The organism is Sulfitobacter aestuariivivens, from assembly GCF_014763045.1.
GTDB classification, from domain to species: domain Bacteria; phylum Pseudomonadota; class Alphaproteobacteria; order Rhodobacterales; family Rhodobacteraceae; genus Sulfitobacter; species Sulfitobacter aestuariivivens.
In genome coordinates, this window is the sequence record NZ_JACTAG010000001.1 from 1690715 (window position 1) to 1917643 (window position 226929).

A 226929-nucleotide genomic window follows, 5' to 3' on the forward strand; every position below is an offset into this window, starting at 1 on the left:
CATGGCGGCGGCCGACATCATCTGCGCGCGCGCCTCCAGATCGGTGCCATCGGCATAGGCGCGCGGCAGATACTCTTTAACCAGCCGCATCCCCTCGAGCGCCATGCCCTGAGACATCGGATGATAATGCGGCGACGAATAGGCCTCGACGCAATGGGCAAAGGCATCCAGGCCCGTGCCCGCCGTGATGAATTTCGGCATGCCAACGGTCAGCTCCGGGTCGCAGATCACCACGCTGGGCAGGAACTTGGGGTGAAAGATGATCTTTTTCTCTGCTGTCTCGGAATTGGTGATGACGCTCGCACGTCCAACTTCCGAACCGGTGCCAGCGGTCGTCGGCACGGCCACAATCGGCGCGATGGCATCGGCATCGGCGCGGGTCCACCAATCTCCGATGTCTTCGAAATCCCAAAGCGGTCGCGTCTGGCCCGCCAGAAAGGCCACCAGCTTGCCCAGATCAAGGCCAGATCCGCCGCCAAAGGCCACGACCCCATCATGTCCGCCGTCCTTAAAGGCGCGCACGCCTGCTGCGGCGTTTTTTTCGTTGGGGTTGGGATCGACATCTGAAAAGATCGCGCGCCCCAGACCGGCGGCCTCCAGCAGATCAAGCGTTCTTGTCGTAATCTGCATGTCGGCGAGCCCCCGATCAGTGATCAGCAGCGGCCTGGACATGCCTGCCGCGGCACAGGCGGATGCAATTTCATCAATGCGACCTGCGCCAAAACGGATGGCCGTCGGATAGGACCAATTTGCGGTTAGCGACATAGGCGTCAGACCTTCTTTCAGAGGTGGATATCAAATGCGGGCGACCCGGCCGGATCAATGCAATGGCCCGCGCGGCACTGGCAACAAACGGTCATTCCTCAGGCCCTCTCAAAGCCACGGGCAATTTCCCAGTCGGTCACCACCCGGTCAAATTCTTCCTGCTCCCACTCCGCGGCGCGAACGTAATGATCAACCACCCGGTCCCCAAAGGCAGCGCGCAGAAACTCCGAGGTGCGCAGGGTTTCGGTCGCCGCGCGCAAGGTCTGTGGAATGTCAGCAGCGCTGCCATCGTCATAGACATCCCCCGAGGTCGGCGGCGCAAGCGTCATCTTGTCCTCGATCCCTTTGATCCCGGCCGCAAGCATGGCCGCCTGCGCCAGATAGGGGTTCAGATCAGACCCCCCTATGCGGCATTCAACCCGGATGCCCTTGGTCCCATCGCCACACAACCGGAAGCCTGCGGTGCGGTTGTCCACGGACCAGACCGTCTTGGTCGGCGCGAAAGTGCCCTTGGCAAACCGTTTGTAGCTGTTCACGTAGGGCGCCAGAAAGAACGTGTAATCAGGGGCATAGGTAATCAGCCCGGCCATGTACTGCGCCATCACCTCAGACATACCCAACTCTGCATCGGCGTCGTAGAAGACTGGCGTACCATCGCGCCACAAGGACTGGTGCACGTGGCTGGAACTGCCGATCTTGTCGCGATGCCATTTGGGCAGAAAGCTTGCCGCATGGCCCTGCTGCCATGCGATTTCCTTGACCGCGTTCTTGGCAATGGTGTGATGATCCGCGCAGTCAAGGGCGGCGGCGTACCTGATATTCAGCTCTTCCTGACCGGTCTCGGCCTCTCCCTTGGTGTTCTCTACCGGGATCCCAGCGTCGAACAGATGATTGCGGATCGGCCGCATCACGCTTTCTTCTTTGGTGGTCTGCAGGATGTGATAATCCTCGTTGTATCCGCTGATCGGCGCGAGATCGCGAAACCCCTCCTTGCGGATTTCGTCAAAGCTTTTCTCGAACAGAAAGAACTCAAGCTCAGTCGCCATCATGGCGTCAAAACCGAGGTCCTGCAGCCGCGCGATCTGCTGCTTGAGCATGGCGCGGGGCGAATGCGGCACCGGATCATGGCTGTGATGATCCAGCACGTCGCACAACACCATCGCAGTGCCCTCCAACCACGGCACGCGCCGCAGCGTGGTCAGATCAGGCGCCATGATATAGTCGCCATACCCCCCCTGCCAGCTTGAGGACGCGTAGCCCGGTGGCGTGGCCATCTCGAGGTCGGTGGCCAGCAGATAATTGCAACAATGGGTTTCCTCAAACGAGGTTTCAACAAAGTTCACCGCGTGAAACCGCTTGCCCATCAACCGGCCCTGCATGTCCACAAGGCAGGCCAGCACGGTGTCGATCTCACCCGCTTTCACGGCGTCTTTCAATGCGTCAAAAGTCAATTGTGCGGCCACGCGTTCGGTCCTTTTTGTCAAATCGGCGCCCCCGGGTGCGGGGGCGCCTGCGGTTGCTTGCTCAGCTTACTCGAAGTTGTAGGGCGCGCCGGCCTGGTTGATGACGCTGTTGTACTCCTTGAAGATGTTCACGATCTTCTGATGCACTTCACCTTCCTGCGCCACTTCTTCCCAGAACGCCTTGGCCGCGTTCTCGACCTCGGCCCATTCAGAAGCCGGAACAGAGCGCAGCTGCAGTTTGTCGCCATTCGCGCGCAACGCCGCTTCGCCGCCCCAGTACCACTGATTGCGATAGGTGTGACCAGCCTCTGTCGCGGCCATGACCACAGACTTGAGGTGATCAGGCAAGTCGGCCCAGCGCTCTTCGTTAACAAACCACGACCCGATCCAGGCACCTGAGATGTTGTTTGTCAGGAAGTAGTCGGTCACGTCCGCCCAGCCCACGGTGTAATCCTCGGTAATGCCCGACCATGCCATACCGTCAAGCTCGCCAGTCTGCACCGCAACTTCAGCGTCTTCATATGGAATGTTCACCGGCACCACGCCGAACTGGGCCAGGAAACGCCCTGCTGTCGGGAAGGTGTATAGCTTCAGACCATCCAGATCAGCGACGCTTGTGATCTCTTTCTTGGTGTTAAAGTTACACGGGTCCTGCCCGGCCGCCGACAGCCACTTGACCCCGACCTTGGCGTATTCCTCTTCCCAGATTTCCTTGAGACCATATTGGTTGAACAGCACCGGCACGTCGAGGATGTGCTTGGTCGCAAAGGGAAAGTACCCGCCAAACTGACGCAAAGGTGTAGGCGACGCCATTGAATCGTCGTCCGAATGCACGCCGTCAATAGTGCCGCGCTGCAGAGCCTGGAACAATTCGCCCGTTGGCACGATCTGGTCGGCATAGAACAGCTCGACCTGCAGTTCCCCGTTTGCATTGGCGTTGATATAGTCGATCACCGGCTTGGTCACATGCTCGCCCAACGCGCTGCCCGCGTAGGTCTGAAAGCGCCAAGTGATCGCCGACTGCGCCTTGACGATCGCGGGGGAGGCCAGCGTGGCCGCCGCGCCGATACCGGCAGTGGATAGAAACTTACGTCTTGTCGTCATTGGTTCGTCCTCTCTGTTGACGCTCTTTCTCAATGTGTCCCGAAGTTAGGGATCTTTTATTGTTAATTTCCATAGACATACCCCGGCAGCCACAAGGCAATTTCGGGGAAGGTCATGATCGTGGCCAGCGCCACCACCATCACCAGTACGAATGGCAGGATCGACGTATAGATGTCGCGCAACGTGATCTCGGGCGGGGCCATCGCGCGCATCAAAAACAGATTATACCCGAACGGCGGGGTCATATAGGCGATCTGCGTCGTGATCGTGTATAGCACACCGTACCAGATCAGATCGAAACCCAGCGCGCCCACCAGCGGCACGTAAAGCGGTGCGACGATCACCAGCATGGCCGTGTCATCCAGAAACGTGCCCATGAGGATAAAGCTGAGCTGCATCAGAATCAGGATCATCCACGGGCTGAGGCCCAGCTTTTCAGTGAACAGGCTCTCAATCGCCTTGACCGCGCCCAACCCGTCGAACACCGCACCAAACGCCAGTGCCGCAAGGATGATCCACATGAACATGCACGAAATGCCCAACGTCTTGACCACCGATGTCTCAAAGACCTCGCGGGTCATCCGCCCCTTGAGAACCGCCGCCATAAACGCGGCAATGGCGCCGATGGCCGAACTCTCCACCAGCGATGTCCAGCCGTTCACGAAAGGCACCATCATCGCAAAGAAGATAAAGAGCGGCAGCAGCCCCGCGCCCAGCAGACGGATTTTCTCAGGCAGGGGTATGTCGCGTTCTTCGGCCGGCAACACCGGGCCTAATGCCGGATTGATGCGGCAGCGGATCACGATATAGATCATAAACATCGCCGCCATCATCAACCCTGGCAACACCCCGGCCAGCCAAAGCTGCCCCACCGGCTGACGCGCAATCATCGCGTAAAGCACCAGCACAACAGAGGGCGGCACCAGAATGCCCAACGACGATCCCGCCTGGATCACCCCCGTCACCATCCGCTTGTCATAACCGCGTTTCAAAAGCTCCGGCAGCGCAATGGTCGCACCAATCGCCATGCCGGCCACCGACAGCCCGTTCATGGCCGAGATCAGAACCATCAACGCAATCGTACCCACGGCAAGACCACCCGAAAGCCCCCCCATCCAGACGTGAAACATCCTGTATAGATCGTCTGCAATCTTGGATTCCGACAACACGTAACCCATGAAAATGAACATTGGCAGCGTCAGCAACGGATACCATTTCATCAGCTTGATCGCGGCGGAAAACCCAAGGTCAAATCCCCCCCGATCCCCCCACAGGAAAAACGCGGCGATCACGGCCACGAAACCGATGGCGCCAAAGACGCGCTGCCCGGTCAGAAGCATCAGCATCATCGACGAAAACATCAAAATGGCGATGACCTCGTGCGACATCAGATCTTCTTGCCCATGTCATGACCCCGGATGCGCAAAATGTCCTTGAAAAACTCCGATATCGCCTGCAGCAACATCAGAAAGATGCCAATCAGCATGATCGCCTTGATCGGCCAGAGATAGGGCCGCCACACCGACGAACTGCGCTCTCCTCCGTAGCTGATAGAGTACTGGAAACTCTCCCATCCGCCCCATAGCAGAAAGATCAGATAGACGATCAGAAACATCACCGTCATCGCATCGACCTGCGCCTTGCGGCGGTCATCCCATTCGCCATAAAGCAGATCCATGCGCACATTCGATCCCATCTGGATCGAATAGGGGCCGCCCAGCATGTAATAGGCCACCATCGCGAACTGGGCGACTTCAAGCGTCCACAGCGACGGCACAAAGAAGGTCTTGCTGACTGACGACCACAGTAAAATCGCCATCATGACAAAGATGCCATACATCACGATGCGCCCAATCCGGTAGTTCATCGCATCGACAAAGCGGATGTATTTCAAAACAGCGCTCAGCATACGGTGACCTTGAGGTCCGCCAGCGCCGCTTCGATCCAGCCCGCCAGCATATCGGCCATGGCCGCCTGCGCTTCCGCATCCGCTATCAGGTCATTGCGCACTTCGATCATCACATTGAGAAACCCGCCGGGCAAGGCATGTACCTTCAACGTATGGGTCACCCCGTCTGCGGGGCCATAGGGCGCATTGCGGCGCACAACATAGGGCGGGTCGCGGCGGGCCAAAAGCGCGTCTGCCAACCGCGCGTCACTGTCATGCAAGATCCCGATCTCGACCTCGCGGCGCGTGCCATAAAAGACCGGCGTAAAACTGTGAACCGTCACAAGCACAGGGTCTTCGATGCCTGCAAGTATGCCTGCAACTGCGGCGCGAAACGGTTCATAATAGGTCCTGATACGGTCCGACTTTTGCGCATCGGTCAAATGCGCGTTTCCGGGGACCTCACCAACTTCCGTGCGCGCTGGCATCGCGTCCGCCGCATCGGGCGGGCGGTTGCAGTCATAGACCAGCCGCGATGTCTTTGCCGCAACCAGTGTGGCCTGCAGCCGTGCTGCCAACTGCTCTGCCAGGCCCATGGCACCGGGGTCCCAGACCACATGGCTCAAAAGCGCGTCATCGGCCAATCCAAGGTCGCCCAGCGCCAGCGGAATGTGCGCGCTTGCATGCTCGCAAACGATGACCATCCGCGACCCGCCCCGGACGGCGCGCAGATCGACGATGGTCTCATCCAAAGGGCCGTCGAGGTGATTCATTGCAGCTCCCACCTTGGAAAAGTCTTGCCACAGGCGGGTTCTGTCAACACAATTGTGAAAATAATATCACAGACGACACCGCTCTGTTAAATTTCAGCGCAAAAGCGAGGCATCCCTGATGACCGATGCAAAGCAGACAATCTCGGACCGCATCCAGGAACAGATGGACGCCCTGACCCGCGCTGAGCGTCAACTGGCCCTGTCGATCCTCGAAAACTACCCGGCCTCTGGCCTTGGTCCGCTTGCCGCGCTGGCAAAGGGCGCGCATGTCTCGGTTCCAACCGTCGCGCGCATGGTCCAGAAACTGGGCTACAAGGGCTACTCTGATTTCCAGGCCGATCTACGCGAAGAGCTGGGCGCCATCGCAAAGGGCCCGATCGCAAAGCACGAAACCTGGGCTGGCGCCGCCCCGTCAGAGCATATTCTCAACCGCTTTACCGACGCAGTCATCGACAATATCCGCAACACGCTGGCCCACATTGATCCCGCAGAATTCGACGCCGCCAGTGCCCTTGTCGCCGACCCGTCCCGCCATCTCTATATCGTCGGGGGCCGCATCACCCATACGCTTGCCGAATATCTGTTCCTGCATCTGCAGGTCATCCGCCCCCATGTGACCCACGTCCAATCCACATCCAATACCTGGCCACATTACCTGGTGAACGCGAAACCCGGCGATGTCTTCGTGATTTTCGACGTCCGCCGCTACGAGAACAACACGCTCAAACTTGCCGAACTGGCAAATGCCCGTGGCGCAAAGATCGTTCTGTTCACCGACCAATGGCGATCACCGGTCCACCGGATGGCCGATATCAGCCTGACCAGCCAGATCATCGTGCCCTCAGCCTGGGATTCCGCGACCACAACGATGCTGCTTGTGGAAAGCATGATTTCAGCCGTCCAGACTCTGGACTGGGAAAAGACGAAGGATCGCATGGAAGAGCTGGAAGATATCTTTGACCAGACCCGGCTTTTTCGCAAGTTCACGTAAGCCGTCGGCGGTCATCAAGCCTTAACTGTCAATGTGGATCACCACCCGGTCATGACATGCGGCACCGTAATGTGGAACGCTCTTGCCGAAATTGCATGCGTTCCGCCCAGCGGATCACCATTGCGACGCACCCTAATCCGGTCCGTCAGCCAAATTACTCTTGGATGGCCACCGACGACCGCCTGAGACCCAACAAACCTTACACCGACACTTCGGACAGCAAATCTTCGCGGCGGATGCCACTCTTGGGAGCATTTCTAATGACCTTCCCGCGCTGCAACACAATGATTTGATCAGCCAGCGAAAAGGCAAATTCAAAGTATTGTTCGACCAATACAATCGCCATATCTCCCCGGTCGCGCAGCAGTTTGATGACATGTCCGATGTGCTGGATGATGTTGGGTTGAATGCCCTCCGTCGGCTCGTCAAGAAGAAGCAGCTTGGGTTTTGTAATCAACGCTCTGGCGATGGCCAGTTGCTGTTGTTGGCCGCCTGAGAGATCACCACCGCGCCGCGCCTCCATTTCTTTGAGAACCGGAAAAAGCTCGAAAATGTCCGGGGGAATGTGATGGTCGGACTTGGGCAGGCAGGAAAATCCGGTTTGCAGATTCTCGCGGACGGTAAGCAGCGGAAAGATATCTCGCCCTTGCGGCACATAGCCCACGCCCATCCGCGCCAGGCGGTCAGCGCTCGCGCGGCCAATGTCGTTGCCGTCAAAGGCCATGCTGCCTCCCGTGCGCGGGTGCGTTCCGGAGATCGCTCTGAGCAAGCTGGTTTTGCCAACTCCATTCGTGCCCATCACGCAGGTCACCTCACCCAATTGGGCGCGCAGGCTGATGTCATAAAGGATTTGCGATTTGCCGTAATGAAGGTTCAGGTTTTTGATGTCCAACATGTCTTAGCGCCCCAGATAGACATCAATGACATCTTGGTTCTTGGTCACGTGATCCAGCGATCCTTCTGCCAGAACCGCGCCTTCGTGCAGTACGGTGACCTTGCAGTTCAGCCGGCGCACAAATTCCATGTCATGCTCTACCACGACCACCGCACGGGTCTTGGCAGCCTCCACAAGGATCGCCGTTGTCTTTTCCCGCTCTGCCGGGGTCATCCCGGCGGCAGGTTCATCCACCAGCAACAGCTGGGGTTCCTGCGCCAGTAACATGCCAATCTCCAGCCATTGCTTCTGACCGTGGCTCAACTCACCGGAAACCCGTGGCAAAGTGTCTGTCAGACCGATCTGGGCGGCCAATTCAGCAATCCGATCGAGGTCCGCCCTTGATGGTCGGAAAAACAGCACGGCCAAGGGTCCGCGATCCTTACGCAGGGCCATCAGCAGGTTTTCCTGCACGGTCTGCTCTTCAAACACGGTTGGTTTTTGAAATTTCCGCCCGATCCCAGCCTGGGCAATCCGGGCCTCTGACATGCCGATCAGCGAGACGCTCTTGTCGCCCCACAGGATCTGTCCGGTGTCAGGCCGCGTCTTGCCGGTCACAATGTCCATGAAGGTCGTCTTGCCCGCACCATTAGGGCCAATCACCGCCCGCAGTTCTGCTTTGGCGATCTGGAACGAAAGGTTGTTGATCGCCCGAAAACCATCAAAGCTGACGGTGACACCGGAGACTTCAAGCAGTGTGCTCACCTGTCTGCCTCCATGGTTTTGCCCGCCAGCTTGTCGACAAAACTGCTAATGCCACCCGGTGCATAAAGTGTGACCAGAACAAAGCTGAGCCCCAGAAGAACCAGCCACCAGTCCACCCATTTGATTGCATAAAAGCCGAGGTCGATATCAGGTGCCTGACCGCCTGTGAACCAGCTGGACACAAGGCTGACAAAGGCCGTGCCGATCACCGCGCCATACAAGCGTCCGCGCCCGCCAATTGCCACCCAAACGGCAAGGTAGATCGAAGCAATCGGTGCAACCTCGGCCGGATTAATGATGCCTGCCTGTGGATAGTAAAGCGCCCCTGCGATACCCGAGATGCACGCGGTCAGGGTAAAGACCGCAAGCTTGTAGGTCTCAACCGAATAGCCCAGAAACCGCACCCGCGCTTCGTTGTCGCGAATGCCGCGAATGACAGAGCCGAACTTGCCTGACACCACCCAGGCGACCAGCAGGTACCCCAGCCCGAGCGCCAGTGCTGATGCCCAAAAAAACCACAACGAGACCACCGATTGCGGGGCGGTAACGCCCGGAAGGTTCTGCAGCCCGGACAACCCGTTATTGCCGCGCAGACCGCTCGCGTTCTGGAACAGATACAGCGACAGGCCCAATGTCATGGCTTGGGTCAGGATCGACAGATAAACGCCCGTCACGCGGCTGCGAAAGGCCAGCCACCCAAACACCAGCGCGAGAAGCCCCGGAACCAGCACCACGAACGCCAGTTGCAGCACCAAGCTGTCCGCGAAGGCCCAGATCAGCGGGAAGTCACTGCTGCCCACAACGCCAAAGATCTGATTTCCGATACCTGTGGATATCTCTTCTGGGGTTGGCGGCAGCACACCCTCAGAAAGGGCATTCTCAACAATTTGGCGCGTACGCTCGTACATCAGCCACATGCCGATCATGTATCCGCCCAGCCCGAAGAACGCGAAATGGCCAAGCGACAGAATGCCGGCATAGCCCCAGATCAAATCCATCGCGATGGCGATCAGGCACAGGCACAGGGTCTTTCCCAGAACCTTCACAAAACTGGTTGAGAGGAGGCCGACACCAAAGCCCTCAGACAGGATTGTCACGACAAGCGTGAAGAGGCTCAGCAAGACAAGGAAGATAAGCACTGATGGATTGCGGACGACAAAGGACCTGTTCATTTTCTCAATCCCCCGCAGCACGGCCTTTGAGGGCAATGATGCCCCTGGGCCGGAATTGAATGAAGATGATGATAAAGATGATCATGTAAGTCTGCGCGGCCAGCGTGTTGGAGGGGTTCAGCCATTCGACCCCTTTTTGAAAACCGCCGATCATCGCGGCGCCCGCCAGCGTTCCCCAAATGTTGCCAACACCGCCCACAACCACGGTCATGAAGCTTTGCACGATGTAGTCACTGCCCATTTCAGAGGTCACTTTGGCAAACAGTCCTATCGCCACGCCCGCAATCCCCGCGATGCCCGATCCAAGCCCAAAGGTCAGCATGTTCACCCGGTCCGGGTTGATCCCCATGCTGGCCGCCATGCGTGGGTTTTGCGTCACCGCGCGGGTTTCCAGCCCCAGCCGGGTGCGTTTCATGATGAACAGGAAAAGTGCAAGAAACAGCAAAGCCAAAATGAAGATCGCAATGCGGATATAGCTGATGGCGACCACGTCGTTGATGACCCAAGCCCCGTCCAACCATGAGGGCGAGGTCAGCGGACGTGCCTGGGTGCCGAAAATGTTCTTCGCCAGCTGTTGCAGGGCAATCGAGACACCAAAGGTCGCCAACAGGGTCTCCAGCGGGCGGTGGTAGAGCCTGCGCACAACAAGGCGTTCCAGTGTGACGCCCGCACCGAAGGTCACCGCAAAGGCCAATGGGACGGCCAGCAAGATCGAGGCCGTATGATTGGGCACGTACTGCTGTACAACAAACCCAGTATAGGCGCCCATCATGATAAACTCGCCATGCGCCATGTTGATCACGCCCATCACGCCAAAGGTGATGGCAAGGCCAATGGCCGCCAGAAAATAGATCGAGGCAAGCGACAGCGCATCCAGACCCAGATCAGCCGCCTGGCCGAAAGCAACACGGGTCTCAGACGCGGCAAGGGCAGCCTCGGCCGCGCTTGTGACCGCTGGTGAGGGGTCGTCGTAGACATCAAAGAAGCGATAGCTGGCAAGGCTGGCGTCAATGTCGGTCTGCGTGACCCGGGGCGGGGCCAAACCGCGCGTTACCAGAGCGTCGTACGCCTGATCGCGCACCGCCTCACTGGACAGTTGCGCCACAGGAAAACCTGCGATGCGGCCCCCGTCGATATGTGCCTCAAGCGTTGTATCGCGCGCGTCCGCAGTGATCTCAACCGGTGCACCCCCCGCTGCAACCAAAAGCGCATAGGCCGCGCTGTGCGTCAGCGCATCGCTGCCGACGATGACCTCGCGCGCGATGTTTCCGTCCGGCGCGGTCGGCGAGACAACCCTTGAAGTGCTGAGAATCGGATTGAGGGTTGCGCGAAAATCAACGCCCAGATCACCCGACATATCGTTGATTGCGGCCACGCGTGATGGCACGTCGGTGTCGTAGGCCATCGTCATCAGCCGTTCCAGCCGGACCTTACGTGCCAGAATGTCCGGGTCTGTTTCCCCCTCGATTGATGCGCGCAGCGGTGCCAGCAAAGCCGCCTCGGGATCGCGCGATATGGAATCCAGCGCATCTGCACGTTTCGTGATATCCGTATCGGTCAGTTGAAACCGCACCAGCGCGGTTGCGATCATCGCCCGCACCCCGCTGTTGGGTTTAAGCTGTTTGATCTCGGCACTGCTGACGGTCGCTACATCAGCGCCATCCTCAAAATCCTGCAGTATAAATGTTCCGTCGTCGTTCTTGCGTGCCGCAAAGAAAAACCCATCCCCCTTGCGCTGCCACATTCCCTTGGCTTGCCAGGCCTCCAGCACATTCTGCATCTGTGGCAATCCACTGGCCACCAGCGCGTCAATCGCCGGGCCGATAGTACGTCGCGAGCTTTTCTCGATCAGCGCACGCTGACTTTGCAGTAGGTCCTGGACAGTTGGGGACTGCGCCAATGCCCCATTGGGCAAGGACAGGACAAGGCACATTGCGAGCAGCAAGCTCTTCATTTCATTCTTCCGGGAAATCAGAGGTAGAGGGCGCGTCGCAACGCGCCCTCGCTGATAGATCAGTAGTTGGACAACGTCTGTACGCAGGACTTCGTCTCGGTGTTGTACATACCGCAACCCAAGTCTTTCCAATCCGACATCAGCTTGGAAGATTCGGGCAGGAAATCGGTCCATGCGTCGCCGGGCACTTCACTGGTCTGGCTGATGATATCGAACTGGCCGTCTGCCGTGATCTCGCCAATCAGAACGGGCTTCGCGAGGTGGTGGTTAGGCAGCATGACAGCCGTGCCGCCGGTCAGGTTCGGAAATTCCTGCCCGTACATCGCGGTGCGGACCGCATCGACATCCGCACTTTCTGCTGCGGTAACCGCATTTACCCACATGTTAAAGCCGATGTAATGCGCCTCCATCGGGTCGTTGGTCACACGCTCGTCGCCCATGCGCTCTTTCCATGCCGCGATCCATTCCGCGTTTGCGGGTGTTTCAGCGGACTGGAAATAGTTCCACGCCGCAAGGTGACCAACCAGATTACTTGTATCCAGACCCGACAGCTCTTCTTCACCCACCGAGAAAGCCACAACCGGAATGTCATCCGCCGAAATGCCCGCAGCCGCGAGTTCCTTGTAGAACCCGATGTTTGCGTCCCCGTTGATGGTCGAGATCACACCGACCTTCTTGCCATCCGCGCCAAGGGCCACGACATCGGCAACGATCTTGGACCAGTCGGAATGGCCGAAGGGCGTGTAGTTCACAAAGATGTCGCTGTCCGCGATACCCTTGGACTGCAGATAAGCTTCAAGAATGTTGTTGGTGGTGCGGGGATAGACATAGTCGGTGCCCAGCAGGGCAAACTTTTCAATGCCAAGTTCATCAAGGAAATAGTCCGTCGCGGGAATGGCCTGCTGGTTCGGAGCAGCCCCTGTGTAAAACACGTTTCTCGAGCTTTCCTCACCCTCATATTGGACCGGATAGAACAACAGCCCATTCAGTTCTTCGATGACGGGCAGCACGGATTTGCGGCTGACACTCGTCCAGTTGCCAAAGATCACATCGACTTCCTGAACCGTCAGTAACTCTCGCGCTTTCTCGGCGAACAATGGCCAGTCAGAGGCCGGATCAACAACAACCGCCTCTAGTTGACAGCCTAAAACGCCACCCTTGGCGTTTTGCTGGTCGATCAGGGTCAGCATCGTATCTTTCAGCGTGGTTTCCGAAATCGCCATGGTGCCCGACAGGGAATGCAGCACCCCCACTTTGATTGGGCAATCGGCGGCCATGGCAGGCAGGGCCAGGCCAAATGTAACGGCGGTGGCAAGAGCAGTGGTCGTTTTCATCTGATATCTCCATGCAGAGACAGCCACCGCATCTTGCTCTTGCAAGACATGGGCATTAGCTAATCCCTGCAACTTAAGTGTTGCAAACCGTGTGGCGGCTGGTCTGAGATCCAATTCATCCGGTCGTCACACACCCCATTTCCCGCATTTCACTGCAGTGATCGAGGATGAAGTGACGTTGCTGCATCGCAGCGACGAGGGCAATTCTGACCCACAAAAAATCCTTGAATACCACGGCGCTGTTCAAATTTTAGGCAATGACGCTTTTGACTGCCAAATAATTGGTCGCTGCGCCATGCCCCGGCATTCTTGGCCCGCAAAACCTGCCAACTCTGCATAGTTTGTGATCGAAAGGATGAATAAGCCATCACCTTCGGAGCCGCGCCATCAATCAGTCTGCCGTCATTGAGTTGCGCGACAAAACCGCGCCGCAACCCCGGGCAATCGGTGCGGCAAATCTGTCGGTTTTTGGCGACGACATGGGCCGGACACGCCTGCGAACCCTGCGCCAATCGGGATCGCTGAAGCTTGTTTTCCCAAAGCGGCACACGCAAGACGTTGAGGCTGTTTTGGTCAACACAGCAGGTGGCATAACCGGAGGCGACCGTTTTTCCCTAGATGTAGATATCCGCACCGGCGCTGCCTTGACGATCACCACGCAAGCTGCCGAGCGTGTCTACCGCGCGCAACCCGGCGAGGTTGGCCACGTGACAACTAGAGTGTCGGTGGCAGATGGTGCCAGTCTGAACTGGTTGCCACAGGAACTGATCCTGTTTGATCGCTGCGCACTGCGCCGTCGGCTGGAAATTGAGCTTGCCGCAACCGCACGCCTGCTGATGGTCGAACCCGTCGTCTTTGGCCGCGCCACAATGCCGGAAATACTGCGCGACGTGATGTTTCAAGACCGTATCAGGATAACGCGTGGCGGCCGCCCGCTCTACATCGATGGTATGGACCTGCAGGGCGATGCGGCGACTCATTTGGCCCGCCCTGCAATCGCAGACGGTGCTGGGGCCATGGCAAGCATTGTAGTGGTCAGACCGGACGCTGAGCGGCAGTTGAAACCTGTGCGCGCTATGTTGCCACAAACCGCCGGGGCCACCACATTGGCCGACGATATCCTGGTGATCCGCCAGCTTGCCCCTGACAGTTTCGCGCTACGCCGCAACATGATCCCCATTCTCGAGCTTCTTTCTAACGGCACCTTGCCCACATCATGGAGGTTATAGACCATGCAATTGACACCCCGTGAAAAGGACAAACTCCTGATTTCAATGGCCGCCGAGGTGGCGCGCAAGCGTCTGGCAAGGGGGGTCAAGCTGAACCACCCTGAGGCCATCGCATTGATCACCGATACGGTTGTTGAAGGGGCACGCGATGGTCGCTCTGTCGCAGATATGATGGAGGCCGGAGGCCATGTCATCACCCGCGACCAGTGCATGGAGGGCATCGCCGAAATGATCCACGAGGTTCAGGTCGAGGCGACTTTTCCAGACGGCACCAAACTTGTCACCGTCCACAATCCCATCAGATAGGAGCACACAATGATTCCCGGAGAGATTTTCCCTGCTGATGGAACGCTCACGCTGAATGCAGACGCAACGCCGATCACTCTGATCGTGTCCAATACAGGCGACCGCCCCGTTCAGGTCGGCAGCCATTACCATTTCGCGGAGACCAACCCCGCGCTCGAATTTGACCGCACAGCATCGCATGGATGTCGTCTTGATATCGCCTCTGGCACGGCAGTGCGTTTTGAACCCGGGCAGCGCCGCGAGGTTCAGCTGATCCCAATTGGCGGCAAGGGTCGCATCTTTGGCTTCAATGGCCTCGTAATGGGAGACCTCTAGTATGCCTCACGAAATCCCCCGCCCCCAATATGCAGCCATGTATGGCCCCACCACAGGGGACAGGCTGCGGCTTGCCGATACCGACCTGATCATAGAGGTGGAGCGCGATCTCACAACGTATGGCGAAGAGGTCAAATTTGGCGGCGGCAAAACCATCCGCGACGGCATGGGGCAAAGCCAGGTCACCCGTGCAGACGGTGCAGTTGATACCGTGATCACCAACGCGCTGATCGTGGATCACTCCGGCATCTACAAAGCTGATGTGGCACTGAAAGACGGGCTGATCCAGGCAATTGGGAAAGCAGGCAATCCCGATACGCAGTCCGGCGTTAACATCATCATCGGCCCGGGCACCGAAGTGATCGCGGGCGAAGGGCGCATCCTGACTGCAGGAGGAATGGACAGCCACATCCACTTCATATGCCCACAGCAGATGGAGGATTCCCTGCATTCGGGTATCACCACCTGTTTTGGGGGCGGTACCGGGCCCGCCCATGGCACGCTTGCCACCACCTGCACGCCGGGGCCCTGGCATATCGGGCGGATGTTGCAATCCTTTGATGGCATCCCGATGAACATTGGTCTTTCAGGCAAAGGCAACGCCAGCCAACCCGAAGCCTTGGTCGAAATGGTCAATGGTGGGGCCTGTGCGCTTAAACTGCATGAGGACTGGGGCACAACACCCGCCGCCATTGATTGTTGTCTCTCCGTGGCTGACGACATGGATGTGCAGGTGATGATTCACACCGACACGTTGAATGAATCCGGCTTTGTCGAACACACCGTTGCTGCCATGAAAGGCCGGACAATCCATGCCTTCCATACCGAAGGCGCAGGTGGCGGCCATGCCCCCGACATCATCAAGATCTGCGGGGATGCCAACGTGCTGCCCTCCTCGACCAACCCGACGCGGCCCTTTACGGTCAACACGCTCGAAGAGCATCTGGATATGCTCATGGTCTGCCATCACCTGGACAAATCCATTCCTGAAGACATCGCCTTTGCCGAAAGCCGGATCCGGCGCGAAACCATTGCCGCCGAGGACATCCTCCATGACATGGGCGCTTTTTCGATCATTGCGTCTGACAGTCAGGCCATGGGGCGTGTGGGCGAGGTGCTGATCCGCACATGGCAAACGGCAGACAAGATGAAAAAGCAGCGCGGTGCGTTGGCCGAGGAAACCGGCGACAACGACAATATGCGCGTGCGGCGGTATATCGCGAAATACACCATCAATCCGGCAATCGCGCAGGGGGTCAGCCATGTGCTTGGCGACATCTCTGTCGGGAAACGTGCTGATTTGGTGCTGTGGAGCCCCGCGTTCTTCGGCGTAAAACCCGAAATGGTCTTAATGGCGGGCAGCATTGTTGTTGCGCAAATGGGCGATCCAAATGCCTCGATCCCGACGCCGCAGCCGGTTTATACGCGCCCGATGTTCGGCGCATTCGGCAGTGCGCTGCGCCACGGCTCGGTCAGCTTTGTGTCCCAAGCCGCGCAAGACGCGGGCATTGCTGAAACGCTGGGGTTGTCCAAGCAAACGGTTGCCGTCCGAAAGACCCGAAACATCGGCAAACAGGACATGATCCTGAATGACGCATTGCCGCAGATCGACGTAGATCCCGAAACCTACGAAGTGCGCGCAGATGGCACCCTGCTGACCTGCCAGCCCGCCGAAGTGCTGCCCATGGCCCAACGCTATTTCATGTTCTGAGAGGATCCTATGACCACCCTTCCCATCGCGCAAACTCTGCACCGCAAGGGGCATTGGAACGGCACTGCCGAACTTTGTGAACTTGACTATGCTGAACGGTTTCTGCGTCGCAAAAGACTGATCACGACCTCCGGTTCGTCTTTCATCGTCGATCTTGCCCAGACAACCTCACTGGATGAGGGCGATGCGCTGGAATGCGACAACGGGGATCTGGTCAAGATCGCCGCACGCGTTGAGGCACTGTGCAAAGTGAGCGGACCGGACCTCGCGCGCCTTGCCTGGCATGTCGGCAACCGTCACACGCCTTGCCAGATCAACGCGGATCATCTGCTCATTCAGGCCGATCCTGTCATCACCCATATGCTTGAACATCTGGGGGCCATGGTCGAACCCGTCACCGCCCCGTTCACCCCCGAGGGCGGCGCCTATGGCCATGGTCGGACGCATTCGCACGCGCATGTGGCGACGGCACATGAACACTGAGCAAGATATTCTTACGATGGCGCAATGGTTTTCGCCCTCCTTCCCAGTTGGGGCCTTTGCCTATTCGCACGGGTTGGAGACTGCCATTCAGTCCGGGGCCATCGTCACCGCGTCGGACTTGCAATGTTGGCTTTCGGATGTCTTGATCCACGGCAGTGGGCGCAACGATTGCATCCTGCTGCGTGCGGCTTATGCCAGCACATCCGATACCGAACGAGCGCTGATCCATGAAACCGCCCTTGCAGTCGCCGCTTCGGCGGAACGGCTGCTTGAAACTCAGCTGCAGGGCGCCGCATTCTGCGACACGACTGCCAAGGTATGGGACATGGACGGACAGCACCTGTGTTACCCTGTCGCGGTCGGTGCGGCTGCGGCCCAAATGCAATTCGACGTCGATCTTGTGGCCATGCTGTACCTGCACAGTTTTGCGGGCAATCTTGTTTCTGCCGCCGTCCGGGCCGTGCCGCTGGGCCAGACCGACGGTCAGTCCGTGCTCGCCGCCCTCACTCCGCTTTGTGATCAGATCGCAGGTGCTTCGCGCTTAGCATCCCTGGACGATCTGAACAGCACAGCCTTCCTCTCTGACATTGCCGCGATGAAACATGAAACGCTTCAGCCAAGGATATTCCGGTCATGACCAATCTCAACGGCCCCTTGCGGGTTGGTATCGGTGGCCCCGTCGGGGCAGGCAAAACCACATTAACTGCCTGCTTGGCCCGCGCCTTGCACCCGAAGGTATCGATCGGCGTGATCACCAACGACATTTATACTCAGGAAGACGCCGAAGCGTTGATGCGGATGCAAATTTTGCCCAAGGACCGGATCATCGGCGTTGAAACCGGAGGGTGCCCGCATACCGCCATCCGCGAAGACGCGTCCATCAATCTGGCAGCAGTGGCTGAGATGCGCGCCCGTCACGCAGATCTCAACATCGTCCTGATCGAGAGTGGCGGCGACAATCTGTCAGCAACCTTCAGCCCGGAACTCGCTGATCTGACGATCTATGTCATCGACGTTGCCGCAGGCGAGGATATTCCCAGGAAAGGCGGTCCGGCCCTGACCAAGTCTGACGTATTGGTGGTCAACAAATCCGACCTGGCCCCGCATGTCGGTGCATCACTGGAGGTGATGAGGCAAGATTGTGAAAAGATGCGCGCCGGGCGGCCATTTGTCTTCTGCACGCTGCGTCAGGACGAAGGGTCGGAAGAGGTTCTTGACCACATCCTTGAATTGGGTGGCCTGAGTGCGCGGTAGAGTGCCATCCGATAAGGCGCACTTGAAACGTAAGAGCCCACCTTAACGTGATATTCTTTTCTAGATGGCCTGTCCGCCAGTCACAGCTCGAAATCTGTCGACAAGGAAATCCTCAAGGGCACGGAATTTGGGGGCCAGATGACACCGTACGGCAAACACTACGACAATGCCTGAACTTGGCGGGGCATATGAATATAAGCCTTCCGGCCAAGGCCATAAGTTCCTAACCAAAGCGGAAAATCAGCGGCTTGTGGCGGAGACGAAGGGATTCGAACCCTCGAGACGATTCCTCGCCTACTCCCTTAGCAGGGGAGCGCCTTCGACCACTCGGCCACGTCTCCGCTGACCGCTATACAGGGGGGGTTTGGCGACAAACAAGAGCAAAACCGCGCCAGGGGTGAAAAAACAATGTGCCCACAACGCGGCACCCCGGCGTCCATAATACCCGGGGGTTTATTTCAACCAACGCACGCGCGGTCCCGTTTACGCACGCAGGGGTGAACAGACTTGCTTTGTAAGTGTGCGGGCGATCACCCAGATTGAGGTGAGTAACAACAGCGCCTCCCCCAGGCCCAGAAAGGAACCGACATGAAACTGACCCTCTCCACCGCACTTGCGCTTGTGGTCGCAACCGCGGCATCGGCAGGAAACTCAGACCGCTACAATGATCTGCGCTTTGATACGGCGATCGGCCACATTGGCGTGACCGGATTTGCCACAGACTTTGCCGCCGACACCGCTGCGGCCCCTGCGCCGATTTCATCCGTGCGCTTTTCCAGCCAGAGCCGCAAATCAAACTCCTCGGGCAAGGGCTATGCCTACGACAGCCCCTATGGCGTTGGCCCCAACAACGACAGCCGCTGAAACGGCACCGTCCCCTCCCGCGAAACGGACCTGATCCCACAGGGGTCGGGCCCTTGCTGCGCGGCCTGTATCGGTTTCCCTGACCTCACGAAAACCCCACGATTTCGTGACCATCATTTCAGCAACCTTTCGGCGCCTGCCGCAGTTGTCCCGTCATACAACGAGCGACGCACTGTTGCTCTGGTAAACCAAAGACCGAAAGGACGACCAAATGAAACTCGTACTCACATCCGCCGCCGCCGCCCTGATCAGCACCGCAGCTGTGGCTGACGAATCCGACCGCTACAATGACCTGCGCCTCGACACATCCACCAGCGCTGCTGTGGAAGACGTGCGCAGCACCGATCTGGACGATGCCCAGCGCGGCCGCGAAGGCCAGTTCAGCACAGCTGACAATGCCACAACCCCAGACGTAACCCTGTCCACCCGCTCAGAAACGCGCACGAATGGCGAAGGGTACATCTATGGTGGCTTTGGTCCCGGCAACGACAGCCGCTAAATCCACACGGATTTAATCAGAAAGGCCCGGCAGCAATGCCGGGCCTTTTTCCGTACTCCCCGCAGCACCGCTCAAGGGGGGCAGCATCAGGCGGGAAAGACCGGGTATTCCTCTATAACAAAGACCGACACATCAAGTTCGGCCATCTGCACCCCATCAAGGAGCACTGTGTTCGAGATGCCATAGCTCAGCACCGCACCGGCACTGGTCTGGCTAAGCAGGTCCGCCACATCCGGGGCAGCGTCACCCTGCTGATAGAACAGGGTGACTGTGTCCGCGCTGTCGTCAAAGTCAGTAATCGTATCCTGTCCTTCATCCGCAAAACTCAGGAAGATAAAGCGGTCCGCCCCGGGACCACCGGTGATCAGATCGTTCCCGGCACCTCCCACTATGATGTCGTCCCCTTCCCCACCGTCGACGGTGTCGTGCCCGACGGCATCAGGGGCGTTAAGCTGGCTGGGCGCAAAGAGAATGTCGTTGCCTGGCCCGCCCATCAGAACCGCAGACGACAGCCCGCTGTCCAGCGAGTCATTCCCCGCGCCTCCCTCCAACGTGACCGTCTCGCCCGCACCTTGCACCCATAGCCGATCATCGTAATCGGTGCCGATCATATGTTCGATGGAGATAGGCTCAGCCGACGCATATTCTTCGAGCATTCCATTGCCGACAAAGAAAGCAAAACCGTCGTCCTCTGAGGGGTGAAAGCCATCTGGCACCTCGCTCAGGAACACAAGGCCTACCAGTCCTGTGGGTCCGGCTTCGGTGGTCAGCCCGCTGAAGTCTACCAGATCGACACCCAAACCGCCGTCGTAAATATCGAGGCCTGTGCTGGCGATGATCGTGTCGTCGCCGCCACCCGCATAGATGCGGTCCAGTTGCGGCGTCGTCAGAAAAAGTTCATCCGCCTCGGTGCCGAAAACCTCGGGTTGCCACCACTAAAGTTGCAAGGACTCCAGTGTGTAGCTGAAGCCATCGATCTGGAAATTTTCTACATTGGTAAAGACATACTCTTCGCCGTTCGCGTGCGTAAAGCTGACCGTGTTTTCCGCGATGGTCGTCATCGCGTATGCGCCGCGCAGGCCATCGACAATGGCGGTATCCTCTCCTGCGCCGCCATCGATGTGACCCCCGTCCTTGCCGGGCATCAGCACGTCATCTCCGGCGCCGCCCAACAGGGTATCGACGCCCGCACCGCCTTCCAGCAGGTCGTTGCCCTCGCCCCCCTCCAGCAGGTCGTTGCCTGCCCCACCGATCAGCGTGTCGTCGCCCAGTCCGCCGAAAAAGGTATCGTCGCGCCCGCGCCCCTGCAGCAGGTTGTCGTGCTTGTTGCCTTTCTTGGTGAAACCCGCCGGGGGGCCGGTAAATTCTCTGCCCATCCCACGCATGACCTGAACTCCAATAAACTAACTAATAATCTATTAAGTATCGGCGGTGCCGTTGACAGGTGTCAACAACCGCAACCGCCGGGCGCACGGAGACCTGTAGGTTAGGATTTCGCAAACGCCGCACCCGCCGCGTTACCGTGGCCTCACACCGCCCTTCCACCGACGCGATACCGACGGAGCACCGACACGATACCGACGTTGGAAAATGGCGCGGATCGCCCATTAACCTGTTGAAACCACGCAATTCGATGCGGATAGGGCCATCCCCACCGTCCGCAGGGGTCAGACCCCGTTAACTCAGGTATTGAAGAGAAAGTGCAGCACATCGCCGTCCTTGACGACGTACCCCTTGCCTTCCGCGCGCATCTTGCCCGCTTCTTTGGCCGGGCCTTCGCCCCCCAGCGTGACGAAATCATCAAACGCAATCGTCTCCGCCCGGATGAACCCCTTTTCGAAATCACCATGAATGACGCCCGCCGCCTTGGGCGCCGTTGTGCCAGAAGCGATGGTCCAGGCCCGTGCCTCTTTGGGGCCGACGGTAAAGTATGTCTCCAGGTGCAGCAGCTCATAGCCCGCCCGGATCAGCCGATCCAGACCCGCCTCCGACAGACCCATTTCCTCAAGAAACATCTGTGCTTCCTCAGGCTCAAGCTGGCTGATTTCCTCTTCGATCTGAGCCGAGATGATCACATGCGCATTGCCCTGAGCCGCTGCCATCTGGGCAACTTTCGCTGACAAATCATTGCCTTCCGCCGCGTCGCCTTCGCCCACGTTGCAGACGTAGAGGACCGGCTTGGTGGTCAGCAATTGCAGCATCCGCCAGGCCTTGAGGTCTTCGGCATCCACGTCAACGACGCGCGCGGGTCTGCCGTCTTCCAGCACCGCCAATGCCATCCTCATCAGGCGTTCCTGCTGCACGGCCTCTTTGTCGCCGCCGCGCACCTTGCGCACGATATTCTGCAAACGTTTCTCGATGCTTTCGATGTCCGCCAGCATCAGTTCCGTCTCGATGGTTTCCGCATCGGCCACCGGATCCACGCGCCCCTCCACATGGGTCACATCCCCATCTTCAAAACAGCGCAGCACGTGGGCGATGGCGTCGACTTCACGGATGTTGGCAAGAAACTGGTTGCCCAGCCCTTCGCCCTTGCTGGCCCCCTTCACGAGCCCGGCAATGTCCACAAAGGTCATGCGCGTGGGGATGATCTGTTTGGATTGCGCGATGGCGGCCAACTGGTCCAGTCGCGCGTCCGGCACAGCGACCTCGCCCACGTTGGGTTCAATCGTACAAAATGGAAAGTTCGCGGCCTGCGCCGCGGCGGTGCGCGTCAACGCATTGAAAAGCGTGGATTTTCCGACATTCGGCAATCCAACGATACCCATCTTGAAACCCATGACCGGCCCTTTCCCAAGAAAACTTGGGTCGTCCTAGGGCGTCACCGGTCCAAGCGCAAGGGTCGCTTAGGATGCGCGACGTTCGCGCCGATCCTCACGGGCCTGAAAGATCAGGATCCAGGCCAGGATGATGAACATCGGATGGGTCAATCCCCCCGAGAACACCAGCGCCGGGATCCAGATCAGAAAGGTCAGGATCGCAACAATCGGACGTCCCGTCAGCAGGATCGACAGGGGCGGAAGCAGTATAGCAAGCAAATAGTTCATAGGCTTCAGATAGGCCTCGCCAAAGAAAAATAAAGGGCTGATCCCGCAGGCACACGCATCCTGCATTGCCTTTCCCGCCCGTTTTCGGCATTCCGGCGCAGACCACGCTGGAAAGGCCCGCCATGACCCGCATCGACGCCAAATTCGCCGACCTCAAAGCCCGGGGGCAGAAAGCCTTTGTGGCCTATGTGATGGCGGGCGATCCCGACTATGACACCTCGCTTGAAATCGTGCGTGGCTTGCCCGGTGCAGGCGTTGACGTGATCGAACTTGGCCTGCCCTTCACAGATCCCATGGCAGATGGCCCGACGATCCAGCTGGCCGGTCAACGCGCACTGGAAGGTGGCATGACGCTCGCCAGAACATTGCAACTGGCCGCGGCATTCCGCGAGGGTGATGACACGACGCCAATCGTGTTGATGGGGTACTACAACCCGATCTACTCCATGGGGGTTGACGCCTTTCTTGCCGCCGCCAAAGATGCCGGGATCGACGGGCTGATCATCGTCGATCTGCCCCCCGAGGAAGACAGCGAACTCTGCTTGCCGGCCAATGCAGCAGGCCTCAATTTCATCCGACTTGCCACGCCCACCACCGATGATGCCCGCTTGCCACGCGTGGTCGAAAACACGTCCGGCTTTGTCTATTATGTCTCGATCACCGGCATCACCGGCGCGGCAGAGGCTGACGCAGGTGATGTCGCCCCCGAAGTGGCGCGCATCCAAAAGGCCAGCGGCTTGCCCGTGATCGTCGGTTTCGGCATCAACACACCCGAGAAAAGCCGCGCAATCGCCGAGGTCGCAGATGGCGTTGTGGTGGGCTCAGCCATTGTCAGCAAAATCGGCAATTGTGACAGCCCGGGCGATGTGCTGGCCTTTGTGAAAACCCTGGCGAACGGTGCCCATACCACCGACTAGGCACACCCCATTGCTTCATCTTTCCAGTTAAACTCAGTCCCGACCGGCCCCCCTGTCCCGCCGCCGACCGGGCACCGCTACTTGGGATCCCGCGCGGCATCCAGAAAGATGCGCAGTTCTGTCAGCACGGGCTTGATATCCATCAGCTTTTCGCTCTCGAATTCCCGCGTCAGCCTGCTGAGTTCGGGTGCCAGCGCCGCGATGGTACTGTCACGCAGCATCCGCCCCTTGTCTGTCAGCCAGACCTGCTTTGACCGCCCGTCCTCGGGATTGGGCTTCAGCACCACATAGCCGCCCTTTTCCAACCCCTTCAGCGTATGCGTCATCGATGTCTTCGGCACCTGGAACGCCCGCGCCATATTGATGGGCAGGGCCCCGTCACCACGGCGGATCAAATGGTTGAGCACGCTGAAATGCGGCGCGATCAACCCCTCGGGCAGCTGCGCCTCAAGCAAGTCGCGGCTGAGTTGTTCGATGATCCCGATCTCGTTGAAGACCTCGAAAAGCAGCATGGGATCGCTGTCATGCGTCAATCAGTTTCGCCTCCAACGGCCAGCGCGGGGTGCGCGGAATGCGCGGACCATAGCCGACCCGCCCCAGCATTTGAACCGTGTGGCCCTCACGCGCAAGCAACGTATGCGCCGCCGCGTAATGCGGTGCCATTTCGGGGTATTCCTGAAGCACCTGACTGACCGGATGCAGGCTTAGCCCCATGGCCGTGGTCTTGAGGTTCAGCCGCAACCAGCGCCGCCCCGCCTCGATCTGGTCCGCCCGCGTGTTGCCCGCAGAAGTCAACGCCGCATAGCCCGGCGTCGCATGCAGCATCTCGTGATAGATATCGATGCCCTGCTGATAGCTGATGCTGTCGGGGTCAGACAGATCCTCGCGGTTCATCATCCCCGCCAACATCAGACCTTCCAGAAATGCGCCGCCCAGATCGATACCGTCCGGGCTGGCGTTGATTTCCGCCTTGCCCATGCGCATCAGGTCCACGCTTTCTTTCAGCGTGCGCGGGGTTTCATATTCGACCATCCAGGCTTCCCAGGTCAGCGCCTTGAGCGCCTCGACCATGGCCTTGTCCGTGTAGATGTCGGCGAACATCTCTAGCTCATTGGCCTGCGCCCCCGTGACCTCCTGCGCGGTAAAGGGCTCTTTGCACGACCGGCGCTCCATCATATGCGCGGCCAGCGGGTCCGGCATCCCACCTTCGGCAAAAGTGGCGCGCGCAACTGCGGGTGCATCTTCACCATCGGGGAATAATGTAAGATCAACCGCATAGCCCGCCGCCCCTGCCGCCAGCACCATCTGTTCCACAAAACAGCCAAAGCCGATCATGATCTGGCGGTCAAACGGGTCGGTTTCAGGCAGGCGTTTGGTCTTGTCGTGATAAATCGTCAGCGCATCATCGCCGTCCAGCCCGACCTGCCAGGGCTGCAGATTATGCGGATTGGGTGCCAGCAAGCCGTAGCTCAGCGCATTCTTGCGCGGATCGCCGTAGGTGCCCGCAAGCGCCCAGGGCTGTTGCGCAACACCCGGCGTGCGCGTCCCGACAAAAGCGGCCCCGGCACCGCTGGCCGCAAGAATCGTACCGCCGCCAATCAGGGCAAGGGTTTTTCGTCTGGAAAGGGTCATGTCTCACTCCTATTGTTCGATATCGCACTATATATGGTGCGATATCGCACTAGTCAAGCCCTTCCCCGCGTTGATTTCGGATGGCCGGATTGATAGGCAGCATAAACAGTTGCCAGCCAAAGGATTTATCATGCCCGTCATCACCAATATTGACGACCTCAAGCAGATATACCGCCGCCGCGTGCCGCGCATGTTCTATGACTATTGCGAATCCGGCAGCTGGACCGAACAGACGTTCCGCGAAAACTCATCCGACTTTGACAAGATCAGGCTGCGCCAGCGCGTCGCTGTCGACATGACGGGTCGCAGCACCGCGACACAAATGATCGGCCAGGACGTGGCCATGCCTGTGGCGCTGGCCCCTGTGGGCCTGACGGGCATGCAGCACGCCGATGGCGAAATCAAAGCGGCCACAGCGGCGCGCGACTTTGGCGTGCCCTTCACCCTGTCCACGATGTCCATCAATTCTATCGAGGACGTCGCCGAGGCCACCCAGGCCCCTTTCTGGTTTCAGCTCTATACCATGCGCGACGAAGACTACGTACACCGCCTGATCCAGCGGGCCAAGGACGCCAAATGTTCCGCGCTGGTGATCACGCTGGACCTGCAAATCATCGGCCAGCGCCACAAGGACCTCAAGAACGGCCTTTCCGCGCCGCCCAAGCTCACGCTCAGCACCATGGCGAACCTGGCGACAAAATGGGGATGGGGACTGGAAATGCTGCGCGCGAAACGGCGCGAATTCGGCAATATCGTCGGCCACGTCGAGGGCGTATCCGATGCTGCCGATCTGGGTGCCTGGACGGCAGAACAATTCGATCCCTCGCTCGATTGGGCCAAGGTTGCCAAGCTCAAGGAACTCTGGGGCGGCAAGGTGATCCTCAAGGGCATTCTGGATGCAGAGGACGCGCGCATGGCGCTGAAGGTCGGCGCGGATGCAATCGTGGTGTCCAATCATGGCGGCCGCCAGCTGGATGGCGCGCTCAGTTCCATTGCCGCACTGCCGTCGATCCTTGATGCCGTCGGCGCGGATATCGAGGTACACATCGACAGCGGGATCCGGTCCGGCCAGGACGTGCTTAAGGCGATGGCGCTGGGGGCCAAGGGCACCTACATCGGGCGCGCCTTTATCTATGGTCTGGGTGCCATGGGACAGGCCGGTGTCACCAAGGCGCTGGAGGTGATCCACAAAGAGCTCGACGTGTCGATGGCGCTGTGCGGTGAGACATCCGTCAAGGACCTGAGTAAAGATAACCTGCTGATTCCGAAAGACTTTGGCGGTGTCTGGCAAGATTAACCGGGATCGGAATTTTTCAAAAATTCCGGCCCGATTTCTTTCGAAGAAATCGCTCCCGCCTGCCGCGCCATGGCCGGAACAAGGGCCAGCGCGACAAGCGCCAGCAGCACCGCCACCGCGACAAATGCCGCGCGCAAACCGAACCCTTCGGCGACCAGCCCCATCAGCGGCGGTCCGAAAAAGAACGCGCCGTAGCCCAGCACCGAGGCGCGGCTGATCGCGGCCAGTCGCGCCTGTGGTGGCACGATGCGGCCGACCAGCGACAGCGCAAGCGGTGCCACGACGGAAATGCCCAGGCCCCCCAGCGAAAACCCAAGCAGGGCCATCGGAATGCTCGTGGCCACCCCCGCCAGCGCAATGCCCGCCGCCGACACCAGCGTGGCCAGCAATATCAGCGTGGTATCGCGCATCCATCCCACCAGCACATGCCCAAACAGCCGCCCGAACCCCATCGTCAGCCCCAAAAGCGCAGGCCCCAGCGCCCCTTCGCCCGCACTGCCCCCCAGCGTGCGTTCCAGATGCAGCGCGGACCACCCCTCAGAGGCAGATTCAGCCAGGAAACCGGCCATCACCACCAGACCACACAGGATCACGAAGAGATGCGGCATCTGGCCTTTGGCCAGCGTAACGCCCGACTCTTCCAGCGTAGGCGCGCGGTCGCGCGAAAGCCACGCCAACAGACATATCAAGACAAGAAGCAGCCCAAAAATCAGCACCGTCGGCATCTGGGCCTCGCGCAGAACCCCCGTCGCCAGCGCCGCCCCCGCATAGGCAAAGCTGTAAAGCGCGTGATTGATGTTCATCAGGCTCTGACCGGTCTCGGCCTCGATCTCGCTGACGCGCGCGTTGATCAACACGTCCACAATGCCCGACCCCATCGCCGCCAGCGACATGCCCAGCACCATCACCGCAATGCTTCCGGCCAGTCCGGCCCAGAACATGCCAAACCCCACCATCAGAATGCCAAGCCCAACGGCGCGCCCGCCCAGCACCCGTCGGCAAAACGGCGCCAGCCACATAGCCGCAATCGACGCCAGCGACGCCACGAACATCACCAGACCATAGACACCATCCGACGCGCCCACATTTGCCTTGATATCCGGCATCTGCGCAAAATAGGTGGCCCAGGCCACGCCAATGGCCACAAAGCCCATCAACGGTCTGCGCGACAGGATGATGTCGTGTTTCCAGCTCATCCCGCAGCCGTCGCACGGGCCCACCGGTTTGCCAAGTGCTGTGTTTGGCATAGGGTGATCTGCAAGTCCGGGGACACAAATTTGCAACCCCGCATTGGACCATTCGGAACGGCCGCCATAGACTACCCAAAGCCGCACGCACCCATTTGCAAAAGGAACATCACACCATGGATCTTGGCGCATTTTCCGTCAGCCTCGCTGTCAAAGACCTGACCGCGTCCGTCGCGTTTTACGAAAAGCTGGGGTTTGAACCCTTCGGCGGCAATCCAGAGGACAACTGGATCATCCTCAAGAACGGGGATCATATCATCGGGCTCTTTCAGGGCATGTTTGACGGCAACATCCTGACCTTCAACCCCGGGTGGGACCAAAACGCCCAGCCCACAGAGCACTTTAGTGATGTCCGCGAGATACAGCACACCCTGAACGAACGCGGCATCACGCCGGATTCCGAAGCCGACACGACCACAACTGGCCCCGAAAGCATTATGCTGACCGACCCCGACGGAAATCAGATCCTCATTGACCAGCACCGATAGGGTATTGTCCCTGCCCCGTCGGCTCTTTGACTGTGCAGATTGACCCTTTTCTTATGACCCAATCGCGTCTATAGGCAGCGCTTCACGCGGGGATACAGCCTTGGAGGATTCCCGCCCTAACCAATTGGAGACTAAAATGGCCGGAGAGATTCCAGATCTTGAAGCCCAGGTACGGACGGGGACAGGCAAGGGCGCCGCTCGTCAGGCACGCCGTGATGGCATGGTACCGGGGATTGTTTTCGGGGGCGACACAGACCCGCTGCCGATCAACATCCCGTTCAACAAACTGCTAACCATGCTGCGCAAGGGCCGGTTCAAATCGACGCTCTTCAACATGAAGGTTGATGGTCACGACGACGTCCGCGTCATCTGCCGGGACGTTCAGCGCCACGTGGTCAAGGACTTGCCGACGCATGTCGACTTCATGCGCCTCAAGCGCACCACAAAGGTGAACCTCTACATCGGTGTCGAAGTGGCAGGCGAAGAGGATTGCCCGGGCCTGCGTGCCGGTGGTGTTCTGACCCTGGTCCGTCCCGAGGTCGAATTGATGGTGACCGCCGCTGATATCCCCGAAAGCATCACCGTGGATATCTCCGGTCTTGAGATCGGCGACAGTGCAACCATTGCAAACGTCAATCTGCCCGCCGGTTCCAAACCGACCATCGACCGCGATTTTGTCATCGCCCAGATCGCCGCACCTTCGGGTCTGGCGTCGCAGGATGACGACGAAGACGAAGATGTCGCAGCAGACGAAGTGCCGACCACCGAAATGGGCCCGCCCGACGGTGAAGAAGCCGGCGACGACACATAAACACAGGCTGCACAGCCTTACCGGAACGGGGTCGCCTTGGCGGCCCCGTTTCTTATTTGAAGGATCCCAAGCGCCCAAACGTCACAGTTCGCGTTAGGCGGGCGTGGCAGCGGCACATGCAGCCCTGTGACCCGCACCTTGTAATTCTATCCACAACGCGCTATAACCTCCTTTGTTGAAAGAATAAAAAACGATCTATTGAGTGGTTTCGTAATGAAGAACACGTTAAATGCAGTCTGGGAGTCCTTCCTGGGCCCGATGATGCAACGCCCCAAAAGGTTGCAGATGGCAGCGCTTTGCCATCGTGGCGAAGGCGCGGACAGAGAATTTCTGCTTGTCACCAGCCGCGACACAGCGCGCTGGATCATTCCCAAGGGCTGGCCGATCCGGGGGTTGAACTCGCGGGAAACCGCCTTGCGCGAAGCCTGGGAAGAAGCGGGCGTGAAAAGCCGCAAGATCACGGATCGTCCGGTTGGCAGCTATACCTACCAAAAGCGGCAAACGGGCGGCATGGAAGTCCCGGTGGAAACACAGGTCTACTCGGTCGCCGTGGACGAGGTCCTCGCAGAATTTCCCGAGGCCCATGAACGCAAGCGCAAGTGGGTTGATGCCGAAACGGCAGCGGAGCTTGTGAACGAGACCGAACTGAAGGCAATTTTCCGCAATCAGTGACAATCTTTGCGCCATCACTATTCAACATTTGATTTCCGGTTCGATTGAGCGGTATGCGTCCCCACCAAACGGGGGGACGAACTATGGCCGACCAACAGGGCGATCTGCGCCATCTTGAAACGCTGGACCGGGATCTTGCGCGCTATTCGACGCTTGAGATGGCGACGGCCTATGTGTCGCGACCCATGGTGGGGATCGGCATTTCGCTTGTATTTGTCCTGCTTGCAGGTGCTGCCGCGCTGCTGTTCTTCGGCCAGGACAATAACTCTGCCATTGTGATCATCGCCGCCTGTCTGGGGGCCTACATGGCGCTGAACATCGGTGCCAACGATGTGGCCAACAATATGGGGCCGGCGGTGGGGGCGAATGCGCTGTCGATGGGCGGTGCGATTGCAATCGCGGTCGTCTTTGAAAGTGCCGGTGCGCTGATCGCGGGCGGGGACGTGGTCAAGACGGTGGCCAAGGGTATCATCGCCCCGCAAAGCATGGGCACGCCAGAGATTTTTGTCTGGGCCATGATGGCGGCGCTGATGTCGGCAGCCCTTTGGGTCAACCTTGCCACATGGATCGGCGCGCCGGTCTCTACCACCCATTCTGTTGTTGGTGGCGTCATGGGCGCGGGCATCGCGGCCGCAGGCTTTGGCGCGGTCAACTGGGCCACCATGAGTGGTATTGCCGCAAGCTGGGTCATCTCACCCGTGCTCGGCGGGGCCATTGCGGCCCTGTTCCTGTGGCTGATCAAATCGCGCATCATCTATCGCGAGGACAAGATCGCGGCGGCCCGCAGATGGGTGCCCGTGCTGGTGGGCATCATGGCGGGCGTCTTTTCCGCCTATCTTGCGCTGAAGGGTCTCAAGAAGATCATCAAGATCGACATGCCCACGGCCCTGATGATCGGTGCCGCCATCGGGATTCTGGTTTGGATCACGATGATGCCCATCATCAAGAAACAATCCGAAGGCCTTGAGAACCGTAACAAGTCTCTCAAGATCCTCTTTGGGGTGCCGCTTGTGGTCTCTGCCGCGCTACTCAGCTTTGCGCATGGGGCCAACGATGTGGCGAACGCGGTCGGGCCGCTGGCCGCAATCGTGCAGGCCTCGCAATCGGGCAGCTTCACCGAAGCCATCAGCATCCCCTTTTGGGTGATGGTGATCGGGGCCTTCGGCATTTCCTTTGGCCTGTTCCTTTTCGGGCCCAAGCTGATCCGTATGGTCGGCGGCCAGATTACCAAACTCAACCCCATGCGCGCCTACTGCGTGGCATTGTCGGCGGCCATCACCGTGATCGTTGCAAGCTGGCTTGGCCTGCCCGTCAGTTCCACCCATATCGCTGTTGGTGCGGTTTTCGGTGTCGGTTTTTTCCGCGAGTGGGACGCCGAGCGGCGGATCAAGAAAGCCCGCCTGGCCATGCCGGACCGCACCAATTTTGCCCCCGAGGAACGCCGCCGCCGCAAACTCGTGCGCCGCTCGCATTTCATGACAATCATCGCAGCCTGGATCATCACCGTGCCCGCCGCGGCAATCCTGTCGGGCGTCATCTTTTTCCTGCTCAACGCGGTGGCAGGCTGAAACACCCAGCGGAGGCCATTCCCCTTGGTCTGATCTGCCGCTATCATGCCGCAACGCAGCAGGAGCCGCCCCATGATCCTCATCGCTGGCCTTGGCAACCCGGGCGCGAAATACGCGCGCAACCGCCATAACATCGGCTTCATGGCCGTTGACCGGATCGCCGAAGACCATGACTTCGCGCCCTGGCGCGGCAAGCATCAGGGCTCTGTCAGCGAAGGGCGGTTCGGATCCACCCGCGCCGTGCTGCTCAAGCCCGAAACCTTCATGAACAAATCCGGTCAGTCTGTGCAGGCCGCTATGCGGTTCTACAAGCTTGAGCCCGACGACGTGATCGTGATCCATGATGAGATTGACCTCGCCCCCGGCAAGATGAAATTCAAACAAGGCGGTGGGCACGCGGGCCACAATGGGTTGCGGTCAATCCACGCCCATATCGGTCCAGACTATGGGCGTGTGCGGCTTGGCGTGGGCCACCCTGGCCACAAAGACGCGGTGCCGGGCTATGTTCTGCGCGACTTCCCAAAAGCGGATGACGATTGGCTTGACGATCTGCTGCGCGGCATCAGCGATGGCGCGCCCTATCTGGCGGATGGGGATGCGGCGAAGTTCTCAAATGCCGTTGCGCTGCGGGTGAACCCGCCGCGCGCCAGCACCGGAACACGCGCACCAGCTGCTGCCAAACCGGAACCGCCTGCGCCGGAACCTGACACCAGATCGCCCCTGCAAAAACTGATGGAGAGATTTCGGTGACCCTGGCACAGGCCTTTGCCGATCAGGCGGAAAGCTGCAGCCAAATGGGGTCCCCTTTCATGGGTCGGCTGTTGCGTATTCTGGCCTCCCAATGGCCCCAGAGCAGTGCACTTGGACAAAAGTTCGCAGGCTTTGAGGGCGATATCGGCCCGGCGGGCCATTCCCTCCCCCTGCGCATCGCGGGCGGTCTGCATGCTCTTGTTCTCAATGGCACCGCACCGGAACTGGCCGCTGTCTATCCGCCAAACAACGCCAGTACAGCCGATCTTGAGACCAACGTTCTGCACGCGTTGCACACCCACGAAAAGTTCTTGCTGGATTGGACCGACAGTGCCCCCCAAACCAACGAAGTCCGCCGCTCTGCTGCCCTGATCGCCGGTGCGCGGGTCGCAGCACAGCACTTTGATCTGCCCCTCACCTTGTCCGAGCTGGGCGCCAGCGGCGGGCTGAACCTGATGTGGGATCACTATGCGCTCGACATCCACGGCCACAGGTTTGGCCCGACGGTTCCGGCGCTGATCCTGACACCGGAATGGAAAGGTGCCCTGCCCCCGGACATCGGCCCCGTGATCGCACAGCGCGCAGGTGTCGATCTCAACCCCCTCGACCCGCAGGCCGGTGCGGATCTCTTGCGTCTCACCGCCTATCTCTGGCCGGACCAGCCGGACCGGCTGCGCATGACCCGCGCCGCAGCCTCGGTGATGACCGCACCCCTTGCGCAAGGCGATGCGATTGACTGGCTGGCAACGCGACTGGCAGAGGCACCAAGGGGGCATCTGCACCTCATCCAGCATACCGTAGCCTGGCAATACTTCCCGGCAGCCGCGCAAGCCCGGGGGCGCGCACTGATTGAGGCTACTGGGGCCAAAGCCACAGCGGACCGCCCCCTTGGCTGGCTGTCGATGGAAAGCGATGGTGACACCACGGGCAAGGTGGGTGCCGCGCTGACGCTGCGGCTTTGGCCGGGGGACATCACGCTTGATCTTGGCCGCGCCGACTTTCACGGTCGCTGGATCAACTGGACTGCGACACCCTGAAGTCAGGTAGCACTGGCGCGCCGCAAGGCCATATGATTGGATGCACCCGAACAAGGGAGCACGCATGCGCACATTTCTAAGATGGCTGGGCCGGGGCCTGCTGGTTTCGGTGATCATCCTGGTCGCACTGGGCCTGTGGAAACGCGAAGAACTTTCGCGGGTCTGGGCCGTTATCACGCTCTTTGACGAGGAAAAGATCGTCAGCAATTTCAGCAACATGGATGCCGCCTTTCTGACCACGCCCGTGCCGCGTGGCAACGGCCCCACGGCCGAGCTGAGCTATGGCGCGGAAACCGAATTGCCGCCGGCGGTTGACGACTGGATAACTGAGCGTGATGTGACGGCACTGGTGGTGCTCAAGGACGGGGCGATCGTCTATGAGAACTACTTCAAAGGCACCTCTGCCGATGACCTGCGTATCAGCTGGTCGATGGCCAAAAGTTATCTTTCGGCGTTGGTGGGCATCCTGCTGGACGAAGGCCAGATCGACAGCATCGACGATCCGGTCACGAAATACGCGCCTGAACTGGCAGGTGGCGCGTATGACGGAAGCACCCTGCGGGACGTTCTGCAGATGTCCAGCGGCGTTGTCTTTAACGAGGATTATCTCGATTTCTTTTCCGATATCCAGCGTATGGGTCGGGTGCTGGCTTTTGGGCGGGAAATGGATGATTTCGCGGCCGCTCTGACGGAAACCTACATTGCCCCCGGCACCGAATGGAAATACGTGTCGATCGACACCCATGTCGTTGGCATGGTGGTGCGCGGCGCCACCGGTCGCTCCGTCACCGATCTGCTGAGCGAGCGGATCATCATACCCTTGGGGGTAGAGTATGCGCCCTACTATGTCACTGACGGTGTCGGTACCGCCTTTGTCCTTGGCGGGCTGAATTTTACCACGCGCGACTATGCACGCTTTGGTCAAATGTATCTGCAACAAGGGCAATGGCAGGGCCAGCAGATCGTGCCCGCTGACTGGGTCGATGCCTCAACCGCGCCAAGTGCGCCAACAGCGCCGGGCAAGATCGGCTATGGCTACCAATGGTGGATCCCGCAAGGCGCTGATCCCGGCACCTACATGGCGCGCGGCATCTACGGGCAGTATATTTACGTCGACACGGGCCGCGGTGTCGTGATCGCCACCAATGGCGCTGACCGGAAATTCCGCGAGGACGGCGTCTCACAACAGAACGTCGATATCTTCCGCACCATCGCAGAAAGTCTTTGACCCATGGAACCCGAGGACAGCATCAACGTTCTGGACACGTCCCTGGTGCTTTGCGGCACCGACCCGGTGACCGGGTTCTTCCGCGATGGCCACTGCAACACCTGCGCGGCGGATCAGGGCAGTCATACGGTCTGTGCTGTCATGACGGCAGAGTTTCTGGCCTTCTCGAAATACGTCGGCAATGACCTCAGCACCCCGCGCCCGGAATTCGGTTTTGACGGTCTCGACCCCGGCGATGCATGGTGTCTGTGTGCCAGCCGCTTTCTGCAAGCCGCCGACGAAGGCTGCGCACCGCAGGTACATCTGGAGGCCACCCATAAGCGCGCGCTGGACATCGTCCCGCTTGAGGTGCTCAAGGCCCATGCGCTGCACGATGGCTCTGAGGAATGAAGAGCGGGTGGGCCATTTTCCTGTTGCTAGCGCTGAGCCTGCCATCAATCGGTTCCGCCCAAACTACCCTGCGCCCGGACGATGCCGCGCGTCTTGACGGTTTCACGACATCCGCGGGAAATGCGCTGTTACAAGCACTCTCTGGCGGCGACAGCCAGGATATCGCGGCCCTGACCAAAGCCCTCTCTGGGGCACCACAGATAGCCTTTGATGAAACCCTTTCCGGCGACTGGCGCTGCCGGACAATGAAACTGGGTGGCATTTCCCCGCTGGTGGTCTACACGCCCTTTGGCTGCCGTATCACGGCAACGGATACCGGATTTGGTTTCGAAAAACTGACCGGCTCGCAGCGCACCAAAGGCACTATCTTTTTGCGCAATGGCCGCGCCATCTACGCCGGGGTCGGCTATGTGGCGGGCGAAACAGTCCCGGATTACGCCGATCTGCCTGCCGATTTTACATCCGATGGCCGGATACAATCCGACGTCGCCGTGTTTGAGCGTATCAGCCCCACCCGCGCGCGCCTGATGTTCCCGTCCCCCGCCGTCGAAAGCGACTTCGACATTCTGGAACTGACACGCTAGCTTTCTCTCTTCTGGCTGAAAATATCCCGGAGGTTTGGAGGCAAACCCTCCAAATGCGCCGTCAGGCGAATTCGCCCATTTCGAACCCAAGGGCACGGGCCACGGTAAAGATATCCTTGTCGCCACGCCCGCACATGTTCATGCAGATGATATGATCGGCAGGCAACTCCGGCGCGATCTTCATCACATGGGCCAGCGCGTGACTTGGCTCGAGCGCTGGGATGATACCTTCCTGAAGGCAACACAACTGGAACGCCTCAAGCGCCTCCACGTCGGTGATCGAGACGTATTTGGCGCGCCCGATCTCGTGCAGCCAGGCATGCTCCGGCCCGATCCCCGGATAGTCCAACCCCGCCGAGATCGAAAACCCTTCCAGAATTTGCCCGTCATCATCCTGCAGCAGATAGGTTCGGTTGCCATGCAAAACTCCGGGACGTCCGCCGGTCAGTGACGCGCAATGCTCCATCTTCTGATTGACGCCTTTCCCCCCGGCTTCCACGCCGATGATCCCGACCTCCTTGTCGTCAAGGAATGGATAGAACAGCCCCATGGCATTTGACCCGCCTCCGATGGCCGCAATCACCGTGTCGGGCAAGCGCCCTTCGGCTGCGGTCATCTGTTCGCGCACTTCCTTGCCGATGATGGCCTGGAAGTCGCGCACCATGGCCGGATAGGGGTGCGGGCCTGCGACCGTTCCAATGCAGTAAAAGGTATCGCGCACATTGGTCACCCAATCGCGCAGCGCATCGTTCATGGCGTCCTTAAGCGTGCCGCGCCCGGATGTGACGGGCACCACCTCTGCGCCCAACAGGCGCATCCGGAACACATTGGGCGCCTGCCGCTCCACGTCATGTGCACCCATATAGACCACGCATTTCAGACCAAACTTGGCACATACGGTGGCCGTCGCGACCCCATGCTGACCTGCGCCTGTTTCGGCAATGATACGTTTCTTGCCCATGCGGCGTGCCAGGATAATCTGCCCCAGCACGTTGTTGATCTTGTGCGCGCCGGTGTGGTTCAGCTCGTCGCGTTTCATGTAAACCTTGGCGCCGCCCAGATGTTCGGTCAGCCGTTCGGCGAAATAAAGCGGGCTGGGGCGGCCCACGTAGTGGGTCCACAGATCGTGCATCTCGGCCCAGAAACTGTCGTCTGTCTTGGCCTTTTCATATTGCGCTTCCAGCTCAAGGATCAGCGGCATCAGCGTTTCGGAGACAAAGCGCCCCCCAAAGTCGCCAAAGCGGCCCTGCTCATCCGGCCCGGTCATGAAGCTGTTGAAAAGATCGTTTGCCATGCTGGTCTCCCCCGTCGCGGTCAGATCCGTCTAACGCAAGGCGTAGAGGGGGAAAAGAGCGATGTGGTCGCAGGCGACAGTATCCATTCCTTGGAAGGAATGGACTGAGACCTTTCCAAAGGTCTCAGCCAAATCCTTGCAAGGATTTGGCCTCACTCGATCAGCCGAAGCCTCTCCGCATTGCAAAATACAACGTAGTGCTGCCCGTTCTGGACCGCGCGATAGCCACGTCTGCGCACTTCTGCCTCGAAAGCGCCACTGCCGATGATCCGCTCCACGTCCCTGACCTTGCGGCGCACCACGCCGCCATCGCGCGCGGATTTGGAAGAAAAAATGTGCCGAATCCAATGTTCAGCATTCATATGGCGGGGCATATTGTCCATGATGTCAGCCTGTCGCGTTGTGGTAAACATTCCTTTAACGCGGCTGCTGCTTGCCCTATAGCCTGCGGCATGAGCACAAATCCCCCAGACCTGCGCCCCGATATCGCGCCCACCGCGCACCTCAGCGAAACCCGTCGTGACGGTCAGCCAATGATCGGCATGGTATCGCTGGGCTGCCCCAAGGCACTGGTGGACAGCGAACGCATCCTCACGCGTCTGCGCGCCGAGGGCTACGGTGTTTCGCCCGATTACAGTGGCGCAGACGCGGTGATCGTGAACACCTGCGGGTTTCTCGATTCAGCCAAGGCGGAATCCCTGGATGCGATCGGCGAGGCGCTTTCCGAGAATGGCCGTGTGATCGTGACAGGCTGTCTGGGGGCAGAGCCGGAATACATCACCGGTGTCCACCCGCGCGTTATGGCGGTCACCGGTCCACATCAGTACGAACAGGTGCTCGACGCGGTCCACGCCGCCGTGCCGCCTGCACCCGATCCCTTTATCGATCTTTTGCCCGCACAGGCGGTCAGCCTGACCCCCCGCCACTACAGCTACCTGAAGATCTCGGAGGGATGTAACCACAAATGCAAGTTCTGCATCATCCCCGACATGCGCGGACGCCTCGCGTCGCGCCCTGCGCACGCCGTGATGCGCGAGGCTGAGCGGCTGGTCGACAGTGGCGTCAAGGAACTGCTGGTCATCAGTCAGGACACCTCGGCTTACGGTGTGGACATCAAACATACCGAGGCCGACGGACACCGCGCCCATATCACCGATCTGGCCCGCGATCTGGGCAGCCTGGGCGCATGGGTCCGCCTGCACTACGTCTACCCCTACCCGCATGTCCGCCAGTTGATCCCGTTGATGGCCGACGGGTTGGTGCTGCCCTATCTGGACATCCCGTTTCAGCACGCGCACCCGGATACGCTCAAACGTATGGCGCGGCCTGCCGCTGCGTCCAAAACTCTCGATGAAATCACCGCATGGCGTGCGGTTTGCCCGGATATCACCCTGCGCTCGACTTTCATCGTTGGATACCCCGGTGAAACAGAAGCCGAATTTGAAACCTTGCTCGATTGGCTGGATGAGGCGCAGTTGGACCGGGTCGGCTGCTTTCAGTACGAGAATGTTGCCGGCGCGCGGTCCAACGCCCTGCCCGACCACGTACCCGAAGAGATCAAACAAGACCGCTGGGATCGGTTCATGGCACGTGCGCAGGCGATATCAGAAGCAAAGCTGGCCGCAAAGGTAGGCCGACGGATGGAGGTCATCGTGGACGAGGTAGACGCCGAAGCGGCCACCTGCCGCACAAAGGCCGACGCGCCGGAAATCGATGGCAATCTTTTCGTGGATGAGGGTTTTGAGGGGCTGTCGGTCGGGGACATCGTGACGGTCGAAGTGGAGGAAGCCGGGGAATATGACCTGTGGGGGCGGGTTGTATAGGCTTTGACCACCAAAAACTATTGATCCAACGTTCTTCGTCGACGATCACTTCGCGAAACCAAGAGTAACTGTTTGACAATCATCGCATTTTTCCCTCAGAGCGAAGAAGAGGCAAGTGAGGAGCAAATTGCCCCTACAGGGCAATCGCCAAGGAACACTAGGTTGATTTTCTGATTACGATCTCGACCCTATTTGCGACCCCGCCAGATGAGCATCCCCTCGAGACGGTTTCCAAAAGCCGGTCAAAACCTCGCAGAGTGGAGAAAGCCGGCACCGCGGATTTCTAAGATGTCTGAGGCCGTCGCGGAGATTGATCTTGACGGTATTGCCGAGGATATCTCAAATCCAGAATGATCGCTGCGATGTAGTTTTCAAAGCAACACCCCAGCTGGCTGGCCCGCAGGCAGAACGGGCCAGCCTTTGGGCGCGTCAGATCAGCACTTGCCGAACGACTGTTTCACAACGGTGGCGCCTGCGATTTTCACCGTCACTTCGATGCCTGTGGGAAAGCCCAACGTGGTGCAAATATGCAGGCAGGCCTCAGCTGCGGTGCCATTAGGCAGCCCCCCCGGGATCGGCAGGCAGACCTTGCCAAACCCCAACGGCAGGCTGAGACAAACTTTGCCGTTCTCCACCGTCACCTTGATACAGCCCCCGGCCAGCAGCATGTGAGTGTTCGAACTGATGTCTGCGGCCGCGTCCATTTTCGTGGCGCTCTGATCTGAAAAATGATCACGCGCGGCATCCAGCGCTGCGTTGATCTGTTTTTGGTCAAATTCGTGATACGTAGCCATGTCAAAATTCCTTTCGATGCAATTGTTCAGGTTGGTGTGCACGAAATATGTGCGGGCAAAATGTACCACGAAAACGCTCTGCGCCCAACGATTCTTTCTACCTGAGATAGAATACTTCCCGTCAAGATAGAATATTTGAATTATGTAGTAGATCCGATGTGGGGCACATCTTGCGTCAGAACGCCCGGAACCTACATCATGTGGGACAGCTGTAAGTGCCTATTGTTTTTGTTCCTGTTTTGTTCCATATTGACGGAAACCTTCTTGAGAGAACCACGGTCATGACGTATCAGCCCGCCTTCCCCGGCCTCTTTACCCCCGCTCAGGGGGCCACACCTGTGCAGCCGGACCTGCCCCTTTCCCATCCTGCGACCGAAAAGCAGATCAGCTTTGCCCGCATCCTTGCAGCACGGACGAAGACCCCTTTGCCAAAGGGGATTGAGGCGGACCGCACCGCCCTGTCGCAGTGGATTGATCAGCACAACACATCCGCGCCGCAGTCCCGGTTCAGCAATTATCCTTCGTCGAAACAGGTGGCCTTTGCCGAACGCATTGCCCGCTTGAAGCGCCGCGAAGTGCCGCAGGAGTGTTTTCGGGATCGCCGCCTCATGTCGCGCTGGATCGACAGCAACAAGCCGCGCTAAGGCTTGTTATTCTGCCGCGCGCCCTAGGTACAGGGCATGGCTGATACAGAAGTTCTTTATAATGACAGCTGCCCCGTCTGCCGGCGCGAGGTGCACCACTATGCCCGGCTGAGCACCGCCGCTGGCCTGCCCATCGCCTACGATGATCTGGGCAATCCGGACCGGTTGCAGCAATGGGGGCTGACACCGGATGAGGCCGCGCGACGTCTGCATGTGCGCAAAGACGCAAAGACCTACGCAGGCATTCCGGCCTTTATCGTGCTGTGGCGCGAAATACCTCGGTATCGCTGGCTTGCGCGCCTCGTGAACACGCCAGGCATCCGGCAGCTTGCCATCTTGACCTATGATCATGTACTGGCCCCGTTGCTGTTTCACTGGCACAAACGGCGGCAGGCCCGGCAAAAATCCGGCAGAGAATGACCTGCGGTTAACCACACTTTCTTCATATTACTCTGCTAAATACCGCTTATGGCCTATCCGACCTCCAGACCTGAGACCCTTGCAGATGGCGTTGTTCATCTGACCGGGCTTTTGGTGTTGGGGCCTGCGTCGATCTATCTGTTGATGGTTGCACCGGTGGACACAAGCGTCTGGTCTGCGACGGCACTTTATGTAGCAACCCTGATCTTCGCTCTCGCGGCCTCGGCGCTCTATCACATGCTGCCTTTTGACGGCACGCGCGCCACACTCGGCCGGATCGATCACGCCTCAATCTATTTCAAGATCGCGGGCACCTATACGCCCCTTGTGGTGTTGATCGGGAGCGGATTTGCCTATGGCGTTCTGGGTCTGGTTTGGGCGTTGGCCTTTATCGGCGCTTTTGCAAAGCTGTGGTTCTGGCGCACGGACAGTAAAGGATCGCTGGCGCTCTATTTGGGAATGGGGTGGTTGGCGCTCCTGCTGATTTGGCCGATGTGGAAACACCTGCCGGGCGCGACGCTGGGGCTGGTTGCTCTGGGCGGGGTGATCTATTCACTCGGAACGATCTTTTACGCCCATCCAGGCATGCGGTATCAAAATGCTGTCTGGCATGTCTTTGTCCTGATCGCCTCTGCCTGTCTGCTGGGGGCGATCGCCATCGGGGTTCAGGCACCCGGCATCTGATCAAGATACTGCCGAACGCAAGCCTGAACATGGCGAAACCGGTCTCCGCCAAGGTGCTTGCCACCATACCAGCGTGTCACCACGATCAGATGGTCGCGCACCACGTCCCGTTCCAGCATCCGCAGAATGACCATCCCCGCGCCCTTTTCCCCGTCGTCAGCCTTGACCGCCCCCTCAGATGACAGCACCGCCGCCCATGTATTGTGGGTAGCCTTTGCATAGGCCTTATCTTGTTTGAGGACCGCAAGCGCTGTGTCGATCTCGACACGACTGGTGACGCGGCAGCCTGACACGGCATACCGCGATCCACGATCGGTCAGCACTCGGCCCAGGATGATCCATTGCGTCACACCGCTACTGCCGGATCAGCCGCTCCAGCGCGGTGCCATCGTTCCATGTGCCATGCAGGTCGCCTGATGGCATCACGACATAGACCACCGGCAGCGGCTGGCCCCAGTTCACGACCAGAACCCTTCCATCCAGAATGCCGCTGCCCACATAGGTCTCGTTACTGATGGTCCAATTGATCTGCACCGCATTGCCTTGTTGTCCGATCACGACCGTGCCGGAATACGCGGACCCATTTGGGTTGCGCCCCTCGGCCCGGTAGCTGCCGGTCAGGTTCGGGGTCTGCGCGGCGACCGGTTGCGCCAGTGCCACCGTCAGCAGGCCAATCAGCGTGCCGCGGCGCGTGATGTGAGAGACAGAAATCATAAGCAAATCCCATTATCGGAACCAAAATGTACAGCCTGCGCAAAAGCCGCAAATTCAACGCAGGGTAAGGAATACCTCAATTGGCCGCTCAACGCCAAGACGCTAGCGTCGGGGTATTGAACGCACCAAATATTTTTCAAAACCGGAATTCATCCATGACCTTCATTTCTGTGCCACCACTCATATTCGAAATCATAGGCGTCGCCGGGTTTGCGATCTACGTGATCAGCTATTCACTGCTGACGCTGCGGGTCCTGCCCGGCCCATGTCTGGCGTATTTTCTGCTTAACCTGCTGGCATCCACCTGTGTCCTGATCGGCCTGTCAGCCAGCTTCAATCTGGCCTCGGCGCTGATCCAGCTGTTCTGGGTTGCGATGTCACTTGTCGGAATCACGATGCAGGTGATCCGCCCACGTCGCCTGACATAGCCGTCCGGCGGGGTCCGACGTCAAAGACCCGCCATGGTCTCGCGCACAATGTCGATCCGCGCGGCATTGGGTGGATGAGTGCCAAGGAACTTGTCGCCGGGATCTGGAATGCGGGTGAAAAACTCTGCACCGCGCACGGGATCATAGCCGGCGCGGTGTGTGATGATGGTGCCCAGCGCGTCGGCTTCCAGCTCGAACTCTTTTGAGTAGGTGCGCGCGCCAACCTCCGCGCCCAGCCGCTCGGCTGAGCGTATCGCCTCCGCATCGCCGCCCCTGAGTGTGGCAAGGCCCGCGAAGATTACCGCGCCAGCCACGGCATTTTGCTGCTGACGCCCGATATGCCCTGCAATGTGGTGCGCAGCCTCGTGGCCCATGACAAAGGCCAACTCATCAAGATTGCGCACATCCTCGATCAGCGCGAGGGTGAAGAAAATCACCGGCCGGTTCTGGCGATCGACAGTCTGGAAGGCATTTGCGGGCTGGCCCGGTCGATCATCGACCGCGATATTGAAGTCGCAGCTGATGCCCGTGGTGCGCGCCCTGCATTCACGCTCCGCAACAGGTTCCACGGTGCGGACGACATCAACAAAGTTTCGCGCGGCCTGAGTTCTGCTGAATGCCTCCACCTCGGGGCGCATCTCAACAGGTGGTGTGGCGTCCGGCGGCGCTGGCAGCACGGTGCAGCCAGCCAAAGCGCCCAGCACTGTCAGCAGTGCAAGCCCGTATCTGATCATCTGTTGCGTCCTCATGGTGTCCGCCATGATGTGGCTTCTACCATGCAGATTTCCAGTGGCCACCCCGATCACAGGCAATTGACGCCGCGGTGCAGCCCGCTTGCAATGATCCGCCGAATTTCACAAGGTCGCCCCATGTTTACCATCGAGCACGAATTTGACGCCACTGTGATCACGCTTGTCGACGAAGGCGATGCGCCCCTGCGCGAGGATGTAACCGTGTCTGCCTTTGCAGCCGAGATCACATTCGAGCAATGGGACCCCCGCACGGACCGCGTCAGCAAGATCACCCTGTCCCCTGAACAGCTGCGCGACCTGACCGCGGCGTTGAACCTGCCCGAAGGCATTTATCGCAGCGCACCCTGACCAAAAGGAACCGTCATGGCCACCGGAACCAACATCCGCACCTATTTCGAAGGCACCTGGCACGAGGGGGATGCCAAGATCATGAACGCCGCCGACCACGGATCCTGGCTGGGAACGACCGTTTTTGATGGTGCGCGCTATTTCGAAGGTCTCGCCCCGGATCTTGAGGCGCATTGTGCGCGCGTCAACCGATCTGCCGCAGCACTGATGATCACCCCGACCATCAGCACGCAGGACATGGTCGCCATCGCGCGCGAGGGTCTGGCACACTACAGCGCCGATGCGGCAGTCTATGTTCGGCCCATGTACTGGGCGCTGAACGGCGGGCATCTGGGTGTTATTCCCGAACCGGACGCCACTGGCTTCGCGCTGTGCCTCGAAGAAATCCCCATGGCACCACCAGAGACCGCCAGCACGCTGACGCGCACCCGGTTTCGCCGACCCGTGCTGGAAGATGCCGTGGTCAACGCGAAGGCGGGCTGCCTGTATCCCAACAACGCGCGGATGCTCGCCGAAGCGCGGCAGAAAGGCTTTGGCAACGCACTGGTGGCCGATGCCACCGGAAACGTCGCGGAAACCGCCACCGCAAACATCTTCATGGTCAAGGATGGCGAAGTCTTTACCCCCATCCCCAACGGTACGTTTCTTGCAGGCATCACGCGTGCGCGGCACATCAAGCATATGCATCAGGACGGCATGAAAGTGCACGAGGCCGTTTTGACATTTGAAGATTTCCATGCAGCAGATGAGGTATTCATGTCCGGCAACATGATGAAGGTCACCCCTATCTCAGGCTTTGACGAGACACGTTATGGTGTCGGTCCCAATGAAAACCCCGTCACGCGACGCGTGCGCGAGATGTATTGGGACTGGGCCCATTCCGAAAACTGATGCGCACAACGCCAGCCCTGCGCACCTGGCAGCGCTGGATTTGAGTTTAGGGGAAAGATGAAGCAGGAGACCTTTCTTCATCTTTCCACCTAAACTCATAGCCGACCACGGCTCCGGGCAAGGCGGTTTGGTTTGTAGGACCCGCCCGATAGTATATGCATATAGCGATTGCTCTGCCGCGCCTTGCGCGCCATGATGACCGCCCAAGGGAGACCAAGATGCGCAAGTTCCTCGTGGTGCTGGACGACAGCCAAGAATGCCTTAATGCCATGCGGTTTGCAGCGCTGCGTGCCGCCCATACCGGTGGCGGCGTTGCGGTGCTATCCGTGATCCCGCCGGATGAGTTCAATCACTGGATCGGCGTCGGCGACATCATGCGCGAAGAAGCCCGCGAACGCATCGAGGTGCATTTCGAGGTCTTTGCCAAATGGATGCGCGACAAACAGGGCGTCGAGCCCGAATTGGTCATTCGCGAAGGTGTTGCCGTTGATGAGATCATCCAGCAGATCGCCGAGGATGAAGAGATCGGTGTGCTGGTGCTGGGCGCAAGTTCTGACAAGAAACAGGGCCCAGGCCCGCTGGTCACAGCCATGTCACGCAGTGCGGGCACCCTGCCTGTGCCGATCACCATTGTGCCGGGTGATCTAAGCAAGGAACGGCTTGAGGCGATCACCTGAGGGGACCGCCAGCAATTTAGAATCGTTCCAAACCTTGACTTGGGCAGCACCGCTCCGCATATCGGGGGGGCGCCATCCGAGGAAAGCCAATGTTCATCCAGACAGAATCCACGCCGAACCCCGCCACCCTGAAGTTCCTGCCCGGGCAGTCCGTGCTTGAGATGGGTACGGCGGATTTTCCTACATCTGACAGCGCTGGTGGCTCACCGCTGGCCACGCGGCTCTTTGCGGTTGACGGCGTGTCCGGCGTTTTCTTTGGCACCGATTTCGTCACCGTTACCAAATCCGACGACGTGGCGTGGGATCACATCAAGCCGTCTCTGCTGGGCGCCATCATGGAGCACTACCAGTCCGGTGAATCGGTCATGGCATCGGATCATGCGCCAACCTCTGGTCATGCGGACCATGACGGTGAGGATGGCGAGGTCGTCGGCCAGATCAAGGAATTGCTCGACAGCCGCGTGCGTCCGGCAGTGGCTCAGGACGGGGGCGATATCACCTTTCACGGGTTTGATCGCGGCGTCGTCTATTTGCACATGCAGGGCGCCTGCGCGGGTTGCCCGTCGTCCACACTCACGCTGAAGATGGGCATCGAAAACCTGCTGCGCCACTATATCCCCGAAGTCACCGAAGTCCGTCCGGTCGCCTGACCGTCATGCCGGTCACGGGGCAGTGCTATTGTGGGGCCGTGCGCTTTGCGACGGCGGAAGACCCGCAAACGGTGGCCTATTGCCATTGCGCCGACTGCCGCCGCTGGACAGGTGCGCCGATGCCCGCCTTTGCAGCCTTTGCTATTGAAGATCTGAGGCTCAACGCAGATGTGACCGAAATCACGCACGCGTCCGGCGTTGCGCGTCGCAACTGTCCGGCGTGCGGTTCTCCACTGACGGCGCGGTTTCCCTATCTGCCAGACCAGATCTACGTGCCGGTCGGCCTGCTTGACGATGCGAAAGACCACCCGCCAGTGGTCCATTGTCATGTCGACGCCGCCTTGCCATGGGTGCACACAGACGATGATCTGCTGAATGAAAATGGTAGTGCGCGCGATACGCTAGGCCTCAGCCGCAAATGAAGAACCTGCCGTCATGATCCTCGGTTTCAGTACATCGGGCCCCTATTGCGGGGCAGCGCTATACGCAGATGGCGATGTGATTGCCGGCCTGCACGAAGAACTGGCCAAAGGGCAGGCAGAACGCCTGATGCCTATGATTGAAGAGGTCCTGGCCGATGCCGGTGCCTCTTACGCGGACCTCGATGCGATCGGCGTCGGTGCAGGTCCGGGCAATTTCACTGGCATCCGCATCGCGGTCTCGGCGGCGCGCGGATTGGCGCTGGGGCTTGGTATCCCGGCGGTGGGCGTTTCCATGCTGGAAGCGCTGGCTTTGGGTCATTCCGGCCCTGCCCTGACCAGCATCGCGGCAGGCCGCGACCAGCTTTACCTCCAGCGATTTGCACCCGGTGCGGCGCGCGGACCGGAACTGGTGCCCTTCGATGCCATTGAGGGATGGCACCTGCCCGACCTGACGTGCATCGGCAACCGGGCGGCAGATATTGCGGCCCGTCTTGAGGTGGCGGATGGCCCCGCGCCGTTCTATCCAGCCTCCGCCGTGGCGCGCATTGCCGCGTCCCGCTGGCAGGACGATCCGCCCCGACCTGCACCAATCTACCTGCGCCCTGCAGATGCAGCACCGCCCCGCGATGCACCACCCAAGATCCTGCCGTGACACCACGGGCGCTTGCCAGTCTCCACCGTGCGGCGTTTACCGTCGATCGGGCCTGGTCCGAGCGCGAGTTTGCAGAGCTTTTGGACGCCCCGCACGTCGCACTGCACCCGCATTCCCACGGATTTGCCCTGTCGCGCACCGTTGCGGGCGAAAGCGAGCTTTTGACCCTCGCCGTCGATCCGGCCTGCCAGCGGCAGGGAATCGCGTGGGAGCTGCTAAAAGACTGGTTGGCCAGTGCCACGCCGCATGCCGACACGGCTTTCCTTGAAGTCGCGGCAGATAACGGCCCGGCGATTGCACTCTACCTGCAGGCAGGCTTTGCCGAGATCGCCAGACGCCCGTCGTATTACCACCGTCAAATGGGCGAAAAGGTGGATGCGTTGATCTTTCAACGGGCGCTGACCCGTGGTCACAGCCCTGAAACCGTGTTCTGAGACCATAAAAGCGGTTGACCCTCCCCCCCGGCTACGCCCTAAATTGGGGCAGATCATTTGATCCTGGGCAAAAGGCCGCTGCTGGCCCTGCCCCAACATGAAAACCTGGGAGTTACCTATGACCCTTATGACCAAATTTTTGGGCGCTGTTGCTGGCGTTGCGCTCAGCGCAGGTGCTGCACTGGCCGAACCCGCGCTGATCTTCGACCTTGGCGGCAAGTTTGACAAATCCTTCAACGAGGCGGCCTTTAACGGCGCCCAGCGTTGGGCCGAGGAAACCGGCGGCACCTTCCGCGAGATTGAGCTTCAGTCCGAAGCCCAACGCGAGCAGGCGCTCCGCCGCTTTGCCGAAGCGGGCGCCAACCCCGTGATCACCACGGGCTTTGCCTTTGCCGATCCGGTGAACGCGGTTGCGGGTGACTATCCCGACACCAAGTTCGTCAACATTGACGGCTGGATGCCCGAAGTGCCTGCAAACGTGCAGTTGATCGGCTTTCAGGAACACCAGGGCTCGTACCTTGTTGGCATGATGGCCGCGATGGCCTCCAAGTCCGGCAAGGTCGGCTTTATCGGTGGCATGGACATTCCGCTGATCCGTCACTTTGGCTGCGGCTATGCCCAAGGTGCCAAGGCTGTGAACCCTGATATCGAAGTCATTGCGAACATGACCGGCACAACACCATCGGCATGGAATGACCCGGTGAAAGGGTCCGAGCTGACCAAGGCGCAGATCAGCCAAGGCGCTGACGTGATCTATGCCGCCGCGGGTGGTACAGGCGTGGGCGTGCTGCAGACAGCCGCTGACGAAAACATCCTGTCCATCGGTGTCGACAGCAACCAGAACCACCTGCACCCGGGCAAGGTCCTGACCTCCATGCTCAAGCGTGTCGACGTAGCGGTGTACGATTCCATGAAAGCGGGCGTTGACATGGAAACCGGTGGTTTCACTACGCTGGGTCTGGCCGAAGACGGTGTTGGCGTGGCGATGGATGAAAACAACGCAGAGCTTGTCAGCGCCGACATGAAGGCTGCTGTGGAAGAAGCGCGTCAGAAAATCATCGACGGCGAGCTTGAGGTCGTAGCCTACTACGCAAACGACAGCTGCCCGGCGCTGGACTTCTAAGGCCGAATTGCACAAGGTGAACCTAGGGCCGCGCTGAGAAATCGGCGCGGCCCTTTGCCAACGGGGGACACGACATGGCTGGCAGCATCGAAAACTTCTTTTTTGCCTGGGGCGCGCCGGATGACCGGCGCGACGCGATCATCAAAGAGGCCGTTGCCGACGATGTCGCCTACGAAGATCCACGCGGCGCGGTCGCTGGCGTACAGGCGCTTTGCGACTATGTGGCCCAGTTTTCGGCAAACGCCCCCGGTGCGGCGGCCGAAGTCGCTGACACAAACGAAACAGATGGAATACACGCGGTGCGCGTCCGGTTCTTCGGCGAAGGTTGGGAACAGTTCGGTCAGTACAACGTGCATCTGAACGACGAGGGACGGATGTCGAAAATCACCGGCGTGGCGGAAAAGAACGCATGACCAGCACCGCCCCCGCCATTGAACTCAAAGGGATTTCCAAAGCCTTCGGCCCGGTTCAGGCCAACAAGGATATCTCCATCCGCGTGATGCCCGGCACGATCCACGGGATCATTGGTGAAAACGGCGCGGGAAAGTCCACGCTGATGTCGATCCTATATGGCTTCTACAAGGCCGACGCGGGCGAAATTTTCATCGGCGGGCAAAAAACCGAAATTCCGGACAGTCAGGCCGCGATTGCCGCAGGCATCGGCATGGTGTTCCAGCACTTCAAGCTGGTTGAGAATTTCACGGTTCTGGAAAACATCATTCTGGGGGCTGAAGACGGCCGGATGCTGCGCCCGTCGCTGGCCAAGGCCCGTGCGAGCCTGCTGGAATTGGCCGAAGACTATGGGCTGCACGTCGAACCTGATGCGCTGATCGAAGACATCGGCGTGGGCATGCAGCAGCGGGTGGAAATCCTCAAGGCGCTCTACCGTCAGGCCGATATCCTGATCCTTGATGAACCAACAGGTGTCCTGACCCCGGCAGAAGCCGATCAGCTTTTCCGCATTCTGGGCCGCCTGCGGTCCGAGGGTAAGACCATCATCCTGATCACCCACAAACTGCGCGAGATCATGGATATCACCGATACCGTATCGGTCATGCGGCGCGGTGAGATGACGGCAACCGTCAAGACCTCTGAAACCTCGCCGCAAGAGCTGGCAGAGCTGATGGTGGGCCGCAAGGTTCTGTTGCGGGTCGACAAGACCCCAGCCAAACCCGGCGAAGTCGTCTTGGACATCAAGGGCCTGAAAGTCGTTGACGATCAGGGCGTTGAGCGATTGCGCGGCATTGATCTGCAGGTCCGTGCCGGCGAAGTTGTGGGCATTGCAGGGGTCGCTGGCAACGGACAGTCAGAGCTGCTGGAAGTGTTGGGCGGCTACGAACAGGGCACAGGAAGTATCACCCTGAACGGTCACTCGCTTGATCTGACCGGCAAGGAATCCGATGGCCGTTCGCGCCGCCGCCGGGGCATCGCCCATGTGCCCGAAGATCGCCAGCGCGAAGGCCTGATCATGGATTTTCAGGCTTGGGAAAATACCGCCTTTGGCTATCACCACGATGACGCCTACCGCGCCGGGATTTTGATGAACAACGCCGCCGTGCGCGCGGATACCGCCACCAAGATGGAGCGGTTTGACGTTCGCCCCCCAATCCCATCTTTGGCGGCCAAGAATTTTTCGGGCGGCAACCAACAGAAAATCGTGTTGGCGCGCGAGATTGAGCGGAACCCCGATCTGCTGCTGGTGGGTCAACCCACACGCGGCGTGGACATCGGCGCGATTGAATTCATTCACCAGCAAATCGTCGCGTTGCGCGATCAGGGCAAGGCGATCCTGCTGGTCTCGGTCGAGCTTGAGGAAATCCTGGCACTCAGCGACCGCATCGCCGTGATGTTCGATGGCCGGGTCATGGGCGAACGCCTACCCGCCGAGACTGATGAGAAAGAACTTGGCCTGCTGATGGCCGGGATCACCGACACCGATCACCCACATTCGGTAGAAGAGATCGAAGCGAATCTCGCCCACGCGGGCGGCGACGCGCACAAGGAGGTCTAAGATGGACGTCATGCCCAAGTGGGCCGAAGTTGTTCTGGTTCCGCTGATTTCGCTGCTACTGGCGGCTGTCATCTCTGCCCTCGTGATCCTTGCCATTGGCGAAGATCCGATTGCCGCGGCGTCGCTGATGGTTGAAGGGGCCGTCGGCTCTGTGCGCGGCTGGGGCTATACGCTCTATTACGCGACCAACTTCATCTTTACCGGTCTGGCCGTTGCTGTGGCCTTTCATGCCCGGCTCTTCAACATCGGTGGCGAAGGTCAGGCGATGTTGGGCGGTCTGGGTGTAGCGCTTGCGTTGCTTTATGTGCCTTGGCCACACTGGACCATCGGCCTGATCGCCGCGACCGGCATGGCGGCGGCCTTTGGCGCGCTGTGGGCGCTGATCCCGGCCTATCTGCAAGCCAAGCGCGGCAGCCATATCGTGATCACGACCATCATGTTCAACTTCATCGCCTCGGCCCTGCTGATCTGGATGTTGAACGAATTCCTGAAACCCGTCGGCTCGCAAGATCCCGCTTCTGCACGGTTCGCCACGCATCTCGACCTGCCCACGCTCAATGGTTGGCTGGCCTCCATGGGCATCAAGGCATCAAAGGACGATAGCGTGAATGTGACGTTCCTGGTGGCGCTGGCCTGCGCTGTGGGGGTCTGGGTGCTGATGTGGAAAACGCGCCTGGGCTATGAAATCCGGGCCTTCGGGCACTCGGAATCGGCGGCCAAATACGCCGGCATCAACCCGGTAAAGATCACCGTTGTGGCGATGCTGATTTCCGGCGGGCTTGCCGGGCTCATGGGCATCAACACCGTCATGGGAGAGGCAGAGCGGCTGGTCCTGAATTCGACCGAAGGGGCAGGTTTCATCGGCATTGCCGTGGCCCTGATGGGGCGCTCGCACCCCCTTGGCGTGGTGATCGCAGCCATATTGTTCGGTTTTCTCTATCAAGGTGGTGCCGAACTCGCGCTTTGGACATCGATCCCACGCGAACTGATCGTGGTCATTCAGGCCCTCGTGATCCTGTTCACTGGCGCGCTGGACAACATGGTGCGCATGCCGCTTGAGCGGATGTTCCTTGCCTCCAAACGTCGCCGGGAAGCAGCTAAGCCGGAACGCAAGCCAGTGGAGCCCGCGGAATGATGGAATACCTCCCAAACCTGCTGCTGGCCTGGGGCCTGATGAGCATGGGTTTCATCAGCCCGGGGCCAAACATCATGGCTGTCATCGGCACGTCGATGGCAAAGGGCCGCCGCGAGGGGCTGGCACTGGCCACCGGCATTGGGTGCGGCACGGGTCTATGGGCCGTACTGACCGTGCTCGGCTTCTCTTCGCTGATCTCACAGTATGCCTACGCCGTTCTGGCGTTGAAAGTGCTGGGCTGCGCCTATCTGCTCTACCTCGCGTGGGGCGCATTCAGTTCGGCCATGCGCCGCTATGAGCCTGAGCCAAACGCGATCGAGCTTGCCTCGACAGGGCTCTACCTGCGCCGCGGGCTGACGGTGCAGATGACCAACCCAAAGGCCGCGTTTTACTGGATCGCTATCGCAGCGGTCGGTGTGCCGCAGGGCGCGCCGCTGTGGGTGCCCCTGCTTCTGATCGGCGTGGCGGCGGCGCTTTCCATTACGGTACACTGGCTTTACGCGCTGGCGTTCTCCACCAATCGGGCGGTCCGCCTCTACACGGCGAGCCGACGTCCGGTTCAGGCAGGCATCGGCGCGTTCTTCGTCTTTGCCAGCTACAAACTTGCCACGTCAAAGGTCTAAGCCATGGATTATCTGACGCTTATTCAATTGCTCGACAGCACGGTGCGCCTTGCCACCCCGCTGCTGTTGGCCTGCCTTGCAGGGCTCTTTAGCGAACGCGCGGGCATCTTCGATATCGGTCTTGAAGGCAAGATGCTGGCAGCGGCCTTTTTCTCTGCCGCTGTTGCGGCACTCTCGGGCAATGTCTGGGTCGGGCTGCTGGCGGGCATCGGGGCCTCCATGGTGCTGAGCGCCGTGCACGGGCTGGCTTCGATCACGTTCCGGGGCAATCAGCTGATCTCGGGTGTGGCAATCAACTTTCTGGCTGCTGGGATGACCGTCCTCATAGCGCAGGACTGGTTCCGCCAGGGTGGGCGCACGCCGTCTCTTTCCGGTGGTGCGCGCTTTGATTCCATTACCCTGCCGGGGGCAGATGCGATTGCGGACACACCGTTCATCGGCCCGCTTTATGCTGAACTGATCTCGGGTCATTCCATTCTGGTCTATATGGCACTGGCAGCGGTACCGCTGACCTGGTGGCTGCTGTTTCGGACCCGCTTTGGGCTGCGTCTGCGCGCGGTTGGCGAAAATCCGGCTGCGGTTGATACGGCTGGCGTCTCTGTGGTCGCACTGCGCTATGCGGCCGTCGCGATCTGCGGCCTTTTGTGCGGTATCGCCGGGGCCTATCTGTCAACAGCGCTACAGGCCGGTTTCGTCAAGGATATGTCTGCAGGACGCGGATTTATCGCACTGGCGGCGTTGATCTTTTCCAAGTGGAGACCCTGGCACGCGCTTTACGCCTGTCTGCTGTTTGGCCTGTTCGGTGCGCTGGAAACCCGCCCTGATGTGATCGAGGCGGTGACGACGCTCAAGGTCAACAGCGCGCTACTGGGGGCACTGCCCTATGTGATGACCGTGATCATCCTTGCGGGGTTCATCGGCAAGGCGATCCCGCCGCGCGCAGGCGGAGAGCCCTACGTCAAGGAACGTTGACCGGTGCCGCGCAACGACATGCCCTGATGGCAATAAGGCCAGATCAGGGGGCACTATCGGTCCTCTTTGCTGCGCAGCAGCACCGATGGTTGATTTCATCTGAGCCTTTGGGATAAGGGGGCACATGCAAATCTATCTGCCCATTGCCGAAGTATCGGTGAACGCCTTCCTGCTCCTCGGCTTGGGCGGTCTTGTGGGCGTTTTGTCGGGCATGTTCGGCGTGGGGGGCGGCTTTCTGATGACGCCGCTCTTGTTCTTTATCGGCATCCCGCCTGCCGTGGCCGTGGCGACCGAAGCGAACCAGATCGTGGCGTCCTCCTTTTCCGGGGTTTTGGCACATTTCAAGAGAAAGACGGTGGATCTCAGGATGGGCACCGTCCTGCTGATCGGGGGCCTGATCGGGGCCGGGCTTGGCGTTTATGTCTTCAATATTCTGAAGGCGATGGGACAAGTCGATCTGCTGGTCAAACTGTGTTACGTGCTGTTTCTGGGCATCATCGGCGGGTTGATGTTCTTTGAATCCCTCAACGCCATTCGCAACACCAAGAAGGGCAAACCGCCCCCGCGCAAAAAGCACAACTGGATCCACGGCCTGCCCTTCAAGATGCGGTTCCGGACCTCAGGGCTTTATATCTCGGTCATCCCACCGGTGCTGGTGGGTATCAGCGTGGGCGTGCTGGCCGCCATCATGGGCGTCGGCGGCGGGTTCATCATGGTTCCCGCGATGATTTATCTGCTGGGCATGCCGACCAAAGTCGTGGTGGGCACCTCGCTTTTTCAGATCATCTTTGTCACGGCCTTCACGACCATGCTGCACGCCACCACCAACTATACGGTTGATGTGATGCTGGCTGTTCTGCTGCTGGTCGGAGGCGTCATCGGCGCGCAGGTTGGCACGCGCATCGGCGTCAAGATGAAAGCCGAACAACTGCGCATCCTTCTGGCGATCATGGTGCTGGCGGTCTGCGGCAAGCTGGCGCTGGATCTGCTTTTGCAACCGGCAGAGCTTTATTCGCTGGGCGCGGCGGGCCACTGATGCGGTTCCTTGCCCTCATAGCCTTCTGGATCTTCACCGCAACGGCCCTTCTTGCCGAAGACGTGGTGCTGGGCATGAGCAGCGATCAGGTATCAATTAACACCAATTTCGATGGCTCCGAAATTCTCATCTTTGGCGCGATCAAGCGCGAGGAACCCATTCCCAGCGGCAAACCGATTGAGGTCATCGTCACTGTTTCCGGCCCATCCGAACCCGTAACGGTGCGGCGCAAGGAAAAGAAGCTCGGAATCTGGGTGAATACGGATGCCGTCGAGGTGGACGAAGCGCCATCGTTTTACGCGATTGCGACCAGCACGTTGCTGGGCCTTTCGCTGCGCGACACCGAAGACCTGCGGCACCGGATCTCTATTCCGCGCGCGATCCGGTCGGTTGGCGCACCGATGAACATCGAAAACGCCGCCGCCTTTACCGAAGCCCTGATCCGGATAAAAAAGGCCACCGACCAATATCAATTGGTCGAAGGGGCTGTGAAAGTGGACGAACAAACGCTGTTTCGGACAGCCGTTCAATTGCCCGCCGCGCTAACCGAAGGCAACTACAAAACCCGCATTTTCCTGACCCGCGACGGCGAGGTGATCTCAAATCACGAGACCAGCATCTATGTACGCAAGGTGGGTTTGGAGCGCTGGCTTTATCGGCTGAGCCGCGACAACGCGCTGCTCTACGGACTTATGTCGCTGGCGATTGCCATTGCAGCAGGCTGGGGGGCCTCGGCGGTCTTTTCGATCTTCCGGCGCTAGCGCGACCCAAAAACGGCGCGCGTGGCGCGGACCACGCGCATCAGGTATTTGCAAAAGGGTGAATGGCAGGAAGGTGTCAGATTTCGTCTGGTGCGTCCAGTGTGAGCGGGGCTGCGGGGGTTGCCTTGAGATCATCAATCATCAATGGCCCTGTGGGCTTGGACAGGCGATTGCGTACCACCCAGATCAAACGCTCCTGCGCGCGGGTGATGGCAACGTAAGCCAGACGCTTCCACAGGGGCTGTCCGGCCTCCAGACGGCCCATGCGGGCGGCAGCATATAGATCGGGGGCAAAGACCTGTACCGTTTCCCACTGCGATCCCTGCGCCTTGTGGATGGTCACCGCTGCCCCATGCAGGAACGTGGCCCCCATACGCGCGGCAAACGGGATAAAGGGCTCTTCTTCGTCCGGTTTCTCGATCTTCACAATAGAGGCGGCGCTGACCTGCGGATCTTCGGCACCGATCACATGAAGGCGTGAAAAGCCCGGCTTGCGCCCTTCGCCAAGGTAGATGACCTGCGCGCCCTTGATCAGCCCGCGCGCCTCAAGGTCCAGCCGCTTCTTGCGGTGCTTGAGCGGCAGCTCGATCCCGTCGCAAATCAGGGGCTCCCCCGCCAGCAGGGCATCGTCCGGCGCGCCATGGACCGAGCGGAAGGCGTTGATCAAGCGGATGCGCGTGGCGTTGCGCCAGACCAGTACCGGGCTGCGCGCCATGAGATCGACTTCGACCCGGCTTCCCCAGACAACACGGTCGTCTTTGCGGGCAAAATCTTCGATCATCCGCTCGAAATCTTCAAAGCCAAGGTCGGGATCACCCAGCGCATGGGCCAGATCGAGAATAGGATTGTCCGCATCCTGCCGGTGCACCCGGCTTAAATCCAGCACGCGCTGTTCTGGCAATTTTTCAAAGACCATCGTGCCCGATTGGTTGACCGGGGCCAACTGTGCGGGATCACCGAACAACAGCAGCGTTGGAAAGATTTCCCGCAAATCTTCGTATTGCTTGTCATCCAGCATCGAGGATTCATCGACAAATCCGATATCCAGGGGCTCTTCCCGACGTTTCCAGCCGGTGATGAAATCAGACCCCCGCAGGCCGGCGGCGGCCAGTGCGCCAGGAATGGATTTGTTGCCCGCATAAAAGGCCGCGGCACGGTCCAGCGCCAATTCTGTCAACCCCTCGATCTCTGGCCGTTCACCGGCACCTGCCAGCCACTCGGCGATACGCTCGTATTCCGGGTCATAGACGGGCGTATAAAGGATGCGATGGATGGTCGTTGCGGGCACACCGCGCAGGCGCAAGACAGATGCCGCCTTGTTGGTGGGTGCCAGGATCGCCAGCGTGCGCTTTTCGCGGCGCTTGCGGGACTCGTAATCGCCCGAAACGACATCGACCCCGGCCCCTTCCAGCGCCTTGTAAAGCTCGGCCAGCAGCAGCGTCTTGCCCGATCCGGCCTTGCCGGTCACCGCCATCACCTGGTCCGCGCCTCCGGGGGAGGGCATCAACAGGCTGTCCTCGAGATCAATGCCAGCGCTCCGCAGCATTTCCGTGACGCTGTCAAAGGCAGCGGCCTGATCATCAGAGTAGGTAACGGCGGGAAGAGTCATGGCGCGACACTACGTGAGCGCCGCGCCGGGGACCAGCGGGGTTCACCCCGTTTGAGCCCATTCACCCTGCCCTTTTGCGCCGAATGCATGATTGAACCACTGGCGAGACTGATCCGGGCTGATCCCTGCCTTTTCGGCCACACGCGTCTGCACGTCGTCGCCAAAGCTCCACAGGCCGACGGCTATCGCATCGCGCCCTTGACCCTGGCTGCCCAGGACCTCAGGTGAGGCCCCGATCATGCGGTAGATCCGCACCATTCGCGCATCAAATACGCCGACGAAATGGCGGACGCCAAAACCCCTCATGATTTCGCCGCCCCCCAGCATAAGCGCCGCGGCCACATGTGACCCTGCAGATCTGCTCAGGCAGAATCGGGTGCATTCCCAAATGTGCGGGCTTTTGATCGGCCCGCTGATCAGGTCGCCAAAATGATCGTTCACCATCACGCTGCCGGTGGTCGGCAAAAACCGCATCGATCCACCGTGACTGCCGTCCGGCTGTTCCCAGATCACATAAAGCGGGTTCAGCGCGTCATACCTGTCACGCTCCGCGCCGTTCTCATCCACCAACACGTCCCATCCCAGTCGCGTCTGAAACTGGTCCGCACGATCGCGGAACATGGTTTTTGCAAGCCTGGAATGGTTGTGGAGTTCTGATCCGTAGACATATCGCAGCATTCAAAGCCCTCTCGACCGTTAACAAGAGGGACGCTATGCGGATGGGTTTAAGGTGCATCTGACCGACCGCGCGCTGGGGCCGGGATGCGCGCAACAGGCACAACGCGCCCGTCAGACCACGATCAATCCGCGGGTCAATGCACGCGCGACGGCATGAGTGGTGTTGAGCGCGCCGAGTTTGAAACGCGCGCTTTCGATGTAAACCCTAAGCGTATGTTCGGAAATCGACAGCGTGTCCGCCACCTGCGCGCGGTTGTATCCGATCGCAAGCAACGTCATGGCATCCACCTCGCGCGGGCTGAGCGCCTGCGCGATATCCGGTGTGCGGCTGGGTTCGAATTCCAACGCCTTTTCATTCAGATAATGGGCAATCAGGATCAGCTCGCGCCGGTGGGTTTCCGTAAAGGTTTCCCACATCGCATCGTCGCAAGAGTGATTGACCGTAAACAAGGCGAACTGGCCATTAGGGCCACGCACCGGAACCGAAAAGCCCTGATTGCCGATTCCGTATTCGATGGATTCAGTCTGAAACGCGCGCGTTGCCTTCGATGACCAGTCAAGCTGCTTCCAGTCTACGGGGTGAAACCGCTGGTAACATCCGCTGACCACCGGATCGATGCGCACATAGTTCTGATCTATGTAGCGTTCCTGCCAGGCGATCGAATAGGTACCACATCCATATTGGTCCCCCGCTGAATCGACCCAGTGATACGCAACATGGGCGATTGCCAGATGGTCGCGCAACGCAACCGAAATGTCCTGCATGGCTTCAAGCGTGTTCGCTTGCGCCAATCTCTCCAATATCGCGTCGAGCTGCGATGATGTCCCCCTGAGCCTGGCCAGCTTTCTTCTCCTCCGACGCGGCGATCTCGGCCAGAGCAACAAGGGCGGTATCATCCAAATGCTCCGCAAGGGCGGGCAAATCGCGTGACAACGCAAATGTTTTCAGATCGGCCAGAACGTCCAGTATCCAGTCACTTTGCATCATCAGACTCTCTCTTAAATAGTTAATTATTGGTTAACTCAACCTTAGCATGTGCCAAGGCATTCATAAAATTCGCGGATTTCAACTCCCCCAAAATAGTGAGGGCACCAAAACCAAGTCATTGAATTCAAACAGGCGGGACATGGGCCCATGACAAAGCCCGCGAACCGTCTGGCGATTCGCGGGCGATTGTTCTCGTTCTGGAAACAATAAGGCTTAGGACCGTGCAGCCAGCGCGTCTTCCAAGGTGCGCAACCCGGTTGTTGGGGCCTGCACCAAAACGGACATATTGCCCGGCTTGTGCTCATTGCGCGCCATCTTCATGTGCGCGTCCGGCAGCTCTGCCCAGGGAAACACTTCGGACATGCATGGATCCAGCCGCCGCTCAAGCATCAGCTGGTTGGCCGCTGCGGCCTGCTTGAGGTGCGCAAAATGCGACCCCTGCAGGCGCTTCTGGTGCATCCACATGTAGCGGACATCAAACGTCAGATTGTAGCCGGTGGTACCGGCGCAAATCACTACCATACCGCCCTTCTTGACCACGAAGGTCGACACCGGGAAGGTAGCCTCGCCGGGGTGTTCAAACACCATGTCCACGTTCACGCCCTTGCCGGTGATGTCCCAGATCGCCTTGCCGAACTTGCGCGCTTCCTTGAACCAGGTGCCATATTCCGGCGTGTTCACGGTTGGCAATTGACCCCAGCAATCAAAGTCCTTGCGGTTGATGACGCCCTTGGCCCCCAGATCCATCACGAACTGGCGCTTGCTTTCATCAGAAATCACGCCGATCGCATTGGCACCCGCGGTGTTGATCAACTGGATCGCGTAGGACCCCAGACCACCGGAGGCCCCCCACACCAGCACGTTCTGACCGGGCTTGAGGTCATGCGGCTCGTGACCAAAAAGCATCCGGTAAGCCGTGGCGAGCGTCAGCGTATAACACGCCGCCTCTTCCCACGTCAGGTGCTTGGGCCGCGGCATCAACTGCTGGGCCTGCACATTGGTGAACTGCGCGAAAGAGCCATCCGGTGTCTCATAGCCCCAGATCCGCTGGCTGGGCGAATACATCGGGTCGCCGCCGTTGCAGAACTCATCATCGCCGTCGTCCTGATTGCAGTGGATGACCACCTCGTCGCCCACCTTCCAGCGCTTGACCTTGTCACCTACCGCCCAAACGATGCCCGACGCATCGGACCCGGCAATGTGGAATTCAGCGCCATGCCCGTCAAAGGGGCTGATCGGAATGCCGCGCGACGCCCAGACGCCGTTGTAGTTGACCCCAGCCGCCATCACCAGAACCAGCACTTCGTTGCTGTCCAGCGTCGGCACATCAACCACTTCCTGAACCATCGCCGTATCGGGATCACCATGGCGCTCGCGCCGGATCGTCCAAGCGTACATCTGCTTTGGAACATGGCCCATCGGGGGCATTTCGCCCATCTCATAAAGATCTTTCTGGGGCGCATCGTATTGTGCGATTGTGGTGTCGAGTGCCATGCCGGCCTCCCTTGCTGTCCTCAAATTGCCGCAACGCAGAATCGCGGGTGCTGGGCACTGGAATATGAATGGTTGCGCAATAATGCAACCCACAACGCAGCGTTTTTGTAATTTTATGACTTCGCAGTTGCAGAAAGTACCTTTGCGACCGCAGCATTTTCAGGCAAAAGGTGCGCCACCGATCTGGCATAGAACGCCAGAACGTCTTCGCCACCGGCTTTGATCTGCCAATAGCCATGATCCAACTCGATGATATCACGCCGTTTCAGGCCAATCAGGCCGCGCTGAACCTCTGCACCAAGATCCTCATTTTCTGAGGTCCTGTTCTGTGGGGGGGCCTGCTCCATAAGTGCACGCGCGTTTTCAACCATTTCGCTTACCTCCACGCGCTGGTCGCGCAACAGCACCGTTGCGATCAGAGGAACGGCAAGTATCGGCATGACGTCTGATATGCGGTCGATCAGGGCGGTGGACAGCGCGTCCACATCCGTCATCTGCGCGTCTGCCAACGACAACGGTGTGCCAAAGGCCACGGCCGCAGATCCGAACCGCGTATCCTTGCCCCGCACCCGCTGCCAGAACTTCTTGAAAAACGCAAAGACGACGACGCTGATCCGCGCCCCGAACCGCCTGTCCCCACGCTTGCCCGCAGCGATCAACACCCGGTCTTCCAGCACCCGGTCATAGTTGATGGCAACCGGCACAAAAACCAGATCACGGCTAGAGTCGGCCTCATAGGCCTCAACCACATAGGCCAGCAACCCCATCTTAGGCGGCTGCAGCGCGCCCGTTACACTCAACCCTCCTTCGGGAAAGATCGCCTGTGTCACGCCAGCATGGGTGGCCATATGCACATACCGCGCCAGCACCTTGCGATACAGCGCCCCGCGCGATTTGCGCCGAATGAAATACGCCCCCCACAACTTGATCATCATCGACAGGGGCCAAACCCGCGCCCATTCTCCGACCGCATAAGACATCGTGGTCGCGCGCGAGGCCAGATAGGTCACCAGCACATAGTCCATGTTGGACCGGTGGTTCATGATGAAAACGACGGTACTTTCCTGGGGGATGCCCGCAAGGATGTCGTCATTTTTGTCCGACGTCTTGATCCGGTAGACCGCGTTGGCCAGAAGCCGCGCAATACGCATCGCAAAGCTGAAATAGGCAAAGGCCGAAAACCCCGGCACGATCTCGCGGGCATATTCCTGCGCCTTCTGGAACGCGACGTTTTCTGGCACGCCATTTTCCTGCGCGTAGTTCACGATCTCGCGGGTCACCTCGGGATCGTAAATCAGCCGCTGAATCATGTCGTGTCGCTGGGCCAGCTTAAATGGCTCAATGGGGCGCGTCAGCCGGGTATTGAGCCGCGCAACCGCCCGTTCAAACCGGCGTCTGAAAAACCAGCGCACCGACGGGATCAGAAAATGGCTCAGCGCGGTCACAGCCGCAAAAAGCACGATCAGAATGAATAGCCAAAGCGGCAGCTGCACGATTTGCGTCATGCCGCCCACCCTTGCAGCAGGGTGGCGCAAGAACAATATCAATCTTGGACCCGCCCGCGACCCAGCCCGCCGGGCGCACTTGTATTCAAGCGAAATTGCCGCAACGCAGCGAATTGACACTTGGCTAAAGTTTCCCGTATCAACGCCGCAACGCAATATTATTTCTCAAGCAACGACACGAGGCCCCCATGTCGACAACGCAGAAAGACCGCCCCTGGCTGATCCGCACCTATGCGGGCCATTCCACCGCCGCTGCCTCTAACGCTCTTTACAGGTCGAATCTGGCAAAGGGTCAAACCGGTCTTTCCGTGGCTTTCGACCTGCCGACCCAGACAGGCTATGACAGCGACCACATTCTTGCGCGGGGAGAAGTCGGCAAGGTCGGTGTGCCGGTCAGCCATCTGGGCGACATGCGCACGCTTTTTGCCGATATTCCGCTTGATCAGATGAACACATCAATGACCATCAACGCGACCGCGCCGTGGCTGCTGGCGTTGTATATCGCCGTAGCCGAAGAACAGGGTGCCGACATCACAGCACTTCAAGGCACCGTACAAAACGATCTGATCAAGGAATACCTCAGCCGAGGCACCTATATCTGCCCCCCCGCCCCTTCCATGAAGATGATCGCGGACGTGGCCGAATATTGCTATTCGAACGTGCCGAAATGGAACCCGATGAACGTCTGTTCCTATCACTTGCAAGAGGCCGGTGCCACGCCCGAGCAAGAGCTGGCCTTTGCCCTGGCCACGGCCACCGCCGTTCTGGATGCCCTGAAACCGCGTGTCCCGGCAGAAGATTTCCCGGCGCTCGCGGGCCGCATATCCTTTTTCGTCAACGCAGGTATCCGGTTCGTGACCGAAATGTGCAAAATGAGGGCATTCGTCGATTTGTGGGATGAAATTCTGGAAACGCGCTATGGCGTCGAAAATCCCAAGTACCGCCGTTTCCGGTATGGCGTGCAGGTCAATTCGCTGGGCCTCACCGAACAACAGCCCGAAAACAACGTCTACCGCATTCTGATCGAAATGCTGGCTGTGACGCTTTCCAAAAAAGCCCGCGCCCGCGCCGTTCAATTGCCCGCCTGGAACGAAGCCCTTGGCCTGCCCCGCCCCTGGGATCAGCAATGGTCCATGCGGATGCAGCAGATCATGGCCTATGAAACGGACCTACTGGAATTCGACGATCTATTTGACGGCAATCCGGCGGTGGACGCCAAAGTTGAAATGCTCAAGCAGGGCGCGCGCGCCGAATTGGGCAATATCGATGATATGGGCGGGGCCATTTCTGCCATTGATTACATGAAGGGCCGTCTGGTCGACTCCAACGCCGAACGCCTTGGCCGGATCGAGGCGGGCGAAACTGTCGTTGTCGGGGTGAACAAATGGCAGCAGGGCGAACCTTCGCCGCTGTTGACCGGCGATGGCGGCATTATGGTCGTTGATCCCGCCGTAGAAGCCGAGCAGGTGAAAAAACTGAATGAATGGCGCGCCGACCGCGACGAAGGCATGGTAAACGCTGCCCTGACCGATCTGCGCAAGGCAGCCGCTGACGGGACAAACATCATGCCCGCCTCTATCGCGGCGGCGAAGGCGGGGGTGACCACCGGCGAATGGGCCGCGCAAATGCGCAGCGTACACGGCGAATACCGCGGACCAACCGGCGTGGCTGCCGGACAATCAAACAAGACCGAAGGGTTGGATGATTTGCGCGATGCTGTCGATATGGTCAGCGACAAATTGGGCCGCCGTCTGAAATTTCTTATTGGCAAACCGGGGCTGGACGGCCATTCAAACGGTGCGGAACAGATTGCCGTGCGTGCACGCGACTGCGGAATGGATATCGCCTACGAGGGCATTCGGCTGACCCCGTCCGAAATTGTCGAAGCCGCAAGAAAAGACGATGCACATGTTGTCGGGCTTTCCATTCTGTCGGGCTCACACATTCCACTGGTTGAGGAATTGATGACCCAAATGCAAGAGGCAGGCCTCAGCCACGTGCCTGTCATAGTGGGCGGTATTATTCCCGATGACGACGCCGCACGCCTCACAGCCATGGGTGTCGCGCGGGTATATACCCCGAAAGATTTCGAGCTGAATACGATTATGAAAGACATTGTAACGCTTGCCGATCCGGCGGCTGTTGCAGCAGAATAACGCCTGACACAAATTCAACGTTGTGAATTATTCCTCTTTTTTGATATTGAAAAAAACATCAGGGAGAAGAAAAGGAATACTCAATGACGAATGAGCTCAAGACAATGAGCCGAAAAGAGCTGGAAAAGCTCTTGAACGACGTGAAAAAGGCATTGCAGAATGCCCAGGCCCGCGACCGCAGAGATGCCCGCAAGGCCGCTGAAAAGGCCGCTGCCGAATTCGGGTTTTCGCTGGGGGATCTCGCGGAAGATGCCAAACCAGCCCGCAAGACGCGGAAAACAAAAGCGAAAAAGACCGGGCCCAAATCCGCGCCAAAATACGCCAACCCCGCCGACGCGTCCCAAACATGGACAGGCAAGGGTCGCCAGCCAAATTGGTTTCGCCAAGCGGTTGAAAAGGGCAAGGATCCTGAAAAAATGCGGATCTAATTCGCTTTCCCGATTTACGAGAAATGGGCCGCAGATTTTGCGGCCCTTTTTGATTCTCATTCGTGATTGCACAAAAGGGTATTTGAACACGCTATAATTGTGCTGGCAGTTCTATTTCAAATTTTCGCAGGTATCCGGCCTCTGATTTCTGAAGATCAAAAGTACGCCCCCGCAGAACTCATAGTGACCTGACATCCCCAGTATGACTTGCCCCTTGTCCCCGCTTCCCCACGCAGGCAGGTTGGACAGACGCTATTGAAAGGAATTGTCTATGACCGTTCACATTGGTGCCAAAGACGGCGACATCGCCGAAACTGTTCTGATGCCCGGCGACCCCTATCGCGCACGCTGGGCCGCTGAGACGTTTCTGGACGACGCGCAGCTCGTAAACGAGGTGCGCGGCATGCTGGGCTTTACCGGCACCTGGAAAGGCAACCGCGTCACCATTCAGGGCTCCGGAATGGGCATGCCGTCCCTGTCGATCTACGCCAATGAACTGATCTCGACCTATGGCGCGCAAACGCTCATCCGCATCGGATCCTGCGGCGGGATGCAGCCTCATGTTGGCATCCGTGACGTGATCATTGCCATGACGGCAAGCACGATCACATCGCCCTCTTCCGGCATTTTCAAGGAATTCAATTTCGCCCCCAGCGCCGATTACGCCCTGCTTGAAGCGGCTGTGAAAGCAGCAAAAGGCAAAGGCAGCACCACCCATGTAGGCGGCATCTATTCGTCAGATGTGTTTTATGCCGAACGCCCCGATCTGGACGAACAAATGGTCCGTCACGGCATTCTTGGCGTCGAGATGGAAGCGGCTGAGCTGTATACTCTTGCGGCACGGCACAACCGGCGCGCGCTGGCAGTTCTCACTGTATCGGACCATCTGCAAACCGGTGAGGCGCTCCCGTCAGAGGATCGCGAACGCAGCTTTGGCGATATGGTGGAGATCGCGCTGGAAGCGGCCTTTGCCAGCCCTTGAGGGCGCGGCAACAGCCGGAGGGTCACGGGGATTGTCACGCCCCGTGGCTACGGTCGTATCCGTTAGCTGGGGGCGGCACCCAGCCGTCCAGCGCGCCGTCAGCGGGGGCAAACGTCTCAACCAAAAGCGGATAGCACGCAGCGCTGTCTGACGAATGCTCTGCTGAGCAATCTCCACCCGGACAAGCGCTGAGCGCACCCAAAAGATCAATCTCGGCGAAAAATTCAAGGTAATCACCGGGCCTCACCGGGCTGGCTTTCATGAAGTATTGGCCGGTATCGCGCGTGAACCCGGTGCACATAAAGACGTTCAGCACATCGTGCACGTGCGTCTCGGCGTCTTGCGGGGGCATTTCCATGTAGTCGCCCACAGCACGGGACAAATTGGAATGGCAGCAATGATGATACTGCCCGCCTTTCAATAGGTTATGCGTGTAGGGATCACAACGCGTCCCGATCACATCATGCACGGAACCGCCAAATTCATCGATCCCGTACCAGCCCAAGGTGTCATGGGTCAGCGTCGCCATGGCGCGCAAGGTGGGAAAGGACGACCACATCCGCTCTCCGGTGGTGATATGCGTGCCATGCAGCGCCCGGGTCTTGCCGGAATAGAACCGTTCGCTGAGATCGTTCCTATTCCACAGGTTCAAATCCCCCACCTGCGGCCCGTCTACGGATGTAATCCGAAAGAAATGGCCAGCCGGAACCTCGAAAGTCGCGGCCTCGCGCGGGGGCACCAGCACTTCGCCCGTCTTGCGCAAATCCGCGCGCGCGGCCGTATAAAGCGCCATGTCCGGTTGCGGCAGGGTTTCCACAGGATAGCAGATCACCGGCGGCACCGCCCGGCGCGCCTGCGCATCAGAAGGGTCTCGCGTCATTGGCTTCTCCGGCTTTGAAACTATGTTAAGCGTGGTACATGCAATCGGATGTGTAAAGAGAGGTCACAGCGACAGAATGCTCAGGCAGGTGATCCGCGCAGGCACGCTTTGCCTTTTGGCCGTGATGGCAATGGCGCTGGTGCGCAACCCGCAACACCCCCTGATCGAGAGGGCGCTGACCTACGGCGTGCTGCCCGCCTTCCTGATGAAGCTCAACGACGAACAAGCCCGCCTTGCCGAGCTTCGCATCGTGTCGACCTCGCCTCTGATTGTCATAAAGGTGTCAAAGGATCCGACACAGCCCGCCCGGACAGTCCCGCCGAACCGGACCAACGTCGCTGGCGGCGAAATGGATCGATAGCGCGACAGACCCCGCGAGCAGGTTCAGGCGTTCTGCCCTGCCATCCGCCCCGAAAAGATACAACCGCCCAGAAAGGTGCCTTCCAGCGCGTTGTATCCGTGATATCCGCCTCCGCCAAAGCCACAGACCTCGCCCGCTGCATATAGCCCCTCCAGAACGCCACCATCCGGGGTCAGCACCCTGCCCTGAATGTCGGTGTGCACCCCGCCCAGTGACTTGCGCGTCAGGATATTGAGCCGCACAGCTATCAATGGCCCGTTCATCTTGTTGAGGATCGCATGCGGCTTTGCTGTTCGGATCAACCGATCCCCCCGGTAGGCCCGCGCACCCCGGATCGCCGTCACCTGCGCGTCCTTGGAAAACGGATTGGTCAGTTGCATATCGCGTGCCCTGATCTGCGCGCGCAGGTGATCGGCAGATAGCGGCGCATCCGGTGTGATCTTGTTCATGCCCTCAACAAGCGAGTCAAAATCCCGGGCAACCACGAAATCAGCCCCCTCGCGCTTGAATGCTTCAACCGCCGGGGTCGCGCCCTTGCCCAAACGCGCCTGCAGGACATCGCGCCACCCCCCGTCGGTCAGGTCCGGGTTCTGCTCTGATCCCGACAGGGCAAATTCCTTTTCAATGATCTTTTGCGTCAGAATGAACCACGAATGCTGTCCGGCCTGCAGGATACGCTTGAGTGTGGCCAGCGTATCAAAGCCCGGCAAACAGGGGGCCTCCATCCGGTCGCCCTTGGCATCAAACCACATCGACGACGGTCCGGGCAGAATGCGAATGCCGTGATTGGGCCAGATCGGGTTCCAGTTTTCAACCCCCTCGCAATAGTGCCACATCCGGTCTTCGTTGATCAGCCCGGCCCCTGCGGCGGCGGCAATAGCGTGCATCTTGCCATCCACATAATCCGGCACCCCAGCCACCATCTTGTCTGGCGCGACCCCAAGACGATCCTCTGGCCAGTGTTTGCGCACCAGGTCATGGTTGCCACCAATGCCCCCCGTGGTCAGCACCACCGCCTCAGCACTGTATTCGAAGTCGCCCTTGACTGCCCGTGACGTGCTTTGCCCCCGCAGCGCGCTGGTGTCTTCCAGAACATCCCCGCGCACGCCTGTGACGCGCCCGTCTTGGGTGATCAGCTCCGTCACCCGGTGGCGAAATGCAAGCCTCAGCTGCCCCGCCGCTGCGTACTGCGTCATAAGCTTGACGAAGGGTTTGACCACACCGGTGCCGGTGCCCCAGGTGATGTGAAACCGGGGGACTGAATTGCCGTGCCCTGAACCACTCGCGCCGCCCCGTTCGGCCCAGCCCACCACAGGAAACCAGCGCATCCCGATATCGTGCAGCCAACTGCGCATGCCGCCAGCAGACCACTCGACGAATTTCTCGGCATAGGCACGCGGGTTTGCATCTTCCGCGCGATCAAACTGGGCCGAGCCCAGCCAGTCGTTCATCGCAAGCTCAGCGGAATCCGTGATCCCCATCCGACGCTGCTCGGGCGTGTTCACCATGAAGAGCCCGCCCAGCGACCAGAACGCCTGCCCGCCCAGTGACTGCTGCCCTTCCTGATCCAGCATCAGCACGCGACGCCCCCGCAAGATCGCCTCATGCGCGGCTACCATCCCGGCCAGCCCCGCGCCTACGATGATCACATCTGCCTTGTCGTTTCCGGTATCCATGCGCGTGTCCCCATTTCCTGCAAATCTACGCCCTGCTTAGTCAACATGTCGAGCAGAACGCGCCGTTAGCTTCCATCCGTCCGTTCATGGCGCCGCCGCCATTGGCGAGCATAGACAGATTCCTCGCCATGCTTTCGACCGTGCGCCGCGACGCGCGCATCAACTTCTGCGGGGCTTTCTGCGCGCACTTCGAACCTGCGGATCTGCGACGCGCGCTCGAAAGGGATGATCTGGATCATCGGGGTCCCCGCCGGGAGGCGCAGCGCCGGGCGCGTGCTGGTCCACAGGAAAGGTACATTCACCGGCACATCCAGCGCATCGCAATCCACAGTGCCATTGAAGGCACTGAAGGGCAGTTCGAAATGGTTGACCGGGTGCACAAAGCTCGCCGACCAGCCCACGGGCAGTGCGACCCGCCAGGGGTTCATGAACTTCAGTGGAATACGCCCCTCGAACGGCGGATGGCGCGCGCCGATCTGGTCGGGATGATGCATCTCAATGGGCCGCAGCGGTGCGTCGGGCGGCCAGTGAAAGCGTATCTCGCCCGTGTCCTTGTCGGTCGTCGTCCAGATATCCACCGGCGTGGGGATGATCCAGCCCTGTGCCATCGCGTCCGCCACTGGCAGGCAGGCGCGCACCGTCAGCCCGGGCAGGCCATGGGCATCGGGGATGCCCATTTCGCGGTCGAGATCTCGAAACCATTCCGGAAGAAAGCGCGCCGCCGGGGCGGGCTCTGGAATGCGCCCTTCAAGCTCGGGCGGGCAGAGAAACTGGATCACGTGTCATCCTTGTCCGGATACATCAGCGCGTGCAGCCCTGCCGCAAGCTCCTCGCGGCCCAGCTTCCCTGGGGTGTAGCCATCGCCGTAAAGCGCCTGCACCGTCGGGTCGTCACGCTGCTCTTCGAAGGTCGCGCCCAACCTTTCCAGCGTCTCGGCAACCTGCCAGGTAAAGCCACATTCCCCCATCGCTACGCGGTTCAGATAATGCAGGCGCATGGCCAGCTGGTGGCAGGTCAACCTGAATTCTTCGGGTGATTTGAAATCAAGACGGGCCTGCGGTTCATCCTCGCTCATGGCAGCACTCCTGTGGGTCAAAGTCCGGGTTTGTTCAATCGTGACAGACACGTGTCCGGTTTGCCAGTGCTGCGAAAGGCCTCTGCCCCGCAGGTCACGCAGTTGTACTTGATCAGCGCACCTTTCGACCCGGCGCGATCCTCGCGCCAGCGGCAGTTGCGGGTCATGCCATGCCGCCTGTTCCACACCAACACGGCGCCAAACACGACCAGCGCGATCAACAGGTAAAGCACCGCGTCGGATCCGTCAGACAGTACGTTCGACCATCAGTTTCTTGATCTTGGCAATCGCCGCGGCCGGGTTCAGACCCTTGGGGCAGGTCTTGGCGCAGTTCATGATCGTGTGGCAGCGATACAGTTTGAAGGGGTCTTCCAGTTCATCCAATCGCTCGCCTGTTGCCTCATCGCGTGAATCGATGATCCAGCGATAGGCATGCAGCAATGCTGCCGGGCCCAGGTACCTGTCTCCGTTCCACCAGTAGGATGGGCACGAGGTCGAACAGCAGGCGCACATGATGCACTCATACAGCCCATCAAGTTTTTCGCGATCCTCTACCGATTGCTTCCATTCTTTCTTGGGTGCAGGTGTCTCGGTTTCCAGCCACGGCTGGATCGACGCATGCTGGGCATAGAAATGCGTCAGATCAGGGATCAGATCCTTGACCACCGGCATATGCGGCAGCGGATAGATTTTCACCACGCCCTTGACTTCGTCCACACCGTACGTGCAGGCCAGCGTGTTGATGCCATCAATGTTCATGGCACAGGATCCGCAAATCCCTTCGCGGCACGAGCGCCGGAAGGTCAGCGTCGGATCGATCTCGTTCTTGATCTTGATCAGCGCGTCCAGAATCATCGGGCCGCAGGATTCCATATCGACGAAATAGGTATCCAGGCTGGGGTTTTTGCCGTCATCCGGGCTCCAGCGATAGATCTGGAACTCCTTGATATCGCTGGCGCCTTCCGGCTTGGGCCATGTCTTGCCCGTGGTGATCCGGGAATTCTTGGGGAGCGTCAGTTGTACCATGCGGTCTGTCCTCGTCTCATCTGCGGCCCTGACGGGCAAAAAGCGTGTTTCCGTCCGCTTCAAAAGCGGTCTCAAATCCAAGCGCGGTGATCTCTCCGATCAGATCTCTGTTCCAGTCGGCAGCGTGACGTGTCTCCATCAGGATGACATCCGGCAGCCAGCCGCCGCCCTGCACCATCGGAGACAGCGCCAGTTCTTCCGCGCCTTCAACGTCGATCTTCAGCACGCAAATCTCATAGGTGTCGGCATCTTGCACAAAGTCGGTGATCACGCGCACCGGCACCAGTGTGCCCCCCGTGCGCTGCCGGGGTCGGATCGGCATCAGCGACGCCTGACCATAGTTGCCCCGTTTGAAATTCAGCATCGCCTCACAAGCGGCCTGTCCCAGCGCACAGCCTTCGATCCGCACCACATCGCCCAAACCATTCAGCGCCACGTTATGGCCAAGGCGTCCGATCATCACCGGGTTCGGCTCGAACGCAATGACGCGACTGCCGTCGCCAGCGGCCAGCGCAAGCGGCACGGTGAAGGCACCACAATTGGCCCCCACATCAAGAACCAGCGCGCGGCGGCCCTCAATCCGTTCCACCAGCGCCATCAGGCTGTCCATCTCGGGCGGTTGACCGTCCAGCCAAATGCGCCGTTCGGTATAATTATCCCGCGGATCGACAAACATCCGCACCCCGGCAAAAGCGATTTCAGCGGGTGGCAGCAACGGCACCAGCTTGCGCCGCGTCGGCTTGTCTGCCGTCCGAAACGCAGCACGCAGCGCATCAACGCTTGGGTCGGACATGACCGGGCTATGAGGCGATTGCGCGTTCATGATCAGAGCACCACCTGCACCGTCCCACCAACGCAAGAGACCGTTTCAGGACGCGACAACGCAGAGCGCACCGCCGCCACTGTCCCATCGTCAACACCGCGCACGGCGGCCTTGACGTATTCCTGCACTTCGTCAGCGGTGGAGTTATCGATGATGCAATCGGTAAAGGGCGTGATCAGCTCTTTGGGCACCTGCGGAAACCGCGTGGCCAGCACCTCGGTCACCACACCCTTGGCGCCTTTGCGCGCAGTCTGGTCAACCGCCTGCTCCACTTCGGTACAGGCGACCAGGAACAGGCCACAAAGGACAAGCGCCAGAAACCGCATCAATAAACCCGCGCCTTCGGGGCGATCTTTTTGAGGTCGATACCGCCGTCATTGTGGCTGGTCAGCGGGTTCAGATGAACGCCGCGATAGCCCAGCGACGCCTCGTTGCCCTTGAACCAGACAAGGCTGTGTTTGCGCCAGTTCTCATCGTCGCGATCTGGATAATCCTCGTGCGCATGCGCGCCCCGGCTTTCCTTGCGCGCCGCTGCGGCCGTGATGGTGGCCACAGCATTGGGCATCAGGTTGGTCAGCTCAAGCGTCTCCATCAGGTCAGAATTCCATACAAGGCTCTTGTCGGTGACATGCAGGTCCTCCAGCTTGCCGGCGACGTCCTTCATCTTTTCCTCGCCCTCGGCCAGCGTCTTTTCAGTGCGGAAAACGGCAGCATCGGCCTGCATCGTCTTTTGCATCTCAAGCCGCAGATCGGCGGTGGGCACATGACCCTTGGCATAGCGCAAGCCGTCAAACCGGCTGAACGCGGCCTCGACCGACCGTTTGCTCGGCGTCGGCACAGCACTTTCAGGGTCGACTACATCCTTGGCCCGGATCGCCGCCGCGCGGCCAAAGACCACAAGGTCAATCAGCGAATTGGATCCCAGTCGGTTGGCGCCATGCACCGATGCACATCCCGCCTCGCCCACGGCCATCAGACCGGGGCTGATGTTGTCAGGATTATCCTTGGTTGGGGCCAGCACCTCGCCCCAGTAATTGGTCGGTATGCCGCCCATGTTGTAATGCACAGTGGGTGAAACCGGGATCGGCTCTTTCGTCAGATCCACACCCGCAAAGATGCGCGCGCTTTCCGTAATCCCCGGCAGGCGCAGATCCAGCGTTTCAGGCGGCAGGTGGTTGAGATTGAGATGGATGTGATCCTTTTCATCCCCCACACCGCGGCCTTCGCGAATCTCCATTGTCATGCATCGGCTGACCACATCGCGGCTGGCCAGATCCTTGTAGGTCGGCGCATACCGCTCCATGAACCGCTCGCCTTCGGAATTGGTCAGGTAACCGCCCTCACCGCGCGCGCCTTCCGTGATCAGACAGCCCGCGCCGTAAATGCCGGTCGGGTGGAACTGCACAAACTCCATGTCCTGCAGCGGCAAACCGGCGCGCGCGGTCATGCCGCCGCCGTCGCCTGTGCAGGTATGGGCCGATGTCGCGGTGAAATAGGCCCGGCCATATCCGCCTGTGGCCAGAACGGTCATCTTGGCGGCGAAAAGATGCATGGTGCCGTCATCCAGCTTCCAGCACAGCACGCCCTGACATTCGCCATCTTCGGACATGATCAGGTCGATCGCGAAATACTCGATAAAGAACTCCGCGTTTTGCTTCAGCGATTGCCCATAAAGCGTGTGCAAAATGGCATGCCCTGTCCGGTCCGCGGCCGCACAGGTGCGCTGCACGGGCGGGCCTTCACCGAACTCGGTCGTGTGGCCCCCAAAGGGTCGCTGGTAAATCTTACCCTCTTCGGTGCGCGAAAACGGCACGCCATAATGTTCAAGCTCGTAGACCGCCTTGGGCGCTTCACGTGCGAGGTATTCCATGGCATCCGTGTCGCCCAGCCAATCCGACCCCTTGACCGTGTCATACATGTGCCACTGCCAGTTGTCGGGGCCCATGTTGCTCAAGCTCGCGGCGATCCCGCCCTGTGCAGCCACTGTGTGCGACCGCGTCGGGAACACTTTGGAAATACAGGCCGTACGCAGCCCCTGCTCTGCCATCCCCAGCGTGGCGCGCAATCCGGCACCGCCTGCGCCGACAACCACGACGTCGTATTCGTGGGTTTCATAATCATATGCAGCCATGTTGTGGCCTCCCGTTCAGGCGAATATTGGTCAAAATGCAAGCTTGGCGATGGCAAAGATGCCCACCGCCGCCGCACCATAGCTGAGGCAGGTCATCAGGATGATCGTGATCTTTTGCGCGATTCCATGCACATAGTCCTCGATTAATACCTGCACCCCGTCATTGAAGTGCTTGAACCCCACTGCCAGCGTCAGCGCCGCGATGATCGCGGGGAAGGGCCGGCTGTAGTAGGCAAGAATGTCTTCGTAGGTACCGCCCAGCGCGGCCCCGAAGGTAAAGACGAACAGCGGGATCAGGATCAGCAGCGCGACTGAACTTACCTTCATGGCCCAAAAATGGGCGGTCCCGGTCTTGGCCGAACCCAGGCCCATCGCACGCTTACGGTCTGTCAGAAATGCCATATCGTGCCTCCTTATACGATCAAAACGGTGAGGATGGTCAGGACAACCGCGCCGCCGATACAGGCCCAGCCCAGCTTTTCGGCTGTGGGAATGTCCAGCGCATACCCATTGTCCCAGATCAGGTGCCGGACACCGGCCAGCGTGTGATACCACAGGCCCAGCACGCTGAAGAACAGGATCAGATCACCGAACCAGCTGGTCACAAACCCGTTTACCGTATCGAAATATGCCTGCGAGGTCGCAGCAGCCAGAAACCACCACACGATCAGCAAGGCCGCGATCAACATCGCGTTGCCTGTGATCCGCGTCAGAATCGAGGTCATAGAGGTCAACTGCGGGCGGTAGATCGACAGATGGGGTGACAACGGGCGATTGCCCCGGTTCACGTCAGCCATGTTAGGTCCCTTCTTAAGTGCTTGGACCATTGATAGCGCTTTTTGCCGGAGTGTCACGTCGCCAAACCGGGAATCCCTGCGGTTTGTTGGCACATCGCCGCTGAATCTTCAGCGAAAATCCCCCCGGTTCGCAAATGTGATCACACTTTTGAAAACTGTGATCACGTCTGCCTCATTCCGTGCCCAGCATACTCAGCTGTTTTGTTGTCTCGCGCTGCAATTTTCGCCTGATTTGCGCGGGATAATCCTCGAATCCATTCGCGGTGATCACAAAAGCGCCCTCTCCGAAAATCAGGTTCTCGAAAAAGTAGGCCGTAAGGTCAGTGCTGTCTGTTTCAATTGCCAACGCATTGACGACGACCTGTTTTTCCGCCAGTGCCGGGCGCATGGATACAGGCGGATCCCCTTCGTTGGACACGCCATCACCTGATACATCGATCACCCGGCGCGCACACGAAGGCACAGCATCAAAAACATCAATAGACAGCGCCACCGCCTCTCCGATAGCGGTCGAGAAATTGCGCCAGCGGCGCAGATCGTTCTCAATCTCATCGGCCATGTTCAGCACATCCGCCAATGACGTCATTGCCCGCCAGGGGATCGTCTGACGTTGGCGCGACGACCCGGTCCACTGGATCAACGTGACCTGCGCCTGCTGGCTGACGAGCGCATCGGCAACCACCCCATCCCGCAGCGCGGCGGCAAGGCCGTCCATCTGGATCCGGTATTCCCGCGTGTCGACAGAACCAGATACATCCACCGCCAGCACCAACGCCAGCCCACAGGCAGAAACCGGGCCAGATAGCAAAGGGGTCAACAGCCCGGCGAAAAATCCAAAGGCGCGCATAGCTGCACCCTAGCGCGGCCACCAGGCGGGTGCATTACACTTTCTGTCCATCCTCAAATGCGCGCACCACCGCGCGCCGCGCCCTCAAAGCAGATCGAAGGGCGAATTGCAGTACCTGCGACCACCCGAATAGGGCTGGAACGTCTTGGTTGACCTGCTGTAGCTGCGATATTTCTGATCGCACCAGGCATCATGCGCCCGCAAATTGGCCGCAGGGATGTGCCGCCAACCGCCATAGGCCCGCTGGACCGGCGCGTGTTGGCGAGGTTGGTTCAGCAACGCCGATCCAAGCCCAAGTACGATCAGCGGGATCACCCAATCGTCACTATGGCGCCGATATCTGCGCGGGTGATAATGGCGCGGACCGTGTCGCGGACGCACGCCTTCAGACCGCACAGGCCCTCGGTACGGATAGCCACGCGGATAATGGCGCGGCCGCACTGGACGGGGGTAATAATACCCCGGTGCGTATCCGTTCAGCCGATGGTCGACAGGCACCACATCCGGTGTCGCGGACTTGATGATCTCACCCACCGACAGGGTTGGCATGGCAACCCGCGCGCCCATGAGGCCAGCCGCCCCGACGGGCGGTGCCATCAAAGACAGTACAAGCAAAAACGTGCCGGCGCGGTTCAGAAATGTTTTGTATTTCGGCATTGAAGGACTCCTCATAATCAAAAAGTCTCTGCCCCTCGCTACACCACCAATCACACGCCAAAAGCGCAAAGGGCGGCACAGCCCAGCGCGGCAACCGATTTCTGATAGGTCACGACCGGTCTGCCGTCTGCCCTTTCAGTGTGACCCATCAGGGTCGACTATGGCAATATCAGACCCTTGTTATCCGATAACAACGCCGCCAGCGCCGCACCACCGGAGGCATAGACACAAAAAAACGCGCCCTAAGGCGCGTTTTCACTTCCCGGAAGAATGCGGCGTTACTTCAGCGAATCGTCAATGCCCTTGCAGGCCTGTACCAGCCCTTTGACCGCCTCGACCGAACTGTCGAACATCGACTGTTCATCCTTGTTCATCGAAATCTCGACAACGCGCTCAACGCCGCCTGCCCCGATTACTGTGGGCACACCGACGTAAAACCCATCAAGACCATAGGCCCCATCGACGTAAGCTGCGCAGGGCAGGACACGCTTTTGATCCTTGAGATAGCTTTCAGCCATCTCAATCGCAGAGGTCGCCGGTGCATAAAACGCAGAGCCTGTCTTGAGCAGGCCCACGATTTCGGCCCCGCCATCGCGGGTGCGCTGCACAATCGCGTCCAGCTTTTCCTGCGTGGTCCAGCCCATCTTGACCAGATCCGGCAGCGGGATACCTGCCACAGTGGAATAGCGCACAAGTGGCACCATCGTATCGCCATGCCCGCCCAGAACAAATGCTGTGACATCTTTCATCGAGACGTCAAATTCAGAGGCCAGGAAGTGGCGGAAGCGCGCGCTGTCCAGCACACCCGCCATGCCGCAGACTTTCTCATGCGGCAGGCCCGAAAATTCGCGCAAGGCCCAGACCATCGCGTCCAGCGGGTTGGTGATGCAGATCACGAAGGCATCCGGCGCGTGCTGGGCGATGCCCTCGCCCACTGATTTCATGACCTTCAGGTTGATGCCCAGCAGATCATCGCGCGACATGCCGGGCTTGCGGGCCACACCTGCGGTCACGATGCAGACGTCAGCCCCTGCAATATCAGCATAATCCTGGGTGCCGGACATGGCCGCGTCGAATTTGGCCGACGGGCCCGATTCTGCGATGTCCAGTGCTTTGCCTTCCGGAATGCCCTCAGCAATGTCGAACAGGACGACGTCGCCCAGTTCCTTCAAAGCTGCAAGATGTGCGAGCGTCCCGCCGATTTGCCCAGCGCCGATAAGTGCGATTTTGGGTCTGGCCATGGTGATATCTCCGACATGGGTTGCGTTGCAGGCGGCATAGCGAAATGCGTAGGTGCCCGCAAGTTGTGTCCGGTCAAGACCCGCAGTTGGCCTGAACCTATGCGGCCACGCGCATCAAAAAAGCCGCCCGGTGACCGGGCGGCTTTCTCGGGGTCATGCCGTCGCTGGCTTAACCGTTGTGCTCGGGCAGCTGCTCAAGCTTTTCTTCTGTGCTGTCGATGTAGATGCGGAAATCATCGCCTTCGACGTTCTTGAGGATCTGCAGCTCTTCAAAGGTAACGGCCACTGGCTTTTCGCCGAGCCCCAGGAAACCACCGACATTGATCACCACTTCGCTGACCTGGCCGTTTTCGCCCATGATCAGGCTGTCGACTTCGCCGACGGTCTCATCGTTGGCGCCATAAACATACGAGCCGGTCAGATCATCCGCCGTCATCGCCTGCACGGCTTCCATTTCGGCTTCCTGATAGCCCTCACGCTCAACGGCGGGTCGTGTCAGCGGCATGCGCTCTTCAGTTGCCGTCTCGGCATTTTCGGCCATCTGCTCGGTCTCGGCTTCGGCTTCCTGCAATTCGGCGTTCACCTCTTCGCTCATGTCGCGCTCAAAAGCTGGTGCTTTCTCAAGCATCTCCTTGGAGGTGTTCACCACCAGGAAGCGATCGTCGCTGTCGCCTTCTTCACGCAGTACCTTGATGCTGTCCATGGACACGCTCACGTCACGCTCGCCCATGCCCAGAAAGCCACCAACGCCCAAGATAACGGCGCGTACGTCGCCGTTCTGGCTCAGAATGATATCGTTGATCTCACCAATATCGTCCCACTCCTGCTCGGCACCATCCGCAACACGGGCGTCCGCGTCGAACTCGGTTTCGGAGTTATAGATCCGCATGCCGATCAGATCGGATGCAAAAAAGTCGGACTGTTCAACTTTGATGTCGCCAAAGCCCTTGTTGTCCATTTCGGCGTAAGCTGCACCAGACATGGCCAGCACGACAGCGGTTGTACTTAGGAAGCGTTTCATTTTAACTTTCTCCTCTAGGGTTGTTTATCATCTTGACGTGATACCAACTCTGGGCGGTGCTCCTGGTTCCGCGAAAATCGGAAAAAGGAGCACCGCAGTTAATCTATGACGTACCTCGCCTGGGACCCTGTTTTTTATGCCGTTGCAATACCGGCTGTCATCTTCGCCGGGGTGTCGAAAGCGGGGTTCGGATCAGGGGCCGCTTTCGCCTCTGCGACTGCGCTGGCACTAGTGGTGGATCCCGGTCTGGCACTGGGGATCATGCTGCCGCTTCTGATGCTGATCGACGTGGCCTCGCTCAAACCTTACTGGCGTAAATGGAGCGGTCGGGACGTCAGACTTCTGATCTATGGCGGCCTGCCCGGCATCGCGGTCGGGGCCGCGCTCTACAGCGTGGCATCTGCCGACCTCATCCGCCTGCTGATCGGCGGTGTCTCTGTGGGATTTGTTCTGTGGCAGGTGTCCCTTGCGCGCGGTTGGATCAGGATCGCACAACAGCGGCTGCCAGATTGGGCGGGTGTCGTCTTTGGTACGGTTGGCGGCTTTACGACCTTTGTGAGCCACGCGGGCGGACCACCGGTGGCGATGTTCCTGCTCACGCGGGGGCTGACCAAAACGCAATATCAAGCCAGCACCGTCCTGCTCTTCTGGGTGCTCAACATCGTGAAATTTGTCCCCTACGCCTACCTTGGCATGTTCACCGCCCAGACATTCATGGCCAACCTCGTCCTCGCGCCCTTCGCGCTCATCGGCACATGGCTTGGCGTGCGCGCCCACCAGATCGTGCCCGAGCGCCTGTTCTTTGCAATCACTTATATTCTGTTGCTGATTACGGGTGGAAAGCTGATCTGGGACGGGCTGACATAAAGCTTTCCCCACCCTGTCGCCCTTCCCTGGCCCGCCCTTGAAAACACGCGCCAGACTTCATCTTTCCATTTAAACTCAAACCCAGCATTCAAATTCCACGATCCCACTCGCGCTGGTGTGCACACGTCGACCCAACGCCATCGTATAAATGCAAAAAGAGCGCGCCCAAAGGCACGCCCTTTCCGGCTCGAAACATTTGTCTGTTCAGGCGTCATCGCCCTGGGGCGGCAGCGCCTCGGCCAATTGCTCATACCCCTGCCCCGAGGCAACAAGACAGGTCACCCCATTGGGCTGCGTGACGGTGATTGACCAGCTGCCGGTCTCGTCAGAGGCGAAAACCTCTATCACCGCATTGTTCGAACCCAGCCCAATGGACTGGCGCGTCTCGCCGTATCCTTCGGCCAGTCGGGTCACGACGGCCTCGCGCGGGGCGCAATTGCGCGCGCCTTCCGCTGCCACATCCGTGACGGCAAACAGGTAGAGGGCTGCAGCAGTGGTTAGTGCTGCAAGGTGAAAAATCTTGACGGTACGGTTCATGTCGATCTGCCTTTGTCTCCAAAAGGCTGCGCCCGCGATCATCTGGCCAACCGCTGTTGCGGTGACGACCGGGCGGCCCGGTTCCCAAAACGTCTGCCATTCCACGCACCGTTAGGTCTCAGCGGCCCTGCCGAAACGGCCCTCCCGGTAAAATGCGACGACGTGAAGATGACGCATCAGCCCTGAAATATTGGTTAACGCTGCGTACGCGACCTGGCGGCGTTGATTTTTGCTGCGCTGCGGCACGATTGCGCTTGAAGTTTTCTGGCAAAAATGCAGGTCTGACGCGCAACAATCTTTCGCGCCCGAAAGGACGATCATGGCCAAACTCACCCGCCCCCTGCGCTCTGTGCTCTACATCCCCGGCTCCAAGGACCGCGCGCTCGACAAGGCGCGCAGCCTGCCGTGCGACGCGATCATCTTTGATCTCGAAGACGCGGTCAGCCCCGATGAAAAACGCACTGCCCGCGACACCCTTTCCGCTGCCCTGACGCAGGGGGGCTATGGCGCGCGTATGAAAGTGATCCGCATTAACGGCCTTGACACAGAATGGGGGGCCGATGATGCCCGCGCCGCCGCCGACATGCGACCCGACGCCATTCTGCTGCCCAAGGTGAACAGCCCTGCCGACCTTCAGGCGCTGGCCGATATCGTCGGCGACATACCTCTTTGGGCCATGATGGAAACCCCGTCAGGCATGATCAACGCGCCCGCCATCGCCGCACATGCCAGCCTTCAGGCGATGGTCATGGGCACCAATGATCTGGCCAAGGACCTCTCAACGCGCTTTCGCCCCGACCGCCTGCCAATGATGACCGCGCTTGGCCTCTGCCTGTTGGCCGCCAAGGCATATGGGGTGGCCATCGTCGATGGTGTCTATAACGCCTTCAAGGATGAAACAGGCCTGCAAACCGAATGCACCCAAGGCCGTGACATGGGGTTTGATGGAAAAACCCTGATCCACCCGGCCCAATTGGACATCGCAAATGCCGCATTCTCGCCGTCCCAGGACGAAGCCGACCTCGCCCGCCGCCAGATCGACGCTTTCGAGGCCGCCAAGGCCGCAGGCCAAGGCGTGGCCGTGGTCGACGGCAAGATCGTCGAGAACCTGCATGTTGCCACGGCCCATGAAACTCTGGCAAAGCTGGAAGCAATAGAACGCTTGGCATCGGAGTAGCCCCATGTTCCTGATAATCCTTGGCCTGATCCTCTGGGCAGGTGCCCATTTCTTCAAACGGGCGATGCCCGAACAACGCGCCCGCATGGGTGAGGCCGGCAAGGGGCTTGTAACCGTCCTGTTGGTGGCGGCCATCATTCTGATGGTGCTCGGGTACCGCGGTACCGGTTTCATCCACGTCTGGTCTCCGCCCGCCTTCATGGTCCACATCAACAATGCGCTGATGGTCTTTGCTTTCTGGACGTTTGGATCTTCCGCAGGCTCGGCCGACAAGGTTTGGCCCGCTAACAAGATCCGCCACCCCCAGCTGACCGCCTTCAAAACCTGGGCCATCGCGCATCTGCTGGTGAACGGCGATCTGGCGTCGATCCTTCTCTTTGGCGGGCTGCTGGCCTGGGCGGTCGCCAGCGTGATCGTGATCAACAAGGCCCAGCCTGACTGGACACCCCCTGCGACCGCCGGTCGGGCCAAGAAGATACGCCTTTTTGTGATCACCGTGGTGCTTTTCGTGGTCGTTGCGCTGATCCACCTTTGGCTGGGTGTGTCGCCCTTCCCCTCCTGAGGATACCATAATGAAACTCTACCGCTTCCTCTCAGAAGAGGACACATCTGCCTTTTGCCACAAAGTCACCGAGGCCCTGAACAAGGGCTGGGCGCTCTACGGCTCTCCGACGCAGACCTGGGATCACAAGGCAGGCGTCATGCGCTGTGGGCAATCCGTGGTGAAGGACGTCGAAGGCACCTACACCCCCGACACAAAGCTGAGCGCACACTGATGGCAAAAACAAATCCCGGCCGCTTCTTTGAGGACTACACGCTGGGCGAGGTGATCCATCACGCCGTTCCGCGTACCGTGAAGATGGGCGAACGCGCCCTCTATCACATGCTCTATCCTGCGCGCCACGCGCTCTATTCTTCGGATCAGTTCGCGCAAACCTGCGGCCTGCCCTTCAGCCCGCTCGATGACATGATCGCCTTCCACGTGATCTTTGGCAAAACCGTGCCGGATGTGTCGCTGAACGCGGTGGCAAATCTCGGCTATGCCCAGGGCCGCTGGATCACCCCGGTCTGGCCTGGCGACACCCTGCGCAGCCAGTCCAAGGTCATCGGCCTCAAGCAGAACTCCAACGGCAAGACTGGCGTTGTCTGGGTCCGCACAACCGGCCTCAATCAGCACGACGAGACGGTCATGGAATACGTCCGCTGGGTCATGGTGCGCAAAAACAACCTCGACGCCCCGGCCCCGGAAACCGTTGTCCCGGACCTGCCCAAGGCCGTCGATGCGACCCAACTCAGCATCCCCAAGGGTCTCGATTTCACAAACTACGATTTCGCCCTCGCCGGAGAGCCCCACCGCTGGGCCGACTACGATATCGGCGAACAGATCGACCACGTGGACGGCGTGACCATCGAAGAAGCCGAACACATGATGGCCACCCGCCTGTGGCAGAACACGGCCAAGGTGCATTTCGACACCTCCGCCCGCCCCGACGGGTCGCGCCTGATCTACGGCGGCCACGTGATCTCCATGGCGCGCGCGCTGTCGTTCAACGGGCTGGCCAATGCGCAGATGGTGGTGGGCCTGAACGGCGGGGCCCATGCCAACCCCTGCCTTGCGGGCGACACGGTCCGCGCTTGGTCGGAAGTGCTGGACAAGGCCGAAACGGACGCTCCCGGCGTGGGCGCCATCCGGCTGCGGCTGGTCGCAACCAAGGGCGGAGCGCCCTTCGCCTTGCGCGGCGAAGACGGCAAATACCTGCCCGAGGTGCTGCTGGATCTGGATTACTGGGCCCTGATGCCGACCTGAGGCGCCAGGTCACCCGTAATTCTTGAGCCCGCGCCAAACCCTGCCCCTAATCCGTCGGAATATTTGATCGGCATCGGCCGAACTGACAATCAATTGTCGCGCAACCATCAAAGAAAGGCCCGCCTAAAGCGGGCCTTGCTGGTCATCAATCAAGCTGGATTTCCCCTCTGGAAAGTCAGAGGAACTCACCGGATGCCTGGGATTGAATTTCTACTCTTTCGGAGCAGCCGCAGGACCGGACGAAACCTGCCCGCCTGTCGCGCCTGCATTGCCGCCCCAGCCACCCTTCAAGCCGGCAGCAACCGATGCATCGCCTCTGTCGGCACCGCCGCCATTTGAAACGTCAGTTGCCATATCTCTGCCTTTGCCTCCGCCTTGGCCATTATTCGCCGCCGAATGACCCTCTGCAAAAGCCGATGTTGCCAAAGCCAGCGAAGCCACGGTCGATGCTACTAAGATCTTCATGTTTTAGTTCTCCCTTGTTTAAGTAAGCCTAGTACGGGCGGGGCCGGGCTTTGGATCACAACCAGACGAACTTTCATGTGATGCTAAATGACAAAGCATCGCTTCCTCCACAAATCCGGCATCCAGAAAAATCTGGGAGCAAGATTTTGTTAGATTGGAATTCCGCACAGCGCTTGCACCCGTAGCGCTGCTACAGCGCAACGACGGCACTCTGCCGCAGCCTGCAAACTGACGTACCCAAGGCAAATCAAATCAAGAAAACGCACACGCCCACTGCAATCTCCCCGGCAAACCCGCTCAAATCCCACAACAGCTAATTTTTGTGATCACAGCTTTTTCGCGTGTGATCACAAATGTCGCTTTCCGCTGGAAATGAATCCGATTGTGCGAAAGTGTCGCAGGTAAGCAAAGACTCACCCGCTCCCTACCTTGCGGGCGTCGCCAACAACAGCGGGACCGAACTGTCATGAACATTCACGAATACCAGGCCAAAGCCCTTTTGCGCAGCTTCGGGGCGCCTGTCTCTGACGGACGTGTCGTGCTCAAGGCCGAAGATGCCAAATCCGCGGCGGGCGAAATGGACGGGCCTCTCTGGGTCGTCAAGGCGCAGATCCACGCAGGCGGTCGCGGCAAGGGCAAGTTTAAAGAAGCAGACGCCGGTGACGCAGGCGGCGTGCGCCTTGCCAAATCGGTCGAGGAAGCAGCAACAGAGGCCAAGCGCATGCTGGGCCGCACGTTGGTCACCCACCAGACCGGGCCCGTGGGCAAGCAGGTCAACCGCATCTACATCGAAGACGGTTCGGGCATCGAAACGGAAATGTACCTCGCCCTGCTGGTCGACCGCCAGACCTCGCGCGTGGGCTTTGTCTGCTCGACCGAGGGCGGCATGGACATCGAAGAGGTCGCGGCCAAGACGCCCGAAAAGATCCTGAACTTCGCCGTCGACCCCGCCACCGGCTACCAACCATTCCATGGCCGCCGCATCGCCTTTTCGCTGGGGCTGCAGGGCAAGGCGGTCAAGCAGTGCGTGGCGCTAATGGGCACGCTTTACAAAGCCTTCGTCGAAAAAGACATGGAGATGCTCGAAATCAATCCGCTGATTGTCACCGACAGCGGCGACCTCAAGGTGCTCGACGCCAAGATTAGCTTTGATGGCAATGCGGTCTACCGCCACGCCGATATCGCAGAATTGCGCGATACCACCGAAGAGGATTCCAAGGAACTGGAGGCGTCCAAATACGACCTGAACTATATCGCTCTGGACGGCGAAATCGGCTGCATGGTCAACGGCGCGGGCCTCGCGATGGCCACAATGGACATCATCAAACTTTACGGCGCCGAACCTGCCAACTTCCTGGATGTGGGCGGCGGTGCGACCAAGGAGAAGGTGACCGAAGCCTTCAAGATCATCACCTCTGATCCCAACGTCAAAGGCATCCTTGTCAACATCTTTGGCGGCATCATGCGCTGCGACGTTATCGCCGAAGGTGTGGTTGCTGCGGTCAAAGAGGTGGGCCTCAAGGTGCCGCTGGTGGTCCGTCTTGAGGGCACCAAGGTGCAGGAAGGCAAGGACATCATCAACAATTCCGACGTGGACGTGATCGCGGCGGATGACCTCAAGGACGGCGCGCAAAAGATCGTGAAGGCTGTTAAGGGGTGAGGATGCGCGCCCTCCGAACCTTGCTGACCGTCGCCTTTACCGTGATGGCGACCGGCGCTCTGGCGGCGAATCTGACTTCTGGAGTTCAGGACGCCACGCAGTTCTGCCTTGGCTATCTGCAGACAGGGCAGGCGTCAGACGCGTTGCTCCGCAAGGGGTTCACGCAAAAGCGGAAGGGTTTCGAAAAATCCTTTGGCCGCGACCTGCTTCTGGGCCGCAAGAACAACGTTCATGTCAGCCTGCGCAACGGGGGTGGTATGTTGGAATGTCACGTGAAAGTCGGCAGTGGCGGCGTCAAGGCTTTGAACGGCTTTCTGCGCACCGCGCAGGAAACCGTTCTGGCGCAGGGGTTTCGTCGAGCGCAAATGACCGACAGCCGTGGCCGACAGGTCGATGTGCTGCAGAAGTCCGGCGTTGCGGTGACGGTTTCGGCCAAAAGTACAAGCGCAACCGGCAGCATCAGTTCGCTGCTGGTCTTCAAGCGGGCAGGTTAGCGTGCCAGCCGGGTGCGCATCAGATGTCGTCCCAAGGGCCAAGGGAGATCCGCATGGTGCGTCCTGAAGTGCTTTTCCTGCTTGCCGCAAGCACGGCTATGGCCGATCCGCAGCCGGCCATCGCCAGCTTCAACCAATGGTGCTTCAAGGCAGGCCAAACGGCCGCTCAGATCGAAAGCAACATCCAATCTGCTCTCACCGAACCTGCGACATTCACCCTGACCTTCTGGGACGACAGCCTTGAGCCGCGCCCTATAGATGCGCCCAAGGGTGTAGAGCGCCGCTGCAGTATCGAGTTTGACGGCGATCACACAACGCTGGCCATAGACGCGCTGCGACAGCAGATGGCGACCCCTCCGACATTCGGCACACCGATCCCTCTGCCAGACACGCACCATGTCGGGGACGCGACGGCCCTCATCGAAGGCCGGGAGTTGCTGCGCGGTCGCGTGGCCGTTGTTGAAGTCGGCACCCGTGCAAACGGCACGCGCACTTTCATGAGCGTAGACCGCCTTTATGACGGACTTGGGCTGCCAGAGAAGGGATGAAGGACATGACCGCATATCGCGCCTGTCCGAATTGCGACGGCACAACGGCCCGCCCGCTGCCCGACTATTCGCCTGATGGCTGGGCACTGGGTCAGTGCGACACCTGCGATCTGGTCTATCTGCGCAATCCCCCCGCCTATGAGGCGCTGAAAGAGGATTTCGCTTGGGAAAAAACCTACGAGGCCAAGAAAGCCAGGACCAAAGGCTCGACCCCCCTCTCCCCCTATGTCCGCAAGGTGCGCGTGGCGCTGGGCATGTCCCGCGACAAGACCCAAAGCTTTCGAAAATGGTTCAGGGATGGCCACGTTCTGGATATCGGGTGCGGCCATGGCGACAGGATCACCCCGCCCATGACCCCCTACGGGATCGAGCTTTCGACCGAACTGCACAGAATTGCCGACAAACGCATGCGCGCAGCGGGTGGGTTTTGCCTGCATGGCGCCGGTGCCGAAGCAATTTGGGACTTTGAAGCTGGCATGTTCGACGGGATCGTCATGAACTCTTATCTTGAGCACGAAGTGGACGCGATGGGCGTTCTGAAAGGCGCACATCGGGCGCTCAAGCCCCACGGCGGCGTGTTCATCCGCGTACCGAATTACGGCTCTCTCAATCGCCGCGTCATCGGGCCGACATGGTGCGGCTTTCGCTACCCCGATCACGTCAATTACTTCACGCTCGACACGCTGACGAACCTCGCAATGCGCGCCGGTTTCACCACCCAACTGATCAATCGGATCACCCGTCCGGTCGACGATAATATCTCGGTCCTGCTGCGCAAGGCGGCACCGTAATGCGACATAAGGAAAGGCAGATGCCCCCACTCTCCTCCAGAAACCGCGTCACCGCCCTGTTGTGCGGCGCTCTGCTGATGTCCGCCTGCGCCTCTGACAGCACAAAATACGAGGTGCGCAAAGGCCCCCAGGCCATCCACCCCGCCACCCTTGCACCGGGCTATAGCCCCTGTGGCACGCCGGGCCAGGCGGCCTGCATCCCCTCACAACCGGGCGACGGCTCGGTACCGATCATCGATTAACGGGCACAGACTACAGCGCCCCCTCTCAAACGCACGTCAAAGGAAACCACATGGCCGTACTCGTAGATGAAAACACCCGCGTGATCTGTCAGGGCCTCACCGGCTCTCAGGGCACCTTCCACACCGAACAGGCCATCGCCTATGGCACCAAGATGGTCGGCGGCGTCACACCGGGCAAAGGCGGCCAGACCCACCTCGACCTGCCGATCTACAACTCCGTGCATGAGGCGATGCACCAGACGCAAGCCAATGCCTCTGTCATTTACGTGCCGCCCCCGTTTGCAGCTGATTCCATTCTCGAGGCGATCGACGCCGAAATGCCCCTCATCGTCTGCATCACCGAAGGCATTCCGGTGCTCGACATGATGCGCGTAAAACGCGCGCTCGAAGGGTCAAAATCGCGCCTCGTCGGCCCGAACTGCCCCGGCGTGATCACGCCTGACGCCTGCAAGATGGGCATCATGCCCGGCTCGATCCATAAACGCGGCAGCTGCGGTGTGGTCTCCCGCTCCGGCACACTGACCTATGAGGCGGTCAAACAGACCTCCGACATGGGCTACGGCCAGTCTTCGGCCATCGGCATCGGTGGCGATCCGATCAAAGGCACCGAACACATCGATGTGCTTGAGATGTTTCTTGCCGATGATGAAACAGAAAGCATCATCATGATCGGCGAAATCGGCGGCTCAGCGGAAGAGGACGCCGCACAGTTCCTCGCGGACGAACGCAAGGCAGGCCGCTGGAAGCCCACCGCAGGCTTTATCGCAGGCCGCACCGCCCCTCCGGGCCGCCGCATGGGCCACGCAGGCGCCATTGTCGCGGGCGGCAAGGGCGGCGCCGAGGACAAAATCGATGCCATGCGCGAAGCGGGCATCGTGGTGGCGGATAGCCCGGCGACGCTGGGCGAGGCGGTCAAAGAAGCGATCGAAAAAGGCTGAGAGCACACAGGCACCGCGACCACATCAGTCCGCAGCACCAAGAGAGTATCCCCCTATGACCATGGATTTCACTACCGCCGTCAGAACATGCCTCACGCAAAAATACGCGACCTTTCAGGGGCGCGCCTCGCGTCCCGAATACTGGTGGTTCATTCTGGCGGTCGTGATCGGCTCCTTTGTGGCGCTGCTTCTTGGTCCCCTCTCGATCCTCTTCACACTGGCCGTGCTCTGCCCGGCTCTCGCCGTGGGATTCCGCCGTCTGCAGGATACCGGCAGACCCGGCTGGTGGATTGTGTTCCCCGCAGGGCTTGGCCTGATCAATTCACTGATCGCGCCCGACATGCCCGACGACGCTGCCATTGCCGCCGGGCAATTCCCCAGCACCGGGTCGGTCCTTTTGTCCGGATTGATCGGCATTGTCGGCCTTGTCGTCTCGCTCGTCTTCCTGTGGTGGCTCACGCGCCCCTCTGATCCTGAAACCAACCAGTACGGGCCGCCCCCGGCGTCCGTTTCTGACTAATCGTCCCGCCCTCGTTGAAAGGTGCTGTCATGACCAAACAAGAAGCCAACGACCAATTCCACGCCTCCTCGTTTATGGAAGGTGAGAACGCCGACTACCTAGAACAGATGTATGCCCGGTACGCCAACGACCCCAGTGCGGTGGACGAAGCCTGGCGCGCGTTCTTCAAGGGCATGGGCGACGAAGGCGACACCGCTAAGGCCGAGGCCGAGGGCCCAAGCTGGGCGCGCCGTGACTGGCCGCCAACCCCCGACAGCGAGGTCATGGGCGCGCTGACCGGTATCTGGCCCGCACCCGAGGAAGAAAAAGCCGCAGGCGACAAGATCAAGGCTAAGGCCGCTGAAAAGGGCGTGGACGTCTCGGACGAACAGGTCCGCCAGGCCGTGCTCGACAGTATCCGCGCGCTGATGCTGATCCGCGCCTACCGCATCCGGGGCCATCTGGTGGCCGATCTGGACCCACTGGGCATGCGCCAGATGACGCCACATCCGGAACTTGACCCCAAATCCTATGGCTTCACCGACAAGGACATGGACCGCCCGATCTTCATCGACAACGTGCTGGGGCTTGAGGTCGCGACGCTCAACGAAATTCTCGCCATCGTGAAACGCACCTACTGCGGCACCTTCGCGCTGCAGTACATGCACATCTCCAATCCCAACGAAGCGGGCTGGCTGAAGGAACGCATCGAAGGGATCGGCAAAGAGATCGAGTTCACCAAGAACGGGCGCAAAGCGATCCTGGGTGCCCTGATCGAGGCCGAGGGGTTCGAAAAATTCCTGCACGTCAAATATATGGGCACCAAACGCTTTGGCCTTGATGGCGGCGAAAGCCTTGTTCCCGCCATGGAGCAGATCATCAAGCGCGGCGGCCAGCTGGGCGTCAAGGACATCGTGATCGGCATGCCGCATCGGGGCCGTCTGTCGGTTCTCGCCAACGTCATGCAAAAACCCTACAAGGCGATCTTCAACGAATTCCAGGGCGGCAGCTTCAAGCCCGAAGACGTGGACGGCTCTGGCGATGTGAAATACCACCTTGGCGCCTCCTCGGACCGCGAATTTGATGGCAATACCGTGCATCTTTCGCTCACCGCGAACCCCTCGCACCTTGAGGCGGTGAACCCCGTGGTTCTAGGCAAGGCGCGCGCCAAGCAAGATCAGGTCTACGACGAAGATCGCTCCGCCGTGGTCCCCATCCTGCTGCACGGCGACGCCGCCTTTGCCGGACAGGGCGTGGTGGCGGAATGCTTTGCGCTCTCGGGCCTGCGCGGTCACAAGACCGGCGGCACAATGCATATCGTGGTCAACAACCAGATCGGGTTTACCACAGCACCGCATTTCTCCCGCTCGTCCCCCTACCCCACCGACAACGCTCTGGTGGTCGAGGCACCCATCTTCCACGTCAATGGCGACGACCCCGAAGCGGTGGTACACGCCGCGCGCGTGGCCACTGAATTCCGCCAGAAATTCCACAAGGACGTTGTCATCGACATCTTCTGCTATCGCCGTTTCGGCCATAACGAAGGCGATGAGCCGATGTTCACGAACCCTCTGATGTACAAGAAGATCAAGGGCCACAAGACCACCCTCAGCCTCTACGCCGACCGCCTTGTCAAAGACGGCCTGGTCCCCGAGGGCGAGATTGAGGACATGAAGGCTGATTTCCAAAAGCGCATGAATGACGAATTCGAGGCCGGCAAGGATTACCGCCCGAACAAGGCCGACTGGCTGGACGGCAAATGGTCTCACCTAGACAAGCAGAAAGAGAAATACCAGCGCGGCAAGACCGCCATCAAGAAAGAAACCTTCAACGATGTAGGCAAGGCGCTGACCACCGCACCGGATGACTTTCCGCTGCACAAAACCGTGGGTCGCCTGCTCGAAACCAAAGCAAAGATGTTCGACAGCGGCGAAAGCTTTGACTGGGCCACTGCTGAGGCACTGGCGTTCGGCTCCCTGCTGACCGAAGGCTACAAGGTGCGTCTTGCCGGACAGGACAGCACACGCGGCACCTTCAGCCAGCGTCACTCGGGACTGATCAATCAGGAAACCGAAGAACGGTACTACCCGCTGAACCACATTCGCGAAGGACAGGCACAATACGAGGTCATCGACTCGATGCTCTCGGAATACGCGGTTCTGGGTTTCGAATACGGCTATTCGCTGGCCGAACCCAACGCGCTGGTCATGTGGGAAGCACAGTTTGGCGATTTCGCCAATGGCGCGCAGATCATGTTCGACCAGTTCATCAGCTCGGGCGAAAGCAAATGGCTGCGCATGTCAGGCCTCGTCTGTCTGCTGCCCCACGGCTACGAAGGGCAAGGTCCCGAACACTCCTCCGCCCGGCTGGAACGCTTCCTGACCATGTGCGGCGGCGACAACTGGATCGTGGCAAACTGCACCACGCCCGCCAACTACTTCCACATCCTGCGCCGCCAGATGCACCGGACGTACCGGAAACCGCTGATGCTGATGACGCCCAAATCGCTCCTGCGCCACAAGATGGCGGTCAGCACGGCCAAGGAATTCACCACCGGCAGCAGCTTCCACCGCGTGCTCTGGGACGATGCCCAGCAGGGCAACTCTGACACCGAACTGGTGGCCGACAACAAGATCAAGCGCGTGGTGATGTGTTCGGGCAAGGTCTATTATGACCTGCTGGAAGAACGCGACGCACGCGGGATCGACGACATCTATCTGATGCGGTTCGAACAGTTCTACCCCTTCCCCGCCCAATCGGCGGTCAAGGAACTTGAGCGGTTCAAGAACGCCGACATGGTCTGGTGTCAGGAAGAACCCAAAAACCAGGGTGCGTGGTCCTTCATTGAACCGAACCTCGAATGGGTCCTGACCCGGATCAAGGCAAAACACTCCAGACCCACCTACGCAGGCCGGGCCGCCGCGGCCTCGCCCGCCACAGGTCTGGCCTCCGCCCACAAGCAACAACAAGCAGCCCTCGTCGACGACGCGCTGACACTCAAAGGAAAGTAACCCATGACCGAAGTACGCGTGCCCACACTGGGCGAATCCGTGACCGAAGCCACTGTTGCCACCTGGTTCAAGAAACCCGGCGACATCGTCGCGGTCGATGAAATGCTCTGCGAACTGGAAACCGACAAGGTCACCGTCGAAGTGCCCTCGCCCGTTGCAGGCACCCTGTCGGACATTGTCGCCGCCGAAGGGGATACCGTCGGTGTCGATGCGCTGCTCGCCAATATCTCCGAAGGGGACGCAGGTAATGCCGACGCCCCCAAAGGCAAGGAAGCCGCCGAAGACCCCGATGCCGCCAGTGGGGCCGCGCGCAATGCAGCGGATGGCGACGTGACCACCGAAAAGGAAGGCGACGACAAGAGCGAAGGCGCAACCATCGTCGACGTCATGGTGCCCACACTGGGCGAAAGCGTGACAGAGGCCACCGTCAGCACCTGGTTCAAAAAGGTCGGCGACAGCGTGGCGCAGGACGAAATGCTCTGCGAACTGGAAACCGACAAGGTCAGCGTCGAGGTCCCCGCACCCGCCGCCGGTAAGCTCACCAAGATCCTCGCCGAAGAAGGCAGCACAGTCGAGGCCGGCGGCAAGCTGGCCGAGCTTGCCAGCGGCGACGGCGCCGCCGCCGCAGCCACCGCGCAGGAAGCGGCACCTGCCCCCGCCGCTGCACCATCGGGCAGTGGCAAGGACGTCGAAGACGCCCCCTCCGCCAAGAAGGCCATGGCCGAGGCAGGCATCAAAAGCGGCGATGTCGAAGGGTCAGGCCGTGATGGCCGCGTAATGAAGGAAGACGTCGCCAAAGCGGTGGCGGCCGCGTCTTCTAAGGCACCAGAAGCCAGCGCCGCCCCGCGCGCGCCCTCGGCACCCGATGACGAAAGCCGCGAAGAACGGGTGCGCATGACCCGGCTCAAGCAAACCATGGCCCGCCGCCTTAAGGAAGCGCAGAACACCGCCGCGATCCTGACCACCTTCAACGAGGTCGACATGACCGAGGTCATGGAAATCCGGAACACCTACAAGGCAGACTTTGAGAAAAAGCACGGCGTGCGCATGGGCTTCATGTCCTTCTTCACCAAGGCGTGCTGCCATGCCCTGAAGGAAATCCCAGAGGTCAACGCAGAGATCGACGGCACTGATGTGATCTACAAAAACTACGTGCACATGGGGGTTGCCGCTGGCACACCCACGGGCCTTGTGGTGCCGGTGATCCGCGATGTGGACACGATGTCATTCGCAGGCATCGAAAAAGCGATCGGAGAGATGGGCCGCAAGGCACGTGACGGCAAACTGACCATGGCCGACATGACGGGCGGCACCTTCACGATCTCAAACGGGGGGGTCTACGGCTCGCTGATGACCGCGCCGATCCTGAACCCGCCGCAGTCTGGGATCCTTGGCATGGCCAAGATCCAGGACCGCGCCATGGTAATCGGCGGCGAAATCGTGATCCGGCCCATGATGTATATCTCGCTCAGCTACGACCACCGCATCATCGATGGCAAAGGCGCGGTCACGTTCCTGGTCCGCGTGAAAGAAATGCTGGAGGATCCCCGCCGGTTGCTGATGGATTTGTGAGGTGGCGGCGGGGAAAACCCGCCGGCCCCACGCCCACTTTGGCCAGCTGATAACCGTAGGGCGGGGTTCACCCCGCCCCCCCACTACCAAAGGTGCCTGACATATGACCGAAACGACAATCCTCGCCCTTTATGGCCTTCTTGTCCTGCTCACAATTATGCTGCAGGTCCTCGGCTCCCTCCAGTCCCTCTCGATGGGTTACCTGCTGTCCTCACGCGATGAACCCCGCGAGGTGGGCCGCATGACCGCGCGCATGAACCGTGCGCTGGACAATTCCATCGTGGCGCTTGCCCTGTTCGCCCCTGCGATCCTGCTGCTCGTGGTGCTGGAACGTACCTCCGCGACGACCCTCATGGTCGCGCAGGTCTTTTTGCTTGCCCGCATCATCTACCTGCCGGTCTACGCCCTTGGCGTGCCCGCGATCCGCACACTGGCGTGGCTGGCGGGGTTTGCGGCCACGGCAGTGCTCTACCTGCTCGCCTTGTAAGACGGCTTTGGTCCCCTCGATAAGAAAGTACTGACATGCAACTCATCAGCCACTATTTCGTGACCGACTTTGCGCCCTGGAAAGCCGCCTTTGACGCAGACGCGGAATCGCGCAGTCAGGCCGGTTTGACGGTCCTGCAGATCTGGCGCGATGCGGACAGCACGGAACACGCCTTTGTCCTCTGCGAGGTTAACGACCGCGCCCGCGCAGAGGACTGGACCAAACGCACCGATGCACTGTCCTCGGATGATGGCGGCACCGTAACCCGCGCCTCTCACTTTTTCATCGAAACCGCATGAGCGCGGAACTCACAACGCTCACGCTCGCCTCCGTGCTGCAGGTTTTCCAGTTCGTCGTTTATGCGACCCTGGCAAACCGCGAACTGGGCCCCGGGTTTACCATGTCGCCCCGCGACCGCCCGCCCTCGCGCGAGATGTCGACACGTACGGCGCGCCTGGGTCGGGCTTATGAAAACCACATCGAATGGCTGCTGCTTTTTGCGATTGCCGTCGGCGTGACGGAACTCAGCGGGCAGAACTCTGCGCTGACCGCCATCTGCGCGTGGATCTATCTGGCTGCCCGCATCCTTTACGTGCCCGCCTATGCGCTGGGCTGGCGGCCCTGGCGGTCTGTGATCTGGGCTGTCGGGTTCCTCGCGACCACGATGATGCTGCTCGCGGCCCTTGTCTGATCGGCTTGCACCCCTGGGCCTGCCCCCCTAGGCTGCGGCGGAAATACCGACGTGATACCGACATAATACCGACGTGATACAGACGCGCCAAAATCACCCAAAGGAGACCTCCCATGTCCAGCTATGATGTCATCGTGATCGGCTCCGGCCCGGGCGGCTACGTGGCCGCAATCCGCTGCGCGCAACTGGGGCTGAGTGTGGCCTGTGTCGAAGGCCGCGAGACGCTTGGCGGCACTTGCCTGAACGTGGGCTGCATCCCCTCCAAGGCATTGCTGCACGCGTCGCACATGTTGCACGAAGCCGAGCACAATTTCGCCGACATGGGCCTCAAGGGGAAAAGTCCGTCGGTCGACTGGAAACAGATGCTCGCCTACAAGGACAGCACCATCGAAACCAACACCAAGGGCATCGAATTTCTGTTCAAAAAGAACAAGATAGACTGGCTAAAGGGCTGGGGCTCCATCCCTGAGGCGGGCAAGGTCAAGGTCGGCGACGACGTCCATGACGCCAAGAACATCATCATCGCCACGGGCTCTGAGCCGTCGTCTCTGCCGGGGGTCGAGGTCGACGAAAAAACCGTCGTCACCTCAACCGGCGCGCTGGAACTTGGTAAGGTGCCGCGCACCATGGTGGTGATCGGCGCAGGCGTGATCGGGCTGGAACTGGGCAGCGTCTATGCGCGCCTCGGCACCGAAGTGACCGTGATCGAATACCTCGATGCCATTACCCCCGGCATGGACCCCGAAGTGCAAAAAACCTTCCAGCGCATGCTGAAAAAACAAGGTCTGAAGTTCATCATGGGCGCGGCTGTTCAGGGCACCGAGGCATTGAAAACAAAGGCAAAAGTAACCTACAAGCTGCGCAAGGACGACAGCGAGGAAACCCTCGACGCCGACGTCGTGCTTGTGGCGACCGGTCGCAAACCCTACCACGACGGGCTGGGACTGGACGCGCTTGGGATCGAAGTGAGCAAACGCGGACAGATCGCCGTGAATGACCACTGGGAAACCTCGGTCAAAGGCATCTACGCCATTGGGGACGCCATCGACGGCCCCATGCTGGCCCACAAGGCCGAAGACGAAGGCATGGCCGCTGCCGCCACAATCGCCGGCCAGCACGGCCACGTGAACTACGGCGTCATCCCCGGCGTCATCTACACCCACCCCGAAGTCGCCAACGTCGGCGAAACCGAGGCCACCCTCAAAGAAGCCGGGCGTGCCTACAAGGTTGGCAAGTTTTCCTTCATGGGCAACGCCCGCGCCAAGGCCGTGCACGCAGGTGATGGCTTCGTGAAAATCCTGGCCGACAAGGAAACCGACCGCATCCTGGGCTGCCATATCATCGGTCCCGGCGCGGGCGATCTTATTCACGAAGTCTGCGTGGCCATGGAATTCGGCGCTTCTGCCGAGGACCTTGCGATGACCTGCCATGCCCACCCCACCTATTCCGAGGCGGTCCGCGAAGCGGCGCTGGCCTGCGGGGACGGCGCCATTCACATGTAGCGCATGCGCGACCTTATCCCATTTGATCAGCTGTCGCGCAGTCTGGCGCCCTTTACGGACCCCAACTTCAAACTGGCTGTCCTGTCGGAACTGATCGAAGCACGTGTTCTGGATTTCGGCGATTTTCAGCAGTTTCTGCAATTCATTGAAGGGCAGGACTATGACGACAAGGTGGGGGGCCATGCCCCCTCGGCCCGCGCCTATGATTATCTGGGCCGTTACCCGCTCCAACAGCGCCATCTCGACGCCCTGACATTTATGGAGCTCGACGGCGGGCTTGTGATCTATGACTACGTCTGGCCGTACTGGGACGGCCAAAGCCGCATCTTCGACGTGAGCGTGCTTGATGATGTGCGGCTGCTGCCGAACCTTGAACGCCTCAACGTGACATCGATGCTGGCGGGCACTGACCTCAAACCCCTGCGCACCGCCCGCAAACTGGAACGGGTGACATTGGGGCGGATCGGCACATGGCAGAACCTTGACGCGCTGCTGGGCCTGCCGCGTCTGACCCATCTTTCGCTTTTCAAGTCAAACCTCAGATCACGGTTTCGCAACCCGGTGCTGCAAGCCCTCAGAGACAAGGGGGTAAATGTTACGATCCTTCGCTGATCACCCAGCCGGCAAGACAGGGTCGGCGCCTGTATCAACGACAGGGTATTGAGTTTAGTTGGAAAGATGAAAAGAAGGTCCCTACTTCATCTTTCCAAATAAACTCACTGTCCGCACCGCCGAACCAGGCGCAGCGGGCCCAGGTTTACCACATCGTTTTCTTGGCCCGCGCACCCCAGGCGTTATCATAAGGCGCGCCGCCTTCTTGGCCGCTGGTCATCTCGGCCAGGATCTCTCCGACACTGGGCAGATCGCCGCTTTCGTCAACGCCAGCCCACGTGCCTGCGCGCATCAGGGCCCGCGCGCATTGAGAGTAGATTTCACCAATAGTGATCACAATTACCGTAGCAGGCTGACGCCCCTTCTTTTCAAACCGCGCGCGCAACGCGGCATCGTCGGTCAGCACCGCATGCCCGTTTACGCGCACCACATTGTTGGATCCTGGCACCAGAAACATCAAAGACATCCGTCCGTCTTCAACGATATTGCGCAGCGAATCCAATCTGTTGTTGCCCCGCCAGTCGGGCATCGCCAGCGTCTTGGGGTCCAGCTCAGCGATGACCGGGCCGTCATCGCCGCGCGGACTGCCGTCAGTACCATTAGCCCCGACTGTGCTGAGCACGCATAGTTTGGATGCCATGATCCATTTGCGATAAAGCGGCGTCATCTGGTGTGCGACCTTACGCAGCGCAGGCGCGCCGGGGGTGCCATATAGTGCCTCAAGCGCGGCGATATCGGCAATCTTACGCAAGTTGCTGCCAGCCAGCTTCGACAAGTAACGCATCAGACCGCGTCTCAATCTGTTCCTGCAATTGGGTGATGAAAGCCTCTTTGTTCAGCCCTGGTTCAATCGGGTCCAGGAATTCCACCACAGCCACGCCCGGCCTGCGATACAGCCCCCGCCGGGGCCAGAAGTAACCCGCATTTGTGGCGACAGGGATACAAGGCTGCGCCAACTGGTCATAGAGCACTGCAGTGCCAACCTTGTAAGGCACATGTTTGCCCGGCGCGACGCGCGTCCCTTGCGGATAGATCACGATCTGCCCCGGCTCCACCTTGCCGGCGTTCACGTCATCCAGCATCTGTGCGATCGCCTTGCCACGCTTGCCCCGATTGACCGCGATCATCTGCATTCGCTTGGTGTACTGCCCGATGACGGGCATCCACAGGATTTCCCGCTTCATGATGAACTTGGCCCGCGGCAGCGCTTCGAAAATCATCATGATATCGAGGAAAGATTGATGCTTGGCCGCGATCAACACCTCGCCGTGTGGCACGTCGCCCCGCACCTCACAGCGCAGACCAATCAGCCAGCGGGCCGTCCACATGCACCAGCGCGCGTAGCTCCGGCACGCCGTGTAGGCCCCGGTTTTGGAGAACATGGCCCAGGGCGCAAAGGCCAACCCGATGATCGGCATCGCAACAATTGCCTGCACAATGTAGAGGATCGACCGAACCCATTGCAGCATTATGTCAACTCCTTCAACCTGCGCCGCGCGGCTGTGCCCGTGGCAAAGAATGCCACAGCCCCTGACAGCAATGGCACCACCAACGGCACCAGCCAATGCCAACCCTGAAAGCCAAGACCTGTCAGGAAAGTGCCCGCCTCGCCGGCATCAGGCAACAAGACCACGGCAAGAACCCCAAGCATCATGCCCGCCGCCGCCCCGAAGAGGGCCCGCAAGGTAAAGCGACGGATAAACGCCTGTGCGATGTAATCGTCGGTCGCCCCCACAAGGCGCAGCACTGTGATAACCTGCGCATTGGCCGCCAATGCCGCGTGGGCCGCGAGGGTAATCATCGCCGCGACAGCCGCAGTGATCAGCACGATCGAAATCCACCCCAAGAGCCGCAAACGTGCCGCCGCCCTCACGAGGGGCGCACGCCAGCGGGCGTGATCATCCAGCACCGCACCCGGCACCTCTGCCGCAAGGCGCAACCGCAGGCCTGCGGGGTCCAATCCGTCCTGGGTCTCGATCACCTCAATCAGGCGCGGCACCGGCAAGGCATCCAGCGCCAGATCAGGGCCAAACCACGGGGCCAGCAACGCCTGTTGTTCCTCATCCGACAGCGCGCGGGCCGAGGCCACCCCACGCGTTGTCTCCAGAATGCGCAATGCAGCATCCGTCTGTGCCGCACGCTGGTCCAGCGGTGCCACGATCCGGATCGTCGCGGACCGCGCCAGTTCTTCGCCCCAGCGGTCGGCCAGACGGCCCGCCGCCAGCGATAAAGCCAGCGCAAACACCGCCAGAAAGGCCATCGCTCCGGCTGCGAAAAGGGTCAGTTGCGCTGTAAATCCAGAGGGCGGCACGACACGATCCGCCTGCCGATCCCCGACAAAAACGCCCCTGAGACTGGCAAGAAAACCCTTCACAGGTCCGCCCCCGCCAGTTGGATACGCCGGTTGGAAATGCGCAGCACGCGGGCCTGCACATGGGCTTTGGTCGCCCGGATCAACCCCAGATCATGCGTGGCGATCAAAACGGTTTTTCCCATTTTATTCAGTTCTATCAAAAGCCTGAGCAGCCGCTGCGACATCTCCCAGTCGACATTACCGGTAGGCTCATCGGCCAGCACCACATCCGGCGACATGATGACCGCCCGTGCCAGAGCCGCGCGCTGGCGCTCTCCGCCTGACAACTCCGGCGGCAGCGCGTCCGCGCGGTTGGTCAGACCGACCCAATTCATCAATTCATCCAGATCACCGCCCGCTGCGTCCTCCGCCCGGCCAGAGACGGTAAGCGGCAGGCTGATGTTGTCAGACACCGCCAGATGGTCCAGAAATTTGACATCCTGATGCACCACCCCGACCCGGCGGCGCACAATTGCGATGTCATCACGGTCCAGTCCCCGCACATCTGCGCCAAACAGGCGCACATAGCCCGCCGTGGGCAACAACGCGCCGTAACACAGCTTCATCAGCGTGGTTTTGCCGGCACCAGATGGGCCGGTAAGAAAATGGAAAGATCCCGGTGCCAGTTTCAGCGAAACTTCAGAAAGCAACTCGCCACCGCCATAGCTGTACGCCACATTTTCCAGCTCGATCACGATCGCACCCTTCTTAACGGGCCTGTTGTGCCTCAGCACCGCTTGGGATTCAATGCACCACTTATCGCCCTCGCCCTCAGATAGCACTTTTCCTGTATGCAAACACGACATATGGTATTCCGTAACGAGCAAAGAACCCCGGTGCAGCGAGAAAAATCATGCGGCTGACCTGTCCTAACTGCGATGCACAATACGAGGTGCCGGATGAGGTGATGCCGGTGTCAGGCCGGGATGTGCAGTGTTCCAACTGTGGGCAGACGTGGTTTCAACATCACCCTGACCACATGCCCGCCGAAGACGACCAGCCACCAGAGCCGCCCGACACCCCGGTTGATGATGACCCCGGGCCAGAGCAGGACTCTGCATCGGAGCAAGAGCCAGACGAAAGCTCTGAGCAGGAAGATAAGGCGCCCGAACTACCGTCCGAAGGCCCCACCCGACGTGAGCTTGACCCGGCGGTGGCCAATATTCTGCAACAAGAAGCTGAAACCGAACAGCAAGCGCGGAAAAAGGCGGCCTCAGACCCGCTTGAAAGCCAGCCGGATCTGGGGTTACCCGATACCGACGAGGCCGACACGCCGCCAACCGAAGAACAGGAGCGGCGCACCGCCGAGGCGCGTCAGCGCATGGCCCGCATGCGCGGAGAGCCTGAACCGATGTCAGATGCCGCTGTCACGGCCGCCGCAATCTCGTCGCGTCGTGATCTTTTGCCGGACATCGAGGAAATCAATTCAACCCTGCGCAGCGAAAGCGAGCGCGGCAGCGGGCCTGACGGACAGGCCGGCTTTGATGCGCCAAGCGAAGTAAAACGCAGATCGGGCTTCCGGCGCGGATTTCTACTGATGATCCTGCTCTTTGTGCTGCTGTCGCTGCTCTATATTTATGCGCCGCGGCTGTCCCAATCCGTGCCACAACTCGACGGGTTGCTGACATCCTACGTTGCCTGGGTCGATCAACTGCGGCTTTGGCTCGATGCTCAGATCCAGGGTCTTGCCCAATGGCTTGATGCAAAAGCGTCAGAATCAGGCGGTTAAGGCAAGATCCCCTGCATCCTGCCGGGCTCTCAGAACCGCTCAAGCAACCGATTGAGGTAATCACGCTCGATCTCAGGACGCGCGGCCTCGCCCGACCGGCGGCGAATTTCGTCCAGTAACTCGCGCGCCCGATCCGATGCATCCGGCCCCATCGCAAGCGGCGCATCGGTGCTTTCCGCACCCTGTCCGCCCTGCTCGCGGCCCAGAGGGTCACGCGTGTTTGCCCGACGGTCGGATTCCTGTGCGCCCTGACCCGGCTGACGTTCCCGCTCTTGCTGGGCCATTGCCTCGCCCAGCGACCGCATGCCCTCCCTCAGCGCTTCCATGGCCTGCGCCTGATTGTCTATGGCATCTGCCAGGTCACGGTTGCGCAGGGCCTCTTCGGCGTCGTCCATTGCGCGGCCTGCACGGTCCAGCGCATCGCGCGCCGCGTCGCCCTCTGCGGTCCCTTGCCCCGGCAACCGGCCCTGCTGGCGGCGTAGTTCATCACGCAGCGCCTGCTGACGGTCTGCCAATCCCTGTTCCATGCCACCTGCGCCGTCCTCACCGCGTTCTGCCTGCTGGTTGCCCTGACCGGGTTGCTGTTGCTCTCCGTTCCCATCGCCCTGACCATTCTGGCCCTCATGGCTTTGCCCGCGTCCCTCACCACCATTGCGCCCTTCATTGCCCTGGTTTTCACCTGCCTGCGCATTGGGATTGAACTGTTCCTGCAGATCGCGGAAAGCCTGATCGCTCAGACCCTGCTGTTCGCGCAGCGTTTCTGCCAGATCATCCATCGACTGCTGACCCGGATTATTGCCACCCTGACCTTGCTGGCCCTGCGTGACGCGCATGTTCTCCATCATTTCCTGCAGCTGGCGCAGCGCCTCTTCGGCCTCAGCCATACGGCCCTGCTCCATCAGTTCCTGAATGCGGTCCATCATGCGTTGCAGGTCATCCTGCGTCATCTGCATGCTTTCGCCGCCCTGTGGTTGTCCATTCTGCTCATTCTGCTGCGCCTGCTGGCGGCTCAACTGGTTGAGGTATTCCTCAGTCGCGCGGCGCAATTCGTCCATCAGCTCCGCAATTTCTTCCTTGGAAGCGCCATTCTTGATCGCCTCATTAAGACGGTCCTGCGCCCGGCGCATCCGCTCCAGCGCGTCGGCCAGAACGCCCTCTTCCAGCTCAATCGCCAGATCCCACATATCATCGGCCAGCTTTTGCTGCACCTCGTCACCCACACCATAGCGCGCGTGGATTTCCAGCCGCTTGATCACGTCGCGCAAGCGCAGCGCAGTGGTTTGTGACCGGAACAGATCATCCGGCAAATTGGATACCGCCCGCAGCACCTGCGCCGTGCGGGGCGCATTGGCGCGCGCCCACAAAAGATCACGCCGCATCTCGATCACCGACGCTGCCGTCGGATCAAAGAACCGCCGACCCGGCAGGACCAGATCGGACGGATCCGTCATTGTCTGCTGCTCTGCCGCGTCCAGAACCGACAGGCTGATCGTGACCGGCAGATTTGCCCAAGGGTGTTCCGAGAAGTTCTCGATCAGGTTTTCCTGAAATTCGGCCCGGCTGCCGGAAATCGGCATCGGCAAAGGCACGACAATGTCCTCGCGCGGCTCAGGATCAAGGGCTAAACCGTAGCGCCTGTCAACCGAAGCCAGATCAAGCGTGATCCGCGCCTCGCCGGCCTCGACGCCGTAGTCATCCGTGGCCGCGAAGGGCAGCCGTGTCTCACCCAATGCAGAAACTTCGGGATCACCCAGCCGCTCTACCTGCGGTGCAGTATCGGCCAGAACAGTCACATCCCAGACACGCCCACCCGGGCCCTGCACGGCGATCTGCCCTGTCTCCAGCACCGTGAAATCCTGAACCGGATCTGCTTGAGGCGCCGCTTCACCTTCGGCCACCTGCTGTGCCGGGCGTCCCGAAACGCTTTCTTCCAGTGTCAGTGCGCCCACTTCACCATAGAAGCGCACGGTAATCAGCGTCCCCTTGGGCAGGTCCAGCGGCCCTTCCGCAAGATCATTGAGGTAGAGCGTCGGTTTTCCGGTATAGCGTGGCGGCTCCGCCCAGCCTTCCCAAACCGGGCCAGAGGCCAGCGCCGTGCCACCCGGCGCCATGTCGGCCACGGATCCCACGCGCCAGATCGACCCGAAAATCAGAGCCACCGCAAAAAACAGCACCGCCACAAATCGTAGCGCATAAGGATCTCGGCGCGACACCCGCAGATCCCCCGGCACCGCCTGCGCCTGTGCAGCCCGGTCCGCCATGCGCGCCTTGTGCGCACGCCACACTGCGATAGAGGCGGTATCGTCATCGCCAATGGCCTGATCATCCAGCAGCGCCTGAATGGGCCGCCCCGGCATGCTTTCATCCAGCCTGGCCATCGCCGCATCACGGGTCGGCACCCGAAAGTGCCGCGCCGCATAGTAAAGCGCACCAAGACCGGCCAGACCGGTCACAACCATCGCAACCCAGACCACCTCAACCAGCACCGAATCCTGCACGCCCAGCATCAGGGCGGCCAGGACGATCAGACAGACAGTCATCAGCGGCCAGAACGCCTGCACCACCTGTTCTGCCAGCATCCCGCCCCACGTAAGCCGCACAGGCCAGCGCAGCCCCGTCATGGTGCGTCGCAGATCATTGGGCGTGAAAGAGGCCATCGGCACATCCTGTCTCAGGGCGTCAGGGCGACATGCCCCTACAACCATTCAGGGATGGTATCTCTTTTTATCATTTCGTCAAAGGTCGGCCGTGCGCGGATAACCGCGAATTGATCACCCTTCACTAGTACCTCTGGAACAAGGGGCCGCGAATTATATTCGCTAGACATTACAGCACCATAGGCCCCGGCAGAACGAAACGCGACCAGATCGCCCGCGCGCAGGGGCGGCATCAGGCGCTGCTTGGCAAAGGTATCACCGGATTCGCAAACAGGGCCCACGATGTCGATGGGCTGCGGCTCGACCCCCGGCGCAGGCTCCAGCACGGAAATTATATCATGATAGGCATCATACATCGCGGGTCGAATAAGATCGTTCATCGCGCCGTCCAGAATGAGGAAATCGCGCCCTTCGCCCGACTTGACATAAATCACCTCGGACACCATCAGCCCGGCATTGCCCGCAATCAGCCGCCCCGGCTCGATCTCGATCTCACAGCCCAGATGGCCCAGCGTTTCCTTCACCAGTTTGCCGTAATCCGTGGGCAAGGGGGGGGCCTCGTTCGAACGCGCATAGGGTATGCCAAGACCACCGCCCAGATCCAGCCGCGTGATCTGATGCCCATCCGCGCGCAGCACCTCGGTCAATTCCGCCACCTTCTGATAGGCCAGGCGGTACGGCTCAAGCTCCGTCAGCTGAGAGCCTATATGCACGTCTATGCCAATCACCCGAAGCCCCGGCATTTCTGCCGCCAGGCGATATACCTCGCGCGCCCGCGCAATGGGAATGCCGAACTTGTTTTCTGATTTACCGGTCGCGATCTTGGCGTGTGTCTTGGCATCCACATCCGGATTGACCCGGATTGTGATCGGCGCGACCACACCCAGATCCCGCGCAACAGCATCCAGCACGGCCATCTCGGGCTCGCTTTCGACGTTGAACTGCCGAATGCCCCCTTCAAGCGCCAGCCGGATCTCTTCGCGCGTCTTGCCGACGCCCGAAAACACAATCCGATCCCCCGGCACACCTGCCGCCTTGGCGCGCAGGTACTCCCCACCCGATACCACATCCATCCCCGCGCCAGCCTGCGCCAACGTTTGCAAGACCGCCTGATTGGAATTCGCTTTCATCGCGTAGCAGACAAGGTGATCGAGCCCCTCAAGCGCCTCATCAAACAACCGGAAATGCCGCAGCAGCGTGGCGGTGGAATAGACGTAGAACGGCGTGCCCACCGAAGCCGCAATCTCGGCCACTGCGACATCCTCGGCAAACAGCCTGCCGTCTCGATAAAGAAAATGGTCCATGTTCTTTTTCTGGCTCTAATATTCCCCGCCGGAGGCTCCCGCCCTACCTGACAGGCGCAGACCTCAGGTACAGGTAAAACGGCAACCCACACGAAACTCCAATACAGAACGTGGCAGGAATGGCAATCAGCGCGCCCCAGTTCCGCCGCACGGCCACTTCGGCGACGATCCAGACCGTCAGCGTCACCGCCGCAATCGTCAAATCCCATGTGAGGCCAGAGGTCGCCGCATTGACATGCCAGGCATCGACCATCGCCATCAGGTCCCAGGTATTGGCCTGAAACCAGCTGATGAAGTAATACATCGGGTGAATGGCGCCCCAGATCGCAAGGGCCAGATAGATCATTCGCAAAGGTGACATGGTTCAGAACCCGTGTTTGATGCCGATATTCGCGTGGCCGGAAAGATGCACGCCCGGCGTCGTTGTGCTGACTTGCTGGCGGGTGTCACTGCGCCAGCGCTCCTGCCCATATCCGTCAGGCACCGGGGTCGTGCACCCCGCCACAAGCAAACAAACAAGTGCCGCGATCCGCGTCATAACCCCAGCCCCAGACTGACCCGGACCGGGCCTTGCCCAATGGCCAGATTGGTCCCGACATAGGCACCACTTGAGCTGATGGAGACATTTGCATTGCCGGTCGGCTGTACCGGTTCTCCGTCCGCCCCGCAGGCGGCCAGAAATGTCAGTGCGCAGATCACAGCAAAGATCCGTCTCATCCCAAAGTCTCCTTCCAGCGCGCGATCTGCGCGCGCACCTGCGCAGGCGCAGTGCCGCCGTAGGATACGCGCGAATTGATGGAGTTTTCGACCCCAAGAACCGTGAAAACGTCGTCCGTGATCCCCGCATGAGCGGATTTCATCTGCTCAAGGCTCAGATCGGGCAAATCGCAGCCCGCCTTTTCGGCCATCGCCACCAGCGCGCCGGTGATGTGATGCGCCTCGCGGAACGGCAAGCCCAGCACCCGCACCAGCCAGTCGGCCAGATCCGTGGCCGTGGAAAATCCGCTGCCCGCCGCTGCCGCCAAGTTTTCGCGATTGGCGGTCATGTCGCGCACCATGCCCTCCATCGCGGCCAGCGCCAGCATCAGGTTGTCGGCTGCATCAAAAACCTGTTCTTTGTCTTCCTGCATGTCCTTGGAATAGGTCAGCGGCAGCCCCTTCATGACCATCATCAACGCCGTGTTGGCGCCAAATATCCGGCCCACCTTGGCCCGGATCAGCTCGGCCGCATCCGGGTTCTTCTTTTGCGGCATGATCGATGATCCGGTCGAAAACCGATCCGACAGGCTTACAAACCGAAACTGCGCCGACGACCAGATGACCAGTTCTTCGGCCAACCGGCTCAGATGCATGGCGCAAATGCTCGCCGCCCCAAGAAACTCCAACGCAAAATCCCGGTCGCTGACCGCATCAAGGCTGTTTGCGGCGGGCCGGTCAAAGCCCAGCGCCTGCGCGGTCATCTGCCGGTCAATTGGAAAGGACGTGCCCGCCAGGGCCGCCGCACCCAGGGGGCTCTCATTCATCCGCACCCGCGCGTCGCGCACCCGGCTCAGATCGCGGCCAAACATCTCGACATAAGCCATCATGTGATGACCCCAGGTGACGGGCTGCGCGGTTTGCAGATGGGTAAACCCCGGCATCACCCAATCGGCCCCTGCGTCTGCCTGGCCCAAAAGGGCGTCGATCAGCTGCAAAAGCCCCTGTTCTGAGGCATCCAACTGGTCGCGCACCCATAGTTTAAAGTCTGTGGCCACCTGATCATTCCGGCTGCGCGCGGTGTGCAACCGACCCGCCGGCGCCCCGATCAGATCGGTCAGCCGCGCCTCCACATTCATATGGATGTCTTCAAGCGCCGTCGAAAAGGCGAACTTTCCGCTTTCAATCTCTGACAAGATTGTGAGCAGCCCTTCCCGGATCGCATCGGCATCGCTAGTCTGCACGATGCCCGTCGCCGCCAGCATGGCGGCATGGGCACGCGAGCCAGCGATGTCCTGTGCGGCCATGCGCTTGTCAAACCCGATCGAGGCATTAATTGCCTCCATGATGGCATCGGGTCCGGCGGCGAAACGGCCACCCCACATGGTGTTGGAGGTATCGTTGGTCATATTGTTAACCCCTTGGAGGGACTCATGAGAACTATAGCGCTGGTAGCGATGTATACGGCCCTTATGGCGGGTGCAAACCCCGCACTGGCCGGCAATGAAGCCCTGATGGACCTGCGCGATGGGGATATGAAAAAGCTCGTGATCCACGAGACCCCGCAATCGACCACCGATGCTTCGTTTCAGCTGGAAGATGACGGCGGTACGGCGACGCTGGCGGACTATCAGGGCAAATACGTTCTGGTGAACTTCTGGGCCACCTGGTGTGCGCCCTGCCGCAAGGAAATGCCCCAGATCAACGCCTTGCAAAAGGAGTTTGGCGGCGATGACTTTGAGGTGCTGACAATCGCTACGGGACGCAATTCTCCAACCGGTATCGTCAAGTTTTTTGAAGAGGCAGGCATCGACAGCCTGCCGCGCCATCAGGATCCGAAACAGGCGGTTGCCAGTCAGATGGGCATATTCGGCCTGCCGATCACGGTAATCCTGAACCCCGAAGGCAAGGAAATCGCCCGCCTGCGCGGCGACGCGACATGGGACAGCGACAGCGCCAAGTCGATCATCAAGGCCCTGATTGACCGTCGCACAGAAGGCTGACGCGTCGGAAATTTCAGAAAATTTCCGAACCGAATTCTTCCAAAGAATTCGCTCCCTAGGCCGCGTGCATCAACAACACAGCTTCCGACTGTGACAGATTGCGCCGTGCAAAGTCCCCATAGGTATGTGGATCCAACTCAAGCTCAGGATATGCCGCCAGCAACCGGGACCGATCCTGCCCGCTCAGGGTTGACAAGGCGGCTGATGCTGGATGGAAGCTTTCGGTTTCCACCCCGTTTGCCCAGACCACCTGATGCTGCTCCATCAGGATATGAATATAGGTGACCTCGCGGATCTGACGATCGACCCTGACCGTGTCGCCATCGACCAGATCTTTCGCAGAAACCAGCACCTCGGGCGTGTTGAAAAGATCGCGCGCTGCATCACCGCGAATGAGCACCCGATGCTCGGGCGAGACCAGCAATTCGCGGTCCGGCCGGTCATCGCCAAACACATGGGACGAGATCCGCACAGGCCGCAGCCGTGGCATCGCAAAGAGCCGCGCACCCGTCATCAGACGACTGCCAATCCACTGGATCTCCTGCGGGCCACTGTCCATCGTATCAATCAGATCACCGGGCCGCAGATCTTCGATCATTCTGGGCCCGACAGGCGTACGGATATGCGTGCCGGGCGTGAAACAGATCACGCCGCCGCTGCTTTCTGAGGTGCTGTCGCCCGGTCCGGTATCAAGGGTATGATACACCACCCAAAGCTCGCGATTGGCAGGCGGGATCTCATTGAGAAACATCAGCAGCGGGTTTGCCCTGCCGGGCACATCGATCAATGTGACAGTATAGCTCTGCGCACCATCCGTGACGACAAAGCACCGATCCATCAACGGATCGCGCCTGACATCCCTCTCCGGATCCCCAAGCAGCGGCGTATCGCGCTCAAGCGCCGCCCCCACCAGCCGTGTTACCATGTGCGCCGCGCGCCTGCGCAGGTTCTTCGCCGCGTCCGTCCGGTCCAGCCGCAAAACATCATTGGGCCCGTCCACCTGAACAGGCTCACCTTTCCAAAGCCACGCCGCACCCACTGTCAACGCGTGGAGCGGGGCCAGATCAAGGCCATCGATCTCTGTTTGCGACCAGCTGATGACGAACGTGCCTCGAAAGCCCGTTTTCATTTGCTGCCTCTGCCTCAAGTCTTCTTTTTTATTGGCAGTAGAATAGCAAAGCTGCGAATCGGCGCAAAGATCATATTTGTGTCAAATTCCAATGGGTTGGAATTTGATCTTTGTGTGGGTTTCGCGCCACATGCGCACACAGCATGTTTGGACACGCCACGCGACAGATACAAAATGTGCTCAAAGCCTTCGGCGCGGCCCACTCCGGCTTAGTCAGCACCAAGGGCTGTCTACGCCTGCGTCAGTGCGCATGCAGCCTTGGCCAACGCGGTAATCCCGTCCCAGTCGCCCGCCTCCATCATGGCCTTTGGCGCGACCCAGGATCCTCCGGCACATACCACATTCGGCAAAGACAGGTAGTGCTCCGCATTGGCCATGCTGACCCCGCCTGTCGGACAAAACCCGATCTGCGGCAACGGCGAAGCCAGGGATTTCAGAAACGGAACACCGCCCGCAGCTTCCGCCGGAAAGAACTTCAGCATGTCATACCCACGCTCCAGCAGCGCCATCGCCTCTGACGCTGTTGCAGCACCGGGCAGCGTCGGCAACCCTTCGGCCTCGCAGGCGTCCAGCAGCATTTCCGTCGCCCCTGGCGCGACACCAAAGCGCGCGCCTGCCTGCTTGGCGCGGCGCACATCCTGAGGGCTCAGCAACGTGCCTGCCCCCACAACACCGCCTGGAACCTGCGCCATCTCGGCAATCACGTCCAATGCCGCATCTGTGCGCAGGGTCACTTCAAGGGCGGGCAAGCCCCCGGCCACCAATGCCTCGGCCAGAGGCCGGGCGTGGGCCACATCATGCACCACCAGCACTGGAACGATCGGGGCAAGTTCGCAAATTTCGCGCGCAGCGGCGCTGGCGGCTTGAGGGGTCATGGTGTCTCCATTCTTTGGCTCTCAGACACAGCTTGCGCCGGTGTCAGCTGACTGCACAAGCGCGCGGAAATTGGCAAACAAAGCCCGGCCCTGCCCGTGTTCATTGCCCGACAGATCCGCCTCTACCGGGGCGCGGTCAAGAACACCTTCGGTGACAATCTCAATCTCTCCGGCAACCGCATCCACGCGCACCACATCGCCATCCTGCAGCTTGGCGATTGGCCCGCCGCTGACCGCCTCTGGGCAGACGTGAATGGCAGAGAGCACCTTGCCAGAGGCCCCGGACATGCGCCCGTCTGTAAGCAGCGCCACCTTCAGTCCCTTGGCCTGCAGGTTCGCCAGCACCGGCGTCAGGCTGTGCAATTCAGGCATCCCGTTGGCCTTGGGCCCCTGAAAGCGCACCACGACAATCACATCTTGCGTGAACTCACCGGCCTGATAGGCCGCCTTGACGCTTTCCTGATCGTGGAAAACCCGGCACGGCGCTTCGATCACGTGATGCTCGGGCTTGACCGCCGACACTTTTGAGACCGCCACACCCAGTGACCCACGCAGACGCTTGAGCCCCCCGGTAGGCTGGAAAGGCGCGCTGGCAGGTCGCAGGATCTTGTCATTCAAGGTCTCGCCGGGGCCGCCTTCCCAGTGCACCGCGCCCTCCCTGATCTTGGGTTCGCGCGTATACCGCCCAAGCCCCTTGCCAGCGATGGTCTGCACGCCCTCATGCAGCAAACCTGCCTCCAGCAACTGTCCGATCATGAATCCCAGACCGCCTGCGGCATGGAAATGGTTCACATCGGCCAGACCATTTGGATATACCCGTGCCAGCAGCGGCGTGACCTCGGCCAGTTCCTCGAAATCCTGCCAGTCAAGCAGGATGCCGCCTGCGCGTGCCATTGCAACTAGATGAATCAGCAAATTGGTCGATCCACCCGTCGCATGCAGGCCGACGATGCCATTCACAAACGCCCGCTCATCCAGCACATCGCAGACAGGCGTATATTCATTCCCCAGATACGAAATCGCCAGGGCCCGCTGCGTACCATGCACGGTCAGCGCATCGCGCAGATCGGTGCCGGGGTTCACGAAAGACGCGCCAGGCAGATGCAGCCCCATGAACTCCATCAGCATCTGATTGGTATTGGCGGTGCCGTAGAACGTGCAGGTGCCGGGACCGTGATAGGCCGCCATCTCTGCGGCCATCAGCGCCTCGCGCCCCACCTCGCCTGCCGCGAACTTCTGGCGCACCTGCGCCTTCTCGTCATTGGGTAGACCGGATGTCATCGGCCCGGCGGGCAAGAAGACCGACGGCAGATGCCCAAAGGCCTGTGCCGCGATCACCAGACCGGGAACGATCTTGTCGCATACCCCCAGATAGACGACCGCATCAAAGACATTGTGGCTCAGCCCGACCCCTGCAGCCAAGGCAATCACATCGCGCGAAAAGAGGCTCAGCTCCATGCCCGGCGTGCCTTGGGTGACGCCATCGCACATCGCAGGCACGCCGCCCGCAACCTGCGCAGTGCCACCCACGTCGCGCGCCGCGTCACGGATAATCTGCGGAAACCGCTCAAACGGCTGATGCGCCGACAACATGTCGTTGTAGGCGGTGATGATGCCCAGATTTCCGGCCGATTGCGAGGCCAGCGCCGATTTGTCCTGGCCTGCAGCGGCATAGGCATGCGCCTGCCCACTGCACGACAAATGCGCGCGCGCCGGCCCGTCTTCGGCGGCCTGTCGCATCCGTGCCAGATATGCATCCCGCTCAAGTTGACTGCGCGTGCGAATACGATCGGTGACCCGATCAACGGTGTCATTCAGCATGGGTGCCCCTTTGGGTTTATGCGACTTTTTTCTCAGGCTCAGCGGCTTCAGCCAGCAAACGCCCCATCACGCGCGCGGTGTCATTCATGCGGTTGGAAAAACCCCATTCGTTGTCATACCAGCTCACCACGCGCACCATGCCCCCGTCGGTCACCTTGGTCTGGGCTGCAGCAAAGCACGACGAATGCGGATCGTGATTGAAATCGATAGAAACCAGCGGATCGGTCTCATAGGAAAGCACGCCCGCCATCTCCCCCTCTGCTGCCGCTTGGACAGCATTGTTCAGGGCCTCCACCGTCACCGGGCGCGTTGGCATAAAGCACAGATCAACCATGGACACATTCGGCGTTGGCACCCGCACGGCAGAGCCTTCAAGCCTGCCCTCGAGATGCGGGATCACCTGTGAAATCGCGGCGGCCGCCCCGGTAGATGTTGGCACCATCGACATCGACGCGGCCCGCCCCCGGTAGGGATCGCGGTGCGCGGTGTCATGGCTCGGCTGGTCACCGGTAAAGGCATGAATGGTTGTCATATAGCCTGTCTCAATGCCGAAATGATCATCCAGCACCTTAGCCACTGGGGCCAGACAATTGGTCGTACAGGACGCATTTGACACAATCACATCGTCTGCCGTCAGCAGGTCGTGGTTCACACCGTAAACAACTGTCCGGTCAACCCCCTTGCCGGGCGCCGAAATCAACACGCGCCGGCTGCCATTCGCCAGATGCTTGGCCGCCGCTTCCCGCGTGGTGAAGAGACCGGTACACTCATAAACGATATCCACGTCGGCCCAGCCCAGCGCTGCGGGGTCCCGCTCGGCAGAGAGACGAATCGTCTGGCCTGCAACCACAAGCGTATCGCCGTCCAAATCCGCCTTGGCCCCAAGCCGCCCATGCACAGAGTCGTACTTCAGCAAATGCAGCAGTGTGTCAGGTGCCGCAAGGTCATTGATTGCAACGACTTCAATGCCGTCAAAGCCGTTCTCAATAAGCGCGCGCAGCACCCCGCGCCCGATGCGGCCAAATCCGTTGATTGCTATTTTCGTGGTCATGTCAAAGCGATCCTTGCAGATGTCTTGATTGGGTCAGGTATTTTTGTTAGCGCTAACATAGCAAATCATTGCATGCGGATCAATGCCACATGCCGTTGCGCGTTTGAGACATTCAGATAGTCTGCCGCAAGGGGGAGACAAGGCAGATGCAGATCACCAAATTGACCGGCTTTATGGGGGCCGACATAAGCGGCGTCGATCTGCGCCAGGGGATCTCTGCCGATCTGGGCGCGGCCCTGTGCGACGCCTTGCGCACCCACGGTGTGCTGGTGCTGCGCAATCAGCACCTCAGCCGCGCCGATCAGAAACGGCTGACAGCTGTCTTTGGGCCGGCAATGAAACTGCCTTATGTCGAACCGATGAAAGACGACCCAGAGGTAATCGCGGTTCTCAAAGAGGCCAGCGAAGTGAACGTTGGCGTGTTCGGCGGCGACTGGCACAGTGATTTCAGTTTCCTCGAAAACCCTCCTGCCGGATCGGTGCTCAACGCCGTTGAGATACCGCATGTTGGGGGCGACACGCTGTGGGCCAGTCAGGTCAAGGCATACGAAAGCCTGCCTGCCGATCTCAGGGCGCATGTAGAAGGGCGCAAGGCCGTGCATGTCGGCGCCCCCTATGGCGTCAAACACGCCCCGCCCAAGGACACGCAGTCCGGCGCATCGATCAAGATGACCCGCGGCGATCCAGCGGCTGACACCGAAAGACTGCATCCGGCGGTCATCACCGACCCTGTCAGCGGGGCAAAGGCGCTCTACCTCAACCCCATTTACGTCACCCGTCTGGACGGCATGTCCAAGCAAGCCAGCGCGCCTGTTCTTGCAGCCCTTTACAAACACGCCACCAAACCGGACTTTTGTTGCCGCCACACATGGCAACGCGGCGACGTGGCAATCTGGGACAACCGCATGACGATGCACTACGCAACCAACGACTACGACGGCCAGCGGCGGCTGCTTTACCGGACAACCTGGTCCGGGGAGCGCCCGGCATGAGCCGCCCAGATACCCTGTTGATCGCGGTCGATGGCGGCGGAACCGGCTGCCGCGTGGCTGTAGGCACCGCAAAAGATGGTGTTCTGGCCGAAACCAGAGGCGGGTCCGCAAATATCAGCACAAATTTCGACGATACTGTCGACAATATCACCAAAGCCGTGTCGCAGGCCATTGCGGCGGCGGGCCTTTCTGATGCCGACCTTGGCACCAGCACGGCGCATTTGGGTTTGGCGGGGGCTGATCTGGAAACCATCCAGCAACGCGCCCAACAGGCTCTGCCCTATGGCACATGCCGTGTCAGTGGCGACAGGCAAACGACAGTGGCCGGGGTGCTTGGCGATGCCGATGGCTATGTCGTGGCGCTGGGAACCGGAACGATTATTGCGCGCCAGCATGGCGGCAAGGTCCGTACAGTTGGTGGTTGGGGATTCCAGCTTTCCGATCAGGCCTCCGGCGCCTGGCTGGGGCGCTCGCTCCTGACCCGTGTGCTGATGGTGGACGACGGGATCGTCCCCACTTCCCCGCTGGCCCGGACGGTCAGTGACTCCCTTGGCGGCCTGCAGGGGGTCTTTGCCTTTAGCAACCGCGCAGTGCCGCGCGACTATGCCGAATTTGCTCCCGACGTCTTCAAATCCGGCGCGCAGGGCGATGCGATCGCGCAGGAAATCCTGCGTGAGGGTGCCGCGTTCATCGAAAAAGGGCTCTCAGCGCTGGGGTTCATACCGGGCGATGTCCTAAGCCTTGCTGGCGGCGTGGGCCCGCATTTTGAACCGTATCTTTCTGCCGAGTTCACCCAATCCCTGCGCGCGCCCAGGGGCAATGCCCTGCAGGGCGCCTTTACCCTGGCACGCCAACTAGCCGCACAGGGCTGAAACCCAAAAGGGCTGCAATCGACCGTCCGGCTCTCGGCGCGACGGCCGCCCGCCCCACCATCATACGGCTCACAGGTGACAGACGCGTTGGAAAGCGTGGGAATTGCAGCTAACCTCCGACAACCCCACAGATCGGAGCCCCCCATGTCCCACGTCCTGCGCCGCAGCTTGACCGCAACGCAACCCGTCATCGTCAAAGGCGAAGGGTCCTATCTGATCGACAAGGACGGCACACGCTATCTGGACGCCTGCGGCGGCGCGGCCGTCTCCAGCCTTGGGCATGACAACAAGGCTGTGCGCGACGCGGTCGCGGCCCAGATGGCAACCCTCAGCTATGCGCACACAGGCCTGTTCACCAATGAACCCGCCGAAGAGCTTGCCAGTTATTTGATCGCCCGCGCCCCCAAAGGCACAGGCCAGGGCCGCGTGATGTATCTTGGGTCCGGGTCCGAGGCGATGGAAGCCGCCCTGAAACTCGCGCGGCAATATCATCTGGAAAACGGTCAGCCGGACCGCGTGCACCTGATCGCCCGCGCGCCCAGCTATCATGGCAATACCCTTGGCGCGCTGGCCGTGGGCGGGCACGCCGGACGCCGCGCGCCCTTCGCGCCGATGCTGATCAATGCCCATCACATCGACGCTGCCTACGGCTACAGACTACAGCGTGATGGCGAAAGCGAAGAGGACTTTGCCCTGCGCATGGCCAATCAGCTGGAGGATCGGATTCAGACGCTGGGCCCGAAAACCGTTGCAGCATTCATCGCCGAACCGGTTGTCGGCGCCTCCCTTGGCTCGCAACCTGCACCAAAGGGGTATTTCAAACGTATCCGCGAAATCTGCGACCAGCATGGCGTTCTCTATATCGCGGATGAGGTCATGTGCGGCATGGGCCGCACTGGCAGCCTCTTTGCGCTGGAACAGGAAGGCATTGCCGCCGACATCACGACCATGGCCAAGGGGCTGGGTGCGGGATACATGCCCATCGCCGCTGTGATGGCCTCCCAAAAAGTCGTCAAGGCAATCGAGGATGGCACAGGCCGCCTGTGGAACGGTCATACCTATATGTCCCATGCCGTCGCCTGTGCCGGTGCGCTGGCCGTCATGAACGAAATAGACAGCCGCGATTTGCTTTCCCGCGTCCGCACCCTGGGCGAACGGCTAGAGGCGGGCTTGCGCAGCGCACTGGGCCAGCACGCCCATGTGGGTGATATCCGTGGGCGCGGACTTTTCTGGACAGCCGAGGTCGTCAAGGACCGCGACACCAAGCAACCTTTTGACGTAAAAGAAAACATCGCTGGCGCTATGCACATGACCGCGTTGGCCAAGGGCGTGATCACCTACCCCTCACAGGGCTGCGCTGACGGCACTCACGGCGATCATGTGCTGCTGGCCCCCTGCTTTACCTCAACAGAGGAAGAGATCGACCAGATCGTCGCCGTCCTGGCTGAAACGATTTCCGAGGCGACGGCTGGGAAATAGCGCGCCAGGCAAACGGCGCTTGGCCATTCCCGAAATCAGGTTTCGGAGAACTCGGACGTCCTGTTCCCTGAGCGCCAGACATCCAGAATGAGGCGCGCATTTCGGGCGGCTTCTTTCTGGCCATCGATCTCGATGTCATACACGCGCCCTTCATGGACAGTGTGAAAGTCCCTTGCAGCGCTGCCTATCGGGCGATCGCCGCGATCCCGTTCACGCCTCTGCAATTCAGCAACGTTGCAATGCAATCCCACAAAGACGACGTCAAAAGGGGCAAGCAGGCGCTTTAGATCATCAATCCAATCAGGATCATCCAAGATATGCTCTATGATCAGATTGTTACCGGCGCGGGCATAGGCCTCAAGGGATCGGTGAAACCCGTCGAAAAACGGCTTTCGTAAGTCAGACCACACGAAATCCCCCCGATCCATGCGCCGGTTTGGCAATACACCGCTATCGCGCAGATGATCTATTGAGATATGCCAGAAAGGGACCGCCGCCAGATCCTGCAGCGCAGCCGCCGTCGTGGATTTCCCACTGCTTGAAGGCCCGTTCAAAATGATAATGTGACCGTGCATCGCAACCGCCGGATCTAATGTGCATGTCATCGAGTGTATGCCCTGATAGGCCCTATTGGCACAACTTTCAGTCACTTTCGGAGTTCGGGATCGTCCCTAAGGGCTTTCGCGGAAACTGCGCATGGTCAAGCACCACGCAACGCCCTGCTTAGGGTCAGGACCCATTAATCTTGCACCGCTGGCGTCAAAACCGCGAAAGTTCAGCGGTTTGAGACATGCAGCGACTAAGGGGTTAATTGCAAATGGCTCAAGCCGTTGAAATGAAGCGGTTTTGTCGTCCTTCGGATTTGAGAGATTTTCCCCGTGAGCTGCGACGTATCTGCTTGAAACTCAACGAGAGTTCCTGCGCAGATGCTTCTTGTCACGAGATAAATCTGTCAAACCAGCGGCGCAAGATTAATGGGTCCTGACCCTAGGGCGTTGCCAATGCTCATCTTGTGCAGCGAAGACCAGCAAGCGCTAGCGGAGCGGAAACAGAATCGGAATGATGTCCACCCGCGGCTGCGACGCGATCCCGTAGGCCGCAGGTATACCTTTGAACAGGTCGGTTTCGCGAAACGCCGCCATGGCAGCTTTGCTTTCCCAGATATAGATCCCGCCGTAGGTATTGGGCTCATCAAATTCCAGATAATACTTCTGGACCAACCCGGGCATGGCTTCGAATTGCGGCCGACGCTCATTGGCTGCGGCCAGCACGCTTTCTCTTGGCAAGGTGCTTTCAAAACGCACGAACTGGATGACATGCGCCACTTGATCAAGCGGATTGGGGGTCTCAGCGCCGCCGGATGTCGCGGCCAGTGTCGTGGCAATTGCGGCAGCGGCCAGGGTTTTTTGAGTTTGCTTGGTCATGGGAATTCTCCTGCTGATGTGATCCTTCGATCTTGCACTGTTGTCGTTCTGCGATCTCGACCCTGAACGCCAAATCTTTGACAGCAAAGCACCCCCTCGATACCTTTTAGCTATGCAGGAACACCGTAATACCACCGCGACCGTTCGTGCGGTGCTAAAAGCAGCGGAAGCTGCAGGGGTGACCGCTGAACGCCTGCTCGATCAATCGGGCATCTCCCATGAAATCGCCTTTGATCCCGATGGTGAGGTGACGCTTGACGCCATGAAGGCCTTTTGGGAAGCGGCCTATCGCGAGACCGCCAATCCCTATCTGGCAATCGATGCCGGCATCCGCGCGGCGCATGGGTCTTACAAGACACTGGATTACCTGTTTCTGGCCGCGACCACCCCAGGAGACGGCGTCCGCAGGTACATTGAACACTTCCGCCTGATCAATACCTGGCTCAATTTCACACTCATCGAGGATAGCGAAGGCCATCATGTGGTTCTCGAATCCAAAATAGGTCCTGTCCCGTTCGCGGCAGTCGAAATCACCTTCGCCGTTCTGGTCGAACGGTTCAGAAAGAAGCTGGGGTCAGAGTGGGCCCCGCTTTCGGTCGAATTCCTGCATGAACCAAAAGGCGACCCATCATACTACCACGGATTTTTCCGCACCAAGGTCCGCTTTGCCGCGGCACAGGCACGACTGTCCTTTGATAAGCAAGGGTGGGACGCGCCAATTGCATCTGGCGATCAGGGCCTTTTTGACGTCCTCTCGGATCACGCTCAGAACCTGACCAAACAGCGCCCACAACCCGATGATCTGGTCACACGCGCCCAGCACCAGATCATGCGGAGCCTTGGCAATGGCGAACCGGAAATCGAGGACGTGGCGCAGGCCCTGTCCGTCAGTACGCGCACGCTTCAAAGACGCCTGGCGCAGCGCGATGTCACGTACCTGCAGATCGTCGATCAGGTGCGCGAAGATCAGGCACGTAACCTTGTCGCTTCTGGATCAATGTCGATCAGTGAAGTCGCCTTTTTCCTCGGCTACTCGGATCAAAGCGCCCTGACCCGCGCCTTCAAGCGATGGACCGGCCTGACGCCCCGGAAATTCCGTCTGGCACAGGGGCAATAAGGCCGGAAAAGCTGCTCTTAAACGCAGCACACCAACCGTTCAGAGCAACCGGTCGGTCAATTCCTTCAACGTTACCCGTTCCTGATCTGTCATCGGGGCCTTGCGGCTGCGCCACAGCGTCGCTTGTGAGTTCAGGATCAGCCCGTCACTCAACACCTTCAGATGATTTGCCCTGAGTGTCTCACCGCTAGATGTGATGTCGGCAATTGCCTCGGCGGTTTCATTGGCAACGGTCCCTTCAGTCGCCCCCTGGCTGTCAACCAGCGCGTAATCCGCCACGCCTCCCGATTTCAGAAAATCGCGCACCAACCGATGATACTTGGTCGCGATCCGCATGCGAAACCCATGTGCTGCCCGAAACGAGGCCGCAGCAGCGTCCAGATCATCCAGCGTGTCGACATCGATCCAGGCCCGTGGCACGGCAAGGATCAAATCAGCGTGGCCAAAGCCCAACTCAGCCATCGGCTCAACCGTCTGATCCCAAAGCGCCAGCTTTTCGCGCACCAGATCGGTGCCGGTCACCCCCAGATGCAACCGACCTGCCGCCAATTCACGCGGAATTTCACCCGCAGACAGCAGCACCAGAGACACGCCATCGATCCCCTCCACCGCGCCCGCATATTCGCGGTCCGATCCGGTGCGTAGCAGCGTGATACCGCGCGCGCCGAACCACTCAAACGTCTTTTCCATCAACCGGCCCTTTGAGGGCACGCCCAGCTTGATCGTCATGCCTGCCCCTCCAGTTCCAGCATCAGTCCCGGGCGCATGACCCCACCGACAGCGGGAATGGCACTACCCTGTCCCAGCGCCTGCGTCATCGCGTCGTAGCGCCCTCCACTGGCGATCGCGGGCAGGTCAGCGCGGGCTTCAGCCCGGAACCCAAAGACAAAGCCATCGTAATATTCCATCGTCGCCCGACCGAAACTTGCCTCGAAAACAAGCGCATCCGTGTCGACACCGCGCGCCTGCAGCGCCGCCTCGCGTGCTGTCACACCTGCAACGGCATCCGCGATCTGCGGCATGTCCACGGCCAGATCATGCAACCGGGACAGGGCGTATGGCATGGTCTCACGCACATCCAGCAACGCCTCGATCAGATCAACCTGACCCGCTGCGATGGGCGGGGCAGCGGCGTCCTCCTGCAGGGCTGCGATGCGCGCCTCAATCTCACGGGCCGACCGCAACCCAATCAGCGGCGCATCTGTCTGCGCCTGCCCGGCCAAAAGCGCGCTGCGGGTTGCAGGCACCGGCGCACGGCCCGCAAAACGCTCTAACAGGTTGCGAAACCGCCGGGGCCGCCAGATGTGGCGCATCAGCGCCCGCTTGCGCGCCTGCGTTGTCTGCAAGCCCTGCACAGCCGCCATCAACACGCCGATATCCCCCGTGACCGCGCGCACGGGCAACCCTTTGAGTGTCCCGGCAATCAGGGCGAACACCTCTGCGTCCGCAGCGGCAGGATCGGTGCGGTCAAACACCTCATAGCCCACCTGAATATATTCATTGGCGCGATCCGGGTCGTTTTCCTGACGGCGAAACACCTCGCCCGCGTAGGTATAGCGCGCAGGCTCGGCCCCCCCCTTCATGTGCATCTGCACCACCGGAACGGTAAAATCAGGGCGCAGCATCTGCTCTCCGCGCAACGCATCAGAGGTCACATAGGCGCGCGCGCGAATGTCTTCACCATAAAGATCCAGCAGCGTGACCGCCGGTTGGAGCACAGGCGGGTCCACAACCATGGCACCTTCAGCCTCAAAGAGGTCGCGCAGACGTGCCGCCCGCGCCAGCGTGTCGGAAAGCGTCGGCATCAGTGGCTGTCCAGTATCTCGCGCACTTTGGCGATCATCTCAGTGCGCGGCACTTCATATTGGCTGGGGCGCTCCATCCATTCTTCATGCGTGGCACTTTCAGCAATCTTGGCACCAAGGATCAGATCCTTGATCTGCACCACACCTTTCTCATGCTCGTCCCCGCCTTCGATGATCGCGATGGGAGAGCCGCGTTTATCCGCGTACTTCAACTGGTTGCCAAAGTTCTTTGGATTGCCCAGATAGACCTCCGCACGGATCCCCGCCTTCCGAAGTTCCGCGACCATCTGCTGATAATCCGCCATACGATCCCGGTCCATCACGGTGACGACGACCGGACCCTGCGCGGTTGTGTCCAGCCGACCCTTGGCCTCCAACGCCGCCAACAACCGATCCACACCAATAGAGACCCCGGTTGCAGGCACTTCCTGCCCAGTAAAACGTTTCACCAGATCGTCATACCGCCCGCCGCCCGCGACGGAGCCGAAATTGCGCGTGCGTCCCTTTTCGTCCTGAATGTCGAAGGTGAGTTCGGCCTCATAAACCGGCCCGGTGTAGTACCCAAGGCCGCGCACGACGGAAGGGTCGATCTCGACCCGATCCGGCCCATATCCTCCAGCACCAAGAAGGTCTGCAATAAGCTGCAATTCATCAACACCCTGCGCTCCGATCTGCGAGCCGTCGACCAATCCGCGCAGGCTGGCCACAGTCTCGGCCCCGCTTTGACCCTTGGCCTGCATAAAGCCCATTATCACATCGGCCTGCGCCTCACTCAGCCCCGCGCCATTGGTAAAATCCCCACTCTCATCCTTGCGCCCTTCACCAAGCAACGCACGCACACCCTCAACACCCAATCGATCCAGCTTATCAATCGCGCGCAGGACGATGCCCCGTTCGGCCTCCTTGTCGTCACCAGACAGCCCCGCCACCTCAAGCACCCCATTCAGCACCTTCCGGTTATTCACCCGGACGATGTAGTCCCCCCGCTCGATCCCGACCTCTTCCAGACAATCTGCCAGCATCGCGCAAATCTCGGCATCGGCTGCCACTGACGGTGCACCGACCGTATCCGCATCGCACTGATAAAACTGCCGAAACCGCCCGGGACCGGGCTTTTCGTTCCGCCACACAGGCCCCATCGCATAGCGCCGGTAGGGCTTGGGCAAATCATTCGCGTGCTGCGCATAGACGCGCGCCAAGGGGGCTGTCAGATCGTACCGCAGCGCCAGCCAGTCGCCGGGTTTGTCCGCATCCACGTCCTCTTGCCAGGCAAAGACGCCCTCGTTGGGGCGATCGACGTCGGGCAGGAACTTGCCCAATGCCTCCACTGTCTCAACAGCAGAACTTTCCAGCGCATCAAAGCCATAGCGGTGATAGACACCCGCGATTTTCGCCAGCATCTCCGCCCGATGGGTGACCTGCGCGCCAAAGTAGTCGCGAAACCCCTTGGGGGTCTCCGCTTTGGGGCGTGGGGTCTTTTTTGGCTTGGCCATGGGTCACCTTTGGGCGCGGTTTGCACGTGTGGGTGGCTCTAGCTGATGGGAAGGTGTGGGGCAAGCAACTCAGATATCTTCGCGGTCGCCGCCACGTCCCTTGCCGGCCGCAAAACGTGCAGCCCCACGCTGGCCTTCGGCAAAGAACAGCCGGGCCGAGGCCCATTCGCGTTTGAGGGCATCCGCAAGGGCCGCGGGCGGCATGCGGGCCGAAAGGTGATCGGCGCGCATACACCCTTGGGGAAATCGCGTCAGAGTGTCGGCCACTGCAACTGCCTCCTGCAGGGCAGTGCCATCCGCAACAACACGGTTCGCCAGCCCCATTGCGAGCGCCTCATCCGCAGGTACCGGACGGCCCGTGAGCACAAGTTCATTGGCCCGGCCCTGCCCGACAATCTGTGGCAACCGGAACGTGCCGCCGTCAATCAACGGCACCCCCCAGCGGCGGCAATAAATGCCAAAAATCGCCGATTGAGCCACCACCCGCATGTCGCACCACAATGCCAGTTCCATGCCACCCGCCACGGCATGCCCTTCTATTGCGGCAATTACGGGCTTTGACAGCATCAGGCGCGATGGTCCCATCGGGCCGGGGCACGGGTCAGCCTGAGGGTCGGTCCAGCTGTCAGACAAGGCGACGTCGTCGATCCAACTTTGGGCGGACCCATCAGCGGCTGTTTTCAGATCAAAGCCTGCACAGAACGCCCCATCCGCACCGGTCAGAATCGCCACATCGGCACTGTCATCCGCCTCAAATGTCAAAAACGCCTCATAAAGCGCGCGCGCCGTCGCCGGGTTCACCGCATTTCGTGCCTCGGGGCGCTGGATTGTGATGATGCGTATACGCCCCTGCGGAGCGGTGGAAATCGACATGTCTGCCCCCTTATCGCGGCCTTTGGGGCATGCTACAGCAGGCACATGGAAAAGCTAGAAGAACAGATCGCGCACCTGACGCGAACCGTGGATGATCTGTCAGAGATCGTCGCGCGACAAGAACAGGAAATCGTCACGCTCAATCGCCGGGTACACATGCTGATGCAGCGCGAAGGCGAACGCGAGGCGGCCACAGGTGGTGCCGTGGTGATGGGCGACGAACGCCCGCCCCACTACTAAGCGCCGCGGCACCATCCTGTGCCCCCCGGATCATCACTTCTCAGAGCTCTGATCAGGTGACCCCGACTAGATCTCCTCAACCTCCAGCACCCCGCCAAGCGACCGGATGGCCCCCTTGATCTGCGGCGTAACCGGAAATTCGACACCCAGATCGACCTCGACCTCACCGGGTAGGGCAGGATCCATCAAACACAGCTGCACTGGCCCCTTGCCCGCATGTCGTGCCGCACTGCGCGCCCCTTCAAGCACCTGAGACACGGCCGCTATCGCCTCTGGCGCGTCAATAAAGACCTTGAGGCCCACGCCCCCTGCATCCGCGACAGCCATATCCACCGGCGCCACCGAACGGCCCAGCAATTTCAGCTGATCCGCCTCCATCGTGGCCTCGACCGTGACAACGACCTTTGATCCCGTCTCCAGATGGTCGCGCGCGGCCTCTAACGTATCCGAAAACAGCGTCACCTCGTAACCCCCTGTCGGATCTGACATTTGCGCAAAGGCAAAGCGGTTGCCGCGCGCCGATTTACGCTCCTGACGCCCGGCGACGACACCCGCAAGCCGCGCGTTCATCGCCCCGCGTTCGCTGACTTTTTCCGTAAGGTCATCCAGTGTCATGAACGGCACGCCGCGATCATTTCCCCACTTGCGCTTAAGCGGCGTCATGTAGTCATCCAGCGGATGCCCCGAGAGGTAGAACCCCACCGCCTTGAACTCCTCGGTCAGGCGCTCTGCCGGCAGCCAGTCCTCGACCGGGTCCATGCGCGGCTCTGGCAGATCATCTCCCGCCTCTCCGAACAGCGACACCTGATTGGAGGATTTCTGTTCATGGATCGCGGCAGAATAATTGACCAAACGATCCAGCGACTGAAAGACACGGCGGCGGTTGGGATCAAGTTGATCAAACGCCCCCGAACGCGCCAGCATCTCCAGCGGTCGCTTGCCCACGCGCTTAAGGTCCACCCGTCGAGACAGATCAAACAGCGTGGCAAAGGGCTTGTCCTGTCCCTCAATTGTGCGCGCCTCAACGATCAGTTTCATCGCCTCGACACCGACATTCTTCAGCGCACCCAGCGCATAGACCAGCGCGCCATCTACCACCCTGAATGTCGCATCCGACCGGTTCACACACGGCGGCACCCAAGGCAATTCCAGTCGCTTGCGCACCTCTTCGAAATAGACCGCCAGCTTGTCCGTCAGATGGATGTCGCAGTTCATCACCCCGGCCATGAATTCAACCGGGTGGTTCGCCTTCAGCCATGCGGTCTGATAGCTGACCACGGCATAGGCAGCGGCGTGCGACTTGTTGAAGCCATAGTTGGCAAATTTCTCCAACAGGTCAAAGACTTCCGTGGCTTTCTTCTTGTCGACTCCATTCTCCATCGCGCCCTTTTCGAATTTCGGGCGCTCCTTGGCCATCTCCTCGGCAATCTTCTTGCCCATGGCGCGGCGCAGCAGGTCGGCCCCACCCAGGCTGTATCCAGCCATGACCTGCGCGATCTGCATCACCTGTTCCTGATAGACGATAATCCCTTGTGTTTCCTCAAGGATATCGTCGATCAGCGGGTGGATGCTCTCCAACTCACGTTGACCGTTCTTGACCTCGCAATAGGTGGGGATGTTCTCCATCGGGCCGGGCCGGTAAAGCGCCACAAGTGCCACGATATCTTCGATGCAGGTCGGCTTCATCCGTTTCAGGGCATCCATCATACCGCTGGATTCCACCTGAAACACCGCCACCGTCTTGGCACTGGCATAAAGCTTGTAAGACGCCTCATCATCCAATGGAATTGCGGCAATGTCGTTTTCCAACCCCTTGGGTGGGCTGAATAATTCGGTGCCATCCGCTGCGATGTGCAGATGCCGCCCCGACGCCTTGATCTGATCGACCGCGTTCTGAATGACCGTCAGGGTTTTCAGCCCCAGAAAGTCGAATTTGACCAGCCCCGCCTGCTCGACCCATTTCATGTTGAACTGCGTCGCGGGCATGTCGGAACGCGGATCCTGGTACAGCGGCACCAGCGCATCGAGCGGCCTGTCGCCGATCACGACGCCCGCCGCATGGGTCGAGGCATTGCGCAACAACCCTTCCACCTGCTGGCCATATTCCAGCAGCCGTGCGACCACCTCTTCGCTCTTGGCCTCTTCACGCAGGCGCGGCTCATCGGCCAGCGCCTTTTCAATCGACACAGGTTTGACACCCTCGACAGGGATCATCTTGGACAGCCGGTCCACCTGCCCATAGGGCATCTGCAACACGCGGCCGATATCGCGCACCGCCGCCTTGGACAAAAGCGCGCCAAAGGTGATGATCTGCCCCACCCTGTCGCGGCCATATTTCTCCTGCACATAGCGGATCACTTCCTCGCGCCGATCCATGCAGAAATCGATGTCAAAGTCGGGCATCGAGACCCGCTCAGGGTTCAGAAACCGCTCGAAAAGCAAGCTGTATCGCAGCGGATCAAGGTCCGTCACCAGCAACGCATAGGCCACCAGTGACCCCGCACCTGATCCGCGCCCCGGCCCTACCGGAATGCCCTGATCCTTGGCCCATTTGATGAAATCCGCCACAATCAGAAAGTAGCCGGGGAAACCCATGCCCTCGATAATGCCCAGCTCGAATTCGAGCCGCTTTTCATACTCTTCAACCGCTGCCGCATGGGGGATGACCGCCAGCCGCGCTTTCAGACCTTTCTCGGCCTGACGGCGCAACTCGGCCACCTCATCATCCGCAAACTTCGGCAGGATCGGATCGCGGCGATAGGCCATAAAGGCGCAGCGCTTCGCAATCTCTACCGTATTTGCCAGCGCTTCGGGCAAATCTGCAAATAAAACAGCCATTTCCCCCGGACTTTTGAAGTAATGCTGCGGTGTCAGACGGCGGCGCGCCTCCTGCTGATCCACATACGCCCCTTCGGCAATGCAGATCAGCGCATCATGGGCCTCGTACATTTTTTCGGCCGGGAAATAGACATCATTTGTGGCAACCAGCGGCAGCTCCATCGCATATGCCATCTCAATATGGCCCCGCTCCGTCAGCCGTTGCGCTTCAGAAGGGCTGCCATCTTCGCCCGGATGTCGCTGCAGTTCGACATAAAGCCTGTCGCCGAACGCCGATCTGAGCCGTGTGATCAGCGCCTCTGCCGCAGGGCGCTGCGCTTGCTGCAACAGCTTCCCAACTGGTCCCTCCGGCCCCCCGGTCAGGCAGATGATCCCCTCTGAATGCCGCTCCAACTCGGCCAATGTGACCGCTGGAATGGCGCCCCCCTTGTCGAGATAGAGGCACGAGTTCAGCTTCATCAGGTTTTCGTACCCCACCTCGGACTGGGCCAGCAGCACCACCGCTGCCGGGTCGCGCGGTTTTTCACCGGGGCCAACCTCAATATAAGTCAGATCAACCTGACACCCGATGATGGGTTGCACGCCTGCGCCCGCCATGGCGACGGAAAACTCCAGCGCCGCGAACATGTTGTTGGTGTCGGTCAATGCCAACGCAGGCATCCCCGCATTCCGGCACATCTCAGGTAGCTTTTTCAGGCGCATCGCACCTTCAAGCAGGGAATACTCGGAATGCGTGCGCAGGTGGATGAATCGGGGGCTATCAGACATGGTGGCACATTAGCTTGTGGGTCCCCGGTCAGAAAGAGGCAGATGTTGCCAATCGCGACACGCGCCGGATAATCGCCCTGCTCGCCTGCAGAATGAGATCAACGCCACGGAGCTCCACAAAAGGTAGCCAATCAACTAAGTGTCTTGACAACATCAGGCTTATCGCAATACTTAGCACTATGACTAACCAACTTGACACCTGCTTTGCAGCCCTCTCCGACCCGACCCGCCGCGCGGTAGTGGAACGCCTGGTCTCCGGTCCGGCAACGGTCAGCGAACTACACCAAACCCATGACATCGCCCTGCCCACATTTCTGCGCCATCTCAAGGTGTTGGAAGCGTCAGGTCTTGTGCGTTCTGCCAAAAAGGGACGCGTGCGCACCTGCCACATCGAAGCCGCTCCGCTGATGGAAATCCAAGGCTGGCTCGAATGGCAGCGCCGCGTCTGGGACCGGCGCCTTGATCGCTTGTCTGCGCTTGCCAGCGACATCGAAAGGAACACGCAATGAGCACCGATACCGACACATTCACGTACGCGCGCACCTATCCACTGCCGTCGAAACGCATGTGGCACCTGATGACCGATCCGACCATGCGTGAGAAATGGGGCGTTCCGGACGACGGCATGGTAATGAAGGTCGTAACCTCCGATCTGCGGGTTGGCGGTGTGGATCATCACCGCTGCGGTCCCGCAGACAATCCGGAGTTCGAGGTCGAAACCCGCTGGTACCGCCTCGATGGCCCGTCAGATGCGGTGTTCACCGAAACCATCACAGCAGGCGGCGCCCGCCTTGGCGCCAGTCTGGTCACATACAACATCGCCGGTGACGGGACCGGTTCAACCGTCAAGGTCACGGTCGCCGTGTCCTCCTTTGTCGGCCCCGACATGATCGCAGAGTTCAACGCCGGCTGGACCGGCGGCATGGAAAGCCTCGATCGTCTGGTCGCCACTCAGGCCGAAAAGGCCTGAACGATGAGGGATCTTACCCTGACACTCTCGCGCGACATGACTGCGCGACCCGAAACCGTCTGGCGCTGCATGACGGAGGCCGAGCTGCTCAAACGCTGGTTCGCCCCGGAACCAGTCACCGTGACCAAGGCGGTGATCGACCCCACCCCCGGCAGCACCTTTCACGTGGTGATGCACATCCCCGACATGGGCGAGATGGACGGCGGCGCAGGCTGCGTGCTCGAAGCCCAGGCAGCCCGGCGCCTGACATGGACAACCGCGCTGCTGCCCGGCTTCGGGCCGGGCCCCGCCCCTGCCGAAGGCGCGTTTCATTTCACCGCAATCCTTGCCCTCGCGCCGCTGCAGGATGGCGGCACCCGCTACACCGCGACCGTGCTGCACGCCGATGAGGCAGGGCGGGCCGCGCATGCCGCCATGGGGTTTGCCGACGGCTGGGGCTCAATGGCTAAGCAACTCGACACGCTTTCGCGCAGCATATAGTGCGCCTGGCCGCTTTCCACTTGCCAAGTCCACCCTGCCCCGCATAGCCTCAGCAGGTCTAAGCCCGCGCCCCTCTACGCCGCATCGAGCGGAGCGCATTTATGGGCCACCTGGTAACGCGGCGGGCGAGCGACATGGACATCACGTTTCTTCTCAACGGAGATCCTGTGTCCCTGACGGATGTATCCCCCACCACAACCCTGCTCGACTGGCTGCGCGAGAGCCGCGGCCTGACGGGCACCAAAGAGGGCTGTAACGAGGGCGACTGCGGGGCCTGCACCGTCATGATCACCGACGCAGAGGGATCGCGGTCTCTTAATGGCTGCATCCTGTTTCTGCCCCAGATCGCAGGCAAACATGTCACCACGGTCGAAGGGATTGCCGGTCCGGACGGCACGCTGCACCCTGTGCAACAGGCCATGGTTGATCATCACGGTAGCCAATGCGGGTTTTGCACCCCCGGCTTTGTTGTCTCGATGGCCTGCGCCCACCTCAATGGGGCCACCGATCACGACGTCCAGCTGGCCGGCAACCTGTGCCGGTGCACAGGCTATGCCCCGATCATCCGCGCCGCGGACGCCGCAGCCGACGCACCTGTCCCGGCCCATCTTCTTTCTCTGGCCAAAACTCTTCCCGGAGGTCCGGAGGCAGCGCCTCCGAAGTCGCCGACAGACACCCAGGGCGCACCCTCCGTGTGTGTTCCCGACAGCGCCGATGCGCTGGCCGAATGGTACGCCGCACATCCCAATGCCACGCTCATCGCCGGGGCCACCGACGTGGGCCTGTGGGTGACCAAACAGTTTCGCGATCTGGGTGATATCGCCTTTCTCAACCAATGCGCAGACCTGCGCGGCATCTCCGAGGATGACACCGCCCTGCACATCGGTGCGATGACAAATCTGAACGTGGTTGAAGCCGCCATAGCACAACGTCACCCCAGCTTTGCTGCGATGATCCGGCGCTACGGCTCGGTGCAGGTGCGCAATGCGGCCACGCTGGGCGGCAACATCGCCAACGGCTCCCCAATCGGAGACAGCCCGCCCGCGCTGATTGCGCTTGGCGCTCAGCTGCACCTGCGACAGGGCGACGCCCGTCGAAAAATCGCGCTGGAGGACTTTTTTATCTCCTACGGCCAGCAAGACCGCCGCCCCGGCGAATTTGTCGAGGCCATCAGCATTCCGAAGGGGCCTGACACGCTGCGGTGCTACAAACTGTCAAAACGCTTTGATCAGGACATTTCCGCGGTCTGTGGATGCCTCGCGCTGGATCTTGACGGACCGACGATCACCGCCGCACGCCTTGCCTATGGCGGGATGGCAGGCACCCCGATGCGCGCAGGCCAGGCCGAAGCAGCACTTGTCGGCCACCCCTTCACAGAAGACACCATGCGCGCCAGCATGGCCGCCATGGCGCAGGATTTCACCCCGCTCAGTGACATGCGCGCCTCCGCCAGTTACCGCCTCAAGACCGCCCAGAACATGCTGTTGCGCTATCTGCATGACATGGCGGGCGATCTCACGGATGTGCAGCAGGTGACAGCATGAGCGTGACAAAACCCCTGCCCCATGATGCAGCGCCGCTGCATGTCACCGGGGCTGCCCGCTATGTCGATGATATCCCCACGCCCTCGGGCACGCTGCATCTGGCCTTTGGTACCAGCGCCGCAGCGGCAGGCCGCCTTGTGGGGCTGACCCTTGACCACGTAAGGGCCGCCCCGGGCGTGCTGGATGTGCTCACGGCGGACGACCTCGAACATGACGCGGATACCTCCCCTTCGAATCACGATGAACCGCTGTTATGCACGGGCGACATTCATTTTGTGGGCCAACCGCTCTTTCTTGTCATCGCGACCAGCCATCTCAACGCCCGCTATGCCGCACGCGTTGGCGAACCTGAGATCATCAAATCCAAACCAATCCTAAGCATCGAAGACGCGCTTGCCGCCGACGCGCGGTTCGAGGACGGGCCGCGCATCTACCAGAAAGGCGATGCCGTGGCGGGCCTGAAGGAGGCGGTGCAAACCCTGTCGGGTTCCATCACGATGGGGGGTCAGGAACACTTTTACCTCGAAGGTCAGGCCGCGCTCGCGTTGCCGCAGGACAACGGTGACATGGTTGTGCATTCCTCCACCCAGCACCCGACCGAAATCCAGCACAAGGTGGCCCATGCACTGGGCAAACCCATGCATGCCGTGCGGGTCGAGACACGCCGCATGGGCGGCGGGTTCGGCGGCAAGGAAAGTCAGGGCAACGCGCTGGCCGTGGCCTGCGCCATTGCGGCCGCCAGAACCGGGCGGCCTTGCAAGATGCGCTATGACCGGGACGATGACATGATCATCACCGGCAAGCGTCACGACTTCCGCATCGATTACACCGTGGGTTTCGATGATGACGGGCGGCTCAGCGCGCTTGATGTGACCCACTACACCCGCTGCGGCTGGTCGATGGACCTGTCGCTGCCGGTCGCTGACCGCGCCATGCTGCACAGCGACAATGCCTATCACCTTGATGACATCCGCATCACCTCGCACCGGTTGCGCACCAATATGTGCTCGGCCACCGCCTATCGCGGGTTTGGCGGGCCGCAAGGGATGCTGGGTATCGAAAGGGTGATGGATCACGTCGCCCAGCATCTGGGCCGCGATCCGCTGGATGTGCGCCGCGCCAATTACTATGCCGACGTGGTGCAACAGCGCGCCGCTGGCGCGGCCATCGACAACCGTCCCATCCCCGACACCGGCGCGGACAACGCGTCGCGCGGCGCCGACCCTGCACCGACACAATACCGACGTGATACCGACGTTGCACCGACACGCCAAACCACCCCCTATCACCAGCCCGTCACGGACTGCATCATAAATGCGATGACCGACCGTTTGATGGGATCCAGCAGCTACGAAGAGCGCCGCGCACTGATCGCGGACTGGAACATGGCACAGCCTGTTCTGAAGCGAGGCATCGCGCTGACGCCGGTCAAATTCGGCATCTCCTTTACGCTTACCCACCTCAATCAGGCAGGTGCCCTGGTGCATGTCTATCAGGATGGCTCTATCCACCTGAACCACGGCGGAACAGAGATGGGCCAGGGGTTGTTCCAAAAGGTCGCACAGGTCGCAGCAAGCCGCTTTGGCGTCCCGCTGGAGATGGTGAAAATCACCGCAACCGACACCGGCAAGGTGCCCAACACGTCTGCCACGGCAGCCTCTTCCGGATCAGACCTGAACGGGATGGCCGTGCAAAACGCCTGCGATGAAATACGCACCCGGATCACGGACCATCTGGCAGAACGCCATCAGACACGTGACATCACCTTTTTGGACGGTAAGGTGTTGATCGGAAATGAGGAAATTACCTTTGCACGGGCCGCCGCAAGCGCCTATGAAAACCGTATCTCTCTATCTGCCACAGGCTATTACAAGACACCCGAAATCGAATGGGACAGGATCGCCGGAAAGGGCCGCCCTTTCTTTTACTTCGCTTATGGGGTCGCCTGCACCGAAGTGGTGATCGACACTCTGACGGGCGAAAACCGCATCCTGCGCACGGACATTCTGCATGATGCCGGGGCCTCGCTGAACCCGGCTTTGGATATCGGACAGATTGAAGGCGGCTATGTGCAGGGCGCGGGCTGGCTCACGACCGAAGAGCTGGTCTGGGATGCGGATGGTGTACTCAAGACCCATGCGCCCTCCACCTACAAGATCCCGGCCTGTTCCGATCGCCCGGACGTCTTCAATGTCGCCCTTTGGGATCAGGAAAACCCCGCCCAAACCGTCTACCGCTCCAAAGCGGTCGGTGAGCCGCCTTTCATGCTGGGCATTTCCGCCTTCATGGCCCTGTCAGACGCCATCGCCGCCTGCGGACCCGCGTTCGGCGATGTGCAGGCCCCCGCCACCGCAGAAGAAGTTCTGCGCGCCATCGCGCGGACACGCTCATGAGCGTCATCTACGTGCAAATCCTTGAAACCAAGGGCTCTGCGCCACGCGATGCAGGCACCGTGATGGAGGTGCGCACAGAAAGGACCGACGGCACAATCGGCGGGGGCGCGCTTGAGCATCAGGCGATTGCCACGGCACGCACCCTGATGCGCGAAAAGCGCGATACCCTCACACAGACCATTCCCTTGGGGCCGGGGTTGGGACAATGCTGCGGTGGATCGGTCAGGCTGCTGTTCACGCGTCAGCCGCGCATAGCAGAGCCTGATCCGTCCTTCCGGATAGATGGTCCATCACCGGACAGTCCGGTGCCGCTTTGGCTCTGGGGCGCGGGCCATGTTGGCCGCGCAGTGGTTGATGCTGCACCTGCCCGGTCCTTCGACGTCGTCTGGGTCGACGACGCCCGCGAGCGGTTCCCCCCGAAAATCCCGGATCATGTAACTGCGCTGCCAGCGCACGACATGGCGCTGCTGGCCGCACGCTGTCCCCGCGGCGCGCATCACCTGATCTTCACCTACGCCCACGACATAGACCTGGCGCTGTGTGCCGCGTTATTGCGCAGGCAGGCTGCATCGATCGGGTTGATCGGGTCGGCCACCAAATGGGCGCGATTTTTCAAACGCCTGACCGCCATGGGGCTTGACCCCGCGCCGATCACCTGCCCGATTGGGGACAAGGCACTGGGCAAGACGCCTGCTGCCATTGCGCATGGTACGGTGACCGCCTTACTGGCGAATGTGGCAAGAAAGGTTCCCGCATGACACAGACACCTCTTCTGCACCTTGCTGGTCTGACCAAGGCCTATCCTGGCGTTGTGGCAAATGATGACGTGTCGCTGACCATTGCACCCGGCGAAGTCCATGCGCTGCTTGGCGAGAATGGTGCAGGCAAATCTACGCTGGTCAAAATGATCTACGGTCTGGTCAAGCCCGACGCCGGAACGATGGAAATGAATGGGGCGGCTTTTGCCCCCCCGGAGCCACGCGCGGCACGCGCTGCGGGCGTCGGTATGGTGTTTCAGCACTTCTCGCTTTTTGACGCCCTGAGTGTGGCGGAAAACATTGCATTGGGGATGGAAGACGCCCCCAAAATGAGCGCGCTCAGCCGCCAGATCAGGGAGGTGTCCGAAACCTATGGTCTGCCATTGTCACCTGACCGCGTGGTGGGTGATCTGTCCGCCGGTGAGCGGCAGCGTGTCGAAATCATTCGCTGTCTGCTGCAGGAACCAAAGCTTTTGATCATGGATGAGCCTACGTCGGTTCTGACGCCGCAAGAGGTTGAAATCCTTTTCAAAACACTCCGCAAATTGAGCGCCGAAGGTACTGCGATCCTGTATATCTCGCACAAGCTGGAAGAGATCCGCAGCCTGTGCGATGCCGCGACCATTCTGCGGTTGGGCAAGGTCGTGGGCCATTGCACCCCGTCCGAGACGTCCGCACGGGACATGGCCGAGATGATGGTGGGATCAGCGCTCAAGACCCCCACACGGGCAGGAAAGACGCCGGGCGATGTGGTGTTGGCACTGGAGGGGCTGAGTGCGGCCTCGCCCAGTGCTTTTGGGATGCCATTGCGCGACATAACGGTCGAGGTGCGCCGAGGTGAAGTCTTGGGTATCGGGGGTGTTGCGGGAAACGGGCAGGATGAATTGCTGGCTGCACTGTCAGGCGAGATGCGCACCCGTCCGGGGTCGGTCCGATTTCAGGGTCGCGATGTCAGCCTGCTGGGCCCCAATCCGCGCCGCGCGATGGGCATCCTCAGCGCGCCGGAAGAGCGATTGGGCCATGCAGCCGTGCCGGATATGTCGCTGACGGAGAACGCGTTGCTGACTGGTGCTGCGCGGGAAGGGCTGGACAGGGGCGGGATGTTGAACTGGTCGGCGGCGCGCAAATTCGCTGAGCGCATCATCGAGACTTTCGATGTGCGCACCCCCGGTCCCGCCAATGCAGCGCGGTCGCTGTCGGGCGGGAACCTGCAGAAATTTGTCATCGGTCGCGAGGTCTTGCAGCGCCCGGAATTGCTGGTGGTGAACCAGCCGACCTGGGGCGTTGACGCGTCCGCCGCGGCGGCCATTCGTCAGGCCTTGCTGGATCTGGCAGAGAACGGGACAGCGATTGTGGTGATCTCACAGGACCTTGATGAGCTTATGGAGATCTCGGACCGGTTTGCGGCACTGAATGAGGGACGTTTGTCACCACCACGGCCCGCACAGGGGCTGACCGTGGAAGAGATTGGCCTGATGATGGGCGGTGCCCACGGTATGGAGGTTGCGCATGTTTGAAGAAGCGCGGAATTTTATGAAAATTCCGGACCGTTTTCTTTCCAAGAAAACGCACGGTCATTGTTGGACGGGCGCAGCAATCATGAACAGTGTTTCGTGCGGCACTGTTGCAATAGGTATTTGCAAAAGGGTGAATGAAGGGGGCGCATCATGATCCGGCTTGAAAAGCGGCCCCAGCCGAGCCGGGCGTTTTCACTGGCCACCCCGGTTCTGGCGGTGTTGGCGACAATGTTTTTTGGTGGCTTGCTATTTGCCGCTTTGGGCAAAGATCCGTTGGTGGCGATCAAGACCATCTTCTGGGATCCATTGTTTGGTGAGTTCGCTTTCTTTTACCGCCCACAGCTTTTGATCAAGGGCGCGCCACTGGTGTTGATCGCCATAGGGCTGTCGCTTGGCTTTAAGGCGGGTATCTGGAACATCGGCGCGGAAGGCCAATATATCATGGGGGCACTTTTTGGCGCCGCTGTTGGGTTGGCATTCTATCCGGCACAGAGCGTGTTCATCTTCCCACTGATGGTGCTCGCCGGGGCCTTTGGAGGGTGGATTTGGGCGATGATCCCCGCGCTCCTGAAGGTGCGATTTGGGACCAATGAAATCCTTGTCTCGCTGATGCTGGTGTATGTGGCTGAACAGTTTCTTGCCTCCATGTCCTTGGGATTACTGAAAAACCCCGAAGGGTTCGGCTTTCCTGGGTCGCGAAACTTGCAGCAGTACGAGAGCGCCTTTAATGCCGACATCATTGAGGGATCCGGCATGCATTGGGGTGTCGTGGCGGCGTTCATTGCCGTCATTCTGGCCTACGTCCTGCTGACCAAGCATCGCCTGGGGTTTGCCATACGCGTGACCGGTGAGGCCCCGCGTGCTGCGCGGTTCTCGGGCGTGAACCCTGCGCGGCTTGTCTTGTTCTGCCTGGGCATGTCGGGGTTGCTGGCGGGGCTCGCGGGACTGTTCGAGGTATCGGGACCTGCAGGGCAGGTCACCATTGATTTCAATGTGGGCTATGGGTTTACCGCGATCATCGTGGCCTTTCTGGGCCGCCTGCATCCGGTGGGAATTCTGCTGGCAGGGCTGTTGATGGCGCTGACGTATATCGGGGGCGACATCGCACAATCCAATCTTGGCCTGCCTGCGGCGGCCATTCAGGTTTTTCAGGGGATGCTGCTGTTTTTCCTGCTCGCTCTGGACATGTTCACGAATTACCGGTTGCGCTTTGGCCGGGGGGAGGTTGCTTGATGGCGTTTCTTGGCGGACTGATGCAATCTTTGCGACCTCTGATCGTGGTGGGTATCCTGCTGGGGTTCCTGATGGTTTATGCGACGTACGGTTTGCCGGGCGTTTGGCTGGTGACAAAACTGGTGGCCATCGGGATTGTGATGAATTTTGCGGGATGGCTGTTGCTGCGCTTTGTTCTGCAACGCGCAGGTAAGTGGGGGGCAAAGTAATGGACCTTTCAGCTATCAACCCAGTCCTTTTCATCGCGGGATTTCTGGTCGCCGCAACGCCGCTGATCTTTGCGGCTATCGGCGAACTGGTCGTGGAAAAATCAGGTACGCTCAACCTGGGTGTGGAAGGCATGATGATCACGGGGGCGATCTGCGGGTTCGCGATCGCCGTCGAAACAGGCTCCCCCCTGCTTGGGTTTGTCGCGGCCGCAGTCGGCGGGGCCTTGCTAAGCCTGTTATTTGCGTTTCTGACGCAAATCACGCTGGCCAATCAGGTTGCGTCGGGCCTGGCACTGACGCTTTTCGGGCTTGGGTTGTCTTCCCTGCTGGGGCAATCCTATGTGGGAATCAAACCGCCACGGCTGGGCGACATTAACTTTGGGCCGCTGGCAGATATCCCGGTAATCGGACCGATCCTCTTTACCCACGACATCATTTTGTACCTTGGTTTCCTGCTGGTTGCTGCGGTCTGGGCGGTGCTGAAATTTACGCGCGCGGGGCTGGTGCTGCGCGCGGTGGGCGAAAGCCATGATGCGGCCCATGCACTGGGCTATAAAGTGGTGCGCATCCGCACGCTGGCGATCATGTTCGGCGGAGCCTGCGCCGGTGTCGGTGGCGCCTATATCAGCCTTATTCGCGTGCCACAGTGGACCGAAGGGATGACAGCCGGTGTGGGCTGGATCGCGCTTGCGCTGGTTGTGTTTGCCAGCTGGAAACCCTGGCGGCTCCTGCTCGGTGCCTATCTTTTTGGCGGGATCACTCAATTACAACTTAATCTGCAGGGGGCAGGCGTTGCCATTCCGGTGGAGTATTTGGCAATGTCGCCCTACGTTATCACGATTGTTGTTCTGGTGATTCTGAGCCGGGACAAATCTGCTGCACCCGCCTCACTGGGGCGGACTTTCCACGCCTCTACCTAGGGGCCAACAACTGCCCCGACGGGGCAACAAAAACGGGGATGTTTATGAAATTCGGAAAACTTCTTGCCGGTGCCACGCTGGCGCTTGGGCTTGCCACGTCGGCTTATGCCGATGGGCATGAAAAAACCAAGGTGGGCTTTGTCTTTGTCGGCCCCATCGGGGATGGTGGCTGGACCTATGAGCACAACAAGGGTCGCGAAGCGGTCGAGGCAGAGTTCGGCGATGCGGTCGAAACCGTCTATGTGGAAAATGTGGCCGAAGGCCCGGACAGTGAGCGGGTGATGACCCAAATGGCGTTGGATGGCGCAGATCTGATCTTTACGACGTCCTTCGGCTATATGGACCCCACGATCAACGTCGCCAAGAAATTTCCGGATGTGAAATTCGAACACGCGACCGGGTACAAGCGGGCGGACAACGTGTCGACCTATTCGGCGCGTTTTTATGAAGGCCGTGCCATCCAAGGCCACATCGCGGGCTCCATGACCAAGTCGAACATCATCGGCTATATCGGTTCCTATCCGATCCCCGAAGTAATCCGGGGCATCAACTCCGCCTTCATCCACGCGCGCAAGGTCAACCCGGACGTGCAGTTCAAGATCGTCTGGGCCTACACTTGGTTTGATCCCGCAAAAGAAGCGGACGCGGCGAAAGTTCTGATCGAACAGGGTGCCGATGTGATCCTGCAACATACTGACTCCACTGCCCCACAGGCGGCAGCACAGGAAGCAGGCAATGTGATCACCTTCGGTCAAGCCTCTGACATGTCGCAGTATGCGCCCATGCCACGCGTGTCTTCGATTATTGACGATTGGGCGCCATACTATATTGCGCGCACCAAAGCTGTGATGGATGGCACCTGGGAAAGCACGGACACATGGGATGGCATCGGTGCCGGCATGGTGGGCATTGGTGAAATTTCAGACGCGGTGCCTGCAGATGTCAAAGAGCAAGCGCTGGCAATGAAGGCCGCCTTGGCTGACGGATCGTACCATGCATTTACCGGCCCGCTGAAAAAGCAGGACGGCAGCGATTTCCTCGCAGAGGGCGAAACGGCTGACGACGGCACGCTGGCTGGCATGAACTTCTACGTCGAAGGCCTTGAAGGCGATATTCCGCAATAAGCAGTTCTGAAAGAACACACGTGAGAGGCTCCGCAGGTGATGCGGGGCCTCTTGCCTTTCGCGCATCCAGGTAGGTGCTTGCCCTTGTGAGGTTGCTTGCCACCCCGTAGATGCGGGGCATGTCAGCCAGATGACAAAGGAAACCGGCGATGAACACCCACGACACGCTTGAGGCGCAGGCGCCTCCACATGCGCCCAAACTCTTTGCGCCGCTTATCTTCAAGCGCGGGCCACAGGCCCCGAACCGGATCCTCAAATCCGCGATGAGCGAGGTGCTGGCAAAACAGGGCGTTCATCTGCCGAACAATGCGCACCAAGAGGTCTATGAACGGTGGGCGCGTGGTGGCACCGGTATATTGGTCAGTGGCAACGTCATGATCGACCGGACCGCCCTGGGCGAGCCCGGAAATGTGGTGCTGCAAGACGGCACGTCGCTGGACCCGTTCAAGGAATGGGTCGCCGCCGTCAGGCGGGGCAATCCGAAAACCCTTTTCTGGATGCAATTGAACCATCCGGGGAAGCAGATACCGAAGTTCCTGTCACCCGAACCTGTGGCACCAAGCGCCGTGCCGCTTGGCAAAGGGTTGGACAAGTCATTTGCCCCGCCGCGCGCCCTTGAAGATGCAGAGATCGAAGCGCTGATTGCGCGCTTTGCCACATCCGCACGTTTAGCGCAGGAAGCAGGCTTTGATGGTGTGCAAATCCACGGCGCGCACGGCTATCTGGTCAGTCAGTTCCTGTCGCCTCACCACAACCGCCGGACAGACCGTTGGGGTGGCAGCGCCGAAAACCGCCGCCGGTTTGTACTGGAAATCTATCAGGCGATCCGCGCCGCCGTAGGCGAGGATTTCCCAATTTCCATCAAAATGAACAGTGCGGATTTCCAGAAAGGCGGCTTTGCAGAGGACGAGGCGCAAGAAGTTATGAAAGCGCTGGCAGACGCGGGGATCGACCTGATCGAGATTTCGGGCGGCAATTACGAGAACCCTGCGATGACCGGACACAGGCAATCCACCCGCGAACGCGAGGGCTATTTCCTTGAATTTGCCGCACAGGCGCGGGCGCTTTCAGAGGTCCCTCTTGCGGTCACCGGTGGCTTCAGATCCGTCCGCGCGATGGAGAATGCGGTGGCCTCGGGCGCCTGTGACATGGTCGGGCTGGCGCGCAGCCTGACGCTTGACCCCGAATTGCCCCGCAACGCGGCGTGTGATCCGGCGTATACCCGAGACGTCGGCACGCCCAGCACGGGCTTTAGGGGCATGGACAGGATGTTCATGCTGGCGATCACGTATTACGAAAGCCAGATCAGGCGGATGGGACGCGGGCTTGACCCCAAACCCGGTATGTCTGCCTGGCACACCGTGTGGGAGAACGTGAGCGCCATTGGCGGTCAGGCATTCAGGAAACGGCGGCAGTAATACCCGGTAGATCCAAGCCTAGTCCAACCGCCCATAAAAGGTCTGTCGCGCACTTTCCGACAGCGCGACACCCGGCGCGTCGTTGTACGCAAGCACCGCCAGCATACGCGTGCGATCGCTCTCGTTGGGCGAGACACGGTGCAAGGAATTGCGCCCCCGAAACAGCACCAGCGTGCCAGGCTCCATGGTCAATACCTTTGGCTGGGCCCTGCCATCCAGCACATCAGCCACGCCGTCATAGTTCATCTCTCCAGCGACTGAATCGCGCAGGTTTTGCACGTATTCGAAATGCGCACCGGCATCGGGTTTCTGGATCAAAAGGGTGATTGCGAAGGACGAATTGTCAAAATGCCATCCCAGCTCCTGACCTCGCTCCGCATAATGGATGTTAATAGACGACAGGGGATCCGCATAGGGGTGCAACGCGGTTTGCCCGGTTACGCCAGAGACGAACCCACGGAAGTCCGGGTGATCGTACAGCAGACGCAGCGGTGAATTTGCCGCGATATGATCATCACAGATGCATCCTTTTGACGAAACCACCTGCCGGTTTGCAGGATGCTCTGCCGCAAAGCGATCATCGGGTGGGGTCAGGTAAACAGAGTGGTTCTGCGCACAGAAGTACGCGCTCTTGCGGCCTTCGCGCGCTTCGATCACCATTGCTGCCAGCGCATTGGGTAAGATGAAGTCTTTCAGCACCAGCACGCCCTCACGATCCAGGGTATCGGCGCCAGCCTGTTGATAGGTGCTGTCACGGATCTGGTGCGTGGCCAGATCAACGATCTTGGACAACGACAGCGATGCGTTTTCTTTGTTCACAAGCTAGTCCTTTCTGGCTGCATAAGATCCGTCCGGTCCATGTACTTCATCGCCCTCCAGCGCAGGGGAAAAGACACAGATCAGATGCAATGGCCCGCCACCTGCAGGCACATGGATCTCGTGACGATCATGCATATTTGGAGCATATAGAATACCGGCGCGAATGATATGTTCGGTTCCGGCATCAACCGCGTGCACCGTGCCGACGCCGCCGATACAATAACACGCTTCAATGTGATGCTTATACTGCAGCCTGAGCACCGCACCGGGCAACACCTGCGTTTCGGTCATGGAAAACCCCATGCCATCGGATTTCACCAGCAACCGGAGCGATGTCCAGCCATCTCCAGCCGCATCACGGGCGGTGCCGCGCAGGTCGTTCCTGTCCTGAATAATCATCCGTCCCTCCCCTTTGCGCAATCAGATTGCCAGTCTTGAGCGTTCCGCGCTAGGTTTGTCAGATGATTACCCTGCATCATCTCAATCGCTCACGCTCGCACCGTATCCTCTGGCTTCTGGAAGAGATCGGCGAACCCTACAAGGTCGCCGCCTACCAGCGCGACCCCAAGACCAATCTGGCCCCGCCAGAACTGGCACTGGTCCACCCTTTGGGCAAATCCCCGATGATCGAAATCGACGGCGAACTGGTGGTCGAAAGTGCCGCGATCGTCGAAGTTCTGTGTGAGCGTTTTGCCCCGCAGATGATCCCCGAACGCGGCACGCCTGCATATCTGCGCCATCTTGAGGCCATGCATTTTGCAGAAGGTTCGGCAATGACACCCATCCTGCTCAATCTCTACGTCAGCAATCTGGGGGACGCAGGCAAACCGCTGCATCCCCGCATCACATCAGAGCTGGACCGACACTATCGCTATATGAACGATATGTTGCGCCCGTCCGGACACTTTGTGCAAGACAGCCTGAGTGCGGCGGATATCATGCTGAGTTTCCCAGCAGAAATTGCCATGCGCCAAGAGCGCGGTGACGATTACCCGGCTCTTGCAGGCTTTGTAGAGATGATTCAGGGGCGGGAAGCCTACCAACGCGCCACCCAGAAGGGCCGTTCCGCGCAAGGTGACAACTGATGCGTTGCGCACGAAAGCACGCCATGCCAAATCGACGCTTATGTCCAAGTTGATCACCAGCCCCGGTGGCCTCCCTGCCAGCCGACTTGCCTTTGGGACCATGCAGTTTGGTGGCAAAGCCGATGCAGATCAGTCACGCGCCATGTTCGAAACCTGTCTAGAAGCAGGCATCACCCATTTCGATACCGCGCATGTCTACACCGATGGCAACTCAGAGAAATTGTTGGGTCTGTTCGCCAAGGACAAGCGCGATGACCTGATTATCGCGACCAAAGCAGCGTATGACAAACCCGCGACGGCAGAGAATATCCGCGCCAGTGCTGACACATCGCGCCAGCGCATGCAGATGGATAGGCTTGATGTGCTTTACCTCCACCGTTTTGACCCAACGACCGACCTGCGCGAAAGTTTTGAAGCGCTTGCAGGACTGCGTGACACAGGGGTGATCCGTTATGTTGGGGTCTCAAATTTTGCAGCATGGCAAGTGGTCAAGGCTGCGGGCATCGCGTCCGAATTTGATCTGGCGATTTCGATACTGCAGCCAATGTACAACCTCGTAAAGCGACAGGCCGAAGTGGAAATTCTGCCGATGGCTGATGATCTGGGCATTCTTGTCGCGCCCTATTCGCCCTTGGGTGGCGGCTTGCTGACTGGGAAGTACGCGCAAGGTGCCGTCGGACGATTGACGGAGGATGATCGCTATGCTGCGCGATACAGTCAGGATGCGATGCATGAAGGCGCCAGTGGATTGGCACGTTTGGCTGACGAAATGGGCGTCTCGCCAGCAACTTTGGCGGTCGCTTGGGTGGGTGCGCACCAAACCGGCCCGACACCGATCATATCGGCCCGCACTGTGGAACAGCTTGGACCGTCCCTTGCAGCGTTCGATTTCGAGATGACACCGGAGCTTTATGCGCGCATCGCCGCGCTTGCTCCCACGCCACCACCTGCGACAGACAGGACCGAAGAACAAGAATGATCGAATTCATTGTCATCGGTGGCGGCATCGCCGGGATTTCCGCAGCCGCACGCCTATCGCAGGACGCCAGTGTCATATTGTTGGAACGCGAGGACGCGCTTGGCTATCATGCCTCGGGCCGGTCCGCCGCCTTGTTCGAGGAAAACTACGGGCTGCCCAGCACGGTCGCGCTCAACAAGGCCAGTGCGGCCTATCATTTCGAGGCAAACGGCGGTTACACCAGCGCACGCGGGCTGCTGATTGCCGCGCGGGAAGATGAACGCGACGTGTTCGAGCATGACCTCAGCACCATGGGGCTCGCACGGATCAGCGCGGGCGAGGCCTGCGATCTGGTTCCCATTCTTGACCCTGCACTGGTCAGCCAGGCCGCCTATCATGCAGCAGCCTATGATCTGGATACAGACCGGATGATCCACGATTTTCGCCGTGTGGTGACGGGCAATCAGGGTCAGGTCGTGACCCAGGCCGAGGTTTCTGACGTACGCCGCGTGACTGGCGGCTGGCAGATCAAGACGGCAACCGAAACCTATGAAGCAAAACGTCTGGTCAATGCTGCGGGGGCCTGGGCTGACCAGATAGCGGTCTTGGCCGGAATCCGGCGCATCGGCCTGCAACCGTTGCGCCGTTCGATGGCGCGCATTCCGGCACCCGGCGGTCATGATGTCAGCGCCTGGCCTATGTTCTTTGGTGTTGGCGAAAGTTGGTACGCCAAGCCAGATGCTGGTGCCTTGCTGGTATCCCCTGCAGATGAAGACCCGGTAGAACCGCACGACGCCTGGGCCGATGACATGGTGCTGGCCGAAGGGTTGGCGCGCTACGAGGCGATGGTGACCACGCCTGTCGACCGCCTGCTGTCCTCGTGGGCCGGGTTGCGCAGTTTTGCACCTGACCGTGCGCTGGTGTTGGGCCCCGATCCTGCAATGCCAGAATTTATCTGGTGTGCCGCACAAGGTGGCTACGGATTTCAGACAGCACCCGCCGCGTCGCAATTGGTGGCGGATCTCGCGTTCGGGCGCAGCCCTCAGATCGCGCCAGAGGTCGTGGCCCAGTTGCGCCCCGAGCGCTTGCGCTGATGGCCCAAGGCTTGCCGCCCAGCGCATCTGTTGTGCGCGCACAAGAGGGTCAGAAACTTCATGCCCCGGCGGCGGCGCGGAATGCCGCCGCACTGACGGACCTTTTGCGAAAAATAGCGCCGACCCGTGGCCGCGCGCTGGAGATTGCCAGTGGGACGGGCCAACATATCACAGCTTTCGCCAACGCATTGCGGGATATCGAATGGCAACCTACCGACGTTGATCCGGCCCGGCTATATAGTATCGATGCCTATAGAAAAGAGGCAGTACTGGACAATATCCTGCCAGCACAACACCTGGATGCGACAGTTCCGGGATGGTACACAGACCACGCCAGAAAAGACCTGATTGTGCTGATTAACCTGCTGCATCTGATCTCGGTATCCGATGCTCGCACAGTCGTCTCCGAGGCCGCCAAGGCGCTCGCCAAAGGTGGCGTGCTGTTTCTTTATGGCCCCTTCAAACGTGATGGCGTGCTGACCAGCGCTGGTGATCAGCGGTTTGACGCTGAGCTGCGGGGCGCTGATCCGGCAATTGGCTACAAGGACGATCTCGACATCGTGGCGTGGCTAGGCGATGCTGGAATGGCCACCATCGAAAGCGTGGAAATGCCCGCCAACAATCTGGCGCTTATCGCCCGGAAAGAGTGACCATGTTGCCCATGCGCCGTTTTGCCCTGCTTGCCCTTCTTGCCCTTGCCGCATGTGGTGCGGCACCCCGTGCCAGTGCGCCACCAGCAGAGCCCGGTGTCATTTTTGCCCCTCGTTTCAGCGATGCCGATCCGGTTGATTTCTCAGGCCGCGCGCCCGGCAATTTTCCTGTGCACGGCATTGATGCCGCCCGCTTTCAGAAAAGCATCGACTGGAACACAGCCCGGCGAAATGGCGTGAACTTTGCCTTCATCAAGGCCACTGAGGGTGGTGATTTGCTGGATCTGGAATTCAAGAACCACTGGCGCGGCGCCGCCCGCGCGGGGGTTGAACGCGGGGCCTATCATTTTTACTACTTCTGCACCTCGCCCGAGGTTCAGGCCCGCTGGTTCATCCGCAATGTGCCGCGTGGCAATATGCTGCCGCCGGTGCTGGACATGGAATGGAACCCATTTTCGCCCACCTGCGCCACAGTGCGCCCGCCTGCGGCCGAGGTACGGCGACAGATGCGCACCTGGCTGCGGATTGTCACCGATCACTACGGGCAAAAGCCCATCATCTACACAACACCCAAGTTCTATCGCGAGAACGATCTGCGGCGGATGACAGGGTGGGAATTCTGGTTGCGTTCCACCGCAAAGCAAGTGTCCGACGTCTATCCCGGCGAACGCTGGACCTTTTGGCAATATACCGCAACCGGGATTGTGCCGGGGATCTTGGGTGAGGTCGACCTGAACGTCTTTGCCGGCAACCGGGCGGAGTGGCAACGGTGGGTGGCGGCAAGAAAGCGCTAGGTGCCAATCAGCCTGTCGATGATTACAGCGGTCCAGGTAATGCCCGGTACGAAAGTCGACATCAGCACAGCGAGCGAGCCGAGATCTTTTGCTTTGCGCGACAGCTCATGCCGCTCGGGTCCGATCCGGTCAATCGCGGCCTCAATGGACGAATTGATCACCTCGACGATCAGCACAAACAGACCTGACACGATCAGTAATGCAGTCGCGGCCGCTGTTTGCCCCAGCCAGACCGCGATGGGGATCGACACCAAGAAAAGGATGCACTCAAGACGAAATGCTTCCTCATCACGCCATATGTCACGAAATCCAACGCTGGAGTTTCGCCACGCGGCACGCAGACGTTCCAAGCCTTTAAGCGGTTGATTGGCCACAGGTCATCCTTTCTGCACAGCCTGACATGCTGCGCTGGCCCTACAGATAATGCAAGGCAAAGATCAGGTTGAGAGTTTCGTCGGTCGCGCCCGCGCAAAGTGGCGCGCGATGACAAACATACCACCAATCAACAACAGCGGCAGGATCAGCAGACCAAAGACATGCACACCCAACACCATCAGCAATGCGCCGATTAAGTCATCTGCCCGCGCGGCGATGTTACCAGCCAATTCACGATATTCCGCAAATCCGGGTTCGTCCTGTTCAAGCACCTCGGTTTTGCCGAACTTGACCGTGATGTCGTCGATAACGGCTATATTCTCTCGATAGGTGTCACCAGTCAAAACGCTTGCAAGAGGTGCTGAGATGATAAGCGCAACCGGCAGCGCCAGTCCAAGAAATGCGCCATACCAACCCAGCTTTCGATCCAGCCCATCTTCGCGCCCTTGAAGGAACAGTCGCAGGGCCAGCGCTACGGCCAGCAACGCCATCCCGATCGCACTGACCGGACCAAGCGCAACGGCCAGTATGCCGGTCGCCACCATGATCCCGAAGACCAGCGAGGCGATGCGTTCCACCGTGTCGTCAATCGGCTCCAGCCACTTCAACGGCTGGGCAGAGCCTGATGCGATAAAGGACAGGCCAACTTCGAACTCCTGCGCCGTGGACAAAAGCGCGTTGAGGGTGCGCAGGGTCACATAAGTGGCCCCTGCCGCCACGGCCACGGATTGCGCGTGTCCCTGCGCGGCCCGGGTCAGTGGATTGTCTCGAAACACAGCCGCGGCCAGAGCTGCCAGCAGGCAGATCGCCAAAACGGTTGTCCGAGGTGTCACCCGTCTATCCGGATATTCGCATTCCTGGGATCGTAGGGACTGTCCTCGACAATCTCGGCATCCCACAATTGATCGAACATCTTGACCTTCAGCTTCTGGCCCACCACGGCGTGTTCGGGTTTGACATAGCCCATGCCAATGGATTTGCCAAAGTGCACAGAATAGCCCCCCGATGTCAGGCGTCCGGTACGATCATCCCCCACATACAGAACCTCGCGACCCCAGGGATCAGCGTCGTCGGGCCCGTCAATTAGCACGGTAACGCATTTCGCGTTGATGCCGTGATCTGCCATGGCCTGCTTGCCATGAAACTCCTTCGACATATCCACAAAGCGGGGCAAATCAGCCTCAAGTGGCGTCGCGTCACGGCCCAGTTCTGTGCCAAAGGCGCGATATGATTTTTCCTGCCGAAGCCAGTTTTGTGCACGCGCGCCGACCAGCTTCATCCCGTGCGTCTCGCCTGCTTTTTCAAGCTGATCAAAGAGGTAATTCTGCATCTCGATAGGGTGATGCAGCTCCCATCCCAGCTCTCCGGTATAGGCCACGCGGATCGCGCGCACCGGGCACATGCCAAGCTCGATATTGCGCATGGTCAGCCACGGAAAGCGCTTGTTGCTGAGCACTGTCGCCGGGTCGGCGTCGACCACCAGTTCGTTCAGCACATCGCGTGATTTCGGTCCGGCAATGGCAAAAACGCCCCACTGCGTGGTCACGTCATGACACTCGATATAACCGAACTCCGGTGCCTTATCCTCAATCGCCTTGCGCAAAAAGTCAGCGTCATAGGCTGTCCAGGCACCCGCCGAGACAAGGTAGTATTCGTTCTCTGCCAACCGCACGATCGTGTATTCCGTCCGTGTCGTACCGGCCTGCGTCAGGGCATAGGTCAGGTTGATACGCCCCACCGACGGCAGCTTGTTGCAGGTGAACCAATCCAGAAACTGCGTCGCGCCGGGCCCTTTCACCAGATGCTTGGTAAAAGCCGTCGCATCGATCAGGCCCACACCTTCACGGATCGCTTTCGCCTCTTGGGCGGCATACTGCCACCAGTCACCACGCCGGAAGGATCGGCTTTCCAGATCGTTGAACCCTTCGGGGGCAAAGTAATTGGGCCTTTCCCAGCCATTGACCCAGCCGAACTGCGCGCCGCGCGCCTTCTGGCGATCATAGGCGGGTGCCGTGCGCAACGGGCGGCAAGCTTCACGCTCTTCATCCGGGTGGTGCAGGATATAGACGTGGCTATAGCATTCTTCGTTCTTGCGCGCTGCGAACTCGGTGGTCATCCAGTCGCCGTAACGTTTGGGATCAAGCGACGCCATGTCAATCTCGGCTTCACCATCGACCATCATCTGAGCCAGATAGTAGCCTGTTCCCCCTGCGGCAGTGATACCAAAGGAAAAGCCTTCGGCCAGCCACATATTGCGCAGCCCCGGTGCAGGGCCAACCAGCGGATTGCCATCTGGTGTATAGCAGATCGGTCCGTTGAAATCGTCCTTCAGACCGCTTTCCTCACAGGACGGGACCCGGTGGATCATCGCTGCGTATTGGTCTTCGATCCGGTCCAGATCCAGTTGGAACAGATCCGCCCGAAAACTGTCAGGCACCCCGTGTTCGAACCGCGCAGGCGCACCGTGCTCATAGACACCCAGAATCCAGCCTCCCCGCTCCTCGCGTACATAGGACTGGGCATCGGCGTCACGGATCACAGGGTGTTCGACATTGCCGTCCCCGCGCCATTTCACCAGTTCCGGATCCTGATCCATCACGATGAACTGATGCTCCACCGGGATCGCCGGCATCTTGATCCCAAGCATCTTTGCCGTCCGCTGCGCGTGGTTGCCCGACGCCGTCACAACATGCTCCGCAGTGATCACCACCTGTTCGTCAGTGGGCACCAGATTGCCACCTTTTTCGACCATTTTCGTGCAGGTCACGTCCCAGGCTTCGCCGTTCCACTCAAACGCATCCGCCTGCCACTTACGCTCAATCGCCACACCGCGTTGGCGCGCCCCCTTGGCCATCGCCATCGTGACATCGGCGGGGTTAATGTAGCCATCGGTATGATGGTAAAGCGCTCCTTTGAGGTCTTCAGTCCGAATGAGCGGCCATTTCGCCTTCACCTCATCGGGCGTCATGAAAACATACGGCACCCCGCAGGTCTCGGCGGTGGAGGCGTAAAGCATATATTCATCCATCCGCGCATCCGTCTGCGCCATGCGCAGGTTGCCAACCACGGCAAAGCCCGCATTCAGCCCGGTCTCTTCTTCAAGCGTTTTGTAGAACCGGATCGAATAGTCATGAATATGTGTCGTTGCATAGGACATGTTGAAATAGGGCAATAACCCCGCCGCATGCCACGTCGAGCCAGATGTCAGTTCATCGCGCTCCAGCAGCATCACATCATCCCAACCGGCTTTCGCCAGATGATAGGCAATTGACGTCCCCACGGCGCCGCCGCCCACAACCAATGCTTTGACGTTCGTTTTCATGACATGATTCCTCTACCCGTCTGGCCCCTGTTTTAGGGCCGCACACAGGTTTCGCGCGGGCACCAGCCGACGCAAATACGCAGAAAACCGACCTGCCAATCCGGGCGACTAGACACGCTATGCGGGAAACTGGTTAACTGATGGCATTTCACAACCTCAATTGCAGCCAACGGAGTTGCCGACATGTCCAAGATTTCCCTGCTCGATGCCGCCGAAATGATGGCGCAAACCTACGCCCGCAGCAACACAAGTGAAGTTCATACTGCAATCGACGTGGCGGGTGTGCAGGCGGTTTATCTCAAGAATGGTACCCTTGTCATTCCCGGCACAAATGAATTTTCCGACTGGTTTGACTTCAATCTGAACATGGGCGGCGCCACTACGGTGGACGGCCACGGCTTCGAAGTTGTTGCAGGCGACAGCGGCGCGCTATGGCACGCTGGATTTCTGCAACATGCCCAGATGGTCTACATGTTCGCCAAGGGCCTGAATCCCAAATTCATCGTGGGCCATTCTCTCGGTGCGGCATCCGCTCAGATCGTGGGCATGTCTCTGCGCACCCCCACCATCGCCTTCGCCTCACCCCAGACCTGTCGCACCCGTGACCGGCTGCCGAATGAAGGCTGGGTGATCAATGTCTGCCGAATCGACGACGCGGTCTGCCACGTCCCACCCAAATTCCTCGGTTTTCGCACCATCGGAAGCCGCTACTGGCTGCGCCCGGATGAACTGGACGCGGACGAAGACCACAAGATCCACAACTACGCGGATCTTCTCAAACTCAAACGCATCAAGGATCGTGTTCCCACGTCCTGGCCCGCCTGATCCAAAATCGGTCCAAACGCCGAAACCGCGTGGTGCCTGCCCTTTCTCTGGCCACAATATTCCCAGAGCGCGAGACAGCGTCTCGCAAAGCGATTTCGGGGACCGAAATCAATAAGATCACATGCGGGCGGCAGCCCGCCCAGCCAGATCACCCGGGCAAAATCTTGCCTGGATTCAGAATGTTATCCGGATCCAGCGCCTTCTTGATCGCTCCCATCACATCGACGGTCCCCTGCCCCAGCTCTTTCACCAGGTAAGGCCTTTTGCCCTGCCCGATGCCATGTTCCCCCGTGCAGGTCCCATCCATGGAAATCGCCAGATCATTCAGCCAACTGATAAACTCAGCCGCCCGCGCCTGTTCATCCTGATCCGCCTTGTCGATCAACAGGGATGCGTGGAAATTACCATCCCCCGCATGGCCCACGACTGGCGCGATCAAATCCATTTCGCGCGCCATCTCATCGCAGGCTGTCACGGCATCGGCCAGCCGAGAAATCGGCACGCAGACGTCCGTCGCAACCGCGTCGCATCCAGGCCTTAGTGCCAACATGGCCCAATAGGCGTCGTGACGTGCCTGCCAAAGCTTGTTGCGTTCTTCCAGCGACGCCGTCGCCGCGAATCCCGTGCCGCCCTCTTCCTCCGCCAACATGCCAAAGGTCTCGGCCTGTTCTGCCACGCCCGCGTCCGACCCATGGAATTCCAACAGCAGCAGCGGTGTTTCAGGTAAGTCCAGCTTTGAATACCCATTGAGCGCTTGGACCACCATCGCGTCCAACAGCTCTATCCGCGCCACCGGCAGACCATACTGGATCGTTGCCATCACGGCACGGGACGCCGCCTCAACCGTCGGAAACGAACAGCGTGCCGCCGAAATCGCTTCGGGTATGCCCTGCAATCGCAAAGTGATCTCGGTGATCATCGCAAGCGTGCCTTCCGACCCCACCAGCAAGCGGGTCAGGTCATATCCGGCCGAAGATTTTCTCGCCCGCGACGCCGTACGAATGACCGTGCCATCCGCCATCACGGCTTCAAGGCTCAGGACGTTGTCTTTCATGGTGCCGTATCGCACGGCGTTGGTACCGCTTGCCCGCGTTGCGGTCATCCCTCCGATAGAGGCATTGGCCCCCGGATCGATCGGGAAAAACAGCCCCTGATCGCGCAGATAGGTATTGAGTGCTTCGCGTGTAACCCCGGGCTGGACCCGACAGTCAAGGTCTGCGGCATTGACCTCCAACACCTGATCCATCTGCATCAGGTCAATGCATATCCCGCCCGCAGGCGCATTCACATGCCCTTCCAGCGACGTGCCGGTACCATAGGCAATGATCGGCACCTTATGATCCGCACAGACCCGCACCACGTCAGAAACCTCTTGGGTTGAGGTTGCAAAGACAACGCCATCAGGCGGCTGGTTTTCAATCCAAGTGGTGGTGTGGCCGTGCTGCTGCCGAATGGCCTCACCGGTTTGACACCGTTCTCCGAACTGTTGCTTCAAAATACCAAGGACGGTGCCGATGCCATCCTCATTGCGCGCAAGCGCTGCAACCTCAACCATTGATCACCCTCCCAAAGCAATACCTTCACGGCGCGGGTCGGCGCCACCGCGCAGTTCCTCACCGATAGCAATCATATGCAAACCCGAGGTCAAGGCCCGAGTCCCCACCTCAAAACCCATCTCGGAGAGCCCCCCTTCAAGTTCCGCAGCAGCGGTTCCCTCCTCCAGGTCGTATTTGCCAAAGCGATTGACCGCATGCGGCGCGCTCACCGCAGCCTGCACATTCATCCCCCAATCTAGATAGGCAATGATCGCCTGTGCCGTATACCCAATGATCCGACTGCCGCCCGGGCTGCCCACCGCCAGCACCGGCTTGCCGTCCTTCAAGACGATCGTCGGCGACATGGACGACCGTGGCCGCTTGCCCGGCTCCAGCCGATTGGCGATCGGCACCCCGTCCCGGTGCGACCGAAACGAAAAATCCGTCAACTCGTTGTTGAGCAGGAAGCCACCGACCATCAAACGGCTGCCAAAGCCGTTCTCAATCGTCGTCGTCATGCTCGCAACATTCCCTGCCGCATCGACAATGGAAATGTGACTGGTCGAGGGCAGCTCAAGCGAAACATCATCGGCCCAATGCAACGCATGATCAAACGCCGGATCGCCCGGTGACACCTCCGGCAGCGCATCGTCACCCGCCAGCAGCTTGGCGCGCTCTGCCAGATAAGCCGGATCCAACAAGCCCTGCACCGGCACCGGCACGTAATCGCTGTCCGCCAGATAGCGCCCCCGATCCGCAAACGTCAGACGTGCCGCATCGCCCATCAAGCGGCGCACCTCGACATCCTGCGGACCTGCTGACAAATCATACCCCTCCAGCAAGCCCAGAATCTGCCCAACCGCCACAGCGCCCGACGATGGCGGACCCATGCCGCAAACGTCATGTCCTCGATAGCGCGCGCAGACAGCTTCGCGCTCTTTTACGCTGTAGATCGCCAGATCTGTCTGAGACAGCACACCCGCGTTCTCGGCACCCTGCACCGTGGCGACGATGCTTGCTCCAATCTCACCGGTATAAAACGCAACTGTGCCCCGGTCGGCCAGCGCCCTCAGCGTCGCGGCATAGGGCGCGTTGACCAGCCTGTCCCCTGCCTGCACCGGCACCCCGTCCGGCAAGAAATACCCCGCCGTCACGTCAGAGCTTGCCAGCCGCTCCTGATCTCTCTCAACCAGCCCGGCCAGCCGGGGTGAGACCGAGAATCCATCTTGCGCAAGGGTAATGGCTGGCTGCAGCAAACTGGCCCAGTCCTGATTTCCCCAGCGCGCATGCACTTCCGCCATCAGCGCAGGCGTCCCGGGCGTTCCGACAGATCGTCCGCCGACCACGGCATCGAAAAACCCCATCGGCTCGCCCTCATTGGTCTGAAAAAGCCTTGGCGTGGCGGCCAATGGTGCGGTCTCGCGACCGTCCAGCGTGGTGACATGCCCTGAGGCGGCATCATACCAGACCAGAAATGCCCCGCCCCCCAGGCCGGAGGACTGCGGCTCCACCAACCCCAGCATTGCCTGCACTGCAACCAGCGCATCTGCGGCAGTTCCCCCCGCCGACAAGACATCGGCACCCGCCTTTACGGCGTGCGGATTCGCCGCCGACACCATCCAGTTGTCAGAGACGACCGGTACACCCGCAGCTTTCGCGTCAAGCGAAGCCGCTACTTCCTCAGGAAAGCCGGCAAATGCGCCCGCACCAGCCGCTTCAGGGTCGACCGCATCAGCCGCCTGTTGCGCACTCACCGCACCGGCAATCAGACACCCCAGAACATAAACCGTAGATCGCATGACTTTTCTCCTGTGCTTTCTCTGGCCGCAATAGTCCCAGAGCGCGAGACAGCGTCTCGCAAAACGATTTGGCAGGGCCAAATCCAAAAATCGTGTGCGGGCCTGCCCGCACAATCTGGTCACAACATCGATGGAACTACCTGATCGGGAGGGCGATGCCCGTCATCGAAGGTCTTGATGTTGATGATCACTTTCTCGCCCATCTCGATCCGACCTTCGAGTGTGGCAGATCCCATATGCGGCAAGAGTACCACGTTTTGCAGGGCCTTCAATCTCGGGTTGATGTCAACGCCGTGTTCATAAACATCGAGACCCGCCCCTTTGATCTCACCCGCACGCAACATCCGCGTCAACGCATTCTCGTCAATAACCTCCCCCCGTGATGTATTGACGATCACCGCCTCGGGTTTCATCAGTTTCAGCCGCCGCGCGTTCATCAGATGAAAGGTAGAGGGCGTGTGTGGGCAGTTCACACTGATCACATCCATCCGGGCCACCATCTGATCAAGGCTTTCCCAATAGGTGGCCTCCAGACCCTGTTCGATTTCTGCATGCAAACGGCGGCGGTTGTGATAGTGCACCTGCATCCCGAAGGCCTGCGCCCGCCTTGCCACGGCCTGTCCGATCCGACCCATCCCCAAAATGCCCAGACGCCGTCCCCCGACGCGGCCGCCCAACAGTGCCGTCGGAGCCCAGCCTTGCCAGTCGCCCTTTTGCATGACGGCCATGCCTTCGGCCATGCGCCGTGTCACTGCCAGGATCAGAGCCATGGTCATATCCGCGGTGTCATCCGTGAGCACACCGGGCGTGTTGGATACCAGAACACCGCGTTGGCGTGCCGTGGCGACATCGATATGATCCACCCCGGCCCCGTAATTGGCAATCAGCTTCAGGCGATCTCCCGCCTGCCCGATGAGGGCCGCGTCAATCTCGTCGGTCACCGTAGGGACCAGGACATCCGCCGCAGTTATCGCCTCAGCCAACTCTGCACGGGTCATTGGCGTGTCATTTTCACGTAAAGACACGTCAAAGAGTTCAGAGAGCCTTGTTTCAACCACGTCGGGTAACCGTCGCGTGACTACAACACTCAACCGTTTCTTTGACATCTCGTTCTCCCTGCTCTTGGCGCGCGTCGCACCCTTGATGCATGGTGTCGTAAGCGGCGACGAGGCACAAGAACTTCGCGGCGCAAAAGAGACATGAACTCTCGTGCAGGCAGGCACCATGACCTTGAAGAATTGGATCACCGTTCTGGCGGTTTGTATCGTGTCGCTGACATCGACGGTGTCAGCAGCAGATGCGGACACCAAAGGATCTGTGACCAATCTTCCCCTTCCCCGGTTCGTGTCAATGAAAGCATCCGAGGGCAATGTGCGGCGCGGCCCGTCCCTGACCCATCGTATCGACTGGGTCTTTCAGCGCCGCAACATGCCTTTGCGCATTACAGCTGAGCACGGCCATTGGCGCCGGGTCGAGGACCGCGATGGCATGGGCGGCTGGGTGCATTATTCGCTTTTATCCGGCGTCCGGACTGTATTGGTTGAAAAAGACATGTTGCAACTGCACGCACGTCCCGATCCCAATGCACCGGTCATGGCCGCGCTTGAACTGGGCGTTGTCGCGCGCCTTGGCAAGTGCAAGGCGGAATGGTGCGAACTGCGCTCGGGTGGCTACAAAGGCTGGGCCCCCAAAGCGCGCGTTTGGGGCGTAAAGCCGGACGAACTCCGAGACTAAGTTACCGCGATAAACGCGTTGATCCGACGTGCCAGTTCTGGCCCCACATCCTCTTGCAGAAAGTGTGCCGCGCCGGGCAGCACGACGTGATCCTGCCCCGCAGCGCCTGGCATCAACTTCTGAAACACCTTTTCAACCCCGGCCATGATCTTGTCGTCCGCCCCAAAGGCTGTCAGCACAGGCAGGTCGAGCCCGCGCAAAACCTGCCAGGCCGCCCGGTTGGGTGCCGCCGCAGGATCGTCCGGGCTGTCTGGTACCAGCATCGGAAACTGCCGCGCACCAGCCTGATAACTGGCATCCGGATAGGGCGCGTTGTAGGCGGCGATTTCATCTGGTGAAATTTTCGAGGTTGTCCCGCCAAAGACAATTCGGCCCGCATCAAAGGGCTCTGCGGTTTGCGAATACTCACGCCAAGCGGCAAACTCAGGCCCCATTGGCTGGTCTCCGGTCGGCAAGGCGGTATTTCCAATGACCAAGCGTGCGAACCGCGTCGGCATCGCGGCCACAAGCCGCAACCCGATCAGCCCGCCCCAATCCTGCGCAAAAAGTGTCACCTCTTTCAGATCAAGCTGCCCGACGACATCCGACATCCAGTCCACATGACGCTGATAAGTGTAATCGCTTCGTGCGGCAGGTTTGTCGGATTTTCCAAAACCGACCAAATCGGGGGCGATCACCCGGTGACTTGCAGCGACCAGCGGCGGGATCATGTGCCGATACAGATAGCTCCACGTCGGCTCCCCGTGCATGAGCAGAACCGGGGCGGCCTCTTTGGGGCCTTCATCCAAGTAGTGGACACGAAGCGCGCCACCATCAGTGTCGTCAACTTCGACGTAGTTGGGATCAAATGGATAGTCGACTAGGGTGTCAAACCGATCGTCAGGGGTACGCAGGAATTGCATGGGCGTCTCCTTTGCAGCAGACTAGGCGCGCTGCTCTCAAAAATTCAAGGTTCCTGTGCCATGCGTGCCATCACATATTCCGTCTTCGGTCCCGCACGCGACGTGCTTGAACTGCACGATGTTGCCCTCGCAGAGCCTCAGGCGGGCGAGGTGCGCGTCCGACTCGCCTTTTCCGGCGTGAACCCATCAGATGTCAAAGCGCGCGCCGGCACCCGGCCCGGTGTGATCAAACCCGCCTTCCCCACCATAATCCCACACAGTGATGGTGCCGGTGTGATCGAAGCAGTTGGCGCCGGAATCGACCAGGAACGGGTCGGTCAACGGGTCTGGATCTGGAATGGTCAGTGGCAGCGCCCGTTCGGAACGGCCGCTCAGGCGATCACCTTGCCCGCGCATCAAGCCGTTCCGCTGCCAAATGATATCAGTCTGGAAACCGGCGCGATCCTTGGCATTCCGGGCCTCACCGCCTGCCACGCAGTGTTTGGGGGCGGGGCAGTCGCGGGGGAAAGCGTACTGATACAGGGTGGTGCTGGGACCGTCGGCATGCTCGCCGTACAGCTGGCAAAATGGGGCGGTGCGCGGGTCATTGCCACCTGTAGTGAGCGCGATCACGACCGTGTGGTGCGCGCAGGCGCCGATACGGTGCTGCCCTACGGCACGCAGGATCTGGCAAACGCCGTTGTTGACGCCAACGAAGGCCATCCGATTGACACCATCGTGGAGGTTGAGTTTGGCCACAACATTGCCGTCGACGCCGACATTGTCGCACCCAACGGCCGTATCGCGGTGTATGGTTCTGCAAAGGAAATGAACCCGACGGTGCCCTTTGGTCCGCTCCTGTTCAAAGCCGTCAACATCGACGTTCTGTTGATTTACCTGTTGCAAGCGGGACCGCGCGAACAGGCAGTCACCCGGCTGCATGATGCATTGCGCGAAGGCGCGTTGGACTGCCCCGTGCAGCAAATCGTTGCCCTGTCTGAAACCCCTGCTGCTCATGAAGCGGTCGAGGCAGGCGGACGCACCGGCGCGGTTTTGATAGATTGCCAAGCTTAGGGATCGGGTGCGGTGAGATAATCCTGGCGCACCCGCAATCCAAATTGCCAACCGCGTGTGACGCGCCTAGGGTAATGGGATTGCCACGCCACGGATTTCGATGATGCGCCTTTTTCTCCTTCTGCTCTGCCTCAACCTTACCCTGCCGATCACTTTGTATGCCCAGTCGGATCAGCCCACTGGCACCATCACGGTCGATGACAACGCAGAAACCGACGCGGCAATCGCCAATCGCATCCGCGATATCATCGGAGAGCTTGACGGATACGGCGACGTCTCTGTCACCGTATCGTCAGGTATCGTCACCTTGCGTGGCACCACATTGGACGCAACCAAAGCGACTGCGCTCAACGATCTGGTCGGGCGGGTGCAGGGCGTCGTGGCCATCGAAAACAATGTGGTTGAATCGACCGAAGTGCTGGAGCGTTTGAACCCTGCGGTTGAGCGTTTCATGGCCCGGTTCTGGCAGCTGCTGGCGATGCTACCGCTGATCCTGATCGGAGCCGCGGTATTTTTCCTGGTGGTCATGCTTGGCTTCTGGCTGGCACGCCGCAAGCAACCCTGGGAACGTCTTTCACCAAACGCGTTCATCGCCGATATCTACCGTCAGATCGTGCGGCTTATCTTTATCGTAGGCGGGCTGGTGATCGCGCTTGATATCCTCAATGCCACGGCCCTCTTAGGGGGCATTCTTGGTGCCGCCGGTATCGTGGGTCTGGCCATCGGTTTCGCCGTGCGCGACACAGTTGAGAATTTCATCGCCTCAATCATGTTGTCGATTCGGCAACCGTTCCGCCCCAACGATGCGATTGAAATCAACGGAGACGAGGGCAAGGTCATCCGCCTGACTAGCCGTGCGACCATCCTGCTCAGCTGGGACGGCAACCATATCCGCATTCCCAATGCAACTGTCTTCAAAAGCCGGATCGTCAATTATTCGCGCAATGCCGAGCGGCGGTTTCTGTTCGAAATTGGCGTGGACGCGGGCGAGGAAGACCTGGCCCGGGTGCGCGATCTGGCGGAAGATACCGTCTCTGATCTGCCGTTCACGCTGGAAAAACCCGCCCCCAACGTCTGGGTGGATCGCATCGGTGACGGCTCAATGGTGATGAAAGTCACAGGATGGATTGATCAGACGGAAACCTCCCTTTTGCGCGCCAAAGGCGAAGCGATCCGCCAAGTCATGGCCGCCGTCGCAGCCGCAGGCTATGACATGCCCAACACCACGTACCGGATCGAAGTGCCGGAGGGTCTGAAAGGCGCGCTGACCAACTTTGACGTCACGACAGCAGACGACGAGCCCGAAGGGCAAACACCGGCCGACACAGGTCCTGCGCAGCCTCAGGAACCCGCCCCGCCCAAGGCCGCCGAGACCCTGAGCGCCCAAAGCGTCGAGACCCGCGAAGACGAGCTGGACGAGATCGTCGAGATCGAACGCGCAGAAACCGAACGCCGCGACCTGCTCAAGGAGAACGGCGAACAGGAATGAGGATTTTGCCAAAACGGGGCTTGCGCCTCTGACGCTTGCGGCTTAATTAGCCCCTCGTTGCTGGGGTGTAGCCAAGCGGTAAGGCATCGGTTTTTGGTACCGTGTATCGTAGGTTCGAATCCTACCACCCCAGCCACACACTTCCTTGATTGCAGACGGTGCGCGTGTCTCGTGACATAGTCGCGTGTTTTCCGTGGGCTGTGGGTCCTGATCTCAGACACCCGTAGCGCTGCGTCTAAACGTGACTTTGCAGCCCACCTATCTGTTCGGTCTGTTCATTCGCGTGACGCAAGAACGCCTGATGAATGACGAACCCGACCTGCGCGTCGAACGTCATAAGGATTGCCGCAAACCGCCCGGAAACTTCGCGAATATTCTGCAGGCGCAGTCGCTTCAGGAATGCCTCAACCCCCATCGTGCAGAGGGGGGAGGCGTAGGCGTCCTCAATCCCGACGCGAAACGTTCTTCGCCCAAGCAAAAGATCACGCGCGAGAGCCTCGACCTGATCCCACTGGCCGCGAATTTCCTTTCGCCTTTGCCAAGCCAATTCTGCTTCTTCGACTGCAGCCAGGGGGTCGTCTTCGGTCGAATGGTATCCATATTTCTTGTCCTTGTGGCGGACGAGCCAGAAGAGGGTGCCGTCTGCCAGTGCGACCCCACGATAGGCGGTTGTCCGATTGCCGTCGAAGCTCGCGCTATTGCCATAATCGATGTACGCATTGATCCAATTTTCGCGTTCATAAACAAGGTCGTCCGAGAGGGTGAGCATTTCCCTTTCCATCAGCGACGTCATCTGGCGGACCATGGCCAGCCGCTGGCGTACTCTGGGAATGCGGGGTGGGTTGGTGAAAAACATCATGAATGCTCCTGTCAGGACCAATCCGGAATAGAAGCGGCCCTTGCAAAAGCTTATTCAGACGTCTGTTTTCGACCCATCCCCCAAAATTTGGGGTCTAGGGTGCAATCTGGTTGAGCACGTATGCTCTGACAACGGCTTGCGTTCGATTGCCCGCACCCAGCTTACGCATCGCCGATGTGAAATACTCGTTCACCGTGTCGTCGGCGAGATGCAGGATGTCCGCTATTTCCTTGGTCGTGCGGCCGGTCGCTGCCCAACTGAGGCAGTCTCGTTCCCGGTCGCTCAGCCTGCCAAGCGGCGCCTCGCGCGCCAGTTCCTGAATGTGCAACCCCTCGACAAAGTACTGCGCAGCCAGATAAAATTCGGGCAAATGGTTTCGGCAGAGCTCGCTCAGGTCCCCACTGCCGCAGGCGGTTTGGTTGAGCATAAGAATGGATTGACGCGCCGTACGACCGTTGAAGTATGACATGCTCAACGTCTGGCGCATACCGAATTCCACCGCCAGTTGGACGAACCCGGCCTCATCCTTTGTCATGGAGGTCGCGGGGAACGTTTCAGGACGCCGGACGTCTACAAAATGAGGTACGCCAGACACGAAAAGGTGCCGTGCCATGATGTCATGCTGAATGAGATGTTGGTTGTTGCTGTAAAAGTCGTGCCACTCCGGATTTATGAAGTGACCGAACATTTGGTCTGCCGTTGGAAATTTCCCAAAGCTATTGGGCATCTCGAAGACAACGCCGACGGAATCCCCCCCAAGCTCGCCCACCGCACGATTGAGGCGCACGCCTGCCTCTTGGAAGTCTGAAGCGGTCGCGCCAGAGATCATCCAGTCCATGGGAGCCAGGTGTTTTGAGAGGCCTTTCGTGCGCATAGACTTCCCCCGTTTCGATACCCTCAAAAGTGTTCCAGACACGATCAATCATCATACCGGTAGCACGGTTTTCGCGGTTTTTCGAATGGAGGTTTGTTTCTTGGACCCAGTCGCCATGGATCGCAGGCTGAGAATTAGACGCATTAGGTACACGATCGCAGTTTCAATTGCGACGCGCCGGCACCAAGATTCCGCTGGGTAGGCGAGGCAACCGCTGGTCCTCATCGGGCGCTCCTTGATTTCCCCTTGGTCCCTTAAGCGTAATGGACGCATTGGCCCTGCCAGGGGCCATGAAGCTCTAATCCGGGCGTCTCGAATTCATCCAAGGCCCTAAGCTGATCCTGGATCATGTCCAAATCTGCTTGTCAGATCCCTGGTAGCTGTCATTCATTCATGCATGCCGCCGGATATTGGAGCGGAACTGATCACCCGGTGATGAGATAATGGTCTTGCGCACTCATATTGCTTTCTGACGCAGAAAAGCACTGCATCCTTGTTATTGCGCAGCCCTCAAAGGGTTGAACGAATCGCGGAGATCAATCCATTGCGGTCCCGCAAACTTGAGTTTTGAGTGGCACGTCTCTTCAGGCAGGTAACCTTCCCAAATGTCCTGCGCCCCGGCGCCGTGCGCCGGGGCACTCGGTGCGACAGCGTTAGTTCAGCGACTGGATAAATGCGTTGACCTCTTCCAGCGGAATGTACTGCCGTTCGTCAATGCCGGTTTCGGTAAACACCCAGGACACAGCAGGGGCAGAAACGTCGCCGTTTGCGTCAAAGGTGACCGCACCAGTGCCGCCCTGAAATGACACTGACTTGCCTTCGCTCAGCAAGGCCATCGCCTTTTTGAACCCTTCGACGTTGGCATCGACTGGCTCGCCTGCGGGGTCGGTTACCATCGGCACTTTGGCCGCAATCTCTGCGCCCGTCGCTCCGTTGCCAGCGGCGTGATAGGCCAGCAGCGATATGGCGGCTGCGTCAAAGCTGTTGGGCAGGCCCGGGCCGCTTGGCTCGCCGCCGAATTTGGCCTTGTAGGCCTCTACGAAGGCTGAGGCCGAGGCCGTCCGCGGCGAGGACGTGTCAGCTCCGATGAAGTCGCCAAGATACTGCATGCCGACCGCATCACGGAATTCCTCGGACCGCAGGGAATTGGCACCGACCATCTTGGTCGTACCCCCCAATGATATCCATTCGCGGGTCACGGCAATGCCCTCTTTGGGATAAAGCGCGAGGATGACCGCATCCGGATTGCCCCCCAACGCTTCGGTCACTTCGGCGCGGTAGGATGGCTGGTTGTCGGTAATTGCGATGGACGCTGCCACCTCGATCCCCGACGCTTTCAGCGCATTGTCCAGCAGGCTGGCCATGTCCTGGCCCCAGTCGTCGTTCTTGTAAAACACTGTGACCTTGCCGTAGCCTGCGTCCTTGGCGAGCTTTGTCAGGACGGCGGACTGCACATTGCTGGTCGCAAAGGTGCGGAACCAAAGGCCCTTGGTGCTGCCTTCTTCTGCAAGACCGGTGATCCGGGTAGAGGAAGAGCAGCAGGAAATCTGCATCACGCCAGCAGGAACGGTCACCGACGTCAGGATCGGCAGCGTCACACCCGATGAAACAGCGCCCATCATCAGCTGCACCTTGTCCAGATCGACCATCGCCTTGGCCGCATCAACGCCCACTTTGGCGTCCACTTGCGTGTCGCGCAGGATGGTTTCCACCGGGCATCCGTCAACACCGCCAGCCTCATTGATCATATCGGCAACCCATAGCGCGGTCTCAGCGATTGGTTTGCCCCAGTCGACAGATGTTGGCAGGGCGACGCCAACCTTGACGGGGCAATCGGCCGCCGCAACGCTCGCGCCGCCGACTGTCAAAGCCGCGGCAATGACGAGTTGTCTTAGATACTTGGTTTTCATGGATCATATTCTCCCGTGTTATCCTTGCGAAGCAGTCTTGCCGGGTGCTTCGTTCCCCGTCTTGGTTCTTTCGATGCGCTCAGGCAGCAATCCCTGAGGGCGCCAGAGCAACATGCCAACGATGACCGATCCGATCATGATGTACTGGATCGGTCCAGTGTAGATTTGAACGGCTGTCGGCGCAAACTTGGCAAGTAAGAAGCCGCTCGAGGTCCATGCGCCCCAGATCAGGAATGCGCCGAGGACCGCGCCGCGATTGTTGCCCGCCCCGCCTACGATCAGCATCGCCCATATCTGGAAGGTCAGGATCGGCGCCATATCCTGTGGACTGATGAAGGCGTAGAAACTGACGTAAAGCACCCCCGCAGCGCCGATGATCGCCGAGCCCAGAACGAAGGCTTCGAGCCGCAATCTGGTGGCGTTTTTGCCAAGCGAGCGCGCCGCGATCTCGTCTTCGCGAATGGCGCGCAACACGCGCCCATAGGGGGATCGAACCAGACGTTCGAGGCCGACATAGACCGCGATCAGGATGAGCACGACAAAGGCAAGGAAGGCCAGGTTGTAGGTGAATTGATCCTCAAACAGCCCCTCGAAGGGGCGGGGAAAGCCGCGCATCCCCTTGGCCCCGCCGGTCAGCCATTCGGCGTTGCGGGCCACCGCCTCAAGTGCGACAGCCACGCCAAAGGTGGCGATGGCAAGGTAATCGTGCCGAAGACGCAAGGTCAGCAGCCCAACGGCCCAGGCCACGAGTGCGGCAAGAAATATACCCCCGGCAAAGGCGATGGTGTACGGCAGCTCAAAGGCACCGAATTGCAGCGGATCAGCAGGCCCGCCAAGCATCATGGCGCCGTACGCGCCCGCACCAAAGAACGCTGCGACACCGCCGTTAAAAAGACCGGTGTTGCCCCATTGCAGGTTCAACCCAAGCACCGCAATCGCCAGGATCGATGCTACGGTACCAAAGAATGCCAGATAGGAGATGATGCCGATCATGTCTGCTCCGCCTCGCCGAACAGGCCCTGCGGGCGGACCAGTAGCACGGCCAGAATGATAAGGAAGGGCATCGCGGGACTGTACCCCGAGGGCAGGACCTGCAGTGCGAGGCCAGAGGCGATTCCAACGATGAACCCACCCAAAAGCGCGCCGTAAACGCTGCCGATACCGCCCACGATGGTGGCCGCAAAGACGGGCAACAGGAAGTTATGTCCAATGAGCGGGGACAGGTGATTGGTCAGCGCATAAAAAACACCGGCGGCGGCCGAAAATGCGCCACCAATCATCCACACGACGATGATGATCCGCGCAAGCGGCACGCCCGCCACCTGCGCCAACGCCGGGTTTTCCGCCACGGCGCGCAGGGCAAATCCAAAGGTCGTGCGCGAAAGCACGAGATGGAAGATCGTCATGAGAACAAGAGCCGCTACAAGGACGAAGACCTGATCAGGCTTTATCAGCAAAAGTGGATCGCGGCTCAGGACCATCGCAAAGGCGATGTCGTTCGAATATAGTTCTGCCTTTAGTCCGAAGATCAGGGTGATCACATTGCGGATGATCAGGGCGACACCGAAGGAGGCAAAGACCATCGACAGCGCATCGGCCTTTTGCCTGATGCGTTTGAAGATCGCCCAGTCGATCAAGACGGCAGAGAGCCCCGTGATCGCCATCGCGGCAAGCGTGGCCAAGGTCAGTGACCACGTCAGGCTCAGCCCGCCAAACGCCTGATCCATTACCGGCACCAACGCGGCAAAGAGGCGGTCAAACACCAATGCCGCATAGGCGCCGATGGCCAACAGTTCGGCATAGGCGAAATTGGCAAAGCGCAGCATATGCATGACCATCGTCAGCCCGATGGCCCCAAGCGAAATGATGGATCCGGTCAGGATACCGTCCATGAGGTTCTGGATCATACGTCGTTCATCCTGCGTCGTCCCAGATAGATTTCGCCCACGATCGGGTCGGCCAGAATGTCTGCGGCGGGGCCGTCGAGCTGGTTGCGCCCTTCCGCAAGAATATAGCAATGATCTGACACCCTGAGCGCCTGCTTCACATTCTGTTCGACCAGCAGGATCGACACGCCATCGCGGGTCAATCTGTGCGCAAGATCCAGCACCTCGGCCGCCGCTTTGGGTGCCAGCCCGGCGGAGGGCTCATCCATCAGGATCAGCGACGGTTCCCGCGCGAGGGCCATTGCCACAGCCAGCATCTGGCGCTGTCCTCCCGACAGAGAAGCCGCCCGATCCCCCTGCTTGTCCTTCAGGGGCGGGAAAAGGTCGAACAGTTCTTCCAGCCGCGTCTCTCGCCGACGGCTAAGCCGCAGCACAAGTGCCAGATTTTGGCGGATCGTGAGGGTTTTGAAGATGTTGTCGGTTTGCGGCACATATGCCATGCCGAGATCGGCCATTCGGTCCGCCCGGATGCCGGTGATCGGCGTGTCATCCAGTGTGACAGTGCCGGCAGAGACAGGCACCAGACCTGCTATGGTCTTGATCAGCGTGGATTTTCCAGCGCCGTTTGGGCCGATGATGGTGGTCAGTGCATTGCGCCGGACCGCAAGGTCAATGCCGCGCAGGATCGGCAGATCCTTGACATACCCAGCCACGATACCCGCAACGGTCAGAATATTGCCGCCGCTCATGCGACGCCGGTCCCAAGATAGGCGTCCAGCAATCCGGCATCTGCCTGCGCGTCTTGCGCTGTGCCCTCAAACACCACCCGGCCTTCTGCAAGCGCAATGATAGGTGCACAGTGGCGCATCACGAAATCCATGTCGTGTTCGATGATAAAGAACGTCATGCCCTGACGGTTCAACGCCTTTATCCGGTCGATCAAGACGTTGGTCAGCGATGGGTTCACGCCCGCCGCAGGCTCATCCAGCAGGATCATCTGCGGCTCTCCCATCAGGGCGCGCGCCAGTTCAAGCAATTTCGTCTGTCCGCCAGAGATTTTGCCCGCTGGCTGATCAGCGAGATCAGCCAACGTCATAAAGTCCAGGATGCCCATCGCCTTGTCACGCAGTGCGCGTTCTTGCCGGGCCATCCTGCGGCGCTGGAAAATCGCGCCTGTCAACGTCTCACCGGACTGTTTGGGTGGCGCCAACAGCAGGTTTTCCAGCACGCTCAGACGCCTGAAGGGGCGCGGGATCTGGAATGTCCGGGCAAGACCAAGGTGAAACAGCCTGTCCGGGCTCATTCCGGTCACATCCGAGCCGTCAAAATGGACACGGCCCGCGGTGGGCTTCAACGCCCCGGCAAGCAGATTGAAAAAAGTGGTCTTGCCAGCCCCATTAGGGCCGATCAGCCCCGTCATCGTCCCCGGCTGAATATCCAGTGAAACGCTGTCCACCGCCCTCAGTTCACCGAATGCACACGACAGGGTGTCGGTTGACAGCATAGGGGGGTCATTGCTCATCTACGGTGCCTCATGACTGGCCGCGCGCGAACTCTGGCTTTATCCGGTCCGCGCACTGCGCCCCCATTTCTGTGACAGTTGGTTCAAGCTACGTTAGACCAGCAAAAGGCAGGTGGGAAGGTGATAGGCACGTGAGGACAGTCTCAGTTATCGGACACGGGGAAATCGGTGGCGCGCTGGTCCGCGGTATCGCTGATCTGAACGCATGGCAGTTGGGCCGCGTGCTGACCCGGCACGCGGTGCCGGACCTTGAGGAGCAGACACAAGACGGGAACAGGTTTCTTGTCCATCCGGTCGATCTGATCATAGATGCGGCGGGCCCCGACGCGCTGCGTGCCCTCGGGCCAAGGGCGTTGGCCATCGCACCGGTCTGGTCGGTAGGGGCGGTTGCCATGGCAGCGCCCGAATTTCAGGCGCGTATTGCCGCCGTCTCAGAAAAATCCGGCCACCCGCTGCGGCTTTTTGCATGTGGCATGGCGAACATGCCGCTAACGGCCCGGCGCCTGCGGATCACCATGCGCTCTGCGGAAATCGAAGCGTCCTGGACCGGCCCCTTGTCGCAGGCGGTCGCGCGCTGGCCGGATATGCTGAATTCAGCAGTTGCGGTGGCGTTGAACGGGCCGGGGCTGGAGGCGACTGTGCTGAGTATGCAGGCCGGTGGTACAAATGGGGTCCATGAGATCGAGATCGAAGCGGAGGAAGACGGCATTACCTGGCAGCGCACGATAAGATTTGACGCGTCATCGCAAACGTCACACCCGGTCGCCCGCATGCTGTTAACCGAACTGGCCCGCGCAAACCGACGCTGGCGGGGTGTCTGACCTTTTCAGTCGCCCTTGGCCGCGAGAATCTTGTCGTCGGGATTGGTGTTGAGGTTGTACTTCATGATCCGCCCGTGCCTGCCGTTGCGGTCGCCCTCAAGCCCAAAGACTGGCCCATTGGGTCCTGCCGACTGCGCCAGTACGGCACCGATCTCTTCCCGGTCCGCATCTGTCAGGGCAAAGTCGAAAATTTTCAGGGTTTGGGGCAGGTGGCGGGCATAGCGCGCACCGACGATGGCCGCCGCCACCTTCGGCTGATCCAGCACCCAGCGTACGGCAACCGCACTAAGCGGCACATCATGCCGCGCGCCCACAGCGTTCAGTGTTTCAAGCAGTGTCTGAAACAGGTTCCAGTCGCCAAATTCGTCAATGATCAGCCGGTACTTGATCAGCGAGCGGTTGGAAAACGTGAAGCCGGGATCAGGCGCGCCCAGCCACCGCTCGGTAAGGAAACCGCCGGCAAGCGTTCCAAAGCTCAGCAGATGCACGTTGTTCTCAGCCGCCCAAGGCGCCAGCGTGTGTGACGGGCGACGATCCAGCACCGAATATTGTACCTGAGCGGCAGCGATGTCGAAACCGGCCTCGGTGAAATGTGCAATGCTATCCGCGTCCCAATTGTTCACGCCAAGATTGGCGATCTTGCCCTTCTCCTGACAGTACTTGAGGGCCCCCAAAGCATCCAGCGCGTGACCCCGGCTCATATCCCACCAGTAGAATTGAACCAGATGCAGCCGTTCTATTTGCAGGCGCTGCAAGGAGCGATCGACAATCCCCTCGACATCCGCTTGAGTAAAGACCTCAAGACGGGTTAAATCCGGCACCAGCTTGGTTTGAACAACCACACGATTGGCGATCTCTGCCCCACGCCGTTGGCGCAGGTCCGCGATAAAGGCACCGATCATCTCTTCAACACCGGTATAGATATCGGCGCAATCAAACGTCGTTATACCGGCGTCGACAAAGGCCTCCATGTCGGCGATGGCGGTGGACCGATTGACCTCGCCATGATCGCCAGCAAGCTGCCAGCCGCCCTTGATCACCCGCGAAATCCTGTGGCCGGGCCGCAGATCTGTGGTTTCCGGTTCCGTCATGCCTGGCCCTTCCAGTAGGGCGTGCCGCGCGCATCGGGCATGCCGGTGGTCTCGGCATGAGAAAACCAGCGCCGCTCTTCGCGCACGATCCGAAACCGTCCGCCGCAATGAGGATCAGGGCAAGCGACCTCTGCATCGGTCGACATCCAGTCGCCCGGTGCCGTGTCCCGCTGCTTGGCCGGTAATAGCGGGATCAGTCCTGCCAGCGCATACATCGACACCTTCTGCTCCGCCCCGAACATCAGATTTTCACCAACGACGCGGAAGCTCTCTCCTTCCACGTGGCGGCACACAGGGGTTCGGCCATCCAGCACGGTTTCCACCCTCAGATCGTACAGCCAGAAACCAGCTTCTTCAGAGTCGTCTGCCATGCCAATCCTGCCCCTTTGGTTCGTATCAGGTTTGCACTTCCCGAAATTGTCGTCAATCTGGGGCTGCGATGAAGGATGATGATGGAAAGTGGGAGAAAAGACATGGCGACCCAAGCAGCAAGGCCCGAGCGCACCGAAATTGCCCCCGGGATGAGCATATGCCGCGTCCTGACAGGGCTCTGGCAGGTTGCAGACATTGAGCGTGATGGCACTACGATCGACCCCGATGCCGGGGCAGATGCACTGCAATCCTATGTCGATGCCGGGTTCGACACATTCGACATGGCCGATCACTACGGCAGCGCCGAGATTCTGACCGGACGGCTGTTGTCGCGCGGGCCTGACCCAAAGCCGCTGGCATTCACGAAATGGGTGCCAACACCCGGCCCACTGGACGAAGATACCATCCGCGCAGGGGTACAAGCACGGCTGGACAGGTTGGGCACCGACCGTGTCGATCTGCTGCAATTCCATGGCTGGGACTATCTGGATGATACGTTACTGGAAAGCCTGCATGCGTTGAGCCGTCTGCGCGAAGAAGGCCTGATCGCCGAATTGGGCGTGACTAATTTCGATGCTGCGCATTTCAATCTTGCTTTGTCAGACGGCGTGCCGCTGCGCACAAACCAGGTCAGCTTTTCCCTGATCGACCGTCGCGCAGCGGGCGACATGGCGACGGTCTGCGCCAAACACGGGGCCCATGTACTGGCCTATGGCACGCTGTGCGGCGGGTTCCTGTCGGACCGCTGGGTCGATCAGCCGGAACCTGCTGAGATCACCGACTGGTCCAAGATGAAGTATAAGCGCTTTATCGATGCCGCCGGCGGCTGGGACGCATTGCAGGCGATTCTGAAGGCCGCAAAGACGGTGGCCACCAAGCACGACGTTTCCGTGTCCAACGTCGCTACCCGCTGGGTGCTCGACCAGCCACAGGTCGCAGGTGTCATCATCGGCGCGCGCCTTGGCGGAAACATGCACGCGGATGACAACTTGAAGCTGTTCTCCTTTACCCTCGATGCCGAAGACCGCGCCTGCCTAGAGGCAGGTTTTCAAGCAACCCAACCGATCCCCGGCGATTGCGGCGACGAGTACCGCAAACCGCCCTTCCTGACCGCCTCCGGTGACCTGTCAGATCACCTGAGCGAGATGCCACCTGCGCAAACAGCGCATCCCGTGCCGGGGCGTCCGGCAGAGACACGCGTTCTGACCGGCTCGAAATGGGAAGACATCGCGGGCTATTGCCGGGCACGACGTATCGGTGACCGCATTCTCGTCGCTGGTACCACAGCGGTTTCAGGTCACAACCGGGCCGTTGCCCCGGATGACGCTGGTGCGCAAACCGTCTACATCCTGGACCGCATCATCGCCGCCATCGAAGCGCTTGGAGGCTGCGCAGAAGACGTTGTGCGCACCCGTGTCTACATCACGGACGAAGCCGACGTCGTAGATATCTCAGAAGCACACGGCCGCGTTTTCCGAGACATCAAGCCTGTAAATACACTTTACCGTATCGCCGGGCTGATCGACGCTCACAAAGTAGAGATCGATGTCGAAGCGATCGTGCGTGAAGGTTGAGAATGACTCAAGCCGCCCTGGATTGCGTAAGTGATATGCAGTGTCAAGAACATGTGTGCGGCGATCGAGGGATTACAATTCGGCATTCTGAAGGTCTGCTTCCGCCATCGCAGTGGGCCTATCACGCAACTGCAGCAAAGATCACCTGTCCGCCGAACTTGCTGGCTCGATCAAAGCAGCTCTTCGTGTACCGCCTGACCTGCGCCACTGAAATGCCCGGGGTTTCAGGTTGGCCTGTTCTCTGACTAGGGAAACAAAAGTCCACAACAGACTTCGACCCAACCCACTACTGGATTGCGGCCTGTAAAAGGAAAAGCATTCTCTGACCTCTCCGAAAAGTACGTCATCGAAGCGGATCACGGGGCTATTCTCAACGACGAAGCAACGGTGTCGATTTTCCAAATTGACGTCCGGATCACAAAAGCCAAGCTGGATCAGGGACAGATTCACCGATGGCACCATAACGGTCGATCGCGCATACGGTCCATGAACGGACCCGCGATTAGGCTAGGGTTTGGATCACAACATCGCGTCCTAAATCCCGGTCAACGACCAAATCGGCCCCATCGACGGCATAAGGTTCAGTGGGGGAGAATCAGATAACTTCCTATCTCGCGGCCATGACCTGCAGCATAGTCCGACGCGAGCTGGCGCCAGTCGATCATCGCAGCCCGTGACCATTCAGTGCTGCTTTCGCCGCTGACGGCATCGGGGTTGCGAAAGGCCGTGGTATCGGCCTGTGAATAATCGGCCAGATGTCGCCCTTCGCGAAATGCATCAAGGTGCTGGTCCCATTTTGCGCCAGCCATGGAGAGCAGAAGCGACCGCGCTTTCGGATCATATTCTGCCGTAAACAGCGTCCCGAAACCCTCAGCATAGCGATCCTGCCGCAGAGGTGTTCTCAGGAAATGGTCACCCAAACTGCGCGGGGAGACCTGCAAGGATTTCAGATGCGCCAGCCGCTCAAGGGTTTGGGTAAAGCCGGGCCGGTCGGCCCCCCTGCCCTTACTTTGATGATTGGTCGCAATCGCCTGTGGCATCAGTGTGGCACCCCCACCGGGGGCCAGTTCAATGCTGGCAGTTTCGCCTTCGGCATCCGCTATCACCACGTTGTAGGCCATATGAGACGGTATGCGCCTGAATGCCGCGAGTGCCTCTTGAACCGTGTCACAGGTTTCCAGAACGTAGCGGAGGATCGTCGCAATGCCGAACCCTTCGCGCGTTTCACCTGTGCCGCCATAGGCCAGCGCAACGCTGAGACCAGCATCATTGATGCCGTCCGACAGACCCCAAAGAAATTCGACCATGCCCATGACCGCACGTCCCGTCCATTCCGTGCGCAACAACAGCCCTTCATTCAAGTCTGGCGACAGGTCATAGTTGCGCACCAGCCGGACATCGTCGCGGTCAGCAACAGCGGCAAGCGAACACCCTCCAAGATAGGAAGGCGGACACCACGTCGACAGGAACCGCGCCGCCCGGTCAGAGCCACCCGCAAGATTGATGAGCCTGTCGTAGGTCGCAATCAGCTCAGGCATATGGGTCCTGAGCGCCGCACGGCACGCGGTACGCGATGGCCCGGCATCTCCGCCACGCGCAACGAACCACGCCTCATACGCGGGCCACGACCGCGTCCAGCGGGCCGCCCATTTCGGGCCGGGTATGGCCTCATCCACCGCATCGAAAGTCAGCGTCATGTTGGTCATCTCAAATGTCCTCGCGCGCGTTCTCAAAGAAAAAGCGGATCATCTCGCTGCTGGCATCGGGCCCCCTGGGATCGGTGTAAGACCCGTTTGGCTGCCCGCCTGACCAGGCATGTCCCAGGCCCTCGACAATCCAGTGTTCAAGGAATCCACATCCACCCGCGTCGCTGGATATGTTTCTTGTGTAGGTACGACCTGCGGTTTCCCCGGTCATCGACGTCTCCACACTTTGGCCTGAACCTGCGTTGCAGACACGCCGCGCAATGCCATCGGCGTTTGACGGATGCACTGTGCGATCGGCTGATCCGTGAAACAGGATTGTCCGCACACGGTGACAGGATGCAACAGGATCAGGGCTGACAAGCGCACTCCCTGCCATCGCGGCAAAAGCAGAAGGCACATCCTTGGCTGATCCCATCGGAAGACCGGAATGGGCGCCGACGGCAGAAAAGACATCCCCATACGTCTCCCCCAGGATGACCGCCATGGCCGCACCGGCAGAAAGACCCGCAACAAACGTTTCATCGCGGGTGACGCCGTATTTGGCAGAAACCTGCTGCGCCAGGCCAGCAAGAATCGCGGGTTCCCCCCTGCCACGGCGCTGATCGCCCCGGCTGAACCAATTCCAACAGGACTGCGCATTGTCGCCGCGCGACTGCGCGGGATAGACCACCACGAACCCATTGAGATCGGCCAGGGCGTTCATGCCGGTTCCGGCCGCAAAGTCCTCTGGCGTTTGGGTGCAGCCATGCAGCATCATGACGACGCCCTGCGCACCGTCCGACGCAGAGGCCGGAACATAAAGGCGATATCGGCGACTGCCTGATGCGCACGCGAACGTGTCGCCCTGGAACACCGCACCGTCCGGAACCGGATCATGCAATGATCCGGACTGAGGGCGTGCGCCTGAGAGCTTTGCCAGCATATCGTTGACCCAAGGCATATGGGTGACGTCCGTCTGACCGGCCTGCCCTACCGGTGCGGCAAGGCCATGTTGAGCGAGGGTGCGCTGTACCAGATCGTTGGCAGCCGAAGCCCGTGCGAGATTGATTGCCGGGCGCGCCGCGCCGACATTGAAAAGTTTCATTGTGTATCCTTTGTTATGCGAGAAGCGACCTACCTGATGCGGTCGCCAAGTGCCTTCTTGATGTCCGCACTGGCCTGCAAAGCCCCCAGCACGGTGATCGACCCAATGGTTTGACGCGCAAGCTCGGGCGAGACGTCGGAAGCGATCCGCGCCAATCCCACGACTTTGACGTGAAGCATCTCACCTGCGGCCCTCAGCGCCTCGAGATCAGAGACGCTATAGTCCCGAAGACCAAGCTCCATGGTGTGGCGTTCCAGCGACTTGCTGACGACCTCACCATGACTTTCCAACTGGTTGCGGATCGCTGTCCGGATCAGATCGCTGCGGTTGGAATAGAAGCCTTCCTGTACCAGTAGGTCGATCCGGCCCAAGTCGACAAAGCCCAGGTTGATCGTGATTTTTTCATTGTCCGGCTGTCTATCACCGAGCCGTGTCACGTTGCTCATTGTCAATCTCCATCTGTATGGATGGTATATGGATGTTTTAGGCCATCTACAACTGCAATTTTGAGTGCCGCAGGGTAAACACCGCCCCCACATCCGGAATCGAAGGTTGAGACCCGCGCCCAGGGCCCCTCTCAGGATCGTCGCCATAGTCCATGCGCTTGGAAGACATCATCAGCCCTTCAACATCGCCTTTGCCTGCTATGCATTGCACTTCGTCAGCATCCGCAATCAATTCGATTGCCCCCCTGACGACATCCCTCGGATCAGTTTGCTGCCATCAGGTTTGGCACGCAGATCGGCCAGAGTGTTCAATTGCGATTCACTGGTGCCTGTGGACGATTTGATCCGCTTTCGTCCATCAAAGAACTACCACAACTTAGCCGGGATCGTCCGCACGCTGAGCTACCTCCCAAAAGTCGGGCACTGGCGGAAGGTTCGATTTGTTGGTCGCTGATCCTGAACACGAAGGAGATCAGGGATGTCGAAGCAGAGACAACATCATCCCGTATCCCAGGCGAATGTCGGTTTAGGACTCACCCGACGATAACCCCCCAATGGAAACGAGCGTTGCGTGAGGGCGCGTCGGGCCCCTTCGAGCGTGCCAGTCATGGACAGGCGTGGTTTGCAGAGCCGCGGCACTTGGACGGATGCTATTGCGCGGCCTCGGCCAGCACACCATCAAGCGTTGTCACAATCATGTCGATGTCGTCTGAACCAATGGTCAACGGAGGGCGGATTTTCAGGATATTGTCGTAAGGACCCTCGCTGCCGATCAGGATGCGCCGATCGCGCATCCGGTTCTTGACAAACGTGCAGAGTTCGGTCGCCTCCGATCCGTCCGACCGGACAAGTTCAACGCCAATGAACAGACCCATGCCGCGCACGTCTCCGATGCAATCGTATTGCAATTCAAGGGCGCGCAGCCCCTGCAATAGTTGCGCGCCAGCGCGCTGGGCGTTCTCTTGCAGGCCTTCATCCTCGATGATCTGCAGCACCTCACTGCCGATCCTGCAAGACAAGGTCGAGCCGCCGAATGTCGAAAAGAACTCGATCCCATTGTCGAAACTCTCGGCGATTTCGCGCGTGGTGATCACGACGCCTATTGGATGGCCATTGCCGATTGGTTTTCCCAGCACCACCACATCGGGACTGGCGCCTTGCTGTTCGAAACCGAAGTAGTGTTTGCCCAACCGGCCCAGTCCTGTCTGAACCTCGTCCGCGATGCAAATGCCACCTGCCGCGCGGATCTTGTCATAGACTGCAGGCAAATACCCCGTCGGCGGAATGATCTGGCCCCCGACTGACGGGAATGTTTCAGCGATGAAACCCGCCACGCCCTGCTCCCGGAGAGTCAGCGCTGCAATGGCAGGATCGACCAGATCGGCGTACTTCCGGGCCCGGTCAGGATCATCCCGCCGGAAGGACCCGCGATAGTCATCTGCCACCTCGACCAGTTCGACCCAGTCCGTCTTGCCCACGCCACCCGGTTTGTTGAACTTGTAGGCCGAAATGGCGACGGCACCGGTGGTGTTGCCGTGATAGCCGTGGTCGGGGGTGACCATACCCTTTGCGCCGGTGTGGGCCCGCGCCAGCCGCAGCGCCAGTTCGTTCGCCTCTGACCCGGAATTTACGAAAAAGCAGACCTCCAGATGTCCGGGCAGCCGGGACAGGAGGGCGTCGGCAAAGGCGGTTTGCGCGGGATGCAGATACCGCGTGTTGGTGTTGACCCGACGCAGCTGATCGGCGGCCACGGCCTGAATGCGCGGGTGGGCGTGCCCCACATGCGGCACGTTGTTGTAGGCGTCGAGGTACGGCCGGCCCCATTCGTCGAAAAGGTAATGCTTCCAGCCGCGTACCAGCATCACCGGCTCGGCGTAGGTCAGGCTGAGGTTGCCGCCAAAATGCGCGCGGCGTTTCTCCAGCACGGTGGTGCGGTCCGTCGGCGCATAGCGCACACTGGCGTCCGGCAGGTTCAATAGGGCCGCAGGATTGGGGCAGACAGCCTCCCAAAGTGCGATATCATCGGGATCGCAGACCCCCGGCCAATCGTCGCCGATCCCATCAATGGTTAGGGCCAGTTGCAGGTGCAGATGCGGCGCCCAACCGCCGTTTTGATGCCGATCGCCCAAGTGGCAAAACACCGCGCCGCGCTTGACTTTGTCACCCGGTTTCAAGGTATCGAGGCAGGCCGGATCAAGGTGACCGTAAAGTGTATGGAACGCATCGCCATCGGGTGTCACGTGGCGCAGCACGATGACGCCGCCATAGTCCAGATTGCCAGTGCGGTTCTCGATGGCCGCTATTTCGCCGTCCAGCGGCGCATGAAGCGCCGTACCTGCCGGGGCGAAGACATCGACTGCAAGATGTACCGTGCGTCTGTTGCTGGCCTTCCACGGGCCAAGTCGGAAGGCGGGCGCGGTGTAGATCAAGCGCGGTTCCAGATAATATCCCAGCCAGATTTCTTCAGCCGCGCCGCTCTCTTCACCAAGTAGCGCCGCCTCGGCTGCGGTCATGTCAAAGGGGTCCTGCGGGCAGGCGCTTGCCTCGACCGACAGTGCGCGCAGGGGCGCATCGCTGATGTCGACACCAAGGATCGGGGCAAAGCCACCCCGCGCGGTCTCGAGCCAATCAAGAGCACGCCCGGCCGCATCGCTCACCGGATGACCACAAGCCGCGCGCAGGCGCGCGGACAACAGATCAGGGATCGCCGGAAATCCTTCAAGGAATCTCCACGCCGGGGCCTGCGAGATGACGACATAGGGGTCGTCCGGCGTCTCAAGCGACATCAGCTGAGAGTTCACCACGCTTACAGCCAGTCGCGCACGGACCAAAGGCCACAAGAGGTCAAGCTCCGGCCCGGTCAGAGGGAAGACCGCATGATATCCCGCCACCAGCGCTTGGAGCGTGCGGTCAGGTTGCGGTTGGTCAAGTACAACATAGGCCGCCGCGATGGCCAGATCGCAGATGCGCGGACCCGTGCACATATCACCAAAGTCGATGAGGCCTGTTACCCGCAAATCCCCCGGGTCCCCCGCAACGAGGATGTTGTAATCGTTGGCGTCATTGTGAATCGCCTGTTTGGGTAAGGCGTCTAACACTGGTCTGATCGCCTCAAAGGCCGCAAGATCGGATTCCAGCAAAGTCTTGCGTTGCGGATCAGCGAACGCATCAAGATGCCCGGCAATCCAATGCGCGCGCATCAGGTCCCATTTGAAGTCGCGTTCCAGCCGAGCATGGGAAAAGTCTGCCATCGCCCGGGCCGTGCGGCCCAAAGCCACGCCCAGTTGCCGCATGAGTGACACGGTTTTGGGTGTCACCTGTGCATAAACGCGCCCCGGTAGGCGCGCGATCAGCCAGACCAGCCGCGCAGCACCGGTTTCGTCCTTCAGGGTCAGAACATCTTCACCGTTTAGTGAGGTAATCACCCGCGGAACTGGCACGTCAGGATCACGGGCGGCGATATGGGTCATCGCCCCGATCTGCATCTCGACCAGCCACGCGGGACAATCGGGTCGCATTGCCTTGAGAACAAACCCCGCGCCTGTTGCCGTCTCTACCAGAAAGTTCAGGTCAAATTCGCCATCCAATTGCGTCAGTTCGGCTGTGATGCCCCAGTGACGGCGCAGGACCTCTTTCCAGTGGTCCATGGTCAATACGTTTGGCTGTAGGCTGCGCAACGCTCAACGATGTCCATTTCGATCACATGGGCAATTTCTGCCCGCTTGTGTGCAAGATATACTGGCGCAAAGACATCAGGGAACCAGCCCCGCACGATATCGTTTGCCTCGAACAGGTCCAGCGCGGTCTCCAGCATTTCTGGCAGACGTACAAAACCGCGAGCCTCCAGATCGTCAGGAGAGAGCAGCGACAGGTCTTCTTCGGTCGGCTCGGGCGGCGTGAGCCCCTCTTCGATGCCCTGGCATCCGGCGTGTACGATCGCCGCCAGCGCCAGATGCGGGGAGGCTGCGGCATCTGCTGCGCGGTATTCGATGTTGAATTGACGCGCGATACTTATGGGGTCTTTGGCAGTGATCGGGCAGACCCGCAGAGATGCTTCGCGGTCGCGGAAGCCAAGGTTGTTGTAGGCAGCAGACCAGCGATGCGGGATCAACCGCAGATATGAGACGACGGAAGGCGCAGTCAGGGCAAGGATACTATCGAGGTATTTCAAAACACCGGCAGAGAAGGCTGCCGTCACTTCCGACATGCCGCAGGGGCCATCTGCGTCATAGGTTGCAGGCTCGCCGTCCGCATTGAGAAAGCTCATGTGAACATGCACGCCATTACCGACGCTGGCCGAATCGAGGATCGGCGCAAAGGTCGCATGCTGGTTTGCATGACGCGCGGTGGCGCGGGTCAATTCGCGAACGATGACAGCAGCATCTGCAGCACGCACACCTTCCTCGGGCCCGATGACAACTTCGTATTGATTGGGGCCATATTCTTTCATGATGCTGTCCGGGCTCAGCCCCGCCCCTGCGAGATGGGCCATCAGCGCCTCACATAACCCGCGCTGCGCCTCAAACCCCTGGAGGGTATAGGCCTCGTTCGGCAAATCGTTGCCGTCGATCAGCTGAAACTCGTGCTCGAATGCCGCCAGCAGAGACACGCCCCCGACACGCTGCAGCCGATCCAACGCCCCACGTAAAAGAGAGCGCGTGCACAACTCCCATGGGTCCCCTTCAAGCGTAACAATATCCCCAAGCATGAAGCGTTCCGTGCCACCCTCGAATGCTGCGGTAACACCTGCCTCGCTGTCCGGGATCAACAACAGGTCACCCAATGCGCCAAAGGGGCTTTCGGCGATGGCGTCAAAACAGGTGATCTGCACGTTCGTCGGCGTCCACCCCACGCCGCGCTTCAGCCGTTTGTCGAGCTGATCAGCTGGGAAGGCCTTGCCCCGAACCTTGCCCGCCAGATCGCAGGTCGCAGCAAAAATCAGATCAGTCATGTCGTCGTCTCCGTAGTCAGGGCGCGGGTTGCATCCCACAATTCAATGCGTTCGCTTGTCTCGTCCCATGTCAACTCCGCGATCCGGGCGACAAGGGCCTCAACAATGGCAAGGGCGGCAGCATAGCTGTCCCAGACCGTACCTGTTTCGATTGGTACGGCAAGCACCTCTGCTGCGTTGCGTTTGACCGGGGAAATCCAGCTGTCTGTCAGCAAGACGATCTTGACCCGTTTTGTTGCCATTGCTCGCGCCAACCTCTCGAGGGAAGGTTCGTAACGGCGAAAATCAACCAAAAAAACCACGTCTCCGGGCCTCATCCTCAGTAAATGACCAGGCCATGATTCTATATCGCGAGACATGTGCTCGACACCTTCCCGGGACTGGGCAAGGTGAAAGGTCAGATGCCGTGCAATGGTGTCACTGATCCTGCCACCCAACGCAAAGACCTGCCTGCGCTGGTCTGACATGAGGGCCGTGATCCGATCAAACTGGCCATCTGTTATGGCATCATCGGCCGATTCAATCTGTGCTGCGGCGCGTGCAAGGAAACCTGCCAGAAAACTGCCCTTGATTCGCGTGCTTCTGGCGTGCAGATCGACAGGAGACAGATCGCCCCGGCGCAACTCATCGACCAGCTTGCGCTGCATGTCAGCGTAGCCATCCAACCCCAACTTGGTCGTAAAGCGCGAAATGGACGCAGTGGAGACACCCGCCTCTTCGGCCAGCTCTTGTATGTTGAGTAACCCTGAAAAGGGATAGTTTGACAAAAGTGTCGCCGCCAGCTTGCGCTCGGATTGGGTCAGGCTGTCGGAGACGGCACCAATGGTCATTCTGACTGTCATTTAATCAGAATGATGAAAATGAATTTTCAGTCAATAAAAATTTGTTGACAGCGAAAACTTATTTTCCAAAGCTTAAATCATGACGCTTGCCGAAAACCCTGCGATTCTGCGCCAAACTGACCCTGAACCAGTTACCATCGTGAACGAACAATCTCGGGCACCACTCTTGTTGTTGTGCGAACACGCCGGACAATCGATTCCGCAGTGTCTGAACCGGTTGGGCCTGCCCCAACACGTCATCGACAGTCATCGCGGCTGGGATATCGGGGCTCTGGCCGTGGCCCGCGAAGTCGCCGCACGGTTAAGCGCGCCATTGGTCATCCAGAATTACAGTCGACTGGTGATTGATGCGAACCGTCCTCCGGATGGTGCGCATGCCGTGCCAGCGGAAGTCGATGGGGTGACCATTCCTGGAAATGTCGGAATCACACCCGCAGAGCAGCGACAACGCGCAAAGGAAATCTTTGCACCGCTGGATGCGGTCATTACTGACCTTGTCCATCGTCTGAAACCGCGGGGCTGTTTCTCCATTCATTCCTTCACACCTGTTCTGGGTGGCGTGCCGCGCCCTTGGCACGCGGGTTTTCTCAGTCGGTGCGATACACGTTCCGCTGAGACCCTGATGAAGGTCATTGCCTCCCGACAGCCCGACTTATTGATGGCGGTCAACGAACCTTACCGGATCGACGATGAAACCGATTGGTTCATCCCCCGCCACGCAGAGCCCAGCGGTGCGGCCCATTGCCTGATCGAAATCCGCAATGACCTGATCTCCTCACCCGAAGGAGTTACGCAATGGGCCGATTGGGTTGCTGAGGCGATTACAGCCGTCATGCAGGAGGCAAAAAAATGACCCTCACCCGCGACATACCGCTTGACCCAGCCCAATCGGCTTTATTGTTCATCGATGTTCAGAACTTCTCGGCCGAACGCGATGGGGCGGAGTTCAAGGATCTCGCCCCAGAAGTCGTTGAAGAAAAATACGGCTGGTACTTCAGCCAATTGGACAACCGCATCGTGCCCAATATGCAGGCCATCCAGAAAGCGGCGCGCGCGGCAGGGGTCGAGGTGATGTATACCACCATCGAAAGCCTCACGCTTGACGGTCGGGACCGTTCTCTTGATTACAAGATCACGGGTTTCAACGTGCCCAAGGGCAGTTGGGACGGCAAGGTTATCGACCGCATCGCCCCGCAGGGCGACGAGATCGTGTTACCCAAATCCTCGTCCTCGGTCTTTGTCTCGACCCATATCGATTATATCCTGCGCAACCTTGGTGTGCGCCAGGTGGTCATGAGCGGTTTGATCACCGACCAATGCGTCGAAAGCGCAATTCGGGATGCCTGTGATCTGGGCTATCTGGTCACTCAGGTGACCGATGCCTGCCTGACCTATTCGCAGCAGCGCCACGACAATTCACTAAGCGCGATCAGGGGCTATTGTCGTCAGGTAACCACTGCCGAACTGGTTGCCGAACTTGGATCGCCGGACTGATGTCAGAGGTCGCTCTCTACGCCCATCCCGCCCGGCTGCGCGCGGCGAATTGGCTGCGCACATTGGCGGCTCTCGGCGTTCTGATCGGAACCGTTGCGGTTCTCACGCTTGTCTTTGGGCGCACGGGCGAACGGATTGCCCTCTTGATGTGCGTCAATGTAGCGGCGGTGGTCGCATTGGCGGTCTTTTGTGGCAATACCGGCATTGTGTCATTCGGGCATGGGGCCTTCATGGCACTGGGAGCCTATGCATCGGGCATTCTGACAATGCCAGCCGGATTACAACGCAGCGCCCTGCCGGAACTGCCGGGCTGGCTTTCGGGGTATGAGCTGTCGGTGCTGGGGGCCCTGCCGCTGGTGCTTCTTGTCGGCCTGTGCTTTGCTCTGCTGACGGGCAGCGCGATCTCGCGGCTTCAGGGAGCTTCGGCAGCAATCGCGACGTTGGGTCTTTTGATCATTGTGCACAGTATCGCCATCTCTGCTCGGGAATTCACGCGCGGCAGCCAGACTTTTTACGGCGTACCCCGGATCACCGACCTCACATTCGTGTTGTTGGCCGCGATCGGCGTCGTCATCGTCGCTCGTCTTTACCGGGAAAGTCGCTGGGGGCTGTTCGTACGCGCCGCGCGCGATGACGAAGACGCGGCCTCGGCGCTTGGCATCTATCCGCGCCGCGCACGGCTGGTGGCCTGGACCCTGTCGGGGACACTCGCCACGCTGGCAGGTGCGCTTTACGGGCACATTCTGGGCGCGTTTTCCCCCGCGTCATTTTATCTCGGCCTCGTCTTCGCCCAGGTTGTGATGATGATCGTAGGCGGGATGAGTTCGGTGGGAGGTGCCGTCGTGGGCGTTGTTGCCGTCACGATTTTGCAGAACACCGTGCGAAACCTTGAAGGCGGCATTACCGTGGTCGGTGTAACCTTGCCTGAAGTCTTTGGCCTGACGACCGTATCACTGGGCATTGCCATCCTTCTGGTCATCTGGCTGCGCCCGCAAGGTCTTGTTGGTGGGTTCGAACTGGGTCCCGGCGCGGGTGCACGACTGCTTGACCGCATCAAGCCCACGGTTCCAGTGACACCCACGCCGCGCCCCGTCACCACCGAAATTCTCAAAGCGCGGGGTTTGTCGCGATCATTTGCCGGGGTCAAAGCCGTCACGGATGTCAGTTTCGATGTACCCGCAGGCCGTATCACCGGGTTGATCGGCCCAAATGGCGCAGGCAAATCGACGTTTGTGAATCTAATTACCGGCCAATACGCGGCCGATACCGGCACCGCTGAAATCGACGGTGTGCACCTGACCGGACTTCTTCGTCACCGCATCATCGAACACCGGGTCGCACGCAGCTTTCAGAACCTGCGACTGTTCTCGGGTCTGACGGCGTTTGAAAACGTACTGGTCGCGGCACTGGCCGCCGGCTATGGGCGCAAAAATGCCAATGCCGTCGCCCTGCGCGAATTGAAGGCCTTTGACCTTGGCGGCATCGCTGCGATGCGCGCGGACAACCTGCCGTATGGTGCGCGCAAGCGCCTAGAAATCGCTCGTGCTCTTGCTCAGGACCCTGCCATTCTACTGCTTGATGAACCCGCCGCCGGCATGAACCCGGCAGAGACGGATGATCTGGCTGACAGGCTGATCCGCATTCGCCAAGACCGCAACATCGGCATTCTGCTGATCGACCATGATCTGCGCTTTGTGAATCGCCTGTGCAGCCACATCGTCGTGATGAATCGGGGTCAGAAGATTGCTGAAGGCACGCCAGAAGAGGTGCGCGCCAACCCGGAAGTTATCGAAGCCTACATCGGCCGTGGACGCGTGGCCCGCGCCGCCGATGCATCATCAACCCAAGATCAAGTCCTCGCCAACTGAAACCAGAAAGGAAACCACATGAAACTGAAGTCACTCTTACTCGGCACAGCCATTGCGGCAATCGGCACTGCCAGTCTTGCCGAAGAATACGTTATCGGCGTGATGTCAGCCCAATCAGGCTATCTGGCCCCCTATGACGGCCCCGCATATGCCGGATTCAAATTCTGCATGGACGAAAAAATGGCCAATGGCGGGCTGAACGGCACCACACCCGTCAAGCTAATCGTCAAGGACACACGATCCGACATCGCCTTTGGTGTACAGGTGGTGCAGGAAATGCTGGATCAGGGCGCGCAATTTATCGTCTCCTCCGCTGACGCGGACCCGACCATTGCCGCCGCACAGATCACGGCGGCCGACATGGTTCCCACGATGACATTTGCCGGCACTGCGCCGGTGCTGACCCAGGTGGGTTCCCACGTCTTTGGCAGCTATCCAGGGGACAACCAACAGGGCGCGGTGCTTGCGGCCTATGCGAAAGATCAGGGGTTCGAGAAAGCGTGGCTTCTGACATCACCCGACAGCGCCTATACGCTGGGCGGTCCGCGCTATTTCGGTGAGGTCTTTGAGTCACTTGGCGGCGCGGTTGTGGGCGAAAGTACCTTCAACCTCAACCAGCCAGACTTTTCAGCGATCGTTACCAACATCCAGAACGCAGAAACAGCGCCCGATGTCATTGTCACCTGGGCCTGGGAACCTGATTTTCCTGCTTTCATCCGCGCGCTACGCGGTGCGGGTGTCGACACTCAGGTGATGGGTGGTGATGTGCTGGACACGCCAACTGTGCGCGGTCTGGGGGATGTCGTCGATGGTGTCGTGCACACCTCGGGTGGCTATCCTGAGGACGGCTCCAAGTATGCTGATTTCATCGCGCGGTTCGAGGCAGCAACCGGCACGACGCCTGACAACAATTACTATGTCAACGGATGTGACATCGCGGACATGATCGAACAGGCTGTTGCCGCCGCAGGCACCACTGACCCGGCAGCCGTAAGTGCTGCCATGGCAGAGATCGAGAATGGCGAAGGAACCATGTCAAACTTCACCTTCAAGGGTACCGACCGCATGCCACTGCGCGACGTCGTCGTGGCGCGGATCACGGCGGATGGCGGAAAGGAATTTGTCCTGCGCCAGATGGCGGATCCTGAAACCCTGCCAAAGCCCTGATCCGTTGACCAAGATGAGCGATACGGTTCTCGACGTCGAAGCGCTTGATGTTCGTTATGGCCCTGTCAGGGCGGTGCGCGGCATAAGTTTCGACGTCGCCCGTGGTGGCATCACGGCGCTGCTGGGCGCCAATGGTGCGGGCAAATCCAGCACGCTGATGGCCATTGCCGGTGTCGTGCCGGTGGCATCGGGGCGCGTATCGCTTTTTGGTCAACCCACCACCAAATCCGCGCCCGACGCCATTGTGCGCTCGGGCGTTGGCATCTGTCCCGAAGGGCGCCGGGTCTTTGCCTCGCTGTCGGTCGAGGAAAACCTGATCGTGGCGGGCACCGCACTGGCCCCGGCACCGGTCGCTGCCGCCCGCCGCGATGAGATGATGCAGCGTTTCCCCATTCTGGGAGAGCGCCGCCGCCAGCTTGCCGGCCTTTTGTCGGGGGGCGAACAGCAAATGCTTGCCGTTGCCCGTGCATTGATGGGCGCGCCGAAACTTCTGCTGATGGACGAGCCATCGCTGGGGCTGGCCCCTCAGATGGTCGACACCATCTTTTCCATCATCGAAGAGCTGCAACGGGAGGGGATCTCCATCCTGCTGGTCGAGCAAAACGCGGCGCTGGCGCTCGAAGTCGCCAGCCATGCAGTCGTTATGGCAAATGGCGAGATCGCGGGCCAGGGCACGCCGGCGGATCTGGCAGGCGATACCCTTTTGAAATCAGCATATCTGGCGGCATGAGAGATGGATCAACTTCTACAACAACTCATCAACGCACTTAGTCTAGGCGGCATCTACGCGATGCTCGCACTGGGCCTGGCCATTGTCTTTTCGATCATCGGGCTGATCAACTTTGCCCACGGCGATATCATGACGTTCGGCGGCTATGGCATCTTTTTGTCAATGGTCTTTGGCTTCCCGCCTGTCGCCGCCCTGTGTATCGGACTTGGGGCAGCCGTGGTCATGGCATTGGCGATGGAGCGAACGGCTTTTCGGGTGATGCGCGGCGCCGATGTAATCTCGCTTTTGATCACCAGTTTCGCGGTTTCCGAAATCCTCAAGGTATTCTTCCAAAATGGCATCTCGGCACGGCCCGTACCGATTTCCTTTCCAGCCGCCTGGTCGGGGTCTTACCAGATTGGCGGGATGACCATCGGCGTGGCACCCACGGCCTCGATCCTGGTAACGATCATCTCGCTTGGTTGCCTGACTTTTGTGCTGCGTCATCTGGCCATCGGAATGGCAATGCGAGCCGCCGCCGAAGACTTTGACATGTTGCGTATGTTGGGCGTGCGGGCCAATCGGGTGGTCGCGGCAGCCTTTGCAATTTCAGGCCTGCTGGCCGGGATCGCCGCCGTGATTTGGACGGCGCAGCGGGGCTCTGTTGATCCAATGATGGGTTTCTTTCCAGTGCTGAAGGCTTTTATCGCGACCGTGCTAGGTGGCCTCGGAAGTCTCGGCGGCGCGGTGCTTGGCGGTTTTGTGGTCGGCACGCTGGAAGTCCTGACCCAGGCATTTCTGCCCGACGCACTTGCGCCGTACCGAGATGCAATCGTGCTAAGTGCGGTGATCGCCGTGCTGTTGGTACGTCCCGATGGCCTGTTGCCCGCCCGCACTAGCGCCCGGTCCTGAAACCAGTCTGGGCCCGACCGCCGAATTTAAAGGAGAGCACCATGTGCAAGACCTGCGATTACACCATCCACGGCGCGCAGCACCATTTCGGCTGGGACAATGCGCTGGCGCCCGTCGAGACCGTTGCGCCAGGGTCGACGCTTCTTTTCAAATGCATGGATTCTTCCGCCGGGCAGCTTGGACCAAAGAGCACCGTGGAAGATGTGACAGCGCTGGACTTTGGCAAGATCAACCCAGTGTCCGGGCCCATCTATGTGGACGGGGCGGAACCGGGCGACGCGCTCAAGGTCACGCTTGAAGGCTTTGCACCGCGCGAGACCGATGGCAGCGCCTGGGGTTGGACGGCCAATATCCCCGGGTTTGGCCTGCTGTCCGATCAGTTCGAAGATCCGGCCCTGACGATCTGGACCTATGACGCAGCAACTATGGCACCTGCTCTCTGGGGGGAGATGGGTCGCGTCCCGCTCAAGCCCTTTGCCGGCACCATTGGTGTTGCTCTGGCAGAGCCCGGCGTGCACTCAATCGTGCCGCCACGGTGCACGGGCGGCAATCTCGATATTCGCGATCTTTCCACCGGGACAGATATCTATTTGCCAGTGGAGGTGGACGGCGCGCTTTTTTCAGTGGGTGACACGCATGCTGCACAAGGCGACGGTGAAGTCTGTGGGACTGCCATCGAAAGCCCGATGGACGTGACGCTGACCCTTGATCTTGTGAAAGGGGCCAACCTCAGAATGCCGCGCTTTACCACGCCTGGCCCGGTCACAACACATCTGGACTCCAAGGGGTATGACGTCACGACCGGCATTGGCCCCGACTTGATGAGCGGAGCACGGGATGCGGTCGCCGGTATGATTGATCTGTTGACTGCGCGGCACGGCATGTCCCCCGCGGATGCTTATATGTTGGTGTCTACCTGTGGCGATCTCAGGATCTCCGAAATCGTCGACATGCCAAACTGGGTCGTCTCGTTTTACTTCCCACGCATAGTTCTGGAGTAGATGACAGATTTGCGATCAGCGCCGAGCAGTATGTTCTTATGGCTTGGACAGTCATGAGGTTGCCTCGTCAGCTCAAATTGAGCGCGCCGAGAGACAACCCGAATGCCCGGATGTGTCGGGGGCGCCCGCACGCATTTGGTGGGCCCACGCAAGTCCAGCGCCCAGACGCCCTTTACGCCACCCGCCCCATCGCGCAAAATCAAGGACCGGGATCACAGGGAGACCCACATGCCCAATCCGCTTTTTGATGCCCTGTTTGGTCGGCACGTTGGCAAGGACACACCGTTCTTGCTTTTGCCCACCGGGCAGATCATCAGCCATGGCGGCTTTCTAAAGGTCGCGGCGCGCTATGCGAACGTGTTTGAAGAACTCGGCCTTGCCCCCGGTGACCGCGTGGCGGTTCAGGTCGAAAAGTCCCCTGATGCGCTGGCGCTTTATGCCGCGTGCGTGCAGGGGGGCTTGGTGTTCCTGCCACTCAATACGGCCTATATGCCAAGTGAAGTCGATTATTTCATCGGCAACTCTGGCGCAAGATTGTTAATCTGTGATCCCGAAAAGTCCGGCGGATTGCAGGCTTTCGCGGACAAGGCGGGCGCGCAGTTGCAAACGATGGGCCCGACCGGCAAAGGCAGCTTGCGCGACAGGGCCGAGCAGCAGACCGACGCCGTCGCGACAGTGGACCGTTCTGGCGATGATCTGGCGGCATTTCTTTATACGTCAGGCACCACGGGCCGCTCCAAGGGGGCGATGCTGAGCCAGAACAATCTGCTGAGCAATGCGCAGGTGCTGACAGATCACTGGGGCTTTACGAGCAAGGATGTGCTGCTGCACGCGCTGCCGATCTTTCACACGCACGGGCTGTTTGTGGCATGCAATGTCATGCTGCTTGCCGGGGGGCCGATGATCTGGATGCCAAAGCTCGACGTGGACCAACTCGTCCGCTTCATGCCAAAGGCCACCGCGCTTATGGGTGTGCCCACATACTACACCCGGCTGCTGGATAACCCCGATTTCACTCGCGATCTGGCCAAGGACATGCGTCTGTTTATCTCTGGTTCTGCGCCGCTGCTGGCCGAGACGCATCGCAGTTTCGAAGACCGCATCGGCCATCGCATTCTTGAACGCTATGGAATGACAGAGACAAACATGAATACCTCAAACCCTCTGGATGGCGCGCGACGCGCAGGTACCGTCGGGATGCCGCTGCCCGGTGTCGAGCTTAAAATCTGTGATCCCGACAACGGCGAAGAGCTGTCGCAAGGCGAGATTGGCGTGATCGAGGTACGTGGGCCGAACGTGTTTCAGGGATATTGGCAAATGCCTGACAAGACCGCTGCCGAATTGCGCGAAGACGGGTTTTTCATCACCGGCGATCTGGGATTAATCGACGATCAGGGGTACGTCCAGATCGTGGGGCGCGGCAAGGATCTGATCATATCCGGGGGCTACAACATCTACCCCAAGGAAGTCGAAACCGTGCTCGACGATCAGCCCGGCGTCCTGGAAAGCGCGGTGATCGGTGTAGCACATGGCGATCTTGGCGAAGCACCGGTGGGCGTCGTGGTTCCCGTGAGCGGTGCGACGCTTGATCTGGATGCGATCAGCGGTACGCTAAAGGCGCAGTTGGCCCGGTTTAAGTGTCCTCGCAAGCTGGTGGTGGTGGATGCCCTGCCGCGCAATACGATGGGAAAAGTGCAAAAGAACATTCTGCGCGAGACCTACGGAAAGGTATTTGCGGGCTAACCGATAGGCAAATCGGCGCGATGGTATCCTTGACAGAAAGTCTGAGGTTTCTGCCGTTACTCGGCAAGTAATTCTCCGCTGCCTCCCCATTCTGCGGGCATATCTTTTAACTTCGGCAGACCATCCTTTACGGGAAGGACTGTATTTTCGTAGTTGATATGCACTGTTGGCGTGAATTTCAGGTCCGACAAAAGGCCTGCAAATATATCAAAAAGCCCGGCCTCGCCCAAATCAATCCCGACCAGTCCATTGCAGACGCCGCACGAGAATAGACCACCGTCAGGATGCCCCTTGTCCGAATAGCGCCTTAGCTTATCTTCGCCTGCTGCGAACCGTACCTTTGATCTGGGCCATAAAACTGGCGCGTTGATCGGGCTGCCAGTGCGGCCTCGACAGGTGTTACAGTGGCAATAGCACTGCACAACCGGCTCTCCCTCAGCTTCGATCCGAACGGTGCCGCAAGAACACTGCGCATGATAGATCATTTCTCGTCTTTCCATAGATGTTTCACCTTTGGAAAACTCTCACAAGTGAAACTCAGAACCCAGTTTGGCACGTCAACCAATGACCACCTAGGAACGCAAAGGTGCGGCCCCCAGCGCTCAGGTGATCGGCACCTACCCTTCAGGTCCTTCGCTCAACACGCATAAAACCCGTGACTGCGCATCAAGTCCAAGCGCTGTCTTTTGATCGCCCGACATAGCCAGCAGCCCTGATATCCCGGCCGCACCCGACGGTGTGCTCGCCAGCCCAGCAACCATCGCTGTGCCGGCGCCCACCTGCGCCTCGTCTTCAGAGATAAGCGCAAAGGCGTCCGCGTCGCGCGCCAGCCCTTTGAGCGCGATAAGCGATGGCATTTTGCAATCCAGGCGCCCCATTTCGCTGACCGGTCCGCTACTTTCGACCGGGCTGCCTGCTGCGATAGAGCCATGAAGCGCGGGCGCGACCTCCGGCTCCACCACAATAATGCGCGGCGCGTCGCCCCAGACCTCGCGCACATAGGCGGCAGCGGCAGCGGCCAAACCGCCAACGCCTGCCTGCAGAAAGATATGGGTCGGCGGCGCGGCCATCTGATCGACAGCCTCTGCCATCAACACAAGGTAGCCTTCCATCAGCCGATGAGGCCGCTTGGTATATCCGGGCCAGGAACTGTCCGACAAAAGCGCCCAATCGTTGTCTTCTGCCGCCTTTTGCGCGGCGGCCATGGACGCCTCGTACATCTCCCCCTCGCGCACGACCTCAGCGCCCTGGGCGGTCAGACGATCCGCAAAGGCCTGGGGCACGGTTTCGGCGATGTAGACTACGGATCGCGCACTAAAGGCATGAGCCCCTGCGGCGACAGACATGCCGTGATTCCCGGCGCTGGCAGCGACATAGGTCCGGCCGGCAATACGGCCCTCAGCGGCGTCATCGGCGACCACATACGCCGCTCCCAGCGCCTTGAAGCTGCCCAGACCCATACGGCCGCGTTCGTCCTTGATCCAGACCTCGGCAACGCCTGCCTCTGTCGCAATCGCTTGGGAATTGACCAGCTGCGTTTCAGCGGCAGCAGGACAGCGTTTCAGCATCTCTGCTGGCCGTGCAGCATCGACAGAAGGGTACGGAATGTCGTCGACCCCTGCAATCGCGACGGGACGGGTGGTGTAAAGGATATCCATGGCGCTACGGGACAACGCTGACACGGCGCCGTCAAGCGTTTCGCGCCAAAATTTGCGCCGCAGTGTTCGCGCGTGGACAAGCAAAGATGTCGCTCATGTGCCAATTTGTCTTTGACCGACAACCTGGAGCGCTGTGATGACCATCGATGCCCTGCCCCGCAAACGCTCAGGTGGCCGCGCTGCACGGCGCGCACTGCGCGCGGCACCTGACTTTCAAATGCTGCCGGGTCTGCACAATAAGATACCGACCTGCGAAATCATGACAGGCAGTCAGGTGGAGCGGATCGACGCGGCCTCGATGGATATTCTGGAAAACATCGGTGTCATTTTTCGGGATGACATCGCGTTGGCCGACTGGAAATCAGCGGGTGCAAAGGTGGAAGGTGATCGGGTTTTTCCTGACCGGGGGCTGGTGCGTGATCTGATTGCGACGATCCCTGCGACATTTACCTACCACGCACGCGACCCAAAAAAGAACGTGGCGTTGGGTGGTGACAAGTCCATCTTCGTTCCCATGACGGGCGCACCCTATCTGCGGGATCTGGAGGATGTACGCCGCAACCCGACGCTTGATGATCTGGCGATGTTTCACAAGCTCGCCCACATGCTACCAGCGCTGCATTCTTCCGCTCACCACATCGTGGAACCTTACGACCACCCCATCAGCCAGCGCCACCTGCGCATCACCTATTCGTCGATGAAACACTCTGACAAGACGTTCATGGGAATGACCACGTCACCCAAAAACGCTGAGGATGTCATTGATATGTGCCGGATCCTCTTTGGGGCGGACTTCATTGAAAGCCATCCGGTTGTGACGGGCAATTGCAATGGCAACTCTCCACTGGTGTGGGACGAAACCATGCTGGGGGCCATGCGCGCGTTTTCCCGCGCAAACCAGCCTGTGCTTTGCTCTCCCTTCGTGCTGGGTGGGGCCAACACGCCGGCTTCTGTCGCGGCCTCGGTCGCACAGCTGAATGCGGAAGCCTTAAGCGCGCTAGCCTATACGCAGGTCATCCGCCGCGGCGCGCCTGCGATCTATGGCCATTACCTGTCCACTGTCTCAATGAAATCCGGCGCTCCGATGGCGGGCACGCCAGAGATTTCCCTGATGAACTTTATGATTGGTCAGATGGCGCGGTTCTATGACGTGCCGTGGCGCACTTCAAACACGCTGGGCGGAGCCAAGACGTTTGACGCGCAAGCTGGCTACGAAAGCGCGACAACGCTCTCTGCCGTCATGCACGCAGGCGCCCATTACATTTGGCACTCCGCTGGCTGGAACGAGGCGGGCATGCATTGCTCGGTTGCCAAGTTTATCGTGGATGCCGAACAATGCGCGATGGCCCACCGCATGGCTTCAGGTGTGAATTTCGATGACTTCGACGATGCTCTCGCCGCAGTGCCAGATGTCGGTCCCGGCGGGCACTATCTGGGCCACCCGCACACGCAGGAAAACTTCCAGACAGCGTTTTTCATGCCAGAGATGTTTGACAACAATTCTATCGAGCAATGGCAAGCCGAAGGCGCCGTGGAGATTACCGAACGCGCGCTGACCCAGGCCAAAATGCTGCTGCAAAACTATCAAGAGCCGGTCTTGGACATCGCAAAAGACGAGGAATTGCGCGCCTATATTTCCCGGCGCGAGAGCGAAATCCCTGCGGCGGATGAACTGAACCAGAGCTATTGATCCCCGCTGAACCCAGATACGTTCAGTCGAAGTGGCACGGCATACCTGCCACACCCCAGATCAGCAGGTCATCTACATGCTCTTGCAGTGAATAGGGCGCAGCTTCGCGTGTCCCGCCGGGATTCCATGCCCAATGCAGGATGACGTCGTGTCCCAGATGGTCGGCCAGTTCCATGAAGGTGCGGCCATCGTTGCGCTCCGGATCGCGCAGTTGTGCGCAGATCTCGTCGCTGGTCCGTCCAAACCAATCGGCTTCGACTGGGGGTAATTGCCAGGCATCAGCAACCTGAGGCGCGCCGTGGGGCATATCGTTGCCGCCGGTCTCATTGGTGACATGACAGGTGCGACAGGGGATTGTCTCTGCACCGATGCGGCTGTCGCCGGCGCGGATGTTCATGCCATGCGGGCGCGGTGCACCGTAGCTGGGACCTGACCACATGGGTTGGTCGCTGTCGCCGACGTGGCAATTGGAACAGCGCGGGTGCGACGCGACCTCATAGATGCGGTCCCACGCCGCAAGGCCCGTTTCCAAATTGACCGACCCTTCTGCTGGGGGACTGATCACAACCTGATCTTCAGCAGCCATCAGCGGGGCCGCCGCAGCAAGCAGGCCAGCGATCAGGAGAATTCGCATCAGATGAACCTCACGTGACGGTTGAACGGCATTTCGCGCAGCCGCATGCCGGTGGCCGCAAAAATTGCATTCGCAAGGGCCGGGGCCGCTGGCGGAACGGGCGGCTCTCCGATGCCGCGCACTGCAAAATGTGTTTCCAGACCGCGCACCATGATCTGAGGTGCCTGATATAAGCGCATCCCCTCGGCGGCGTGATAATTACTCTGTTCTGCCATGCCGTCACTATATGTGATCTCGGAATTCATGGCATGGCCCAGCCCCCACACGACAGCGCCCTGGACGTTGTTTTCAAAGTTGACCGGATCCACAACAGTTCCGACGTCCGCCGCGACCCAGACCTTGTCGATCCTGATGCCATCAGGGGTATCGGTCACTTCGACTACCTCGGCCACCGGCACGCCAAAACTTTCGACCATGGCCACGCCACGCCCTTTGCCTTCAGGCAAGGATTCCCCCCAATTTGACATCTCTGCAACCGCCTCAAGCGTGCCTCGCGCGACGTCCCAGTCACACAACCGCAGGCGCTCTTCCAGCGGATCCGCGCCGGCGGCATGAATCACTTCGTCCAAGAACCCTTCGATAAAGAACCCAGCGCCAGATGCCCCGACGGAACGCCAACTGGATACAGGCGCCACACCGGGCGTCGCGTAGGCCCGCACACGAAAATTCTCGATACCGTAAGGGGCATTCCATGCGCCTGCAGGGATCTGGATGTCGGGCCCAGCCTGCGGCAATCCCAGCCTGCCGATCATGCTCCCGATTGGCGAGGGCGACGCGATGTCCAGCGCCAGCGCGCGCACCTGACCGCTGTCAACGTCCCCCGCACCACGCATCATCCCCAACGGACGGGGAAAATCCTGCGCAAAGTCTTCTTCCCGGCGGAACGTCATCTTGACGGGGGTGCCACGGACTTGATTGGCAATCTCTGCCGCGACGGCGACATACTCGCACTCCAACCGGTTTCCGAAACTGCCGCCTGCATATTGGTTGTGCAACACAACCTGACCGGACTTGTGCCCGGTTACACCCGCAACCTGTTGCTGCAGAACACGTGGCAATTGATGTGCCGTCCAGACCTCGACCTGATCATCCGTCACCCGGACCAGCGCCATCATCGGCTCAAGCGGCGCATGAGCCACATAGGGCACACGGTATTCGGCGCGCACAGCATCGGCCGCCAACGCACTCTCAACATCGCCATCGTCCCGCAAGCTGGTATCAAGGTGCGCATCCGTAAAGGATGCCTCGACCGCCTTCCAGTGATCCGCCTGTTCTGCGGGATAGGCTGCATCCTGCCATGTCACGTCAATGGCCTCAGCTGCGCGAAAGGCACGCCACGTGTTGTCCGCCAGCACCGCCAGCCCGTTGGTGATCGGAAAAACATCCACCACACCGCGCATCGTCCTGGCGGCTTCGGCATCAAAGGACCTGACACCAGAACGTCGCGGGCTCAGCCGCACGGCGGCATGCACCATACCGTCCAACTGCAAATCGATCGCGTAAGATAGAGTGCCAGTCGATTTGGCACGAATGTCGCTGCGCTGCGTCGGTTTGCCGATCAACCGCCAGTCACTGGCCGCACGCAGAGGAACGTCGCGGACAGGATCAATGGCCGCTGCATCCGCCGCCAGATCGACATAGGGGATGGCGGTGCCATCCGGCAGGATGACCGCACCGCTTTTGGTCGTCAGGTCGGCACCCTCAACCCCGTGCTTTTGCGCTGCCGCTAGTTTGAGCGTCTCGCGCGCGGTGGCGCCAGCGGCGCGCAGCTTGTCGAAACTGTCAGCTACCGAACTGGAGCCCCCGGTTCCCTGAAGACCGATGATCTTGGCCAAACCGCCGATGGTGGCCAGCGTCCCGCGGGCCACGACCCCTTGATCTGTGATGCGATAGGGCGTGCCCTCTCCGGCAAGGGCGGTGTTATGATAGGCCGGTGCCGGTTCCCCGAATTCGGTGTCGAACTGGCCAAGGTCCAGATCAAGCTCTTCGGCCAGCAGCGTTGCCTGCATGTGAACCGCGCCTTGCCCGATGTCGGCATGGGGCGTGATGAGCGTGATCTTCTGAGCATCAATTTTGACCCACGGGTTGAAAGTCGCGGCACCCGGCCCCAACCCATCCGCCAGCGGATTCTGGGGATCACGCCGAACCAGATAGGTGCCAAAGGCAACGCCACCGGCGATGGCCACCGCTCCGGTCAGGAAAGTCCGTCTTGCGATGGTTCTTGCGCGCCCCATCCCTTACGCCGCCGCCATCTTGCCAGCAGCTGATCTGATCGCCGCGCGAATGCGTGGGTAAGCCCCGCAGCGGCACAAGTTTCCACTCATCGCCGCATCAATCTGGTCGTCCGTGGGTTCTGGGTTCATATCCAAAAAGGAGGCTACCTGCATGATCTGCCCCGACTGGCAGTAACCACATTGGGCGACCTGCGTCTCAACCCAGGCCTCCTGCACCGCATGCAGGCTTTCCGGTGTACCCAGCCCTTCAATCGTGGTGATGTCACCGTCCACGTCTGCGGCGGCCAACTGGCACGACCGTACCGCAATCCCGTCCATATGCACCGTACAGGCCCCACATTGGGCGATGCCACAGCCATATTTGGTACCCATCAGGCCCAATTCATCCCGCAGCACCCAAAGGAGCGGCATGTCGTCTTCGACATCGACGTGGTGATCTTTTCCATTGACCCGCAGCTTCATTGTTTTCTCCCGCCTGACCCGGCCGACTGCGCTATTTTGACTGCATGTCGCCAACCATTTTCAACACCCAACGTCGCGGCAACAACGGAATGATCCAGTTCACCATAAAGCCAAGACCGCGTTCATTGACCGTCACCAGATCACCGCGCCGCATGGCATCATAGCCATGCTTTGCGACCTCTTTGGCTGTGGCGCCCTTTTGGGCCACCAGTTTCGTGCCGTCTAAATCAGCAGCTTCAGCAAATCCGGTTCTCACGTATCCCGGTGCCAGCACGGTGCATGTGACACCATCCTTGCGCAATTCGTGATCGACCGCCTCGCTGAAGGATTTGACGAATGCCTTGGTCGCAAAATAGATCGCCTGCATTGGCCCCGGCATGAAGCCCGCCGTTGAGCCAACATTCAGGATTTTACCCTTGCCCCGCTTTGCCATCTTGCCCCCGAAATGATGCGTGAGAGTGACCAGCGCCTTGACGTTGAGATCGATCATCGCCTGTTCTTGTTTCAGATCGCGGTCGATGTGTCGGCCATGCCCGCCAAAGCCGGCATTGTTGATCAGCACATCCACCTGCAAACCCGCCTCGTCCACACGCTTGCAAAGGTCATCAGCGCCGCCTGCCGCGCCAAGGTCCAGCGCAAAGACATGCGCCGCGATCCCATGCTCTGCCTCAAGCTCTGCCTTCAGGTCGTTCAGTTTGCCCTCGCTGCGGGCTGTGAGGATCACATCGCCCCCTTTGCGGGCGTGATAGCGTGCCATTTCTGTGCCGATGCCGGACGATGCGCCAGTGACGAGTGCTGTATTAGACATTCTAGAGGGCCTCCAATCATAGAATTCAACAAGTGTTGACATGAGGAATAAGGGATTCCCCCGCAAAGTCAACACGCATTGACAACTGGGCGGATATCTATAGGAAAACGGTATGAAAAAAGCGGATGCAACCCGAGAAAAACTGCTGACCGAAGGGCGGCGCCTGATGTGGATGCGCGGGTACAGATCGGTTTCGCTGCGCGAAATCGCACAGGCCGCGAAGGTCGATGTAGCGTTGGTGTCACGTTACTTTGGCGGCAAAAAAGGGTTGTTCGAAGCCACGCTTGTCGGGGCATTCGCCATAGAAAACTTTGAGGCAAAGTCGCATGAGGCCCTGGTCGATACGGCTGTCAGCATGTTTGTCAGCGCGCCACGCGAGGGGGACGAGCCCTCCATGATGCGCATGATTGCGATGAATGCCCATGATGACGACGTGGGAGATCTTGTGCGTGCAGCCCAGGCCGAGCAATTACAACAACCTCTGGCAACGTTGCTGGGCAGCTCAGAGCGTGCCGCGTTGTTCATGGCAGCCGCACTTGGGCTCAGCGTCGCAGAGAAATCATTGCATTTGGAGGGCATAACCGTCGCAAGCCCGCATTATGAATCACAGGTGCGGCATTTGCTTGAGACAGCGTTGACCTACCCTGCCTAGTGTGGCGCGCGGCGTACCAGGTACACAACGGCGCCCGCCAACAATCCCCAGACCGGCGAACCGATCCCAAATAGCGTGATCCCCGATGCGGTGATCAACAGCGTCACCACCGCTGCATCCCTGTCAGCCGCCTGCGTAAAGGCCGCCTGTGCCGCATTTGCCAGCACGGCCATCAGCGCCAGCCCCGCCAACGAGGCCACGACCATCGGTGGCGCCAGGGCGGCGAAGGCCGTGACGAGACCCGCAAAAAGCCCAAAGAGACAATACCCTACCCCCGCAACAACTGCTGACCAGAAACGTAACGCCGGGTCGGCATGCGACTCCTCTCCTGCGCACATCGCAGAGGTGATTGCCGCAAGACAGGTGCTGTGGGCCCCAAAGGGTGCCGAGATGATCGAGGCCGCCCCTACGCCTGCCAGCATCGACCCTGCTGGTGGTGCAAAACCATTGCTGCGCAAGATCGCGATGCCGGGGATGTTCTGCGTGGCCATTGTTACAATGAAAAGCGGGACGCCAATGCTTATGGCAGATGCCAGTGTGAACTGCGGTGTTGTCCAGACCGGGACTGTGATCAGGCCGGTCATTGCCACATCCGGAACCCCGCCCCACCATGCAACCAGCACGGCGGTCATCGCGACTGCCCCCGGTACGGCCGCCAGCCGGTTCCACCATCCGGCCAGCAACCACGCAAGAAAGATCGGGATCACGAACTGGGGTATCTCAGGCAACGCGCGAGCCGGGGCAAGACAGATCGGCAACAGCACACCCGCCAGCATGGCCTGTGCCAAGGCTGGCGGTATGTTCGCTGCAAAGCGTCCGATGGGCCGCCAAAGCCCGGCCAGCAGGCAAAGCAGACCCGCGAAAACAAATGCGCCGATGGCCACGGCAAACCCACCCTCGGGCACCGCAAGAACCGCAAGCAAGGCCGCCCCCGGTGTTGACCAGGCCACAGAGATCGGCGCGCGAAACCATAGGGCCAGGCCGATGGCTGTCAGTCCCATCGCAATTGCCGCCATCATCAGCGCCGACGCCGCCTGCGCATCTGTTGCGCCCATCGCATAGACACCCTGAAGGACGATGGGAAACGAGCTGAAAAAACCGACGATAGCCACCACCAAACCGGTGGCCACTGTCTGCGCCGGAGGGAATCCGGCATGCGGCGGTTTTGTTGGGCCTGTCATAGCGAAAGGCGCGTTCGACCTTGGGAGAGACTAGGCCTTTCGATTTAGATCAAACGCGTCATGCCCTAGAATTCGACAACGGCGCGGATTGATTTGCCCTCATGCATCAGATCAAAACCGTGGTTGATCTCATCCAGAGATAGCTTGTGCGTGATCATCGGGTCGATCTCGATCTTGCCGCCCATGTACCAGTCCACGATCTTGGGCACATCTGTACGCCCCTTTGCCCCGCCAAAGGCGGTGCCGCGCCAGACGCGGCCGGTCACCAGCTGGAAAGGACGGGTCGATATTTCGGCCCCAGCGGGTGCAACACCGATGATGATGCTTTCGCCCCAACCCTTGTGGGCGCATTCCAGCGCATCACGCATGACCTTGGTGTTGCCCGTGGCGTCAAAGGAATAATCCGCGCCTCCCCCGGTCAATTCGACCAGATGCGCCACCAGATCGCCGTCGATGTTTGAGGGATTCACAAAGTCCGTCATCCCGAAATAACGGCTCATCTCTGCCTTGTCGTCGTTAAGGTCCACGCCCACGATCTGGTCTGCACCGGCCAGCTTGAGCCCCTGAATGACGTTCAGGCCAATGCCGCCCAGCCCGAAGACGACACAGCGCGCGCCGATCTCTACCTTGGCGGTGTTGATGACCGCGCCGATACCTGTCGTTACCCCACAGCCGATGTAGCAAATTTTGTCAAACGGCGCGTCCTTGCGCACTTTGGCCAGCGCGATTTCGGGAATGACTGTGTGATTGGCAAAGGTCGAACAGCCCATATAGTGATAGATCGGCGTGCCGTCCTCCAGCGAAAAGCGGGTAGTGCCATCGGGCATCAGACCTTGCCCTTGGGTGACACGGATCGCCTGACACAGGTTCGTCTTGCCCGACAGGCAGTATTCGCATTCGCGGCATTCGGGGGTGTAAAGCGGGATCACGTGATCGCCCGGCTCTACCGTCGTGACGCCCTCGCCGACTTCCAGTACCACGCCGGCGCCTTCGTGGCCCAGAATGGCCGGGAAAATGCCTTCGGGATCGTCGCCTGAGCGGGTGAACTCGTCTGTATGGCACAGGCCGGTGGCCTTGATTTCGACAAGAACCTCGCCCGCTTTGGGGCCCTCGAGGTTCACCTCCATGATTTCAAGCGGTTTGCCGGCTTCCATGGCGACGGCGGCGCGGGTTTTCATCATGGTGGTTCCTCCCAGTTTCCTTTGCGGCAGGAAGCCCCGGCACAGGCCTGCTTGTCAAGGCATCACCGGATCGGCGCGTTCGCTTTGATCCGCCGCAGGATGACATTGGTCTGTGCAGAGTTGACGACCGATTGGGTAAACAAGAAACCTTCCAGAAACTGGTTGTAAGAGTCGATATCCCGGCACAGCACCCGCAAGTGGTAATCCGCCTGCCCGGTCGTGGCAAAACACTCTGTCACCTCATCGCGTTGGCGCACCGCATCAATGAACCGGGTCAGCGCGTCACTGTCATGTCGGGTCAGGTGCACGTGCACGATGGCCTCGAACCCACGACCCATCGCGGCAGGATCCACGATGGCCGCATAGCGGCTGATAACTCCGGAGTCTTCCAGGGCTTTGACGCGCCGCCAGCAGGCAGAGGCAGAGATGTTCAGCTTGTCAGCAAGCTGCGCGTTGGGCAGTCGGCTGTCGGTTTGCAAAAGATATATCAGCTCTTGATCAATCGAATCCATTTTGCGGCTCCGGACATATTTTCCGATCAAGGAACTTGAAGCGGTCAATTTACCCGCAATTTACCGCATTCGATCCGAGTTTAGAAGCGCAATTCCACCGCTGCTGCGCTATCTTGTCAGGCAAGGAGAACACCATGACCAAAGCCGACCACACCTTTGAGACCTACCAGTTGGATGACCGCTATGCCCGTCCGACAGGCCGGGTGTTCATGACCGGCACGCAGGCGCTGGTGCGGATCATGCTGGACCAGGCGCGACGCGATCGGGATGCCGGGCTGAACACGGCGGGTTTTGTCTCCGGCTACCGCGGGTCACCTCTGGGCGGTCTGGATCAGGAAATGTGGCGCAACCAAAAACGATTGGATGAGGCGCGGGTCAAATTCATGCCAGCAGTGAACGAAGATCTTGGCGCCACCGCCGTTCTGGGCGCACAGCAAGCGCACCTTGACCCGCATGCGGAAGTCGAGGGTGTCTTTTCCATGTGGTACGGCAAGGGCCCGGGCGTCGACCGGTCCGGCGATGCGCTCAAACACGGCAATGCCTATGGCTCAGCGCCCAAGGGCGGGGTGCTGGTAGTTGCGGGTGATGATCACGGGTGCGTTTCGTCGTCAATGCCGCACCAGTCTGACGTAGCGTTTATGGCGTGGTTCATGCCAACGCTGAATCCGGCCTCTGTCGCCGAATACCAGCAGTTCGGGGAATACGGATTTGCACTTTCCCGCTTCAGCGGCACGTGGGTAGGCTTCAAGGCGATTTCCGAGACGGTGGAAAGTGGTGCATCGGTCGATCTGCACGCGGACCGGAACTTTGAGCACCCCGACTACACAGCACCGCAGGGCGGCTTGCACGTGCGCTTGGGCGATCTGCCTTCCCCCGGGATCGAGGCCCGCATTCACGACAAGCTTGAAGCCGTACAGGCCTTTGCCGAGGCGAATCCAATTGATCAACACATCTATGGCACGGGCGAGGCACCTTACGGGATCGTGACCACCGGCAAAGGGCATCTTGATACAATGGAGGCGCTGCGCCTGCTGGGATTGGATGCGGATCGGTGCAAGGCTCTGGGAATCGACATCTACAAGATCGGGATGGTTTGGCCCCTTGCCCGCAGGGATGCCCTGCAGTTCGTCAAAGACAAGCGTGAGGTGCTGGTAATTGAGGAAAAGCGCGGGATCATCGAAAGCCAACTGAAAGAAGCGTTCTATGACTGGCCGGGCTCCAAGCCCGCGCGGATGGTGGGTAAACATGACGAGAAACTCGACCCGCTGGTGCCCTGGACCGGAGAGCTGTCGCCGCTTGCGTTGGTGCCCCTCATCGCCGCGCGGCTTGACGCGTTCTTTCCCGCCGAGGGTTTGATGGACAAGGCGCGCGCCCTGACCGATCAACCACCACAGCTTCTCAATGTCGAAGGGGCAACACGAACGCCCTATTTCTGCTCGGGTTGCCCTCACAATACATCCACCAAAGTGCCAGAAGGGTCATCGGCCAATTCCGGGATCGGCTGCCACGTAATGGCCAGCTGGATGGACCGTGAAACCGCCGGTTTTGCCCAGATGGGTGGTGAGGGGGTGCCGTGGATTGCCACATCGCTGTTCAATGGCGGCAAGCATGTGTTCCAGAACCTTGGTGAGGGCACCTGGTACCACTCGGGCTCGCTGGCCATTCGCCAGGCGGTCGCGGCGGGGACAAACATTACCTACAAGATCCTTTACAACGATGCCGTTGCCATGACCGGCGGGCAGCCCGTGGATGGACCCGTCAGCGTGTCAGCCATTGCGCAGACCTGCCGTGCCGAGGGGGTTGAACGGATTGCGGTCGTCTCCGACCAGCCGGAAAAGTTCCTGAAGACAGATTTTCCAGCGGGGACGTCTTTCGACCACCGCCGTGATCTCGATACGATACAGCGCGAGCTGCGCGATATTCCGGGCGTAAGCGTGTTGATCTACGAACAGATCTGCGCCACCGAAAAACGCCGCCGCCGCAAGCGCGGCACCATGGAAGACCCCCAGCGGTTTGTGATGATCAACGATCTGGTTTGTGAAGGGTGCGGCGATTGTTCGCTGGAAAGCAATTGTTTGAGTGTGGAGCCAAAGAAAACGGAATTCGGCACCAAGCGGCAGATCAATCAGTCCACCTGCAACAAGGATTATTCCTGTCTGAATGGGTTCTGCCCCTCTTTCGTCACCGTTGAAGGGGCGGCACGCCGGAAAGTAACAGGCCCGGATATCGACCTGGATGCGCTCGTTGCCGACCTGCCAGAGCCCGCCCTGCCCGACCTCGCCCAGCCCTTCAATCTGCTCGTGACAGGCGTGGGGGGCACGGGGGTTGTGACAGTGGGCGCGTTAATTTCAATGGCCGCTCATCTGGAAGGAAAAGGCGCCAGCGTGCTTGATTTCACGGGCTTTGCGCAAAAGTTTGGTACTGTCTTGGGCTATGTGCGGCTGGCGGCGCGCCCGGAAGATCTGCATCAGGTGCGTGTTGATCAAGGCTCTGCTGACGCGGTGATAGGCTGCGACATGGTTGTCAGTTCAGCGCCCAAGGCATCCGCCCATTACCGTCGGGGAACGGAAGTGGTCCTGAACCGGGCCGAGATGCCGACCGGTGATCTGGTATTGAACCGGGACGCCGATTTGCGCATCGACACGCGTGAGGCCGGGATCACGCAGGTGGTCGGGGCCGATCATGTCGCGGCATTTGATGCCAACCTCATGGCTGAGCGGCTGATGGGCGATAGCGTGTTCGCCAATGTGATGATGCTTGGATTCGCCTGGCAAAAGGGCCTAGTCCCGGTCTCGCGCACCGCCCTTTATCAGGCGATTGATCTCAATGGCGTGGTGCCCGCGCGGAACAAGGCGGCATTTGCCGCCGGGCGGATCATGGCAGAGCGGCCCGATGCCCTGTCGGAAAAAGACAAAGCTACCAGCGGCGAAACCCTCGAAGGTCTCATCGATCGCCGCATGGCCTTTTTGACGGATTATCAGAACGCGGCCTATGCGCAACGCTACAAGGACCGATTGGACAGTTTCGCGACCGCCCTTGGCGCGGGGTCAGATGCGCTGGTCATGGCTGCTGCCAAATCGCTGTTCAAGCTGATGGCCTACAAGGATGAGTACGAAGTGGCCCGCCTGCACAGCGAGACCGGATTTGCTGAGTGGATCGCACAAAGCTTTGAACCCGGTTTCCGCGTCAAATACCACCTTGCACCGCCGATCTGGCCCACCGGGCAGGACACGCGCGGGCGGCCTTTCAAACGGGCATTTGGGCCATGGATGGGCCACGCCTTCAAGGTTCTGGCACGCATGAAGGCGCTGCGCGGCACGTGGGCGGATATATTTGGCTATAGCGCAGACAGGCGGTTGGAGGTCGCGCTGATCGCTTGGTTTGATGAGGTGATGGAGCTGGTCCTCAAGGCAGATATTCCGGAGACCGAGCGGTTGGCGATCCTGTCCGCCCCGATGGAAATCCGCGGATATGGGCCGGTCAAGGAACAGGCGGTTGAGAAGGTTCAGGCAGAGGTTTCTGCGCGGCTGCAACAGCACAACCCGATCGCCGCATAGCCACGCTGGCAGACGGCATGGCAACGCAGTCTGTATGCAAAAACCCCGCGTGAGGTACAGCCGTCTGTCTCGGTGCTTAGTCCCGACCTTGCGCTTGGATCGCATAGGCGATCAGCGCATTCACCTCAGCATCCTTCGCTTCCTGCCCGGTAAAGCTAAGCACATAGTTGCGCACGCGCTTCATGCGTTCTGCCAGCGGCTCTGACAACTCAAGTGCGTAGTATCCTACCTGCATGAAATACATTACGCGCGCCCGTACCTCGGCCTCATCAGAGCCGTAGCCAAACCTTTCGAACATGGCGGTGAACGCATCTACCCGGGTTGCATCGGTCTGGTCGATCACGCGCCGCACGGCACCATCGCGGCGCGCCCATTCGCGGATCGCGAAGTCGAGCTTGTGATTGAAAAGTGCGGTATCGACCCAACATCTTGCAGTGTTGCAGACCGCCTCGGTGATTGTGGCTGCCGGCATCTCGGCGTGTCGCACCAACTGACCGGTATTGGTTTGTTCCCACCTCTTCAGCAGGGCGTCGAGCAGATCCTGACGGCTTTTGAAATACCAGTAGAAAGATGACCGCGAGACGCCAAGACGCTCTGAGATCGACAGCACCTTGACCTCGCCGACGCCTTCACTGACCAGCAGGTCCATCGCGACGGTCAGCCAATCGGCACGGGTGACTTTGGTGTTGCCATAAAGCGGCGTTGGATCTGTCACGTGTCTACCTTCCCTCGTGCGATCGCCAATTGGCGCTTGAAGGGTCTAAAGTCAGGACCCGGCAGCGCCTGGACCCGGTTCTCAGCGTCCCCATCAGCTTTCCGGCGGCGCGCCGCCCGCTTCGGTACGTCGCGCGATAAAGTCCTGCAAGGCCGCAAGCTTGTCGCCGTCCACGTCCGGTCGCACGTCCTTTTCCAGGATGTCCTGCCAATAGCGCGTCGCCCGCACATTAATGTCCTCTGCGCCCCGGTCCGTCCAGGTGCCGAAGTTGGCGTAATCATGCACGATGGGGTCATAAAAAGCGGTATCATACCGCGCCATCGTCTGAGGCGCTGCAAAGAAATGTCCGCTGGGGTCCACATGGCTTAGCGCATTGTCGTACCCGATCTCGTCCGGCCCGGCCTGCGCCCCGGCGCAAAGCTCTGCGACCATGTTCAACACCTCAGCATCGGTAATCAGTTTTTCGTACGAGACGCTCAGTCCTCCTTCCAGCCAGCCTGCCGAATGGATCACCACCGTTGCCCCAGCCATCAGACATCCCCACAATCCCATCTGGTTCTCATTTGCTGCCTGCACATCGTTGAGATTGGCGGCCGACCCTGCCGCAGAGCGCCATGGCAAGCCAACCTGTCGCGCCAGTTGTCCGGCAGCGACGGAAGCCTGAAAATGGCCCGGTGTACCAAAGGCAGGCGCGCCGGATTTCATGTCAACGTTCGAGGTGAACGTGCCATAGCAGACCGGCGCGCCGGGCCGAGCCAGTTGCGTCAGCGTGATGCTCGCGAGAGCCTCTGCATGGCTGAGCGTTATCGCCCCTGCAACAGTGATCGGCGCCATCGCCCCCATCAGCGTGAAGGGCGTGACAATGGACAGCTGTCCCGCCCGGGCAAAATCGATCAGCCCCTGCGCCATGGGAATGTCGAGCGTGCGGGGGCTGTTGGTGTTGATGATGGTGTAGCAATGGGGGGCCGCCTCGAAACCGGCATCATCGAGCCCGCGAAAATCACGCATCATCTCGAAGCATTCCATCACCTGCGGGGTGCCGCGGGCAAAAACGAACGGAAACTTGTCGGTCAGCATCAGCACTGTCTCAGTGGTGAAATAATGACGCAGATGCGTCGGCACGTCCTGTGGCTCCACCGAGGGAGACATCATCTGGAAGACGTCAAAATGGTTTGCGATCTGGGTATACTCGCGGAAATCCTGGGCAGAACCGGGGCGACGTCCACGCACCAGATCGGTGGCATGCGGCGCACCCGCACCAGGCTGGAACACCAGCCGACCAAGTTCCAGTGTGATATCCTTTTCGCGCGATCCTGCGCGGCCAACGATGCTGCGCGGGGCGCTGGTGATGGCCGCCTCGACGATCTCGCGGCCCAGAAAGACCATGTCATCTTCGACCCGCGCGCCCGCGGCCTTATAGTACGCGACCGCCTCAGGCAGCAGGACCTTGAATCCCAGTTCTTCCAGCGCGCGCAATGCGGTGTCGTGCATGTTAGCGATTTCATCATCGGAAAATACCGACATCGGCGGAAACGGATTGCGCAGGTTGTGATAGTCAACCTTACGCGCGTTTTCACCCGATGCCGCAGCCGCTGCTGCGCCCCGACGACCGCCTCGCCGTGTCCCACGGTTGGTCATCGGCGCATCGCAACGCCGGAGGGATCATAAGGCGATGCCGGAATAACGGTCGCCTGTCGCTGGACTCCGACCACATGCACCGAAAGAGCTGTTCCTTCGCTGGTGTGTTCCGGGTCGATTAGCGCCATGGCAATTGATTTTCCGACGGTATGCCCGTAGCCGCCTGAGGTGACAAACCCGATTTTCTTGTCGCCCGCCCAGACCGGCTCGTACCCTGCCGCATCCGCACCGTCCGCGTCGACTTCGAGCGTAACCAAAAGCTTGGTCGGCGCATTCGCGTCGCGCTCCTTGACTGCCGCCTGCTTGCCGATGAAGTCCTTGGACCAGTCGATCCAGCGGTCCATCCCTGTCTGTCCCGGCGTATAGCCCTGCGTGAATTCCGCCGACCAGATGCCAAAGGATTTTTCAAGCCGCAGGCTGAGCAGCGCGTTAAAGCCATATTCGATAATGCCGTGATCCGCACCGGCCGCCAGCAGCGTGTCCCGAAGCGCCTTCAGATCACCCGCGCGGCAATGCATCTCGAAACCAAGCTCGCCTGCGACACTCAGCCGGCCCACATGGCAGCGGACAAGACCCACATCCATCTGCGCGCAGCCCATGAACCTGAGGGAATCGGCATCGCCATCAGTCAGCGCGGTCTGCAGCACGTCGCGTGATTTTGGCCCCGACAGTGACAACCCCGCCATTTCGTCCCCAAGATCACGGACATGCACGCCGTCTTCCATGTGGTCGTTAAACCAGCGCATGTGCCATGTCCGCAGGTAGTAGGAACCGGTGATCCAATAGCGGCCGTCGCCCCAGTTGAATACCGTCAGATCGCCCTTGAGCCGCCCGTCATGACCCAGCATCGGCGCCAGCTTGGCACGCCCCGGCGTCGGCAACTTTGATGCCATCAGCTTATCCAGCCAGCTTTCCGCCTTTGGCCCTGTGACTTCGAAACGCGAGAAAGCGGTGATGTCCAGAAGACCGACCCCTTCGCGCACGGCGCGACATTCCGCGCCCACGATGTCATGCGCATTGGACCGCTTAAGCGACGGGGTCTCTTCAAATCCCTCAGGTGCGAAATACAAAGGCACTTCCAAATCCCAGCTTTGCCCCCAGACCGCCCCCGCAGCATCCTGATCGCTGTAGATCCCTGTCATCTTCAAAGGCCTCCCGGCAGGAAGTTGTTCATTGGGATAGGTCATCACAAATCTGCGGGAATAGAATTGTCCTGTGGTTTCTTTGATGTACTGCTTATTCTCTGCCCAGACGCCATAACGCGCCACGTCCATGCCGTAGACATCCGCCTCAGGCTCGCCATGGATCATCCATTCTGCAAGGCTCTTGCCGACGCCCCCGCCCTGCAAAAAGCCCGCCATGACCGCGCAAGCGCTCCAATAGCCGCGCTTACCCGGCACTGGACCCACTAACGGGTTGCCGTCAGGCGAAAAGGTGAACGCCCCGTTGACCCAGGTCTTGATACCGACGTTTTCCAGCGCGGGATAGCGACCATACCCCATCATCAACTCATTTTCGATGCGGTCCGTCTGCTCCTGAAACAGCTCCATCCCGTAATCCCAAGGCGCGCCATCCATCGCCCAATGCTCGGTATTGACCTCGTAGATCCCCAGCAACAATCCGTTCTGATCCTGCCGGGTATAGGTGAACCCTTCCAGGTCGACGGTCATCGGCACCTCAAAGTCCAGATCTGCCAGTTCCGGCACGGTGTCTGTTACAAAGTAATGGTGTTTAAGTGGTGAAACGGGCAGCTCAATCCCCGCCATGCGCCCTACCTGCTTGGCCCACAGACCCGCTGCATTGACTACGTGCTCGCACGAAATCGTACCCTTCTCGGTCACCACCTCCCAGCCTTCGAGCGTTTGGTTCAGCTCAAGTACGCGGTTGTGTTCAATCACCTCTGCGCCATACTTTTTGGCAGCCCCCGCATAGGCATGCACGGTGCCAGTGGTGTCGATATACCCCTCACGGTCAGCCCACATACCACCCAAAAGCCCGTCACCGGACATGATGGGGTTGAGTTCGACCGCCTCTTCCACGGTAACAAGGCGGCAGTCCTCAATGCCAATGGACTGAAACGTACGATAGGCCGACTGCAGCCATTCCCACCGATCCGGCGTACCTGCCATCGTCAGACCGCCGGTCATGTGCAGTCCGATACTCTGGCCGGATTCCTTTTCGATCTCGCTCAGCAGATCGATCGTATAGGCCTGAAGCTGCGCAATATTGGGATCGGCATTCAGCGCATGAATGCCGCCTGCCGCATGCCAACTTGAGCCTGCGGTCAGAACCGAACGTTCGACAAGTGCGACATCAGTCCAGCCCATCTTGGCCAGATGATAAAGGACCGATGCCCCAACAACGCCCCCGCCAATGACGACTACCCTATAATGCGATTTCATAGCGCTATTCTCCCCATGATCAGCTTGGAATAGACACTCCTGTCCAGTAGCGGGTCAAGACCGTTCGCGACATCACATGCCGTGTTCGGCTATTGGATGTCGAATTGAGCTCGTTTGAGGGGCGAAACAGGCGTCTCACAATGCGAAATCCAGATGGGAAGCTGTAACCGCAAAGCAGATTTAGACCCCAATACTCGCTGTTTGGCGAGTTGCGCCCAATCCCAGAAAACACATTGTGCTGGCCTGCGCGCAAAAAAACGGCACCCGATTGCGCGAGTGCCGTTTTCCACATTTAGAAGACAACTCATGCCAGATCGTAGCGATCCGCGTCCATAACCTTGGTCCAGGCTTTGACAAAGTCCTGGACGAAACGGTCTTTGGCATCGTCCTGGGCATAGGCCTCGGACAGCGCCCGCAACTGGCTGTTGGAGCCAAAGACAAGATCGACCCGCGTGCCGGTGCGCTTGACCTCACCAGTGTTGCGATCGCGCGCTTCAAACACTTCGCCCTTGTCATCGGTTGCGACCCATTCAACGCTCATGTCCATCAGCGTGGTGAAAAAGTCGTTGGTCAACTGACCGGGCGTGTCCGTCCAGACACCATGCGCCGCGCCGTCGTGGTTGGCCCCTAGCACCCGCATACCACCCACCAGCACCGTCATCTCGGGTGCGGTCAGCGTCAGAAGTTGCGCGCGGTCGACCAGCAGTTTTTCGGTGGGCACGGCATAATCGGCCTTGAGGTAGTTGCGGAAGCCATCGGCTTCGGGCTCAAGCACATCAAAGCTTTCGGTGTCGGTCTGATCGGCGCTGGCATCGCCTCGACCGGTGCTGACAGGCACCGTGATGTCGTGACCGGCATCCTTTGCCGCCTTCTCAACCGCGGCAGCACCACCCAGCACAATCAAATCAGCCATGGAAGCGCCGGTGTCGGCCTGCACACCTTGCAGGGCGGAAAGCACCTTGGACAGCTGCGCGGGCTGGTTCACGTCCCAGTCCTTTTGCGGGGCGAGGCGCACGCGCGCGCCATTGGCACCGCCGCGCTTGTCAGACCCCCGGAATGTCCCGGCAGACGCCCAGGCCGCGCCCACAAGCTCGGAAACGCTGAGGCCTGTGGCCATGATCTTTTCCTTGGCGGTGGCAATCTCGGCGTCAGACATTGCCCTGCCAGCCGGGACCGGATCCTGCCAGATCAGATCTTCTGATGGCACTTCACTGCCCAGATAGCGGTCCTTGGGACCCATATCGCGATGCGTCAGCTTGAACCAAGCCCGTGCATAGGCATCGGCAAATTTATCGGGGTTGGCATGATAGTCCCGTGCAATTTTTTCGTAGTCGGGATCCATGCGCAGCGCCATGTCAGCAGTGGTCATCATCAGTGGCACCGTGCCGTTGCCGTCCACCTGCGGGGCCTGCGGGCAATCGGATGACTTGGGTTGCCACTGGTTGGCGCCTGCGGGGGATTTCGTCAGCTCCCAATCACAGCCAAACAAGACGTCGAAATAGCCCATGTCCCACTGTGTCGGCGTGGCGGTCCACGGACCTTCGATACCGGAGGTGGTTGTGTGCACGCCGCGCCCGCTCTCGAATCCGTTGGTCCAGCCCAGCCCCATCTCGGAAATGTCAGCGCCCTCGGGTTCCGTACCCACCAGGCTCGCATCCCCCGCACCATGCGCTTTGCCGAAGGTATGGCCACCGGCGACAAGTGCCACGGTCTCTTCGTCATTCATCGCCATCCGGGCAAAAGTCTCACGAATGTCGCGCGCAGACAGCAACGGATCGGGGTTGGCATCGGGCCCTTCGGGGTTCACATAGATCAAACCCATCTGCACCGCAGCAAGCGGGTTTTCCAGATCGCGCTCACCTGAATACCGGCTGCCGGGCGCGCTGGAATCTGCCAGCCACTCGGTTTCCGTGCCCCAGTAGACATCTTCTTCGGGTTCCCACACATCGGCGCGCCCCCCGGCAAAGCCGAATGTCTTGAAACCCATCGTCTCCATCGCGACGTTGCCGGCGAGGATCATCAGATCGGCCCAGCTGATCTGATTGCCGTACTTCTGCTTGATCGGCCACAGCAGGCGGCGCGCCTTGTCGAGGTTGCCATTGTCCGGCCATGAGTTGAGCGGCGCAAAACGCTGCTGACCAGCGCCGCCGCCGCCACGGCCGTCCGCCGTGCGGTACGTCCCGGCAGAGTGCCATGTCATCCGGATAAAGAACGGGCCGTAGTGGCCATAGTCTGCCGGCCACCAATCCTGCGAATCTGTCATCAGCGCGGCGAGGTCTTTCTTCAAAGCCTCCAAATCCAGCTTTTTGAATTCTTCAGCATAGTTGAAGTCATCGCCCATGGGATCGCCCAGCGGAGAATTCTGGTGCAGGATCTTGAGGTTAAGCTGGTTTGGCCACCAGTCCTTGTTCGACCGCAGATCGTTGCTGACATGCGCTGCACGACCGTGCATGACCGGGCATTTGCCGCCTTGAGGGGTGTCGTTGCCGTCCATGATACTCTCCTGTTTTGGATTTATTTGGAATGGTTCTAACAAATCGGTTGGGCGGGTTTAAGTTGTAAAAACTGATTGCAGCGATAACCTGAGATTATGACAAACCTGACGCTCAAGCAGATGCGCTATTTCGAAGCGCTTGCAGAACACCGCCACTTCGGCAATGCGGCTGCAGTCTGTGCGATATCGCAACCTGCCCTGTCGGTGCAGATCAAGGAGATGGAGCGCGAGTTAGGCACCTCTTTGTTTGAGCGCAGCGCGCGGCAGGTCCGCCTGACGCATTTCGGCGAAGCGCTGGCCGTACGGGTCCGGGATATTTTGCGCAGCGTGGATGAGCTGGGCGATTTTGCCCGCACAGCACAGGGCAAACTTGTGGGCCGCTTCCGGCTCGGAATCATCCCGACGATCGCGCCCTATCTTTTGCCCCAGGTGCTGCGCAATCTGAGCCAAAGTCATCCGGGCCTGGACATTCATGTGCGCGAAACGCTCACGCCCCGGCTGGTTCAGGAACTGACCCAAGGCAAGATCGACTGTGCGCTGGTGGCGCTGCCCGTCACGGCGCCCGGGCTTGCTGAAATGCCGTTGTTTGATGAGGATTTTCTGCTGGTGCGACCCGCGACAGAGCAAAAAGAACCGGCACCCGGGCCCGAAGATTTGCGCCAGATGCGCCTCTTGTTGCTGGAAGAGGGTCACTGTTTTCGCGAGCAGGCCCTGGCATTCTGCAACACCGGTCCCAAGCTGCCGCGCGACGGGTTGGACGGCAGTTCGTTAGCCACGCTGGTGCAAATGGTCGGCGCGGGCATCGGGGTCACGATGATACCCAGCATGGCAAAAGCCGTTGAAACGCGATCTGCAGCGGTGGACTGTACCCGGTTCAAGGGCCAACAGCCGTCGCGCACGATCGGCATGGTCTGGCGAAAGACCTCGCCGCTGGAAAGGCAGTTGCGCGACATCGCCATGGTCGTGAAACAAGCGGGCACGGTGCATGAAAAACCCGTGGCGCAAGACGCATTCTTTGAAGAATTTGGTGTGGAATTTTCAAACTTCCGGCGCTTGCCTTGGCAATGGTATGCAGTCTTAATCGCGTGACCCAAAGAAGGACAGCCATGACCGAACCTGCACCCCCCCGTGGTTTCCCAACATCAGAGTATCAGACCCGGTTGAACCGGGCACAGACTCTGATGGCCGATGTCGGACTGGCCGCGCTGTTGCTGACGACAGAGGCCGAAGTGCGTTATTTTACAGGCTATCTGACCCGGTTCTGGGAAAGCCCGACAAGACCTTGGTATCTGGTCGTGCCCGCCTGTGGTGATCCCGTTGCCGTGATCCCGTCCATCGGGGCTGCGCTGATGGGTCAGACCTGGATCACGGATATTCGCACCTGGTCTGCGCCGGATCTGAGTGACGATGGCGTAAGCCTGCTGGGGGAGACGCTGCGCGAAGTCTGCAAGACCGGGAAGATCGGCGTCCCGTCGGGGCATGAAAGCCACCTGCGCATGCCGCTGGTCGACTTTGACCGGCTGAAGGATGGGCTGGGCGCGGGGCAGGTGACCGATGACGCAGGCATCATGCGCCGCCTGCGTCTGATCAAATCCTCGGCCGAGATTGCGAAGATACGACAGGCCTGCACCATCGCGGGCCGCGCCTTTGCACGCGTGCCCCGGATCGCGACCGCTGGTACGCCGCTGGAGCAGATCTTTCGCCGGTTCCAGATGCTTTGCCTTGAGGAAGGGGCGGATTGGGTGCCGTACCTGGCAGGCGGCGCGGGGCCGGATGGCTACGCTGACGTGATTTCCCCCGCAACCTCTGCGCCCCTGACGAACGGGGACGTGCTGATGCTGGATACCGGGATCGTCTGGGACGGATATTTTTGTGATTTTGACCGAAACTTTTCGGTCGGACACCCTTCGACGATCGCCGCGCACGCTCATACTCAATTGATGGACGCTGTTGCGGCCGGGCTGGACGCAGCACGCCCCGGCCAGAGAGCCGCCGACATTTTCCACGCGATGGATCGCACTACCACGGGGGGCGCAGGCGGCTCGGACGCCGGGCGCAACGGGCATGGCCTGGGCATGCAGTTGACCGAATGGCCGTCGTTCATTGCGCACGATCATACCGTCATCGAACCTGGCATGGTTCTGACGCTGGAGCCCGGTGTCGAGACACGCGATGGCCGGATCATGGTGCACGAAGAAGACATCGTGATCACGCAAACCGGTGCCGAATTCCTCTCGCCGCGGTCCGGCAACACGCTTACGGTGATTTGAATGACCCATTTCAATTACACGCTTGAAGGCCCTTTGGGCAGTCGCGCCACGCTTGGCATGATCGTCCTGCAAACCGATGAGACCCTAGAGCACGACCTGCGGCGCAGCTTCACGGCTGGAGACATTGCGCTGTACGTGTCTCGGGTGCCCAGCGGGGCGGATGTAACACCTGAAACGCTGGCACAGATGTCTGCCGCCCTGCCTGCCGCCGCCCGGTTGCTGCCACCTGATCTGACCTATGATGTCGTGGGCTACGGATGCACGTCCGGCACGGCGGTGATCGGACCCGAGAAGATAGCAGAGCAGGTGCGCGCAGGCTGTGACGCGCGGGCCGTGACCGACCCGCTGAGCGCGCTTGTCGCCTTGTGTCAGGCCAAGGGAATTGCGCGTCTGGCGTTTCTGTCCCCCTACATCGAAAGCGTCAGTCGCACGTTGCGCGACGCGCTGGCGGCACGCGGCATAGAAACCCCGGTATTCGGGTCCTTTGACGAAGCAGTGGAAAGTAAGGTTGCCAAGATTTCACAGGCCTCGCTTTACGAGGCAGCCATGGCGCTGGGTGCGTCAGACGCCGTTGAAGCGGTCTTTTTGTCCTGCACGAATCTGCGCACGCTGGATGTCATTCCGCGCATCGAGGCGGATCTGGGCAAGCCCGTGTTTTCGTCCAATCAGGCGCTTGCCTGGCACATGGGTGTCCTTGCCGGTTTGAACGGGTAGCGCGAGACGGACCGATTTGCGCAATGGCGCTGCAACACTCAGCTGGCAGGGACAAGAGGCGTGGTCTGGAATGAGTTTTTTGGAAAGATGAAGCAGGCCGGTGCTGCTTTGTCGCGGGCCGGTGATCAGGCTTTGGCCAAGCTTGCGGCGACCCCTTGCAGCATCTCCACGCAGGCCGCCAGTTGAGTGATGTCGAGATATTCGTCAGGCTTGTGCGCCTGCGTGATTGAGCCGGGTCCGCAGACCAGCGCGTTCATACCCAGTGACTGGAAAATACCTGCTTCGGTGCCAAAAGAGACCACGTCGGTGCTGTTGGCCCCGGTCAGCGCCATGACCAGATCGCGTGCGGCGTTTCGGGACATGGGTGTCAGGCCCATGACTTCGCCGATCACTTCGGTTTCGATCCGGGCATCCGGCCAGATGGCGCGCATTTCAGGCTGCAGCACATCGGTGATGTAGGTTGCAAGACCCTCTTTGACAAAGTCCGCGTCACCCGCCCCTACAGGACGCATTTCCCAGTTCACCCGTGCCTTGCCGGGTATCACGTTGGTGGCGATACCGCCCTGAAGCGTGCCGATGTTGATGGTCGCATGGGGCGGGTCAAAGGGGCTGTCAGCGGGCGCGCGGGCCTTTAAGGCCTCGCGCAGCTCCAGCAGTCGAGAGACATATCTTACCGCGTATTCGACCGCATTCACGCCTTCATCGGGCAAGGATCCATGCCCTTCCCGGCCATGAAAATGCGCGCAATACTCGTAACATCCCTTGTGACCCTCGATCACGCGCATCTCTGTGGGTTCTCCGATTATGGCCATGGCTGGAGTGTCATCGCGTTTGGCCAGATGTTCGGTCAGAGCCTGTGCACCGAGGCATCCGGTCTCTTCGTCATAGGTAAAGGCGAAATGGACAGGCCGGTGTGTGGCATGGCGGGCGAATTCGGGGGCCAGTGCGACGCAGGCCGCGATAAAGCCTTTCATGTCACAGGTGCCGCGCCCGAAAAGCCTGTCTGCCTGCCGTGTCATCACGAAGGGGTCGCAGCTCCAGTCCTGATCCGTCACCGGCACTACATCCGTGTGGCCCGCCAGCAAAATGCCACCGGCGCGCGCTGGTCCGATTGTGGCATAGAGGTTTGCCTTGTGCCCCGTGTCGTCACGGTAAAGATCGATCTGCGCCCCGGCATCCTTGAGGCGTTCTGCCAGATCGTCGATCATGGTCAGATTGCTGTCGGAAGAGACCGTCGGATAGGCAATCAAATCGCCCAGAACATTTATGCTGCGGGTCAGAGCCGACATCAGCCGTCCTTTATGAAGAGTTTGCGGGGGATGCTGCAGAAGGTTTCTGCGGGGCCGTCTTCGGTGATCAGGATGCTTTCGGTGATTTCAAGCCCCCAGCCATCCATCCAGAGGCCGGGCATGAAATGAAAAGTCATCCCCGGTTGCAGCACGGTTTCGTCTTCGGGCCGCAATGACATCGTGCGCTCGCCCCAGTCGGGTGGATAGCTCAGACCGATGGCATAGCCGCACCGCGCACCGCGTTCGATGCCGGCACGTTCCATCACATCGCCAAGCGCATTGGCAATGTCACAGGTTCGGTTGCCCGCGCGGGCCTGTTCCAGCCCGGACTCAAGCCCGTCAACCAGCGCCGCCTCGCCGTTCAGGATGTAGGCAGGTGGTTTGCCCAGAAAGACAGATCGCGACAAAGGCACGTGGTAGCGACGATAACATCCCGAAAGTTCAAAAAAGGTTACCTCACCGGTCTGCATGGCCTCACCGTTCCAAGTGAGGTGCGGTGCGGCGGCGGATGCGCCTGAGGGCATCAGGGGCACGATGGCGGGATAATCGCCCCAGATGTCGTCCACGCCTGCGATACCGGCGGCCATGATTTCGGCGGCCAGATCGTTCTTGCGCACACCGGGTGCGGCGCGGTCGATGGCGAGATTCGTGATCTTTTCCGAGATACGCGCAGCGCGGCGCATGAATTCGATTTCAGCCGGAGATTTTATGGCGCGTTGCCAGTTCACCAATGCCGTGGCGTCCCTCACTTTTGCGTGCGGCAGGGCGTCGACCAATGACGTGTAAGCCTTTGCGGAGAAATAATAGTTGTCCATCTCGACACCGACACAGGCAGTACCCAGACCGCGATCGCGCAGCTTGGCTGCCAGATCCTGCATCGGGTGGCGCACGGTCGATTGAACGTAATGATCGAGGTAGAATTCGATGTCCGTGGCATCGGGATCGACGGTGCGCTGCGCCCCGTTGGCGTCTTGCCGTCGCCCCCACCAAAATGGCTTTCTTTCCAATGGGATAACCACAGCCTGATGCACATAAAAAGACCAACCATCATAGCCTGTGAGCCAGTTTTGATTGGACGGGTCCGTGACCACCAGAACGTCCAATCCGGCCTTGGCCATGGCCGTGCGGACGGCGGTCAGACGGCCTGCGTATTCGGCGGGGGAAAAGGCCATTTGGGCGGCATTTGGCATGTCGGAATCCTGTCGGTATTACGTCGGTATAACGTCGGTACTGCAGTGCAGCATCAAGCCCATCGGGTTAACTGTTGTCTCCTTTTGCGCGCCGGTCAATTCATTTGACTTGCGGCCATACCAGCCGCTAAGACTCGCCCACAGCCTGCGATGGCGTCGCATCGGCCCGTGAACCTGCCGCCCCAAAGCGGTTTTCATATCAGATCCTGTACGCCCGGATTTTTTCTAGTTTCCGGGCTTTGTCATACCCCCGGACAGACGGAGGAGACCTGGATGCTTGACCAGACCACAATCACCCGCCCGCAGTTTTTCACTCGCCAAGACGGTGACAAGGCCCCGCTGCCGTTCTCTGAGGCAGAATACAGCCGCCGTCTTGCCGGGCTGCGCGCCATCATGGCATCTCTTGATGTGCCTGCGGTCTTGCTGACCTCGATGCACAATATCGCCTACTACAGCGGTTTTCTGTATTGCGCGTTTGGGCGGCCCTATGCCTGCGTTGTTACCGCAGAGGCCATTACGACCGTCAGCGCCAATATTGACGGCAGCCAGCCGTGGCGCCGGTCTTTTGGCAAGAATGTCATCTACACGGATTGGGAACGGGACAATTACTGGCGTGCTGTTCAACAATTGGTTGGCGGCGCGCGGCGCATCGGTGTGGAGGGCGACCATCTGACGCTTGCCGCACGCGCGACGCTTGATGCGATGCTGGAAACACCGGATGTGATCGATATCGCGCACGCCACCATGCAGGCGCGGATGGTCAAGTCGGCAGAGGAAATCGCGCTGATCCGCGAAGGTGCGCGGATCGCCGATCTGGGCGGCGAGGCGGTACGCGCGGCCATCCGCACCGGCACACGGGAGATTGACGTGGCGATGGCGGGCCGTGACGCAATGGAACTTGAGATTGCGCGCGCCCACCCGACTTCCGAGCTGCGCGACAGCTGGGTCTGGTTTCAATCCGGGCTCAATACCGATGGCGCGCACAACCCGGTGACCACCCGGGCATTGGCGCCGGGCGATATCCTGAGCATGAATACCTTTCCGATGATTTCGGCGTATTACACGGCGCTTGAACGGACGCTGTTTCTTGGGGCGCCGGATTCGGCCTCTCTGAAAATGTGGCGGGCCAATGTGGCGGCGCATGAACTGGGGCTGAGCCTGATCAGGCCCGGCGCGCGGTGTTCGGAGATCTGCGCGGAAATCAACCGGTTCTACGAAAGCGAGGGATTGCTGGACTACAGATCGTTTGGCTACGGCCATTCGTTTGGGGTGCTTTCACACTATTATGGTCGTGAGGCGGGGCTGGAGTTGCGCGAGGACGTGGATACGGTGTTGGCCCCCGGGATGGTCGTGTCGATGGAGCCGATGCTTTGGGTGCCTCAGGGGACACCGGGCGCTGGCGGCTATCGGGAACACGACATCCTCGTGGTCGGCCAACAGGATGCCGAAAATATCACCGGATTTCCACTTGGTCCCGAACATAATGTAATCGACTGAAAACATGATCATTTTCAGCAATAGCCAAAAATTTAGACGTGCCGCTCGTGCCTTTATTCTGTTGGGGTCATCGGGGCAGCAGAATGGTTGCAAAGCGACACGCGGTGTGTATTCTCTGCCCACTTTACCGCCATCACGTGCGGCACTAACACCTGGGGAGGTGCGGATTGCTCGATAATCAACCGAACGACGGCTTCGTCGTATTCGACCGTGTGCAGAAAAGCTACGACGGTGAAACGCTGGTTGTGAAAGATCTGAATCTTTCCATCGGTAAGGGCGAATTTCTAACCATGCTCGGGCCGTCGGGGTCTGGCAAGACGACCTGCCTGATGATGCTGGCCGGGTTTGAGACGGCGACGCACGGGGACATCCTGCTGGATGGGAACCCGATCAACAATATCAGCCCGCACAAGCGCGGCATCGGCATGGTATTCCAGAATTACGCGCTGTTCCCGCATATGACGATTGCCGAAAACCTCAGCTTTCCGCTTGAAGTGCGCAACATGGGCAAGGCTGAGCGTGAGGAAAAGGTCAAGCGCGCGCTTGATATGGTGCAGATGGGGGAGTTTGGCGGGCGCCGTCCTGCGCAGCTTTCCGGTGGTCAGCAGCAGCGTGTCGCGCTGAGCCGCGCGTTGGTGTTTGAGCCCGACCTTGTGTTGATGGATGAACCGCTGGGCGCGCTTGACAAGCAGTTGCGCGAGCACATGCAGTTCGAGATCAAGGCAATTGCCGATAATCTGGGCATCACGGTGGTCTATGTCACCCACGACCAGACCGAGGCGCTGACCATGTCGGACCGGGTTGCCGTTTTTGAAGATGGTCGCATTCAGCAACTGGCCCCGCCGGATCAGCTTTATGAAGAGCCGCAAAACTCTTTCGTTGCGCAATTCATCGGTGAAAACAACACGTTGGAAGGCACCATTCAGGAGATCAAGGATGGTATTGCGCTGGTCAAGCTGGACGATGGCAGTCTGATTGATGCCAAGCCTATCAATGTCGACAAGGCCGGAGATCGCACGCAGATCTCGATCCGGCCCGAGCGGGTCGAGATCAACCCCGACCTTGGCGCAAGTGCGCACACACTGAAAGCTGAAGTGCTGGAGTTCATTTATATGGGCGACGTGTTCCGCACGCGCCTGCGGGTCGCTGGCAATGACAACTTCATCGTCAAGACCCGAAACCGAGCGGATCAACAGCGGCTGGAACCCGGCACGCAGGTCGATATCGGATGGTTGCCACAAGATTGCCGCGCGTTGGACGCCTGACGCGCGCCTCAGATGTCGCGGAACCTGAATGCCTCTGCGATGAATACGAAGGGGGTCGGTCAAACCCGACGCCGCCCCTCTTTTTCAAGATAAGATACGGGTATTATGGGAGAAACCTGAATGAAACTGACCAAAACACTCTTGGCCTCCACGGCCCTGACTGTCGCTGGTGCATCCGCGTTTGCGGATGGCCATATGGCAAACGAAATGACCATCGTGTCATGGGGCGGCGCCTATTCCAAGTCGCAGCAGCTGGCCTATCACGACCCCTACATGGAAAAGACCGGCGTCAGCATCATCAACGATGAAAGCTCTGCCGAGGCGGTGTCCAAGCTGCGCGCGATGAACGAAGCGGGCAATGTCACATGGGATGTGGTTGACGTGGTTGCGGCAGACGCTTTGCGTCTGTGTGACGAAGGTCTGGCGATGGAAATCGACGCAGACGAAGTGCTGGCCAATGGCGATGACGGCTCCACTGCGACGGAAGACTTTGGCGAGCTGCTGGTGGGCGATTGCTTTATCCCGCAGATCGTCTATTCGACAACGTTCGGCTATCGCACCGACATGGTCGGTGACACGCCGCCCACAGATGTCTGCGCGGTCTTTGACACCGAAACCTACCCCGGCAAGCGGGCACTGGAAAAGCGGTCGATCAACAACATGGAATGGGCGCTGATCTGTGACGGCGTGGCCAAGGACGAGGTCTATGACGTGCTGGAGACCGAAGAAGGTCAGCAGCAGGCGCTCGACAAGCTGGCGACCATCAAGGACGATGTGATCTGGTGGTCTGCCGGTGCGGACACACCGCAGTTGCTGGCCGATGGCGAGATCGTCATGGGGTCGACCTATAACGGCCGCCTGTTCAGCGTCATCGAAGAGCAAAATCAGCCCGTCGCCATGCTGTGGGACGCGCAGATCTTTGACCTTGATGGCTGGATCATCCCCACCGGTCTGAGCCCCGAGCGTCAGGCACGCGCGCTGGACTATGTGCGCTTTGCGACAGACACGCAGCGTCTGGCGGATCAGGCCAAGTACATCTCGTACGGTCCGGCACGCAAGTCCTCTGCGCCGCTGGTCGGCCAGCACGCCGAACTGGGTATCGAGATGGCGCCACACATGCCAACAGATCCCGAGAACGCCAAGAACACGTTCCTTTATAACTACGAGTTCTGGGCCGACTATCGCGACGACATCGAAGCGAAGTTCCAGGCCTGGTTGGCACAATAAGGATGCAAGGTGCGCCCCAAGCGGCGCACCTTTGCGAAAAGGACAAGGGTGGGCAGCATTGCCCACCCTACATATCAAGGAGACCGCTATGCCCAAAGGCTACCTGATCGCATTCGGCACCGTGTCGGACCCCGAGGCCTACAAGGGCTACGCGTCAAAGAATGATGACATCTTTGGACGCCATGGCGGCAAGTTTCTGGTCCGTGGCGGCCAGAACAGGCGCCCCGAAGGCGCCAGCCACAACCGGCAGGTCGTGGTCGAATTCCCCAGTTTTGAGGCCGCACAGGCGGCCTATGATGATCCTGAATATCAGGAAAACCTGAAGATCAGGCTTGCCGCGTCGACCTCTGATCTGGCCATTGTCGAGGGTGTTGAATGACAGACCGCAGCGCAGCCGAAACAACCGGCCCCGATCAGTTCATCGGGGCGACCCCCGACAACGCCCTGCGCAACGCTGAGCGTGCCGATGCGGGCCCTGTATTGGCCGCTGATGGCACCCCGCTGAAAAAGTCGCTTAACCGGGCGCTGCGGCTGAGCAAGCTGCGCGCCCTGATGCTGATTGCCCCGCTCCTGATCTTTGTGGTGGTCACCTTCATTGCGCCCATTGCGGACATGCTGTTCCGGTCGGTCGAGAACAACATCGTCGCGGACACCCTGCCCCGGACCATCGCCGCCCTTGACGACTGGGACGAGACCACGGGCAACCCGCCCGATAACGCGACATTTGAGGCGCTTTACAAGGACATGTACCGCGCGGTGGAGGCCAAGGCCCACACACGTCTGGGCAGTCGTCTGAACTATGAATTGACCGGAATGTCGTCCCTGTTCCGCAAGTCTGGCCGCAAGGTCGAGGACATGGGAGAGGTCTTTCAGGATCAGTTCGAGGATCTTGACGGTTTCTGGAAGGACGGCGAAAACTGGAACGCCTTGATGGGCACGGACAGCTGGCTTGCCGCCATGGAAGGTTGGGACACCAGCGACAAGAAGGGGCAGCCGCCCTTTGAGATGCGCGACGGCCTTGCAGCAATGCTGCCGCAGACCGCCACGGCATTTCAGGACTATGCGCAGTTTATCCAGCGGGTCGATGAAAAGAACCTCGCCCGGCAAGACCCTTGGGCGCTGGTGTACTCCGCGCTGTATAACGATCTGACATCCGGCGCTGATGTGTCGGGCTACACCGGCCCGGCCGTCGCAGAGTTGCAAGCAGCCGCCGCGGCGGTCGACGGCTTTGAAACGGTTGATTACCGCGCGGCCTTTGTAGATATCGACGAGGACTGGGCCGATCCCGAGGTGTGGAAGACCGTGCGGCTTTACGGGCCTAACCTGACCAACGGGTATTTCCTGAACGCGGTCGACATGCAGAAGACCCCTCAGGGTGTCGAAATGCGCCCCGAAAACCAGCAGATCTACATCACATTGTTCTGGCGCACGCTGGTCATGTCCCTGGCCATCACCGGCATGTGCATTTTGTTGGGATATCCGGTGGCCTGGTTGCTGGCGAACCTGCCTGCCCGGTCCGCCAACCTGTTGATGATCCTGGTGCTCTTGCCGTTCTGGACGTCGCTGCTGGTGCGGACCTCGGCGTGGAAGGTGATGCTGCAGCAACAAGGCGTCGTGAATGACACCTTGGTCTGGTACCATTCGACGGCGGTCGGCAAGATCCTTGATCCGGTCGTTACACTGTTGATGAACGTCGTCATCGGCGCGCTGAACGCAGTGGTCTGGATCTGGAACCTGCTGAGCGGCATCTGGGGTGCCGTGGACGTGGAACTATTCACCTATGCCGCACTTGGTTTTGAGCGGCTGGCGCTGATCAACAACGTCACCGGCACGATTATCGCGATGACGCACATCCTGCTGCCGTTCATGATCCTGCCGCTTTATTCCGTCATGGCAACGATCCCGCCTGTGTATCTGCGGGCGGCAAAATCCATGGGGGCGACAAACTGGACCGCCTTCTGGCGGGTCTATTTTCCGCAGTCGGTGCCGGGCATCGGGGCGGGGTCGATCCTCGTCTTTATTCTGGCTATCGGCTACTACATCACGCCTGAAATTGTGGGCGGCACCAAGGGTGTATTTATCTCGAACCGGATTGCCTATCACATTTCCAGCTCTCTGAACTGGGGATTGGCGGCGGCCCTAGGATCGATCCTGCTGGCGGCGGTGCTGCTTCTGTACTGGGCCTATGACCGGATCGTGGGCATCGACAACGTGAAACTGGGGGGCTGAGGATATGGCAAAACGTTCCACTATCTCAAAAAGCGCGCCCTGGATTGGCGCCGCCGTGCTTGCGGTTCTCGGCCTTGTGACAGCCGGGCCCGCCTATGCGATCCTTGGGGCCCTTTCGGGCTTTGTGATTGGCTGGCTGGTGTTCTGGATCGCGGAGCGGCGCTACCGCGATGCGGTGCCATCCTACTACACGGCTGGTCAGACGCTGTGGCATTATGCGTTTCGGGTGATTTGTGGCGGGATATTCGTCTTTCTGATCACCCCCATTCTTGTGGTGATGCCGCTGAGTTTTAACGCCGAAGATTTCTTTACCTTCACGCCCGAGATGCTGGCCTTTGATCCCGAAGGGTATTCGCTAAAACACTACCGCGATTTCTTCAGTAATTCAGACTGGCAGAACGCGGTGCGCAATTCGATCCAGATTGCGCCGATGGCGACGCTGCTGTCTGTCAGCTTTGGCACGCTGGCGGCCATCGGTCTGAGCCAGCCGCACGTGCCCTTCCGGCGTGCGATCATGGCGATCCTGATCTCGCCGATGATCGTGCCGCTGATCATTTCGGCGGCGGGCATGTATTTCTTTTACAGCCGGATCGGGCTTCAGGGCACCTATCTGGGTGTGGTGTTGGCGCATGCGGCCCTTGGCATTCCCTTTGTGATCATCACTGTCACGGCAACGCTTGTCGGATTTGACAATTCGCTAACCCGTGCGGCGGCCAACATGGGGGCCTCACCGGTGCGCACGTTTTTCAAGGTGCAGATGCCGCTGATCCTGCCGGGGGTGATTTCGGGGGGGCTTTTTGCGTTCATCACCTCGTTTGACGAAGTGGTTGTGGTGCTTTTTGTCGGCTCTGCCGGTCAGAAGACCCTGCCCTGGCAAATGTTCACCGGCCTGCGCGAGCAGATCAGCCCGACAATTCTTGCCGTTGCGACGCTGCTGGTCGTGATTTCGGTTCTGTTGCTGATGACGCTGGAATTGTTGCGGCGCCGGTCTGAGCGTCTGAGGGGCATGTCGCCAGGATGAACCAACCAGTCGTCGACCGGGCGCTGCCTGTCTGGCGACGCGTGCTTGGCCGCAGTTGCCCGGACGAGACACCTCTTTGTACCACAACGCGTGACGACCAGCCCGGATACGCAACCTCGGCGGACGGGAAGGACCCGTGGCCGCGCCTTTGAAAGGATCCCGCATGACAAGCACATTTGACGAAGATCTGTTCCTCAAGGGGTTGGAGCAGCGCAAGGCAACACTTGGCGCTGACTATGTGCAGAAATCGCTGGATACGGCAGATGACTTTACCCGGCCGTTTCAGGAGGCGATGACGGCGTGGTGCTGGGGATTTGGCTGGGGTGACGATGTGATCGACGCCAAGACGCGGTCGATGATGAACCTTGCGATGATCGGGGCCCTTGGCAAGATGACCGAATGGGAACTGCACTGTCGCGGGGCGATCAACAACGGGGTCAGCCCCGAGGAAATCCGCGCGATCATTCATGTGATTGCGATCTATTGTGGCGTGCCGCAGGGACTGGAATGTTTTCGCGCCGCGCGCAAGGTGATCGAAAGCGATCCCGGCTGAGGCCACAGCGCACTGCAGGCGCGGTCTGGGTTGTCTGCGCCTGCCCGCCTGCACTGACCTAACGGGGATCACCCTACAGCGCTGTCATCGGCAAGGCTTGAAGCCCGCCGTGACAGCCTATACCAGATGCCTCAAACCCGCCCTGCAATCTCGATCATGAAAGGCATATCCATGTCCACCGACACCAACGCCGATATCATTTACACCGCCACCGACGAAGCACCGCAGTTGGCCGCTGCATCGCTGTTGCCGATCATCCGGCGGTTCGTTTCCGAAGTCGGGTTGAGCGTGGAAGAACGGGACATTTCGGTCGCGGGCCGTATCCTTGCCGCCTTTCCAGAGCGCGCGCCGGACGGCGCACAGGATGATCTGGCCTGGCTTGGGGATCGGGTCAAGGAAGCGGATGCCAATATCATCAAGTTGCCCAACGTGTCGGCCTCGGTGCCGCAGCTGAACGCGGCGATTGCAGAATTGCAGGCACAGGGTTTCGACATTCCCGACTATCCCGAAGCGCCTGAGACAGATGCGGAGAAAGAAACCCGCGCGCGGTATGACGCGATCAAGGGATCTGCGGTGAACCCGGTGCTGCGCGAAGGTAATTCGGATCGGCGGGCACCTGCAGCGGTCAAGGCCTTTGCCAAGGAACATCCCCATTCGATGGGCACCTGGTCGAAGGACAGCAAGACACGTGTCTCCACGATGTCGGCGGGCGACTTTCACAGCAACGAGAAATCGGTGACGCTGGATGCGGCCCAAACCGTACGGATCGAACATGTCAGCGGGGACGGCACCAAGGTGCTGGCCGATGGGCTGAGCTATCCTGCGGGCACGATTCTGGACGCGACGTTCATGTCAAAGGCTGCATTGCTGTCCTTTCTGGAAGAAGCCATCGCCACCACGGCGGCGGACGGAACGCTTTTCTCGCTGCACATGAAGGCCACGATGATGAAGGTGTCGGACCCGATCATCTTTGGTCATGCGGTTCGCGTCTATCTCAAGCCGGTCTTTGACACATACGGTGACGCGCTGGCCGAGGCGGGTGCAAACCCGAACTCTGGTCTGGGCACCATGCTGGATGTGATCGCCGATATGCCGCAGGCTGATGAGATCAACGCCGCCATCAAGGCCTGCCTGTCCGAGCGCCCGCCGCTCTACATGGTCAATTCAGACCGGGGCATCACCAACTTGCATGTACCGTCTGATGTAATCATCGACGCGTCGATGCCCGCAGTGCTGCGCGCAGGCGGCAAAGGCTGGGGCCCGGATGGCAAGGAAGGCGACACCAATTGCGTGATCCCCGATAGCTCCTACGCCGGGGTCTATGCGGAATCCGTGGCGTTTTTCAAAGAGAACGGCGCGCTTGATCCCACGACGGCGGGGACCGTGCAGAATGTCGGTCTGATGGCAAAGAAGGCTGAGGAATACGGATCCCATCCCACCACCTTTGAGATGTCCGCGAGCGGTACGATGAATGTCGTAGCGGAAGGCGGTGATGTGTTGCTGTCGCACGACGTGGCGGCAGGCGATATCTGGCGCATGGCGTCGACCCGCGCCGAAGCCATTGAGAATTGGCTGGCGCTGGCCCTCGAGCGGCAAAAGCTCACAGGCTATGAGACGGTTTTCTGGCTGAATAAGAACCGCGCCCATGATGCCGAGATCCTGCGCGCCATCACGCCGATGCTGGAGGCCGCAGGCGCGATGGACAAGGTTCAGATCATGGCACCGTCAGAAGCCACCCAACACGCGCTGAAGGTCATCACGCGCGGTGAGAATGTGATTGCGGCCACAGGCAACGTTCTGCGGGATTATCTGACGGACCTGTTCCCGATCCTTGAGGTCGGCACCTCGGCCAAGATGCTGTCGGTGGTCAAGCTGATGAACGGGGGCGGGTTGTTTGAAACAGGCGCGGGCGGCTCTGCGCCCAAGCATGTTCAGCAGCTGATGGAGGAAAACCATCTGCGGTGGGACAGCCTTGGTGAATTCTGCGCCTTGGCTGAAAGCCTGCGCTTTGTCGGTGAGGCGCGTGGCGATGCTGACGTACAGGTCATGGGGGATGCAGCCGATGACGCGATCACGCGGCTGTTGTCCGAAGGCAAGAGCCCGGGCCGCAAGGTAGGTCAGGACGACAACCGCGACAGCCATTTCCATTTTGCCCTCTATTGGGCAGAAGCATTGGCGGCGCAGTCGAAGTCCCCTGCCCTTTCAGAAACCTTCGCACCTGTCGCCGCGCGTCTGCGTGACGACTACGACACGATCCGTGCGGAGCTGTCGCAGGGCCGTGGACAGGCCGTTGATCTGGGCGGGTATTATCGCACCGACCCCGAAAAGGTTGCTGCCGTGTTCCGACCATCTGCGACCTTTAACGCGATTATGGATCAGGCGGCGGGCTAGATCAGCCAGACATCCACTGAAGGGGCGGCAGCCGGCATTCCGGTTGCCGCCCTTTGTGTCTTCAAATGGACTTAGCTGACCTGTCGTCCCGCGCTCCAGACGCCGGCGACCAGTGGTACATCCCGGTGCAGCCGGACCCGCAGCAGATCGCCGCGCGGCCACGACCAGCGAGGCACAGGCGCTTGCGACCCCAACGCGGTCCACAATTTGCGCCTGTCGTGGGGTATCCTTGTCTGACGGCGTGCCCATCGCCTGTTTTGAAAGCCTGTTTCCACTGGATCGCCTGCCCGGCATCGATGATGCGCTGACCAGGACAAACAGCGTCACGCAGGCGTTGTTGCAGGCCGGAGTGGCCGATTACACCCGCGCATCGACCCGGCTGACCGCGATATTGGCAGATGCAACGCTGGCCCTGCAACTGCAAGTGAACGAGGGCGACCCGCTGTTGCGGTCGACGGGGATCAATGTGAATGGGGATAGTGTTCCGGTTGAATACGGGCGGACGTGGTTTGCAGGGGACAGGGTGACGCTGACACTGCAGGACACGGATCTGGATGGCTGAGAATGCGTGCCGCCCCGCGCGTCAGATCGCGGCGGAATGCGCGTCGCTGTCGGCCACGTAGGTATCGAGGTGATGCGCAAGGATGCGGACAAGGGGTTGAAACCCGTCATTGATCGCAATCCGGTCTGCGCTGACCGACAGCGCGTCCGGGAAGGCATCTGACAGGGGGGCAAATCTGGCCCAGACCTCTGCAACACGGTCTGCCGGTAACGCGGATAGCGCGGCGCGGTCGATGGCAAAATAACACATCAGCTGTTCTATGCAGCGTGCGATCACCTGATCGTCGATGTCCATCACGAACCCACGCATACCTGCCAGCCCGTCGTTTGCAACGCGTGCCTGATAGGCTGAAGTGGCCGCAGCATTTTGTGAGAACCCGCCCGGAAAGGTGGAGATCGCGGAGGCGCCGAAGCCGATCAGCGTTTCGGCGGGATCATCACTATAGCCCTGGAAATTGCGTTTGAGCTGTTGGTTGGCCTGCGCCTGGGAGAGGCTGTCTTCGGGGCGGGCAAAGTGGTCGATGCCGATGGGCACGTAGCCCTCAGCGCTGAAGGTGTCGCGGGCGCAATTGGCAAGTTCAAAGCGCGCCTTGGGGCCCGGCAGCGCCGCCGTAGGGATCATCGTCTGGCGTTTGGACATCCACGGCACATGGGCATAGCCGTATATCGCAAGCCGTGTCGGGGCCAGGGTCATCACCTGCGCGAGCGTGGCGCGGAACCGCGTGCCGGACTGCCACGGCAGGCCATAGAGCAAATCAAGGTTGATGTTGTGAACACCCTGACCTCTAAGCCAATCGATCACGGTTTTGGTCTGCTCGAAGGTTTGCGTACGCCCGATGGCCTCTTGCACCTTTGGATCAAAATCCTGGACGCCGATGCTGACGCGGGACAGCTGGTTGGCAACCAGTGCCTCCAGCACCTCGGGGGCGGCCTCGGTCGGGTCGATCTCGACCGAAAATTCAAAGTCGTCGCTGCGATCAAAGACCGCGTCGATGGCATCGATGAGCCGCTGCAGCAGCTCTGGCGACAGCAAGGTTGGCGTACCGCCCCCCAGATGCAGCCGTGCCATCTTGATCCCATTGGGCAGGCGTTGTCCGACTGCGGCGATCTCGGTCAGGACGGTCTCGAGGTAGCGAGCGACGGGGCGCAGCGTTTTCGTGCCCTGCGTGCGACAGGCGCAAAACCAGCAGATGCGTTTGCAGAAAGGAATATGAACATAAACCGAGACCGGTTTGTCAGCGGGAACCGCGTCAAGCCACTGCGCCTGATGCCGCAGCCCCGTTTGCACGCCGAACTGATTGGCGGGCGGATAACTGGTGTAACGCGGCGCATTTACGTCAAACAGACCAAATCGTCGCAGGTCATTCATCTTTTCCATGCGGTTCTGTATAACGGGGGTGCGAACAGGGAATTTTGACACAGATCAAGCTATGGCAATTTTATTGGACAGCCACCTGCAGTGCAGCGAGTGCCCTATTCGGCATCGTGCTGTCTGTGCAAAATGCAGCACTGATGAGCTGGGTGAACTGACCGAAATCAAGACCTACCGGTCCTTCCGCGCAGGTGAGCCGATCATGTGGCGCGGAGATCCGTTGGAGTATGTGGCGTCCGTCGTCGGGGGTGTTGCGTCGCTTTCCAAGACGATGGAGGACGGCAGGACCCAGATGGTGGGGTTGCTGTTGCCGTCGGATTTCATTGGGCGTCCGGGGCGCTCTGAAATCGAGTTTGACGTGACGGCCGCCACGGACGTGACCCTTTGCTGTTTTCGACATCGCCCGTTTGAGAAAATGGTCGGAACAACGCCGCATCTGTCGCAGCGGCTGATGGAACTTGCGCTGGACGAGCTGGATGCGGCGCGAGAGTGGATGTTGTTGCTGGGGCGCAAGACAGCGCGCGAAAAGATCGCGTCTTTCATCGAAATGCTAGTGATCCGTTCGAATGTAGATGGAGATGCAGCCAGATCGCAGATGCTGGAGCTGCCCCTGACCCGCGAACAGATTGCCAATTTTCTTGGCCTGACCCTTGAGACAGTCAGCCGCCAGCTCAACGCCATGAAGAAAGAGCAGATACTGGAGTTCAAGGACCGGCGTCGTTTCAAGGTGCTGGATTTTGGGCGTCTGCATGACGAGACGGGCGACGATTCCGATGGTGGTGTCATTTACTGACGCGTGAAAATGTCTTGATCTGCATCAAGGCACCCATCCGACAAGCCTGACATTTGTGTCCTATCACCAACGATAGGAGACGCAGATGTACAATCACATCCTGATACCCGTGAGCTTTGACGAAAACCGCGATGCGAGCGGCGCCATTGAGATTGCGAAAGCCTTGCTGAGCGCCGAAGGCCGCATCAGCCTGGTTCACGTGATCGAACCGCTGCCGGTCCACGTTGAGGATGCGCTGACTGCCGAGATTCGCAAATCCCACCGGGACAGGGCTCAGTCGAGGCTGGATGCGCTGTCCGAGGAGAATGGCATCACCGATACCTTCCTGCTGAAAGGTCACGCCGGGCGGACCATTGCGGACTGGGCAAAGGACAAGGATGCCGATTGCATCGTGATCTCGTCACACAAGCCTGTGTTCTCAGACATCTTTCTTGGATCGACCGCAAGCTGGGTCGTGCGCCACGCCGGCTGTGCGGTGCATGTGCTGCGATAGCGGTCCGTTGATCCAGATCAAGGTTTTGCCCCGAATCCTCATCTAAAGGTGCCCCAAAGGTGCGCAGAGCAGGCTCTGCGGCTGCCAGATTGCAAGAAGGCGACGCTATGACATACGTAAAAATTTTGCTGCTTGGGATAATTACCCTCCTGGCCTTGCTGGCCGCGGATTGGGGAAGAGATCCGGCTTACATCCTGCATGCCTGGATCATTGCAGCGATTTCCTTTGGGATGTTCATCTACCAGCTGCGCAAGGCGGATACGCCCCAGCTTGCTGACCCCGAACACGGGTCTTATGCGGATGGTGTGATCCGCGCAGGCGTGATTGCAACCGCCTTTTGGGGGATCGCCGGATTTCTGGTGGGCACGTTCATCGCGTTCCAGCTTGCCTTTCCGGCGCTGAATTTTGACTGGGCGCAGCCTTTCGCAAACTTCGGGCGGCTCAGACCACTGCACACCAGTGCTGTCATATTCGCCTTTGGCGGCAACGCGTTGATTGCAACGTCGTTTTACGTGGTGCAGCGCACCTCAGGCGCGCGTTTGTGGGGGGGAAATGCGGCCTGGTTCGTGTTCTGGGGCTATCAGCTTTTCATCGTGATGGCGGCGACGGGCTATCTGCTGGGGGCGACGCAGTCCAAGGAATACGCGGAACCTGAGTGGTACGTCGATCTGTGGTTGACTGTCGTATGGCTGGTCTATCTGGCTGTCTTTCTAGGGACGATCTACAAACGCAGAGAGCGCCACATCTACGTCGCCAACTGGTTTTACCTGAGCTTCATCATCACCGTTGCGATGCTGCATGTGATCAACAACCTGTCGATCCCGGTCAGCATCTGGGGATCGAAATCCGTGCAGGTCTTTTCAGGCGTGCAGGATGCGATGACGCAGTGGTGGTACGGCCACAACGCTGTCGGTTTCTTCCTGACGGCGGGTTTTCTGGGCATGATGTACTACTTTGTGCCCAAGCAGGCCGAACGCCCGGTTTACTCTTACAAACTGTCAATCATCCACTTCTGGGCGTTGATCTTTCTCTATATCTGGGCGGGTCCGCACCACCTGCATTACACGGCTCTCCCTGACTGGGCGTCCACGCTTGGGATGGTCTTTTCGATTATCCTGTGGATGCCCAGCTGGGGTGGCATGATCAATGGCCTGATGACCCTTCAGGGCGCCTGGGACAAGCTGCGCACGGACCCGATCCTGCGGATGTTCGTGCTGTCGCTGGGCTTTTACGGCATGTCGACCTTTGAGGGGCCGATGATGTCGATCCGCGCGGTCAACTCGCTGAGCCATTACACCGACTGGACCATCGGCCACGTGCATTCCGGTGCTCTGGGCTGGAACGGCATGATCACGTTTGCCTGCATCTACTTCCTGACACCCAAGCTGTGGGGACGCGCGCAAATGTATTCGATGTCGGCCATCAACTGGCACTTCTGGCTCGCGACGCTTGGCATCGTGCTGTATGCGGCCTCGATGTGGGTGACCGGCATCATGGAGGGCCTGATGTGGCGCGAAGTCGATGACCAGGGCTTCCTCGTCAACAGCTTTGCCGACACCGTGAGCGCCAAGTTCCCGATGTATGTCGTGCGCGGTCTGGGCGGTGTCCTGTTCCTGAGCGGTGCGCTGGTCATGTGCTGGAACATGTGGATGACCATCCGCGGTGCCCAGCCGGCACGCACCCCCGCCCCCAATGCAATTGCAGCAGAATAAGGAATTCGGCACATGGCCATTCTAGACAAACATGCCATTCTCGAAAAAAGCCCGACGCTGCTGCTGACCGCTTCGCTGCTGGTTGTCACAATCGGGGGGCTGGTGGAAATTGCCCCGCTGTTCTGGCTGGAAAACACCATCGAAGACGTTGAGGGTGTGCGCCCCTACTCTCCGCTGGAACTGGCCGGGCGCGACATCTACATCCGCG

Annotated in this window: 228 protein-coding genes, 2 tRNA genes and 1 pseudogene (2 of these 231 only partly in view); 122 read left to right on the top strand and 109 right to left on the bottom strand. The window is 59.8% G+C overall.

What is annotated here, in order from left to right:
• The 6 genes from H9Q16_RS08280 to H9Q16_RS08305 all read right to left on the bottom strand — a co-directional run.
• Positions 1-765: the 5' portion of an iron-containing alcohol dehydrogenase gene (locus tag H9Q16_RS08280; protein ID WP_191074835.1), read on the bottom strand. It extends 381 nt beyond the left edge of the window; 765 of the gene's 1146 nt are visible here — the first part of the coding sequence; the start codon lies at positions 763-765; its stop codon lies off the left edge, out of view.
• 98 nt (positions 766-863) lie between these two features.
• Complete coding sequence (locus H9Q16_RS08285) at positions 864-2228, bottom strand: type I glutamate--ammonia ligase (RefSeq protein ID WP_191074836.1); 1365 nt, start codon at positions 2226-2228, stop codon at positions 864-866.
• Between the two features lie 66 nt (positions 2229-2294).
• On the bottom strand, positions 2295-3332 hold the full coding sequence (locus H9Q16_RS08290; RefSeq protein ID WP_191074837.1) for a TRAP transporter substrate-binding protein: 1038 nt from the start codon (positions 3330-3332) through the stop codon (positions 2295-2297).
• 62 nt (positions 3333-3394) lie between these two features.
• The gene (locus H9Q16_RS08295; RefSeq protein ID WP_191074838.1) at positions 3395-4720 is read right to left on the bottom strand and encodes a TRAP transporter large permease; all 1326 of its coding nucleotides are present in this window, start codon (positions 4718-4720) and stop codon (positions 3395-3397) included.
• Positions 4720-5241 carry a TRAP transporter small permease subunit gene (locus tag H9Q16_RS08300; RefSeq protein ID WP_191074839.1) on the bottom strand — a complete coding sequence of 174 codons (522 nt, stop codon included), beginning with the start codon at positions 5239-5241 and terminating at the stop codon, positions 4720-4722. The genes H9Q16_RS08295 and H9Q16_RS08300 overlap by 1 nt, the downstream gene beginning before the upstream one ends.
• Positions 5235-5993, bottom strand: a complete 759-nt coding sequence (locus tag H9Q16_RS08305; RefSeq protein WP_191074840.1) for an N-formylglutamate amidohydrolase — start codon at positions 5991-5993, stop codon at positions 5235-5237. The genes H9Q16_RS08300 and H9Q16_RS08305 overlap by 7 nt, the downstream gene beginning before the upstream one ends.
• Before the next feature lie 118 nt (positions 5994-6111).
• On the opposite strand from H9Q16_RS08305, the gene H9Q16_RS08310 reads away from it, so the two are divergent.
• A complete protein-coding gene (locus H9Q16_RS08310; protein WP_191074841.1) occupies positions 6112-6984 on the top strand; it encodes a MurR/RpiR family transcriptional regulator in 873 nt (290 codons plus the stop codon).
• A gap of 199 nt (positions 6985-7183) precedes the next feature.
• Here H9Q16_RS08310 and urtE read toward each other — a convergent pair whose 3' ends face one another.
• The 5 genes from urtE to urtA are packed head-to-tail and all read right to left on the bottom strand — an operon-like array spanning position 7184 to position 13083.
• The gene (gene urtE, locus H9Q16_RS08315) at positions 7184-7879 is read right to left on the bottom strand and encodes an urea ABC transporter ATP-binding subunit UrtE (RefSeq protein WP_191074842.1); all 696 of its coding nucleotides are present in this window, start codon (positions 7877-7879) and stop codon (positions 7184-7186) included.
• 3 nt (positions 7880-7882) lie between these two features.
• Entirely contained in the window at positions 7883-8623 is a 741-nt protein-coding gene (gene urtD, locus H9Q16_RS08320) for an urea ABC transporter ATP-binding protein UrtD (RefSeq protein ID WP_191074843.1), read from the bottom strand.
• Positions 8620-9795 carry an urea ABC transporter permease subunit UrtC gene (urtC, locus tag H9Q16_RS08325; RefSeq protein ID WP_191074844.1) on the bottom strand — a complete coding sequence of 392 codons (1176 nt, stop codon included), beginning with the start codon at positions 9793-9795 and terminating at the stop codon, positions 8620-8622. Before urtC ends, urtD begins: the two co-directional genes overlap by 4 nt.
• 4 nt (positions 9796-9799) lie before the next feature.
• Positions 9800-11749 (bottom strand): urea ABC transporter permease subunit UrtB, encoded by a 1950-nt coding sequence (gene urtB / locus H9Q16_RS08330; protein WP_191074845.1) that lies wholly within the window; start codon positions 11747-11749, stop codon positions 9800-9802.
• A 59-nt stretch (positions 11750-11808) separates the two neighbouring features.
• On the bottom strand, positions 11809-13083 hold the full coding sequence (urtA, locus tag H9Q16_RS08335) for an urea ABC transporter substrate-binding protein (RefSeq protein WP_191074846.1): 1275 nt from the start codon (positions 13081-13083) through the stop codon (positions 11809-11811).
• Between the two features lie 410 nt (positions 13084-13493).
• Between urtA and H9Q16_RS08340 the strand changes: the two genes are divergently transcribed.
• From H9Q16_RS08340 to ureG, 7 genes are read left to right on the top strand one after another with little or no spacing between them, the layout of a single operon-like run.
• Complete coding sequence (locus H9Q16_RS08340; protein WP_343067807.1) at positions 13494-14312, top strand: urease accessory protein UreD; 819 nt, start codon at positions 13494-13496, stop codon at positions 14310-14312.
• Positions 14313-14315: 3 nt separating this feature from the next.
• Positions 14316-14618, top strand: coding sequence for an urease subunit gamma (locus H9Q16_RS08345; protein ID WP_191074847.1), 303 nt, complete (start codon positions 14316-14318; stop codon positions 14616-14618).
• Between the two features lie 9 nt (positions 14619-14627).
• Positions 14628-14933 (top strand): urease subunit beta, encoded by a 306-nt coding sequence (locus H9Q16_RS08350; RefSeq protein ID WP_191074848.1) that lies wholly within the window; start codon positions 14628-14630, stop codon positions 14931-14933.
• Between the two features lies 1 nt (position 14934).
• Positions 14935-16644 (top strand): urease subunit alpha, encoded by a 1710-nt coding sequence (gene ureC, locus H9Q16_RS08355; RefSeq protein WP_191074849.1) that lies wholly within the window; start codon positions 14935-14937, stop codon positions 16642-16644.
• Between the two features lie 9 nt (positions 16645-16653).
• Positions 16654-17127 carry an urease accessory protein UreE gene (locus tag H9Q16_RS08360; RefSeq protein ID WP_191074850.1) on the top strand — a complete coding sequence of 158 codons (474 nt, stop codon included), beginning with the start codon at positions 16654-16656 and terminating at the stop codon, positions 17125-17127.
• Positions 17117-17764 (top strand): urease accessory protein UreF, encoded by a 648-nt coding sequence (locus H9Q16_RS08365; protein ID WP_191074851.1) that lies wholly within the window; start codon positions 17117-17119, stop codon positions 17762-17764. The genes H9Q16_RS08360 and H9Q16_RS08365 overlap by 11 nt, the downstream gene beginning before the upstream one ends.
• Positions 17761-18381: an urease accessory protein UreG gene (gene ureG, locus H9Q16_RS08370; protein WP_191074852.1), complete on the top strand. Its 621-nt coding sequence runs from the start codon at positions 17761-17763 to the stop codon at positions 18379-18381. The genes H9Q16_RS08365 and ureG overlap by 4 nt, the downstream gene beginning before the upstream one ends.
• A gap of 251 nt (positions 18382-18632) precedes the next feature.
• Here ureG and H9Q16_RS08375 read toward each other — a convergent pair.
• A tRNA-Ser gene (locus tag H9Q16_RS08375) sits at positions 18633-18722 on the bottom strand.
• A gap of 247 nt (positions 18723-18969) precedes the next feature.
• Here H9Q16_RS08375 and H9Q16_RS08380 point away from each other — a divergent pair.
• Both H9Q16_RS08380 and H9Q16_RS08385 read left to right on the top strand, forming a co-directional pair.
• Complete coding sequence (locus tag H9Q16_RS08380; protein ID WP_191074853.1) at positions 18970-19245, top strand: hypothetical protein; 276 nt, start codon at positions 18970-18972, stop codon at positions 19243-19245.
• 211 nt (positions 19246-19456) lie between these two features.
• Positions 19457-19744: a hypothetical protein gene (locus H9Q16_RS08385; protein WP_191074854.1), complete on the top strand. Its 288-nt coding sequence runs from the start codon at positions 19457-19459 to the stop codon at positions 19742-19744.
• A gap of 86 nt (positions 19745-19830) precedes the next feature.
• Here H9Q16_RS08385 and H9Q16_RS20765 read toward each other — a convergent pair whose 3' ends face one another.
• From H9Q16_RS20765 to H9Q16_RS08410, 4 genes are all read right to left on the bottom strand, one after another.
• Positions 19831-20634 (bottom strand): calcium-binding protein, encoded by an 804-nt coding sequence (locus tag H9Q16_RS20765; RefSeq protein ID WP_343067823.1) that lies wholly within the window; start codon positions 20632-20634, stop codon positions 19831-19833.
• 45 nt (positions 20635-20679) lie between these two features.
• Entirely contained in the window at positions 20680-21120 is a 441-nt protein-coding gene (locus H9Q16_RS20770) for a calcium-binding protein (RefSeq protein ID WP_281403099.1), read from the bottom strand.
• A 306-nt stretch (positions 21121-21426) separates the two neighbouring features.
• Complete coding sequence (ychF, locus tag H9Q16_RS08405; RefSeq protein WP_191074857.1) at positions 21427-22524, bottom strand: redox-regulated ATPase YchF; 1098 nt, start codon at positions 22522-22524, stop codon at positions 21427-21429.
• 66 nt (positions 22525-22590) lie between these two features.
• The gene (locus H9Q16_RS08410; RefSeq protein ID WP_191075215.1) at positions 22591-22791 is read right to left on the bottom strand and encodes a hypothetical protein; all 201 of its coding nucleotides are present in this window, start codon (positions 22789-22791) and stop codon (positions 22591-22593) included.
• Between the two features lie 122 nt (positions 22792-22913).
• Here H9Q16_RS08410 and trpA point away from each other — a divergent pair, with 122 nt between their 5' ends.
• Positions 22914-23708, top strand: a complete 795-nt coding sequence (gene trpA / locus H9Q16_RS08415; protein ID WP_191074858.1) for a tryptophan synthase subunit alpha — start codon at positions 22914-22916, stop codon at positions 23706-23708.
• A 77-nt stretch (positions 23709-23785) separates the two neighbouring features.
• On the opposite strand, the gene H9Q16_RS08420 is transcribed toward trpA, so the two are convergent.
• Both H9Q16_RS08420 and H9Q16_RS08425 read right to left on the bottom strand, forming a co-directional pair.
• Positions 23786-24241, bottom strand: a complete 456-nt coding sequence (locus H9Q16_RS08420) for a MarR family winged helix-turn-helix transcriptional regulator (RefSeq protein WP_246455556.1) — start codon at positions 24239-24241, stop codon at positions 23786-23788.
• Positions 24231-25340: an Acg family FMN-binding oxidoreductase gene (locus H9Q16_RS08425; RefSeq protein WP_191074859.1), complete on the bottom strand. Its 1110-nt coding sequence runs from the start codon at positions 25338-25340 to the stop codon at positions 24231-24233. Before H9Q16_RS08425 ends, H9Q16_RS08420 begins: the two co-directional genes overlap by 11 nt.
• A 130-nt stretch (positions 25341-25470) precedes the next feature.
• Here H9Q16_RS08425 and H9Q16_RS08430 point away from each other — a divergent pair, with 130 nt between their 5' ends.
• A complete protein-coding gene (locus H9Q16_RS08430; protein ID WP_191074860.1) occupies positions 25471-26637 on the top strand; it encodes an alpha-hydroxy acid oxidase in 1167 nt (388 codons plus the stop codon).
• Here H9Q16_RS08430 and H9Q16_RS08435 read toward each other — a convergent pair.
• Positions 26634-27833, bottom strand: a complete 1200-nt coding sequence (locus H9Q16_RS08435; RefSeq protein ID WP_191074861.1) for an MFS transporter — start codon at positions 27831-27833, stop codon at positions 26634-26636. The two genes, H9Q16_RS08430 and H9Q16_RS08435, sit on opposite strands and share 4 nt — an antisense overlap.
• Before the next feature lie 167 nt (positions 27834-28000).
• On the opposite strand from H9Q16_RS08435, the gene H9Q16_RS08440 reads away from it, so the two are divergent.
• The 9 genes from H9Q16_RS08440 to H9Q16_RS08480 all read left to right on the top strand — a co-directional run bounded on the left by H9Q16_RS08440 (position 28001) and on the right by H9Q16_RS08480 (position 35412).
• Positions 28001-28372, top strand: coding sequence for a VOC family protein (locus H9Q16_RS08440; RefSeq protein ID WP_191074862.1), 372 nt, complete (start codon positions 28001-28003; stop codon positions 28370-28372).
• Positions 28373-28508: 136 nt separating this feature from the next.
• Positions 28509-29183 carry a 50S ribosomal protein L25/general stress protein Ctc gene (locus H9Q16_RS08445; protein WP_191074863.1) on the top strand — a complete coding sequence of 225 codons (675 nt, stop codon included), beginning with the start codon at positions 28509-28511 and terminating at the stop codon, positions 29181-29183.
• 285 nt (positions 29184-29468) lie between these two features.
• Positions 29469-29855: an NUDIX hydrolase gene (locus H9Q16_RS08450; RefSeq protein ID WP_246455558.1), complete on the top strand. Its 387-nt coding sequence runs from the start codon at positions 29469-29471 to the stop codon at positions 29853-29855.
• 83 nt (positions 29856-29938) lie between these two features.
• Positions 29939-31423, top strand: coding sequence for an inorganic phosphate transporter (locus H9Q16_RS08455; protein WP_191074865.1), 1485 nt, complete (start codon positions 29939-29941; stop codon positions 31421-31423).
• Between the two features lie 72 nt (positions 31424-31495).
• Complete coding sequence (gene pth / locus H9Q16_RS08460) at positions 31496-32173, top strand: aminoacyl-tRNA hydrolase (protein WP_191074866.1); 678 nt, start codon at positions 31496-31498, stop codon at positions 32171-32173.
• Positions 32170-33210, top strand: coding sequence for a DUF2332 family protein (locus tag H9Q16_RS08465; protein ID WP_191074867.1), 1041 nt, complete (start codon positions 32170-32172; stop codon positions 33208-33210). Before pth ends, H9Q16_RS08465 begins: the two co-directional genes overlap by 4 nt.
• A gap of 64 nt (positions 33211-33274) precedes the next feature.
• Positions 33275-34438, top strand: a complete 1164-nt coding sequence (locus H9Q16_RS08470) for a serine hydrolase domain-containing protein (protein WP_191074868.1) — start codon at positions 33275-33277, stop codon at positions 34436-34438.
• A 3-nt stretch (positions 34439-34441) separates the two neighbouring features.
• Positions 34442-34828 carry a DUF2237 family protein gene (locus tag H9Q16_RS08475; protein WP_191074869.1) on the top strand — a complete coding sequence of 129 codons (387 nt, stop codon included), beginning with the start codon at positions 34442-34444 and terminating at the stop codon, positions 34826-34828.
• Positions 34825-35412 carry a DUF4893 domain-containing protein gene (locus H9Q16_RS08480; RefSeq protein WP_191074870.1) on the top strand — a complete coding sequence of 196 codons (588 nt, stop codon included), beginning with the start codon at positions 34825-34827 and terminating at the stop codon, positions 35410-35412. Before H9Q16_RS08475 ends, H9Q16_RS08480 begins: the two co-directional genes overlap by 4 nt.
• Before the next feature lie 61 nt (positions 35413-35473).
• Here H9Q16_RS08480 and trpB read toward each other — a convergent pair whose 3' ends face one another.
• Both trpB and H9Q16_RS08490 read right to left on the bottom strand, forming a co-directional pair.
• A complete protein-coding gene (trpB, locus tag H9Q16_RS08485; RefSeq protein WP_191074871.1) occupies positions 35474-36706 on the bottom strand; it encodes a tryptophan synthase subunit beta in 1233 nt (410 codons plus the stop codon).
• 152 nt (positions 36707-36858) lie between these two features.
• A complete protein-coding gene (locus H9Q16_RS08490; RefSeq protein WP_246455560.1) occupies positions 36859-37119 on the bottom strand; it encodes an N-(5'-phosphoribosyl)anthranilate isomerase in 261 nt (86 codons plus the stop codon).
• Between the two features lie 39 nt (positions 37120-37158).
• Here H9Q16_RS08490 and rimO point away from each other — a divergent pair, with 39 nt between their 5' ends.
• Positions 37159-38529 (top strand): 30S ribosomal protein S12 methylthiotransferase RimO, encoded by a 1371-nt coding sequence (gene rimO, locus H9Q16_RS08495; RefSeq protein ID WP_191074873.1) that lies wholly within the window; start codon positions 37159-37161, stop codon positions 38527-38529.
• 434 nt (positions 38530-38963) lie between these two features.
• Here rimO and H9Q16_RS08500 read toward each other — a convergent pair whose 3' ends face one another.
• The gene (locus H9Q16_RS08500) at positions 38964-39323 is read right to left on the bottom strand and encodes a hypothetical protein (protein WP_191074874.1); all 360 of its coding nucleotides are present in this window, start codon (positions 39321-39323) and stop codon (positions 38964-38966) included.
• 281 nt (positions 39324-39604) lie between these two features.
• Between H9Q16_RS08500 and H9Q16_RS08505 the strand changes: the two genes are divergently transcribed.
• The 3 genes from H9Q16_RS08505 to trhA are packed head-to-tail and all read left to right on the top strand — an operon-like array spanning position 39605 to position 41071.
• Positions 39605-39967, top strand: a complete 363-nt coding sequence (locus tag H9Q16_RS08505) for a hypothetical protein (RefSeq protein WP_246455561.1) — start codon at positions 39605-39607, stop codon at positions 39965-39967.
• A gap of 36 nt (positions 39968-40003) precedes the next feature.
• Positions 40004-40387, top strand: a complete 384-nt coding sequence (locus H9Q16_RS08510) for a thiol-disulfide oxidoreductase DCC family protein (RefSeq protein WP_191074875.1) — start codon at positions 40004-40006, stop codon at positions 40385-40387.
• A 48-nt stretch (positions 40388-40435) separates the two neighbouring features.
• Entirely contained in the window at positions 40436-41071 is a 636-nt protein-coding gene (trhA, locus tag H9Q16_RS08515) for a PAQR family membrane homeostasis protein TrhA (RefSeq protein ID WP_191074876.1), read from the top strand.
• Here trhA and H9Q16_RS08520 read toward each other — a convergent pair.
• Both H9Q16_RS08520 and lfb1 read right to left on the bottom strand, forming a co-directional pair.
• Complete coding sequence (locus H9Q16_RS08520; RefSeq protein ID WP_343067808.1) at positions 41053-41421, bottom strand: YigZ family protein; 369 nt, start codon at positions 41419-41421, stop codon at positions 41053-41055. The two genes, trhA and H9Q16_RS08520, sit on opposite strands and share 19 nt — an antisense overlap.
• A gap of 4 nt (positions 41422-41425) precedes the next feature.
• A complete protein-coding gene (gene lfb1 / locus H9Q16_RS08525; protein WP_191074877.1) occupies positions 41426-41785 on the bottom strand; it encodes an LIC10280 family protein in 360 nt (119 codons plus the stop codon).
• 155 nt (positions 41786-41940) lie between these two features.
• On the opposite strand from lfb1, the gene H9Q16_RS08530 reads away from it, so the two are divergent.
• Entirely contained in the window at positions 41941-42213 is a 273-nt protein-coding gene (locus tag H9Q16_RS08530; protein WP_191074878.1) for a CBU_0592 family membrane protein, read from the top strand.
• A 20-nt stretch (positions 42214-42233) separates the two neighbouring features.
• Here H9Q16_RS08530 and H9Q16_RS08535 read toward each other — a convergent pair whose 3' ends face one another.
• Positions 42234-42947 carry a M48 family metallopeptidase gene (locus tag H9Q16_RS08535; RefSeq protein ID WP_191074879.1) on the bottom strand — a complete coding sequence of 238 codons (714 nt, stop codon included), beginning with the start codon at positions 42945-42947 and terminating at the stop codon, positions 42234-42236.
• Between the two features lie 135 nt (positions 42948-43082).
• Here H9Q16_RS08535 and H9Q16_RS08540 point away from each other — a divergent pair, with 135 nt between their 5' ends.
• From H9Q16_RS08540 to H9Q16_RS08610, 15 genes are all read left to right on the top strand, one after another.
• Positions 43083-43313, top strand: a complete 231-nt coding sequence (locus H9Q16_RS08540) for a hypothetical protein (protein ID WP_191074880.1) — start codon at positions 43083-43085, stop codon at positions 43311-43313.
• 15 nt (positions 43314-43328) lie between these two features.
• On the top strand, positions 43329-44204 hold the full coding sequence (locus H9Q16_RS08545; RefSeq protein WP_191074881.1) for a branched-chain amino acid aminotransferase: 876 nt from the start codon (positions 43329-43331) through the stop codon (positions 44202-44204).
• A gap of 218 nt (positions 44205-44422) precedes the next feature.
• Complete coding sequence (locus tag H9Q16_RS08550; RefSeq protein WP_191074882.1) at positions 44423-44881, top strand: universal stress protein; 459 nt, start codon at positions 44423-44425, stop codon at positions 44879-44881.
• An 89-nt stretch (positions 44882-44970) separates the two neighbouring features.
• Positions 44971-45531 carry a NifU family protein gene (locus H9Q16_RS08555; RefSeq protein ID WP_191074883.1) on the top strand — a complete coding sequence of 187 codons (561 nt, stop codon included), beginning with the start codon at positions 44971-44973 and terminating at the stop codon, positions 45529-45531.
• A 5-nt stretch (positions 45532-45536) separates the two neighbouring features.
• Complete coding sequence (locus tag H9Q16_RS08560; RefSeq protein ID WP_191074884.1) at positions 45537-45953, top strand: GFA family protein; 417 nt, start codon at positions 45537-45539, stop codon at positions 45951-45953.
• A gap of 13 nt (positions 45954-45966) precedes the next feature.
• Positions 45967-46605: a tRNA (adenosine(37)-N6)-threonylcarbamoyltransferase complex dimerization subunit type 1 TsaB gene (gene tsaB / locus H9Q16_RS08565; protein WP_191074885.1), complete on the top strand. Its 639-nt coding sequence runs from the start codon at positions 45967-45969 to the stop codon at positions 46603-46605.
• Positions 46602-47039 carry a GNAT family N-acetyltransferase gene (locus H9Q16_RS20610; protein WP_191074886.1) on the top strand — a complete coding sequence of 146 codons (438 nt, stop codon included), beginning with the start codon at positions 46602-46604 and terminating at the stop codon, positions 47037-47039. The genes tsaB and H9Q16_RS20610 overlap by 4 nt, the downstream gene beginning before the upstream one ends.
• Before the next feature lie 118 nt (positions 47040-47157).
• Positions 47158-48162: a BMP family lipoprotein gene (locus H9Q16_RS08575; RefSeq protein WP_191074887.1), complete on the top strand. Its 1005-nt coding sequence runs from the start codon at positions 47158-47160 to the stop codon at positions 48160-48162.
• Positions 48163-48236: 74 nt separating this feature from the next.
• A complete protein-coding gene (locus tag H9Q16_RS08580) occupies positions 48237-48575 on the top strand; it encodes a nuclear transport factor 2 family protein (RefSeq protein ID WP_191074888.1) in 339 nt (112 codons plus the stop codon).
• Positions 48572-50173 (top strand): ABC transporter ATP-binding protein, encoded by a 1602-nt coding sequence (locus H9Q16_RS08585; protein ID WP_191074889.1) that lies wholly within the window; start codon positions 48572-48574, stop codon positions 50171-50173. The genes H9Q16_RS08580 and H9Q16_RS08585 overlap by 4 nt, the downstream gene beginning before the upstream one ends.
• 1 nt (position 50174) lies before the next feature.
• A complete protein-coding gene (locus H9Q16_RS08590) occupies positions 50175-51308 on the top strand; it encodes an ABC transporter permease (RefSeq protein WP_191074890.1) in 1134 nt (377 codons plus the stop codon).
• Entirely contained in the window at positions 51305-51931 is a 627-nt protein-coding gene (locus H9Q16_RS08595) for a LysE family translocator (protein WP_191074891.1), read from the top strand. The genes H9Q16_RS08590 and H9Q16_RS08595 overlap by 4 nt, the downstream gene beginning before the upstream one ends.
• A gap of 3 nt (positions 51932-51934) precedes the next feature.
• Positions 51935-52903, top strand: a complete 969-nt coding sequence (locus tag H9Q16_RS08600) for an ABC transporter permease (RefSeq protein WP_191074892.1) — start codon at positions 51935-51937, stop codon at positions 52901-52903.
• 124 nt (positions 52904-53027) lie between these two features.
• A complete protein-coding gene (locus H9Q16_RS08605; RefSeq protein ID WP_191074893.1) occupies positions 53028-53939 on the top strand; it encodes a sulfite exporter TauE/SafE family protein in 912 nt (303 codons plus the stop codon).
• Complete coding sequence (locus tag H9Q16_RS08610; RefSeq protein ID WP_191074894.1) at positions 53939-54700, top strand: TIGR02186 family protein; 762 nt, start codon at positions 53939-53941, stop codon at positions 54698-54700. The genes H9Q16_RS08605 and H9Q16_RS08610 overlap by 1 nt, the downstream gene beginning before the upstream one ends.
• 76 nt (positions 54701-54776) lie before the next feature.
• On the opposite strand, the gene H9Q16_RS08615 is transcribed toward H9Q16_RS08610, so the two are convergent.
• The 6 genes from H9Q16_RS08615 to H9Q16_RS08635 form a co-directional block, all read right to left on the bottom strand.
• Positions 54777-56309 (bottom strand): ATP-dependent DNA helicase, encoded by a 1533-nt coding sequence (locus H9Q16_RS08615; protein WP_191074895.1) that lies wholly within the window; start codon positions 56307-56309, stop codon positions 54777-54779.
• A gap of 42 nt (positions 56310-56351) precedes the next feature.
• On the bottom strand, positions 56352-56987 hold the full coding sequence (locus H9Q16_RS08620; protein ID WP_191074896.1) for an acyl-homoserine-lactone synthase: 636 nt from the start codon (positions 56985-56987) through the stop codon (positions 56352-56354).
• A gap of 111 nt (positions 56988-57098) precedes the next feature.
• Complete coding sequence (locus H9Q16_RS08625; RefSeq protein ID WP_246455563.1) at positions 57099-57752, bottom strand: helix-turn-helix transcriptional regulator; 654 nt, start codon at positions 57750-57752, stop codon at positions 57099-57101.
• A gap of 4 nt (positions 57753-57756) precedes the next feature.
• Positions 57757-57975: a hypothetical protein gene (locus H9Q16_RS20615; protein ID WP_246455565.1), complete on the bottom strand. Its 219-nt coding sequence runs from the start codon at positions 57973-57975 to the stop codon at positions 57757-57759.
• Positions 57976-58188: 213 nt separating this feature from the next.
• On the bottom strand, positions 58189-59469 hold the full coding sequence (gene ccrA / locus H9Q16_RS08630; RefSeq protein ID WP_191074898.1) for a crotonyl-CoA carboxylase/reductase: 1281 nt from the start codon (positions 59467-59469) through the stop codon (positions 58189-58191).
• 113 nt (positions 59470-59582) lie between these two features.
• Positions 59583-60974 carry a 1-acyl-sn-glycerol-3-phosphate acyltransferase gene (locus H9Q16_RS08635; RefSeq protein ID WP_191074899.1) on the bottom strand — a complete coding sequence of 464 codons (1392 nt, stop codon included), beginning with the start codon at positions 60972-60974 and terminating at the stop codon, positions 59583-59585.
• Positions 60975-61162: 188 nt separating this feature from the next.
• Here H9Q16_RS08635 and H9Q16_RS08640 point away from each other — a divergent pair, with 188 nt between their 5' ends.
• From H9Q16_RS08640 to deoD, 3 genes are all read left to right on the top strand, one after another.
• The gene (locus H9Q16_RS08640; protein ID WP_191074900.1) at positions 61163-63130 is read left to right on the top strand and encodes a protein meaA; all 1968 of its coding nucleotides are present in this window, start codon (positions 61163-61165) and stop codon (positions 63128-63130) included.
• 83 nt (positions 63131-63213) lie between these two features.
• Entirely contained in the window at positions 63214-63558 is a 345-nt protein-coding gene (locus H9Q16_RS08645) for an H-NS histone family protein (protein WP_191074901.1), read from the top strand.
• Between the two features lie 271 nt (positions 63559-63829).
• Entirely contained in the window at positions 63830-64540 is a 711-nt protein-coding gene (deoD, locus tag H9Q16_RS08650; protein WP_191074902.1) for a purine-nucleoside phosphorylase, read from the top strand.
• Positions 64541-64574: 34 nt separating this feature from the next.
• Here the strand turns inward: deoD and H9Q16_RS08655 are convergent, their stop codons facing one another.
• A complete protein-coding gene (locus H9Q16_RS08655) occupies positions 64575-65420 on the bottom strand; it encodes an urea carboxylase-associated family protein (RefSeq protein ID WP_191074903.1) in 846 nt (281 codons plus the stop codon).
• 76 nt (positions 65421-65496) lie between these two features.
• Between H9Q16_RS08655 and H9Q16_RS08660 the strand changes: the two genes are divergently transcribed.
• The gene (locus tag H9Q16_RS08660) at positions 65497-65781 is read left to right on the top strand and encodes a hypothetical protein (RefSeq protein ID WP_191074904.1); all 285 of its coding nucleotides are present in this window, start codon (positions 65497-65499) and stop codon (positions 65779-65781) included.
• Positions 65782-65804: 23 nt separating this feature from the next.
• Here H9Q16_RS08660 and H9Q16_RS08665 read toward each other — a convergent pair whose 3' ends face one another.
• The 14 genes from H9Q16_RS08665 to H9Q16_RS08730 form a co-directional block, all read right to left on the bottom strand.
• On the bottom strand, positions 65805-67457 hold the full coding sequence (locus tag H9Q16_RS08665; protein ID WP_191074905.1) for an FAD-binding dehydrogenase: 1653 nt from the start codon (positions 67455-67457) through the stop codon (positions 65805-65807).
• A gap of 65 nt (positions 67458-67522) precedes the next feature.
• Entirely contained in the window at positions 67523-68236 is a 714-nt protein-coding gene (locus H9Q16_RS08670; protein WP_191074906.1) for a hypothetical protein, read from the bottom strand.
• Positions 68233-68532 carry a hypothetical protein gene (locus H9Q16_RS08675; RefSeq protein ID WP_191074907.1) on the bottom strand — a complete coding sequence of 100 codons (300 nt, stop codon included), beginning with the start codon at positions 68530-68532 and terminating at the stop codon, positions 68233-68235. The genes H9Q16_RS08670 and H9Q16_RS08675 overlap by 4 nt, the downstream gene beginning before the upstream one ends.
• Positions 68533-68549: 17 nt before the next feature.
• Positions 68550-68765: a hypothetical protein gene (locus H9Q16_RS08680; protein ID WP_191074908.1), complete on the bottom strand. Its 216-nt coding sequence runs from the start codon at positions 68763-68765 to the stop codon at positions 68550-68552.
• 13 nt (positions 68766-68778) lie between these two features.
• Positions 68779-69558: a succinate dehydrogenase iron-sulfur subunit gene (locus tag H9Q16_RS08685; RefSeq protein ID WP_191074909.1), complete on the bottom strand. Its 780-nt coding sequence runs from the start codon at positions 69556-69558 to the stop codon at positions 68779-68781.
• A gap of 16 nt (positions 69559-69574) precedes the next feature.
• Positions 69575-70351 carry an FkbM family methyltransferase gene (locus H9Q16_RS08690; protein WP_191074910.1) on the bottom strand — a complete coding sequence of 259 codons (777 nt, stop codon included), beginning with the start codon at positions 70349-70351 and terminating at the stop codon, positions 69575-69577.
• Between the two features lie 32 nt (positions 70352-70383).
• Entirely contained in the window at positions 70384-70707 is a 324-nt protein-coding gene (locus tag H9Q16_RS08695; protein WP_191074911.1) for a hypothetical protein, read from the bottom strand.
• On the bottom strand, positions 70707-72512 hold the full coding sequence (sdhA, locus tag H9Q16_RS08700) for a succinate dehydrogenase flavoprotein subunit (RefSeq protein ID WP_191074912.1): 1806 nt from the start codon (positions 72510-72512) through the stop codon (positions 70707-70709). The genes H9Q16_RS08695 and sdhA overlap by 1 nt, the downstream gene beginning before the upstream one ends.
• Before the next feature lie 30 nt (positions 72513-72542).
• Positions 72543-72914: a succinate dehydrogenase, hydrophobic membrane anchor protein gene (sdhD, locus tag H9Q16_RS08705; protein WP_191074913.1), complete on the bottom strand. Its 372-nt coding sequence runs from the start codon at positions 72912-72914 to the stop codon at positions 72543-72545.
• Between the two features lie 11 nt (positions 72915-72925).
• Positions 72926-73309 carry a succinate dehydrogenase, cytochrome b556 subunit gene (gene sdhC / locus H9Q16_RS08710; protein WP_191074914.1) on the bottom strand — a complete coding sequence of 128 codons (384 nt, stop codon included), beginning with the start codon at positions 73307-73309 and terminating at the stop codon, positions 72926-72928.
• Between the two features lie 172 nt (positions 73310-73481).
• A complete protein-coding gene (locus tag H9Q16_RS08715; RefSeq protein WP_191074915.1) occupies positions 73482-74156 on the bottom strand; it encodes a DUF1194 domain-containing protein in 675 nt (224 codons plus the stop codon).
• 84 nt (positions 74157-74240) lie between these two features.
• Entirely contained in the window at positions 74241-74813 is a 573-nt protein-coding gene (locus H9Q16_RS08720) for a BA14K family protein (protein ID WP_191074916.1), read from the bottom strand.
• 278 nt (positions 74814-75091) lie between these two features.
• Positions 75092-76054, bottom strand: a complete 963-nt coding sequence (gene mdh / locus H9Q16_RS08725; RefSeq protein WP_191074917.1) for a malate dehydrogenase — start codon at positions 76052-76054, stop codon at positions 75092-75094.
• Between the two features lie 169 nt (positions 76055-76223).
• Positions 76224-77075, bottom strand: coding sequence for a PRC-barrel domain-containing protein (locus H9Q16_RS08730; protein WP_191074918.1), 852 nt, complete (start codon positions 77073-77075; stop codon positions 76224-76226).
• A 105-nt stretch (positions 77076-77180) separates the two neighbouring features.
• On the opposite strand from H9Q16_RS08730, the gene H9Q16_RS08735 reads away from it, so the two are divergent.
• Positions 77181-77942 carry a sulfite exporter TauE/SafE family protein gene (locus H9Q16_RS08735; RefSeq protein ID WP_191074919.1) on the top strand — a complete coding sequence of 254 codons (762 nt, stop codon included), beginning with the start codon at positions 77181-77183 and terminating at the stop codon, positions 77940-77942.
• A 204-nt stretch (positions 77943-78146) separates the two neighbouring features.
• Here the strand turns inward: H9Q16_RS08735 and H9Q16_RS08740 are convergent, their stop codons facing one another.
• Positions 78147-78479, bottom strand: a complete 333-nt coding sequence (locus tag H9Q16_RS08740; protein WP_191074920.1) for a hypothetical protein — start codon at positions 78477-78479, stop codon at positions 78147-78149.
• Positions 78480-78798: 319 nt separating this feature from the next.
• Between H9Q16_RS08740 and H9Q16_RS08745 the strand changes: the two genes are divergently transcribed.
• Genes H9Q16_RS08745 through H9Q16_RS08760 form a run of 4 tightly spaced genes read left to right on the top strand, consistent with a single transcriptional unit; the run spans position 78799 to position 81463 of the window.
• On the top strand, positions 78799-79656 hold the full coding sequence (locus H9Q16_RS08745) for an HpcH/HpaI aldolase/citrate lyase family protein (RefSeq protein ID WP_191074921.1): 858 nt from the start codon (positions 78799-78801) through the stop codon (positions 79654-79656).
• Positions 79657-79660: 4 nt separating this feature from the next.
• A complete protein-coding gene (locus H9Q16_RS08750; RefSeq protein ID WP_191074922.1) occupies positions 79661-80218 on the top strand; it encodes an NnrU family protein in 558 nt (185 codons plus the stop codon).
• A gap of 10 nt (positions 80219-80228) precedes the next feature.
• Positions 80229-80432: a DUF1737 domain-containing protein gene (locus H9Q16_RS08755; RefSeq protein ID WP_191074923.1), complete on the top strand. Its 204-nt coding sequence runs from the start codon at positions 80229-80231 to the stop codon at positions 80430-80432.
• On the top strand, positions 80432-81463 hold the full coding sequence (locus tag H9Q16_RS08760) for a MaoC family dehydratase (protein WP_191074924.1): 1032 nt from the start codon (positions 80432-80434) through the stop codon (positions 81461-81463). The genes H9Q16_RS08755 and H9Q16_RS08760 overlap by 1 nt, the downstream gene beginning before the upstream one ends.
• A 210-nt stretch (positions 81464-81673) precedes the next feature.
• On the opposite strand, the gene H9Q16_RS20525 is transcribed toward H9Q16_RS08760, so the two are convergent.
• Positions 81674-81817, bottom strand: a complete 144-nt coding sequence (locus H9Q16_RS20525) for a hypothetical protein (RefSeq protein WP_216859316.1) — start codon at positions 81815-81817, stop codon at positions 81674-81676.
• Between the two features lie 577 nt (positions 81818-82394).
• Between H9Q16_RS20525 and sucC the strand changes: the two genes are divergently transcribed.
• The 14 genes from sucC to H9Q16_RS08835 all read left to right on the top strand — a co-directional run bounded on the left by sucC (position 82395) and on the right by H9Q16_RS08835 (position 94975).
• Complete coding sequence (gene sucC / locus H9Q16_RS08770; RefSeq protein WP_191074926.1) at positions 82395-83588, top strand: ADP-forming succinate--CoA ligase subunit beta; 1194 nt, start codon at positions 82395-82397, stop codon at positions 83586-83588.
• Between the two features lie 2 nt (positions 83589-83590).
• Positions 83591-84082 carry a hypothetical protein gene (locus H9Q16_RS08775; protein ID WP_191074927.1) on the top strand — a complete coding sequence of 164 codons (492 nt, stop codon included), beginning with the start codon at positions 83591-83593 and terminating at the stop codon, positions 84080-84082.
• Positions 84083-84135: 53 nt separating this feature from the next.
• Positions 84136-84630: a hypothetical protein gene (locus H9Q16_RS08780; protein ID WP_191074928.1), complete on the top strand. Its 495-nt coding sequence runs from the start codon at positions 84136-84138 to the stop codon at positions 84628-84630.
• A gap of 5 nt (positions 84631-84635) precedes the next feature.
• Positions 84636-85421: a class I SAM-dependent methyltransferase gene (locus H9Q16_RS08785; RefSeq protein WP_191074929.1), complete on the top strand. Its 786-nt coding sequence runs from the start codon at positions 84636-84638 to the stop codon at positions 85419-85421.
• 20 nt (positions 85422-85441) lie between these two features.
• The gene (locus H9Q16_RS08790; protein ID WP_191074930.1) at positions 85442-85663 is read left to right on the top strand and encodes a hypothetical protein; all 222 of its coding nucleotides are present in this window, start codon (positions 85442-85444) and stop codon (positions 85661-85663) included.
• 50 nt (positions 85664-85713) lie between these two features.
• The gene (sucD, locus tag H9Q16_RS08795; protein WP_191074931.1) at positions 85714-86601 is read left to right on the top strand and encodes a succinate--CoA ligase subunit alpha; all 888 of its coding nucleotides are present in this window, start codon (positions 85714-85716) and stop codon (positions 86599-86601) included.
• Between the two features lie 61 nt (positions 86602-86662).
• The gene (locus tag H9Q16_RS08800) at positions 86663-87121 is read left to right on the top strand and encodes a DUF805 domain-containing protein (protein WP_191074932.1); all 459 of its coding nucleotides are present in this window, start codon (positions 86663-86665) and stop codon (positions 87119-87121) included.
• A gap of 29 nt (positions 87122-87150) precedes the next feature.
• Positions 87151-90111 carry a 2-oxoglutarate dehydrogenase E1 component gene (locus H9Q16_RS08805; protein ID WP_191074933.1) on the top strand — a complete coding sequence of 987 codons (2961 nt, stop codon included), beginning with the start codon at positions 87151-87153 and terminating at the stop codon, positions 90109-90111.
• Positions 90112-90114: 3 nt separating this feature from the next.
• Positions 90115-91683 (top strand): 2-oxoglutarate dehydrogenase complex dihydrolipoyllysine-residue succinyltransferase, encoded by a 1569-nt coding sequence (gene odhB / locus H9Q16_RS08810; RefSeq protein WP_191074934.1) that lies wholly within the window; start codon positions 90115-90117, stop codon positions 91681-91683.
• A 103-nt stretch (positions 91684-91786) separates the two neighbouring features.
• Positions 91787-92170 (top strand): MAPEG family protein, encoded by a 384-nt coding sequence (locus H9Q16_RS08815; RefSeq protein ID WP_191074935.1) that lies wholly within the window; start codon positions 91787-91789, stop codon positions 92168-92170.
• 35 nt (positions 92171-92205) lie between these two features.
• Positions 92206-92469, top strand: coding sequence for a hypothetical protein (locus H9Q16_RS08820; RefSeq protein WP_191074936.1), 264 nt, complete (start codon positions 92206-92208; stop codon positions 92467-92469).
• Positions 92466-92861, top strand: coding sequence for an MAPEG family protein (locus tag H9Q16_RS08825; protein WP_191074937.1), 396 nt, complete (start codon positions 92466-92468; stop codon positions 92859-92861). Before H9Q16_RS08820 ends, H9Q16_RS08825 begins: the two co-directional genes overlap by 4 nt.
• Positions 92862-92974: 113 nt before the next feature.
• The gene (gene lpdA, locus H9Q16_RS08830) at positions 92975-94363 is read left to right on the top strand and encodes a dihydrolipoyl dehydrogenase (RefSeq protein ID WP_191074938.1); all 1389 of its coding nucleotides are present in this window, start codon (positions 92975-92977) and stop codon (positions 94361-94363) included.
• 3 nt (positions 94364-94366) lie between these two features.
• The gene (locus tag H9Q16_RS08835) at positions 94367-94975 is read left to right on the top strand and encodes a DUF6892 domain-containing protein (protein ID WP_191074939.1); all 609 of its coding nucleotides are present in this window, start codon (positions 94367-94369) and stop codon (positions 94973-94975) included.
• 145 nt (positions 94976-95120) lie between these two features.
• On the opposite strand, the gene H9Q16_RS08840 is transcribed toward H9Q16_RS08835, so the two are convergent.
• Genes H9Q16_RS08840 through H9Q16_RS08855 form a run of 4 tightly spaced genes read right to left on the bottom strand, consistent with a single transcriptional unit; the run spans position 95121 to position 98023 of the window.
• A complete protein-coding gene (locus H9Q16_RS08840) occupies positions 95121-95759 on the bottom strand; it encodes a pyridoxamine 5'-phosphate oxidase family protein (protein WP_191074940.1) in 639 nt (212 codons plus the stop codon).
• Positions 95719-96444: a lysophospholipid acyltransferase family protein gene (locus H9Q16_RS08845; RefSeq protein WP_191074941.1), complete on the bottom strand. Its 726-nt coding sequence runs from the start codon at positions 96442-96444 to the stop codon at positions 95719-95721. Before H9Q16_RS08845 ends, H9Q16_RS08840 begins: the two co-directional genes overlap by 41 nt.
• Positions 96444-97349: an FtsX-like permease family protein gene (locus tag H9Q16_RS08850; RefSeq protein WP_191074942.1), complete on the bottom strand. Its 906-nt coding sequence runs from the start codon at positions 97347-97349 to the stop codon at positions 96444-96446. The genes H9Q16_RS08845 and H9Q16_RS08850 overlap by 1 nt, the downstream gene beginning before the upstream one ends.
• Positions 97346-98023 carry an ATP-binding cassette domain-containing protein gene (locus tag H9Q16_RS08855; RefSeq protein WP_191074943.1) on the bottom strand — a complete coding sequence of 226 codons (678 nt, stop codon included), beginning with the start codon at positions 98021-98023 and terminating at the stop codon, positions 97346-97348. Before H9Q16_RS08855 ends, H9Q16_RS08850 begins: the two co-directional genes overlap by 4 nt.
• 158 nt (positions 98024-98181) lie before the next feature.
• Here H9Q16_RS08855 and H9Q16_RS08860 point away from each other — a divergent pair, with 158 nt between their 5' ends.
• Positions 98182-99057: a zinc-ribbon domain-containing protein gene (locus H9Q16_RS08860; RefSeq protein WP_191074944.1), complete on the top strand. Its 876-nt coding sequence runs from the start codon at positions 98182-98184 to the stop codon at positions 99055-99057.
• Between the two features lie 29 nt (positions 99058-99086).
• Here the strand turns inward: H9Q16_RS08860 and H9Q16_RS08865 are convergent, their stop codons facing one another.
• The 6 genes from H9Q16_RS08865 to argH are packed head-to-tail and all read right to left on the bottom strand — an operon-like array spanning position 99087 to position 105123.
• On the bottom strand, positions 99087-101714 hold the full coding sequence (locus H9Q16_RS08865) for a TIGR02302 family protein (protein ID WP_191074945.1): 2628 nt from the start codon (positions 101712-101714) through the stop codon (positions 99087-99089).
• A 38-nt stretch (positions 101715-101752) separates the two neighbouring features.
• Positions 101753-103018 (bottom strand): diaminopimelate decarboxylase, encoded by a 1266-nt coding sequence (gene lysA, locus H9Q16_RS08870; protein WP_191074946.1) that lies wholly within the window; start codon positions 103016-103018, stop codon positions 101753-101755.
• A gap of 43 nt (positions 103019-103061) precedes the next feature.
• Entirely contained in the window at positions 103062-103379 is a 318-nt protein-coding gene (locus H9Q16_RS08875; RefSeq protein WP_191074947.1) for a DUF2834 domain-containing protein, read from the bottom strand.
• 3 nt (positions 103380-103382) lie between these two features.
• On the bottom strand, positions 103383-103556 hold the full coding sequence (locus H9Q16_RS08880; RefSeq protein WP_191074948.1) for a hypothetical protein: 174 nt from the start codon (positions 103554-103556) through the stop codon (positions 103383-103385).
• Complete coding sequence (locus H9Q16_RS08885; RefSeq protein ID WP_191074949.1) at positions 103553-103735, bottom strand: hypothetical protein; 183 nt, start codon at positions 103733-103735, stop codon at positions 103553-103555. The genes H9Q16_RS08880 and H9Q16_RS08885 overlap by 4 nt, the downstream gene beginning before the upstream one ends.
• Positions 103732-105123, bottom strand: a complete 1392-nt coding sequence (gene argH, locus H9Q16_RS08890; protein WP_191074950.1) for an argininosuccinate lyase — start codon at positions 105121-105123, stop codon at positions 103732-103734. Before argH ends, H9Q16_RS08885 begins: the two co-directional genes overlap by 4 nt.
• A 24-nt stretch (positions 105124-105147) precedes the next feature.
• Here argH and H9Q16_RS08895 point away from each other — a divergent pair, with 24 nt between their 5' ends.
• Positions 105148-105717 carry a TlpA disulfide reductase family protein gene (locus H9Q16_RS08895; protein WP_191074951.1) on the top strand — a complete coding sequence of 190 codons (570 nt, stop codon included), beginning with the start codon at positions 105148-105150 and terminating at the stop codon, positions 105715-105717.
• A 55-nt stretch (positions 105718-105772) separates the two neighbouring features.
• On the opposite strand, the gene H9Q16_RS08900 is transcribed toward H9Q16_RS08895, so the two are convergent.
• The 4 genes from H9Q16_RS08900 to gap form a co-directional block, all read right to left on the bottom strand.
• Entirely contained in the window at positions 105773-106846 is a 1074-nt protein-coding gene (locus H9Q16_RS08900; protein WP_191074952.1) for a Hint domain-containing protein, read from the bottom strand.
• A 230-nt stretch (positions 106847-107076) separates the two neighbouring features.
• Positions 107077-107721 (bottom strand): bifunctional 4-hydroxy-2-oxoglutarate aldolase/2-dehydro-3-deoxy-phosphogluconate aldolase, encoded by a 645-nt coding sequence (eda, locus tag H9Q16_RS08905; RefSeq protein ID WP_191074953.1) that lies wholly within the window; start codon positions 107719-107721, stop codon positions 107077-107079.
• 21 nt (positions 107722-107742) lie between these two features.
• On the bottom strand, positions 107743-109542 hold the full coding sequence (edd, locus tag H9Q16_RS08910) for a phosphogluconate dehydratase (RefSeq protein ID WP_191074954.1): 1800 nt from the start codon (positions 109540-109542) through the stop codon (positions 107743-107745).
• A gap of 16 nt (positions 109543-109558) precedes the next feature.
• On the bottom strand, positions 109559-110593 hold the full coding sequence (gene gap / locus H9Q16_RS08915; protein ID WP_191074955.1) for a type I glyceraldehyde-3-phosphate dehydrogenase: 1035 nt from the start codon (positions 110591-110593) through the stop codon (positions 109559-109561).
• A 146-nt stretch (positions 110594-110739) separates the two neighbouring features.
• On the opposite strand from gap, the gene H9Q16_RS08920 reads away from it, so the two are divergent.
• From H9Q16_RS08920 to H9Q16_RS08930, 3 genes are all read left to right on the top strand, one after another.
• The gene (locus H9Q16_RS08920) at positions 110740-111585 is read left to right on the top strand and encodes a TauD/TfdA dioxygenase family protein (protein WP_191074956.1); all 846 of its coding nucleotides are present in this window, start codon (positions 110740-110742) and stop codon (positions 111583-111585) included.
• Positions 111582-112457, top strand: a complete 876-nt coding sequence (locus tag H9Q16_RS08925; RefSeq protein WP_191074957.1) for a glucosamine kinase nucleotide-binding domain-containing protein — start codon at positions 111582-111584, stop codon at positions 112455-112457. The genes H9Q16_RS08920 and H9Q16_RS08925 overlap by 4 nt, the downstream gene beginning before the upstream one ends.
• Positions 112458-112601: 144 nt before the next feature.
• Positions 112602-113936: an aspartate aminotransferase family protein gene (locus H9Q16_RS08930; RefSeq protein ID WP_191074958.1), complete on the top strand. Its 1335-nt coding sequence runs from the start codon at positions 112602-112604 to the stop codon at positions 113934-113936.
• 35 nt (positions 113937-113971) lie between these two features.
• Here the strand turns inward: H9Q16_RS08930 and H9Q16_RS08935 are convergent, their stop codons facing one another.
• Both H9Q16_RS08935 and H9Q16_RS08940 read right to left on the bottom strand, forming a co-directional pair.
• On the bottom strand, positions 113972-114541 hold the full coding sequence (locus H9Q16_RS08935; protein ID WP_246455573.1) for a chloramphenicol phosphotransferase CPT family protein: 570 nt from the start codon (positions 114539-114541) through the stop codon (positions 113972-113974).
• 429 nt (positions 114542-114970) lie between these two features.
• The gene (locus tag H9Q16_RS08940) at positions 114971-115360 is read right to left on the bottom strand and encodes a YdhR family protein (protein ID WP_191074959.1); all 390 of its coding nucleotides are present in this window, start codon (positions 115358-115360) and stop codon (positions 114971-114973) included.
• A gap of 112 nt (positions 115361-115472) precedes the next feature.
• Here H9Q16_RS08940 and H9Q16_RS08945 point away from each other — a divergent pair, with 112 nt between their 5' ends.
• The gene (locus H9Q16_RS08945; RefSeq protein ID WP_191074960.1) at positions 115473-116477 is read left to right on the top strand and encodes an AraC family transcriptional regulator; all 1005 of its coding nucleotides are present in this window, start codon (positions 115473-115475) and stop codon (positions 116475-116477) included.
• A gap of 39 nt (positions 116478-116516) precedes the next feature.
• Here H9Q16_RS08945 and hisG read toward each other — a convergent pair whose 3' ends face one another.
• The 4 genes from hisG to H9Q16_RS08965 form a co-directional block, all read right to left on the bottom strand.
• Positions 116517-117206, bottom strand: coding sequence for an ATP phosphoribosyltransferase (gene hisG / locus H9Q16_RS08950; protein ID WP_191074961.1), 690 nt, complete (start codon positions 117204-117206; stop codon positions 116517-116519).
• The gene (locus H9Q16_RS08955) at positions 117203-118282 is read right to left on the bottom strand and encodes an ATP phosphoribosyltransferase regulatory subunit (RefSeq protein WP_191074962.1); all 1080 of its coding nucleotides are present in this window, start codon (positions 118280-118282) and stop codon (positions 117203-117205) included. The genes hisG and H9Q16_RS08955 overlap by 4 nt, the downstream gene beginning before the upstream one ends.
• Positions 118282-119775, bottom strand: coding sequence for a histidine--tRNA ligase (hisS, locus tag H9Q16_RS08960; protein ID WP_191074963.1), 1494 nt, complete (start codon positions 119773-119775; stop codon positions 118282-118284). The genes H9Q16_RS08955 and hisS overlap by 1 nt, the downstream gene beginning before the upstream one ends.
• A 69-nt stretch (positions 119776-119844) precedes the next feature.
• Entirely contained in the window at positions 119845-120648 is an 804-nt protein-coding gene (locus H9Q16_RS08965) for a crotonase/enoyl-CoA hydratase family protein (protein WP_191074964.1), read from the bottom strand.
• Positions 120649-120693: 45 nt separating this feature from the next.
• Here H9Q16_RS08965 and H9Q16_RS08970 point away from each other — a divergent pair, with 45 nt between their 5' ends.
• Positions 120694-120888: a SlyX family protein gene (locus H9Q16_RS08970; protein WP_191074965.1), complete on the top strand. Its 195-nt coding sequence runs from the start codon at positions 120694-120696 to the stop codon at positions 120886-120888.
• Between the two features lie 66 nt (positions 120889-120954).
• Here the strand turns inward: H9Q16_RS08970 and dnaE are convergent, their stop codons facing one another.
• Positions 120955-124494 (bottom strand): DNA polymerase III subunit alpha, encoded by a 3540-nt coding sequence (dnaE, locus tag H9Q16_RS08975; protein ID WP_191074966.1) that lies wholly within the window; start codon positions 124492-124494, stop codon positions 120955-120957.
• A 179-nt stretch (positions 124495-124673) separates the two neighbouring features.
• Here dnaE and H9Q16_RS08980 point away from each other — a divergent pair, with 179 nt between their 5' ends.
• The 12 genes from H9Q16_RS08980 to H9Q16_RS09035 all read left to right on the top strand — a co-directional run bounded on the left by H9Q16_RS08980 (position 124674) and on the right by H9Q16_RS09035 (position 137060).
• The gene (locus H9Q16_RS08980; RefSeq protein ID WP_191074967.1) at positions 124674-125003 is read left to right on the top strand and encodes an ArsR/SmtB family transcription factor; all 330 of its coding nucleotides are present in this window, start codon (positions 124674-124676) and stop codon (positions 125001-125003) included.
• Positions 125000-125464, top strand: a complete 465-nt coding sequence (locus H9Q16_RS08985; protein ID WP_191074968.1) for an SRPBCC domain-containing protein — start codon at positions 125000-125002, stop codon at positions 125462-125464. The genes H9Q16_RS08980 and H9Q16_RS08985 overlap by 4 nt, the downstream gene beginning before the upstream one ends.
• Positions 125465-125467: 3 nt before the next feature.
• Positions 125468-125944: an SRPBCC domain-containing protein gene (locus H9Q16_RS08990; protein ID WP_191074969.1), complete on the top strand. Its 477-nt coding sequence runs from the start codon at positions 125468-125470 to the stop codon at positions 125942-125944.
• A 134-nt stretch (positions 125945-126078) separates the two neighbouring features.
• Positions 126079-127488 carry a xanthine dehydrogenase small subunit gene (gene xdhA / locus H9Q16_RS08995; RefSeq protein WP_191075220.1) on the top strand — a complete coding sequence of 470 codons (1410 nt, stop codon included), beginning with the start codon at positions 126079-126081 and terminating at the stop codon, positions 127486-127488.
• The gene (xdhB, locus tag H9Q16_RS09000) at positions 127485-129881 is read left to right on the top strand and encodes a xanthine dehydrogenase molybdopterin binding subunit (protein WP_191074970.1); all 2397 of its coding nucleotides are present in this window, start codon (positions 127485-127487) and stop codon (positions 129879-129881) included. Before xdhA ends, xdhB begins: the two co-directional genes overlap by 4 nt.
• The gene (gene xdhC / locus H9Q16_RS09005) at positions 129878-130639 is read left to right on the top strand and encodes a xanthine dehydrogenase accessory protein XdhC (protein WP_191074971.1); all 762 of its coding nucleotides are present in this window, start codon (positions 129878-129880) and stop codon (positions 130637-130639) included. The genes xdhB and xdhC overlap by 4 nt, the downstream gene beginning before the upstream one ends.
• Entirely contained in the window at positions 130636-132156 is a 1521-nt protein-coding gene (locus H9Q16_RS09010; RefSeq protein ID WP_191074972.1) for an ABC transporter ATP-binding protein, read from the top strand. Before xdhC ends, H9Q16_RS09010 begins: the two co-directional genes overlap by 4 nt.
• A gap of 150 nt (positions 132157-132306) precedes the next feature.
• Positions 132307-133389, top strand: coding sequence for an ABC transporter permease (locus tag H9Q16_RS09015; RefSeq protein WP_191074973.1), 1083 nt, complete (start codon positions 132307-132309; stop codon positions 133387-133389).
• Complete coding sequence (locus tag H9Q16_RS09020) at positions 133389-133598, top strand: hypothetical protein (RefSeq protein WP_191074974.1); 210 nt, start codon at positions 133389-133391, stop codon at positions 133596-133598. Before H9Q16_RS09015 ends, H9Q16_RS09020 begins: the two co-directional genes overlap by 1 nt.
• Positions 133598-134518: an ABC transporter permease gene (locus H9Q16_RS09025; protein ID WP_191074975.1), complete on the top strand. Its 921-nt coding sequence runs from the start codon at positions 133598-133600 to the stop codon at positions 134516-134518. The genes H9Q16_RS09020 and H9Q16_RS09025 overlap by 1 nt, the downstream gene beginning before the upstream one ends.
• 44 nt (positions 134519-134562) lie before the next feature.
• Entirely contained in the window at positions 134563-135642 is a 1080-nt protein-coding gene (locus H9Q16_RS09030) for a BMP family ABC transporter substrate-binding protein (RefSeq protein WP_191074976.1), read from the top strand.
• A gap of 149 nt (positions 135643-135791) precedes the next feature.
• The gene (locus H9Q16_RS09035; protein WP_191074977.1) at positions 135792-137060 is read left to right on the top strand and encodes an NADH:flavin oxidoreductase/NADH oxidase family protein; all 1269 of its coding nucleotides are present in this window, start codon (positions 135792-135794) and stop codon (positions 137058-137060) included.
• Between the two features lie 18 nt (positions 137061-137078).
• Here H9Q16_RS09035 and H9Q16_RS09040 read toward each other — a convergent pair whose 3' ends face one another.
• Both H9Q16_RS09040 and H9Q16_RS09045 read right to left on the bottom strand, forming a co-directional pair.
• The gene (locus H9Q16_RS09040; protein WP_343067809.1) at positions 137079-137879 is read right to left on the bottom strand and encodes a HalD/BesD family halogenase; all 801 of its coding nucleotides are present in this window, start codon (positions 137877-137879) and stop codon (positions 137079-137081) included.
• 3 nt (positions 137880-137882) lie between these two features.
• Positions 137883-138278, bottom strand: coding sequence for an ectoine synthase (locus tag H9Q16_RS09045; RefSeq protein ID WP_191074978.1), 396 nt, complete (start codon positions 138276-138278; stop codon positions 137883-137885).
• A gap of 62 nt (positions 138279-138340) precedes the next feature.
• On the opposite strand from H9Q16_RS09045, the gene H9Q16_RS09050 reads away from it, so the two are divergent.
• From H9Q16_RS09050 to H9Q16_RS09070, 5 genes are read left to right on the top strand one after another with little or no spacing between them, the layout of a single operon-like run.
• The gene (locus H9Q16_RS09050; RefSeq protein ID WP_191074979.1) at positions 138341-138964 is read left to right on the top strand and encodes a glutathione S-transferase family protein; all 624 of its coding nucleotides are present in this window, start codon (positions 138341-138343) and stop codon (positions 138962-138964) included.
• 40 nt (positions 138965-139004) lie between these two features.
• The gene (locus tag H9Q16_RS09055; RefSeq protein WP_191074980.1) at positions 139005-139943 is read left to right on the top strand and encodes an aldo/keto reductase; all 939 of its coding nucleotides are present in this window, start codon (positions 139005-139007) and stop codon (positions 139941-139943) included.
• Positions 139940-141016 carry an NAD(P)/FAD-dependent oxidoreductase gene (locus H9Q16_RS09060; protein WP_191074981.1) on the top strand — a complete coding sequence of 359 codons (1077 nt, stop codon included), beginning with the start codon at positions 139940-139942 and terminating at the stop codon, positions 141014-141016. The genes H9Q16_RS09055 and H9Q16_RS09060 overlap by 4 nt, the downstream gene beginning before the upstream one ends.
• Positions 141016-141666, top strand: coding sequence for a DUF938 domain-containing protein (locus tag H9Q16_RS09065; RefSeq protein ID WP_191074982.1), 651 nt, complete (start codon positions 141016-141018; stop codon positions 141664-141666). The genes H9Q16_RS09060 and H9Q16_RS09065 overlap by 1 nt, the downstream gene beginning before the upstream one ends.
• Positions 141667-141668: 2 nt before the next feature.
• A complete protein-coding gene (locus H9Q16_RS09070; RefSeq protein ID WP_216859318.1) occupies positions 141669-142460 on the top strand; it encodes a GH25 family lysozyme in 792 nt (263 codons plus the stop codon).
• Here H9Q16_RS09070 and H9Q16_RS09075 read toward each other — a convergent pair.
• The 3 genes from H9Q16_RS09075 to H9Q16_RS09085 all read right to left on the bottom strand — a co-directional run bounded on the left by H9Q16_RS09075 (position 142457) and on the right by H9Q16_RS09085 (position 146157).
• Entirely contained in the window at positions 142457-142834 is a 378-nt protein-coding gene (locus tag H9Q16_RS09075; protein WP_191074983.1) for a diacylglycerol kinase, read from the bottom strand. The genes H9Q16_RS09070 and H9Q16_RS09075 overlap by 4 nt on opposite strands.
• Positions 142835-142897: 63 nt before the next feature.
• Positions 142898-143668, bottom strand: a complete 771-nt coding sequence (locus tag H9Q16_RS09080) for a hypothetical protein (protein WP_191074984.1) — start codon at positions 143666-143668, stop codon at positions 142898-142900.
• A complete protein-coding gene (locus H9Q16_RS09085) occupies positions 143665-146157 on the bottom strand; it encodes a GcvT family protein (RefSeq protein WP_191074985.1) in 2493 nt (830 codons plus the stop codon). The genes H9Q16_RS09080 and H9Q16_RS09085 overlap by 4 nt, the downstream gene beginning before the upstream one ends.
• A 183-nt stretch (positions 146158-146340) precedes the next feature.
• Here H9Q16_RS09085 and H9Q16_RS09090 point away from each other — a divergent pair, with 183 nt between their 5' ends.
• A complete protein-coding gene (locus tag H9Q16_RS09090; RefSeq protein WP_191074986.1) occupies positions 146341-146982 on the top strand; it encodes an alpha/beta hydrolase family protein in 642 nt (213 codons plus the stop codon).
• Positions 146983-147130: 148 nt separating this feature from the next.
• Here H9Q16_RS09090 and H9Q16_RS09095 read toward each other — a convergent pair whose 3' ends face one another.
• The 3 genes from H9Q16_RS09095 to H9Q16_RS09105 all read right to left on the bottom strand — a co-directional run bounded on the left by H9Q16_RS09095 (position 147131) and on the right by H9Q16_RS09105 (position 151422).
• Entirely contained in the window at positions 147131-148537 is a 1407-nt protein-coding gene (locus H9Q16_RS09095; RefSeq protein ID WP_191074987.1) for an FAD-binding oxidoreductase, read from the bottom strand.
• Between the two features lie 3 nt (positions 148538-148540).
• The gene (gene ggt, locus H9Q16_RS09100; RefSeq protein WP_191074988.1) at positions 148541-150316 is read right to left on the bottom strand and encodes a gamma-glutamyltransferase; all 1776 of its coding nucleotides are present in this window, start codon (positions 150314-150316) and stop codon (positions 148541-148543) included.
• A 119-nt stretch (positions 150317-150435) separates the two neighbouring features.
• On the bottom strand, positions 150436-151422 hold the full coding sequence (locus tag H9Q16_RS09105; protein WP_191074989.1) for a 2-hydroxyacid dehydrogenase: 987 nt from the start codon (positions 151420-151422) through the stop codon (positions 150436-150438).
• Between the two features lie 118 nt (positions 151423-151540).
• Here H9Q16_RS09105 and H9Q16_RS09110 point away from each other — a divergent pair, with 118 nt between their 5' ends.
• A complete protein-coding gene (locus H9Q16_RS09110; protein ID WP_191074990.1) occupies positions 151541-152050 on the top strand; it encodes an SH3 domain-containing protein in 510 nt (169 codons plus the stop codon).
• Here H9Q16_RS09110 and H9Q16_RS09115 read toward each other — a convergent pair.
• Positions 152047-152952 carry a haloalkane dehalogenase gene (locus H9Q16_RS09115; RefSeq protein ID WP_191074991.1) on the bottom strand — a complete coding sequence of 302 codons (906 nt, stop codon included), beginning with the start codon at positions 152950-152952 and terminating at the stop codon, positions 152047-152049. The genes H9Q16_RS09110 and H9Q16_RS09115 overlap by 4 nt on opposite strands.
• 60 nt (positions 152953-153012) lie before the next feature.
• Here H9Q16_RS09115 and H9Q16_RS09120 point away from each other — a divergent pair, with 60 nt between their 5' ends.
• From H9Q16_RS09120 to H9Q16_RS09130, 3 genes are all read left to right on the top strand, one after another.
• Positions 153013-154005 carry an NADPH:quinone reductase gene (locus H9Q16_RS09120; RefSeq protein WP_191074992.1) on the top strand — a complete coding sequence of 331 codons (993 nt, stop codon included), beginning with the start codon at positions 153013-153015 and terminating at the stop codon, positions 154003-154005.
• Positions 154006-154105: 100 nt separating this feature from the next.
• The gene (locus tag H9Q16_RS09125) at positions 154106-155494 is read left to right on the top strand and encodes a mechanosensitive ion channel family protein (RefSeq protein ID WP_191074993.1); all 1389 of its coding nucleotides are present in this window, start codon (positions 154106-154108) and stop codon (positions 155492-155494) included.
• Positions 155495-155555: 61 nt separating this feature from the next.
• A tRNA-Gln gene (locus H9Q16_RS09130) sits at positions 155556-155630 on the top strand.
• A gap of 99 nt (positions 155631-155729) precedes the next feature.
• On the opposite strand, the gene H9Q16_RS09135 is transcribed toward H9Q16_RS09130, so the two are convergent.
• The 7 genes from H9Q16_RS09135 to H9Q16_RS09165 all read right to left on the bottom strand — a co-directional run bounded on the left by H9Q16_RS09135 (position 155730) and on the right by H9Q16_RS09165 (position 162527).
• A complete protein-coding gene (locus H9Q16_RS09135; protein WP_191074994.1) occupies positions 155730-156353 on the bottom strand; it encodes a hypothetical protein in 624 nt (207 codons plus the stop codon).
• Positions 156354-156447: 94 nt separating this feature from the next.
• Complete coding sequence (locus H9Q16_RS20530) at positions 156448-157191, bottom strand: LuxR C-terminal-related transcriptional regulator (RefSeq protein WP_216859319.1); 744 nt, start codon at positions 157189-157191, stop codon at positions 156448-156450.
• Positions 157192-157880: 689 nt separating this feature from the next.
• A complete protein-coding gene (locus H9Q16_RS09145) occupies positions 157881-159137 on the bottom strand; it encodes an ABC transporter substrate-binding protein (protein ID WP_191074995.1) in 1257 nt (418 codons plus the stop codon).
• A gap of 18 nt (positions 159138-159155) precedes the next feature.
• Positions 159156-160130, bottom strand: coding sequence for a branched-chain amino acid ABC transporter permease (locus H9Q16_RS09150; RefSeq protein WP_191074996.1), 975 nt, complete (start codon positions 160128-160130; stop codon positions 159156-159158).
• Positions 160127-161044 (bottom strand): branched-chain amino acid ABC transporter permease, encoded by a 918-nt coding sequence (locus H9Q16_RS09155; protein ID WP_191074997.1) that lies wholly within the window; start codon positions 161042-161044, stop codon positions 160127-160129. The genes H9Q16_RS09150 and H9Q16_RS09155 overlap by 4 nt, the downstream gene beginning before the upstream one ends.
• The gene (locus tag H9Q16_RS09160; protein ID WP_191074998.1) at positions 161041-161772 is read right to left on the bottom strand and encodes an ABC transporter ATP-binding protein; all 732 of its coding nucleotides are present in this window, start codon (positions 161770-161772) and stop codon (positions 161041-161043) included. Before H9Q16_RS09160 ends, H9Q16_RS09155 begins: the two co-directional genes overlap by 4 nt.
• Complete coding sequence (locus H9Q16_RS09165) at positions 161769-162527, bottom strand: ABC transporter ATP-binding protein (protein ID WP_191075224.1); 759 nt, start codon at positions 162525-162527, stop codon at positions 161769-161771. The genes H9Q16_RS09160 and H9Q16_RS09165 overlap by 4 nt, the downstream gene beginning before the upstream one ends.
• A 149-nt stretch (positions 162528-162676) precedes the next feature.
• On the opposite strand from H9Q16_RS09165, the gene H9Q16_RS20845 reads away from it, so the two are divergent.
• Entirely contained in the window at positions 162677-163366 is a 690-nt protein-coding gene (locus H9Q16_RS20845) for a DUF108 domain-containing protein (RefSeq protein WP_191074999.1), read from the top strand.
• Between the two features lie 5 nt (positions 163367-163371).
• On the opposite strand, the gene H9Q16_RS09175 is transcribed toward H9Q16_RS20845, so the two are convergent.
• Together H9Q16_RS09175 and H9Q16_RS09180 are read right to left on the bottom strand one after the other, a co-directional pair.
• Positions 163372-164457 carry an aldo/keto reductase gene (locus H9Q16_RS09175; RefSeq protein ID WP_191075000.1) on the bottom strand — a complete coding sequence of 362 codons (1086 nt, stop codon included), beginning with the start codon at positions 164455-164457 and terminating at the stop codon, positions 163372-163374.
• On the bottom strand, positions 164454-164828 hold the full coding sequence (locus H9Q16_RS09180; protein ID WP_191075001.1) for a TIGR04076 family protein: 375 nt from the start codon (positions 164826-164828) through the stop codon (positions 164454-164456). The genes H9Q16_RS09175 and H9Q16_RS09180 overlap by 4 nt, the downstream gene beginning before the upstream one ends.
• Before the next feature lie 102 nt (positions 164829-164930).
• On the opposite strand from H9Q16_RS09180, the gene H9Q16_RS09185 reads away from it, so the two are divergent.
• Positions 164931-166403, top strand: coding sequence for an aldo/keto reductase (locus H9Q16_RS09185; protein ID WP_191075002.1), 1473 nt, complete (start codon positions 164931-164933; stop codon positions 166401-166403).
• 581 nt (positions 166404-166984) lie between these two features.
• Here the strand turns inward: H9Q16_RS09185 and H9Q16_RS09190 are convergent.
• From H9Q16_RS09190 to H9Q16_RS09215, 6 genes are all read right to left on the bottom strand, one after another.
• Positions 166985-168109: a C45 family autoproteolytic acyltransferase/hydrolase gene (locus tag H9Q16_RS09190; RefSeq protein ID WP_191075003.1), complete on the bottom strand. Its 1125-nt coding sequence runs from the start codon at positions 168107-168109 to the stop codon at positions 166985-166987.
• A gap of 1 nt (position 168110) precedes the next feature.
• Positions 168111-169193, bottom strand: coding sequence for an extracellular catalytic domain type 1 short-chain-length polyhydroxyalkanoate depolymerase (locus H9Q16_RS09195; RefSeq protein WP_191075004.1), 1083 nt, complete (start codon positions 169191-169193; stop codon positions 168111-168113).
• A 29-nt stretch (positions 169194-169222) separates the two neighbouring features.
• Positions 169223-169639 (bottom strand): CopG family transcriptional regulator, encoded by a 417-nt coding sequence (locus H9Q16_RS09200; protein WP_191075005.1) that lies wholly within the window; start codon positions 169637-169639, stop codon positions 169223-169225.
• Positions 169640-170289: 650 nt separating this feature from the next.
• Positions 170290-173286: an aminotransferase class III-fold pyridoxal phosphate-dependent enzyme gene (locus H9Q16_RS09205; protein ID WP_191075006.1), complete on the bottom strand. Its 2997-nt coding sequence runs from the start codon at positions 173284-173286 to the stop codon at positions 170290-170292.
• Positions 173287-173288: 2 nt separating this feature from the next.
• The gene (locus H9Q16_RS09210) at positions 173289-174590 is read right to left on the bottom strand and encodes a glutamine synthetase family protein (RefSeq protein WP_191075007.1); all 1302 of its coding nucleotides are present in this window, start codon (positions 174588-174590) and stop codon (positions 173289-173291) included.
• Positions 174587-175420, bottom strand: a complete 834-nt coding sequence (locus tag H9Q16_RS09215; protein WP_246455576.1) for a MurR/RpiR family transcriptional regulator — start codon at positions 175418-175420, stop codon at positions 174587-174589. Before H9Q16_RS09215 ends, H9Q16_RS09210 begins: the two co-directional genes overlap by 4 nt.
• Positions 175421-175511: 91 nt before the next feature.
• Here H9Q16_RS09215 and H9Q16_RS09220 point away from each other — a divergent pair, with 91 nt between their 5' ends.
• The 8 genes from H9Q16_RS09220 to H9Q16_RS09255 all read left to right on the top strand — a co-directional run bounded on the left by H9Q16_RS09220 (position 175512) and on the right by H9Q16_RS09255 (position 184326).
• Positions 175512-176285: an N-formylglutamate amidohydrolase gene (locus tag H9Q16_RS09220; protein WP_191075009.1), complete on the top strand. Its 774-nt coding sequence runs from the start codon at positions 175512-175514 to the stop codon at positions 176283-176285.
• Complete coding sequence (locus tag H9Q16_RS09225) at positions 176282-176926, top strand: cysteine hydrolase family protein (protein ID WP_191075010.1); 645 nt, start codon at positions 176282-176284, stop codon at positions 176924-176926. Before H9Q16_RS09220 ends, H9Q16_RS09225 begins: the two co-directional genes overlap by 4 nt.
• Entirely contained in the window at positions 176926-178794 is a 1869-nt protein-coding gene (locus H9Q16_RS09230; RefSeq protein ID WP_191075011.1) for a branched-chain amino acid ABC transporter ATP-binding protein/permease, read from the top strand. Before H9Q16_RS09225 ends, H9Q16_RS09230 begins: the two co-directional genes overlap by 1 nt.
• An 18-nt stretch (positions 178795-178812) precedes the next feature.
• The gene (locus tag H9Q16_RS09235) at positions 178813-179961 is read left to right on the top strand and encodes an ABC transporter substrate-binding protein (RefSeq protein WP_191075012.1); all 1149 of its coding nucleotides are present in this window, start codon (positions 178813-178815) and stop codon (positions 179959-179961) included.
• 13 nt (positions 179962-179974) lie between these two features.
• The gene (locus H9Q16_RS09240; protein ID WP_191075013.1) at positions 179975-180691 is read left to right on the top strand and encodes an ABC transporter ATP-binding protein; all 717 of its coding nucleotides are present in this window, start codon (positions 179975-179977) and stop codon (positions 180689-180691) included.
• A gap of 3 nt (positions 180692-180694) precedes the next feature.
• Complete coding sequence (locus H9Q16_RS09245; RefSeq protein ID WP_191075014.1) at positions 180695-181582, top strand: branched-chain amino acid ABC transporter permease; 888 nt, start codon at positions 180695-180697, stop codon at positions 181580-181582.
• 41 nt (positions 181583-181623) lie between these two features.
• The gene (locus tag H9Q16_RS09250; protein WP_191075015.1) at positions 181624-182583 is read left to right on the top strand and encodes an acetamidase/formamidase family protein; all 960 of its coding nucleotides are present in this window, start codon (positions 181624-181626) and stop codon (positions 182581-182583) included.
• A gap of 228 nt (positions 182584-182811) precedes the next feature.
• Positions 182812-184326, top strand: a complete 1515-nt coding sequence (locus H9Q16_RS09255) for a malonate--CoA ligase (RefSeq protein WP_191075016.1) — start codon at positions 182812-182814, stop codon at positions 184324-184326.
• Between the two features lie 56 nt (positions 184327-184382).
• Here H9Q16_RS09255 and H9Q16_RS09260 read toward each other — a convergent pair whose 3' ends face one another.
• The gene (locus H9Q16_RS09260) at positions 184383-184826 is read right to left on the bottom strand and encodes a GFA family protein (protein ID WP_191075017.1); all 444 of its coding nucleotides are present in this window, start codon (positions 184824-184826) and stop codon (positions 184383-184385) included.
• Positions 184827-184943: 117 nt separating this feature from the next.
• Entirely contained in the window at positions 184944-185984 is a 1041-nt protein-coding gene (locus H9Q16_RS09265) for a pyridoxal-phosphate dependent enzyme (protein WP_191075018.1), read from the bottom strand.
• Positions 185985-186120: 136 nt separating this feature from the next.
• Here H9Q16_RS09265 and H9Q16_RS09270 point away from each other — a divergent pair, with 136 nt between their 5' ends.
• Positions 186121-187674 (top strand): trimethylamine methyltransferase family protein, encoded by a 1554-nt coding sequence (locus H9Q16_RS09270; protein ID WP_191075019.1) that lies wholly within the window; start codon positions 186121-186123, stop codon positions 187672-187674.
• 22 nt (positions 187675-187696) lie between these two features.
• Here the strand turns inward: H9Q16_RS09270 and H9Q16_RS09275 are convergent, their stop codons facing one another.
• The 4 genes from H9Q16_RS09275 to H9Q16_RS09290 are packed head-to-tail and all read right to left on the bottom strand — an operon-like array spanning position 187697 to position 191812.
• Positions 187697-188308, bottom strand: coding sequence for a hypothetical protein (locus tag H9Q16_RS09275; protein WP_191075020.1), 612 nt, complete (start codon positions 188306-188308; stop codon positions 187697-187699).
• Positions 188308-190542 carry a xanthine dehydrogenase family protein molybdopterin-binding subunit gene (locus H9Q16_RS09280; RefSeq protein WP_191075021.1) on the bottom strand — a complete coding sequence of 745 codons (2235 nt, stop codon included), beginning with the start codon at positions 190540-190542 and terminating at the stop codon, positions 188308-188310. The genes H9Q16_RS09275 and H9Q16_RS09280 overlap by 1 nt, the downstream gene beginning before the upstream one ends.
• Before the next feature lie 3 nt (positions 190543-190545).
• Positions 190546-191004 carry a (2Fe-2S)-binding protein gene (locus H9Q16_RS09285; RefSeq protein WP_191075022.1) on the bottom strand — a complete coding sequence of 153 codons (459 nt, stop codon included), beginning with the start codon at positions 191002-191004 and terminating at the stop codon, positions 190546-190548.
• A 31-nt stretch (positions 191005-191035) separates the two neighbouring features.
• The gene (locus H9Q16_RS09290; protein WP_191075023.1) at positions 191036-191812 is read right to left on the bottom strand and encodes an SDR family NAD(P)-dependent oxidoreductase; all 777 of its coding nucleotides are present in this window, start codon (positions 191810-191812) and stop codon (positions 191036-191038) included.
• A 112-nt stretch (positions 191813-191924) separates the two neighbouring features.
• On the opposite strand from H9Q16_RS09290, the gene H9Q16_RS09295 reads away from it, so the two are divergent.
• Positions 191925-192464: a TetR/AcrR family transcriptional regulator gene (locus H9Q16_RS09295; protein WP_191075024.1), complete on the top strand. Its 540-nt coding sequence runs from the start codon at positions 191925-191927 to the stop codon at positions 192462-192464.
• On the opposite strand, the gene H9Q16_RS09300 is transcribed toward H9Q16_RS09295, so the two are convergent.
• The 3 genes from H9Q16_RS09300 to H9Q16_RS09310 form a co-directional block, all read right to left on the bottom strand.
• On the bottom strand, positions 192461-193645 hold the full coding sequence (locus H9Q16_RS09300; RefSeq protein ID WP_191075025.1) for a benzoate/H(+) symporter BenE family transporter: 1185 nt from the start codon (positions 193643-193645) through the stop codon (positions 192461-192463). The two genes, H9Q16_RS09295 and H9Q16_RS09300, sit on opposite strands and share 4 nt — an antisense overlap.
• Before the next feature lie 65 nt (positions 193646-193710).
• Positions 193711-194823, bottom strand: a complete 1113-nt coding sequence (locus tag H9Q16_RS09305) for an S-(hydroxymethyl)glutathione dehydrogenase/class III alcohol dehydrogenase (RefSeq protein WP_191075225.1) — start codon at positions 194821-194823, stop codon at positions 193711-193713.
• Positions 194824-194888: 65 nt separating this feature from the next.
• Positions 194889-195338: an Lrp/AsnC family transcriptional regulator gene (locus H9Q16_RS09310; protein WP_191075026.1), complete on the bottom strand. Its 450-nt coding sequence runs from the start codon at positions 195336-195338 to the stop codon at positions 194889-194891.
• 134 nt (positions 195339-195472) lie between these two features.
• Here H9Q16_RS09310 and H9Q16_RS09315 point away from each other — a divergent pair, with 134 nt between their 5' ends.
• The gene (locus tag H9Q16_RS09315; RefSeq protein WP_191075027.1) at positions 195473-198895 is read left to right on the top strand and encodes an indolepyruvate ferredoxin oxidoreductase family protein; all 3423 of its coding nucleotides are present in this window, start codon (positions 195473-195475) and stop codon (positions 198893-198895) included.
• Between the two features lie 76 nt (positions 198896-198971).
• Here H9Q16_RS09315 and H9Q16_RS09320 read toward each other — a convergent pair whose 3' ends face one another.
• From H9Q16_RS09320 to katG, 4 genes are all read right to left on the bottom strand, one after another.
• A complete protein-coding gene (locus tag H9Q16_RS09320) occupies positions 198972-199610 on the bottom strand; it encodes a TetR/AcrR family transcriptional regulator (RefSeq protein ID WP_343067811.1) in 639 nt (212 codons plus the stop codon).
• Positions 199611-199703: 93 nt separating this feature from the next.
• A complete protein-coding gene (locus tag H9Q16_RS09325) occupies positions 199704-201248 on the bottom strand; it encodes a trimethylamine methyltransferase family protein (RefSeq protein ID WP_191075028.1) in 1545 nt (514 codons plus the stop codon).
• On the bottom strand, positions 201245-203650 hold the full coding sequence (locus H9Q16_RS09330; RefSeq protein ID WP_191075029.1) for a GcvT family protein: 2406 nt from the start codon (positions 203648-203650) through the stop codon (positions 201245-201247). Before H9Q16_RS09330 ends, H9Q16_RS09325 begins: the two co-directional genes overlap by 4 nt.
• A gap of 304 nt (positions 203651-203954) precedes the next feature.
• Positions 203955-206144 (bottom strand): catalase/peroxidase HPI, encoded by a 2190-nt coding sequence (gene katG / locus H9Q16_RS09335; protein WP_191075030.1) that lies wholly within the window; start codon positions 206142-206144, stop codon positions 203955-203957.
• Positions 206145-206240: 96 nt separating this feature from the next.
• Here katG and H9Q16_RS09340 point away from each other — a divergent pair, with 96 nt between their 5' ends.
• The 3 genes from H9Q16_RS09340 to H9Q16_RS09350 are packed head-to-tail and all read left to right on the top strand — an operon-like array spanning position 206241 to position 209128.
• Positions 206241-207233 carry a hydrogen peroxide-inducible genes activator gene (locus tag H9Q16_RS09340; protein ID WP_191075031.1) on the top strand — a complete coding sequence of 331 codons (993 nt, stop codon included), beginning with the start codon at positions 206241-206243 and terminating at the stop codon, positions 207231-207233.
• A 17-nt stretch (positions 207234-207250) separates the two neighbouring features.
• Positions 207251-208414 carry a M24 family metallopeptidase gene (locus tag H9Q16_RS09345; protein WP_191075032.1) on the top strand — a complete coding sequence of 388 codons (1164 nt, stop codon included), beginning with the start codon at positions 207251-207253 and terminating at the stop codon, positions 208412-208414.
• Positions 208415-209128: a maleate cis-trans isomerase family protein gene (locus tag H9Q16_RS09350; RefSeq protein ID WP_191075033.1), complete on the top strand. Its 714-nt coding sequence runs from the start codon at positions 208415-208417 to the stop codon at positions 209126-209128.
• Positions 209129-209253: 125 nt separating this feature from the next.
• Here H9Q16_RS09350 and argE read toward each other — a convergent pair whose 3' ends face one another.
• Both argE and H9Q16_RS09360 read right to left on the bottom strand, forming a co-directional pair.
• Complete coding sequence (gene argE / locus H9Q16_RS09355) at positions 209254-210417, bottom strand: acetylornithine deacetylase (RefSeq protein WP_191075034.1); 1164 nt, start codon at positions 210415-210417, stop codon at positions 209254-209256.
• A complete protein-coding gene (locus tag H9Q16_RS09360) occupies positions 210417-211607 on the bottom strand; it encodes a M24 family metallopeptidase (RefSeq protein ID WP_191075035.1) in 1191 nt (396 codons plus the stop codon). The genes argE and H9Q16_RS09360 overlap by 1 nt, the downstream gene beginning before the upstream one ends.
• Before the next feature lie 273 nt (positions 211608-211880).
• Here H9Q16_RS09360 and H9Q16_RS09365 point away from each other — a divergent pair, with 273 nt between their 5' ends.
• The 9 genes and pseudogenes from H9Q16_RS09365 (at position 211881) to H9Q16_RS09405 (ending at position 222352) form a co-directional block, all read left to right on the top strand.
• A complete protein-coding gene (locus H9Q16_RS09365; RefSeq protein WP_191075036.1) occupies positions 211881-213104 on the top strand; it encodes an aminopeptidase P family protein in 1224 nt (407 codons plus the stop codon).
• A gap of 167 nt (positions 213105-213271) precedes the next feature.
• Positions 213272-214369 carry an ABC transporter ATP-binding protein gene (locus H9Q16_RS09370; RefSeq protein ID WP_191075037.1) on the top strand — a complete coding sequence of 366 codons (1098 nt, stop codon included), beginning with the start codon at positions 213272-213274 and terminating at the stop codon, positions 214367-214369.
• A gap of 120 nt (positions 214370-214489) precedes the next feature.
• Positions 214490-215596: an extracellular solute-binding protein gene (locus H9Q16_RS09375; protein WP_191075038.1), complete on the top strand. Its 1107-nt coding sequence runs from the start codon at positions 214490-214492 to the stop codon at positions 215594-215596.
• An 88-nt stretch (positions 215597-215684) separates the two neighbouring features.
• Positions 215685-215975 carry a DUF1330 domain-containing protein gene (locus H9Q16_RS09380; RefSeq protein ID WP_191075039.1) on the top strand — a complete coding sequence of 97 codons (291 nt, stop codon included), beginning with the start codon at positions 215685-215687 and terminating at the stop codon, positions 215973-215975.
• Positions 215972-217825, top strand: coding sequence for an ABC transporter permease (locus H9Q16_RS09385; RefSeq protein WP_246455578.1), 1854 nt, complete (start codon positions 215972-215974; stop codon positions 217823-217825). The genes H9Q16_RS09380 and H9Q16_RS09385 overlap by 4 nt, the downstream gene beginning before the upstream one ends.
• Before the next feature lie 52 nt (positions 217826-217877).
• A pseudogene (locus H9Q16_RS09390) lies at positions 217878-218846 on the top strand (ABC transporter permease); the annotation flags it as partial.
• A 163-nt stretch (positions 218847-219009) separates the two neighbouring features.
• Complete coding sequence (locus tag H9Q16_RS09395; protein WP_191075040.1) at positions 219010-219399, top strand: carboxymuconolactone decarboxylase family protein; 390 nt, start codon at positions 219010-219012, stop codon at positions 219397-219399.
• A 171-nt stretch (positions 219400-219570) separates the two neighbouring features.
• The gene (locus tag H9Q16_RS09400; RefSeq protein ID WP_246455581.1) at positions 219571-221790 is read left to right on the top strand and encodes an NADP-dependent isocitrate dehydrogenase; all 2220 of its coding nucleotides are present in this window, start codon (positions 219571-219573) and stop codon (positions 221788-221790) included.
• A 112-nt stretch (positions 221791-221902) separates the two neighbouring features.
• On the top strand, positions 221903-222352 hold the full coding sequence (locus tag H9Q16_RS09405) for a UTRA domain-containing protein (RefSeq protein ID WP_191075042.1): 450 nt from the start codon (positions 221903-221905) through the stop codon (positions 222350-222352).
• Positions 222353-222373: 21 nt separating this feature from the next.
• On the opposite strand, the gene hemN is transcribed toward H9Q16_RS09405, so the two are convergent.
• Positions 222374-223729 (bottom strand): oxygen-independent coproporphyrinogen III oxidase, encoded by a 1356-nt coding sequence (hemN, locus tag H9Q16_RS09410; protein ID WP_191075043.1) that lies wholly within the window; start codon positions 223727-223729, stop codon positions 222374-222376.
• Positions 223730-223781: 52 nt separating this feature from the next.
• Here hemN and fnrL point away from each other — a divergent pair, with 52 nt between their 5' ends.
• The 4 genes from fnrL to ccoO form a co-directional block, all read left to right on the top strand.
• Positions 223782-224516 carry a transcriptional regulator FnrL gene (fnrL, locus tag H9Q16_RS09415; protein WP_191075044.1) on the top strand — a complete coding sequence of 245 codons (735 nt, stop codon included), beginning with the start codon at positions 223782-223784 and terminating at the stop codon, positions 224514-224516.
• Between the two features lie 85 nt (positions 224517-224601).
• Complete coding sequence (locus H9Q16_RS09420) at positions 224602-225009, top strand: universal stress protein (RefSeq protein WP_191075045.1); 408 nt, start codon at positions 224602-224604, stop codon at positions 225007-225009.
• A gap of 107 nt (positions 225010-225116) precedes the next feature.
• A complete protein-coding gene (gene ccoN, locus H9Q16_RS09425) occupies positions 225117-226721 on the top strand; it encodes a cytochrome-c oxidase, cbb3-type subunit I (RefSeq protein WP_191075046.1) in 1605 nt (534 codons plus the stop codon).
• A gap of 12 nt (positions 226722-226733) precedes the next feature.
• Positions 226734-226929 carry the 5' portion of a cytochrome-c oxidase, cbb3-type subunit II gene (gene ccoO, locus H9Q16_RS09430; RefSeq protein ID WP_191075047.1) on the top strand. Its footprint extends 530 nt past the window's final position, so only the first 196 of its 726 coding nucleotides appear in the window; it begins with the start codon at positions 226734-226736; the stop codon falls past the right edge of the window.

Coding starts and splice junctions, on each gene's coding strand:
- H9Q16_RS08290 (WP_191074837.1), bottom strand. CDS start 3,332: ATGACGACAAGACGTAAGTTTCTATCCACTGCCGGTATCGGCGCGGCG.
- H9Q16_RS08295 (WP_191074838.1), bottom strand. CDS start 4,720: ATGTCGCACGAGGTCATCGCCATTTTGATGTTTTCGTCGATGATGCTG.
- H9Q16_RS08300 (WP_191074839.1), bottom strand. CDS start 5,241: ATGCTGAGCGCTGTTTTGAAATACATCCGCTTTGTCGATGCGATGAAC.
- H9Q16_RS08305 (WP_191074840.1), bottom strand. CDS start 5,993: ATGAATCACCTCGACGGCCCTTTGGATGAGACCATCGTCGATCTGCGC.
- H9Q16_RS08310 (WP_191074841.1), top strand. CDS start 6,112: ATGACCGATGCAAAGCAGACAATCTCGGACCGCATCCAGGAACAGATG.
- urtE (WP_191074842.1), bottom strand. CDS start 7,879: ATGTTGGACATCAAAAACCTGAACCTTCATTACGGCAAATCGCAAATC.
- urtC (WP_191074844.1), bottom strand. CDS start 9,795: ATGAACAGGTCCTTTGTCGTCCGCAATCCATCAGTGCTTATCTTCCTT.
- urtB (WP_191074845.1), bottom strand. CDS start 11,749: ATGAAGAGCTTGCTGCTCGCAATGTGCCTTGTCCTGTCCTTGCCCAAT.
- urtA (WP_191074846.1), bottom strand. CDS start 13,083: ATGAAAACGACCACTGCTCTTGCCACCGCCGTTACATTTGGCCTGGCC.
- H9Q16_RS08345 (WP_191074847.1), top strand. CDS start 14,316: ATGCAATTGACACCCCGTGAAAAGGACAAACTCCTGATTTCAATGGCC.
- H9Q16_RS08350 (WP_191074848.1), top strand. CDS start 14,628: ATGATTCCCGGAGAGATTTTCCCTGCTGATGGAACGCTCACGCTGAAT.
- ureC (WP_191074849.1), top strand. CDS start 14,935: ATGCCTCACGAAATCCCCCGCCCCCAATATGCAGCCATGTATGGCCCC.
- H9Q16_RS08360 (WP_191074850.1), top strand. CDS start 16,654: ATGACCACCCTTCCCATCGCGCAAACTCTGCACCGCAAGGGGCATTGG.
- H9Q16_RS08365 (WP_191074851.1), top strand. CDS start 17,117: ATGAACACTGAGCAAGATATTCTTACGATGGCGCAATGGTTTTCGCCC.
- ureG (WP_191074852.1), top strand. CDS start 17,761: ATGACCAATCTCAACGGCCCCTTGCGGGTTGGTATCGGTGGCCCCGTC.
- H9Q16_RS08380 (WP_191074853.1), top strand. CDS start 18,970: ATGAAACTGACCCTCTCCACCGCACTTGCGCTTGTGGTCGCAACCGCG.
- H9Q16_RS08385 (WP_191074854.1), top strand. CDS start 19,457: ATGAAACTCGTACTCACATCCGCCGCCGCCGCCCTGATCAGCACCGCA.
- H9Q16_RS20770 (WP_281403099.1), bottom strand. CDS start 21,120: ATGGGCAGAGAATTTACCGGCCCCCCGGCGGGTTTCACCAAGAAAGGC.
- ychF (WP_191074857.1), bottom strand. CDS start 22,524: ATGGGTTTCAAGATGGGTATCGTTGGATTGCCGAATGTCGGAAAATCC.
- H9Q16_RS08410 (WP_191075215.1), bottom strand. CDS start 22,791: ATGAACTATTTGCTTGCTATACTGCTTCCGCCCCTGTCGATCCTGCTG.
- trpA (WP_191074858.1), top strand. CDS start 22,914: ATGACCCGCATCGACGCCAAATTCGCCGACCTCAAAGCCCGGGGGCAG.
- H9Q16_RS08425 (WP_191074859.1), bottom strand. CDS start 25,340: ATGACCCTTTCCAGACGAAAAACCCTTGCCCTGATTGGCGGCGGTACG.
- H9Q16_RS08430 (WP_191074860.1), top strand. CDS start 25,471: ATGCCCGTCATCACCAATATTGACGACCTCAAGCAGATATACCGCCGC.
- H9Q16_RS08435 (WP_191074861.1), bottom strand. CDS start 27,833: ATGAGCTGGAAACACGACATCATCCTGTCGCGCAGACCGTTGATGGGC.
- H9Q16_RS08440 (WP_191074862.1), top strand. CDS start 28,001: ATGGATCTTGGCGCATTTTCCGTCAGCCTCGCTGTCAAAGACCTGACC.
- H9Q16_RS08445 (WP_191074863.1), top strand. CDS start 28,509: ATGGCCGGAGAGATTCCAGATCTTGAAGCCCAGGTACGGACGGGGACA.
- H9Q16_RS08450 (WP_246455558.1), top strand. CDS start 29,469: ATGGCAGCGCTTTGCCATCGTGGCGAAGGCGCGGACAGAGAATTTCTG.
- H9Q16_RS08455 (WP_191074865.1), top strand. CDS start 29,939: ATGGCCGACCAACAGGGCGATCTGCGCCATCTTGAAACGCTGGACCGG.
- pth (WP_191074866.1), top strand. CDS start 31,496: ATGATCCTCATCGCTGGCCTTGGCAACCCGGGCGCGAAATACGCGCGC.
- H9Q16_RS08470 (WP_191074868.1), top strand. CDS start 33,275: ATGCGCACATTTCTAAGATGGCTGGGCCGGGGCCTGCTGGTTTCGGTG.
- H9Q16_RS08475 (WP_191074869.1), top strand. CDS start 34,442: ATGGAACCCGAGGACAGCATCAACGTTCTGGACACGTCCCTGGTGCTT.
- H9Q16_RS08480 (WP_191074870.1), top strand. CDS start 34,825: ATGAAGAGCGGGTGGGCCATTTTCCTGTTGCTAGCGCTGAGCCTGCCA.
- trpB (WP_191074871.1), bottom strand. CDS start 36,706: ATGGCAAACGATCTTTTCAACAGCTTCATGACCGGGCCGGATGAGCAG.
- H9Q16_RS08490 (WP_246455560.1), bottom strand. CDS start 37,119: ATGTTTACCACAACGCGACAGGCTGACATCATGGACAATATGCCCCGC.
- rimO (WP_191074873.1), top strand. CDS start 37,159: ATGAGCACAAATCCCCCAGACCTGCGCCCCGATATCGCGCCCACCGCG.
- H9Q16_RS08500 (WP_191074874.1), bottom strand. CDS start 39,323: ATGGCTACGTATCACGAATTTGACCAAAAACAGATCAACGCAGCGCTG.
- H9Q16_RS08505 (WP_246455561.1), top strand. CDS start 39,605: ATGACGTATCAGCCCGCCTTCCCCGGCCTCTTTACCCCCGCTCAGGGG.
- H9Q16_RS08510 (WP_191074875.1), top strand. CDS start 40,004: ATGGCTGATACAGAAGTTCTTTATAATGACAGCTGCCCCGTCTGCCGG.
- trhA (WP_191074876.1), top strand. CDS start 40,436: ATGGCCTATCCGACCTCCAGACCTGAGACCCTTGCAGATGGCGTTGTT.
- lfb1 (WP_191074877.1), bottom strand. CDS start 41,785: ATGATTTCTGTCTCTCACATCACGCGCCGCGGCACGCTGATTGGCCTG.
- H9Q16_RS08530 (WP_191074878.1), top strand. CDS start 41,941: ATGACCTTCATTTCTGTGCCACCACTCATATTCGAAATCATAGGCGTC.
- H9Q16_RS08535 (WP_191074879.1), bottom strand. CDS start 42,947: ATGATCAGATACGGGCTTGCACTGCTGACAGTGCTGGGCGCTTTGGCT.
- H9Q16_RS08540 (WP_191074880.1), top strand. CDS start 43,083: ATGTTTACCATCGAGCACGAATTTGACGCCACTGTGATCACGCTTGTC.
- H9Q16_RS08545 (WP_191074881.1), top strand. CDS start 43,329: ATGGCCACCGGAACCAACATCCGCACCTATTTCGAAGGCACCTGGCAC.
- H9Q16_RS08550 (WP_191074882.1), top strand. CDS start 44,423: ATGCGCAAGTTCCTCGTGGTGCTGGACGACAGCCAAGAATGCCTTAAT.
- H9Q16_RS08555 (WP_191074883.1), top strand. CDS start 44,971: ATGTTCATCCAGACAGAATCCACGCCGAACCCCGCCACCCTGAAGTTC.
- H9Q16_RS08560 (WP_191074884.1), top strand. CDS start 45,537: ATGCCGGTCACGGGGCAGTGCTATTGTGGGGCCGTGCGCTTTGCGACG.
- tsaB (WP_191074885.1), top strand. CDS start 45,967: ATGATCCTCGGTTTCAGTACATCGGGCCCCTATTGCGGGGCAGCGCTA.
- H9Q16_RS08575 (WP_191074887.1), top strand. CDS start 47,158: ATGACCCTTATGACCAAATTTTTGGGCGCTGTTGCTGGCGTTGCGCTC.
- H9Q16_RS08580 (WP_191074888.1), top strand. CDS start 48,237: ATGGCTGGCAGCATCGAAAACTTCTTTTTTGCCTGGGGCGCGCCGGAT.
- H9Q16_RS08585 (WP_191074889.1), top strand. CDS start 48,572: ATGACCAGCACCGCCCCCGCCATTGAACTCAAAGGGATTTCCAAAGCC.
- H9Q16_RS08590 (WP_191074890.1), top strand. CDS start 50,175: ATGGACGTCATGCCCAAGTGGGCCGAAGTTGTTCTGGTTCCGCTGATT.
- H9Q16_RS08595 (WP_191074891.1), top strand. CDS start 51,305: ATGATGGAATACCTCCCAAACCTGCTGCTGGCCTGGGGCCTGATGAGC.
- H9Q16_RS08600 (WP_191074892.1), top strand. CDS start 51,935: ATGGATTATCTGACGCTTATTCAATTGCTCGACAGCACGGTGCGCCTT.
- H9Q16_RS08605 (WP_191074893.1), top strand. CDS start 53,028: ATGCAAATCTATCTGCCCATTGCCGAAGTATCGGTGAACGCCTTCCTG.
- H9Q16_RS08610 (WP_191074894.1), top strand. CDS start 53,939: ATGCGGTTCCTTGCCCTCATAGCCTTCTGGATCTTCACCGCAACGGCC.
- H9Q16_RS08615 (WP_191074895.1), bottom strand. CDS start 56,309: ATGACTCTTCCCGCCGTTACCTACTCTGATGATCAGGCCGCTGCCTTT.
- H9Q16_RS08620 (WP_191074896.1), bottom strand. CDS start 56,987: ATGCTGCGATATGTCTACGGATCAGAACTCCACAACCATTCCAGGCTT.
- H9Q16_RS08625 (WP_246455563.1), bottom strand. CDS start 57,752: ATGCAGGACATTTCGGTTGCGTTGCGCGACCATCTGGCAATCGCCCAT.
- H9Q16_RS20615 (WP_246455565.1), bottom strand. CDS start 57,975: ATGATGCAAAGTGACTGGATACTGGACGTTCTGGCCGATCTGAAAACA.
- ccrA (WP_191074898.1), bottom strand. CDS start 59,469: ATGGCACTCGACACCACAATCGCACAATACGATGCGCCCCAGAAAGAT.
- H9Q16_RS08635 (WP_191074899.1), bottom strand. CDS start 60,974: ATGACGCAAATCGTGCAGCTGCCGCTTTGGCTATTCATTCTGATCGTG.
- H9Q16_RS08640 (WP_191074900.1), top strand. CDS start 61,163: ATGTCGACAACGCAGAAAGACCGCCCCTGGCTGATCCGCACCTATGCG.
- H9Q16_RS08645 (WP_191074901.1), top strand. CDS start 63,214: ATGACGAATGAGCTCAAGACAATGAGCCGAAAAGAGCTGGAAAAGCTC.
- deoD (WP_191074902.1), top strand. CDS start 63,830: ATGACCGTTCACATTGGTGCCAAAGACGGCGACATCGCCGAAACTGTT.
- H9Q16_RS08655 (WP_191074903.1), bottom strand. CDS start 65,420: ATGACGCGAGACCCTTCTGATGCGCAGGCGCGCCGGGCGGTGCCGCCG.
- H9Q16_RS08660 (WP_191074904.1), top strand. CDS start 65,497: ATGCTCAGGCAGGTGATCCGCGCAGGCACGCTTTGCCTTTTGGCCGTG.
- H9Q16_RS08665 (WP_191074905.1), bottom strand. CDS start 67,457: ATGGATACCGGAAACGACAAGGCAGATGTGATCATCGTAGGCGCGGGG.
- H9Q16_RS08675 (WP_191074907.1), bottom strand. CDS start 68,532: ATGAGCGAGGATGAACCGCAGGCCCGTCTTGATTTCAAATCACCCGAA.
- H9Q16_RS08685 (WP_191074909.1), bottom strand. CDS start 69,558: ATGGTACAACTGACGCTCCCCAAGAATTCCCGGATCACCACGGGCAAG.
- H9Q16_RS08690 (WP_191074910.1), bottom strand. CDS start 70,351: ATGTCCGACCCAAGCGTTGATGCGCTGCGTGCTGCGTTTCGGACGGCA.
- H9Q16_RS08695 (WP_191074911.1), bottom strand. CDS start 70,707: ATGCGGTTTCTGGCGCTTGTCCTTTGTGGCCTGTTCCTGGTCGCCTGT.
- sdhA (WP_191074912.1), bottom strand. CDS start 72,512: ATGGCTGCATATGATTATGAAACCCACGAATACGACGTCGTGGTTGTC.
- sdhD (WP_191074913.1), bottom strand. CDS start 72,914: ATGGCATTTCTGACAGACCGTAAGCGTGCGATGGGCCTGGGTTCGGCC.
- sdhC (WP_191074914.1), bottom strand. CDS start 73,309: ATGGCTGACGTGAACCGGGGCAATCGCCCGTTGTCACCCCATCTGTCG.
- H9Q16_RS08715 (WP_191074915.1), bottom strand. CDS start 74,156: ATGCGCGCCTTTGGATTTTTCGCCGGGCTGTTGACCCCTTTGCTATCT.
- H9Q16_RS08720 (WP_191074916.1), bottom strand. CDS start 74,813: ATGCCGAAATACAAAACATTTCTGAACCGCGCCGGCACGTTTTTGCTT.
- mdh (WP_191074917.1), bottom strand. CDS start 76,054: ATGGCCAGACCCAAAATCGCACTTATCGGCGCTGGGCAAATCGGCGGG.
- H9Q16_RS08730 (WP_191074918.1), bottom strand. CDS start 77,075: ATGAAACGCTTCCTAAGTACAACCGCTGTCGTGCTGGCCATGTCTGGT.
- H9Q16_RS08735 (WP_191074919.1), top strand. CDS start 77,181: ATGACGTACCTCGCCTGGGACCCTGTTTTTTATGCCGTTGCAATACCG.
- H9Q16_RS08740 (WP_191074920.1), bottom strand. CDS start 78,479: ATGAACCGTACCGTCAAGATTTTTCACCTTGCAGCACTAACCACTGCT.
- H9Q16_RS08745 (WP_191074921.1), top strand. CDS start 78,799: ATGGCCAAACTCACCCGCCCCCTGCGCTCTGTGCTCTACATCCCCGGC.
- H9Q16_RS08750 (WP_191074922.1), top strand. CDS start 79,661: ATGTTCCTGATAATCCTTGGCCTGATCCTCTGGGCAGGTGCCCATTTC.
- H9Q16_RS08755 (WP_191074923.1), top strand. CDS start 80,229: ATGAAACTCTACCGCTTCCTCTCAGAAGAGGACACATCTGCCTTTTGC.
- H9Q16_RS08760 (WP_191074924.1), top strand. CDS start 80,432: ATGGCAAAAACAAATCCCGGCCGCTTCTTTGAGGACTACACGCTGGGC.
- H9Q16_RS20525 (WP_216859316.1), bottom strand. CDS start 81,817: ATGGCAACTGACGTTTCAAATGGCGGCGGTGCCGACAGAGGCGATGCA.
- sucC (WP_191074926.1), top strand. CDS start 82,395: ATGAACATTCACGAATACCAGGCCAAAGCCCTTTTGCGCAGCTTCGGG.
- H9Q16_RS08775 (WP_191074927.1), top strand. CDS start 83,591: ATGCGCGCCCTCCGAACCTTGCTGACCGTCGCCTTTACCGTGATGGCG.
- H9Q16_RS08780 (WP_191074928.1), top strand. CDS start 84,136: ATGGTGCGTCCTGAAGTGCTTTTCCTGCTTGCCGCAAGCACGGCTATG.
- H9Q16_RS08785 (WP_191074929.1), top strand. CDS start 84,636: ATGACCGCATATCGCGCCTGTCCGAATTGCGACGGCACAACGGCCCGC.
- H9Q16_RS08790 (WP_191074930.1), top strand. CDS start 85,442: ATGCCCCCACTCTCCTCCAGAAACCGCGTCACCGCCCTGTTGTGCGGC.
- sucD (WP_191074931.1), top strand. CDS start 85,714: ATGGCCGTACTCGTAGATGAAAACACCCGCGTGATCTGTCAGGGCCTC.
- H9Q16_RS08800 (WP_191074932.1), top strand. CDS start 86,663: ATGGATTTCACTACCGCCGTCAGAACATGCCTCACGCAAAAATACGCG.
- H9Q16_RS08805 (WP_191074933.1), top strand. CDS start 87,151: ATGACCAAACAAGAAGCCAACGACCAATTCCACGCCTCCTCGTTTATG.
- odhB (WP_191074934.1), top strand. CDS start 90,115: ATGACCGAAGTACGCGTGCCCACACTGGGCGAATCCGTGACCGAAGCC.
- H9Q16_RS08815 (WP_191074935.1), top strand. CDS start 91,787: ATGACCGAAACGACAATCCTCGCCCTTTATGGCCTTCTTGTCCTGCTC.
- H9Q16_RS08820 (WP_191074936.1), top strand. CDS start 92,206: ATGCAACTCATCAGCCACTATTTCGTGACCGACTTTGCGCCCTGGAAA.
- H9Q16_RS08825 (WP_191074937.1), top strand. CDS start 92,466: ATGAGCGCGGAACTCACAACGCTCACGCTCGCCTCCGTGCTGCAGGTT.
- lpdA (WP_191074938.1), top strand. CDS start 92,975: ATGTCCAGCTATGATGTCATCGTGATCGGCTCCGGCCCGGGCGGCTAC.
- H9Q16_RS08835 (WP_191074939.1), top strand. CDS start 94,367: ATGCGCGACCTTATCCCATTTGATCAGCTGTCGCGCAGTCTGGCGCCC.
- H9Q16_RS08840 (WP_191074940.1), bottom strand. CDS start 95,759: ATGCGTTACTTGTCGAAGCTGGCTGGCAGCAACTTGCGTAAGATTGCC.
- H9Q16_RS08845 (WP_191074941.1), bottom strand. CDS start 96,444: ATGCTGCAATGGGTTCGGTCGATCCTCTACATTGTGCAGGCAATTGTT.
- H9Q16_RS08860 (WP_191074944.1), top strand. CDS start 98,182: ATGCGGCTGACCTGTCCTAACTGCGATGCACAATACGAGGTGCCGGAT.
- H9Q16_RS08865 (WP_191074945.1), bottom strand. CDS start 101,714: ATGGCCTCTTTCACGCCCAATGATCTGCGACGCACCATGACGGGGCTG.
- lysA (WP_191074946.1), bottom strand. CDS start 103,018: ATGGACCATTTTCTTTATCGAGACGGCAGGCTGTTTGCCGAGGATGTC.
- H9Q16_RS08875 (WP_191074947.1), bottom strand. CDS start 103,379: ATGTCACCTTTGCGAATGATCTATCTGGCCCTTGCGATCTGGGGCGCC.
- H9Q16_RS08880 (WP_191074948.1), bottom strand. CDS start 103,556: ATGACGCGGATCGCGGCACTTGTTTGTTTGCTTGTGGCGGGGTGCACG.
- H9Q16_RS08885 (WP_191074949.1), bottom strand. CDS start 103,735: ATGAGACGGATCTTTGCTGTGATCTGCGCACTGACATTTCTGGCCGCC.
- argH (WP_191074950.1), bottom strand. CDS start 105,123: ATGACCAACGATACCTCCAACACCATGTGGGGTGGCCGTTTCGCCGCC.
- H9Q16_RS08895 (WP_191074951.1), top strand. CDS start 105,148: ATGAGAACTATAGCGCTGGTAGCGATGTATACGGCCCTTATGGCGGGT.
- H9Q16_RS08900 (WP_191074952.1), bottom strand. CDS start 106,846: ATGAAAACGGGCTTTCGAGGCACGTTCGTCATCAGCTGGTCGCAAACA.
- eda (WP_191074953.1), bottom strand. CDS start 107,721: ATGACCCCTCAAGCCGCCAGCGCCGCTGCGCGCGAAATTTGCGAACTT.
- edd (WP_191074954.1), bottom strand. CDS start 109,542: ATGCTGAATGACACCGTTGATCGGGTCACCGATCGTATTCGCACGCGC.
- gap (WP_191074955.1), bottom strand. CDS start 110,593: ATGACCACGAAAATAGCAATCAACGGATTTGGCCGCATCGGGCGCGGG.
- H9Q16_RS08920 (WP_191074956.1), top strand. CDS start 110,740: ATGCAGATCACCAAATTGACCGGCTTTATGGGGGCCGACATAAGCGGC.
- H9Q16_RS08925 (WP_191074957.1), top strand. CDS start 111,582: ATGAGCCGCCCAGATACCCTGTTGATCGCGGTCGATGGCGGCGGAACC.
- H9Q16_RS08930 (WP_191074958.1), top strand. CDS start 112,602: ATGTCCCACGTCCTGCGCCGCAGCTTGACCGCAACGCAACCCGTCATC.
- H9Q16_RS08935 (WP_246455573.1), bottom strand. CDS start 114,541: ATGACATGCACATTAGATCCGGCGGTTGCGATGCACGGTCACATTATC.
- H9Q16_RS08940 (WP_191074959.1), bottom strand. CDS start 115,360: ATGACCAAGCAAACTCAAAAAACCCTGGCCGCTGCCGCAATTGCCACG.
- H9Q16_RS08945 (WP_191074960.1), top strand. CDS start 115,473: ATGCAGGAACACCGTAATACCACCGCGACCGTTCGTGCGGTGCTAAAA.
- hisG (WP_191074961.1), bottom strand. CDS start 117,206: ATGACGATCAAGCTGGGCGTGCCCTCAAAGGGCCGGTTGATGGAAAAG.
- H9Q16_RS08955 (WP_191074962.1), bottom strand. CDS start 118,282: ATGCCGACGCTTTCCGACACGCTGGCGCGGGCGGCACGTCTGCGCGAC.
- hisS (WP_191074963.1), bottom strand. CDS start 119,775: ATGGCCAAGCCAAAAAAGACCCCACGCCCCAAAGCGGAGACCCCCAAG.
- H9Q16_RS08965 (WP_191074964.1), bottom strand. CDS start 120,648: ATGTCGATTTCCACCGCTCCGCAGGGGCGTATACGCATCATCACAATC.
- H9Q16_RS08970 (WP_191074965.1), top strand. CDS start 120,694: ATGGAAAAGCTAGAAGAACAGATCGCGCACCTGACGCGAACCGTGGAT.
- dnaE (WP_191074966.1), bottom strand. CDS start 124,494: ATGTCTGATAGCCCCCGATTCATCCACCTGCGCACGCATTCCGAGTAT.
- H9Q16_RS08980 (WP_191074967.1), top strand. CDS start 124,674: ATGACTAACCAACTTGACACCTGCTTTGCAGCCCTCTCCGACCCGACC.
- H9Q16_RS08985 (WP_191074968.1), top strand. CDS start 125,000: ATGAGCACCGATACCGACACATTCACGTACGCGCGCACCTATCCACTG.
- H9Q16_RS08990 (WP_191074969.1), top strand. CDS start 125,468: ATGAGGGATCTTACCCTGACACTCTCGCGCGACATGACTGCGCGACCC.
- xdhA (WP_191075220.1), top strand. CDS start 126,079: ATGGACATCACGTTTCTTCTCAACGGAGATCCTGTGTCCCTGACGGAT.
- xdhB (WP_191074970.1), top strand. CDS start 127,485: ATGAGCGTGACAAAACCCCTGCCCCATGATGCAGCGCCGCTGCATGTC.
- xdhC (WP_191074971.1), top strand. CDS start 129,878: ATGAGCGTCATCTACGTGCAAATCCTTGAAACCAAGGGCTCTGCGCCA.
- H9Q16_RS09010 (WP_191074972.1), top strand. CDS start 130,636: ATGACACAGACACCTCTTCTGCACCTTGCTGGTCTGACCAAGGCCTAT.
- H9Q16_RS09015 (WP_191074973.1), top strand. CDS start 132,307: ATGATCCGGCTTGAAAAGCGGCCCCAGCCGAGCCGGGCGTTTTCACTG.
- H9Q16_RS09020 (WP_191074974.1), top strand. CDS start 133,389: ATGGCGTTTCTTGGCGGACTGATGCAATCTTTGCGACCTCTGATCGTG.
- H9Q16_RS09025 (WP_191074975.1), top strand. CDS start 133,598: ATGGACCTTTCAGCTATCAACCCAGTCCTTTTCATCGCGGGATTTCTG.
- H9Q16_RS09030 (WP_191074976.1), top strand. CDS start 134,563: ATGAAATTCGGAAAACTTCTTGCCGGTGCCACGCTGGCGCTTGGGCTT.
- H9Q16_RS09035 (WP_191074977.1), top strand. CDS start 135,792: ATGAACACCCACGACACGCTTGAGGCGCAGGCGCCTCCACATGCGCCC.
- H9Q16_RS09045 (WP_191074978.1), bottom strand. CDS start 138,278: ATGATTATTCAGGACAGGAACGACCTGCGCGGCACCGCCCGTGATGCG.
- H9Q16_RS09050 (WP_191074979.1), top strand. CDS start 138,341: ATGATTACCCTGCATCATCTCAATCGCTCACGCTCGCACCGTATCCTC.
- H9Q16_RS09055 (WP_191074980.1), top strand. CDS start 139,005: ATGTCCAAGTTGATCACCAGCCCCGGTGGCCTCCCTGCCAGCCGACTT.
- H9Q16_RS09060 (WP_191074981.1), top strand. CDS start 139,940: ATGATCGAATTCATTGTCATCGGTGGCGGCATCGCCGGGATTTCCGCA.
- H9Q16_RS09065 (WP_191074982.1), top strand. CDS start 141,016: ATGGCCCAAGGCTTGCCGCCCAGCGCATCTGTTGTGCGCGCACAAGAG.
- H9Q16_RS09070 (WP_216859318.1), top strand. CDS start 141,669: ATGTTGCCCATGCGCCGTTTTGCCCTGCTTGCCCTTCTTGCCCTTGCC.
- H9Q16_RS09085 (WP_191074985.1), bottom strand. CDS start 146,157: ATGAAAACGAACGTCAAAGCATTGGTTGTGGGCGGCGGCGCCGTGGGG.
- H9Q16_RS09090 (WP_191074986.1), top strand. CDS start 146,341: ATGTCCAAGATTTCCCTGCTCGATGCCGCCGAAATGATGGCGCAAACC.
- H9Q16_RS09095 (WP_191074987.1), bottom strand. CDS start 148,537: ATGGTTGAGGTTGCAGCGCTTGCGCGCAATGAGGATGGCATCGGCACC.
- ggt (WP_191074988.1), bottom strand. CDS start 150,316: ATGCGATCTACGGTTTATGTTCTGGGGTGTCTGATTGCCGGTGCGGTG.
- H9Q16_RS09105 (WP_191074989.1), bottom strand. CDS start 151,422: ATGTCAAAGAAACGGTTGAGTGTTGTAGTCACGCGACGGTTACCCGAC.
- H9Q16_RS09110 (WP_191074990.1), top strand. CDS start 151,541: ATGACCTTGAAGAATTGGATCACCGTTCTGGCGGTTTGTATCGTGTCG.
- H9Q16_RS09115 (WP_191074991.1), bottom strand. CDS start 152,952: ATGCAATTCCTGCGTACCCCTGACGATCGGTTTGACACCCTAGTCGAC.
- H9Q16_RS09120 (WP_191074992.1), top strand. CDS start 153,013: ATGCGTGCCATCACATATTCCGTCTTCGGTCCCGCACGCGACGTGCTT.
- H9Q16_RS09125 (WP_191074993.1), top strand. CDS start 154,106: ATGATGCGCCTTTTTCTCCTTCTGCTCTGCCTCAACCTTACCCTGCCG.
- H9Q16_RS09135 (WP_191074994.1), bottom strand. CDS start 156,353: ATGATGTTTTTCACCAACCCACCCCGCATTCCCAGAGTACGCCAGCGG.
- H9Q16_RS20530 (WP_216859319.1), bottom strand. CDS start 157,191: ATGGACTGGATGATCTCTGGCGCGACCGCTTCAGACTTCCAAGAGGCA.
- H9Q16_RS09145 (WP_191074995.1), bottom strand. CDS start 159,137: ATGAAAACCAAGTATCTAAGACAACTCGTCATTGCCGCGGCTTTGACA.
- H9Q16_RS09150 (WP_191074996.1), bottom strand. CDS start 160,130: ATGATCGGCATCATCTCCTATCTGGCATTCTTTGGTACCGTAGCATCG.
- H9Q16_RS09155 (WP_191074997.1), bottom strand. CDS start 161,044: ATGATCCAGAACCTCATGGACGGTATCCTGACCGGATCCATCATTTCG.
- H9Q16_RS09160 (WP_191074998.1), bottom strand. CDS start 161,772: ATGAGCGGCGGCAATATTCTGACCGTTGCGGGTATCGTGGCTGGGTAT.
- H9Q16_RS09165 (WP_191075224.1), bottom strand. CDS start 162,527: ATGCTGTCAACCGACACCCTGTCGTGTGCATTCGGTGAACTGAGGGCG.
- H9Q16_RS09175 (WP_191075000.1), bottom strand. CDS start 164,457: ATGACGGAACCGGAAACCACAGATCTGCGGCCCGGCCACAGGATTTCG.
- H9Q16_RS09180 (WP_191075001.1), bottom strand. CDS start 164,828: ATGGCAGACGACTCTGAAGAAGCTGGTTTCTGGCTGTACGATCTGAGG.
- H9Q16_RS09185 (WP_191075002.1), top strand. CDS start 164,931: ATGGCGACCCAAGCAGCAAGGCCCGAGCGCACCGAAATTGCCCCCGGG.
- H9Q16_RS09190 (WP_191075003.1), bottom strand. CDS start 168,109: ATGACCAACATGACGCTGACTTTCGATGCGGTGGATGAGGCCATACCC.
- H9Q16_RS09195 (WP_191075004.1), bottom strand. CDS start 169,193: ATGAAACTTTTCAATGTCGGCGCGGCGCGCCCGGCAATCAATCTCGCA.
- H9Q16_RS09200 (WP_191075005.1), bottom strand. CDS start 169,639: ATGAGCAACGTGACACGGCTCGGTGATAGACAGCCGGACAATGAAAAA.
- H9Q16_RS09205 (WP_191075006.1), bottom strand. CDS start 173,286: ATGGACCACTGGAAAGAGGTCCTGCGCCGTCACTGGGGCATCACAGCC.
- H9Q16_RS09210 (WP_191075007.1), bottom strand. CDS start 174,590: ATGACTGATCTGATTTTTGCTGCGACCTGCGATCTGGCGGGCAAGGTT.
- H9Q16_RS09215 (WP_246455576.1), bottom strand. CDS start 175,420: ATGACCATTGGTGCCGTCTCCGACAGCCTGACCCAATCCGAGCGCAAG.
- H9Q16_RS09220 (WP_191075009.1), top strand. CDS start 175,512: ATGACGCTTGCCGAAAACCCTGCGATTCTGCGCCAAACTGACCCTGAA.
- H9Q16_RS09225 (WP_191075010.1), top strand. CDS start 176,282: ATGACCCTCACCCGCGACATACCGCTTGACCCAGCCCAATCGGCTTTA.
- H9Q16_RS09230 (WP_191075011.1), top strand. CDS start 176,926: ATGTCAGAGGTCGCTCTCTACGCCCATCCCGCCCGGCTGCGCGCGGCG.
- H9Q16_RS09235 (WP_191075012.1), top strand. CDS start 178,813: ATGAAACTGAAGTCACTCTTACTCGGCACAGCCATTGCGGCAATCGGC.
- H9Q16_RS09240 (WP_191075013.1), top strand. CDS start 179,975: ATGAGCGATACGGTTCTCGACGTCGAAGCGCTTGATGTTCGTTATGGC.
- H9Q16_RS09245 (WP_191075014.1), top strand. CDS start 180,695: ATGGATCAACTTCTACAACAACTCATCAACGCACTTAGTCTAGGCGGC.
- H9Q16_RS09250 (WP_191075015.1), top strand. CDS start 181,624: ATGTGCAAGACCTGCGATTACACCATCCACGGCGCGCAGCACCATTTC.
- H9Q16_RS09255 (WP_191075016.1), top strand. CDS start 182,812: ATGCCCAATCCGCTTTTTGATGCCCTGTTTGGTCGGCACGTTGGCAAG.
- H9Q16_RS09260 (WP_191075017.1), bottom strand. CDS start 184,826: ATGGAAAGACGAGAAATGATCTATCATGCGCAGTGTTCTTGCGGCACC.
- H9Q16_RS09265 (WP_191075018.1), bottom strand. CDS start 185,984: ATGGATATCCTTTACACCACCCGTCCCGTCGCGATTGCAGGGGTCGAC.
- H9Q16_RS09270 (WP_191075019.1), top strand. CDS start 186,121: ATGACCATCGATGCCCTGCCCCGCAAACGCTCAGGTGGCCGCGCTGCA.
- H9Q16_RS09275 (WP_191075020.1), bottom strand. CDS start 188,308: ATGCGAATTCTCCTGATCGCTGGCCTGCTTGCTGCGGCGGCCCCGCTG.
- H9Q16_RS09280 (WP_191075021.1), bottom strand. CDS start 190,542: ATGGGGCGCGCAAGAACCATCGCAAGACGGACTTTCCTGACCGGAGCG.
- H9Q16_RS09285 (WP_191075022.1), bottom strand. CDS start 191,004: ATGAAGCTGCGGGTCAATGGAAAAGATCACCACGTCGATGTCGAAGAC.
- H9Q16_RS09290 (WP_191075023.1), bottom strand. CDS start 191,812: ATGTCTAATACAGCACTCGTCACTGGCGCATCGTCCGGCATCGGCACA.
- H9Q16_RS09295 (WP_191075024.1), top strand. CDS start 191,925: ATGAAAAAAGCGGATGCAACCCGAGAAAAACTGCTGACCGAAGGGCGG.
- H9Q16_RS09300 (WP_191075025.1), bottom strand. CDS start 193,645: ATGACAGGCCCAACAAAACCGCCGCATGCCGGATTCCCTCCGGCGCAG.
- H9Q16_RS09305 (WP_191075225.1), bottom strand. CDS start 194,823: ATGAAAACCCGCGCCGCCGTCGCCATGGAAGCCGGCAAACCGCTTGAA.
- H9Q16_RS09310 (WP_191075026.1), bottom strand. CDS start 195,338: ATGGATTCGATTGATCAAGAGCTGATATATCTTTTGCAAACCGACAGC.
- H9Q16_RS09315 (WP_191075027.1), top strand. CDS start 195,473: ATGACCAAAGCCGACCACACCTTTGAGACCTACCAGTTGGATGACCGC.
- H9Q16_RS09325 (WP_191075028.1), bottom strand. CDS start 201,248: ATGACCAACCGTGGGACACGGCGAGGCGGTCGTCGGGGCGCAGCAGCG.
- H9Q16_RS09330 (WP_191075029.1), bottom strand. CDS start 203,650: ATGAAATCGCATTATAGGGTAGTCGTCATTGGCGGGGGCGTTGTTGGG.
- katG (WP_191075030.1), bottom strand. CDS start 206,144: ATGGACGGCAACGACACCCCTCAAGGCGGCAAATGCCCGGTCATGCAC.
- H9Q16_RS09340 (WP_191075031.1), top strand. CDS start 206,241: ATGACAAACCTGACGCTCAAGCAGATGCGCTATTTCGAAGCGCTTGCA.
- H9Q16_RS09345 (WP_191075032.1), top strand. CDS start 207,251: ATGACCGAACCTGCACCCCCCCGTGGTTTCCCAACATCAGAGTATCAG.
- H9Q16_RS09350 (WP_191075033.1), top strand. CDS start 208,415: ATGACCCATTTCAATTACACGCTTGAAGGCCCTTTGGGCAGTCGCGCC.
- argE (WP_191075034.1), bottom strand. CDS start 210,417: ATGTCGGCTCTGACCCGCAGCATAAATGTTCTGGGCGATTTGATTGCC.
- H9Q16_RS09360 (WP_191075035.1), bottom strand. CDS start 211,607: ATGCCAAATGCCGCCCAAATGGCCTTTTCCCCCGCCGAATACGCAGGC.
- H9Q16_RS09365 (WP_191075036.1), top strand. CDS start 211,881: ATGCTTGACCAGACCACAATCACCCGCCCGCAGTTTTTCACTCGCCAA.
- H9Q16_RS09375 (WP_191075038.1), top strand. CDS start 214,490: ATGAAACTGACCAAAACACTCTTGGCCTCCACGGCCCTGACTGTCGCT.
- H9Q16_RS09380 (WP_191075039.1), top strand. CDS start 215,685: ATGCCCAAAGGCTACCTGATCGCATTCGGCACCGTGTCGGACCCCGAG.
- H9Q16_RS09385 (WP_246455578.1), top strand. CDS start 215,972: ATGACAGACCGCAGCGCAGCCGAAACAACCGGCCCCGATCAGTTCATC.
- H9Q16_RS09395 (WP_191075040.1), top strand. CDS start 219,010: ATGACAAGCACATTTGACGAAGATCTGTTCCTCAAGGGGTTGGAGCAG.
- H9Q16_RS09400 (WP_246455581.1), top strand. CDS start 219,571: ATGTCCACCGACACCAACGCCGATATCATTTACACCGCCACCGACGAA.
- hemN (WP_191075043.1), bottom strand. CDS start 223,729: ATGGAAAAGATGAATGACCTGCGACGATTTGGTCTGTTTGACGTAAAT.
- fnrL (WP_191075044.1), top strand. CDS start 223,782: ATGGCAATTTTATTGGACAGCCACCTGCAGTGCAGCGAGTGCCCTATT.
- H9Q16_RS09420 (WP_191075045.1), top strand. CDS start 224,602: ATGTACAATCACATCCTGATACCCGTGAGCTTTGACGAAAACCGCGAT.
- ccoN (WP_191075046.1), top strand. CDS start 225,117: ATGACATACGTAAAAATTTTGCTGCTTGGGATAATTACCCTCCTGGCC.